The sequence below is a fragment of the Elusimicrobiota bacterium genome (assembly GCA_016706425.1).
Lineage (GTDB): Bacteria > Elusimicrobiota > Elusimicrobia > FEN-1173 > FEN-1173 > JADJJR01.
Genome location: JADJJR010000001.1, coordinates 2,361,139 through 2,528,687, shown reverse-complemented (window position 1 = coordinate 2,528,687; position 167,549 = coordinate 2,361,139). Strand labels below are relative to the sequence as shown.

The following is a 167,549-nucleotide window of genomic DNA, read 5'->3' as shown; positions in this document are numbered from 1 at the left end:
GCCTTTCGTTTTTCACGCCGGAGGGAAGGCGCGGCCGCGCCACGGCGGACGGCCAAACAGAACCCGTTTCATTTTGGACTGAATGTTCATCGGCAGAGGCCCCGCCCCGGAAGCGAACCGTGATCATCGAACGTCGCGTCCCCTCACGTCATTGGGTTGTCAGTCCCAAAAAAGCAAGGCCCATCCTGGGGGGACGGGCCTTGTTCTTTTTTTGTCGGGGGAGGTCTAAAAGAGGAAGTTTACCGCGACGGTGATCATGGAGCCTTGATCGTTGTATGTTTTGTCCAAGGCGCTCGCGCTTTTGGTTTCTATGTCCTCCAGCCACACATAACGGTAGCTCCCGTCCACGGAGAGGAATTCGTTTAGCCTCGCTTCCAGCCCGGCTCCGGCGTGCAGGCCAAACCGATTGTCGGTTTGAGTTTCAGCCGTCCCCCCTGACACGCGAGTAAAATACCATCCGGTGCCTCCCAACAGGTAGGGGCTGATCGGGGAGTGGGGAACGAGGTAGGCCAGTAAGGAGGCCTGAACCGGATACGTTTTGATGCTGACGTCGTTGGCATACTTATCTTTCCGGTAATCGATGGACCCCTCCACTCCCAAAACCGGCGTCAAGTGGGCCCGGGCTTGGACGCCGGCGGAGTAACTCCCTTCCTCGGCATCTTTTGCCTTAAAATAACTTGCTCGGGGCCCGATCGAAAACCCCGTGTCTCCGACCCCAAGCTCTTCGGCCGAATGGACCAATGGCAACGATAGGAAAAACGTCACCGCCAGCAATAATCCATTTGCTTTACTGGAATTCCATTTCATGGTGAGACTCCTTTTAATTTTTAGAACTTAATGCTCGTCGTAGGTTTCGGGTTGCAAATTGACCAAAACCGCGGCCATCAATTAATAGTTGATGGACTTTTCACAAAGGATAAGACACGACGTCGGGCCCGATGGTTACACGAAACCGACACGCATGAACGGGGTTAGAATCCAACATAAACGCCAGCGCCCCAATAGCGGATTTTTTCATTAAAGAATTGCCCGTAGGGGGAATACCCGTCGTAAAACTCCGCCAAGAGACGAATATGGCGGTCCCGCATGGCGGGTTTTCCTATCTCAAGGCCGGCTTTGACGCTGAAATTGTATTCCGTCGAATACTGTTGTTTCCACATGACGTCCAGGCCGGCCACGGGTCGAAAGAACGCGGGGGAATCTCCCCCGCGCAATTCAGCGCCTGAGTGAATGTTCCACGGTTTTAAATCGCTGGGGTCCCGGGACGTCATATATTCCCCGCCCACGAAAATCCGGAAAAGAGGATTTTCCAAGGCGAAGACTTCTTCGATGGCTTCGTAGCTGTAATTCAAACGCGGGATGGGGTTGTTCAGAAGAAGTTCATCCCCCAAATGGGAGCTTTGATGGTAATACTGCAAGCGCCCCGTAAATTTGTGCCATCGATGAGTGGCCGCCAATCCGAAGGTGAAATCCGTATTGATAAGGTCCTTGGAAGGAGTGCTCCAGTTGAATTGGGAAAACACGCCGGCCAAGAAACCCAGTTGGGCTTGGAATGATTCGCCGTCCCACCGAACCAAACCCAAACTTTCGCCGAAACCAACAGACCACGCCGTAAAAGATTGGGTGGGTGTTTTAAAACTCAGGAGGCTCATAAAGAATTGCCGTTCTTTTGGGTCCGCCAGCAAAGGACGGAACACGTCGTTGGAAGGAAAAAACCGGAGACCGCCTCCGGATTTAGAAACCTCCACGTCCGGGACCATGTCGGCCTGGACGGAGACGCCAACGGCGATGGTCCGCATTAACCAAAAACCGATAACAAAGACCCGTCCGACTGCGAAAGCGTGACTCTTTTTGCTGGTCAAGGAGAATCCTCTCCTTAATAACGAAACCATGGATGTCACCTCCAAATAAATAAAACCCGACTCCGAGGCATCTTTTGTCCAACGTTTGGACTTGTCAGACGCCGCGGAATCGAGCCGCAGGGAAACCGCCGAGTTAATTGCTCAAACGGCTGACAGAGCTTTTTATGCTCGAGAGGGCCTGGCGAAGTTCGTCCCAACTGCCTTGCGCGTTATGGACCCAATGGCGCACCTTTCTCTCAGCGTTGCTTTGGGTTGGAGTCAGAAGGCGAGTCGCCGCCGCACCGACGGCCGCGCCCGCAACGACGCCGAGACCGAAGGAAAGAGCCGGATACTTTTTCATCCAGGCAACGGCGCTGTCCAGGTTTTGTTTGAACTCTTGCTTCATCGGTTCCGCGTTGCGGGAAACACGGGCGCGCAGGTCTTCCCCCAACGTTTCAATCGATTCTTTTACGTCTGCATTTCGTTCCATCTTTGGACTCCTTAAGTTTCTAAAAATCCCTACTTCCATGGGACGTTCTTCAGGGGAAGAAGGTTACATGCCAGCTCCCTCTTTTGATCTGCCAACAAAACCTGAAATCCCCACCACGGAGCAAATCGCCCCGCCAATCAGAAGCCAGACCGTTTTGTCCGTTGGGGAGCGGGTAAAGAAGCGAGATGGATCGGACCCAAAGGATTCGGACGCACGGGTCCCCTACACCACAAAAACAACTCCGACCACGAGGAATGCAATGGACAAGGCCTTGTTCATGAGACCCTCCCCTGTCGAAGCTCAAAATGCCTACGTCCGATTGGGCTCTTCGCGGGGGAAGGAGGTAACGGGTCCGGCTGAAATTATGAGGGTTTGATGAGAATCAAGTAACCATCCGGCGCGCCATCTTCGCCGAAAAGGGGGGATTGGGTAAAGAGGACGGGAAGGGATATTCCGGCTTTTGTCTTTAAAAGGCCGGGACACTCCGAACCGGATTCAGTGACGGGCGGGACCAGAGGTTCACTATTCGCTCGGGAGAGAACGCTGGACAATGGCTTTACAAGCAGGGCGTCTGGCGTCCAGCCCGAAAGTTGTTCGGTCGCTTTGTTCAAAAATACGATCCGGCCAAGTCGGTCCGTGGCGATCAGGGAGCCCGGAAGGTTTTGGAGCGCGCGGGCGTGCCAGCCGTCCATTTCACCGACCACCTTTTCCATCATGTGGCGATGGAGGGCCAACTCGATCACCGCTTGCAAGGACTGCGTTTCAAAGGGTTTCAGGATGTAACCGAACGGCATCGTTACTTTTGCCCGGTCCAAAGTGGCGCTATCCGCGTAGGCGGTGAGGAAACTCACGGGCAGGTTGTACTCCGCGTAGAGGCGCTCCGCCACTTCGATTCCGTCCTGGGGACCTTGGATCCGAATGTCCATCAAAACGAGGTCGGGCCGCTGAAGCTCCACGTTTCGAATGGTTTCCTCCCCGCTGGCCGCGATACCGGTGACGACGTAACCCATTTTTGTTAAAAATCTTTTCAGGTCTTCCGCCACGATGCGCTCGTCTTCCACGATTAAAATCTTTGTCCCTTTCATAACTCTCCTCCCTCTGTTGGCGACCGTTTCGCAGGATCTTTAAAAGTGATGGTAAACCGCGCGCCCCCCATGTTCTGAACGGAGATCCGCCCCCGCAACTGCTCCGTCAAAATGTGAACCAACCGGAGACCCAAGGATTCGGTGGATTCGAAATCAATGGCATGGTCCAACCCCACCCCATCGTCAGCGATGGTGAGTTCGAACCCATTTCCCGACAATGACCGGAATTGAACGAAGATGGTTCCCTCCCGCCCTCCGGGATAGGCGTATTTCAAGGCGTTCGATACCAACTCCGTCACGATGAGACCGCAGGGGATGGCGATGTCCAGGCTCAGGGAACCTTGGCCACGTCGAGCCTCAGCTTGATTTTGTCCATTTGAACGCTGTAGGTTCGGAGCAGATTGTCGGTCAGTTTGAGCACGTAATCCGAAAAGTCCATGCGGGCCAGGTCCGGTGATTGGTAGAGGCATTCGTGAATAATGGCCATGGAGCGCACCCGGTTTTGGCTTTCCAAGAAAATGGCCAGGAGGGCCGGGTCTTGAATGTTCTCCGACTGGAGGCGAAGGAGACTGGAGATCATCTGGAGATTGTTTTTAACGCGGTGGTGGATTTCTTTTAGCAAGGCCTCTTTTTCCCGAAGAGACGCGGTCAGGGCGTCCTGTGTTTGTTTTCGGCGTGTAATATCCCGGAGGACCTGGGAGAAACCCAATACGACATTCTTTTCGTTTGTGAACGGGGTCGTCACGATTTCCGCCCAGAAAAGGGAACCGTCTTTTCGCCCCCGCCAACCCTCCTCTTCAAAAAAGCTTTGGATCGTCGCCTTTCGAAAGGTGTTTTCCATCTTCCCGCCTTCCCGCTCCCCCCCCGGGGAAAAGCGCGAAACGAGATCGCCCATCACTTCTTCCGCCGAGAACCCGAAAATGTGTTCGGCGCCCGCGTTCCAGGTGATGATGTGGCCGACCGGGTCTAAGAGCAATACCGCGTGGTCCTTCAGGCTGTTGACGAGGACGGTGTATCGATCCTCGCTTTCCTTTAGAGAGGTCTCGATGCGACGGCCGATCACCACGGAGCTTCGAAACGAAAGGTAAACGATTGAAACGAGGGACAGAAGGAGAACGAAAAATGAGGAGAAAGTCAGTTTCTCGTTGCCATTGGAGGCCACGTTCAGAACATCAAAGACCAGCACCGCCGCGGCGGCGACCGGGAGGAATTGGCGAAGGACCACCGCCCGGACCGAAGAACCCGCCAGGAAGCGAAGGGGGAAATGCCGAGGCCCCAACCGCCACAAGACAATGAACCCCAGGAGTATGAGTCCCAGGATAAAAACGAAATGAGCGGTATCCCTGCCGCCAAGGAAAACGGACAGGGGCGTTCTGTGCAGGGAGGCGAAGACAAAGACCCCGTTGACAAGGATCGACAAAAGGACGAGGCCTCCCAGGGCGTCCCCCACCCATTGGCGCTGACGCCAACGGGCGGCGTCACCGGAGGCTCTTCTGTTCAAAGGGGGGGCGCTCACCACTCCCCCATTGAAAAAAGAGCCATCAGAGGTATTTCGTTATCTTCAAAACGATAAAAACGGAAAGGATGACGGCGATTTTTCCACTGATGTTGTAGTCCCCCGAGTGACTGTAAGGCCAAAAAGGCAGGAACGCCGCCATGTAGGTCAACAAGATCCCAACAATCCATTGGTTCGTCTGCCGTCCACCCATGGCGTTCTCCTTTTCCGTCACCCAATGAGACACGCTTTTCAATCGGAAGGTTACAACGGGTTCTCAAGGAAACCTCCCGGGCTCGGAAAGCGGGGCGACCACTGAGGGGGGGCGCACGAAAGCGGCGTAAACGTGTTTGCGCCCTCGGTGGAGGTAGACCTTGATCGTCCCCAGGGGCTTTTCGAGCCGTTTGGCGATCTCTTTTAGCGGGAAGTGTTGGTAATAGTGAAGAATGAATATCGAGCGAAAGGTTTCGGGGAGTTCTTCCACGGCGGACCGGAGCTTCTCGGAATCCCTCCCTTGAGCCACGATTTCATCCAGGGCGTGCCCTCTCTCCGGAAGTTCCCGGCGGTTGGCCCCTTCCTCCGACCCGGCGTCCAGGAAAACCATTTGCCGTTTCCCTCGCCGTCGGATTTGGTTGCGGACCCGGTTCAGCGCAATGGTGTAAAGCCAGGTGGAGAGTTTGGCCTCGCCACGGAAACTCTGCAGGTGGGTGTGGACGCTCATGAAGACCTCCTGCAGAACGTCCTCGGCTTCTTCCTTCTGACCGAGAATACGACACGCCATTTCCAACAGCGGTGGACGGTGTTTGTTGACCAGCACGGCAAACGCCTCCCGGTCACCCGCACGGATGGCGGCGATCAGTTCTTCGTCGGGGAGGGACGCGTCGTCAGCAATGGCCAAAAACAACTCCTGTCGGTTTTCTAATCCATCTTATATAAATAAGGATGCCGAAACCTATTGAGTCAAGCGCGTTTCTTCTGAAAAAAACGTACCCCCACAACGATCACCGCCAAAATTAAGAGAAGGTGAATGAACCCGCCCATGGTGTGCGCGCTCACCAGGCCCAGTATCCACAAAATCAGCAAAACAACCGCCATGACCTCAAGCATAATCCCTCCCGTTTGTTGCTTAGACCGGCCCACCGGGACAAAGGTTACATTTGTCCGGGTTTTCCCGTTATTTCGAAACAAAATGGAGTGCCTTCTATCCCTTCCCCAACAAAAAGAGCCGTGCCCATTGAACTCTGGACACGGCTCTTTCATTGAACGGGAGCGTTTTATTTTGTTGTGGTCGCCGTTTGGATGGGGGCACCGTTCAGGATCATTTCGACCCGGCGGTTTTTTTGACGGCCTTGAGGGGTGTCGTTCGAGGCGATAGGCATGGTTTCTCCGAACCCCTTGGAAGTGACGGAATTCCCGGGAACGCCCTGATTCGCGAGATATTCTCTCACGGCTTCAGCCCTTTTTTCCGATAACCGTTGATTGGATTCGTCGCTCCCCACGCTATCGGTATGACCTTCCACTTGGAGGGTGAGGCCTGGATGCGAGGCGACAATTCCTGCCATTTTGGCCAACTTCTCGCGCGCAGGTGAGGCGAGCGTCGAGCTTCCTGTTTGGAAGAGCGTGTCGGACATGTTCACAATCAGTCCCCGCGCTGTATCGCGCGTTTGGAGAATGGCGTTTAACTGGTTTAGCAGTTGAGCCCGCAAGACGGCTTTTTCGCTTTCCGCTTGGGCGGCGGATGCACGGGCCACCTTGGCGTCCGCTTGAGCCTCGTTGGAAGACGCCACGGCCTGGCTCGCGAGAGCGAGGGCCGCGGAACGTTCGGTATCAGACATCCCTTTCGCCCGTTCGGCTTTGTACTGAGCCTCTTCCGCCTTCATTTGGCCTACGGTGGCTGTGGCCGCCTCCTCAATGGCGCTGGTCACCGTTTCGTCGGCTTGACGTTTGACGCTTAAAGATCGGCTGTCTTCGGCGCTTTGCACGGCTTCGCGAGCCGTCATGGAGCGGCCTTTTTTTCCGCCTGCTTTGGTTTCGGACAGAGCGAGCAATCGTTCCGCGTTTTTATACCCATCCGCCGCGTAGGTTTCCGCTCCGGCGGCTCTGGCAATCCGCACCGCATTCCGGGCCTGATACACGTTGAAGGGTGTTTTCTTGTCCATGGCCTGAATCGGCTGATCCGTGGCGGCGATGTTCTTGGTGTAGTCTCCGCGTGGTAGAAGCTCGAATTTAGCGTCAACTAATTCGATCTTGTCTTTGTTTCCCGGCTTGATCGCGTTCTCCAAAACAACCACATTGCTTGGTTGGGATACGGCGAAGTAAGGTTCCGCCGTCACAATCAGGGCCAAGGTCTGGAGCGGGGTTTTGGTTTCGATTTCCGCTTTTCCGTCTTTGATGATCAACTCCCCCAGGTTGGTGGCTTTTCCATCCGGGGAGATGCCCCAGAAGATGTAAGTTAAGTATTCGGCTCCGAACTGGCTTGGCGCGGACACATTTTCGAATTCGGCCTTGATATTGGTGACCCCGGACTTGTTCTTAACGGACGCCATTCCATTCGCGCTCGGAAGAAGCACGGTGCCCTTGAAATCAATTTCAACGGACCCGTCCAAGTTCCGGTAATTGATGGCTTTCGCCGCGCTTTGCACCACCGTCACTTGGTAGAGCGGTTTTGCAATCTGGGGAGCGGCTCTGAGCCCACCCTGATTTATCATAACAACCGATAAAACTATTGCTGACCATGTTGATTTCATACGATACACCTCTCTTTTCTTTAGAATTACGACCCTTTTAAGACAGGTCGGCCCTGATGGACCCGAACGAAAACGAGAATGATCGCCGCCGCCACAAGCGATGGATAAGCCCTCCTATCATCTAAGAAACTGCCAGCCCGAGCCCCCATAAGACCATCCAATCCACGGCGATTGTCCAGAACATGGGGTCCCTTGTTTTATCCTTTAAAGTAGAAACGAATGCCCGCCCCCCCGTTGACGCTGGTGTCCGTATCCGGCGTGAAATCCAGCAAAGGCGTGATTTCGCCGAACAACTCAATCGGGATCCGAGGGAACATATAAGAGATCCCCAATGGGACCCGAACGCCCACCCGCGCGTCATGACCGGTGAGAACGCGACCCCCCAAGCCGACATAGAGCGGCAGACGGCCTTGCATTCGTGAAATATCCAAATCGAAATGCCAGAGATGGTCCGCATGGATCTCCAACCGGTCGTCACTCCCCGACAGGTCCCAGGCAAGGGCCATGTCCACAGCGCGTTTGTGCGTCAACCAATATTTGGCGGAAAGACCTGTTGGATCACCGAGGATCACGCCCACCCCGAAATCCCTGGCTTCTCCGGGTTGGGGACTTGCGGTCCTCCCTATCCCCGCTATCCCTAAAACAAGAACCAGCCACGCCGAACGTTTAATCCATGTCGAACGCATTAGAATATCTCCTTGGGGTTTTATTTTCCGATCCTCGCCACGTAAGACATCGGAACGGCCCCCAGGGTTACACGCCTCGCGAATGTGTCCGGTAGGAAAAACCCGATCTCGACCGGGCTGAACGGACGCCCAGTTTGAGTAATGCCTGTGGGGGCGAGGAGCCGCCAATGCCGAGGGTGGGCCACTGGCCCACGGCCCCAGCAAAAAGCGGCTAATGAGTGTGAGCGAACGAGTGTAACCTCTTCCTGGGATCGGGGGTCCAATCCTCAACGGTTTAAAGGAGGATACGATGAACAAGAACAAAGTGAACGGAACGGACGCGGTCATGGATCGCGCGCATCCTCGGACGGGTTTGAACGCGCGGGAGACACAGGCGTTCGGCCGTCTTATTAAGTTGCCCATCGCCCTTGCGGAAAAGGCGTGCGCGGCCAGCGTGGACAACCTGAACCAACTCTTGGCCGACACAATGACCCTGCGGGATCTTTACAAGAAACATCATTGGCAGGTGTCCGGCCCCACGTTTAACCTGCTCCACCTTTTGTTCGATAAGCATTTCCAGGAACAAAGCGTTTTGGTGGATATGGTGGCCGAACGGATTCAGACGCTGGGCGGAGTCGGCATTGCGATGGCGGCGGATGTGGCGGAAACCACCATTGTTCCTCGCGCCCCGCGGGGCCGGGAGGGGGTTCGGGCCCAATTGGCCCGTCTCCTCCATGCCCATGAAATCGTGTTGGAAGAAACGCGAGCCATGGCGCGGAACGCTGACGAGATCGGAGATGAAGGGACGAACGATCTTTTGGTCAGCAATATTATTCGGACCAATGAACTTCAGGTCTGGTTCGCTTCCCAGCACTTGGTTCAAGACCCGGTGGAAGGAAATAATTCCAAGTAAAAAAGCGCGTAAAGGAGAACCGTATGCTTTGGACCATTGCCGTTGTATTAATGGTGTTGTGGGTGCTTGGGTTTGTTAGTTCTTACACGATGGGAGGGTTTATCCACGTCCTCTTGGTGGTGGCCGTGGTGCTGGTGCTCGTTCGCCTCATTCAGGGGCGGCCCATCATCAAAGGATAAAAGGGAAGCCCGGAATACAAAAGATGGCCCACGCGACCACACCCCCCGCCGGCCCGCAGGGCCGGCGAGCGACCAAGGGGGCGGACGATGGGCGGCGCGGTAAGCGCCGAGGTTTTTCCCAGCGGATGAGTTGGGGGTTTTCGGGGGGCGACAGTCGCGGCCCGGAGGTTTAGCTCCACTATTTTTTTCGATTCAAACTCATTAAAAGAGTCCAACTTCATTCCGAAGTTGGACTCTTCTTTGTTTCAGGACGTTGAAACCGTCGACAATGTCGCGTTTCAACGCTCCGGCATCAACCAGCGCGGCTGTTTCCATCCCTGTTTAACCAATAATTTCATTTGTTTTCTGGAACCGGCGCAGGACCCCGCACTTTTTCCTGATAAAGTGGGTCCGATCTCCCCACCCCGTGTTGAATGTTTTCATCAAATAAATTGGGTTATATCCAACGGGGTCCTATGGCCCTTCCGAAAAGTCCAGGATTGGCCGTGTTGTTGGGTCAACAACCCTTTCCCCGGAAACCCTTGAATCCCGGGGTGGCCGGGATTATCCTATTGACGGAAACCACCTGATGACACCCCTTTACGCGCCCGCCGGACCCCTGCCGGACAAGATCGGTCCCTATCGCCTGCTGGATAAATTGGGCGAGGGGGGCAGTTCCGTTGTCCACCGGGCATTCCACGAAGACGATCCCACCCAGCAAGTCGCGATCAAGTTTGCCAAAGGGCTCTGGAGCGAGGCGGACATAGAGACGCGTGTTCGATTCGAACACGAAGCGGACCTGCTGTCGCGGTTGTCCCACGAGAACATCGTTCAATTGCGTCGGTTTGGGGTGCACGAGGGGGTCCTCTATTTGGTGATGGAGTTGGCGACGGGGCGGGCGCTGTCCAAGTTGATCGTGGGCCGGGAGATTCTGAAGATCACGGACATTGTGAACGTGTTGCGGCAGGTGGCGCAGGCGTTGGCGCACGCGCACGGGAAGGGGATCCTCCACCGGGACATCAAGCCGTCAAACGTGGTGGTGGCGATGGCGGAGGGGAGCCCGCGGGTGAAAGTGTTGGACTTTGGTTTGAGCCGACTGCAGGGACGGACGGGGGGCGCGCAGACGGTGGGGACGTTTCTATACATGTCGCCGGAGCAATTGGGGATACTGCCGCAGGCGGTGGACGAGCGGAGCGACTTGTATTCGCTGGGCCTGTTGGCGGTGGAGGTGTTGAACGGGCGGCATCCTTTTGCGGGGCAAGGGGTGCGGGAGCTGATTCACAGCCACGCGGCGGTGATTCCGGAATTGCCGTTGGAGACGCCGGACGGCTTGAAGGGCATTTTGCTGGCGTTGTTGAAGAAGGACCCGGCGGAACGCTACGCGAGCGCGGCGCAGTTGGTGAAGGACTTGGAGGTGTTGGAAGATCGGTTGCGCCGTGGGGAGGGGGGGGCTTTCCCGCTGCGGTTGGGGGATGTGGGGGGACGGCTGGGGGTGCCGCGTTTTTTGGGTCGGCAGCCGGATCTGGAGGTATTGCGGGAACAGCACGACAAAGCGCGGGGCGGCGGGCGGGCGTGTGTCTTGTTGACAGGGTCATCGGGAGTGGGGAAAAGCCGATTGATGGGGGAAGCGGCGCTGGGATGGACGCAGGGGCCGGTGTTGTGGGCGCGTGGCCGGGATTACGGGCAGGCGATGGCGCACGGGGTGGTGGCGGAACTATTTCGTGGGGTGTCGTCAGGCTCGATTTCGGCGTCGGCGGCGGAGCGCGTTCGGGCGGCGGTGGGGGACCGGGGGGAGGATCTGTTGCGTCTGGTGCCGGAGTTGAGGGGAATTTTGAACGGTCCGATGGACAGGACGGATTTGGCACCGGAACGGCGGCAACAGCGTTTTCTGAATGTGGCCGTGAATGTTTTGCAGGCGCTGGGGGAACGGGAGTCGCCGTTGGTGTTGGTGGTGGACGACGTGCAATGGGTGGACGATGGGAGTCTGCAGATCTTGCGTCGGCTTATGGAGAGCGCGGAGAGCCGGTCTGTGTTGGGGGTGTTCATCGTCCGGACGGAGGGGGTGAAAGAGAGCGATTCGGTGCAAACGTTTTTGGAGGCGGTGGAGACGGTGGGGGAAACCCGTCGGCTGGTTTTGGAGCCGTTGACGGAAGGGCAGATCACGGCGATCGTGGATTCCATGTTGGGGGGCGCGGTGCCGGAGGTTTCGCGGGCGGTGGTGGCGCAGGCAAAGGGGAGTCCGTTGTACGCGGTGGAGTTTTTGCGGACGTTGGTGGAGTCGGGGGCGTTGCAGGGGGGCGGGAAGGAAGGGTGGCGGGTGGCGGACCGGTCTCTGCTGGACGAAGGGCAGGGAGGTGGGGTGACGGGGAAGATCGCGGAGCGTGTGGAATTGTTGGGGGATGAGGAGCGGGCGGTGATTCGGCTGGCGGCGGTGCTGGGGAATCCCTTTGATTTCGATGTGTTGACAGGGGCGGCGGGGCGGCGGTGGGGAATTGAGGTGGACGAGGCGGCCCGGCGTGTGGCGCGGGCGTTGGAGTTGGCGGGTCAGTCGCGGTTGGTGGAGTCGTTGGGGGGGGGTGGGAAATACGTTTTTTGCCACAACAAGATTCGTGAAGCGATCGACGTCCGGATGAGCGAGGAATTGCGGTTGGAGCTACATCGGTGCGTGGGTTTGGCGCTGGAAGAATCGGAGAGGGCCGAAAGTCGTGTGTTTGATTTGGCCCACCATTTCACGCGGGCGGGGGACACGGACCGGTCCGTGGCGTACTGTTTGCGGGCGGGGGAGATCAGTTTGGATCGGTACGCGCAGCGGGAGGCGTTGGGTTTTTTCGCGACGACGCAGCGTGGGTTGGAGATCATGAACGCGGGGAGCGAGCGGGACGCGATGGAGCGGCGTCTTTGCGAGCGGCGGGGGGAAGCGGAGCGGATGTTGGGTCGCTACGAGGAAGCGCTGCGGGCTTACGCGCGAGCGGAGGCGCTGAGCGTGGAAACGGGGGACCGGATCCGCGTGAAAACCCTGATAGGGCGGGCGCTCCTTTCCAAAGGGGAATACCGGCGGGCGGGGGTGGTGTTGGAGGAGGCGCTGGCCTTGGCGGGGGCGCCGCTGCCGCGGACGCGGTTCGGGTTTGTTGTCGGTCTTCTGCGGGAATTGGTGGTTCAAGTCTGGCACACGATGCGCCCGCGGCGGGGGCAATCGGCGGATGAGGCCGCGGACAAGGTGTTGGGACGGTTGTATTCCGAATTGACCCTGGTGTTCTATTTCACGGATAAAAAGCGGCTCATGTTGGCCCATTTACGACATATGAATTTTGCCGAACGGTCGGGGATCCCAGAAATAATCTCGTCGGCGTACTGTTACCACGGTCCCGCGATGGCCTCGATCGGGCGGGCCTCGCGCGGCATCGCGTACCTTTTGAAAGGGCTGGCCCACCGCGAGCAGGCGGGGGACCGTTGGGGCGTGGCGCAGGCCCGAAGTTATCTCGCCAATGTCTATTTTCTGAGTGGGGCATGCCGCGAAGGGATACGGCAGGCGCAGTTGGCGGAACCTGTGTTTGAAGAGTTGGGGGATCGCTGGGAATTGACCACCCTGTATCTGACGATCGCTTCGCTCTTTTCAATCACCGAAAGTTGGGATCAATCGGAGGCCTACGCGGAACGGGCGCGACGGTTGGCGGCGGCTTCCAAAAACTGGTCCGGGGTGGCCCTGGCCATTCGCGTGAGTGCGGAATTGGTGGGTCGGGTGCCCCCCGAGCGTGTGATCGAACAAGCGCAGGCGCAGCTGCCCCTCTGCCGCGCCGCGGGCGACCACACCGCGGTCTTTGGACTTTTGTACGCCTGTGGCCGCGCCACTTTCGCCGCCCGTCAATTCGAACAGTCCGAGGAATATTTTCGCGAGGCGATGGACCTGAGATCCCGACATCCCATCGCGCGGGGAAATCACATCGGATTGCTTCTCTGGGTGGCTGAAGTCTTGTTCGCCCGGTCCCGCCTTGTTCAGGATCCCAAAGAAAAACAACGCCTGAAGAAAGAATCCATCAGTTTTCAAAAGAAGGCAAGAAAGGAAACGAAGATGTTCATTGACTTGGGTCGTTTCCGCATCTTGAACATGAAGGCCCGTTTTCTCTACGACGAGGGAAAACTCAAGGCCGCCGAGAGTCTTTGGAGAAACGCCGTCGGTTTCGCCGCGGGGCTCTATAGCGAAAACGACATGGCCTTGCTCCTTTCCGATTTTGCCGAAGCTATATTGTTGCAGAAGCGGGAAAGCGCCCATAGGCTCTTTTTGCAAGCGGCTCGAATCCACGAACGGACAGGGAACCAACTGGAGCTGGAGCGGATCAGGCGGCTGGTGCCGGAATTGGTGACCGCGCCGGCGACCGAATCCACCTCCGCGCCCCGCACGGGGACGGAATCCTCTTCAGCCGCTCATGGCCGCCTGGTGGAGGCGGAACGACTGGAGACCTTGGTGGAAGTTTCGGTGCAGTTGAGCGGGATTCTGAACTTGGAGGAATTGTTCCGTCGCGTGGTGGACGACGCGGCGCGAATCTTCGGCGCGGAACGCGCCATGCTCTATTTGAATGAAGACACGCCGGAGGGGTACCGTCAAAAGGCGGTGTCGCAAACGGAGGGCGCCAAGTCCGAAGCGCGTCCGGTCCCGGGAGCGATCTTGGTGGAAGTTTTGAAAAAAGGGATGAGCCTCCTCAGCGAGGACGCCCAACTGGACGAGGCGCTGAACGTGTCGGAAAGCGTCCTTTCCTCCGGAGTGCATTCGTTCATGGCGGTCCCGTTGAGATCGAAGGACCGTGTGTTGGGGGGCCTCTACTTGGACAACCGGTTGCTGAAGGGATTGTTCTCTAAACACGATTTGAAGATTTTGGAGGCGTTCGCCTCGCAGGTGTCGGTGGCGTTGGAGAACGGGCGTCTGTTCGCGGGGCAAACGCGCTCGCAAGAAGAGTTGCGGCAGTTGTACGACGCGAGCCGGGAATTGATGGGGGTGCTGGACCGGCGGTTGATCTACGCGACGTTTCTGTCGCGGAGCCGGAGCTTGACCAACGCGACGGCGGCGGCGATGGTGTTTTGCGAAGGCGCGGTGCCGTCGGTGCGGCTGCAAAGCGGTTTTGCGCCGGCGCAGATCAAGGAGATCGAGGCCATGTCGGCGGGGTGCCAGGTGCGGGAGGCGGCGGAGAAGATCCTGAACGACGGGACGGCGGTGTACATGGTGCCTCTGTGGGTGGGGGACACGTTGGAAGGGGGTGTGGTGGTGCGCGACGTGCGGGAGAAGCGATCGCGGGAACTGCTGGTGCACCTGGCGACGCAGTGCTCGCTGGCGCTGCACAACGCGCGGCTGTATGAGATGGCGATCACGGATGAGATGACGCAGGTGTATCAGCGCCGGTATTACGAGATGGTGACGAAGAATTTGGTGGATCGACGGGCTCGTTTTTCGCTTATTTTGATGGACATGAACGAGTTCAAGGTCATCAACGACACGCGGGGGCACGGGGTGGGAGACCAGGTTTTGAAGGCGGTGGGTCAGGCGATGCGGCAAACGCTGCGTGTGAGCGACATCGCGGCGCGGATCGGCGGGGACGAGTTTGCGGTGGTGTTGACGGGGGAGAGCGAGGAGGGGACGCGGCAGGTGATGGAGAAACTGCGGGAGGCGGTGGGGGCGATTCGGGTGGAGACGCCGGGGGCGGCGCCGCCGCGGGTGTGGGCGAGTTTTGGGTACGCGATGTCCGATGAAGGGGACTGGGCGGCGGTGTCGGCGGCGGCGGACCGGCGGTTGTACGAAGACAAACGCCGGAGCAAAAAGTCCCCCGGATAGAAAGAGCCTCTTGGGTTCGCTGAAGGTGTTGGTTGGCCCAATGGATGGGAGGGCGTGTCGAGGGGAGGGTGAGGGATTCGATTACGACGGTCTGTCGCCCGAGGAGCGGGAAAAGATCGAGGCGGTGGCCATGGACATGTGGGCACCCTTTATCCAGGCCACGCTGGCCAAGGAGCCCGGCGCTGAAGCGAAGACCGTGTTCAACCGACTCCCCGTTGGGGGCAACAGGGGCAAGGCGGTGGACACGGTGCCCAAGCGGGAGCACCGGAATCTTTTGGAGCCGGGCGACGAGACGCTTAAGGGGAGCAAGTATCTCCGGCTCTACCGTCGGGAGAACGTCCCTCGGTCCCCGCGCTTGGAGTTCGCGGAGTTGAAGCGAGGGGGCTTGAAGGTGAGCCGAGCCGGGGCGATTAAGGAACTGTTGCGGGACCTGTGGAGCGATGTCTATCCGGAGGCCACGCGGAAGTTTTGGAAGCGGTGGTATTTCTGGGCTACGCACAGCCGGCTAAAGCCGGTCCTGGGGGCGGCGGGGACGATCCGGCGGCACATCGCCAACAACCCGACCTACTTCGAGCCCCGGGTCACCAACCCCCTGCGCGAGAGCCTCAATAGCAGAATTCGGACGACCAAGCCGAGGGCCTGGGTTTTCGGAACATCCAGCACTTCAATACAGCAATTTGCTTGCACAGCGGGGGGGTCGATCTATACCCACGCTAAACCCGGAAGCCCCAAAGTTTGAGACCGCCTCAATTGAGAACGTCCCGAACTACCACGTGGGGCGTAGCACGCCGGGAAACATCAGGTCGAGGAGCGGACGAAGCGAGCGGTCGGCCGGGTGGAAGCCCGTGGCGCGCTCGTAGCGACCGATCACCGCCAGCGCCTCGGTCACGCTGGCCTGCTGGATGGCCTCGAACTCGACGCAGCACACGGAGCGCTCGGATGTCGTTGCCACGTAGTGCACGACCTCACAGTCGGGGAAATGCCAGACGTTCAGGTCCTTGTACAGCTCGCCCTGCCAGTCAATCCCCATCCGCGCCACGAAGGCATCGACCGGGGCCTGTTGTGCGCCGGCGTGGTGCCCCAGGTCGAGGTTGATCTCATCGCGCACCTCCGGATCGCTCGCCAGCGACTTGATGGTAAGCTGGTGCAACTCAGGATCGAACCGGTGCCGGAGCACGTAGTGACGGGCCCGTCCGTCAACGGTGATGAAGTAGCGGTCGCGGACCCTCAGCGCGGTGTGTCGCGCTGGTCCGATGGCGTCCAACGAGGCACGGAAACCCGTTAGATCGAATGCCGGGCCGACCACGAACTTGTGCTCGATCTCCGTGAAGCGCATCACATCCACCACTTAAAACGGCCGTACCGGGCGACCCGCGTCCGCACCCGCGCGGGCCATTGGCGGGCGAGATCGCGAGTCACCTCGCTCGTGCCGGGGTCGCGCCGCAGCCCCTCGACAATCGCCAGAATCGGATCGACCGCGCGGGCGTCGCGGCTGGCCAGCATCGCTTCGGCCAGCCGGTCGTGGGCCGCGTCCTCGAAGTTGTAGCTGCCGAACGCGGCCCAGGCGTCGTCCACAAGGACGATCTTCGAGTGCTCACCACGTCGATTCTCGTAGATCCGAACGCCCGCGGCGAGCAGCGGCCCGTAGCTGGCGGCGGCGGCAATCCAGGCCAGGTCGGTGGTCGGCAGCGCATCGCGATGCGAATGGAACACCTCGACCCGAACCCCGCGGTGCGCCGCTCGGAGCACGGCGTCCAAGAGCGCCTTCACCGGCTTGAAGTAGAAGCTGGTGATGACCAGGGTGTGGCGGGCGGAGTCGACCGCCTCGATCATCCGCTCGGTCACCTCGTTGCGGCCCTTCCAGCCGATCGGCCCCCCGAGTCCCTGCAGGCGGTTGGGGTTGCACAGCCAGTAGTCGAGGGGCAGATCACCGCCCTCGGCCCGCGCCTGCGCGTCGAGCGCCGCACGGTCCGCGGCATCGATTTCCCCGCCGATCGCGCCGAGGCTGTCGATCAGCGCCGTAACGATGGGGCCGCGCACGGCCACCGCGTACTCGTTCCAGCCTTCGAACGACGACTTGGTCAGGTTGCCGCTGCCGAAGATGGCTTCGCCGGCTTCCGACACCTGAATTTTGACATGCTGACCGCCCCCCAACGCGCGTTGCGCCCAGCGTTCGGGTACGTAGCGCCGCACCTGCCCGCCGGCCGACTGGAGCGCCATGAGGTCGGCCGCCAACGCCGCTCGCTGTGCGGTGGTCATCAGGACACCGCCAAGCCGCTGGCCAAAAGCGTCGACCAGCAGTTGCACGCGCACCCCACGACGCTGGGCCGCGAGCAGGGCGGCCAGGAGGGGCCTGCCGTAGCTGTCGTGCTCGATGTAGAAAGTGGTGAGGGTGAGAAACGACCGGGCGGTCTCGACCATGTTGAGGCGGCGCGACCATTCCGCCGCCCGGTCCCAGAGCGGTACCAAAGCGGACGCCGGCGGCATCAGAGCCTGTAGCCGCCCGCCACGTCGAGGTTGACGCCGGTCACGTAGCCGGCGTCGAGCAGGTAGCTCACCGCTTGCGAGATGTCGGCCAGCGTGCCGGAACGGCGGAGCGGCACCCAGCGCGGCATCTCCTCCGGCGTGGGCAGGTCGACAGAGTTTTCGAGTTGACCGGGCGACACCATGTTGACGCGAATCTGGCGCGCGGCGTAACCGACCGCCAGCGCGCGGGTGAGCACGAGCAGGCCGGTCTTGCTGACGTAGTAGTCGGCCCCGCGGGGGTTGGCGCGGATCCCTTCGAGGCCGGCCATCCCGATGTTGATGATGTTGCCGCCGTCCGGCATCACCGCCAGAGCGTGGTGGCAACAATAGTAGGCGCCGGAGAGGTTGGCGCCAATCGTCTCGTCCCAGACATCGGGATCGAGGCGGGTGACATCCTGGGGGTTGTAGTTGCCGATGTTGTTGACGAGCAGATCGACCCGGCCCTCGACGGTGGCGATGTTCGCGAAGGCCGCCGCCACCTCGGCCTTGGCCGCGACGTTTACCGACAGCGCGCGCGCCCGGCCGCCGCCGGCGCAAATCTCCGATGTCAGCGCCTGCGCCTCGTCAACCGATGACCGGTAGAGGATGACCAGGGCGTAGCCGCGGGCGGCGAGCGACATCGACAGATGGCGGCCGAGCCGCCGGGCTCCGCCGGTGACCACGGCCACCCGGGTCGTCGCGCTCATCGTCGCCGCTCCACGCGCACGAACGAACAGGCCGCCGCCGGTACCGCGGCCGGCTTGCGGACCTCAATCCGAACGGTCCGGGCCAACGGGACCCGCGCCAGCAACATGGCCGCCGCGTGCTCGGCCATCGTTTCAATCAGCTGAAAGCCGCGCTCCCGCAACAGCGCGGTGACACTGGCCGCCACATCGTCGTAATCCACCGCATCGGCGATGGCGTCGGAGGCCGCGGGCGCCGCGAAGTCGTAGTCGATTTCGATGTCGAGCAACACCGTCTGGGGGACGGCCCGTTCGTGCGGGTAGATGCCGACGATGCAGTCGACGCGGAGGTCTTTGAGGCCGGTCGTGCCCATCATGCGCGGGTGTCCTTCCGTGCCGACCAGATCTGCTCCTGGGCGGTGAGCCTATCGAACGGCGTGCGCTCGAAGTCGCCGTAGCAAGCATCGACCGTGAAGCCGGTGTCGGCCAGTAACGCGTCCGCTTGCTCGACCGTGAGCCAGCTGAGGGAGAGCGTCCGGTAAGTGCGACGCGTCAGCACTCCCTGAGCGTCGAGGAGGTCTTCCCAGGTCACCACGCGCATGGTTTGCGCGGCTTCGTCAACCAGGGAGGTGACCCACAGAAGGGAGGGCCGGCCATCGGGAGCCGGGTACTCGGCACGTAGCTGGACCCGGCGCATGTGGTCGAGTCGCGCGGGGGTCATGAAGAAGTCGTCAAAGATGAAACGCCCGCCCGGGGCGAGCTGGCTGTGGATGTGCCGCAGGGCGTCGCGCTTGGCCTCGAGCGTGGTGAGGTGGCCGAGGCTGTGGTAGGGCAACGTGATCAACGCCGCCGGTTTGCCCAGCTGAAACGAGCGGAAGTCGGCTTCGATGAGGGTCAGTCGCTTCTCCACGCCGGCCGCGGCGGCACGCTCGCGACAGAGGCGCAACATCGCCGGTGAAAGGTCGACGCCGGTGAGGTCACAACCGCGGGCGGCAGCGGCCACCGCGATGCGGCCATCGCCGATGCCCAGTTCCACCACCGGGCCCGTGGAGGCGAGGTAGGCGTCGACGTAGAACACCCGGTTGGCCAGCGCGGACGCGGCGGTGGCGGTCCAGACGGCGTAGATGTCGGCAAAGCGCTCGTAGTCCAATGGGCTCATGATGGGGGATCGGCCTCGTTCGAAGGCCCGCGACCGGCCTCGCGGAATTCTCGCCAGGCGCACCCGCCCCTTCATGCTCGAGGGTCTGCGCGCCAAATGCCTCAGCGACATCCACCTCCGCGTCTCGATGGAGGGTGCCGGGGCTCAAAAGCGTGATGGTATCAAGCCGCACCCCGCGGCCGACCTTCGCCGACGAAGGGATCCGGGTGCCACCGCAGGTCCCGCTTAACGCGATGAATTTTAGCTTTTTTTGGTCTGGGGTAAGGATATAAGGATAGGGACCGAGACAACTATTCAACTCGGCTGAACGGGGCTGGTCTTTTGATGCCGTGTGACCATAGCCCGACAGGCCCGGGCAAGAGGGGTGCGGAGTGTGTTTATTGACTTTCGCTCCCGCCGGTTGCAAGCTCGCCTGGCAGTCAAACAAACAATCATGTCCCCCACATTTTCCTGCCCGCACATCTCCACGGACGGAGGCCGCTGTATTGACATGGATTTTTTCCCGAAACCGCGGTGGGCAGGAAAGTTTTTGAGGCCCATTGGGCAATCCACTTAACCCCAATTCCCCAGTTGAATCGCGGGATTCGACAAAAAATTCGACCATTTTTTCTTCACAAAAAAGTTGGTCCGTAGTCCCTGCTACGACCTGCACTTTTTTTTTGTTCGTAAAAACGCCCGCCTTTTTTGTCTCGTCCTCGCGCCCAACAGGGGGATGAGGGTTAAGGGCCTGGCTTGCTTGGTCCGCGGCTTTTTTTAGCCAAATCTTGGCTTGGGCCGGATCCTTCGGCGTGCCGACGCCTAAAGTGCAACTGACGCTCAGCATCAACATCGCTTGGACGTGGCCCCGCTGGGCGGCGTCCCTCCCCCTATTGGACGGCTTGGACCGGGCCCTTTTTGACGGACGACAGTGGTTTTTGTATAGTCTTTATGTATTTTATAGACGCTGTTAAGTGAGGAATATATGACACAAACTAGAATGATTCTGGGTGTGTTGGTTTTCCTGCTGGGCGTCGCGGGGGCGCGGGCGGAAGGAGACCGCCCCACGGGGAACGTGAACCTTCTTCTGACGCAAAAAATGCTGGACGAGGACGATTGGACGCCCCTGGACACCCAAACGGGGTTCGGCGTCATGGCCGACTTCAAGATGTCCTCCTGGCCCATCGCCATCGCGGCCGGCTACCAAACGACCTCGGACAACGACATTCTGTTCGGAGCCGATATGGAAGGATCCACCGACGAGTTGGATCTTGGGATCAAATACATCGCGGACAAAGTCGGCAATCTCCGCCCTTTTGTGGGCGGCGGACTTTCCCAAATCCGGGGCAAAATCGAAGGTTCCGGTCCCGGCGGCAGCTTGTCTGTTTCGGACACGGGGATCGGGTTCTGGTTGTCCGCGGGGATATACTGGACCCTCGCCGAACACATTAATCTCGGCGGGCACGTTAAGTACAGCAGCGCCGAGGTGACGCTCGCGGATCCGGCGATCGGGTCTTTTGATGTGGACGCGGGGGGGTCGAGTCTGGCGGTGTTCGTGGGGTACCACTTCTAAACCCTTAAATAATAGAAACGGGGGAGCGGCGTCGCCGCCCCCCCGTTTTTATTGAGCCGTCCTATTTTTTGCGCTCGGACCTTTTTTGTTCCCGACGCGCCTTAAAAGCCTCTTCCCGTTCCTTTTGCTTGGCTTCGAACTTGGCCCGAATCTCGTTCTTCTGTTCTTCGGTCAGGTTGGGGTTGGCCGCCAGCCGTTCCTCCAGTTTTGCCCTGTTCTCCGCTTTCATCATTTCGTGGAATTCCTTGTTTTCGGACATTTGCTGGTCCCGATGGGCCTTCATGGCCGCTTCCCGCTGCTCGGGCGTCATGTCTTTGAGGGATTCCCGGAAAGCCTTGTTTTCCTCTTGTTGCTTCTCCACATGGGCCTGTCGCTTGGCCCGTTGGCCCTCGCGGAATTCTTTCATGCCTTCCCCCCGACCGGGCCCGGCCATCAACGACAAAGGTAAAAGACACAGGGTCAATGTGTACGTTACGAAACGGGAATATTGCATGGGTTCTCCTTGGAAAGGAATTGGGCGCCAACGGCGGGGCCCTTCCAAGTCTAACGGGGAATCGGGGGGATTTCCAGGACGAGGCGATTACAAAACGACCAGATTGTTGCGGTGGATGAGTTCGGCGGGGGCGGCGCGGTTCAATAGGTTTTCGATTTCCTGGGAGCGATGTCCTTTGATTTTGCGGACGTCGGCCGCGCCGAAGGCCGTCAGGCCCCGGGCGATCTCGCGCCCATCGGGCGCCACCAGGCGGACCGTGTCGCCGGGGTCGAAGGCCCCCTCAACGCGCACCACGCCCGAGGGAAGGAGGCTGCGCTTGCCCTCGGTGACGGCCCGGGCCGCGCCTTCGTCCAGGTGGAAGGCGCCCCGCAGTTTGCGGCCGAAGGCGATCCAGCGCTTGCGCGCCGACAGGGCTTCGGGGCTGGCCACAAAGCGCGTTCCCACACCCTTCCCCTCCAAAATGTCCCGGACCATGCCGGGCCGTCGCCCGGAGGCGATCCAGACTTCGACGCCCGAGGCCATGGCGAGGCGCGCCGCCGACAGTTTCGACGCCATGCCGCCCACGCTTTTCGCGGAGCCCGTGCCCGCCTGCACGAGCGCTTCAATGTCGGGGGTGATTTGAAAGATCTCGGGCAGGAGTTGCCCGTCGGCGCCCGTGCTGGTCAGCAGGCCGTCCACGTCGGTCAAAATGAAAAGCCGCGCCGCGTCCATGCGCGCGGCCACCAGGGCCGAAAGGGTGTCGTTGTCCCCGAATTTGATTTCTTGGGTGGCCACGGTGTCGTTTTCGTTGATGATCGGGACCACGCCGCGCTCCAAGAGGGCCCCGAGGGTGTTGCGGATGTTGAGGTAGCGCTCGCGGTCGTCCAGGTCGGCGCGGGTGAGGAGGACCTGGGCCACGGCCACGCCGAGGGGAGCGAAGGCCGCCTTGTAGGCTTCCATCAAAACGGGCTGGCCGACGGCGGCGGCGGCCTGTTTGTCCTTTAAAACGGTGGGGCGGGTTTTCCAGCCGAAGGCGTCCATGCCCGCGCCGATGGCGCCGGAGGTCACGAGGATGGGCCGCAGGCCTTTTTTGGCCAGACCGCCCAGTTCGTCGGCCAGGGCCCGGATGCGCGATGCGTTCAGCCCGCCCTCGGGGCGGCTGATGACCGCGGTGCCGACTTTGACCACGATGGGTTTCATTTGCGTTTTTTGTCGTCGGGCCGGAAAGTGAACTCCCGTTCCCCCAGTTCCACCTTGTCCCCGGTCATCGCGCCTTGTTTTAGCAAATTTTCCTCGACCCCCATTTTCTTGAGAATGTTTTGCAGGCGGGAGACGCTTTCGTCCTGCTCGAAGTGAGTGATGGCCACCAGGCGGTCCACCTTCCGACCGCCCAGGCGGAACCGGCCGGGCCTCACCGCTTCGACGTGGAAATCCGGGGCGATGATCAGGTCCAGGGGCCTTTCCGGCTGGGCCGGCGCGACCACGGGCGCCTTGGTCAGGGCTTTGGCGACGGCGACCATCAGTTCTTTGACGCCCTTTCCCGTGGCGGAAGAGAGGGGATAAATTTTTTCCTTTTTTAGACCTTTGCGAAGCGCCGCCAGGGCCTTGTCGGACCCCGTGAGGTCCATTTTGGTCGCCGCCACGATCTGGGGTTTCTTCGCCAGTTCCTTCGATCGGGCGGCCAGTTCCCGGTTGAGGGCGCGGAAATTTTTCAACGCCGTGTTGTTGTCGAACCCGAAGACGTCCACCAGATGGATCAGGACCCGCGTGCGCTCCACGTGGCGAAGGAACTCGTCACCCAGGCCTTTGCCTTCGTGGGCCCCTTCGATGATCCCCGGGATGTCAGCGATGACGAAGGTTTTGCCGCCCACGTTCGCCACGCCCAGGTTGGGCGTCAGGGTGGTGAAGGGGTAATCGGCGATCTTGGGCCGGGCCTGCGTGACGACGGAAAGAAAGGTGCTTTTTCCCGCGTTGGGAAAGCCCAACAGGCCGACGTCGGCCAGGAGCTTCAGCTCAAGGTGGATCTCAAAGGTCTCTCCCGGCTCGCCCTTTTCGGAGATGCGGGGAGCGGTGTTGATGGCGGTTTTAAAACTCGCGTTGCCGCGGCCGCCGCGCCCCCCCCGGGCGGCCAGCACTTTGTCGCCGGGGGCCGCCAGGTCCGCCAACAGCCGGTCGTCGCGCCGAACCAACGTGCCGGGCGGCACGCCGATCAACAAATCCTCGCCCATGGCGCCCGTCTGGTCGCGGCCCCGGCCGCTCACGCCCGGCTCCGCGCGGAACTCCGGCCGGTAGGTGAAGTCGTAAAGGGTGTTTTTCTGGGGGTCGGCCACGATCCAGACGTCGCCGCCCTTCCCCCCGTTGCCGCCGTCGGGGCCGCCCATTTCGACGTACTTCTCCCGACGGAAAGACAGGCAGCCGTCGCCCCCTTTCCCCGCTGTCGCCCGGATTTTGGCTCGATCGATGAACATGGTGGTGTCCTATTATGTAAAAAAAACAGCCCAGGACGGTCGGTCCTGGGCCGGGGAAAAAAAGACGGGCTTACGCCGCGACGGGATAGACGGAGACGCGACGCCGTCCGCCGGCGCGCCCGAGGGTGCCGCGGCGGAATTCAAATTTCACCACGCCGGTGATTTTCGCGAAAATCGTGTCGTCCTTGCCGATGTCGGTGTTGTGGCCCGGCGCGATGTGCGTGCCGCGCTGGCGCACCAACACGGAGCCCGCGGTGACGCGCTCGCCGCCGAAGGCTTTGACGCCCAGGCGCTGGCCGTTGGAATCGCGGCCGTTGGATGTGGATCCTTGGGATTTGACCGATGCCATGTTACGCTCCGGCGCTCACGTTTTGAATCAGGACTTCGGTCATGTCTTGCCGATGGCCCTGGAGCTTTTTGTAGCCCTTCTTGCGGCGCTTGTGAAAAACCAAAATCTTTTTCGTCCGGCCCTGCTTGAGCACCTTGCCGGTGACCGAGGCGCCCGTCACGAGGGGTTTTCCCATCTGGACGGCTTCGCCGTTCTTGAGGAACAAAACGTCCGAGAACGTGATGTCGGCGCCGGCTTCGGCCTCGATTTTTTCCACTTTAATTTTTTGGCCGGGCACGACCCGGTATTGTTTGCCACCGGTCCGGATGATGGCGTAGGTTTTTAGTTCGTCCATAATCGCAAATCCTAGTTTGTTTCGAGATTTATGTCAAGAAAACAGGTAAAAAAGACCCCCGCCGGTCCACCTCGGCATAAAAACGGGGCGGCGACCGGGTGCGGGGGCGAACCCTTTCTGGGGGCTCGGAAATGTTATACTAAACGAGTGACACGAAGGCAAGGGATTTTCCACCCATGACGACCTCCACCGCGGTGTCCCTCACGTATGAATACGACGGCGGCTTCTACGTCAACCTCACGAGCCGTTGCCCCACGGCCTGCGCCTTTTGCATTAAATTTTCCTGGGACTACAAATACCACGGCCACGATTTGAAATTGCCCGCCGATCCCTCCGTGGCCGATATCCTGGCGTCCGCGCCTTCGGACCTCTCGGGGTACCGCGAAGTCGTTTTTTGCGGTTACGGGGAGTCGACTTACCGCTTGAAAGAAATGAAGGAGCTCGCCACCGCTTTTCGGGCGCGGGGCGCCCGCCGGATCCGGCTCAACACCGTGGGGCTGGGCAACCTCATCAACGGGCGCGACATCGCCCCCGAATTGACGTTTTTGGACGCCGTTTCCATTAGCCTTAACACCGTTGACCCCGCCAAATATGTTGAAATCATGCGCCCCCGGCCCGAATTCCGGGACCGGGCCCTGGAGAGCGTGAAAGAATTCATTCGGGAATGCGCGAAGAACGTGCCCGACACCACGGTGAGCGCCGTGGAAATGCCGGGGCTGGACGCCGCGGGGGTCAAGGCCGAGGCGGAAAAGGCCGGGGCCAAGTTCCGGCTGCGGCCTTTTTTGGACGATTATCAAGCCGCCTAAAAAAATCGGGGTCCTGGCGGACGACTGGACCGGCGCCGGGGACGTGGGTTTGGCGTTTTGGCGCGCCGGTTTCGCGACCGCCCTCTGGGCGCCCCTGGGGAGCCGGCCCCGGCCGCCCCGGAACGCCCGGGTGTGGGTGATCGACACCGAATCGCGGCACCTTCCGCCCGCGGCCGCGGCCCGCCGGGTCCGGTCGGCGGTGGGGGTATTGAAAGCCTGGGGCGCGACGTTTTTTTACAAGAAAATAGATTCCACCCTGCGGGGGCCGGTCGGTCCCGAGTTGAAGGCTTTTTTGGATGCCACCGGATCGGGAGCGCCGGTGCCGGTTGTGCCGGCCCACCCGCGCCTCGGTCGGTTGACCCGGGGCGGGGTCCATTATGTGAACGGTGTTCCCCTCCGGGCCAGCGCCGCGGGGCGGGATCCGCGCGCGCCGGTGGCTTCTTCCCGGGTGGCGCGGTTGTTGGGGCCGGCGCCGGACCCGAAACTTTTTTGCGTTCCGGACGTAAGTTCCCTGTCGGAATTGAACGCCCTGGCCCGCGCCTGGGTCCGCGCGGGCGGTTCCCGGGCGGTGGGCGCTTCGGCCCTGGCCGGCGCCCTGGCCCGGTTGTGGGGACGGCCCCGCCGGCGTTTAAAAGGGCCCTCCTTGCCCCGGTGGGTGGTGGTTTCGGGTTCGGCCCACCCGGCGAGCCGGGCGCAATACGATTATGTTTCGAAGCGTTTGACCCGCTTGGCGGGCCCTGGGGCCCCGGCACTTTTCGCGGCGCCCCGGTCGCGCGCGCGCCCCGATCGGGTGGCCGCTCGATTGCGTGAACGCGTGCGGCGGCACATGGGGGCCGGGTCGCCGGTCCGCCTCCGTCGGACAGGGTGGTGGGTCGCCGGGGGGGAAACCGCTTTCGGCCTGGTCCGCATGTGGAAAGCCCCCGTCTGGCGGGTGGCCGGGGCCGTGGACGAAGGGGTCGCGCTCTGCCGAACCGATGGGCCCGACCCGCGGTGGCTGGTCACCAAACCGGGGGGCTTTGGCCGCCCCGACTTGATTTGGAGGACTCTTGGACGATAAAATTTCATCCGAAAGCCCCGCCGCCGCGCCGCCGCCTTGGGTGTTGCCGTCCTTCGCGCGGCCGGTGGGCTTCGTTGTCCTTTGTCTGGGGTTCCTGTGGGTCGTTGGCCCGCGCCTGTACCGCAACGCGGCGGACCTCAACGCCCTCCGCGATCTCGGACCGGCGCGCCTTCGCGCCCCCGACGCTCTCGACGGGCCGGCCCTCGCGGCGCCCGCCCCGGCGTCCCTGCGGGCGAACCCCCTGGGCCCGCGTCCCATTTCCTTCCGGTTGTTGGCGCCGGCGGCCCAGACTGTATTTGTGGGGGGAAGTTTTAATGATTTCAACGCCGCCCAATACCCGCTGACGCGCCGCGACGACGGGGTTTGGGAGGCGGCCGTCACGCTCGACCCCGGACGGTACGCTTATAAATTTAAAGTGGACGGGGAATGGATGCTCGACCCGACGAATCCCGAGCGCACCCCCGCGCCCAAAGAAAGTTCCCTTTTGGAGGTTCACTGAGATGATCCCGTTTCGTTCGATGGTCCGATGGATGGGTCTGGCCCCCCTTATGGTGTTGACCGCCTGCTTGGGCCCCCTGCCGCCCCGGGGGGGCCGACCGACGGTGCCGGTGGTTCCGCCCGTGGCCGTCCCCGAGGTCCCGCCGGTCGCCGTCGAACCGCCGCGCGCCGAAGGCCCCCGCGTGGGGATCCTTTGGGCGCCCGGCCCCCGGGTCGACGCCTTGATGTCGGCGGAATTCCTCGCCCAACGGCCGACGTGGCGCCTGACGGCGGTGTTCCCGGACAAGTTTTTTGGCGAGGACGAACGCGGTCGCCGGGCCAAAACGCTTTTTCAAGCGCTCGTCTCTTCCAAACAGGTGGAGGTGGTCTTGACCCTGCCCCACCGCCCCATGATGCCGTTGTTGATGGACACCGACCACGCCCAACTGTCGGCGGTTCCCGTCGAGGCGCGACCGCCGCGGTTCGCCCGGCCGGAGGACGTCCTCGAGCAAATCGACTTGGCCCGGGCCGCCCACCGCCGCCGATGGCGCGTGTCGCCGACGGGGCTCGCCCTGCCCTGGGACGCCGTCGTCGGTCCGGAAACCCCGCTGTGGTCCCGTTTCAAGCTGCGCTGGGCGGTGTTGCCCTCCTCCGCCGTGCCCACGGTTCAGGAAGACGCGCGCCCGCCCATTGTCCGCGCGGCGCGCTGGCCCGTCGGGGCGACCGCCCGGAAGTCTTGGTTTAAATCGACTTTGGAGCCGCTCGTCAAATCCTCCGGCACCTACGGGCCTCTGCAAATCGAAGCCCTCGAAGAACTGTCCGCCCTCGAGGTCTTGTCCGGTCCCGGGCGTGTGCGATGGGCCCCGCTCGGCGAGCTCTTGACCGAAGACCCGCTCCCCGCCGGGATTGCCCGCGTTCCGGCGACTCCGCCCGACCTCTCGCCGTGGATCGGCGAACCCGAAGAAAACCGGGCCTGGGAACTGCTCGGCTTGGCGCGGCAGGCCATCGAGGATTATCAAAATTCCGGCGACGCCGGGATGAACGCGCTGGACCTCGCCAAAAAGGAAATCCACGCCGCCGAAGACGGACGCGTTTTTTACGAGTTGGGGTCCGAAGGCAACGCCGACCGCGGCGGCGACGTCCGCCGGGAATTTTTGGCCACTTTGAACCAGGTGTACCAGCTGATGGGTCGCCCCGTTCCGCCGGAGGTCCGCCGGGGGTTCGCGCGCGGCCCCGCGGCGGGCCAAGGCGAAGCCGAGCCCGACGGCGCGTTCGAACGCGACGGCGCGGTGTTGCGCTGGCGCGACGCCCGCTCCGACGACCGGGGCCCGGGGGAATACTTTTATCCGACGGGTTCCCACCCCGCCGGGTCCTGGGACCTGCGCACCTTTGAAGTGCGGCCCGGCGAGACCGTGATCACGTTTTATTATGAATTCACCGCCCTCGCGAACCCGGCGCGCGCGCCGGGCGGGTTCTCCCTGCCCTTGGTGGACACCTACATCGACATCAATCGTTCGTCGGGCGCCGGCGCGCAGGATCTGCTCCCGGGCCGCCCCGGCCTGGTCGAGGCCACGGACGCCTGGGAGTACGTGTTGACGGTGGACGGCTGGGGGGCGCGGCTGGTTCGCTCCGGCCTGGGGGAAGCCCCGAAACTTTTGTCCACTTTTCCGGTCAAACGCGCGGGTCCGGGCGCCTTCGCGGTGGACGTGCCGGCCAGCGCCCTGCGCGGGTCGCCGGAGGGCTGGGCCTTCGGCGTGGCGGTCATGGGGCGCGGCCCCGACGGCCGCCCCTTGCCCGTCGCGGTCGACCCCGCGCCCGCCGCCTTCGGGGGCGCCGCCCCCGGCCGGGCCGCCCCGCCCTACATCGATTTGCTGACACCCCCCGGCGTTTCGCAGCGCCGCACCCTCGGCGTGTACAAATACGGTCAAGACGTGACCTTGCCCTTCGTCCGGGCGGAATAGGAGAGTCGCATGAACGAATCCCATCAAAAACGCGTTTTCTTTTGGGCCGCGGTGGCCGCCTTTGCGGCGCTGGTGGTCTGGATGGCCGACCGCCGGGGCGAGTCCGGCCTGCTGCCGTCCGATTGGCTCCCGTCGAAGAACAAGGGCCGGCAAACCGAGCCGGTCGCCGTGGAGGGCCCGGTGTTGAATCTCCAGGAGTCCTTCGCCAAGGTCGCCGAACGGGTAAAACCCACCGTCGTCAGCATCACGGCCACCCACATCGAAACCTTCCAGGCCGCGCCCCAGGAATTCTTTTTCGGCGATCCGTTTGAGGAATTCTTCCGGGAATTCCACGGCGCGCCCCGCCGGCAAGGCCCCGCCCCCCGCCCCTTCCAGCGCAAGCAGCAGGGCATGGGTTCGGGCGTGGTGGTGGATCCCCGGGGGTACATCCTCACCAACGAGCACGTGGTCCGCGGGGCCGATGAGTTGACGGTGACGTTTCAATTCCCCGAGGAGCGGAAATACGCCGGCAAGGTCGTCGGCGCCGATCCGCGCAGCGACCTGGCGGTCATAAAAATCGAGCCCAAGGGCGCCTTGACTTACGCCGCCCTGGGCGATTCCGACAAGACCCGCGTGGGCGACTGGGCCATCGCCGTCGGCAGTCCGTTCGGGCTCGAACAGACGGTGACCGTGGGGGTCATCAGCGCCGTCCGGCAATCGCTCAGCATCGAGGGCGTCAATTATTCGGGCCTCATCCAAACCGACGCGGCCATCAACCGGGGCAATTCCGGCGGGCCCCTCGTCAACATCCGCGGCGAGGTCATCGGCGTCAACACCGCCATTTACGCGCCGACCGGCGTTTTCGCGGGCATCGGGTTCGCCATCCCGGCCAACCGCGTGAAGGACATCATGGACCAATTGATCGAGAAGGGCCGCGTCGTGCGCGGCTGGATGGGGGTGGAAATCCTCTCCGTCAACGAAGTCATCGCCCGGCAGTTCGGTCTGTCCAAGGCCGAGGGGGTCATGATCAACCACGTTCTGCCCGGCGGTCCGGCGGACAAGGCGGGCCTCAAACGCGGGGACGTGATCGTCTCTTTCGCCGGGAAAAAGACCCCCACCCGGGACATCCTCGTGGACATCGTCGGACGCACCCCGCCCAAGACCACCGTTCGCGTGGGGCTGATCCGCGAAGGGAAAACCCTGGAATTGCCGCTTGCCACGGCCGAAATGCCGAAGGCCTCCACCCCGGCCGAGGGGGAGACCGGCGACACCGGCGAACCCGCGGGCGAGTCGATTTGGGAGGGCGCGCGGGTGGGGCCCTTGGACGAAAGCATGGCCGCGCGCCTGGGCGTGCCCGCCGGGACGGCGGGTGTGGTGGTGTTGGAAGTGGCGGGCGGCGGCCTGGCCGAGCGCCTCGGCCTTGAGGCCGGGGATTTGATCTCTTCGCTCAACCGCCAGCGCACCCCGGACGTGGCGGCCTTTTTGAAGGCGGCCAAAAAAGCCAACGCCAAGGACGGCGTCCTGCTGGACGTCCTGCGCCGTGGCCGGGGGCTCTTCTTGAGTTACCGGGACGGCGACGAGTGATCGAATCCCCGGCGCGCATTCTCGTCGCCGAAGACGACGCCGGGCAAGTCGATGTGTTGCGCGCCCTGTTGGGGCAGGACGCCCACCAAGTCATCACCGCCGCCGACGGCCGGGAGGCTCTCGAAACGGCCCGGCGGGAGTTCCCGGATTTGATCCTTTTGGATGTCCTGTTGCCGGGGATGAACGGTTTCGAAGTGTGTCAGCGCCTGCGCCAGGACCCGGCCACTTGTCTCATCCCGATCATTCTGCTCACCTGTCTGGGCGACACCCGGGACAAAGTCACCGGTTTCAAGCTCGGCGCCGACGAATATGTCGCCAAACCCTACGACGCCATGGAACTGCTGGCGCGGGTGGAGCGCACGCTCCAGCGCAGCCGGGAGGACCTGGCCGCCAACCCCTTGACGGGCTTGCCCGGCGGGGTTGCTCTGGAACGGGAAATTCGCCGTCGAACCGCCGCCGGGGAATCCTTCGCCGTGGGGCGCGTGGACATTCGAAGCCTCAACGTGTACAGCCGCGCCTACGGTTACGAGAAAGGGGACCACGTCGTGCGGTTGGTCGGCATGATCCTCAAAAGCGCCGTGCAGGAGTTGGCCGACAAAAAAGACCTGGCCGTGCATTGGGGTTCGGACGATTTCGGATTTTTAACCAGCGTGGCCCGGGCGGCCGTGGTGGCCGCCCGCGTGTTGGAGAACGCCGACGCTTTGTTGGCCATGCAGTTGACCGCCGCGGACCGCGCCCGCGGCGCGATCCACCGGGACGGTCCGCCGCCCGTGGACGGACCCCCTCTGGGCCTGTCCATCGGCATCACGGACGTCGGGTCGGGCGGTCCGGCCCACCCCGCAGCGGTTCTCGACGAGTCGGAAAAAACCCTTCGCGAAGCCAAGGCCCACCCCGGGGGGCCCCTGGTCCGGAGGTTCGCCGTCTAATAAGTACGCAATTTCCGAAATCCCCAGCCGAAAGCGCCGAACACCAAAAAGAACACCGCCCCGAGTGCGCCCGCCAAGGCCGGCGTCCGGTACACCCACAGCGCGCGCCATTCGCCCGCGGGGACCCGCAGGGCCATGAAAGCGTGGTTGGCCCGGGCGATCGCGGTCGGTTGGCCGTTGACAGAGGCCCGCCAACCGGGGGCGTGAACGCCGCTGTACACCAACCAACCCGCGCCCCGTCCCCGGGCCGTGACCCGGCCGGGTTCCTCGGCCCATTCCGTCGTTTGCCCCTCGGAGCCCTCCGCCGGTCCCGGGCTTTCCAACAAAACTTCGTTGCGGGGATCCCATCCCGTTTCAATGATTTTCAAGCGCTCCGCGTCGTCCGGGACGACCCGCGCCCGCGGCACCCAGGTGACCCGTTCCAGCGGCCGGGGCCGGGTGTAAAGGAGCGCGTTGGCGCTTTGCGCCAAAAAGCGAGACGGCCCCGGCAGCGGTTCGATGGAGACGATGTGCGACGTCCCCAGGAAATCGAGGGCGGCGCTGGGCCCGGGAAGGTCCGGGACGCGCCGACGGTACTCCACGAAACGCCTTCCCCCGAACACCTCGTGGCTCCAGGTCTGGGGAACGCGGTGAGGCAGGGGCACGTTGGGATACAGGGATTGCCGAAGGCTGTGGTAACCGTCCAGCAAATTGTCGCCCGCGAGCGGTTCCGCGGATTTCATGGCGTTTGGGGCGAGGGCCAAACGGTGGGGGGCGGCGGCCAATTCTTTGGTCAAGGCCAAAGGGCGGTGGTAGAATCCGTCGGGCGCCAGCGGGTTGAGCGCACGGGCCAGCAGCCACAATTCCAAGGTCGTGAACGTCCCGGCCACCGCCCACCGCCGTTGGTGGAACATCAACCACAACGCGCCGAAAAACAGGAGCGACGCCGCCGCGCCGCCGGCGGCCGCCGACACCCATCGGTCCTGGACGGCCGTCAACGCCGTTGTTCCCAACAACCGCTGACACAGGTGGGCCCTCGCCCCGCCGTCCAACGAAAGCCCCAGGGTCACGGCCAGCGCTCCGAGCGTGAGGAAGATCAACAGGCCGTTTCGCCAAGCGGTTCGCCGGGCCGCTTCGCCGGCGGCCAGGGTCAGAGCGAACACGGCCAGGATGGCCGCGTTGGCAAAATGGGTCATGTAGCGCAGGCCGGGGACCGTTCGTCGCAGCGCGTCAAAAACAGGGTCCACTCCCAACGCCAAGGCGAGTCCGCCGCTGACCAAAAGGAACAGCGCGAGCGTCTTGCGCGGACCCGCGCGGAAAAATCCCGTCACGCCCAGGAGGGCCACCCCGGTTCCCACAAAGAAAGTGGAGAGCCATGGACGCGCCACCGGCCAAAACCCCGCGTCGAAAGGCGGGGACTGGAACGCCAAAGCCACGGGGTTCGTGATCCAGGGGACCAAAATTTTGATGGCGAACACGGGGGAAAGCAGGAACTGACGCGCGTCGGTCGCGTCCAGGGCCGCCCGCAGGGATTCCCGCGCCGCGTCCCAGGAGGCGACAATTTGGGGAAGGACCAGCACCGCGGCCGCCGCCAGGGCCAGGACGAAACGCCCCTTGTCCAAAACCCACGCTTTGGCGCCCGGGGTGGACCGGGCGCGGACCATCCACCCCACGAAAGCGGCGAAAACCCCGTAATGGACAAACTGAACGTACCCCGTTGCGAGAGCGGCGGCGGTGGCGAGCGTCACCCCGGCTCCGCTGCCGGCCCAACCGAATAAAAACAGGAAGGGCAGAAACCCCAGCGTTCCCACCGCGCTGGGAAATTCCCAATGAGCGACACCGAAGGCGCCCCAGGTCATGGCCACGGCGGTGAGCAAGGCCGGACCGTGGCTGGGGCCCGGGGTTTTGGAGGAGAGCCAGGCTCGGGACGCCAGATAAGAGCCGAAAAACAGCAGCCCGTGGGCCGCCGCCAGGAAAAAGGCGTAGGCCCGGCCGAAGGGGAACATCCAAAACAGGAGGCCCAGGGGGGACATCGTCATCACCTGGGGGTTGGCCATAAACGGTTCGCCGCAGGCCGTGTAGGGGTTCCATTGGGGCAGGCGTCCCGCCTGAATCTCCTGCGCGGCGTAGGTCAACCAGGGTTGGAACGAGCGGGTCATGTCCCCGATGTAGGGCACCGACCCGGCGAAAAGGGGAAACAAAAAAACACCGGCGGTGAGGAAGTACAAAATCAGCGCGCGGCGCATTTCACGGGCGGTCATGGCTCAGTGTCGTGTCCCACAAATACCTTTGCTTTTGGAGGCCCGAATCCGCCCGGGTTCAAGGCGCGAGGAGGGAGCAATGCGGGCCATTGTGACGGACGAGCAACGAAGAAACCGGGCGGATTCGGGCCTCCCTTCAGCCGATTTATACGTCACGCTTTCGCGAGACGACTTATTAAAGCAGGGCCGGGCGCTTTTGCGGGGCGAGCGGCGTCGCTTCTCGGTTACGATGTCCCGCATCGCGCCCTCGTCGCTCCTTGTCGCTCCACAAAATCGCCCGGCCAAAAGTAAAGGTATTTGTGGGACACGACACTAGTTTAGCAAGCGTCGTGTTGCTTTGGGGTGTCCAAGTTTGGAACAATGGTCCGCGTGAACATTTGTCTGGGCGTGGATTGGGGGCGTCGGCGCGTGGGGGTGGCTGTTTCCGACGAGTTGGGCCTGCTCGCCCACCCGTTGGCCACCATCGAGGCCCGGTCCCTGGGGGACGTGGTGACGCGGCTGACCGATTTAGCGAGGGAGCGGGGCGCGGACACCGTGGTGCTGGGCATCCCCCGCCACATGAACGGCGCCGAGGGCGACAGCGCGACGGCGGCGGCGCTCCTCGGCCGGCGCCTCGCCGAGGGGGGGCTGCGCGTGGAATACGTCGATGAGCGATTGACGACCGTGGAAGCCGAGGCGCGCCTGCGGGACGGCGGCCGGTCCGCCCGGGCGAGGCGCGATCGGCTCGATCAGGCCGCGGCGGCGGTGATTCTCCAAACCTATTTGGACGCACGGCGGGGGAAATCCTGATGGACCCGGCCCCGCGGCCCCCGCGCCGAGGGCGCGCCCTCGCGACGGGCGCGACGTTCGTCCTCGGGGCGGTCTTCGCCCTGACGTGGGTCAACAGCCCGCCTCCCGGGGCCCGGGGCGGCTTTTTCGATATCGAACCCGGTTGGAGCGCCCGCGCGACGGCGCGGCGATTGAAAGAGGAAGGCCACGTCCGCTCCCGCCTGTGGGTGGAAATCCTGGCGCGCCTGTACCGTTCCGACCAGAAATTGAAAGCCGGCTTCTATCGGCTTCCGGTCGGCGCCCGCTCCGATCAAATCCTGCGCGATATGATCCGCGGGCGCGGCGCCACGGTTCGGTTCACCGTCCCCGAAGGCCACGCGGTCTGGCAGATGGCGGACCGATTGGCGGCCCTCGGCGTCTGCGATCGGGACGCGTTCCTTCGGGAGGCCCTTCCCCTCGAAGGGTTTCTCTTCCCCGAAACCTACTTTCTCGAGCCGAACACCCCGGCCCCCCGTGTCGCGACGCTTTTGAGGGAACGGTTCGACGTCGTTTGGGCCGAAGTGTTTGCCGCGGCCGCCGCGACGGGCGACGTGGTTCCGAATAACCCCGGCGCCGTGCCCGTGGGTCCCGACGATGTTTTCCGTCTGAAAGACAGCCGGCTTTGGACGGTTCGCCAAGCGGTTACGATGGCTTCCTTGATCGAGCGGGAAACCCGCCGCGACGACGAACGTGCGCTCGTGTCCGCCGTTTACCACGGACGACTGAAAAAGCGGATGCGCCTCGAATGCGACCCCACGGTGCAATACGCCCTCGGGGGTTGGAAGAACCCCCTCACCCGGGCGGATCTCCGCCTCGAACATCCCCACAACACCTACCGCCGGTTTGGCCTGCCGCCGGGGCCCATCGCCGCGCCGGGGCGCGCCGCGTTGGCGGCGGCCCTTTCCCCGGCGGCCGTTCCCTCTTTGTATTTTGTCGCCGACGCGGCGGGGGGCCACACGTTTTCCGCAACTTACGAAGACCACTTGAAGGCGGTCCGCCGATTTCGACGGGCCCTAAAAGAAACACTACAATAGAGGCATGGGACTCATGGACGCCCGGGACGTGCGCTTCACCATCGCCGACGGCAGCCGGACCCTGCGCGCCGTGCACCGGCTCCGTTACGACGTGTACGTGCGCGAGTTCGGCTTTTTCAGTCCCGTCAAGCACACCGACGATCTGCTGGTGGACGCTTTCGACGGGGCCGGACTCCATCCCATCGCCCTCGAGGGCGATGAGGTGGTCGGCGCCCTGCGGCTGGTGCTCCACTCGGAACGGGGCTTCCCCCTGGCCCACGTGCTGCCCTCTTTCCGTTGTCCCGGCCCGCCCGAAAAAACCGCCGAACTCTCCCATCTCGTCATCGATAAACGCTGGCGCCGCCGAAGGGAGGACGGGCTCTTCGGCGCCGAGGGGTACTTGACGGTGGCGGAGGGGGGCGTTTTGCCGAACCACGATCCCTTGCCCCCGGTCCTCAAGCGCCGCAGCCGCCCGATCATCATCCTCGGCCTGTTGCGGACGGCCTATCAAATGTCGCGGCGCCTGGGCATCGAATGGTGGCTCATGTTGGCGGAAAAGCGCCTGCACGCCCTGCTCAACCGCCACGGCATCCCCTTCTATCAGATGGCCGATCCCCTGGGCGGACCCGACGGCCCCCGGCCGTCGCTCCTCACCGTCTCCGAACTCGAGGCCCATTTGAAGCGTCTCCACGATTCCGTGTTCGACGAATTCCTCGAAGGACTCGAGCCTCAATACCGCCCCAAGAGTTGAGTCACCCGCCGTTGCCGCCGGCGCGGCGACGTGTCCTGCTCGCCCGTCCCATGAATAGAATCCATTTTGGGAGCCTCCTTTTGTCCGGATTCGAGGCGCGACGAGGGCGCGATGCGGGGCCATCGTAACCGAGGAGCAACGAAGAAGGCGGGGAAAAGGGGGCTCCCCCTTCGGGGCCGGGCGCTTTTGCGCGGCGAGCGGCGTCGCTCGTCGATTGCGTATTCCCGATACGCGCATTCCTCGCTCCTTGTCGCCCCACAAAATCGACCGGCCAAAATGTATCCTATTCATGGGACGGGTGAGTAATTCCCCCATCTCATTCGGAGGTTCCTCATGGGCATCGTGGTGGTGGGGTCCGTGGCGCTGGATTCGGTCAAAACCCCCTTCGGGGAGCGGGCGAACGCCCTGGGGGGTTCGGCCGTTTACTTTTCCTATTCCGCGCGTTTCTTCACCGACGTCAAGTTGGTTGGGGTCGTCGGGCGGGATTTCCCGCGCGCCCACCTGGACCTGCTCCGTCGAAAGAAAATCGACCTGACGGGCCTGCAAACCGTCGATGGGGACACTTTTCGCTGGTCCGGTTATTACGAAAACGACTTGAACGAGGCCAAAACCCTCGACACGCGCCTGAACGTTTTTGAGCGCTTTTCCCCCGATCTGCCGGAGAGCCACCGCGCGGCGGACGCCGTGTTCCTCGCCAACATCGACCCGGACCTTCAGTTGCGTGTGCTCCGCCAGGTGCGCCGGCCCAAGATCGTCGCCGCCGACACCATGAACCTGTGGATTGCCACCAAGCCGGACCGGCTCAAAGCCCTCTGCAAGGAAATCGACATTTTGATTTTGAACGACGGCGAAGCCCGCCAGTTTTCCGGCAAGGCCAGCTTGATCCAGGCCGGCCGGACGATTCGGTCCTGGGGGCCGCGTTTCGTCGTCGTGAAAAAAGGCGAGCACGGCTCTTTATTGTTTTCCAAGCGGGGGGTCTTCGCGGCGCCGGCTTTTCCCCTGGAGGAGGTGTTCGATCCAACAGGCGCCGGCGACACCTTCGCCGGCGGAATGATGGGTTATCTGAACCGGGTCGGGAACAAGTTCGACGAGGCGTCCCTCCACCAGGCCCTTTTTTACGGCACGGTCATGGCCAGTTTCACCGTCGAGAAGTTCTCCCTGGACCGGTTGAAGACCGTGACGCCGGCTCAAATCCGCGCGCGACTCGCGCAACTGCACCGCGTCGCGCGTCCCCGCTTATCGCTTCGCGGATGACCCGCTCCGACGTGGGATGGGCGTTCGCCACCGGGGTCGCGGTGTTGGTTATTCAGTTCTTATTCATGCCGTCAAAAATTTTGCCGGGGGATCCTTGGGCGCCTCGCGTGGAAGCCGACATTTGGCTGCGCCACAGCCGCTGGGGACTGACCCCGGAAGATCTCTCCGCGCACCCCGGTTTGGGGCCACAATATTTTGTCATCCACAAAGCCAAAAACTTTTTTTTCTCAAAATACGGCGTCTTGAACACGCTGTTGTCGGCGCCCCCTCTGTGGGTGGCCCACGCCGTGAGGGAGGATTTGCCCCCGGCCTTGGACGACCCGGTGGTTTTGTGGTGCTTGAACATCTACCACAGCCTGTGGTCCGCGTTGTTGGCGGGAATTCTCTTTTTATTTGCGCGGCGTTGGGCAACGCCGGCCGTGGCGGTGGCTTACGTCGGGGCGTCTTTGTACACCGGATTTTTGTGGTTTTACACCCGGGCGCAATCGTCGGAATTGTGGCAAGTGACCATTTTTTCCGCCTTGGCGTTGGTTTTGTCCCGGGGCCCGGAAAGGTCGCAACAGACCCCGGCCGGCCCCGCTTGTTGGGCGGCGTTGGCCATGGGGCTGTCGGGGGCTCTTCTGTTCCTTCGGTTCACCTACGGGTTGCTTTTGCCGTTGGTGGCATCGTACGTGTTCCTGCGCGCGCGGGGGCCGGCTCGGCGCTACGTGGGGGCGGTGGCGGTCACCGCCCTTTTGGTCCTTCTCGGGCTCTGGATGGGCCTGAACCAATTTCGGTTTGGTCATGTCCTGGAAACGGGCTACAGCCACTGGCGGGAGACGGGTGGGACGCCGGACCGTTTTGAGGCGGCGGTGTTCCCCCGGGCCCTGTGGGGGTTTTTATTTTCTTCACAGCGCAGCGTGTTTTTCCACTTTCCCCTGGCCGCGCTGGCTCTGTTCGGGGCCCGGGAATTTTTCCTTCGCGAAAAACCCCTGGCGCTGCTACTCGGGAGCGTGGGAGTCTTGTTCCTTCTGGGGTTTTCGTTCACGGCGATTTGGGAGGGGCACGCGGCCTACGGGCCCCGTTATTTGCTTTTCTTTTTGCCCGCCGCCTCCGTCCCTGTGGTTTTGGTATGGCAAAGGCGACGATCGGGGATCGGCCGTGTGGCCGGGGGGGCCGCGGCGGCGCTTCTGGCCGGGTCCCTGTGGCTGCAAACCCAGGTCAATGCCCTCCCCTTCTTTTTGCCTTACCGGCTTTCCGGGCCCTTCGCCCAATACGGGGACGCGCGGATCAACTCCTATTTCGCGCGGCGTCCCTACGCGTTTATCGATTGGGACGTGCGTCGGTTTGTGGAAAAAGGTGCGGCGTTCCCACCGCTGGAGCGGTTAAAGGAAAAACGCGGAAGCGCTCCCGACGGCGAGGCCGCCTTTGTGGCGGGGCGCGTGCGGGCGCTGGCGGAACGCAACTATTTCTTCGGATCCCAGCGCGGGGCCGACGCGTCCTTGGGCGAGAGCCGGTAGGGCACGTCCAGCGTCGGCCAACGCACGGCGAGGGTCGGGTCGTCCCAGGCCAGGCCGCCTTCGGCTTCGGGCCGATAAAAATCCGTGCACTTGTAAAAAAAATCGGCTTCGTCGCTCGTCACCAAAAAACCGTGGGCGAACCCGGCCGGTATGTAAAGGGCCCGCGCGTTTTCCGCCGAAAGCTCGACGCCGAAGCACCGCCCCCGCGTGGGGCTGCCGGACCGAAGGTCCACGGCCACGTCGAACACCGCTCCCCTTAAGACGCGCACCAGTTTCCCCTGAGCGTGGGGCGGCCTTTGAAAGTGAAGCCCGCGCAGGGTCCCCCGGGCGGAAACGCTTAAATTGTCCTGGACGAAGGGCCCCGGTATCCCCGCCGCGGCCATATCCCGCGCGTTGAAAAGCTCAAGAAAACACCCCCGCTCGTCGCGGTGGACGGGGGACTCGAGCAAAACCAATCCTTCTATCCCCGTGGGCAAAATCTTCATGTTTTGAGGATACACTTCATTTTCGGCCCCCGTCAAGGAGCAGGGTTTCCAGTTGGCGCCGTCCTTCCGACCCGCGGGGAGACACGTCGTCCAGGGCGCGCCGCGCCTCGGCCGTCCGGCCCGCCCGCGCCAGGGCCGCCACACGGTCCACCCGGGCGGCCCGACCGTCGACGGTTAAAATGGCCCGCGCGTAGCTCGACGCGCCCGCGGGGGGCGGCGGCGCCTCCGTCAGAGGGTTCAGTAGGCGCAGAGCCTCCTCGGCGGCGCCGCGGGCGATGAGCAGGCGCGCTTTCAAAAGCGCCGCGGCCCCGAAACGCGGTTCAAGGGCGCGCGCGCGGTCGACGGCCCGCTCGGCCTCGGCAAAACGGCCGCTTTGGGCCTCGGCCACGCTTTTTTCAAACCACCACAGGGTGTTGGTGCGCGCTGTGCCGAGCGCCTTGTCCCAAAGACGCAACGCTTCGGCCCACCGTGGAGGGGTCATATGATCCGTTATCAAATGGGCCTCGTCCCGCGCCGCCTCCGGCAGGGACAATGTTTTTTGAATCCGTTGAAGGTCGGCGCGAGCGGCCTCAAAATCGGACGGACCGGCCCCCGCGCCGTGCATCCGCTGATCCGCCCGACCCAGTAAAACCTCCACCCGGGCCCGGGACAGCAAGGGCGCCCCGGTGTTTTGTCGATGGAGGGTCGCGGCCGCCGCCGTGTTGAGGGCCGCCAGCGCGAAGAGGAGGGCCACGGGAATCGATCCCCAGGCCCGGGACCCCGCGGAGCCCGCCGGCCGGGGATCGGCGGTCACCGCCAGAAGGGCGCCGCCCAGGAGCGCGTTGCCCGGCGCGTAGAATGGAAAATTGACGCAACAAAAAGCGATCGCCGCGGCGAGCCATCCGGCGTCCGGGCCGGGGTGTTTCCATGCGCGACGAAAGTGTCCGACTAGAAACACCACCAAGAACAGAAGCGTCCCCAAGCCGCATTCCGCGCCGACCTGCAGGAAATCGTTGTGCGCGAAACTGTGGGCGTGGTCGAAATAAACGCCGTCGACCGGGAGGGGAACCCGGTGGGCGGCGTAGGCCCAGGCGAAGAGACCCGGCCCCCACCCCAAGAGGGGGCGTTCGATGGCGCCGGCCAGGGCCGCCCGCCAAAGGGCGGGACGGGTCCAGGCAAACACGTCGGAAGTTTTAAAGAGATCCAACCGATCGACCGTCCACAGGCCGAAGGCCGCGGTCGCCAAAAGCCCCGCCCCGAGGATGGCGCGCCGCGCGCCGCCCCGTTGATAAAGCAAGACCGTCGCTCCGACGGCGGCCGCCAGCAGGCCGCTCCGGGATTTCAGAAGGAGCAGCGTTCCCGCCAGGGCGGCGACCGCAGCGATGCGCGCGGCGCGCCGACAGCCGCCGGCGCCTTGGAACGCGCGGTGACCGACGGCGACCAGGGCGAGGGCGATCCAGAAAGCTTGGTATTGGGGGTTCCCGGGCCGCCAAGTCGCCGCCGCGGGCCAAAGGAGAGCGGCCCAGGCGACGGTCGCGTAAAGGCCGGCCACCGCGCACAGGAGGGTTTCGAAGAAGCGACGGTGGCGTGGCGCGCCGTGGGTCCAGGCGACGAAGGCCAGCGCCGCCGCGAGCGCCAGTTTGGTCACGGACTCGGTGCCGAGAGGCTTCCCGAGGGAAAAAGCCCAGGCCAAAAGCGTCGCGGCGAGGAAAGCCGCGCCGAAACCCGCCATGGGCGTGTCGCCCCGTCGGGCGGGCCGTCGGAGAATAAGCAGGCCCGCCCCAGCCAGGCCCGCCGCGGCCACCCAGGGCCAGAACCCCGCGAGTCGGGCGGGCAAAATAAGGGCGACGGCGGCCGGCGCCGCCAGCGCGGCGGCGGCGACGCGGTTATCGGCGGAGCGAGCCAGGCCTGTTTCGTCGTCGGAAAAAAACGCGGGGCGGGGAACGGGTGTCTTCACACCGCCATTCTGAAAAAAAAATTTAAAAAAGTGTTGACAATTTTTTGGATTATGCTAATATCCTCCCTGTTCGCGGCGGACAGAAATCGCCGCGCCGAGATTTTGAAAAAGAATTCCGGGCCTCGCGGTCCGACGCCAGAGGGTGAAAGCCGTCCCCTTTGAAAGGGAAGGGCTTGCGCCCCTGGGAATTTTTTTCTATAATCGGGACACAATTTTGCAGTCTTGTTCTTTGACAGAGCCAAACACGCAAGCGGATGAGCGCCCCGAATCGAGGCCCATCGCACCATCGATGGGACGAGATGGGTCGCTGTCCGATGCTTATTGGTAAACGACGTTCAGGTGTAATTAAGCTTGTGTTTTATAACTCAAGCAATTCCACAAGAGCCGATTAACCAAACCTCAATAAGTTTGTTCACGCCCGCAAGGGTGTGACGCAGATCTTACGGAGAGTTTGATCCTGGCTCAGAGTGAACGCTGGCGGCATGCCTAACACATGCAAGTCAAACGGGGCTTGGCAGCTTATCGTCAAGTCAAGTGGCAAACGGGTGAGTAATACGTCACCAATCTTCCTTCGAGTGGGGGATAACTCCGGGAAACCGGAGCTAATACCGCGTGAGACCACGTCTCGGCATCGAGATGAGGTTAAAGTTCCGCAAGGGACGCTTGAAGAGGAGGGGACGGCCTATCAGCTTGTTGGCGGGGTAACGGCCCACCAAGGCTACGACGGGTAACCGGTCTGAAAGGACGACCGGTCACAATGGCACTGAGACACGGGCCATACTCCTACGGGAGGCAGCAGTGGGGAATTTTGCGCAATGGGGGAAACCCTGACGCAGCAATGCCGCGTGGAGGACGAAGGTCTTCGGATTGTAAACTCCTTTTGCCGGTGAAAAACGACGGTGTGAATAACACCGACTGATGGTAACCGGTGAATCAGCCACGGCTAACTTCGTGCCAGCAGCCGCGGTAAGACGAAGGTGGCGAGCGTTACTCGGAATTACTAGGCGTAAAGCGTGGGCAGGCGGCTCGATAAGTCTTTTGTGAAAGCCCCGGGCTTAACCCGGGGAGGTCAAAGGATACTGTCGGGCTTGGATGTGGGAGAGGTCACTGGAATTCCTGGTGTAGCGGTGAAATGCGTAGATATCAGGAGGAACACCAATGGCGAAGGCAGGTGACTGGACCACTATCGACGCTCATCCACGAAAGCTGGGGGATCAAACAGGATTAGATACCCTGGTAGTCCCAGCTGTAAACGATGCACATTAGATATGGGGGGTATCGACCCCTCCCGTGTCGACGCTAACGCATTAAATGTGCCGCCTGGGGAGTACGGCCGCAAGGTTGAAACTCAAAGGAATTGACGGGGGCCCGCACAAGCGGTGGATCATGTGGTTTAATTCGACGCAACGCGAAGAACCTTACCTGGGCTCGAACGGCCAGTAGTAGCTCCTGTGAAAACGGGGGCGAACCGTCAAGTCGGTTGCTGGTCGAGGTGCTGCATGGCTGTCGTCAGCTCGTGTCGTGAGATGTTGGGTTAAGTCCCGCAACGAGCGCAACCCCTATCCTATGTTGCCACCCGCGCAAGCGGCGCACTCTTAGGAGACTGCCTCGGATAACGGGGAGGAAGGTGGGGACGACGTCAAGTCCTCATGGCCCTTATGTCCAGGGCAACACACGTGATACAATGGCGACTACAGAGGGAAGCGAGGCCGCAAGGCGGAGCCAACCCCACAAAAGTCGCCCCAGTTCAGATTGTGGGCTGAAATTCGCCCACATGAAGGCGGAATCGCTAGTAATCGCAGATCAGCAGGCTGCGGTGAATACGTTCCCGGGCCTTGTACACACCGCCCGTCACACCACGAAAGCCCGTTGCAACAGAAGTCCATGGTTTCCATGGCCCAAGTTGTGATTGGTGATTGGGGTGAAGTCGTAACAAGGTAGCCGTACGGGAACGTGCGGCTGGATCACCTCCTTTCTAAGGAGAATTCCAAACCCGGTTCGCCGGGGGTTGGAAGAGGTCGATTGTCGGCGCTTCCCTGGGGCGCTCATCGGCTTGCGTTTGGCTCTGATAATTGGATTCGATGGGCGGATAGCTCAGCTGGTTAGAGCACACCCCTGATAAGGGTGAGGCCGGTGGTTCGAGTCCACTTCCGCCCAGATTTGGGTGAGGTGCGACGCGGGGCTGTAGCTCAGCTGGGAGAGCGCCTGCTTTGCAAGCAGGAGGCCGCCGGTTCAATCCCGGCCAGCTCCACAAATCTGCCGGTGAATAGTCCAATCAAAAATTTTAAGTCAGTCGTCTCCTGGCTCTGTTGTTGGAGTTCACGGGAAGGACGGCTCTTTGACATACGAATAGAAAAGTCAAGCGTCTAATTGATGTTGTATCGAGCTTAACAAGACTTAGACAAATCATCGTCTAAATTGAGTAGCGCGATGCGACTGAGGATTCAAAGATGCGGCTAAGCTACAAAGTGCGCATAGTGGATGCCTTGGCGCCAGAAGTCGACGAAAGACGCGGCCAGCGGCGATACGCCCCGGGGAGGTGCAAGCAACCTTTGATCCGGGGATTTCTGAATGGGGAAACCCTCATGGGTGACAAATCCATGAACATTTAAGGGAATGCGGTCGGGAAACCGGCCGAGGTACCTTATCTGAGACAACCCAGGGAAGTGAAACATCTCAGTACCTGGAGGAAAATAAATCAAACGAGATTCCCTAAGTAGTGGCGAGCGAACGGGGAACAGCCTAAACCTGTCCTATGACAGGGGTTGCAGGGCTTGTCCGGTTTAGAGCCGGTAAGTTACAAAACGTTGTGTTAGTGGAATGTGCCTGGAAAGGCCGACCAAAGACGGTGAGAGTCCGGTACACGAAAACACAGCGACTTACGACAAGTTCCTAAGTACTGCCGAGCACGTGAAATTCGGCACGAATCCGGGGAGACCACTCTCCAAGGCTAAATACTCTCTGGCGACCGATAGTGAACCAGTACCGCGAGGGAAAGGTGAAAAGGACCCCTGACGGGGAGTGAAAAGAACCTGAAACTGTGCGTATACAAGCAGTCGAAGCACTATGGCCCGCAAGGGCAATGTGCGACGTCGTGCCTGTTGAAGAATGATCCGGCGAGTTACTGTTGCATGCAAGGTTAAGGACTTTAGGGTCCGGAGCCGAAGCGAAAGCGAGTCTTAACGGGCGATCAGTATGCAATAGTAGACCCGAAGCCAGTCGATCTAACCCAGGACAGGGTGAAGTCACCTTAACCGGTGATGGAGGCCCGAAGCGTTGAGTGTTGAAAAACTCCTGCATGAGCTTGGGTTAGGGGTGAAAGGCCAATCGAGGCTGGTGATAGCTGGTTCTCCCCGAAATAGCTTTAGGGCTAGCGTGGAGCGATGACCGTGTGAGGTAGAGCACTGGATAGTGTAGGGCCGAATACCTCGGTTCCGAATCTAACCAAACTCCGAATACATACGGGAAAACTCCGCAGTCAGTTCACGAGGGCTAAGCTTCGTGCGCAAGAGGGGAACAACCCAGACCGTCGACCTAGGTCCCAAAATACAGGTTAAGTGGTAAAGGATGTGATTTGACTCAGACAGCGAGGAGGTTGGCTTAGAAGCAGCCATCCTTTAAAGAGTGCGTAACAGCTCACTCGTCAAGTTAAGTCGCGCCGAAAAAGTCCGGGGCTCAAACCTGTTACCGCAGTCACGGCTGTGAGGTGGATTCGTCCATCTCACGGGGTAGGGGAGCGTTCCGCTGTAGGATGAAGGCATACCGAGAGGAGTGCTGGACGAGGCGGAAGTGAGGATGTCGGAATAAGTAGCGATAAGGTCTGTGAGAATCAGACCCGCCGTAAGCCTAAGGTTTCCTTGTTTAAAGTTCGTCTGAACAGGGTCAGTCGGTCCTAAGTCGAGGCCGAAGGGCGTAGATGATGGGCATCAGGTTAATATTCCTGAACCACGTCTTGTGGGTTACGTTGAGGGGGGACGCAGAAAAGTAAGCCGGCCGGGGTGTTCCCGGTCCAAGGTGGTAGGGAGATTCTCCAGGCAAATCCGGAGGGTCGTTAATCCCGAGAGCCGAGTGCGAGTTTGTCGAAAGACAAGCGAAGTGGCCCAATTCCGCTGCCAAGAAAAGCCCCGCAAATACTGCAAGACGTGTCCGTACCGCAAACCGACACAGGTAGGCGAGGAGAATATCCTCAGGCGCGCGAGCGAACTCTCGCTTAGGAACTAGGCAAACTGGCCCCGTAACTTCGGAAGAAGGGGTGCCCGATGCTTTGACCCCGTACAGGGGAAGGGGTATTGGGCCGCAGTGAATGGGGAGCCGCGACTGTTTAACAAAAACACAGGACTCTGCTGAAATCGCAAGATGACGTATAGGGTCTGATGCCTGCCCGGTACCGGAAGGTCATGGAGAGATGTCAGCCGCAAGGCGAAGCATTGAACTTAAGCCCCGGTAAACGGCGGCCGTAACTATAACGGTCCTAAGGTAGCGAAATTCCTTGTCGGGTAAGTTCCGACCTGCACGAATGGCATAACGAAGGCTCCGCTGTCTTGGCGAGAGGCTCGGCGAAATTGTGGTATCCGTGAAGACGCGGATTACCTGCGGTTAGACGAAAAGACCCCGTGGAGCTTTACTGTAACTTGTTATTGCGTTTTGGGACTGGATACGTAGGATAGGTGGGAGGCTTTGAAGTCTCGCTTTTGGGCGGGATGGAGCCAACCTTGAAATACCACCTTTTCGGTTCTGAGACGCTAACCCTGTGCCGTTTATCCGGCCGGGGAACAGTAGCAGGCTGGCAGTTTAACTGGGGCGGTTGCCTCCTAAAGAGTAACGGAGGCGTTCCAAGGTACCCTCAGGGCGAATAGAAATCGCCTGTCGAGTGCATGCGCAGAAGGGTGCTTAACTGCAAGGCCTACAAGCCGAGCAGATACGAAAGTAGGAGCAAGTGATCCGGTGGTTGATTGTGGGATTGCCATCGCTCAACGGATAAAAGCTACCCCGGGGATAACAGGCTTAACTAAAAAATAGGCCCCTCATCGAGCAATCGGTGAGGCTAACAAACTGGACTTTGAACGGTGAAACCCTACACTTCTTTGTTGAAACACACACGCGCTGTGGGCGCGCGGCGACACACGTCGTCGAAGAAGGAGGGCAATACCGTGGGTTGCGCGGCAACGCGCGATCTGTAACGACTGTGCCACGTCGAAAGACGTTGCGGCGATTTCCTGCGTACAAGGGCTTCGCACGGCACGACTTTGGCCCTGAACTTGCCGAGCCGGCGGGTTCAATCCATGGCCAAGGTAACACGTCCGGCCCCTGTCTTTGACAGGGTGATGATATAGTCTGCACCCCATGGAAATGGGGAACAATGTGTATCGGATCCAAGAGCCCATATCGACGATCCGGTTTGGCACCTCGATGTCGGCTCATCGCATCCTCCCGCTGGAGTCGGTGGGAAGGGTTTGGCTGTTCGCCAATTAAAGCGGTACGTGAGCTGGGTTCAGTACGTCGTGAGACAGTACGGTCTCTATCTACCGTAGGCGGAGGACATTTGAGGGTGAGTCGACTCTAGTACGAGAGGACCGAGTTGAACGCGCCTCTGGCGTACCGGTTGGCCCCAACGGGCCATGGCCGGATAACTACTGCGCGGACGGGATAAACGCTGAAAGCATCTAAGCGTGAAGCCCACCCCAAGATGAGATGTCCCTGGAGCGCAAGCTCCCTAAAGACCAGGAGAAGACTACTCCGTTGATCGGCGGGATGTGGAAGGAGGGTAACCTCTGAAGCTAACCCGTACGAATCGGTCGTGAGGCTTAGCCGCATCTGTGAATCCAAATTAGAAACGCATTCAAACCACCGAACGCGCGCTTGACTTTTCTATCCGTCTGTTGAAGGCGAGGAAATCCCTCGCGACGCTCTTTGATCCAGCGGGACGGCAACGCCGTCCTTGGGGACAAAACTCCCGGTGCTTCTCCCGGTGAGGTCACACCCGTTCCCATTCCGAACACGGCCGTTAAGCTCACCAGGGCTGATGGTACTTGAACCGCAAGGTTCTGGGAGAGTAGGTCAGTGCCGGGAGTTGTGTTCCTGAGGCCTGAAATTCCGAAAGAAATTTCTTGCCCGCTGGATAAAATTTGTGGTAAAATGGCGCGCCTCAATCAGGGGGCGAACCAAACATTAAGCGGCAATGACCGTAGGGGCCGTTGGGTTGTGCGGCACAATTGTCCGACGCGCGCGGCAGATCGAATACGCCGCGATGAAGATCGGGCGCCCTACCGAGGCGCGATGAAGAAAACACACCTCTTCACCGTCTGGGGGGTGTTTTTTTGTTTTTAGAGGATAAGCGATGCCCAGTCTGAGAAAAGATCGAGAATCGGCGGTTCACACCCTCACGAAGGATTTCGAAGGGATCGAGGGGTTGGTGGTCGCGGGTTATGTCGGCGTGAAGACGCCCGAGCTCAACGAGCTCCGCGGCAAGCTGCGCCCCTTGAAAGCCAAGTGCCAGATCGTGAAAAACCGTCTGGCCAAGATCGCCTTGAAGAACAAAGGCATCACTGAAGATTTCGGCAAGCTCTTCACGGGCCAATCGGCCCTGATCATCCAAAGAGGCGACGCGGTCGCCAGTCTCAAAGTGATCATGGAGTTTGAAAAGGCCCACGAAAACGTGAAGGTTCGTGGGGGCCTTTTAAACGGCAAGGTGATGAAACCGGCGGAAATGAAAGCCGTCGCGTCCCTGCCGCCCCGCCCCGTTTTGTTGGCCACGTTGTTGGCGCGCCTGCAGGGGCCGCTGACGGGCTTGGCCGGTGTGTTGACGGCGGATTTGCGCAACTTGGCCCAGTTGCTCGACCAGGTCGCGAAGAGAAAAGAAGCGAAATAACGCTTTTACCGGGACCACGGTCCCGCTCGGAGAGGAGACAATCATGGCAAAATGCACAGCGGACGACGTTCTCGAGTCCATCGACTCTTGGACGATTTTGGACGTTCACAAGCTCGTTAAAGGCATCGAAGACAAATACGGCATCACGGCGGCCCCGGCGGTTGTGGCGGCTGGCGTGGCGGCGGGTGGCGCGGCGGCGGGTGGCGCGGCGGCAGCCGAAGAGCAAACCAGCTTCTCGGTCATGCTTATGAGCGCGGGCGCGGCGAAGATCAACGTGATCAAAGTCGTGCGCGAGCTGACGGGCTTGGGCCTCAAAGAAGCCAAGGATCTCGTCGAAGCGGCTCCGAAAGCCGTCAAGGACGGTTTGTCCAAGGACGCGGCCGAAGACATGAAGAAAAAGCTGGCGGAAGCCGGCGCAACGGTGGACGTGAAGTAACGAGTCCGCATTGACGCTGACGGGTCCCATCGGGTTTTCGTATCGCGCCGGTTCGCGCCGGACGCGGGGCTTCTGATCGTCGAGGGCAAAATGAAAAAAACTTCCTTCGCTCGTATCCATCCCGCCATTGATCTGCCGCCGCTCCTGGAGATGCAGACGCGGTCCTATGAAGAGTTCCTTCAAAAGGACGTGTCGCCCTCCGAGCGCAAGATCCAGGGGTTGCAGGCGGCGTTCATGGACGTGTTCCCGATCATGAGCACGGACGAAGTGTTGTCCCTCGAGTTCATGCATTACACGCTCGGGGAGCCCCGCTACACCGTCGACGAAGCCCTCTCCAAGGACGCCAACTTCTCCGCGCAGCTGCGCGCGTGGTTGCGCCTGGTCCAAAAGCAGCCCGGCGGAAAGCCCAAAGTCTTGACCGAACAGGAAGTGTATTTCTGCGACCTGCCGCTCATGACCACTCCGGCGACGTTCATCATGAACGGCGTCGAGCGCGTGGTGGTGAGCCAGTTGCATCGGTCCCCCGGGGTCATCTTCGAAGAGGACGAAGAGAAAAAGATCTCCTCGTACGGAAAAAAGCTCTATTTCGCGCGCCTGATTCCCTACCGGGGCGCCTGGGTGGAGTTCGAATTCGACCTCAACAACGCGATCTACGTCCGCATCGACAAAAAGCGCAAACTGCCGGCCACGGCGGTCCTGCGCGCCATGGGCATCGAAACGGACGCGGAAATCCTGTCCCTCTTTTATGACACCGAAACCCTGAACCTCGCGAGCGCGGCGGCCGAAACCGTCGTCGGGCGCGTGGTCGCCAAGGACGTGGTGGACACCACCACCGGTGAAGTGGTGCTCGAGGCGAACAAGGAAATCACGCGGGAAATTTTCCTGCGGTTGCAGGACAAAAAAGTCCGCTCGGTGGACGTGATCGCGTCGGACCCGCAGGTCAACGACGTGGCCATCCGCAACACGCTCCTTAAAGACAACCTCAAAACCCGCAAAGAGGCCATTCAAGCCATCTACCGCGTGGTGCGCGCCCAGGAATTCATCGTTCCCGAGCAGGCCGAAACCTACATCGACAACATGCTCTTCAAGTCGATCCGCAAGTATGACTTGACGAAAGTCGGCCGGTTCAAAATCAACCGGAAGCTCTTGCCCTTCCTGGAAGCCCTCGCGGAACGGAAGGATTTCAAATTTGAAGTGCCCAACGACCGCCGCCGCACCCTGGCGCGCGAGGACATCATCGCCACGCTCCAATATCTCATTCTCCTCAACAACGAGGCGACGACCCACTCTTTCGGCAAGACCACCGTCAAGGTGGAGATCGACGACATCGACCATTTGGGCAACCGCCGTATCCGCTCGGTGGGCGAACTGCTCGAAAACCAGATCCGCGCCAGCTTGGCCCAAATGGCCCGCCTCGTGCGCGAGCGCATGAACGTGCAGGAGAACGCGCAGCTCACGCCCCGCACGCTCGTCAACGCCTCGGCCGTCGTGGCCGCGGTGCGCCGCTTCTTTGGTTCCAGCCAACTGTCCCAATTCATGGACCAAACCAACCCGCTGGCGGAAATGACGCACAAGCGCCGCCTGTCGGCCCTGGGCCCGGGCGGATTGAACCGCAAGCGCGCGGGTTTCGAAGTCCGCGACGTGCACCACACCCATTACGGGCGGCTGTGCCCCATCGAAACGCCGGAAGGCCCGAACATCGGTCTGATCACCTCCTTGGCCTGCTACGCGCGCATCAATCAATATGGGCTCATTGAGTCCCCCTACCGCAAGGTGGAAAAGGGCCGCGTGACCGATGAAATCGAATATTTGACGGCGGACAAAGAAGACAATTACGTCATCGCCCAGGCCAACGCCCCGGTCGACAAGAGCGGCCGTTTTTCCGCGGAAGTGATCGCCTGCCGGCACAAGGGCGACTTCCCGCAAAAAGCGCCCAACGAAATCGATTACATGGACATCTCGCCGGTGCAGGTGGTTTCCACCTCCGCCGCCCTGGTGCCCTTCCTCGAGCACGACGACGCCAACCGCGCCCTCATGGGATCGAACATGCAGCGGCAGGCCGTGCCGCTTCTTTTCCCGGAGCGCCCCTTTGTCGGCACCGGCATCGAGAGCCGCGTGGCCCGCGACTCCGGCGCGGTGAACATCGCCCGCCGCGGCGGCCTCGTGGTGTCCTCCGCCAGCGACCACGTCGCCGTCTATTCGGACGAAGGCAAGGGCGGCATCGACCTTTACCCGCTTCGCAAATACGCTCGATCCAACCAGGACACCTGCTTGAACCAGTTGCCCTGCGTGACGCAATTTGAAACCGTCAAGAAGGGCGACGTCTTGGCCGACGGCCCCGCCACCCAAGGCGGCGAGCTGGCCCTGGGACGCAACCTCTTCGTCGCGTTCATGCCCTGGGAAGGCTACAACTTCGAAGACGCGATCCTTTTGTCCGAGCGCCTGGTGCGCGACGACGTCTTCACCTCGATCCACATTTCGGAGTTTCAGGTGGAAGCCCGCGACACCAAAATGGGCGCCGAGGAGATCACGAAAGACATTCCCAACGTGGGCGCGGAATCCCTGGCCCATCTGGACGACAACGGCATCATCCGCGTGGGCGCCGACGTGGCCCCCGGCGACATCCTGGTTGGCAAAGTCGCCCCCAAGGGCGACCAACAGACGACCCCGGAAGAGCGCCTCCTTAAAGTCATCTTCGGCAAAAAAGCCGAGGACGTCATGGACGCCTCCCTGCGCGTGCCGCCGGGCGTGACCGGCAAGATTTTGGCGACCAAGATTTTCGTCCGCAAAGAAAAAATGGCGAAAAAGGACGAAAACAAGAAAATCAAGGAAATCGATGGGAAGCTGGAGGAATCGCTGGAAATCCTCCGCGCCGACCGCAAAGCCCAAATCGCCCACCTCCAGGACCTCCAGGACGCGGGCAAACTGTCCAAAGGCGAAGCCGCCGAACGGAAAAAGATGTTCGAAGCCATGGCCGATCGCCGGATTGAGGAAGCCAAAAAGCAGGCCGCCCGGGACAAAGAAAACTTTAAAATGGGCGATGAATTGCCCGTGACCGTGAACCGCGTGGTCAAGGTGTACATCGCCTCCAAGCGCAAAATCCAAGTCGGCGACAAGCTCGCCGGCCGGCACGGCAACAAGGGCGTCGTGGCGAAAATCCTCCCCCCCGAAGACATGCCCTACATGCCCGACGGGACACCGATCGACGTGGTTCTGTCGCCTCTGGGCGTGCCCTCCCGTATGAACGTGGGCCAGTTGCTCGAAACGACGCTGGGTTGGGCCGCGAGCATCCTCGGCGTGGAAACCGTGACGCCGGTGTTCGACGGCGCCACCGAAGAGCACATTCAGGACATGATGCGCCAGGCGAAAAAGAAACTTTTGGAAAAAGGCTGGAAAGAAGAGTGGCTGCCCAGCGACGATGGCCGCATCGTTCTGCGCGACGGCCGCACCGGGGAACCCTTCGCCAACAAAGTCACCGTGGGTTACATGTACATTCTCAAACTCGCCCACTTGGTGGAAGACAAGATCCACGCGCGCTCGACGGGCCCGTACTCGCTCATCACGCGCCAGCCGCTGGGCGGCAAGGCGCAATTCGGCGGACAGCGCTTCGGCGAAATGGAAGTCTGGGCCATCGAAGGCTACGGCGCGGCGCACACCTTGCAAGAATTTTTGACGGTGAAGTCGGACGACGTGCAGGGCCGCACCAAGATGTACGAAGCGATCATCCGCGGCGACGTGACGACCGAACCCGGCGTGCCCGAAAGCTTCCGCGTGCTGGTGCGGGAATTGCAGTCCCTGGGTTTGAATGTTGAATTGACGAAGTCGGGCGACGCCGCGGACAGCGGCGCCGCCAAGAAGTCCGCGGCCAAAGAAGCCGTGGCGAAGGAGTGACCGTGACGACGCTTTTCGCGGAACGAAAGAAAGAAAGCGCCAAAAAGAAGCCCGCGGCGGGATTGAACTTCACCGGTTTTGACGCGGTGCGGATCACGATTGCCTCGCCCGAGCAGATCTCCTCCTGGAGCCACGGGGAAGTCCGCAAGCCCGAAACCATCAATTACCGCACGTTCAAACCCGAGAGAGACGGTTTGTTCTGCGAACGCATTTTCGGGCCCGTCCGCGATTGGGAATGCAATTGCGGCAAGTTCAAATTTATAAAGTACAAGGGCGTGGTGTGCGATCGGTGCGGCGTTGAAGTCACGGAATCCAAGGTTCGTCGCGAACGCATGGGGCACATCGAGCTCGCCGTTCCGGTGGCGCACGTGTGGTTCCTGCGCAAATCGCCGTCCCGCATGGGCACGCTGTTGGGCATGAAATTGTCCGATATCGAAAAAGTGGTTTACTACGCCCGCCACGCCGTTTTGGAAGATTTCAAAGACGCCGACGGCAAGGTGAAGTACAAAGCCCGCCAGCTTTTGACCGACGAGGAAGTTCACAAGGCCAAAGAAGAAACCAAAGGCAAAGTGGCCGTGGGCATCGGCGCCGGGGCGATCCGCCAGCTCCTCGAGGAAATCGACGTCAAAAAAGACGCCATCGAGGTGCGCGCGCAACTCAAAGTCGCCAGCTCGGAAACCGAAAAGACCCGCTTGGTCAAACGCCTGCGCGTCTTGGACGGTTTTGTCCGTTCCGGCACCCGCCCGGAAAACATGGTTCTGACGGTGTTGCCCGTGATCCCGCCGGACCTCCGTCCCTTGGTGCCCCTGGAAGGCGGCCGTTTCGCCACCTCGGACCTCAACGATTTGTACCGTCGCATCATCAACCGGAACAACCGGTTGAAGCACATCGAGGGCCTGCGCGCCCCCGAGGTGATGGTGCACAACGAAAAACGCCTCCTCCAAGAGGCCGTGGACGCGCTGTTGGAAAACGGCGTGCACGGCAAAGTGGTGGTGGGCGCCGGCAACCGACCTTTGAAGTCCCTGTCCGACATCCTGAAAGGGAAACAGGGCCGTTTCCGCCAAAACCTCCTCGGCAAACGCGTCGATTACTCGGGCCGCTCCGTCATTGTCGTCGGCCCCAACCTCAAACTGCATCAATGCGGGTTGCCGAAGGAAATGGCGCTTGAACTGTTCAAGCCCTTCATCATCCACGAATTGATGAAACGGGAGAATTGCACCCTGCGGGCCGCCAAACGCATGTTGGAACGCGTGAAGCCCGAAGTGTGGGATATTTTGGAGCAGGTCACGAAGAACCACCCCGTGTTGCTCAACCGCGCCCCCACCCTTCACCGCCTGGGGATCCAGGCTTTTGAGCCGGTCTTGATCGAAGGCAAAGCCATTCAGCTGCACCCCCTGACCTGCGCGGCCTTCAACGCCGACTTCGACGGGGACCAGATGGCCGTGCACGTGCCCCTCTCGTTGGAAGCGCAGCTCGAAGCGCGCCTCCTCATGATGGCCACGAACAACATTTTGTCGCCCGCCTCGGGCAAACCGATCGCCGTGCCCGCCCAGGACATGGTGTTGGGTTGCGCCTACCTCACGAAAGAAAAAGTGGGCGTTCCCGGCGAAGGCCAGCTTTTTGGCTCCCGATCGGAAGTCGTCGCGGTGTACCAAACCGGCGCGGTCGACCTGCACGCCCGCATCAAGGTGCGCGGCGTCACGAAGTTTGAGGAAGAGGGCCTGGCGAACAAGGATTTCCACAACGGCGCGAAATGGAAAATTTACACCACCGTCGGCCGCGTCATTTTTAACGAGGTCGTGCCCGAGGAGCTCGGGTTCGTCAACCAAGCGGTCACCAAGAAAGAGTTGGTGGGTCTGGTGGACCGCTGCTACCGCGAGTTGGGCCTGGTGCGCACCGTGCGCTTCCTGGACGAGATCAAGCGTCTCGGCTACCGTTACGCGACCGAAGCCGGCCTGTCCATTTCCATTTCGGACATGCACATCCCCAAACTCAAGGAAGAATTGGTCAAGAAGGCCCGGCACGAAATCAAAGACATTGAAAAACAGTCCAAGGCCGGCGTGATCACGGATTCCGAACGCTACAACAAGATCATCGACCTCTGGACCCACGTCACCGACCAAATCGCCGACGTGATGTTCGATGAGATGAAAAAGACCGAACAGGCCGTTTACAAGGTCGGCGAAGCCAAATTCAATTCGGTTTACATGATGGCCGACTCCGGCGCCCGCGGCAGCCGTCAGCAGATCCGCCAATTGGCCGGGATGCGCGGTCTCATGCAGAAGCCCCAAAAGAAAATCACCGGCGCCGTGGGCGAAATCATCGAGTCGCCGATCATCTCGAACTTCCGCGAAGGCTTGACCGTCTTGGAGTACTTCATCTCGACGCACGGCGGACGCAAAGGCCTGGCCGACACCGCCTTGAAAACCGCCGACGCCGGGTACTTGACGCGCCGCTTGGTCGACGTGGCCCACGACATCACCATCGCGCTCGATGACTGCGGCACCATCAACGGCATCCGCATCGGCACCATCCGTTCGGGCGAAGACATCATCGAACCCCTCGAAGAGCGCCTCGTGGGTCGGGTGCCCCTGGACAGCGTGGTGAACCCCCTCACCGACGAACAAATTGTGAAGGCCGGGGAAATGATCACCGCCGCCAAGGCCAAACAGGTCGCCGCCGCGGGCATCGACCGCATCCGCATCCGCTCGGTGCTGACCTGTGAAGCGGTCTACGGGGTGTGCGGCAAATGTTACGGCCTGAACCTGGCCACCGGCCGACCCGTCGAAGTGGGCGAAGCCGTGGGTGTCATCGCCGCCCAGTCCATCGGCGAACCCGGCACCCAGCTGACGCTCCGCACCTTCCACATCGGCGGCACGGCCAGCCGCGTCATTCAACGCTCCCAGATCGCCGCCGAAAAGGGCGGAACGGTCAAATTCCAAAACCTGCGCACCATCAAAAACCGCGAAGGTCTTTTGGTTTCCGTCGCGCGAAACGGCGTGCTGGCCCTTCGCGAACCCGGCGGGGCCGAAAAAGAACACTACGACATTCCCTTCGGCGCGCGTCTGCGCGTGGCGGAAGGCAAGAAAGTCGAGTCCGGGGAGATCATGGCGGAGTGGGATCCCTACTCCTTGCCGATCGTCACCGAACACGAAGGCACCGTGAAATTGCAGGACGTCATCGACGGCATCACGATGCACGAAGAGAAAAACCGCATCACCGGCCTTATTGAACGCGTCATCATCGAGCACCGCGCGGAGCAACTTCATCCGCAGGTCGTCATCATGGACGGCGGGAAAAAGAAAGCCAGCTACCCCTTGCCGGTGGACACCAACATCGTCGTTCACGACGGAGACAAGGTGGAGCCCGGGGACGTGCTCGCGAAGATCCCGCAGGAAGTCTCCAAGACGAAAGACATCACCGGCGGCCTTCCCCGCGTGGCGGAACTCTTCGAGGCGCGCAAGCCGCGCAACTCCGCGGTGATCTCGGAGATCGACGGCGTGGTGAAGCTCGGTCAAACGGCCCGCGGCACCATGAAAGTGACGGTCACCAACGAAGAAACGAGCCTGGCGCGGGACTACAACATCCCCCAGGGCAAGCACTTGGTGGTCTACGAAGGCGACCGCGTGGGCGTGGGCGAGCCCCTCACCGACGGGGCCGTCAACCCGCACGACATCCTGCGCGTGCGCGGCGCCAAGGAAGTTCAGGAATTTTTGGTCAACGAGATCCAGGAAGTCTACCGGCTGCAGGGGGTGGGCATGAACGACAAGCACATCGAGGTGATTGTCCGCCAGATGCTGTCGAACGTTCAAATCACCAAATCCGGCGACACGGACTTCCTCCTGGGCGAAGTGGTGTCCAAGACGCGATTCAACGCCGAGAACAAACGCGTGCAGGAAGCCGGCGGCGAACTGGCCGAAGTCCAGCCGGTGCTCCTCGGGATCACAAAGGCTTCCCTCTCATCGGACTCCTTCATCTCGGCGGCCTCCTTCCAGGAGACGACCCGCGTGTTGACCGACGCCGCCTCCAGCGGCCAATCGGACCCCCTGCGGGGCCTCAAAGAGAACGTCATCATCGGACACCTGATTCCGACCGGGTCCGGCCACTACGATCGCCAACGCCAGGCGAAGTTGAAGAGCCTGGCCAAGGCCAGCTAAAGGGAACGCCATGCCGACCACCAACCAATTGGTTCGCGCCGGAAGATCGCCGATGGTCTACAAGACCAAGGCGCCGGCCCTCAAATCTTCGCCCCAGCGACGGGGCGTGTGCACCCGCGTGTACACCACGACGCCGAAAAAGCCGAACTCCGCCCTCCGCAAGGTCGCGCGCGTGAAGCTGTCGACGGGCATGGAAGTCACCGCCTACATTCCGGGCGTGGGACACAATTTGCAGGAGCACTCGATTGTTTTGGTGCGGGGCGGCCGTGTGAAGGATTTGCCCGGCGTGCGTTACCACATTGTGCGCGGACCCCTCGACGCCACCGGCGTCAACGACCGCCGACAGGGCCGTTCCAAATACGGCGCCAAGCGGCCCAAAGCCGGCGACAAGAAATAAGACGGAGACCCTATGCCCCGCAAACAACTCAAACCCCGCGAACGCCGTGGAATCCCGGACCCGGATTTCAAATTCGGTTCCGTTTTGGCCGCCCGCTTCCTGGGTCGGATTAATTTCGAAGGAAAGAAAATGACGGCGGAGAAGATTTTCTACGGCGCCATGGACCAGGTCCAGAAAAAAACCGGCGAAGACCCCATGGCCGTCTTCACCCGCGCGATCGAGAACGCCCGTCCTTTGATGGAAGTGCGCCCCCGCCGCGTCGGCGGCGCCACCTACCAAGTGCCCATCGAAGTTCGCCCCGAGCGCGGTCAGACGATCGCCTTCAAATGGATTTTGCAGATCTCCCGCGGCAAATCGGGGAAACCCATGGCCGACCGGGTGGCCGAAGAGATTTTGCTCTGCGCCAAAAAAGAAGGGCCCGTCATGAAAAAACGGGAAGACACGCACAAGATGGCCGAGGCAAACCAAGCCTTCGCCCACTATCGTTGGTAAATTTTAGGAAACGACAATGCCCCGACAGTACCCTTTAAGCAAAGTCCGGAACATCGGCATCACCGCGCACATCGACGCGGGGAAGACGACCACGACGGAGCGCGTGCTTTTCTACACCGGCCGGATCCACAAGGTGGGGGAAGTGCACGAAGGCACCACCACGATGGACTGGATGGAGCAAGAGCGCGAACGCGGCATCACCATCACCTCGGCCGCCACCTACTGCCGGTGGAAAGACTGCCAAATCAACATCATCGACACCCCGGGCCACATCGATTTCACCGCGGAAGTGAACCGCTCGCTGCGCGTCTTGGACGGCGCCGTGGTCCTGTTGGACGGCTCCCAGGGCGTCGAGCCCCAGTCGGAAACCAACTGGCGCCTGGCCGACCAGTATCACGTGCCCCGATTGATTTTCGCGAACAAGATGGACAAGGTGGGCGCGGATTTTTACGACTGCGTGAAATCCGTGCACGACAAGCTCGGCGTTCAAGGCGTGCCCATCCAACTGCCCATCGGCGCCGAAGGGTCCTTCACCGGCGTCGTGGACTTGGTGGAAATGAAAGCCTACGTCTGGCCCGACGACCAGGGCTCCGACCACGCCGTGGAGGAGATCCCCGCCGATTTGAAAGAAAGGGCCCAGCAGTACCGGGACCAGTTGATCGAGGCGCTGGCCGACCACGACGACGATTTCGCCGCGAAGTTTTTGGACGGCAAGGAATTTTCAAAGGACGAAATCAAACGCGTCCTGCGCAAGGCGACGATCTCCGGAAAATTTTTCCCGATGCTCTGCGGCACCTCCTTCAAGCACAAGGGCGTGCAACCGATGTTGGACGCCGTTTGCGATTACCTGCCCTCGCCGGTGGATCTGGCGGCCAAAAAAGGCCACGCGCCCAACAACGAGACCGAAATCACGCGCGAGGCCAAAGACGACGCGCCCTTCGCCGCCCTGGCCTTCAAGATCCAGAGCGACCCGCACGTCGGCAAGGTGACCTATTTCCGCGTCTACTCCGGCAGCATCAAGGCCGGGTCCTACGTGTTCAACGCCAACACGGGGAACCGCGAGCGCCTCGGGCGCATCCTGCGCATGCACGCCAACAAGCGCGAAGAGATTGAAGAAGTGTTCGCGGGCGAAATCGCCGCGGGCGTGGGCCTCAAAGCCGTGAAGACCGGCCACAGCCTCACGGACGAAGAGCACCCGATCGTTTTGGAATCCATGAAATTCCCGGAGCCCGTCATTTCCGTGGCCATCGAGCCCAAATCGAAGGCCGACGAAGAAAAGATGGGCGTCGCCCTGGGTCGCCTGGAAGACGAAGACCCGACGTTTCGGGTCCGCACCGACACCGAGACGAACCAAACCATCATCGCCGGCATGGGCGAGCTGCACCTGGACATCATCGTCGACCGCATGAAACGCGAATTCAACGTGCAGGCCAACGTGGGCGCGCCCCAGGTGGCCTTCCGCGAAACGTTCCGCAAAAAAGTGGAGTCCGAAGGCAAGTACATCAAGCAGACGGGCGGCCGCGGCCAATACGGGCACGTGTGGCTCGAGCTGGAACCCCTGCCGCCGGCGTCCGGTTTCGAATTTGTGGACAAGATCAAGGGCGGACGCGTGCCGCGCGAGTACATCCCCGCGGTGGAAAAAGGGCTGCGCGAATCCCTCGAGTCCGGCCCCTTGGCCGGCTACCCCATGGTGGACTTCCGCGCGACGCTGTTCGACGGGAGCTTCCACGAGGTGGACTCGAACGAAATGGCTTTTAAGATCGCGGCGTCCCTGGCGCTCAAGGATGGGGTGCGGCGCGCCGGTCCGGTTCTCTTGGAGCCGGTCATGCGCATCGACGTGACGACGCCCAAGGATTATCTCGGCGACGTGATGGGCGACCTCATGCGTCGCCGCGGCAAAATCGAAAGCCAGGAAAACAAAGGCAATGTGACCATCATCCACGGCCACGTGCCCTTGAAAGAAATGTTCGGTTACGCGACGACGTTGCGGTCCCTCTCGCAGGGCCGGGCGAGCTACAGCATGGAGCCCAGCCACTACGACGACGCGCCGCGCAACGTTCAAGAAGAGATCGTGCAGAAGTACCAGGGAGCGGTGGCCGCCGGCCGCTAGCGGATTTCGTAAAGACGATCAAACGATAACGAAGGAGAAACACCATGTCGAAGCCCAAATTTGAGCGCAAGAAACCGCACGTGAACGTGGGGACGATCGGCCACGTGGACCACGGGAAAACGACCTTGACGGCGTCGCTGCTGCAGGTGTTGTCGAAGCAGGGGAAAGCGCAGGTGAAGTCGTACCAGGACATCGCGAAGGGGGGAACGGTGCGTGACGATTCGAAGATCGTCACCATTGCGGTGTCGCACGTGGAGTACGAATCGGACAAACGGCACTACGCGCACATCGACTGCCCGGGGCACGCGGACTATATTAAGAACATGATCACGGGCGCGGCGCAGATGGACGGTGCGATTTTGGTGGTGTCGGCGGCGGACGGTCCGATGCCGCAGACGCGGGAGCACGTGCTGTTGGCGCGGCAGGTGAACGTGCCGAACCTGGTGGTGTTCTTGAACAAAGTGGATTTGGTGGACGACCCGGAGCTGTTGGACCTGGTGGAGATCGAAGTGCGGGACCTGCTGAAGAAGTACGACTTTCCCGGGGACAAGGTGCCTGTGATCCGAGGGAGCTCGTTGAAGGCGATGCAGGGGACCCGAGCGAGATCGGGGAGAAGTCGATTTTGAAGTTGCTGGAGGCGCTGGACACGGCGATTCCGGAGCCGAAGCGTGAGCTGGACAAGCCGTTCTTGATGTCGGTGGAGGACGTGTTCACGATCACGGGGCGCGGGACGGTGGCGACGGGGCGGATTGAGCGCGGCCGGGTGAAGGTGGGGGACGCGGTGGAGATCGTTGGGATCCAGGAGACGCGGAAGTCCGTGGTGACGGGGATCGAGATGTTCCGGAAGATCATGGACGAGGCGCAGGCGGGGGACAACGTGGGGATCCTGCTGCGGGGGATTGAGAAGGACCAAATCGAGCGGGGGCAGGTGATCTGCGCGACGGGGTCGATCCAGCCGCACAAGAAGTTCAAGGGGCAGGTGTACATTTTGAACAAGGAAGAGGGCGGGCGGCACACGCCGTTCTTCAACGGGTACCGGCCGCAGTTTTACGTGCGGACGACGGACGTGACGGGGAGTTTGAAGTTGAAAGCCGGTGTGGAGATGGTGATGCCGGGGGACAACGTGGAAGTGGAAGTGGAGCTGATGGTGCCGGTGGCGCTGGAGAAGAACGTGCGGTTCGCCATCCGCGAAGGCGGCCACACCGTGGGCGCCGGCGTCGTCACCGAAATCTTGGCGTAAACGAGGGGACCATGGACAACGTTTTGATCGAAGGGGCGATGTACCTGCGCGCGGGGCTTGTGACCGTGTCCTTGACGGACGGGCGCACGCGGGGCGGTTTTCAATGCGCGTATTCGGTGAACTGAAATGACAACCCCGTCCACCCCCGCCCAGCAAAAAATCCGCATTCGCCTGCGCGCCTACGATCACCGCATGCTCGACGACTCCCTTGCGAAGATCGTCGAGACGGCGCAGCGCACCGGCGCGACGCTGGTGGGGCCGGTCCTTCTGCCGACGCAGATCAAACGGTACACGGTCAACCGGTCGGTCCACACGGACAAGAAATCCCGGGAGCAATTTGAGATGCGGGTGCACAAGCGCCTGATCGATATTATGGAACCCACGGCGAAGACGGTTGAAGAAATGATGAAATTGGACCTCCCCGCCGGGGTGGACGTGGAAATCAAGCTGTAAGGAAAAGCCATGAGCGAAACGACGACAGAGAAACCCGCCGAAGCGACGGCCGAAAAAAAAGCCGTGCCGGCGATGAAAGCCATCCTGGCCAAGAAAATCGGGATGACCCGCGTGTTCAGCCCCAAAGGCGAAATCGTGCCGGTCACCGTTTTTCAAGCCGGGCCGTGCCGTGTGGTTCAGGTGAAAACCCCCGCCACCGACGGTTACGCCGCGTTGCAATTGGGTTTCGGCGACATCCGCCCCAAAAATTTCTCGAAGCCGGAAGCGGGGCACTTCGCCAAAACGAACGCCGTCCCGACGCGATGGCTGCAGGAGTTCCGCTTGCCGTCCGTGGATGGTTTTGAGGCCGGCATGGAAATCCGCGTCGAACAGTTCGCCGCGGGCGACATCATCGACGCGTCGGGAATGATCAAGGGAAAGGGCTTCGCCGGCGCGGTCAAGCGCCACCGGTTCAAAGGCGGTCCCAAAACCCACGGCCAGTCCGATCGCTGGCGCGCGCCGGGGTCTTCGGGGCGTGAACGCGTGTGGCCCGGCAAGCGCGGGCCCGGGCACATGGGCGCGGAAATCAAAACCATCCAGCGCTTGCTCGTGGTGGACGTGAACCCGACGGAAAATTTGATGCTGGTGCGGGGGTCGGTCCCCGGCGCGCCGGGCACCTGCGTGAGCCTGTACAAGACCACGCGGCCCCGCCGCGTGAAGCAAGCGCCCGCCGCGGTGGCGAAGAAAGCCGCGAAGGCCGCGCCCGCCAAGAGCGGCAAGCCGGAAAAGAAATAAAGAGGATACTATGTCGACGGTAGACGTTTTGAATTCAAAAGGTCAGAAGGCCGGCAGCGTGGAGCTGGCGGACGCGGTGTTCAAGGTGAAAGCCCCTTCGACACTGATTCATGAGGTCGTGACCGCGTACCTCGCGAACCAGCGGCGCGGCACGCACTCCACAAAAACGCGCGGCGAAGTGTCCGGCGGCGGTTTGAAGCCGTGGAAACAAAAACACACCGGCAACGCCCGGGCGGGTTCGATCCGCTCGCCCCTGTGGCGCCACGGGGGGATCACGTTCGGTCCCAAACCGCGCAGCTACGTCCAAGCGGTCCCTCCGGCGAAGCGCCGGTTGGCCTTGCGGGCCGTTCTGTCGAGTTTTGTCGCCGACGGGAAATTGGCGGTGGTGGACCAATTTTTATTGGCGGAACCCAAAACCAAGCTGGTGGCCGCCTGGGCCGCCGCCTTGAAGCTGGGACCCAAGACGGTGGTGGTGGTCGACGACATCACGCCGGCGCTGGACCGGGCCACGCGCAACTTCGCGGGCCTGCGCCTGTGCCGCGCCCGCGACTTGACCAGCTACGCCGCCCTGCTGGCGGACCAGCTTGTCTTCACCAAGGTCGCCTTGGACCAAATCACCGCCCGTCTCGACGGGTCGACCCCGGGGGTCAACTGATATGGGTCTTGCCACGACGCAAGTTCTTTTCCGGCCGGTTTTGACGGAACGGTCGACGCTGTTGCGGGAGCAGAACAAATACATTTTTGAGGTCGCGCCGCGGGCCACCAAAGGCCAAATCAAGGACGCCGTGCAGACGGTGTTCAAGGTCAAGGTGACGGCCGTCAACACCATGAACATGCCCGGCAAGCTTCGCCGGCGCGGCGCCCACGCCGGCTACCAGTCGGATTGGAAAAAGGCCATCGTGACGTTGAAGCAAGGCCAGGAAATCAAGCACGCGGAGCCGCAGGCTTAACGGAGAACGACGATGCCGATGAAAACTTTCAAACCTTACACACCCTCCCGCCGTGCCATCACGGTGGAAGATTTCAGCGATTTGACAAAAAAAGCGCCCGAAAAGGCGCTGTTGCAGCCCCTGCGTAAATCCGGCGGCCGCAACAACACCGGAACCGTGATGGTCCGCTTCCGCGGCGGCGGGCACAAGCGGATGTACCGCGTCGTCGATTTCAAGCGCGACAAACCCGGCGTGCCGGCCAAAGTCGCCGCCATCGAGTACGACCCGAACCGCTCCGCCCGTCTGGCGCTCCTGCACTACAAAGACGGCGCCAAACGCTACATCTTGCATCCCGTGGGCCTCGCCGTGGGCGACATGGTCCTGTCGGGACCGAAAGCGGAAATCAAAACCGGCAACGCGCTCTCTTTGGCCAACATCCCCGTGGGAACCGTGATCCACGCGGTGGAACTGATTCCCGGCAACGGCGCCCAAATGGCCCGCTCGGCCGGCGCGTCCATTCAACTCATGGCCCGCGAAAACGGCTACGCCACGCTCAAGATGCCCTCCGGCGAAATCCGGATGGTGCCGGACGCCTGCTTCGCCACCGTCGGCCAGGTGGGCAACACGGAGCATGAAAATTTGACGATCGGGAACGCCGGCCGAAACCGTCACCGTGGTTTCAAATCCCACGTGCGCGGCACGGCGATGAACGCCGTCGACCACCCGCACGGCGGCGGCCGCGGCCGGTCCAAAGGCAACAACCAACCCCGGTCGCCTTGGAACCAGCCGGCGAAGGGCTACAAAACGCGGTCGCCCAAAAGCCATCACTGGATGATCGTTCGTCGGCGGACCAACGCCGCGGAATCGGCGTAAGGAGAATTTCATGTCGCGATCCAAAAAGAAGGGACCGTTCATCGATTCGAACCTGGTCGAGAAGGTCGAAACCCAGCGCAAGAACGGGGACAAAAAGCCCATCAAAACCTGGGCCCGCGCGAGCACCATCGCCCCGGACTTCGTGGGCATTAAATTTTTGGTGCACAACGGGCGCAAGCACCTCGAGGTGTTTGTGACCGAGCAGATGGTGGGACACAAGCTGGGCGAGTTTGCCCCGACGCGCTACTTCAAAGGCCACGGCGAAGCGCACACGAAGGAAGCCGCCGCCAAAACGTAAGGGTCGTCGGGCCCCGGGCGGGGCCGGGTGGGGTTCGGTGTCATTGGTTTTTCGCAAGACGGCAGATTGCCACAGAGGAGTTTGAGCTTTTATGGAATCGATTGCGCACGCGCGCTTTGCGCGCTTCTCGTATCTGAAAGTCGGGCAAGTTTTGAAGCTCATCAAGGGGAAACCCGTTGTGGACGCCCTGGGCATGCTGCCCTGGGTGCCCCGCGCGTGCCGCGTTCTCGTGGGCAAAACCTTAAAGAGCGCGGTCTCCAACGCCGGCAAAGGCACCGATCCGGCGCGGCTCAAAGTGTCCCAGGCCTGGGTGAACCACGGCCCGACCCTCAAACGGGTCATGCCCAAAGCGCAAGGCTCCCGCGCGATCTTTAAACGAAAGATGTGTCACCTCACGATCGTCGTGAGCGACAACTAAGGAAGGATTTTATGGGTCACAAAACACACCCCAAAGGCATTCGACTCGGCTACATCCGCGAATGGGATTCCAAGTGGTTGAACATCAAGGAAATGCCCTCGCTGATTGAAGAAGATTTCAAAATTCGCCGGTTCTTGAAGGAGCGGCTCAAACTGGCCGCCGTCTCCCGCATCGGCATCCGCCGGACGGGGAAATATTTGCATGTCGACATCTACACGGCCCGCCCGGGCCTCGTCATTGGACGCAAGGGCGCCGACATCGAAGGGCTGCGCAACGTCGTTGAGGAAATGACCAGCCTCAAAACCGCGATTCAGATCATCGAGATCAAAAAACCCGAGATCGACGCTCAGCTCGTGGCGGAGGGCGTGGCCATGCAGTTGGAAAAGCAAATCGGTTTTCGCCGCGCCATGAAACGCGCCATCGAACGCGCCATGCAAGGCGGCGCTTTGGGGATCAAGATCCAGGTGGCCGGCCGGCTGGGCGGCGCCGAAATCGCCCGCACCGAATGGTTGAAAGACGGGCGCGTGCCGCTTCAAACTTTTCGCGCGGACATCGACTACGGCTTCACGGAAGCCCGCATCAACATGGGCACCATCGGGGTCAAGACGTGGGTCTTCCGCAAAGAGATGTTCAAGAAAACCGACGCCGATTTGATGGAAGAAGTCCGCGTGATCGAAGAAAAAGAAAAAGAAGAGTTGGCCCGCCGCGCGGAGCAGGGACTGGTGACGCCGGAACCGGTGGTGCCCGTCGAGCCCGCGGCCGAGGCGGAAGTCATTGAAGAAGAAGTCATGAGCAAGATCCAAGCCGAAGAAGACGAAGCCAAAAAGCGCGAAGGGAACGTGGAGTAAGCCATGTTGATGCCCACCCGAGTCAAATACCGGAAATCCCACCGGGGCCGTTTGAAAGGCCGCACCAAAGGCGGTGGTTTTGTGGCTTTCGGCCAGTTCGGCCTTCAGGCGTTGGAGGCCCACTGGATCACCGCGCGGCAGATCGAAGCCACCCGCGTGACGCTCATGCGATTCTTGAAAAAAGGCGGCAAGGTTTGGATCCGAATTTTCCCCGACAAACCCGTTTCTAAGAAACCCGCGGAAACCCGCATGGGCAAAGGCAAGGGGAACCCCGAGTTTTGGGTGGCCGTGGTCAAGCCCGGCCGCATCCTGTTTGAAATCGAAGGCGTGAACGAAGAGACGGCGAAGCGGGCGATGACGTTGGCCGGGCACAAATTGCCCATCAAGTGTCGTCTCGCCCGCCGGGACCACTTCTAGGACGAAACCATGGCAAAGAAAAAACAAGACGAAATCCGCTGGCACGAATTGACGCCCGACGAACTGCGGGCGAAACTGAACAGCGGCCGCGAAAAACTTTTTGACCTCAAGTTCAAAAACACGACCGCGCCCTTGAAGAACCCGCGGGAGATCCGCGCCGTTCGCAAGGACATCGCCCGGGCGTTGACGATTCTTCGACAAAAGGGGGTGTCCGCGTGACCACCGCCAAAACGGAACGCGCCGACCGTAAGACGCTCGAGGGCGTCGTTCTGTCGGAAAAGATGAACAAGACGCGCGTGATCGAAATCCCGCGTCGGTTGAGCCACGGGTTGTACGGAAAAATTTTAACCCGCGCGAGCAAAGTGTACGCCCACGACGAAAAGAACGAAAGCCGGGCGGGCGACCGCGTGCGCGTGATGGAAACACGGCCGATGTCGAAATTGAAACGCTGGCGCCTCGTTGAGGTGTTGGAGCGGGCGTCGGTGGCCCAGGGCGCGGAGGTGGCGTCGTGATTCAAGAGCGAAGCATTTTGCGCGTGGCCGACAATTCGGGCGCGCGGTTGGTCCGCGTCTTCCGCATGCACGGTGGTTTCCGCCGCCGGTACGCCTATTTGGGCGACGTCGTCACGGCGTCGGTGCAAAACGCCTTGCCCGATTCCTCGATCAAGAAGGGCGAGGTGGTCAAGTGCGTCGTGGTGCGAACGCGCAAAGAACGCCGCCGACCGGACGGAAGCTACATCCGTTTCGACGACAACGCCGCCGTTGTGATCGACGCCGAGGGCGAGCCCAAGGGGACGCGCATCTTCGGCCCCGTGGCGCGCGAACTGCGCGAGCGCAACTACTTGAAAATCATTTCCCTGGCCCCGGAGGTCGTCTGATGGCCCTCGCGACCGTACGTAAGAAAGACAAAGTCCGCTTGCTGGCGGGCAAGGACCGCGGCAAAGAAGGGGAAGTGGTCGAGGTCGACCGCATCGGACGGCGGGTCCTCGTGTCCAAACTCAACCTGTCCAAAAAACACGCCAAGGGCACGCCCCAAAAGCCCGGCGGCGTCCAGGAACGCGAAGCGTATTTGCCGATGTCGAAAGTGATGGTGGTTTGCCCCAAGTGTCGCCGGCCGGCGCGCCCCAAGGTGGGCACGTTGTCCGACGGGACCAAGGCCCGCGTGTGCCGCGGTTGCGGCGAGATGATCGGGTAAGGCGCGCGTCGCCCTCCCCGAGAAAAATTTTTACAAGGAAACGATATGTCGACAGTCGCTGAAAAATACGTGCCCCGACTTCTCACGGCCTACCGCACCGCGGTCGCGCCCGAAATGATGAAGCGTTTCGGTTGGAAGAATTTCTTCCAAGTGCCGCGCCTTCAAAAGATCGTCCTCAACCTGGGCGTGAGCGAAGCCAAGGAAAACGCGAAGGTCATGGATCTCGCCGCCGAGGAATTGGCGGCCATCGCCGGCCAAAAAGCGGAAATCCGCCGGGCCAAAAAATCGATCTCGAACTTCAAGCTGCGCGAAGGCATGCCCATCGGGTTGCGCGTGACCTTGCGCGGGGTCCGCATGTGGGAGTTCCTCGACCGTCTCGTGAACGTGGCCATGCCGCGCATCCGCGACTTCCAGGGAATCGACCTCCGCCGCGGGTTTGACGGGCGCGGCAACTTCAACCTGGGGCTGACCGAACAATACATCTTCCCCGAAATCCAATTGGACAAATCGGACAAGGCGCGCGGCATGAACGTGACGATGGTCACGACGGCCGGGCGCGACGACACCGCGCGGGAACTTCTGACTCTCTTGGGCATGCCTTTCAAAAAGGCGAAGCCCGCGGCGAACTAAGGAGAATTTGAAATGGCCACCACCGCCTGGAAGGCAAAAATGAAAAAGCCGCAGAAGTTCGCGGTCCGGTTCCGAAACCGTTGCCGCTTGTGCGGCCGCCCCCGGGCTTTCTACCGGGATTTCGGTTTGTGCCGAATTTGTTTCCGCAATCTCGCCCTGCGGGGCGAAATCCCCGGCGTGGTTAAGGCCAGCTGGTAACGAAAAGGAGCTGACCCATGACCTCGGATCCCATCAGCGACATGCTCGCGGCGATCACCAACGCCAACCACAAGCTCAAAGAGCGCGTGGACCTGCCGGCTTCGGCCTTGAAAAAGGAAGTCGCCCAGGTGTTGAAGGACGAAGGCTACATCGTCGACTACAAAGTTTTGCCGGACCGCAAACAGGGCGTCCTGCGTCTGTTCTTGAAGTATTTGCCCAACAAGACCCGCGTGCTGCAGGGCGTCAAGCGCGTGTCGCGACCGGGCCTGCGGGTGTACCGCGGTTACGAAGAGCTCCCGAAATTGCGGGGCGGTTTGGGCATGTCGATCGTCTCGACCTCCAAAGGGTTGATGACGGATCGGCGCTCGCGGAAAGAAAAGCTGGGCGGCGAAGTGCTCGCCCAGGTTTGGTGAGGATGGATTTATGAGCCGTCTCGGAAAAAAACCGATTTCCCTTCCCGATAAGGTGAAGGTCAATGTTCAGGGCGCGACCGTCAGCGTGACGGGGCCCCTGGGGCAACTGTCCCGCGTCTTGCCGGCCGGTCTTTCGGCCAAACTGGAAGGACCGAGCTTGACCGTCGACCGCAAAAACGACAGCCCGACTCAAAAAGCGTTGCACGGAACCTTCCGCAAGCTCCTGCTCAACATGGTGGAAGGCGCGGCCACCGGGTTTTCGAAAGAACTCCGGATCGGCGGCGTGGGGTTCCGCGCCCAGATCAACGGAAACAAGTTGAACATGACGCTGGGCTACTCCCACCCCATCGATTACACGGTGCCGGTGGGCGTGAAAGTCACCGTCGATCAAAAACAAACCACGCTGGTCGTCTCCGGCGCGGACAAGCAACTCGTCGGCCAGGTCGCCGCCGAAATTCGCGAATTTCGTAAGCCGGGCGTCTACTGGGCCAACAACGAGCCCGTGGGCATCCGCTACGCCAACGAACACGTGCGCCGCAAGGCCGGCAAAGCCGCCGCGGGCGCCGCGGGCGCGGCGGGGGGGGCTAAAAAATGAGCGTGAAATCTCCTCAAGAAAGGCTGGCGTTCCGCCGGCAGCGGGCCCGCCAATCGGTTTTGGGCACGGCGGATCGGCCGCGTTTGAGCGTCCGCCGATCGCAAAAGCACATGGTGGTGCAGCTGGTTGACGACAACACCGGCCGCACGCTGGCGTACGCGTCGTCCCACGGCGCGGACACGAAAGCCGGGGCGACGGTGGCCGCGGCGAAAAAAGTGGGACAACAGATCGGCGAAAAGGCCAAAGCGCTCTCCATCGCGAAAGCGGTGTTCGACCGCGGCGGCCGGCCATACCACGGGCGCGTCAAAGCCGTGGCCGAAGGCGCCCGCGAAGCCGGGCTGCAGCTTTAATCGACGGAGGGGTCTGTGCCTAGAATCGACGCGTCACAATTGAATCTAAAGGAAACGGTCGTCGCCATCAACCGCGTGGCCAAGGTGGTGAAGGGCGGCAAGCGGTTTTCGTTCAACGCCCTGGTGGTGGTGGGCGACGGCGCCGGCCACGTTGGCGCGGCGATGGGCAAGGCCAAGGAAGTCCAGGCCGCCATCCAGAAGGCGGTCATGCAGGCGAAGAAGACCATTGTCAAAATCCCGTTGAAAGGGACGACCATCCCCCACGACGTCACCGGCGTTTTCGGGGCGGGCACGGTGCTTTTGAAACCCGCGGCCCCCGGCACGGGCGTCATCGCGGGCGGCAGCGTCCGGGCGGTCGTCGAAGCCGCCGGCGTGCGCGACATTTTGTCCAAGTCCCTGCGCAGCCCGAACCCGTTCAACGTGGTGTACGCCACGTTGGTGGCTCTCGGAAGTTTGCAAACCAAGGAAGACGCGTACCGCATGCGCGGAAAGACTTTGCCGGCCGCTCCCGCGGTGCCGGCTTAACGAGGACCCTATGATCCGTCTCAACAACCTGAAACCCGCGCCGGGCTCCCGCCATCGGCGCAAAATCGTCGGCCGCGGCGAAGGCTCCGGCCACGGCGGCAAGGGCTCGACCCGCGGTTTCAAAGGGCAAACGGCCCGCTCCGGCGACGCCCACATGAAGGCCGGGTTCGAGGGCGGCCAGATCCCGCTCATCCGCCGCATTCCCAAACGCGGGTTCAACAACAAGGCCTTCCGGACCGTCTATCAAATCGTCAACATCGGCGACATGAACGCCGTCATTGAGAAGCCGGGGGAAGTGACCCCGGAAAGCCTCCGGGCCCTTGGTCTCGTCAAGGGGCGCGGGTTGGTCAAGGTCCTCGGCGACGGGGATTTGGACAAGGCCTTTCAAGTGAAGGCCGACGCGTTTTCCGCCTCCGCGAAGAAAAAAATCGAAGCGGCGGGCGGCAAAGTGGAATTGATCGCCCACAAAACCTGGGTTCGAACGAATTAAACAGGAGACCCGCGCGCCGCAGCGACCATGAACTCTTTCGCCAACATCTTCAAGATCCCGGACCTCCGCCGACGCATCCTCTTCACGTTGGGGATTTTGGTCATTTACCGGGTGGGCGTGGCGATCCCCATCCCGGGAATCGACGCGGCCGCCCTGCAGCAGTTGTTCAAATCCCAGTCCAACAATTTCCTGGGGTTTCTGGATATGTTCTCCGGGGGGGCTTTGGGGCGGATGTCGATTTTCGCTCTGGGGGTCATGCCCTACATCAACTCCTCGATCATCATGAGCTTGCTGCAGGGCGCGCACGTTATCCCTTACCTCGACCGACTGGCGAAAGAAGGCGAAACGGGCCGCAAGCAGATGAACAAGATCACCCGCTATTTCACCTTGCTCCTGGCCCTCATCCAATCCTATGGTTTGACGACGTTGATCACGAAGATCACGCTTCCGGGCGAAATCGCCGTGGTCCGGGATCCGGGCGCCCTTTTCATTTTCACGACGGTGATCACCTTGACGACGGGGACGCTGTTCATCATGTGGCTCGGCGAGCAAATCACGGAACTCGGCATCGGCAACGGCATCTCGCTCATGATTTTCACGGGCATCGTGGACCGGTTTTTCCCCGCGGCCAAAAACCTGATCGTGGATATATTCCAACTTCAGCAGCGCAGCATCGTCGGGGCCTTGGGCCTCCTGGCGTTCATCCTTTTGGTCACCGGCCTTGTGGTCTGGGTCGAGACCGCGCAACGGAAGATCCCCGTGCAATACGCCAAGCGGATGGTGGGTCGGAAAATGTACGGCGGGGCCAGCACGTTCCTGCCCCTCAAAGTGGATCAATCCGGGGTGATCGCCGTCATTTTCGCGGTGTCCCTCCTTTCGGTGCCGGTGACGTTCGCGTCTTTTAACCCCGACGCGGAACTGTCGAAAAAAGTGATGGGGTTTTGGAGCGGCCGCCACTGGTGGTACGAGGCGCTTTACGCGGGCCTCATCATATTTTTCTGCTACTTTTACAACTCGGTGCAGTTCAATCCCATGGACCTCGCCGAAAACCTGAAAAAATGGGGTGGGTTTATCCCGGGGATCCGGCCGGGGGAACCGACCGCCACCTACATCAACACCGTCCTTTCCCGCATCACCCTGGGCGGCGCCCTGTTCGTGGCGGCGCTGGCCATCCTTCCCGATTTGTTGCATCGGTTCGTCAACACCCCCTTTTACTTCGGCGGAACATCGGTTCTGATCACGGTGGGTGTCGCGTTGGACACCATCGGGCAGTTGGAATCGCGCCTCATCATGGGGCATTACGAAGGTTTTTCTAAAACCGGTCGCGTGAAGGGCCGGTGGTTCAACGTCGGCGCCGGCGGCGGCGCCGGCAACTGAGGTCATCGCGATGAACGTCGTTTTGTTGGGAGCCCCCGGCTCCGGGAAGGGAACGCAGGCGAAACCGTTGTCCGAGCGCTACAAAGTGCCGCACATTTCAACGGGCGATATTTTCCGTCAAGAAATCGCGAAAAAATCGGAATTGGGTCTTCAGGTTCAGGATTACGTGAGTTCCGGTCGGCTGGTGCCCGACGAACTCGTGTTGACGATCGTCACCCAACGCCTCACCCAGCCGGATTGCACCAAGGGTTTTCTCTTGGATGGGTTCCCCCGCACGGTGGCCCAGGCCGAAGGGTTGGGCGACTACCTCCGCGCGGCGAACCGCCCGTTGGAAAAAGTTCTTTATCTGAAACTGGACCAGCAAGAAGTCGTCCGACGGCTGTCCAGCCGCCGCCAATGCCCCAAATGCGCAAAGGTGTATAATTTACTGACGCAACCCCCCCAGCAAACGGGCGTGTGCGACGTGGACGCCGCCGCGCTGATCCACCGGGAAGACGACCGCGCCGAAACCATCGAAAAGCGCCTCCGGGTGTACGACGATTTGACCGAACCGCTGATTTCTTACTACCGCGGTTTGGAACTGTTGGAGACCGTTTCGGCCGACCGCCCCGTGGCGGAGGTGTTTGTGGCCATGGTCGTCGCTTTGGACAAGATGCCCCGCCCCTGATGGGGGACCGCCGCATTGAATTGAAATCGGCGGCGGATTTGGCCCGCATGCGCCGAGCGGGACGCGTGGCCGCGCGGGCCCTGGCCGCGGTCGGACGGGCCGTCCAACCGGGCGTGTCGACCGCGGAGCTGGACCGCGTCGCGCGCGAAACGATCAAAGCGGCGGGCGCCACGCCGACGTTCCTGGGTTATTTGGGCTATCCGGCGACCATTTGCGCTTCGATCAACGAGGAAGTGGTGCACGGGATCCCCCATCCCAAACGGATTTTGAAGGAAGGCGATGTGATCGGGATCGACGTGGGAGCCACGCTCGATGGGTTTGTCGGCGACACGGCGGCCACGTTCCCGGTCGGCAAAATCGCGGAAGACCGCGAAGCCCTCTTGAACACGACGCGGGAGGCCCTGGGGCGCGGCATCGACGCCGCGCGCGTGGGGCAACGGCTCGGGGACATCGGCGCGGCGATTCAAAAAACGGCCGAAGCCAAGGGGTACGGCGTGGTGCGCGATTTCGTCGGTCACGGGATCGGCCGGCAAATGCACGAAGGGCCGTCCGTTCCCAATTGCGGCGAACCGGGCGCGGGATTGCGGTTGGACGCCGGGTTGGTGCTGGCCCTGGAGCCCATGTTCAACGCGGGCACTTGGAAAGTGCGCACCCTGTCGGACGGTTGGACGGTGGTGACGGAAGACGGTCGCCCCTCGGCCCATTTTGAGCACACGGTGGCGATCACCGACGCGGGCCCCGAAATTTTGACGTTGGTGGACTAAGGGTTCCTTCAGAAATAAGTGGCCTGTTTGGCCGAGGGGATTTTGGTCCAGGACAAGGCGCGAAGAGCGAGCTTACTGGACGGTAAGTGAGCGATGAGCAACGCGGGCCAGGGCCAAAAGTCACCGGCCAAATTGAGTCAGTTATTTTTGAATGAACCCTAAGGACGGTATGACCAAAGAAGAAAAAATAGAAATGGAAGGGCGCGTGTTGGAAGCCTTGCCCAACGCGATGTTTCGTTTGGAAGTCGAAGGCGGGCACAAGGTGCTCGCCCACATTTCCGGAAAAATGCGGATGCACTACATCAAGATTTTGCCCGGGGACAAGGTCAAAGTGGAACTGTCGCCTTACGACCTCACCCGCGGCCGCATCACCTACAGGGAGAAATGAAATGAAAGTTCGCGCGTCGGTGAAACCCATTTGTGACAAGTGCCGCGTTTTGCGCCGGCACCGAAAACTTTACGTGCTCTGCTCGAATCCCCGGCACAAGCAACGCCAGGGCTAAGCCGGGACTTTCAAGGAGAACTCAATGGCTCGCGTCGCAGGATTGGATCTTCCGAAACACAAACGCGTGGATGTGGCCCTGTCCTACATCTACGGCATCGGCCCCATGCGGTCGATGGACATTCTCAAGGCGACGGGCGTGTCCGCGTCGACCCGCGTGAAAGATTTGACCGAGGCGGAAGTCTCGAAAATCAACACCGAGATCAGCCGCAGTTACAAAATTGAAGGCGATTTGCGCCGCGAGATCAACGCGAACATCCGCCGCTTGATCGAAATCGGTTCGTACCGCGGCTCGCGCCACCGGCGCAATCTGCCGGCCCGCGGGCAGCGCACGCGCTCGAACGGCCGCACGCGCCGTGGACGACGGAAGACCGTCGGCTCGGCGAAACCCGGCACGGGCGCCGCGCCGGCCACCGCCGCCAAGGCGTAATTTTTTTTAGAGACGAGGAGAATTCATGGCTGATCAACCCGAAGTGCGCAAAGACGCCCCCAAGACCCCCCCGGCGAAAGCCCCGGCGCGACCCGCCGGCCCGGCGCCGAAACTGAAGAAAAAGGCCTGGCGCGACATCGCCAACGCCCGCGTGTACATTCAATCGTCTTTCAACAACACGATCGTGAACATCACCGACGACCGGGGCAACTCGATCGTTTGGGCCACCGCGGGCAGCGCGGGGTTCAAGGGCACCAAAAAAGGCACGCCGTTCGCCGCGCAGGTCACGGCGGACAACGCCGCCAAAAAAGCCATCGCCCTGGGTGTCAAGACCGTGTCGGTGTTCGTCAAAGGACCCGGCTCGGGACGCGAAACCGCCATCCGCGCCCTTCAGGGCGCGGGCCTGGTCGTCACCGCCATCAAAGACGTGACGCCGATACCGCACGATGGATGCCGACCGCCCAAAGCGCGGCGAGTGTAAAGGAGAAACTTCGTGGCTCGATACATTGGTCCCGTTTGCAAGTTGTGCCGTCGCGAAAGCGTCAAACTTTTCCTGAAGGGCGATCGTTGCTTCGGCAAGTGCCCCATGGACAGAGAGGGCGTGTTGCCCCCAGGCCAGCACGGCGCCCGCCGCGCCGGCAAGCCCACCGAATACGCCAAGCGTCTGCGTGAGAAGCAGAAAGCGCGCCGCATCTCCGGCGTTTTGGAGAGACAGTTCCGGCGCCTGTTCGCCACGGCCGCCCACGCCGCCGGCAACACCGGCGAGAACCTGTTGCGCCTGCTGGAAACCCGGCTCGACAACGTGGTCCGCCGTTTGGGGTTTTCCACATCCCCGCGCGCGGCCCGGCAGTTGGTCTCGCACAACCACGTGACGGTGAACGGCAAGCCCGTGAACATTTCCTCCTATCAGGTGAAACCCGGCGACCGGATCGCCTTGGTGGATGGCCTTCGCGCGAATCTCTTCGTCAAACGATCGCTGCACACCGCTTTTCAACGCGGGTTGCCGGCCTGGTTGGAGTGGGACGGGAGCGTCGCCAACGCCGTCAAGGGGTCCATGGATTCCATCAGCCTCGAGGGCGTGACCCTCGCGGGGCAAGTGAAATCCTGGCCGAGCCGGCAGGAAATGTCCTATCCCGTGAACGAGCAGTTCATCGTCGAACTTTACAGCAAATAGCCGAACCCCTTTTTAGGAGGAAGCCGCTTTATGACGAATCTTGGATTGGTGTTGCCGCAAAAGTTGGAGGCCGAAACGGCCGGGGAGACCCACGGCAAGTTTGTCGCCGAACCCTTTGAACGGGGGTACGGCCAAACGGTGGGGCATTCGCTCAAGCGAATCCTTCTGTCGTCCTTGGAGGGCGCGGCGGTCACCGCCGTCCGCATCAAGGGCGCCCCGCATGAATTCTCAAGCCTGAAAGGCGTTCAGGAAGACGTGATCACCCTGTTGCTGAATCTCCGCCAGCTGCGCTTCCGCCTGCGGACGGCCGGGCCGGAATTGCTCACCCTGAAGAAAAAAGGCGGCGAAGTGAAGGCCAAGCACATCGAAGCGACTTCGTCGGTGGAAGTGTTGAACCCCGACCACATCATCGCCCATTTGGACGCGGGCGCGGAATTGGACGTGGAAATCGAAGTCGGGCGGGGTCGCGGTTTCGTCACCGCCGACCGCTTGAAACGGGACGGCCAACCGGTCAACACCATCCCGGTGGACGCTTTGTTCTCGCCCGTGACCAAGGCCCACTACGAAGTTCAAAACGCCCGCGTGGGGCAGATGACCGACTACGACAAATTGGTCCTGGAAGTTTGGACCGACGGTTCGATCACCCCCCAAGACGCCGTGACCCGCGCCGCGCGCATTCTCAAAAGCACGGTCGGTGTGTTCTTGCCGGCCGAGGAGTCCGTCCCCGCCGAGGCCGGAAACACGGCGGCGGACGCTCCGGAACCGACGGGCAAAATGAAGGATTTGTTGGACCAATCGGTGGACATGATCGAACTGACGGTCCGCGCCTCCAACTGCCTCAAAGCCGCCAAGATCCGCACCATCAACGATCTGGTGTCCAAAACGGAAGAGGAACTCCTGGGCTTCAAGAATTTCGGCAAGAAGTCCCTGGAGGAAATCCAGGAGCGCTTGAAGGAGCACAACCTGTCGCTGGGCATGTTGGCGCCCGCGGCGGCGAGCGAGGCCAAGTCATGAACACCCACGCCGGACGCAAACTGTCCCGCCCCACCGGGGCGCGGATGGCGCTCCTGCGGAGCCTCACGGTGAGCTTGTTCCGCCACGAGGAGATCCGCACGACCGTCGCCAAAGCGAAGGAGTTGTCGCGGTTCGCCGAAGGCGTGTTGGCGCGGGCCAAAAAGAACACCTTGGAAAGCCGCCGCCGCGTGACCGCGGACGTGAACGACGAAGACGTGCGAAAAAAAATCTATGATGTGTTGGTCCCGCGCTACCAGGCCCGGCCCGGCGGTTGCACCCGCATCCACCGGTTGGGCGCGCGGTCCGGCGACAACGCCCCGGTGGCGTTGATCCGCCTCGTTTCTTAACGTCGGAGGACGCGCTTGTTCGACTACATCTTCAGCCTCTTTTCGAACGACATGGGGATTGACCTCGGTACGGCCAACACCCTCGTCTACGTCAAGGGGCAGGGGATCGTGTTGAAAGAACCCTCCGTCGTCGCGATCAACCGGGACACCCGGGAGCCGGTCGCCTTCGGACTCGAAGCCAAGCGCATGCTCGGCAAGACCCCCGCGAACATCATCGCCGTGCGCCCCCTGCGGAACGGGGTCATCGCGGATTTCGATGTCACGCAGGAAATGATCAAATATTTCATACGGAAAGTGCACAACCGCCGCAGCTTGCTCCACCCGCGGGTGGTCATCGGAATTCCGTCCGGGATCACCGAAGTGGAGAGACGGGCCGTGAAGGAAGCCGCGGACCAGGCGGGCGCGCGATTCGTGGAGTTGATTGAGGAACCCAAGGCGGCGGCCATCGGCGCCGAAATGCCCATCTCGGAGCCTTCGGGCAACATGATTGTGGACATCGGCGGCGGCACCACGGAGGTGGCCGTGATTTCCTTGGGGGGGATGGTGGTCTCGAAGTCCTTGGATGTGGCCGGGGACGAAATGGACGAGGCCATCGTGCAATATTTTCGACGGAAGTACAATTTGCTCATCGGCGAGACGACGGCGGAGGATGTCAAGATCAAGATTGGCAGCGCCGTGCCGCAGGTCGAGGAGCGAACCATGGAGGTGAAGGGACGGGACCAAGTCACCGGTTTGCCGAAGACGATCGCGATATCGTCCGAGGAAGTCCGGCAGGCCCTTTCCGAACCTCTGAAACTCATCGTGGACGTGGTCAAGGCGACGCTGGAGGAAACCCCGGCGGAGCTGTCGGCCGACCTGGTGGATCGCGGCATCGTGCTGGCGGGGGGCGGATGCCTCCTGCGCGGCGTGCCGGAGCTCATCTCCAAAGAGACGGAGCTCCCCGTGACCCGGGCCGCCGACCCCTTGACCTGCGTCGTGATGGGTTGCGGCCGCTATCTGGAAGAGCTTGACAACATCAAGCGCTCCCGCGTCCGCCCGTCGTTTTAATCCCGCCTCGTCCGCTCCCTTCCGTCACCGCGAAATCCGGGACCGGCCCGTCCGCTCGACAGGCCCCACCCCGGACGCGAGGGAGAACCCATTTTGTTTGAGCGGCACCGCACCCCGATTCTCTTCGGCACGTACACGTTGGTCTCCGTTTGCCTCCTGGCTTGGTCCGCGGACCGGGTCGTCCAATCCTTAAAGCATTCTTTTTATTATCTTTGGCTTCCGGCCGGGTCCCCCTTGGTGGCCCAAATGGACCAATGGGGTCGGTTCGGGCAACGCTTGGCCCGCCTCCTGCGGGCCGATCAACGCGCGGCGGAATTTGAATCGCGTTGGCTGGACGGCCGCCTCGACACCGTTCGACAAAAAATGGTCGAGGAAGAAAACGACCGCCTGACCCGGTTGCTCGGGTTGCCGCGGTGGCCCCATTACCGCCGGACCACGGCCCGGGTGTGGGCGCGGGAGGCGACGGATTGGTTCCACAGCGTGCTGGTGAAGCCGGCTTCCCCGGTGGGCATGGGGGACGCGGTCGTCACGGTGGTGGGGGGGCGGCCGGTGGTCCTGGGGCAGGTCCGGGAAGTCATGCCGGACGGAAAAGCCCGGGTCGTGTTGTTGACCGACCCGTTCTCGGCGTTGTCCGCCCACGTTGACCGAACGGGGGACCAGGGGTTGGTGGAGGGGCGGGGCGCCAACCGGTTGCTTTTGAACTATTTGTTTTCCGACGCGGACGTTCGCCCCGGGGACGAAATTGTCAGTTCGGGGCTGGGCGGGGTGTTTCCGTCCGGGCTCTTGATCGGGCGTGTCCTGGACGTGTTGGAACCCTCGGGGGGCAGCGCCAAACGCGCGATCCTTTCGCCGGCCGCAAGAATGGGGGCTTTGCGCGAAGTGTTGGTGGTTTCCCCGGAGAACCCGGCGTGAATCGGAACATCCTGTTTGTCGTGACCACGTTGTTGCTGGTTTGGATTTTTCAAACCCTCTTCGTCTTTCTTGTTCCGTCGGCTTTTCCCACGCCCCATTGGTTGTTGCTGGCCACGCTGGCTTTTGGTCTTCGAAACAGCACCCGGCTCGCCATGACGCTGGGCTTCTTCTGGGGTTTGGCCGCGGACGCCTACGGCGCGACGGCGTTCGGAACCCAAGGTTGGCTTTTGATGCTCGCGGGGGCCGCGGCGGGACTCTCGGCCCGGGAACTCAACGCCGACAAATTGATCACCCAAATCACCGTGGCCGCTTTGGGCACCGTTGTCCTCTTCGGCGGCGCGATGGTTCTTCGCGGGTTCTTTTTGCAGACGGTTCCCATGGTGGCCCCGGGCCTCGGTCATCTCGTCATCGGCGTTATTCTCAACGCGTGCGCGGCCCCCGCGGTGTTTTGGGCCCAATCGGTTTGGATTTCGGCGTGGCGCGCGCCCGTGCAGGGCGATCGTGAATAATCGCGAAAACGCGCCCCTGTCCGCGCGCGACGATCGGCGGTTGTTCGTCCTGTCCACCTTGGCGACCGGCGTTTTTGTTTTGCTGGCTCTCCGCCTTTTTTTCCTCCAGGTCGTCCGCGGGCCCGAATTTTCCCGTCGCGCGGAGCGAAACAGCACCCAACTCCTTCCGTTTTTGGCCCCGCGCGGACTCATTTACGCCCAAACCGACGGCAAAGACGACGCGCTGTTGGACAACGCCCCGCGGTTTTCCTTGTTCTACGCCCGGGGCGGGGACACGGTTTTCACCCCGGAGGCCGTTTTGGCGGAGCTGGTTCGGCGGCTTCCCGATCAACGGACCGCCCTCCAACGCAAAATGGCCGAGGCCCAGCGGACGGGAAAAATGACCCGGCTTCTGGCCAACATCCCCCGGGAATCGGCCCTGGCGATCATGGAGCGGCGCGCTTTTCTTCCCGGCGTGAACGTGTTGGCGGAGCCCCAGCGGCGAACGCGCTATGGATCGCTGGCGGCCCATCTCCTGGGTTATGTCAGCGAAGTGGATGACAACGATTTAAAAAGGGATCGCGATCGTTGGCGGTCGGGCCAGTTTATCGGGCGGGGCGGGGTGGAAAAAGTTTACGACGATTTGTTGCGCGGCACCGACGGCGGCCTGCAGTTCGTCACGGACGCCGCGGGGCGGCACATCCAGGTGTTGGGGCGTCTGTCTTCGGTGCCGGGGGCCGATTTGCACTTGACCCTCGACCGTCGACTGCAACAGGTCGCGGAAGCCGGACTGGACGCCTCGCCCTCCGGTCGGGGCGCGGCGGTGGTCCTCGATCCGCGAACCGGGGCGGTGTTGACGCTGGCCAGCCGTCCGGGTTTTGATCCCTCGGAAAGCCTGGCCCGCCATGTCATCGACCCGCGCCAACCGTTTTTCAATCGGGCCTTGCAGGGGGTCTACCCCCCGGGCTCGGTTTTCAAAATTATCACCGCTTTGACGGGCCTCAACGACGCCCGGTGGGACACCCACCGCACTTTTTATTGCAACGGGGTCTATCTTTTGCCCATCACCGGGGGCGTTCGCGAATTTAAATGCTGGAACAAACATCACCGACAGGACTTTTGGGGCGCCGTGGCGTGGTCCTGCAACATCTATTTTTACAACATCGGGTTGACGGCGGGCCCCGAGGCCCTGGCGTCCCGCGCCAAGGCGTTCGGGTTCGGCGAGAAAACCGGCATCGACCTGCCTTCCGAATCGTCGGGGCTCATGCCCGATCGCGAATGGAAGAAACGCGCGCGCCGCGAAGGATGGTTTGACGGCGACACGCTCAACACGGCCATCGGGCAAGGTTTTGTGTTGTCCACGCCGCTGCAGGCGGCGGTGTTCGTGGCCGCCGTGGCCAACGGCGGCACGGTGTGGAAACCCTACTTGGTCCGGGAGGCGCGCGCCACCACGGGCCAAACGCTTTGGCGCGGGAAATCCGAGATAAGACGGACGGTTGAACTGAACAACGCCACCTGGGGCACCCTCCACCGGGCGATGGGCAACGTCGTGTCCCAGGGGTCGGGGCGGGTGATTTATCGCCCGGACCTGGACCTGGGGGCCAAGACCGGGACCGCCCAAAACCCCCACGGCGAAGACCACGCTTGGTTCGCCGCCTACGCGGGGCCCAAAGGGCAACCCGCGGAAATCGCCGTGTTGGTCTTTGTCGAAAACGGCGGTCACGGTTCCGCGGCGGCGGGCCCCATCGCCAAGCGGATCATCGACACCGCTTTTCCCCCGGGGAGGGTTTGATCCGTGGTCGAGATCGTTCCCCGGTTCTTCCGCGTCAACGAGCGCTCCGGCGCGCCGCGCGTCCTCGCCCGGCTCGATTGGAGCTTGCTCGCGGCGGTTTTGACCCTGGCGACCTTCGGGTTTCTTTTTATTTTTTCGGCCACGGCGCACACCGGCGGAGCGTCCGGGTACTTGACGCGACAAGGCCTGGGGATTTTCGTGGGGTTCCTCGCCATGGTGCTCCTGGCGCTCCTGCCCTACCAGGTTTTCCAAACCTACTCCCGGGGCGTGTACGCGACGGGGGCGGTCGTGCTTTTGGTCACCTTGATTTTCGGAACGCGGTTGAGGGGGTCACGGTCCTGGCTCGATTTGGGCCCCGTTTATTTCCAGCCCGTGGAGGTCGTGCGCCTGGCTTTGGCGGCCGCGCTGGCGGCCTACGCGGACAGGCGTTACCGGGAGGTCCGCCAATGGGCGGGGGCCGTGCCCCTGTTGGTGTTGGCGGGGTTTTACTTCGGGTTGATCCTTCTCCAGCCCGATTTGTCGAGCGCCTTGGTGATGGGTCCCATGACCTTGGCGGTCCTGTTTTCCGCGGGGGCGCCCTTGGGTTTTCTGGTGGCCATCGTCGCCTGCGCGGCGATCGCGCTGGGGATCCCGCTCACGGGCACGTATTTTTCCATCGTGGGAGACCGTTGGGCCGACAGCGCGGTCCTGCCGTGGTTGTCCAAGGCGTTTCAACAAACGCGGCCCCTGATGTTCCTGTGGTCGGGCGTGGCGGTGGGGGCGGTCCTCTTTTGGTGGCTGCTCCGAAAGTTGCGGTTCCACGTGACGGGTTTCCACCTCTTCACCGTCCTCGTGGTCCTCGCGGCGGGGGTGGGGGGGTCCTTCGTGGTGGACCGGGCGCTCAAACCCTACCAGCGGAAGCGGCTCATCGCTTTTGTCGATCCCGCGGTGGATCCCTTGGGCGCGGGGTACAACATTTTACAGTCGGAAATCGCCCTGGGGTCCGGGCGTTTCGTCGGCAAGGGGTACATGTCGGGAAGCCAGACCCAGTTGGGCTTCCTGCCCGAAAAACACACGGACTTCATCTTCTCCCACGTGGGGGAAGAGACGGGTTTCCTGGGCGCGTTGTTCGTGCTCACGGTGTTCTTTTGGGTGGCGTGGCGGGCGTTCGACATCGCCTTCACCGCGCGCGACCGTTTCGGCCGGCATTTGGCCGTGGCGCTGGGCACGTTCTTCACCTTTTCGGGGCTCATCAACATCGGCATGGCCATGGGGCTCATGCCGGTGACCGGGGTGCCCCTGCCCTTCCTGTCCTACGGCGGGTCGGGTTTGGTGGGATCTTTTATGGCGGTGGGCCTGTTGTTGTCCATCCATCTTCGACGTTATCTTTTGTAATTCACTGAAAAGGAAATAAAAAAATGAAAAGAGAAATCATCGCGAACGTTTTGCCCGAGGAGACGCGCATCGCCGTGTTGGACAACGGCCGGCTCGCCGAATTCATGATCGAGCGGCCCGCCCTGGGCATGGCCAAGCTGGTCGGCAACATCTACAAAGGCCGGGTGGAAAACGTGCTCCCCGGCATTTCGAGCGCCTTCGTCAACACGGGGTTCGAGAAGAACGCGTACCTGTACGTGACCGACGTGGTCTCCAACGCCAAGGAGCGCCACATCGAAAAAATGATCAAACGCAACGAGGACATCATGGTCCAGGTGGCGAAGGAAGCCATCAGCACCAAGGGCATGAAAGTCACCATGGACATCTCGCTGCCGGGGCGGTACTTGATTTACATGCCGAAGAGCGACCACCTCGGCGTCTCCAAAAACATCGAGGAGCCCGAGGAGCGCGAACGGCTGCGGCGGATCATCGACGAGGAGAACATGGCGGGCGGCATCATCGTGCGCACCGAGGCCGAGGGCGCCGACGAGGGGGAGCTGCGCGCCGAGCTCAAGTACCTCGCGAAACTGTGGGAGGGCATCCAGCGGAAATACGAGAGCGCCCAGTCGGGCACCCTCATCCACCGCGAATTGGGCTTGACGTTCCAGGTCGCGCGCGACCTGCTCACCTCCGACGCGCAGATCTTTCTCGTCGACGACCGCCAAGAATACAAAGAGGTCAAGGATTTCGTCACCGGCCTGGCCCCCGAGCTGGCCGACCGGGTGCAGCATTACACGGGCAAGACGCCGATCTTCCAGGCCTTCGGCGTCGATCGCGAGCTGGCGCACATCCGCCAACAGCGCATCGACCTGCCCTCCGGCGGCTACATCATCATCCAGGAGGCGGAGTCCCTCTGCGCCATCGACGTCAACACGGGGAAATTCATCGGCCACAAATCCCAGGAAGAAACCGTCACGGCCACGAACCTGGAGGCGGCCGAGGAGGTCGCCAAGCAGTTGCGGTTGCGGAACATCGGCGGCATCATCGTCATCGACTTCATCGACATGCGGCGCAAGCGCAACCAGATCAAGGTCGTCGAAGTGCTGGAAGAGGCCACGAAGTACGACCGTGCCAAAATCAAGATCCTGCCCATCACGCGGTTGGGGCTGGTGGAAATGACGCGCGAACGCCGTCGGGAATCCCTTTTGTCGCTTTTGTCGGAGCCCTGCGCCGATTGCGCGGGTTCGGGCAACGTCCTCTCGCGGGAATCCATGTACCTGCGGGTGCAAAAGGAGATCCACGAGCTCACCCAGGGGCGGACCGAGGGGCGCCTGAAGGTGACGTTGGCCCCCGGCGTCGGGGATTTCGTCCGCGAGCGGCAGGACCGGTTGGAAAAAATCATCCACCGGAAGGTGGAAGTCGACATCGACCGCACCCTGGCCTGGGAAGACTACCGCATCGTTTTGGAATAGCGGTTCGTCCCCGTCCCGGCGAGTTTTTCAATGAAAGGATCCCACCCATGAAAGTGCCCTTGTTGGATTTGGCCGCGCAGAACAAACCGTTGCGCGCGGAAATTCTCGCCGCGATGGAGCGGGTGATGGACAGTCAAATGTTCATCCTCGGTCCCGCGGTGGATGCGTTCGAAGCCGCGGCCGCCCGCGCCTGCGGGGTGAAGCACGCGATCGGGGTTTCCTCGGGCACCGACGCGCTCTTGGTGGCGCTCATGGTGTTGGGGGTCGGCCCGGGCGATGAGGTCGTGACCACCCCGTACACGTTTTTCGCCACGGCGGGCGCCATCGCCCGCGTCGGGGCGAAACCGGTGTTTGTGGACATCGATCCCCGCTCCTTTAACATCGACGCGGCCAAAGCGGCCGCCGCGATCACGCCCCGGACCAAGGCCGTCCTGCCGGTGCACCTCTACGGCCAAGCCGCGGACATGGACGCCCTGCGGTCCCTGGCCGAAGCGCGGAAGATTCCCCTGATCGAGGACGCGGCGCAGTCGATCGGCGTGGACCTCGGCGGGGGCCTGGCCGGGAAACAAGCGGGCGCCGCGGGCGCCTTCGGGTGTTTCTCCTTTTTCCCCAGCAAAAACCTGGGCGCTTTCGGCGACGCGGGGCTGGTCACCACCCAGGACGACGCCCTGGCGGAAAAATTGAAGATCTTTCGGGTGCACGGCTCGAAACCCAAGTATTATCACAAGTGGGTGGGGGGGAATTTCCGGATCGACGCCCTGCAGGCGGCGATCCTTTCGGTGAAACTGCCCCATCTGCCCGCCTGGACGAGCGCCCGGCGGGAGAACGCGGCGCGTTATCGGAAGCTGTTCGCCGCGGCGGGATTGGAAAGGAAAGGCGTGGTGTTGCCGCCGGAAGTGCGGCCGCACATCTACAACCAGTTCGTGATCCGGGCCCCGCGCCGCGACGCGCTGATCGAACACCTCAAGTCGAAAGACATCTGGACGGAGGTGTACTATCCCGTGCCGCTGCACCTGCAGGAATGTTTCGCGTACTTGGGCCACCGTCCCGGGGATTTCCCCGAGTCGGAACGGGCCGCCCGGGAAACCCTGGCGTTGCCGATCTATCCCGGCTTGACGGAAGCCCAACAGGCCTACGTGGTTGAAACGATCGCGGGGTTCCTTATTTGAGGCCGCCCTCCCCGGGCGCTTGAAAGGCCAAATCCACCCAGGGAATGGCGCCGGCGGCGGGGGTTTCGCGTCGGGGGACCAAACGGTAAACCAAGGACCAACGGGGCGGCGCCGAAGCCGCGGAGCCGTCCTCGAATAATTTTTCCGTGTAAAACGCCCAAAAGCGCGCGGCCCGCTGGAACTCCTCGGCCGTGAACCCGGCGGGCTGGCCGACCCGGGCCATCTCCGCCGGGTTGACCAACAAATGCGTGAACCCCTCCCCGGCGAGCGTTCGGGCGATTTCCCCCCCGTCGGCGGCCTTTCGCACCACCCACAAAAACCAATCGACATCGAGAGCGCTGGTGACGCGGAACGGGCGTTCCAGCCCGTAACCGCGGGCGTCGCCGATGACCAGCACGCGGGCGTCGGCCGGGGCGTTCCGGTTGATCCAAACCATGGACGGGTGGGCGGGCGCGGCGTACGTCCCGGCGGGGGTGGCCAAAACCCGATCGCGACTTTGCGGTTGGGCCAGATGTTCCCAACCGATGTCCCGGGCCAACCCGTACAACCCGCGGGTGAGCGGCCCCGTCGCCGCGAGCAACAGCCCCAGCGATAACACCCAGCGGGCTCGACGGCCCTCGAGCCGCGACACCCCTTGGCCGAACAGGAACGCCAACAGGGCCAACCCGCCCAGAAAGAACCGCGGCATGCCGGAGAAAGGCCACCACGCCATCCAGGCCGCGCCCAGGCCCAGGAGCCCCAGCCGCCGCGCTTTCGTGTCCCGGACCACAAAAAACAGGAGCGGCAGGCCCATCAAGAAAAGAGGCCCGACGAAATCGAATTCGGACCGACCGGTGAGGGAAATCGTCCAGGGGTGGAGCAACCAGCGGAACGGCAAAAGCCATTGGCCCGAAAACACGTTGTCCCAGGGACGTCCCCAGGCGTCGACGTTCATGGCGCGGGCGTCCAGGGGGAAACCGGCGGGGTTCCACCAGCCCTGAAGGAAAGGGAAGACGGGATTGCCGTAGCCGACGAGGTTTTTAACAACCCAGGGCAAAAAGGCGATCGTCAGGCCCGCCAGGAACCGCGCCATCGATGGGCGCGGCAGCCCGAGTCGCCAAAGCAGAAAAGGGAAAACCAACCCCAAGGGGACGTTGGTGTATTTGATCCCCATGGTCCAGCCGACGAGAAGCCCCGCCGTCAGCCAGACGTGTCGCGCCCGGGGCGCCTCGTCGAGCGCGCGCCCCGCCAGGACCACCGCGGCCAGGGTGTAAAAGGCGGTCGACACATCCACCCCCGCGCGCGGCAGGGCGAAAGCGACCACCGGCGTCGAAAAAAAGACGGCCGACGACAGGGCGCCGCCGAAGCGGTTGCGGGCGCGTTCCCCCGCGCCCCAGAACAGCAAAGCCGCGCCGACGCCGAAACCCCAATGGACAAGGGCGGCCCAACGCGCGTCCCCCAGGGCGAGGGCCCAGGCGAAGAGCGCGTGGGTGTGCATGGGGAAACCCCCGAAAAGAAAAGTGGGGGTGGGGACCCAGCGGTTTTCCAGCAAATACAGCTTCGGCAACGCGAGGTGATAGACCAGCGCGTCGTAGAAGCGCGCCGGCGCGAGGGCGAACAGTCCGGTGATCCCCAGAACCGCGACCGGAAGGGCCCAGAGCAGCAATGTCGGCCCGTCGACGCGGCCGAGGCGAAAGCGGGGGAGTTGCGGCGGGTGTTGTGTCCAATCGAAGGCGACGACCCCCAGGCCGAGGACCGTGATCGCGGCAACGCCCGTCGTGTTCAGGCCACCCGTCGCGCCGAGGCACCACACCCCCGCGCTGAGCAGCCCCGCGCCGATCGCCAGGGACAGGCCGATTGTTTCCGGGAAATTAAAACACAGCGGCCGCCAACGACGAAGGACCGCGCGGCCCAGGCCGACGGTCAACAACCCAAACAACATGAGGCCAACGAGGGCCGGGACGTGGTGAAAGAGGCCCGCGAGCGCCGCGAGGGGCGGCGGGAGAAGGGCCCGGAGGAGGGACACGCGCAACGGCGGTTGGCCTTGGGCGAGGCCGAACGCCACCACGGCCAGAAGGGCCCAAAGCGCGGCCGCGATGGCGCCCGCCCGGAACCGTCGGGCGGCCGACGGCGCGGCCGTCACGCGAAGCAAACCGGGATTATTTTTTTACCAGGGCCGCGCCGCATTTCGGGCATTTCTGCGAGGAGGGGCGGAAGCCGGGTTTTAAGGGCGCGTCGGCCCCGCAGGAGGGGCAGCGGACGAAACCGGCGCCGCCGTGGGACGGAAGGCCTCCGGACCCCGCCGCGGGTTTAAAGTTGTCACGGCTTTTTTGGCCGATGGATTTGATCGGGTTTTGAGCGTTTCGTGCGGGCATGGGGGTTCTCCTATTCTGGAATGACGCCGCAGGCCATGCGCGCGCCACCGCCGCCCAGGGGCATCGGGTGGTCGGCGTGGTTGTCGCCGCCCACGTGGATCATGAGCGAGCGGCCGCGGACGTTTTTCATCCGCAGGCGCGGCGCGAGCACGGGGTTGACGGCGGTGCCGTCGGGATCGACATAAAGCGCGGGCAGGTCGCCCAGGTGGCCGTCGCCCCAGGGTTCGCCGTGGGCCTTGGTGTTCTTGGGATCGTAGTGTCCGCCCGCCGCCAGCGCGGCCACGGTCTTGCCGTCTTTCTGGCCGGGCTCGCAGGAAGGGTTCTCATGGACGTGAAAACCGTGAAGGCCCGTGGGCAAGCCCGCCAGGTTGGGATAAAAGGCCAGGCCGTATTTTGTTTCCACAAGGCGGACGGTCCCCAGCGATTCGCCGGCGCCGGTCGGCGTGGCGGCGCGCATTTCCACCTCGAGACCTTGGGCGGAAACCACGCAGGCCGCGAAAATCGGAATAAAGCAATACAACAGCTTTTTCATGGGGGGACTCCTTATATATGGGCCAACGGGGGCATTATACCTTTCGGGAACTTTCATCGGGGGGTGGTGTCATGGAAGCGTAGGACAGACCCGGAGGATTTATGAAAAAGATTTTGCTGTTGGCGTTTTGGGTGGGGGCGAGCGGGGCGGGCGCGTCGGCGCGGGTGCCGGCGCCGGTGCTGGACGGACGGTGGATCGTGGACGCGCGCGTGGTGGAACTGAACGAGCGCGGCGAGGCGCGGTTGGATGTGATTGAAAACATCAAGGGCGCGGGCGCGCCGACGTGGCTGCGCGGCGTGTGGAGCGCGCCAGCGGGGGCGTTCGTTTCGCCGCGGCGGGCGGGCCTGCGGGAAGGCGGGCGCTACATTTTCTTTTTGAACGGGGACCGGATGACCACCGTGCAGCCCTTGTACTTCACGGTGGGGCGGTCGTACATCGACCAGGAGTTCGTGGTGTTCCCGCGCAACAGCTACAACCGCATCGCCAAAGGCGAATTCAAAAAGCTGATCGGCCGCACCGTGGACGACGCCGAACGCGCGGCCGCCGGGCTCTGACCCGCCCGCCACCCCAAAAACCACCATTCAACGGCTTGACTTCCGACGGAAACGGGTTTAAAATAGCCTTGTTTTCCAATACTTTTGAAGGATTCCCCATGCGCCGGGTTTCTTCGCGCGACTTCCCGCTCGGCTCCGCGTTCCATAAGGTTTTAGCAGGCGTCCTTAGCCTGGCCATCGTCCTTGGCCCGGCCTCCGCCGTCGCCTACGACGACGAGCGGTACACCTACACCCCGCCCCGCGTCCAGGACTATCAAAACCAGTACCGCCCGCAAAACAACTTTTCGCCGTCCTTCCAGCTGGACCGGCAGATCAACAACATGAACTCTGTTTTGACGTTCAAGCAGAACGTCGGGTTCACCGCCCCGAAAATCGACCTCAAAACCGATCAGATCCCCCGTGACACGTTTAAACCCAAGATCCTCTTCCAATTGGCCATGGCCAACCCGATTAAGGCCCCTGTCCAGGATGCAAAGCCGCTCCAACCTATAACGATAGGCAAGCCGGGGTTCTTCGGGGCCGTTCAATCCATTTTCAAAGGCATCGGAGCGGGGTTTCAAAAGGTCGGCCAAGCGATCGGCAACGTCATTCAGCGGGTGTTCACCCGCTCGGAGAAGCCGGGGGCTGTTTCTCCCCAACAAAAAGAGATCCTGGCCCAGCACCCCAACCTCCAACCCACGGGGCCGAATGCGTTTGTTTCCGTGGGCAAGGCCACCGTGGCCTTTGGGAAAGTTTGGGAGCCGGGCTCCACCTTCACCGCCAAGGACGGGAACCTGCGGCTGAACCAAGGCGTCACCATGGAATCCAGCTTTGGGGGGATCAAAGACAAGAACGGGGGGCTGCTCCCCGTCAGCATGGCGAACGTAGACGGGGCGATCACCCCCGTGGGTTTGGACTTCGACCGGATGCGGGCGGGCACCGCTTTGATTGTCTCCCAGCCGACGCGGGTGGACGGGCTCGGCACGATCCGTCCGGGGGAAATGACCTACCAAGGCCCGGTCAAAGGCGCGGCCAACACGACCATCGGCGGCCGGTTCAACTTTCAAGGGGTGAAAGTGGATCTGGATCAGGACGCCGCCCGGCAGTTCGGCGTGGATCCGACCGTCACCCTCAAACAAGCCACCTTCGCCCTGCAGGCGGGGTTGATGCGGCTCAACAGCGCCCTCCTGGAACAGGGGGACAAACGGATCTTCATCCAAGAGTCCAAACCGCCGTTGGACATAAAACAGTTAACCGCCCAGACGAGCGCCATCGGCAAACAGGCCGAGGCCAACACCAACCAACTGGGGCGGCTGTCGCAGAGCGTGGAGAACCGAAGTCTAACGTCCAGCGTTCTCTTTAACAACTTGGCCCAACAAACGGGGTTGGAGGAGCGGATCGCTTTCAGCTTTTCGAACGAATACGCGGCTTTGAAAAAAGAGGCGAAGGCCGCCGCGCAACAGCTGGCCCAGACGCAGGCGGCGCTCACGGGCGAAGACTATAACCGGATAAACCCGGAGGAGATCGCGCGGTTGGGGGAGAAAGTTAATTCCCTGTCCACGCAGATCACGGCGCTCGAAGAACAAGCCCAACCGATAACGGATTTCCAAAGGGCCTTGTCCGGCATGGCGGCGGGTTTGAAAGATTTATCCCTCCGGGGGGCGGATGTGCGCACCATGCAGGGGGCGGAGAAAATCACCGATAACGAGCTCAACCGCCGCACGGCCCTTTATTTCCCGGAGGAGAAAGCGAAGATCAAGGAACAGGCCGACGCCGCCGTCAACTCCCTGCGGTCGATGGTTATGGCCGGGCAGATGTCCGCCGATCAAGCGGCGATAATGACCCTCGAGCTGTTGACCATGCGGGACAACGCCTACGCCGCCAAGCCCAACAACGTGCTGGTCCAAGCCATCAACGCAAGTTTCAACGCGGGGGCGGGGTTGGTCAACCGCGCCGTTGACGTCATGTATTTCGACCAATTGAACGCCCTGGCGGAGATGTTCCCCAAAACGGGCGAGGCCGTCGGCACCTACATGCTGGTCAGTTTCAAGGGGGCGAAGACGGTTTCCCAGGTGGTCGGCGTGGGCGGGCTGGTTTATTTCGGCGTAACCGCCGCCGTGAGCACCGGGGCGATGCTCGCCACGGCCTACGGCGTGGCCAAAGTGGCGGAGAAGTTCGGCGTGGACGAGGCCCCGGCACAGCTTCTAGGTTTCTTGGCAAGCATAGGTGTTGGTTCCTTTAAACCCATCCAAAAACATTTTCAGAAGGCGGATCTTAAGTTTCAAGAATACCTGATTAATAAATCCAGTCCCCTCGCCGAGAAAGTAAGGGGGTTCCTTGTAGCCACACCCAAGCCGGCCGGGACAAAGCAAATCCCTCTGCAAGATTTTAAACAGGTGTTGTTAGAATCGAATGCAGTTAAGTCTCCGAGTTACAAATGGCAGTTCGATGCTATGAACGCTGGCCCATTGCCTGAGGGGGTCGCTAAAACATTTTGGGGCGGAAAATATTCCGAAGGGGTGGTTCCACCGGGAATGCAATTGAAATTGTGGAAGGGGGGAACCGCCGCTAATCCAGGTGGGAGTTTCTATTCGTTTGAAGTCCCCAAAAGTCGTAGTCTTGTGAGGATTGATTCGGCTGTTAAAGCTCAGTGGGTTGATAATAGAGGTGTTTTGCTGGCGGAATCCCCCGTCGATAGTGCGATTTCTCTGACACTAAAACCCGGGGAAAAATTCTATTTCGGTCCAACGAGCAACCAAAGCGGTGTTTATATGGGAGGGATTGATAGGATCCAAGTTTTTGTGCCCTCGGCCAGGAGCAAGATGATTTCTGAATTTAAAGTGGAGCACCCTCTGCCATGAAACGAGAATTGAATAAAATTCTAGACGATTTAATTATCGAGCTCGAAAAGATGGTCACGATGTTGCGGAGAGATACTTCCGCTTCATGGACGAGAGGCTTTGAAGGATTCCTGGCGGAGGCGCTTGACCTAAAAAAAGCCGGATATCCTGGGGATGGTGTCCGGGGGTTGTGTGGCTCTGTGCGTTCTGTTTACGGTGGGATGGGTTCTTTTAATGACTACTTCCCACAAGGGGGTGTTTCTGGAGAGGAATTTGAAAGGGTAAGTACGCGGATTTATGAATTGGCAAATGAAATTCGGGTTATCAGCTCGTATTAAAGAACACACCGACCCGGTTAAATTAACCAAGTCGCCCCTTGCCATGACATTTAAAAACGTTGATGAATTAAAAGAGTTTCTACTTCAACTATCCAAGCAACCGGGGATCGATAGAAGTTTGTCGTCCGCGCTTATCGCCTCAGCTAAAGCTTTTGTGACTTCTTCTTCGGAGTATTTGATGGGCGCTGGAGATGTTCTTTCCAAGCTTCTTTCAAAAGAAAATAAAAACCTTCCGGCCGACCTCGTAACAGAAATTAAATCGGCAATCGGCGAGATTGATAAAGCCTTTCGAATAGCCAATGGTTAGGAATTAAATTAGATTTATAAAAACTTTTCACTACACCAACAACATCTGCTCACAGATCTAGAGGAAAGTGAAATGAAAAGGACTTGGCGGAACGATATTGAATTAGTGGAAGGAAAAGAGTATCGCCTGCGTAAGGACTTCAAGACGCAGACCGACAGTTTCGTAAAGGGTGAGGTCTTGGTGTTCACAGGAAGTGATTACAGTCGTTACCATTCAAGCACAGCTTTTCGATTTGACAACAAAACCACAGGTGAGGGGAAATCCTGGTTTTTGACTGACGACGAGACGGACAACAGCACAGAATTCTTCGAATTGGTTTCTTGAGGACCTGTTGCTCTCTTCAGCGCCCCCAAGGTTTAATGGGGAGCAGCATATATCGCTGATCCCGAGGCAGTAATGGAACATGAAACCGTTTATTCGAACTCGGAAATGATGTATTCCGTTTTAAAGGACAAAAAGAGTGACAAGCACTTTCTCGAAGTTGTTTACGGTACCATTGGCATGTATGAAGTAATGATTCCATTGACGAAGGAAGAGGTGGCGGACTTCAAAATAGACCCTTCGCGCATTCATCGACCGGTGAAAGCTGTCATCGATAACCCTTCCGCAATTCAAAACGAGAGGGGGGCCTGATTGTCTATTGGTGGCATCGAACCGGAAGAAACCATGGATTTTATCGAAGAAGGATTAAAATATTGAAAAGCAATTGTGGAGGCGAGCAATAATCCGCTGAATAACTATGGCCATTCAAGATATCGTGAGTTTGTTAACTGTTTTTTTGAATCTTTTCTTTCTTGGGTTGCTTGTGCATTCGGTTTTTCTCTTTTACCGGTATTGCATGTTCAATAGGAACTTCTCGGTTTATTCCCGTGGTGTTCCCATTCCAGTTTTGGAAAATTGGGAAAAAGCGAAATTGAACCAAATGCGATGGCTTATCTGGACACCCTGGGCATGGATCGTTGTCTTGTTAAACGCAAAAGAAATTCCCCAAATGGCCATTGGTGTATTATTCCTAATCCCGATAATTATCGGTTTCAAATACGGGAGTCAAGCAAAGCTTCTTAAAAAAACACCTGAAGATCAATTGGTTCCCGCGGTTGTAAATCCTGAAATCGAAAAAAAACTATCACGGATATTCGAGTTGGACAAGCCATTGTCGAACATGTTTCGCTTTAACTTAACAGGACAAGAGATTCTAACGTCCACAAGAAAAACTCTTGTTTCTACCGGTTTATTAATGTTTTTTATAACACTTTTTGAAAAAGACCCCTTGGCTTTTAAAGTTTTTTGGGTTCATGGGACAATATTGATCGTGACGGGGTTTGTTCCTTGGCTGCGCTTGCGTGGGCTTATTATGTTTTTATCGGGGTCGTATTATTTGGCTGGGATGTTGCTCGCTCGGCAAATGCACATTGTTATTTTTGCGTATATCATCGTTTACTTTTATTGGGTCATGCAAATATTTCTTTTTCAAAAAAAAGCGCTAAACAAACACCTGGAAACCATCAATAATTAGTGGCCCACCCCTCGGTTAATACTTCCGCCTGTTCAAGCACGGTCTGGGTGGCTTTTTCTTGTTTGTCGGGGGGGTAGCCGTATTTTCGGAGGATGCGCTTTACGAGGACTCGCAATTGAGCCCTTACATCTTCGCGGATGGTCCAGTCCGTTTTTACGTTGCCTCGAACGGCGGTCACAAGTTCTTGGGCGATGGTCCTTAGGGCTTCATCGCCCAGGACTTTTACGGCGCTGTCGTTGGTTTCTAAGGCGTCGTAGAAGGCCACCTCGTCGTCGGTTAAGCCCAGGGACTTGCCGCGCGATTGGGCTTCGTTGATTTCCTTGGCCAAGCCGATCAGCTCTTCGATCACCTGCACCGTTTCTATGGCTCGGTTTTGGTATTTGCGGATGGATTGCTCAAGCAGTTCCGCAAAGGACCGGGCTTGAACAACGTTCTTTTTTCGGCGGGATAGAATCTCGCCCATCAAAAGTTTTCTTAATAATTCCACGGCCAGATTTTTCTGGGGCATGTCCCGCACTTCCGCTAAAAATTGATCGGACAAAATCGAAATATCGGGCCTGGCCAAACCGGCGGCTTTAAAAATATCCACCACCCCATCCGAAATCACCGCCCGGGACACAATCTGCCGCACAGCGAAATTAAGTTCTTCCTCCGTCTTGGCCGCATCCGACACCTTTTTCGCCAATACCGCGCGGACGGCTTGGAAAAACGCCACATCGTCCCTAATCTTTAAAGCCTCCTCGTGGGGAACCGCTAAGGCAAAAGCAAGGGTCAAATCTCTCACGGCCGATAGGCAACGCTCTTTCCCCTCCCGCTGGGCAAGAATATGTTCTTGGGCCGCGGGCAATTGGCCCAAACGCTGGGCGGGCGTTCCGGTTTTCCAGAGTGTCCAATTAAACCCGTGAAACATCCCGCAACAGACTTCAAATTTCTCCTGCATGATGGCCACGGCTTCATTTTGGTCTATGGCGGTTTGTCCTGTGCCTCCACTTTCCGTATAGGTGGCCAGGGCTTGTTTCAACTCGTGTCCCAAACCCAGGTAATCCACCACAAGCCCGCCGGGCTTGTCTTGAAACACCCGATTCACCCGCGCGATGGCTTGCATCAGGCCGTGCCCTCGCATGGGTTTGTCGATGTACATGGTGTGAAGGGAAGGGGCGTCAAACCCCGTCAACCACATGTCACGGACGATCGCAATTTGGAGCGGGTCCTTGGGGTTTCGGAATCGTTTCGCCAGCTCTTCCCGTCGTGGCTTGTTTCGGACGTGGGGTTGCCAATCCAGAGGGTCCGTGGCGGAACCGGTCATGACGATTTTTAGGATGCCCTTTTCGTCGGCATCGTTGACCCAGCCCGGGCGCCATTTGGCGATTTCTTTGTAAAGATCCAGGCATATTCGCCGACTCATGCAGACGACCATGGCTTTCCCTTCCATGGCCTCTAATCGCCCTTCGAAATGGTCAACGATGTCCTTGGCGATCAATTTCAATCGCTTTTCGGCCCCAACAACAGCCTCCAACTGGGCCCATTTCGATCGCAGTTTATCCCGGCGTTCGGTCTCTTCCCCTTCCGTGACTTCCGCAAAGTCCGGGTCAATCTGGGGCCGTTCTTTTTCGTTCAATTCAAGTTTTGCCAGGCGGCTTTCGTAATAGATGGGGACGGTCGCCTTGTCTTCAACGGCCCTTTGGATGTCATAAACGCTGATGTAGTCTCCGAACACGGAGCGGGTGTTGGCGTCCGCCTTTTCGATAGGCGTGCCGGTAAACCCAATAAAAGAGGCATTTGGAAGCGCGTCCCGCATGTGCCGAGCAAAACCGTCTATAAAATCGTATTGGCTCCGGTGAGCTTCATCGGCAATGACCAAGATATTGCGCCGTTCCGAAAGCACCGGATACCGTCCGCCTTTCTCTTCCGGAAGAAACTTTTGAATGGTGGTGAACACCACCCCGCCGGCGTCCACCGATAGTTTTTTCTTCAGGTCATCACGGTCGAGAGCCTGCACGGGGGGTTGGCGGAGCAAGTCCCGACAGCGGGAAAATGTCCCGAACAGTTGGTCGTCCAGGTCGTTGCGGTCAGTCAAAACAACAATGGTGGGGTTCGCCATACCAGGTTCACGGATCACCCTCCCCGCATAAAAAGCCATGGTCAAGCTTTTGCCGGACCCCTGTGTGTGCCAAACCACCCCGACGCGCCGGTCCCCTTTGGCCCCGCCTGGCTGCCGGATAGCCGAATACCCTCCATCTCGCGCCTCAGCCGTGCCGCCCTGGGCGGAGGCCCGCAAGGTTTCCTCCACAGCCACGTTGACGGCATGAAATTGATGATACCCCGCCATTTTTTTTGCCGGCGCCCCGGCTCCTGAGTCCTCAAAAACAATGAAGTCTCGAACAAGGGACAGGAAACGTTTCTTGTCAAAAATCCCTTCGGTCAAAACTTGAAGTTCCGGCGTTGCCTTGTCCGCCAGTTTCTCACCCGTGATGGTCCGCCAGGGCTTGAACCACTCTCGCCCGGCGCCCACCACCCCCAACCGCGCCTCCACCCCATCGGACACGACCAATGCGGCGTTGTAGGTGAAAAGCGATGGGATTTCATTTTGGTAGGTTTGCAACTGCTGATAAGCGGTCCAAATGGTTGCGTTCTCATCTGCTGGGTTCTTAAGCTCAATGACCGCCAAGGGCAGGCCATTGACGAACAAGACGACATCCGGCCGGCGGTTGCACTTGTTCTCTATAATGGTGAACTGGTTAACGGCCAACCAATCGTTGTTGTTCGGGTTATCAAATTCAATCACTTTGACCTGCGCCCCACCCACCGACCCGTCCTTCCGCTTGAATTCGACGTTCACCCCATCACCCAACATTCGGTGCATGGCCCGATTTCGAAAAACCAAGTCAGGCCCCTCCGGGCGGGTCAGCTTGCGAAAAGCATCGTCCAGGGCCTCCTTTGGTAGCTTAGGGTTGAGCCGCGCCAGCGCATCGCGCAACCGTTGCACTATGACGACCTGGCTATAATCGCCGCGCTCAGCGGCGGCCTCTCCTGGTGCAATTTTTGCACCATTCAGGACCTCTAAACCAGTGCTTTCCAACCAGCCTAGAGCGGCTTGCTCAACGACGGATTCGGTGAAGTTACCTGTCATCGTTTTTGATACCGCCAACGACTCGCAACGACACCCAATTGAGAAGCGGTCATGCCGACGTTCTGCCAACCCTTTTCAAAGTCGATATCGTTTGATTTAGGCATCTGATTTTCAGCCAAATCTCTGATCATGATTCGGGATGGCAGTATAGCCGCCTGTCCGACAAAAACTGCTTCCTGTCGCCGAAGCCCGGAAAGCATTTTTGTCAAACCAGACATCGAATCCGGCAGGATCCCTTTGACATGTTCTCTATCAGCCTCATTCGTGATCCGAAGAACAATCCAAGAGTTGCATTGCGACAACACAGTCGACTCAACCTCACTCGGACGTTGCGACACCAACATCAACCCAATGCCGTACTTACGCCCCTCTTTCGCAATTCGTCTGATTGCACCCTGAGCTGCCCCATATTGCGCCTCACCACTGTTTGGCACGTAGCGATGAGCTTCCTCGCAAACCAATAGGACCGGGCTCATGGCACGCTCTTCAGGGGTCTGCCAAACTTTTAGAGAGAATAGGGTTCGGGCTATTGCAGCGCTCGCAGTCCCCGCAACCTCGTTCGGTACGCCGGACAAATCAACGATCCGCACTGGAACGCCGTCCCCAAGAAACTGGGCTAACACATCGGTCATCGGGTCGCCGGTTCCATTCCAAGGCTTCATCAAGAAAGCAAGTCGCTCGTCCTTCATGAGAGAGTCAAGCTTTCTCAAGACTTTGTTGTAGTCCTCATGGTCTTTCTTGTTATTGTTGGTTGGCCTCTGAGCATTAATTGCTCCTACAAAACCAATTTCGTACTTCACGCCATTCTTGGCACCGAATTCATCCATACCCGTTGGGTCACCAAGAACATATGGAATTGGAGCGTCCACAGTGAGTTTCGTTGGATCGAGGGTTAGAATTTCTGTCGCAGACTTCATCCGCGCCGTGAGCAGAGCATTCTTGACTATGTTGGATTGAGAAGTGGCGGCGAATTCGGTTTTCCCGATCAAAAGGCCGATTGTCTCGTCTAAATCTAATAGCCAATAGGGAAGTGAAAGAGTGCCCTCGTCTGTTGAGAGTCTCTTGTGGTCCTTAAACGCTTTTCCGTATTCATTATGAGGATCAAGTATGACAATCTGCGGCTTCCAGGTCTGGAGCCCTGCGTTCGTTCCTCGTTCAAGAACGCTGTGAATGATGGCTGAAACCGCACATGATTTGCCAGCCCCGGTCGATCCGAGCACAGCTGTGTGCTTGCCCAGTAATTCATTCATGTCCGCAAAACAAGGAGCGCCCCCAGACCCAACATGTTCTCCAAGGGAAATGACGGAACCTTTTCCATTTCCATAAATAAAGCGCAGTTCTGACTTTGGTGTGAGGTAAACCGTTTGCTGAGGCAAGGGATACGTTGCGACACCGCGTTCAAAAGCCAAGTTGGCAGTACCTGCCGCATCGCGGCTCCACTCGCCTTCACCGAACAAGTCCGCTTCGATAATTCTTTCGTCACTAGGGGCATGAGACGAGATGCCGCGTTCAGACTCATACTCAGCCTTCATTCTAAGTCTACCAACAAGCGCATAGATCAGTCGGCGCCCGAAATGAATACGAACAATCGAACCGAACTGCCCGATTGGATAAGTTTCCCCCGCATAGACGCGCGAAAGCTCAGTCAGCCCCGGATCCAACTCAGCAATAATGTGTGCCCCATCTACCTCAATGATTTTGCCAATGGCTAAGTTATCTATCGGATCTGCAGAATTACGATTCTCGACGCTCATCGCTCTCCCTCAAGCAGTCGAGTGACATTTTCAAACTTCCACCAAAGGAGGTCCCTGGTCGCGGGTGTTGATTGGGTGCCGTGAAAGAACCCTCGATTAGCGAACACAAGAACCTGCTCAGTAACATTAGCGTCTCTGTGCCAGAAAGCCAATTGACCCGACGGCTCATTATCAGATGTGAATACGATCAAAGTAAGGTCACCTTCCGATTCCCGAAGTGCGCGATCAAGCTCAATATTTATATGAGTGTCACTAAATCGATATCCGCATACCATCAGAACACATTGCGAGCCTTGGCTTGGCCGGAGTACGCGTCGCGTTCGCGCCATCATTTGTGCGAAGGGGTCGATTTGAGTTTCACGATATTTGGTTGAAGCTGGCCAAATGAGAATTCGCCGCCCCTCTTCCTTTGCATTCTGAAGGCTACCACCAATTCGCCGAGGCAACGGATCATTCGGCAACTCAGACCAGTTAATTGACCCGTGGAGTTTAAACACCCGAGCAGCGACTTCACTACGATCGAACGTTTCAGGTCTCCACCAGCCAGTCACACCACCTTCTAATCCATCCGCGAATGGCACGCGTTCCATAGCAAGGCCATCCTCAATCAGGGTATCGTAATTCAAAACAAAATAATTGACTATCTGGCCAGAAGTCGGTTTCCCTGGCCTCAAGGGTCGATGCAAGGCACGGATAAACCTCTGGTGGATATCAATGTTCAATTTTTTATCGAAAATCTCGGCAATTCCTCTTTTAATTTGATCAACAGCCGCTCGAAGTTGCGCTTCACTGCATGATATTTTCCCAAGGGGTGTCTCCCTCTGTTTGGCACCTCGAGATGATCTGCGCTCAGTGATCGCTAAAAGGTCTACCAGTTCACTGAGATAGTCTTCTATATTGGAGTTTGTTGAACCCTCAAAGAGCCCACAAATCGTTTCAAGAATTCCCTTGGTTGTTTTATCTAGCGCTGAACTTTTGAGCGCTGCGCTAGTGAGTTCTGACGTTACCGGTAGGCCTGCACAAGTACTACATCCAGCCCCGATCAAGAAGGCTCTGCCGCTCTGAGCTAACAGTTCTTCAAGTTTAGCGACCGCATCAGCGAATGGTTTCTCGCGGAGGGCGGAAAGGTCATCAGAGGTTGTCATTAAGCCATCTCCTTTATTTTCACCCGTAGGTCTCCTGAAATGAGATTAGGCAACAATGTGTCTCTCATTTTTGCGAGAGTGTTAGATTCACGAGCGCACGCAACGAGACGCATGTAGAGTGGCCGCAAAATCTGGTCAAACGCTTGCATCACCTCGGTAGTAGGCTTGATAACCGGGATTGGCCGAAAGTTTGCCTTACTAATCTCAAGAAAAGTTGAGCCGTTCGCGCGACTCATGATCTCTTCATGTGCAATGCTGGCCCAGAAAAGTAAAAAGAGATTTGATGTCCCACCCTTAGTCTTCATCGCAATGAAACCCTGATTAATGGCAACTGGTATTTCTGCGATAGCTAGGTATCCAATAGGTGCTCTCGATGAAAGCAAGACAGTCCCTTGGGGTAGCAGTCCGGAGCCGATTTGCCTCAACCCCGCATCGGTAATCCGCCGTTCGGTGTCGAGCAGAATAGGAACAGATAGTGCGGATAGGTCCTTAGGGGTTACCCATGCATGGATCCCCCCTTCCCAATAGGTCTGCTCGTTGGTACTCGGCGTTGTTCCACCGGCCACATCCGCCAAATCTTCAATGGGCTTGAGCTCCCAGCCATTTGGAATTTCGCCGAGTTCAGAGTCTTGGAAAGAATCGGGAAAGAGGGCGGCGAGTTCTTTGGGGAGGCCGGGGTCGCGGCCGGCGGCTTTGGCGCGGACGGGGTCGAAGTCCATGAACCACGACTTAAACAACGCCCGCGCCATCCCCTCCAACGTCTCACTCATCCGCCGGTTCAACTCAATTTTGTCGTCCAGCGTCCCGAGGATGTGGGCAATGGCGCGTTGTTCAGGAAGGGATGGATGACCAACATTCAAGCGGCCGAGGTCTCCTTGAGTGATGAGGGGGTTTGCCGCACCTCGGTTCATGTCGGCGGCTTGGGCAATCACCCGCTGCAACGCGTAGCGAAGGAAGCGTGGATGGGTCTCGGCACTGTTTGGACGGATAACCAGCGCATTGTCAGAGGGCCAGCTTGGGACCGATGGCGCGAAGAGTTTTCCGAGCGTACCTACACGGCCTGTTATTAGGATTCCGCCGTCAAAAAGGGCTGAGTTGGTGAATCCAGAGGGTCCACCACCTCCTATCACTGGGATCTGACAGTCAGCTGTGGCTTCCTTGACCACGAGCGGCGGTCGCTTTCCGCTACTGATCACCGCAATATCCGCCAGTGGAGTTTCCCGCCACTCACCCCCGTGCCCAATTCTTCGCATTCTCATTTCTCCCACGCCTGCCTTTCGGCGCGGCCGAGGAGGTAGGCGAAGATGTGAGCAGGGATTTTTAGATATTTGGTTTTGTCTCCGGGGAACTCTTTGAGGCCGAAATCTTCTTCCCGTTTGGTAACCCAATAAGCCCTTTCCACGTCCTCGCGGCGACAGAAATCCACGATCCCTTCTTTTTCTCCTAAAGGGGCGGACTCTTCGTATTTCACTTCCACGGGAATGGTGTAGCGGGGGCTGGAGACGACGATATCCACTTCGCGCTTTTTGCCCGGGGCGGGGTCGTTCCAATAACTGAGGGTGGGGGTGTCTCGGTAGTAATAAGCGAAAAGGTGTCGAAGGATGGTCGTCTCGACGATTTTCCCCATTTCCGTAGGATCGGACAGAATTTCCTCGCCCCGAAGAAGGACGGCATTTCTCAGGGCGGCATCGACGAGATGGAACTTGTATCTCGCCTTAAGAATTTTCTTCCCGGTCAAGGCATAGGGCGGCAAGCGGTAGATCAAGTGGGCCCGCTCCAGCATCGCCAGGTGGTTGGAGACCGTTACGGCCGTGGTCCCCAGAGCGTCGGCGCAGGTTTTGACGGAAAACATGCCGCCGGTGTGTAGGCAGAGATAAATAAACAGCTTTTCCAAGTCCGCGACGTTCCGCAGGCCGAACAACATCGTCATGTCGCGCTTTAACACGCGCTCCACCACGTCCTCACGCAGGAGGCGTTGGCAAAGGTTCATGTCCGGCTGGGTGGCGGTTTCGGGAAAGCCGCCCACAAGGAGGTATCGGGCAAAAAGCGGCATGAGAGGACGGAGTTTTGCGGCCAAACCGGAAAGCTCGCCGGGGGACATTTTAAAGAGATCCAGCGGTTGTGTGTTGGAAGGGATATCGGGAACGGTCTCGTTTCGGATACGGATAAACTCGTAAAAGGACAAGGTCGGCACGGGGAGCGTGATCCAGCGGCCCACGCCGCTTTCATTGATACCGTCTTTAATCACTGCCGTGGCGGAACCCGTGGAAACTATGCGGTATTCGGGGTGGTGGTCCACCAACTGCTTGATTTCCAACTCCCAGTCCTGGGAGTATTGCACTTCATCCAACAGGAGCACGGCGGGTTTCCCGTTGGGGTGGATGTTTTCGTGGTAAAGGCGAAGAATTTTGGGCAGAGTCACCAACTTCAACAACGGGTGGTCGAGGCTGATATAGATAACGCTTTTGGGCGGTTGGCCCTGCGCAATGAGGTGGTCCACGATCTGCTGAAGGACCGTCGTTTTTCCCACGCGGCGTGGGCCGGAAAGCAATATGGCGCGGCGAAGGGTTGGATTTTTGAAAAGGTGGAGACAAGCGTGAAAGGCCAGGCGGTTGAACTTGGGGGCCCCAGTTGTACCGCCTTCCCACCACGGGTTATAGCCTTGGATGACTTTGAGGACTTCGGATTTATCTAAAAAGTCTGTTGTCATGTCGTTAATATAACACAAATATCGATAAAAGTCTATATCATGCTTTGCATTTTGTTAATAATAAGTGTTCAATATATCGAATTGTATCGTTTTTGGCGATTTCTATACACATTGGTAAAACGTGTATAAATTTCACTTCCAGAAGCCCAAACCCTTCAAATTAGTGGCGATAGCGGCATCCAAATCCTTGGCTTGTTTGACCTGATATTGGAAGTCGGCCACCAGGCGGCGCATCTTTTCGTCAAAAGGTTCGGTGTCTTCTTCCTGGGCTTCGGCGCCGACGTAACGTCCGGGGGTGAGGACGTGGCCGTGTTTTTGGATTTCCTCCAGTTTGGCGGATTTGCAGAGCCCGGGAATATCCTTGTATTTCCCGGCTTCTTTTTCGCCGCGCCAGGCGTGATAGGTGGTGGTGATGCGGGCGATGTCGTCGTCGGTTAATTCCTTGTGGGTGCGGTCCGCCATGCGGCCGAGTTTGCGGGCGTCGATGAAGAGCACTTGGCCGCGGCGGTCGCGGAACTTGCCGTCCTTTCGGTCGCGGGCCAGGAACCACAGACAAGCGGGAATCTGCGTCGAATAGAAAAGTTGACCCGGCAGGGCGACCATGCAGTCCACCAGGTCGGACTCGATTAACTGCTTGCGGATTTCGCCCTCGCCGGACTGGTTTGAAGACATCGAGCCATTGGCCAGAACGAACCCAGCGACACCCGCGGGGGCCAGGTGATGGACGATGTGCTGGACCCAGGCGAAGTTGGCGTTGCCCGCCGGTGGCGCGCCGTACTTCCAGCGTTTGTCTTCCCGCAGGCGTTCGCCGCCCCAGTCAGAAATGTTGAACGGGGGGTTGGCGAGGATGAAATCGGCCTTGAGGTCGGGGTGGCGGTCGTTGTGGAAGGTGTCGCCCTGCGCAATCTGGCCGGAGTCAATGCCGCGGATGGCGAGATTCATTCGGGCCAGGCGCCAAGTGGTGTAGTTTGACTCTTGGCCGTAAATCGATATGTCCGCCTTGGCTTTGCCCCCGTTGCCATTTCCCTTAGAGTGCGCCCGAATGAACTCTACGGACTGAACGAACATCCCGGAGGAGCCACAGCAGGGGTCGTAAACCCGGCCTTTATAAGGCTCGAGCATTTCAACCAAAAGTTTGACCACGCAACGCGGAGTGTAGAACTCGCCGCCTTTTTTGCCCTCGGCGCTGGCGAATTGAGACAGAAAATATTCGTAAACGCGGCCCAAAACGTCCTTGGCACGGCTGGCTTCGTCGCCCACTTTGATGTTGCTGATCATGTCGATGAGCTGGCCCAAACGCTGTTTGTCCAGCGCGGGGCGGGCATAGTCCTTGGGAAGCACACCTTTAAGCGCCGGGTTGTCACGCTCGATGCCGGCCATGGCGTCGTCCACCAGTTGGCCGATGGTGCTCTGGCGGGCCTGGGCTTTTAGGTGGGCCCAGCGGGCTTCGGGCGGCACCCAGAAGATGCCTTGGGCGCGGTACTCGTCGGGGTCTTCGGGGTCGGCGCCCTGGGCCTTCTCCGCCAAAAGCGCCGCGTGTTTCCCCTCGAAAGCATCGGAAATGTATTTAAGGAAGATTAACCCCAACGTGACGTGCTTATATTCCCCGGGGTCCATACTGCCCCGCAGGGCATCCGCCGCCGCCCAAAGCTTTGACTCAAAACCCACGTTGGCGGAAGAGCTTGCTTCGGGTTTTCCTTTCTTCGAAATACGGGCCATTCAATGGGTTCCTTTTTTTGATGATTTCATTAAGAACAAAAGTTGCAGTGACCGAAAGATTATAAAACTTCCACCAGCCGAATCGCCTAAAAGTCCTTCGCCAGGTTGGCTTTGGTGTTGTCCACGTGGGCAAGCCACACCCGCATTGTCCAATCACTTTAGACTAATTGTTAGGGGTGGACATCGGTCCTGATGGTGCGGGAGGTCACGACCTTGGTAATATTGGAATGCCATGCCAGGGCCCAGTCCGTTCCTCCCCCGCCTCCTTCGCATCGTAGCCGTCGCGCTCGTCGCGGCGGCGGGGGCAGTCCACGCTGATACGCTGATTCCTCCCGGCAAATACGAAGAAACCGCTCTTGCCGCTGTTCGGTCCGCCAAAAGATCCGTCCACCTGTTTCTTTATCTTTTCAACTTGCCCGCTGGGCGGGCGTCGGGGCCGGGGCGGCTGGCGGAGGCGTTGATCGACGCTCGGCGGCGGGGCGTGGAGGTGGACGTGCTGTTGGACGCGGGGGATTCGCCCTTCGACCCCCTGGACCGGAACCGCGCGGCGGTGGAGGCCCTGGCCCGGGGTGGTGTCGCCGTGGCCTATGTGGACGGGAAAATACTGCACGCGAAAGCGGTGGTGGTGGACCGGAAGACGGTGATCCTGGGGTCGAGCAACTGGACCTCGGCGGCTTTTGAGTCGAACGTGGAGGCGGACGTGGTGATGACATCCACGGCCGCGGCCGAAGGGCTTTTGGCCCGCATGGCGGCGGTGCCGCGGCGCGCGCCACCGGGGACCACCGCCGAGCGGCGGGTGGCGGTGCCGGCGGACTTTCTGTCGCCGTCGGCGGTGGGGGCGATGGTGCGGCGGAAGGACGAGGGCGGGTTGGATTTGTATTTGCATTTCTTGCGGGTGGGACTCTCGACCCAGGCTTTCACCGAGGTGGACGTGCCCCGGGCGGTGACGGCCTTGGGATACAAGGACCAGGGCCCCGTGGCCAACCGGAGGCGACTGCACAAAATTTTCCGGCGGTTGGACCAATATGGACTGGTGGAAGCGAAAGAAACCTACGGCCGGGACCCGGCGGTGCGGGCGAGGCCCGCGAGGTCGACGGCCACGGTGGCGTTGTCGGACCATTATTTCGTTTGGGGGTGGGACCGGCGGCTGCCCTTGGCGGGGAAAGTGTTTGCCTTGCTGAGCCAGCACTATGCCGAGCGGTCGCCGGCGGGGCCGCGGTGGTCCCAATCCCAGGCGACGTTGGCGGAGCGGCACGGCCTGACGGAATGGTTTTTGAGCCGGGGGGTGGTGACCCTGCGGCGGGAGAACCTGGTGGACGTCGACTATGACGACCAGCCCACGGCGACGGACCGGCAACGGCGGCCCAGCGTTTACACCCCCGGGGCGTTCTATGACCCGGCGGCGATGGACCGGGTGATGGGGGAATTGGAAACACGGCACGGGGCGGACGCCCTGCGCCGGGCGCGGGCCTTGGCGCGGATGCTCTATGAGGACAACGACCCGCGCGTGGTGGAAAAGCTGATCGCGCTGGAAAACCGCCACGGCCGGGCGGTGATGGCCGAAGCGGCGCGGCTGTTGGGCCAAAAAAAACCCGACAACCCGAAGCGGCAATACGCCTATTTTGCGGGGGTGGCGCGGGGGCTGGCGGGCGGGGCCGGGGCCGACGGAAACGCCCCTTGACGCGGGGGCGTATATCATGTACGTTTAGAATGAACTAAACGTTGAAAACAACCATGGCCAACGCCCCGCTCGACACCGAATTTGCCCGACTCGCCGGCGACCTCGCCGAGGAGTTCAATTTCAACCGCTCGGTGGGGCAGATCTACGGGCTCCTCTACATGCAGGACGAACCCCTCTCGTTGGAAGACATCGGACGGCGCCTCTCCATGAGCAAGGGCAACGCGAGCATCAACATCCGCCAACTGGAAGCCTGGGGGGCGGTGCGGTCGTCGTCGGTGGTGGGCAGCCGCAAAGACTATTACGAAGCCAACCGCGACATCAAGGCCATCGCGATCCGCCGCCTGCGCGAGGGGCTCACCAAGCGGCTGGACCACGCCGAGCGGCGCGTGAACGACCTGGGCGGCGCGATCGCCGGGGCCGCCCAAAAGAAAAAAATCCAAGAACTTCAAACGTTGTTGACCCGGGGGCGGCGCGCCCTGAAGCTGGTGGGCGCGGTGCTGGGATGAACCGCCACGCCGCCGCCGTGGTTTTGGGCGCTTTGGCCCTGGCCGGGTGTGCGTCCCTGGAGCCGGCGGCGTTTCGAGGTTTTCAATCGACGGTGGCCGCGGGGCACCAGGCCATGGAGCGGGAACTGGCCCGCGACGTGGAATGGACCCGGGAAGCGGACGCCCAGGTGTTGGCGACCGACAAAGACGCGGCCTTGAGCGCGCTCACCTTGAAAGGGCCGGGCGACAACGGCTGGGCGCCGGACAACCCGCCCGCCCATTGGACCGCCCGGCGCACCCTGGACACCTTGCGGGCGATGAACGGGGCCTTCGGCGCCTACGCGGCGCTCTTGACCGATTTGGCCGACGGGCGGGACGTGGAAGAAGACGCCGTCGACGCCGTGGGGGAGGACCTGAACGACGCGGCGCGTGACGCGCGGCGGGCCCTGGGCGAACTGCGCCCGGCGGACCGGGCGACGGCGGCGGGCGGCGCGGCCTTCGCGGCGGAAAGCCTGCGCCGGTGCCTGCGGGCCCGGCGGGCGGGCAAACTAGCCGACGCCCTGCGGGAGAACCAGCCTTTGGCCGCGGCCCACGGGGCCCTGGGCCGCGCCCTGGTGGACATCGTGCGGGCGGACCTCAAAGCGGCCTACGCCGACCAGGCGGCGGCCATCCACGAAAAATGGAACGACAAGCGTTCCCCCGGGCGGATCACGCTGGGGCGGTCGCTCTTTAATTTGAACGACGAGTTCTCCGCGGCCATGGCGTCCTTGGACGATTTGGCGATCTTTTACGACCACTTGCCCGCGGCCCACGCGGACTTGCGGGCGCGGCTCCTGAAAGAGCGGACCGCGGGCCCGGCGGCGCGGGCCTGGGGGCGGTCCGCCGGGGCGGCGGCCCGTCGGGCGCGCACCCTGGAGGCGTCGCGATGAGCCCGCGCTCGGAAGCGGCGGCGCTCTTGGACGCCCTGGCCGAAAGCCAAATGGCGCTCACGGCCCTGGCCCAAGCCGCCCGCGAAAAGAAAGAGACGAAAGCCGCCCAAGCCCTCGCCGTCCAGGCGCGGGAACGGCGCGCGGAGATCGCCGCGGTGCGGCGGCGCGTCCACGGCGAATGGGCCGCCGGCGCCAAGACGGCCACGGCCCGCGTGAAGAAAGCCAACGACCAACTGAACAAGATTTTGAAAGAGGCGGACCGCGCGACCACCGTCGCCCGCCGTTTTGCCCGCGCGCTGGCGGTGGCCGCCGGGGTGGGAACTCTGATCCGAAAGGTGCTGCCATGACGTCATCCAAAAAAACCGAAACCCCTTCCACCATCGCCGTGATCGGGCTGGGCTACGTGGGCCTGCCGCTCGCGGCGGCCTTCGCCGAGGCCGGCCACGCGGTCGTCGGCATCGACGTGGACCCGCGCCGCGCCGCCGACGTGGCGCGCGGGGTGTCGCACACGAACGATTTGCCCACGGAACGGCTGAAACCGCTCGTGAAAGCCGGGCGGCTGACGGCGACCACGGATTTCGGCCGGGTGCGCGGGCGGGACGCCGTCATCATTTGCGTGCCGACGCCGCTGCGGAAAACCAAGGACCCGGACCTGAGCTACATCGTGGGCGCGGCCGAGAAAATCGCCCCGCACGTGCGGCGCGGGCAGTTGATCGTGTTGGAGAGCACGACCTATCCGGGAACGACGCGGGAACTCTTGATGCCGATTTTGGAACGGGGCGGGCTCAAGGCCGGGCGGGATTTCCATTTGGCGTTCTCGCCGGAGCGGGTGGACCCGGGCAACCCGAAGTACGGCATCCGCAACACGCCGAAAGTAGTGGGCGGGCTGACCCCGGCCTGCGTGCGGGCCGCCGCCGACCTCTACAGCCGGGTGTGCGAGAAGGTGGTGTCGGTGTCGACGCCGGAAGCGGCGGAGATGGTGAAACTCCTCGAGAACACCTTCCGCGCGGTGAACATCGGCCTCGTGAACGAAGTGGCGCTCATGTGCGACCGGCTCAAGATCAACACCTGGGAAGTGATCGACGCCGCGGCCAGCAAGCCCTTCGGTTTCATGCCTTTCTACCCGGGGCCCGGCATCGGGGGGCACTGCATCCCCCTGGACCCGCATTATCTTTCGTGGAAGCTCAAGACGCTCAACTTCAACGCGCGGTTCATCGAGCTGGCGGGCGACATCAACGGGCGGATGCCCGAACACACGGTGGAGAAGATCGCCGCCGCCTTGAACGACCGGGAACGGTCGCTGAAAGGCGCGCGGGTGTTGGTGTTGGGCGCGGCCTACAAAAAAGACATCGGCGACGTGCGCGAGTCGCCGGCCTTGGACGTGATCCATTTGCTCCGCGCCAAGGGCGCGCGGGTGACCTATCACGACCCCTACGTGCCGTCGCTGCGGGTGGAGGGCGCGACGCTGCGCTCGACGCCGCTCACGGCGGCGACGCTCAAGGCCCAGGACCTCGTGGCGATCATCACGAACCACAGCGTGTTCGACATCGACTTCGTGGTAAAGAACGCGCGGCTGGTCTTTGACGCGCGGAACGCGACCCGCGGGGTGAAAAGCGCGGGCAAGGTGGTCACGCTGTGAACGGCGCCACCGAAAACCGGACGCCGTCGGTGGCGGTGATCGGGTGCGGCTATTGGGGGCAGAACCTGGTGCGCAACTTCCACGCGCTGGGCGCCCTGCGCGCCGTGGCCGAGGCCGACGCGGACCGGCGGGCGCAATTCGCACCGCAGTACTCCGGGGTGGCCTTCGTGGCCGACGTCGGGGACGCTCTGGCCGACCCGGCGGTGACCGCCGTGGCCGTGGCCACGCCCGCCGAGACCCACGCGGCGGTGGTGCGCCGGGCGCTGGAGGCGGGCAAGGACGTCTTTGTGGAAAAGCCCCTCGCCCTGACGGAAGAGGACGGGCGGGCCCTCGTGGCCCTGGCGCGGGAAAAAAAGCGGGTGCTGATGGTGGGCCACTTGTTGTGGTACCACCCCGCCGTGGCGCGCCTCAAAGAGTTGGTGGCCCAGGGCGAGTTGGGGAAAATCCAATACATCTATTCGCACCGGTTGAACCTGGGGAAGATCCGTCGGGAAGAGAACATCCTCTGGTCCTTCGCGCCGCACGACGTGTCCGTGATCCTGGGCTTGTTGGGCGAGATGCCCACGGAGGTTCGCTCCCAGGGCGGGTCTTATTTGCAGGAAAAGATCGCGGACGTGACGGTGAGCCTGTTGTCGTTCCCCAGCGGGGTGAAGGCCCATATCTTCGTGTCGTGGCTGCACCCGTTCAAGGAGCAGAAGCTGGTGGTGGTGGGGAGCCGCAAGATGGCCGTGTTCGACGATTTGGAGAAAACCGACAAGCTGCGGCTGTACCCGCACCGGATCGACTGGAAAGACGGCGCGCCGGTGGTGAACAAGGCCGAGGCCGAGCCGGTGGCGCTGCCCGCCGAGGAGCCCCTGCGGGCGGAGTGCGCGCACTTTTTGGAACGGCTGGCCGACCGGCGCGCCCCGCGCACGGACGGCGAGGAAGGCCTGCGGGTGCTGTCGGTGTTGCGGCGTTGCCAGGACTCCTTGAGCGCGGACCGCCAGCGGCGGGGCGGCCCGGTTCGGGAAGGGGTCCACGAGTCGGCGTTTATCGACGAGGACGTGGTCATCGGCCCGGGCACCCAGATCTGGCACGTGAGCCACGTGCTCAAGGGCTCGCGGATCGGGGCGAAATGCAAGATCGGCCAGAACGTCGTGATCGGGCCGCGGGTGACCGTGGGCGACGGCGTCAAAATTCAAAACAACGTGTCGGTCTACGAGGGCGTGACGCTGGAGGACAACGTCTTTTGCGGGCCGTCGATGGTGTTCACGAACGTGTTCAACCCCCGAAGCGAAATCAACCGGATGGGGGAAATCCGTCCGACGGTGGTGAAGCGGGGCGCCACGCTGGGCGCCAACTGCACCATCGTCTGCGGGGTGACGATCGGGGAGTACGCCTTTGTGGGCGCGGGCGCGGTGGTGACCAAGGACGTGCCGCCCTTCGCCCTGGTGGTGGGCAACCCGGCGCGCCCGACCGGATGGATGTGCCGTTGCGGGACGAAGCGGGGCCCCAAACAAAACGCTCCCTGCCCCGCCTGCGGCGCGGCCTGGGACGCCCCCGTCTCGACGGGCACGCGCAAGGCCGGGACGACGCGGCGTGGCCGAAACCGCTGACTTTGTGGTGGTGGGCGCGGGCGCGGTGGGGCTCGCGGTGGCCCGGGCCCTGCGGGGGGCGCACCCGGCGGCGAAGATCGTCGTTTTGGAAAAAGAGGACGCGCCCGGCCGACACGCCAGCGGGCGCAACAGCGGGGTGCTGCATTCGGGCGTCTATTACCCGCCGCAGACGCTGAAAGCCCGTTTTTGCGCCGAGGGCGCGCGGCGATGGCGCGTCTTCGCCGAGGAGAAAAAAATCCCCTGCCGGCAGGGGGGAAAAGTGATTTTGGCGGGGACCGCCGACGGGCGGGGCCTGGCGGCGCTGGAAGCCAACGCCCGCGCCGGGGGCGTGCGGGTGGAGGCGCTATCGGCCGAAGACGTCCGGCGGGTGGAGCCCCACGCGGCGCCGCGGCCCGGGCTGTGGTGCCGCGACACGGCCGTGATCGACGCGGCGGCGGCCACGCGGGCCCTGGCGGAGGACCTGGCGCGCTCGGGCGTGGCGATCCGCACGGGACAGCGGGCGCTCGACCGGCAGCCCGCCGACAACCTGTTGCGGACCGAGGCGGGAGAGACGTTTTCTTACGGGCGGCTGTACAACTGCGCGGGGGCCCACGCGGACCGACTGGCGCGGGCCTACGGCGTGGGGGAGGAGTACGCGTTGATCCCCTTCAAGGGGCTGTACATGAAACTGCGGCCGGAGCGGGCGTCGCTGGTGCGCGAAAGCCTGTACCCCGTGCCGGACCCGGCCTTTCCGTTTTTGGGCGTGCACCTGACGCGGAGCGTGGCCGGCGACGTGTACGTGGGGCCCACGGCGATCCCGGCCTTCGGCGCGGAGAACTACCGCGGGGCCCGGGGCGTGACGCCGGGAGAATTCTTCGTCACGGCGGGTCGGTTGTTGCGCCTGATGGCGGCGCGGGACGGGCAATTTCGCCGGTTGGCGGCGCGGGAGATGGCGCTGTACCTCAAGCCGATGTTCGTGGCCGCCGCGCGCCGGCTCGTGCCGGACCTGCGCGCCGGGGATTTGGAGCCGACGCCCAAGGCGGGCATCCGCCCGCAGCTCGTGCGCCGGACGGACCACCGCTTGGAAATGGATTTCGTGGTGCGGCACACGCCGGCCACCACCCACGTGCTCAACGCCATTTCGCCGGCGTTCACGAGCGCGTTTCCCTTCGGGGAGTTCGTGGTGTCGGGAGCGGCGGCGTAGGGTCGGACGATTTCGGAAACCGGACAAAGGAGCGCGCGCATGGATTTGAAAGGCAAAACGGTGTTGGTGATCGGCGGGGCGGGGCTCATCGGCTCGCACACGGTGGACGAGCTGGTGAAGGAAGACCTGGCGGAGATCCGCGTGTTCGACAACTTCGCGCGCGGGCGCGAGGAGAACCTGGCGGGCGCGCTGCGCGACCCGCGGGTGAAAATATTCCCCCTGGGCGGCGACCTGCTGCACCGCGACATCTTGAGCGCGGCCATGAAGGGGGTCGACGGCGTTTTCCACTTCGCGGCGCTGTGGCTGCTCCACTGTTACGACTTTCCGCGCTCGGCCTTCGAGGTCAACATCGGCGGCACCTTCAACGTGCTGGAGGCGATCGTCCAAAACGGCGTCAAGCGGCTGGTCTACTCGTCGTCGGCCTCGGTCTACGGCGACGCGCTGGAAGAGCCCATGACCGAGGACCACCCCTACAACAACAACAACTTTTACGGCGCGACCAAGATCGCCGGCGAGCACATGTGCCGCGCCCTCCACCACCGCTACAAGGACACGCCCCAGCGGTTCGACTACGTGGGGCTGCGCTACATGAACGTCTACGGCGCGCGGCAGGATTACCGGGGCGCCTACATCGCCGTCATCATGAAGATGCTCGACAACATCGACAAGGGCCTGCCCTTGAGCGTCTACGGGGACGGGTCCCAGGCCTACGACTTCATCTACGTCCAGGACTGCGCCCGCGCGAATGTGTGCGCGATGAAAGCGGAGGCCACCGACGCGTTCTTCAACGTGGGGCGCGGCGTCAAAACCACGATCAAGGAAATCGCCGAACTGCTCTTGGAGATCACCGGGTCGAAAGTGGGAATCCGCTACGAACCGGCGGGGCCGACCTTCGTGAAGAACCGGGTGGGCAGCCCCACCCGCGCGGCCGAGCGGATCGGGTTTCGGGCGGGGGTGGATTTGCGGGAGGGGATGCGCCGGCTGATCGAATGGCGCGACGCCCACAAAGAGGAAGTGGACGCCCGGCGGAAGGCCGCGGCGCGATGACGGAGGGCCTCTAACCCGTGTGCGGCGTGGCGGGGCTCTTGCGGTTCGACGGGCCGCCGGTGACCGAGGCGGAAACGCGCCCCTTGGCCCGGGCGCTGGCCCACCGCGGCCCCGACGGCGAGGGCGTCTTTGCCCGGGGGCCGGTGGGGTTGGCCCACCGGCGCTTGGCGATCCTGGATTTGACCCCCAAAGCCGACCAGCCCATGGCGTCGAAGGACGGCCGGCACGCGCTGGTGTACAACGGCGAGATCTACAACTTCCGCGAACTGCGCGACGAGCTGGCCGCGCGGGGGGACACCTTCGCTTCCACGGGGGACACGGAGGTGGTCCTGGCGGCGCTGCGCGCCTGGGGCCCCGCGGCGGTGGAGAAGTTCAACGGCATTTTCGCCCTGGCGCTCTGGGACGACCGCGAGCGCACGCTCTTCTTGGCGCGGGACCGGCACGGCGTGAAGCCGATGTATTACACGGCGACGCCGGGGCATTTTCTCTTCGCGTCCGAGCTCAAAGCGTTTTATCAACACCCGTCCTTCGCGCCGCGGCTGGACCCGGCGGCGTTGATCGAATATTTCACCTTCCAGAACCTGTTCACCGACAAGACCCTGCTGGCCGGCGTGCGCGTGTTGCCCGCGGGGTGCACGCTGACCGTGTCGATGGACCGGCGGGACCCGGCCCCCGCGCGCTATTGGGATTACCGGTTCGGGGCGGCGACTGTCCCCGAGCGGGAGCAGACCCCGGCGCGGCTCAAGGAACTCTTTGAACAGGCCGTCCGGCGGCAGATGGTCAGCGACGTGGAGGTGGGCTGTTACCTGAGCGGGGGGCTGGATTCCGGATCGATCACCGCGGCGGCCGCGCGGGAGCGGCCGGGGCTCAAATCCTTCACCATCGGGTTCGACCTGCGGTCGGCCTCGGGCATCGAGCTGGGCTTCGACGAGCGGGAGACGGCCGAGCGGATGTCGTACCTGTTCAAGACGGAACAGTACGAGGTCGTGCTCAAGTCGGGCGACATGGAGCGCGCCATGCGCCCCGTGGTGTGGCACCTGGAGACCCCGCGCGTGGGGCAGAGCTACCCCAACTATTACGCGGCGAAGCTGGCGGGACGCTTTGTGAAAGTGGTTTTGTCGGGGACCGGCGGCGACGAACTGTTCGGGGGCTACCCCTGGCGCTATTACCGGCCCGCCGGGCCCGTGGACTTCGAGCCGTACATCGACGGGTATTACAAATATTGGCAGCGCACCGTGCCCAACAGCGTGCTCAAAAACCTCTTTCGGCCCCTGGCGGGGGAGTTCGAGCGGGTGTGGACGCGCGACATCTTTCGGGGCGTGTTCCCCCGCGAGGCGCCGCGCCTGCGGACGGACGAGGATTTCGTCAACGCGGCGCTGTACCTGGAGGCGAAAACTTTCTTGCACGGGCTGTTGGCGGTGGAGGACACCCTGTCGATGGCGCACGGGCTCGAAACCCGGGTGCCGTTCCTGGACAACGACCTGGTGGACTTCGCCATGGGGGTGTCCGCGCGGCTCAAGGTGGGCGCGCCGCCGGCGGTCCGGCTCGACGAAAACGAGCCGGGGATCAAGACCGAAAAATATTTCTCCATCGCGCGGGACGGCAAGCGCCTGCTGCGCGAGATGATGGAGTCCATCGTGCCGGCGGAAATCTCCGGGGCGCGCAAACAGGGGTTCTCCGGGCCGGACGCCTCGTGGTTCCGCGGCGAAAGCCTGGAATTCGTCCGGCGGGAATTGATGCGCCCCGACGCGCGGCTCTACGAATACCTGGACCGGGAAACGACGACCGCGCTCCTGAACGAGCACTTGGAAGGGAAGGCCAATCACCGGCTGTTCATTTGGTCGCTGTTGTCTTTCCAAACGTGGCTGGACCTGTACCTGCCCCGATGAAGACGATCCTCGTCACCGGCGCGAACGGGTTTTTGGGGCAGGCGCTCCTGCGGCGGCTGTCGGCGGACCGGGGCGCGCGCGTGGTCACCGTCGGGCGGCGGCCGGCCGGGCCGGCGACGGCGCGGCGGACGCACCGGACGGCGGACCTGGCGAAACCGGGTTGGACCCGCGCCCTGCCCGACCGGGTGGACGCCGTGGCCCACTTGGCTCAGTCGCGCCACCACCGGGACTTTCCCGCGAAAGCGCGGGACCTGTTCGACGTGAACGTGCGGGCGGGGTTCGACCTTTTGGAGTGGTGCCGAACGCGGCCGGGGGTGCGCCTGGTGATCGCCTCGACGGGAAGTTTTTACGCGCCCCGGTCGGGCGCGATCCGGGAATCGGACCGGACGGAGCCGCCGACTTTTTACGCCGCGACCAAACTGGCCTTGGACGCCTTGGCGCGGGCCCACGCGGGGTGCGTGGACGTGGCGCTGGTGCGGCTGTTTTCCCTCTACGGGCCGGGGCAAGAGGACCGGCTGATCCCCAACCTGATCGAGCGCATTCGCCGCGGGCAAGCGGTGACGCTCAACGGGCCGCGGGGCATCCCCCTGGCGCCGCTCCACGTGGACGACGCGGCCGCGGCCGTGGCGACGCTTTTGCGGCCGCGTCCGGGCCCGGGCTGCGACGTGGTCAACCTGGGCGGCGCCGAAACCGTTTCGTTGAAGGACCTCGCCGCGGGCCTGGCCCGCCGCGCGGGGACGCGGGCCGTCTTTCAAAAGGCCCCGCGGGCCCACGGCCTGGTGGCGTCCAACCGGGCGATCGAACGCTTGTTCGGCGTGCGGCCGCGGATCCCCCTCGAACGGGGGTTGGACCAACTCTTTCCACCCAAGGAGGCGCGCGCGCGCTCATGAACCCCGACATCCCCCTCGATTGGTTCGCCTGTCCCGTTTCTCGAAAACCCCTGACTTTTTCCGGCGACACGGCCGTCGGCGCCGAAACCTACCGGCGGAACGCCGCCCACGGCTATTGGGATTTCGTCCCCGCGGCGGCGCGGAACGTGCACGGCGACACCTACGCCATGTGGGAACAGCTTCAAGAAAACGGCGAAGTGTCCTACCGCGAGGACCCGGAACACAACCTGGGCGTGGGCGCCCGGGCGGACCATTTGGCCTTCGCCGATTTTTGCGGGTTTCACGGCAACGTCTTGGACGTGGGCGTCGGGCCGCAAAAAGAGCCCACGCACCTGCAACGCGCCCGGGACAAAAGCGCGTTCTTCGTCGGGATCGACCCGCTGGCGGGGGAGCAGCCCCGGAACTTCGCCTTCGTCCGCGGGCTGGCGGAGCATTTGCCGTTCCGCGACGGCGTGTTCGACCAGGTGTTGTTCGTCACGTCGTTGGACCACATGCTCGACCCCGTGGGGGCGCTGCGCGAAGCGCGCCGGGTGACGAAACCCGAAGGGCGCGTGTTCTTGTGGATGGGCGAGAAAAACCCCGGCGCGCCCAAGCCCGCCCGCAGCGCCGCCTGGTACGAGGCGCTCAAAACGCCGGCGGGGGCGGACGACGTTTTCCACCACAAGCGGATGACCCTCGACAGCGCCCGCGCGATGGTGGCCGAGGCCGGCCTGCGGCCGGAGGAGGAGTCGGTGCGCGTCATCGACCCGTGGCGGCGGAGCGCGTTCCTGCGGTTGGCGCCGGCGGCGGCGGGGGCGCGGCGGCCGTGAACGCGTCCCCCCGGGAACGCTACCATTACGATGATTTCACGCTGGACAGTTTCCGCGCGCTGTTGCGGCGGGCGAAGGAAACCCACCCGCCCGCGACCTACGCGGATTATTTGACGCGGCCGCGCTGCGCCGTGTGGCGGCACGACATCGACGTGTCGGTCCACCGGGCGCTGGCGATGGCGCGCGTCGAGTCCGAGGAGGGCGTGCGCGCCCACTATTTCGTGGCGCTGCGGCTGCCCTTCTACAACGTGCTGGAGCGGGACATCGCCCGGCGGATCGCCGCCATCGCCGAGGCCGGACACGCGGTGGGACTGCACTTCGACGCGTCGGACCCCGACGTGCCGGACGCGGCCGCGCTCGAGCGCCGTTTGGCCGAAGACGCGGCCCTGTTTCGGACCGCGTTCGGTTTCGCGCCCCGTTCGTTTTCCTTCCACATCCCGGCGCGGGCGGGGGACGTGTTCACCGCCGACGCCTACGCGGGGATGCTGAACGTCTATTCGCGGCGACTGAGGGAAGGGTTGACGTATTGTTCGGATTCCAACGGCTATTGGCGGCACCGGCGCCTGCACGACCTGTTCGCCCCCGGGGGGCCCGACCGGATCCACGCGCTGCTCCACCCGGAGTACTACCCGGCGACGGTCATGTCGCCCAAAGAGCGGATCTGGAGTTGTTTCGACGGGCGGGCGGCGCGCTCGAAGGAATTTTTTGAAGGCCTGTTGCGCGCCCACGGGCGCGAACTGATCGATGGGTGAAGGAGGCGGCGGCGTGGGCCGGGTGAAGAACGTGGTCGTGTTTTCCCAATCCTTGGACCTGGACCCGCTGTTGGCGGCGTTCCCGGCGGGGACCGTGCGCGGGCTGGTGTGGCCGTCGGTCCGCCCGGGGGAACGGGAGGCCGTCGAACGCCTCGGCGTTTTGCGGGGGCTGCCCGTGACGGCGCAGCCGCGCGCCGCCGACCCGGGGGTCGCCGATTTCGTCCGCGTCGTGAAAGGCTGGGCGCCGGACCTCTTGGTGACGAACCATTACCCCATGAAAATCCGCCCGGAGGTACTGTCGATCTCGACCTTCGGTGGAATAAACATCCACGCGGGGCTTTTACCGGAGTTCCGCGGGGCGCACATCCCCCAATGGGTCATCCTGACCGGGGCGTCGCGCTCGGGAGTGACGGTGCACGTCCTCACGGAGGGTTTTGACGAGGGGGACGTGGTGGGCCGCTGCGAGGTGCCGGTGCGGGGAACCGACACCTGGGTGACGCTCCTGGACCGAACGCGGGCCGCGTTCCGGGAATGGTTTCCGACGTTGGTGCCCCGCCTGATGGAGGGGCCGCCGCGCGGCGTCCCCCAGGACCCGGGGCGCGCCGTCTATTACAGGCCGCGAACGCCCGAGGACGGACGGTTCCGCTGGACGGACCCGGTGCGGACCATTTACGATTTGATTCGGGCGCTGGTGGCGCCGAAGCCCGGCGCCTATTGCGACGACGGCGGGACGCGGGAAGTTTTTGAATGTTATTGCACGTTGCAGGCGGTCGCCCGGCGCAAGGCGCGCGCGACGGGCTGGGCGCTTGAAAAAGACGGGCTGCGGCTGGACCCCGCGGGGACGGCGCCCTCCGCCGACGCGGACCACGGCGCGGTGCGCTTCGCCGTGACGCGCGGGGGCGCGACGATCGGCCGGGCCGGGGTGGAGGACATCGCCTTGGAAACGGGCGCCGCCCGCGCGGCCTGGGCCTTTGACGCGGCGGCGGACGACGCGCGCTGGGGCCCGACGGCGGCGGCCCTGTTGGACGCTTTCGCCCGCGAGGAACTGCGACTGCCCCGCGGCGCGGCGGGGGCGCGGTGACACGCGGCGCCGCGACGGTGGCGGCCATCCACCAACCCAACTTTTTTCCGTGGCTGGGCTTTTTCAACAAGTGGGCCCGGGCGGACGTGTTCGTGCTGTTGGACCACGCGCAGTTTCCCAAAACCGCGGGGAACTGGATCAACCACGTGCAAATCCTCACCGCGGGGAAACCGCTGTGGATGACGGCGCCCGTCGTGCGGGCCTACCACGGGGTGCGGCGGATCGACGAAATGGAGATCAACGACAGCACCGATTGGCGCGAGAAAACGCGCCGCACCTGGCGCGCCCAGTACGGCCGGGCCCGGTGTTTCAACGAGGCGTTCCCCCTGTTGGACCCGTTGCTCGCGGTGCGCGCGGCGCGGCTGGTGGACTACAACCTGGCGGTGTTGGAGGGGTTGGGCCGGGCGATCGGCTTGTCGACCGACCGCTGGCGGCGGAGTTCGGCGATCGGCGCGGCGGGGAACGGCACGGAATTGTTGGCGGCGTTGGTGAAGGCCGTGGGCGGGACCGATTATCTCGCCGGGGGCGGCGCGGGCGGCTATCAAGACGACGCGGTGTTCGCGCGGGAAGGGTTGGGGTTGATTCCGCAGGGGTTCGCGCCCACGCCCTACCCCCAGCGCGGGGCGGAGGCCTTCGTGCCGGGGTTGTCGATCGTCGACGCCTTGATGAACGTGGGTGTCGAGGCCACCGCGCGGTTGGTTCGCGGGGAAGCGCCGTGAAGCCCGTGAAAAAATTCGGGATCGCGCGGTTGAGCGGCGACTCGGCCGCCTACGGCGTGGGGGCCGCGCTCGTCCAGGCGGCGGGGTTTTTCCTACTGCCGTTTTTGACGCGCCACTTGACCCTGGCGGAGTACGGCACCGTGGCGTTGGTCGGCATCGCCGTCTTGGTTTTGGACGGGGCGTTCGGCCTGGGGACCGCCAACTCCATGGGGATTTTGTACGGTCGCGAGACCGACCCGGCCCGGCGCGCGGAAATTTTGTGGAGCAACGTCCTGCTCCTGGCGGTGCACACGACGCTGTTGGCCCTCGTCGGCGCGGCGCTGGCGCGGCCCCTGGCGCGCGGGGTGTTGGGCGCGGACGGTTTGGCCCCGGTGGTGTCGTTGGCTTTCGGGACGTTGGCGCTCAAGACCGTGGCCGTGCCCGTGTTGAACGGCCTGCGCTTGGAACGGCGACGGCGGGTCTACGTGGCGATGAACGTGGGCGGGGCGTTTTTGACGGCGGGGTTGAGCGTGTACGCGGTGGTCGCGCGGGAAGCGGGGCTCACGGGGTTGTTCGCGGCGCGGCTCATTGGTCAGGCGATCGCCACGGCCGTGGCGCTGGCGGGGGCGACGCGGTGGTGGCCGTTCCGGTTGACCTTCGCCTCGGCGGGGCGGCTGGCGCGGTGGGGCGCGCCGTCGGCTTTCGGTGTGTTGGCGTTTTACGTGCTGGACAACGCGAGCCGGCTGGTGTTGGAACGCGCCGTCGGGCGCGCCGACCTGGGGGTGTACGCCGTGGCCGTGTCGCTGGCGGCGGTGACGTCCTTGGCGGTGGACGCCTTCGGCGCGGCCTGGGCGCCGTTCTTTCTTTCGTTTTCCAACAACCCGCGCGCGGGGCGCGCGGTGTTCGGCCGGGCGCTGCGGGTGTACCTCGGGGCCTTCTTCATCCTGTCGTTGGGGGTGACGGTGGCGGGGCGGTGGGCGATCGAACTGTTGACCACGGCGCCCTACCACGGCGCGGCGGCGCTCCTGCCGTGGCTGACGGCGGCCTATCTCTGCCGGGGGGCGTACTTGATCTTGTTGCCGGGGCTTTACTTCCGCCACTGGCTGCACCGCCAGGCGATGATCGAGTGGGGCGCGGCGGCCGTGGCCGTGGCCGCGGCCTGGGCCCTCGTGCCCGCCGGCGGACAAACGGCGGCCGCGGCGGCGACTTTCGTCGGCTACGTCGGACTGCCGCTGTTGGCCTACATCGCGGCGCGGAACACCCTCGCCGTGGCCTGGGGGTGGCGGCGGGTGTGGCCGCTGGTGGCGGGGTACGCGGCCGTCCAAGGGTTGCTGCGGGCGGTCTATCCGTCGGGGACGGGCGTCTATCTTTTCGGAGGAGGGCTGATGATCGTCGGGTATTCGTGGTTCGTCGTGACGCGGCGGGACTGGCGCGGGTTCGCGGCGGCGGTCCGGGAGAGGCTGCGATGGGCGTGACCGGTACGCCCGCGAAAAACGAACGGCCCCTGCGGGTGCTGTTCGTCCACAACGCGCTCTATTCGGCCTGTCTTTTGAAAGAAGGGTTTCGCGCCCTGGGCCATCGCGCCGACAACTTGTATTTCGATTTTCACCGGCACTCGAAAGATTTGACCTGGGGGTGCGACTTCGACTTGCCGGGCCGGTGGTGGGCGACCCCGCTTCACCTGGGGTTTTTGGCCTACGCGCTGGCGCGCTATGACGTGTTCCACTTTTTGGGGAAACCCTACCTGGTGCCGGCGTGTTACGCCTTTTTGCGCGTGCCCGCGCCTTGGGACCTGGCCCTGCTCAAACGCGCGGGGAAGACCGTCGTCTACCAGTCCGACGGGTGCTACAACATGATCCGCCCCAGCGCGTGGAAAACCCGCATCGATCCGGCCATCTGCCACGTCTGCCAGACGACCCAGGGGGACACCTACGGGTTTTGCTCCAACAAAAACACCGTGGACCTCAACACGGCCATGCGAAAGCACGCCGACATCCGATGGGGGATCGGTCTGGACGTGGATTTCGAAGAAGGCCTGGATTTTGAGTATTATCCGGTCGACACGGAACGCTGGCGGCCGGGGATCGAGATCCCCGCGGCGCACCGCGTGCCCCGCCGCACGGAAAAGACCGTTTTGGTTTACCACGGGGTCGGCAGCCACGCCGTGGGGCAACGCGGGGACATCAAAGGCACGTCGCACGTCGTCCACGCGATCGACGCGTTGCGGGCCGAGGGGGTCGACATTCAACTGATGCTGATGGAAAAAGTGCCGCACGACGCGATCCGCTTCTACCAGGCGCAGGCCGACATCGTGGTGGACCAGCTGCTCGTCCCGGGCGGCGGGCAAACGGGGCGCGAGGGGTTGGCCCTCGGCAAACCCGTGCTCACGCGCCTGCACCCCGCCCAGAGAAAGGCTTTCGCCGCCGCGGCCCGGCCGGAAGACCCGCCCCCCTACGTGCATGTCGACGCGCGCAACCTCAAAAAACGCCTGCGCCTGTTGGCGGCGCGGGCGGATCTGCGCCGGCGGTTGGGCGAGCGCGGGGCGGAATTCGCCCAACGGGTGCTGAGCCCCTTCGCGTGCGCGGCGCGCTACGCGGCCGCCTACCGGCGGGTCCGGGAGGCGGGACGATGAAGAAGACCTTGGCCCTGGTGGTGGGCGCGCGGCCGCAGTTCGTGAAGGCGGCGCCGCTCCTGCGCGCGCTCGACGGCGCGTTTCGGGCGTGGACGATCCACACCGGACAGCACCACGACCGCGACATGTCCGAGATCCACCACGCGCAGCTCGGGTTGCCCCGGCCGCGCTTTCACCTCGGGGTCCACGGGGGCACGCACGGCGACCAGACCGCCCGCGCCCTCGCGGGCGTGGAGCGCGTGCTCCTGCGCCAGCGGCCCGACGCGGTGATCGTTTTCGGCGACACGAACGCCACCCTGGCCGGCGCCCTGGCGGCGGCCAAGCTCAACATCCCCGTCGCCCACGTGGAGGCCGGCCTGCGCAGTCACGTGCGGGCCATGCCCGAGGAAGTGAACCGGGTCTTGACCGACCACCTGGCCCATTGGCTCTTCGTTCCGAGCGCGCGCGCGCGCGCGCAATTGGCGCGCGAAGGGATCCGCCGGGGCGTGTGGGGGGTGGGCGACATCATGCGCGACGCGGTGCGGCTGTTCGGCGGCGCCGCCGACGCCGCGCCCGACCCCCGTTGGGGCGTGGCCGCGGGGGATTACTATTTCGCCACCGTGCACAGAGCCGCCAACACCGACGACCCCGCGCGGTTGCGGGCGATCCTCCGACTGTTCGGATCGCTCGACCGGCGGGTGGTGTTCCCCGTGCACCCGCGGACGCGCGCGCGGCTCAAGGCCGGGGCCCTGTCGACCCCCGCCAACGTGGCGGCCGTGCGGCCCTTGGGGTACGTGGAGTCCTTGGCGGCCCAGCGGCGCGCCCGGGCGGTGTTGACCGATTCGGGGGGCGTGCAAAAAGAGGCGTACTATTTGGGCGTGCCCTGCGTGACCCTGCGCGAAGAGACCGAATGGCCGGAAACCGTGGCCGCCGGATGGAACCGCCTGACCGGGCTGGACCCCCGCCGCGTGCGGGCGGCGCTGGCGCGCCCCCGGCCCCGCGCCAACACCGCGCTTTACGGCGACGGGCACACGGCCGAAAAAATCCGCGACGTCCTTTTGAACCCCGCCACGTGGCCGCGCGGGACGGGGCGCTGACATGTGCGGCGTGGGAGCGATCCTCTCGTTGACCGGGGCCCCGGTGCCGGACTTGGCGGCGCGGTTGGACCTGATGAACACCTTGCAACGCCACCGCGGCCCCGACGGCGTGGGCGCCTGGGCGCACCCGAGCGGGCGCGTCGGCTTGGCCCACCGGCGGCTCAGTATCATCGACATCGAGGGCGGGGCCCAGCCCATGGGCGACGCCGCCGGGCGGTGGATCTCCTTCAACGGCGAAATCTACAACCACCCGGAACTGCGGTCGGAACTCGGGAGCGCCGGGTTCCGCGGGCGGTCGGACACGGAGGCCCTCCTCAAGAGCCTCGAGCGCTGGGGGCCGGACGCCCTGGCGAAACTGCGGGGCATGTTCGGCTTCGCCCTGTGGGACGAACCGCGCGACGCGCTCTTTTGCGCGCGGGACCGGTTCGGCATCAAGCCGCTCTACTACACGGTCGTCGACGGGGTGGCCTACGTCGCGTCCGAATGCAAGGCGTTGCTCCCCTTCCTCAAGGACATCCGGACGGACGTGGACGCCTTGAAGGATTATTTGGCGTTCCAATTTTGCCTCGCCGGGAAAACCCTCTTCGCGGGGATCCGCGAATTGCCGCCGGGGCACACCTTGACCATCCACCGCGGGCGGTTGGAGGTGCGGCGGTATTGGGAGGTGTATTACAACCCGCAATTCGAGGAGACGGAGGCGTGTTTCGCCGAGGGCGTGCGCGAACGGCTGCGGGAGTCCGTGGGCCTGCACCTGCGCAGCGACGTGCCGGTGGGGGCGTTCTTGAGCGGGGGGCTCGACTCGAGCCTGATGGCGACCTTGGCCGTGGAGGCGGGGGCGACGTCTTTGCGCGCGTTCACCGGCAAATTCGACATGGGGCCGGCCTACGACGAGTCGCACCACGCGCGGGCGGTGGCCGAGGCCAAGGGCCTCCTGTTGGACGAGACGGTGATCCGCGAGGACGATTTCGTCGACCACCTGCCGGCGGTGATCTACCACCTGGACGCGCCGGTGGCCGGGCCGGGCAGCGTGCCGCAATTCCTGACGGCCAAGAGCGCGGCGCGCCACCGCAAGGTGGTGCTGGGCGGCCAAGGCGGGGACGAGATCTTCGGCGGGTACGCGCGCTACCTCATCGCCTATTTCGAGCAGTGCATCAAAGCGGCCATCGACGGGACGATGAACTCGGGGAATTTCATCGTGACCTACGAATCGATCATCCCCAACCTGTCGGCGTTGCGGTCCTACAAACCGCTTTTGCAGGATTTTTGGCGCGACGGGTTGTTCGACGACCTCGGTCCGCGGTACTTCCGGCTGATCAACCGCAGCCGCGACGTGGGCCGGGAGGTGCGCTGGGAGGCCCTGGGGGATTACAACCCCTACGAAACGTTCCGGACCATCTTCGAAGGGGACAACGTGCGCAAGGAGTCGTACTTCGACCGCATGACGCATTTCGATTTCAAGACCCTGTTGCCGGCGCTGCTCCAGGTGGAGGACCGCGTGACCATGGCGCACGGGTTGGAATCGCGCGTGCCGTTCTTGGACCACCGGCTGGTGGAGTACGCCGCGACCATGCCGTCGAACGTCAAATTCAAGAACGGCACGATGAAACACCTGCTGCGGACGGCTTTCGCCGACACGCTGCCGCGGTCGGTGTTGGACCGCAAGGACAAGATGGGGTTCCCGGTGCCGTTCACGGAGTGGGCGGCGCGGCCGGGGCGGACGCGGGATTTCGTGCGGGACACGCTGGGCTCGGCGGCCGCGCGGGGACGCCCGTGGATGAACGCCGAGGAGGTGCTCAAGGGGTTGGACGCGGAACCGCGCTATGGACGAAAACTGTGGGGGCTGTTGTCGTTGGAGCTGTGGCAGAAGCAATTTCATGACCGCGCGGCGGACATCGCCCGCGCGGCGGACTTCAAACGTTGACGAGGTGAACCGATGAGAACATTAATCACCGGCGGGGCCGGGTTTGTGGGGTCCCACGTGGCGGACCGGTTGCTGGCGCAAGGCGACCGGGTGTGCGTGATCGACAACTACGCCACCGGGCGGCGGGACAATTTGGCCGCGCACCCGAACTTGACCGTGGTGGAAGGCACGATCGCCGACCGGAAGACGGTGGACAAACTTTTCGACGATTTCAAGCCCGAGGCCGTCGTCCACGCCGCGGCGTCGTACAAAGACCCCAACAACTGGGTCGAAGATTCCCTCACCAACGTGCTGGGCACGGCCCACGTCGTCCAGGCCGCCCAGCGCGCGGGCGTGAAGCGGCTGATCTATTTCCAGACGGCGTTGTGTTACGGGCTCCACCCGGCGGAGCAGCCGATCCGCGTGGACCACGCGTTGGCCCCGGGGGACAGCAGCTACGCCATCAGCAAGACGGCGGGGGAACACTACGTGCGCCTGAGCGGGCTGAATTGGATTTCGTTCCGCTTGGCGAACGCCTACGGCCCGCGCAACGTGAGCGGCCCGCTGCCGACCTTTTACCAACGGCTGACGGCGGGCAAACCCTGCTTCGTGATGGACACGCGGCGGGACTTCATCCACATCGGCGACCTGGTGGACGTGGCGATGAAAGCCTTGGCGGGGCAAGGGGCTTCGGGGGTGTACCACGTGTCCTCGGGAAAAGATTTCGCCATCCGCGAGCTTTTCGACGCGGCGGTGAAAGCGCTGGGTGTCCGGCTGGAGAAGGACGTGGAGGTGCGCCCCCGCGGGGCGGACGACGCCTTCACGATCCTGCTCGACCCGGCGCTCACCGAAAAAACTTTCGGCTGGGCCGTGCGCACGCCCCTGGACCGGGGCGTGGCCGACGCGGTGGCCTGGTACCGGGCGCACCCCGTGGAGGAGACCTTCACCCACTTGAAGCTGCCGACGGCGCCGCGGTGAGCGCGGCGACGGGCTGGGACGGCGCCCGCGCTCTCGTCGTCGGCGGGGCGGGGTTCATCGGGTCGAACTTGACGCGCGCGCTGTTGGACGCCGGCGTCGCGCGGGTGACGGTGGTGGACAACCTGCTCTCGGCCGAGCGGTCGAACGTGCCGAACGACCCGCGGGTGGATTATCGGGAAGGGTCGATCGCCGACGACGCCCTGTTGGGCGGGTTGGACAAGGCGGTCGATTACGTCTTCCATCTGGCGACGTTCCACGGCAACCAGAACTCCATCGCCGACCCGCTGGCCGACCACGCCAACAACCTCCTCACCACCTTGAAGCTCTTGGAATGGGCCCGCGGAGCGGCGGCCGTTAAAAAAATCGTCTACGCCGCGTCGGGGTGCGTGTTGGCCCCGCACACGAGCGGCGACCCGACGCCCGTGAAGGAAGACGGGCCCGCGCCCTTCCACCTGGACAGCCCCTACCAGATCTCGAAAATCGTCGGGGAGTTTTACGCCGTGTATTACCACGCGGCGCACCGCCTGCCGACGGTGCGGGCGCGGTTTCAAAACGTGTACGGGCCGGGGGAAGTCCTGGGCGCGGGGCGCTGGCGCGGCACGCCGGCCACCGTGTGGCGGAACGTGGTGCCCACGTTCGTTTACCGCGCGCTTTTGGGACAGGCCTTGATCCTCGAGGGCGACGGCTCGTCGTCGCGGGATTTCATTTACGTCGACGACATCGTCCGCGGGCTGATGGCCTGCGCGTCGGCGGGCGCGCCGGGGGACGTCTACAACCTGGCGTCGGGGCGGGAAACGTCGATCGCGGATTTGGCGGAGCGGATCAACCGGTTGGCGGAGAACCCGACGCCGGTGGCGCGCGTCCCCCGGCGGGCCTGGGACCACGCCGGACGGCGCGTCGGCGACACGACCAAAGCCGAGCGCGTCTTGGGTTTTCGCGCGGGCGTCGACATCGACGAAGGGTTGCGCCGGACCGTGGCGTGGACGCGGACGAACCGGCCCCTGATCCAGGCCTGCGTGGACCGCCACGCCGACCGCTTGGCCGCCGCGGGGGCCCGTTGACCCGGGTGATGCCTGCGCAAATAATCTCCTATTTGGCCGGCGCGATTTTGGAGCGCCGGCAAGGAGCGAGAAGGGAGCATCGCGGTGACGATGTGACCGCCGAACGACGCAGCCGCCGCCCAAAAGCGCGCCGGCCCTTCGGGGAGGCCTGTCTTTGGGCGATTTCGTCGTTGCTCGTCGGTTACAATGGCCCGGCATTGCGCCCTCCTCGCGCCTCGAAATCGCCACAAATCCCGGCCTCCCAAACGGGAGATTATTTGTGCAGGCATCACTAGCGCGCGCGCTGGTCTTTTACGCGCGGAGCGTGCCCGGGTGGCGGCAATTGGCCGTCGAGACCGTCCGGCACGTCACGGGGTTGCGCCTGGACCACGTGCCCGCCGGCTGGCGGGACGCCCGGTGGGTGCGGCGTTTTTTTAAAGACACCTACCAGAGTTTGTCTTACGTGGAGGATTGGCGGGAAGCCTTCGCGCGTCACCCGCGCCTGCGCGTGAGCCCCTGCAACATCAACAACCCGGTGGAGATCGTCCGGGCGCTGCGCGCCCTCAAAGAGGCCGACCTCGTGGTCGCGCTGCATTCGGCCGTGGGCGACCACCTGGGCGTGATGCGGCGGATCGGGCGGTTCCTCCAGGGCCGGCGCGGCCCGGCGATCGCGCTCTTCGGCAACGAATACAACCTCATGGACGAAAAAATCGATTTCGCCCGCCGCGCGGGCGTGGACTTCATCGGCAGCCAGTTGCCCCCCGCGGCCGCCGCCCAACTCTACGCCGGACTGCCCCGCGTCCGGGTGCTGCACGCGCCCGCCGCCCTCAACCCCGACGTGTACCGGCCCGGCCCGTCGGGGCCCCGCCCCGTGGACCTGGGCTTTCGCGGGCAGGCCTACCCGTTGTTCGTCGGCGACGTGGAGCGGACCGACGCCGTCAACGCGTTGAGCGACGCCGCCCGGCGCGCGGGCCTCGCGGTGGACGTGCGGTTCGCCCCGTTGGAGCGGGGCGGGTGGTCGGATTTTCTGGCGGGGTGCGCGGGGATTCCGGGCGCGGAGTCGGGCACCTATTTCCTGGAACCGGATTCAAAATTGCTGGCCCGGGCCCAGGCCTATTGCCGCCGCCGGCCCGCGGCGACGTGGCCGGAGGTGCGGGAACGGTTTTTCACCGGGGCGCGGAAGATCAACGGCAAGGCCATCTCTTCGCGGCACTTCGAACCCCTGGGCACGAAAACGTGCCAGGTGCTGTTGGAGGGGGAGTACAACGGGATCTTAAAACCGATGGAGCACTACATCCCCGTGCGGAAGGACCTCTCGAACGTCGACGAGGCCGTGGCCTTGTTGGCGGACCCGGCGGTGCGCGCGCGGATCACCGAGACGGCGCACGCCTTCGCCCGCGCGGGGCACACCTATTTAAAGCGGGTCGACGACCTGGTGCGGGCGGCGCTGCCCGGCGCGGAGGCGGGCGGCGGCTTCGCCGGCCAATAGAAACACGAACGGCATGGCCGGAATGCGCAAACGCGCGTGGGCCACGCTGCCGATGGACAGCAAATAAAAGTACGCGATCGGAACGACGAGAAGCCAAACGCGCGCGTCCCGGAAAAACGCCGCGCCGCCCCGCGCCGCCCCCCAGCCGACCAAGCCGTAATTGACCCCCAAGAACGCCAAGAACAAGAGCGCCCCCGCGCCCAGCGCGGGATGGGCGCGCAAGAGCCGCGACCCCTGGGCGAGAAAGCCGTCTTTGGCGTAGGCCGGGACGCGCGCGGGGTCGTAGGCCGGATCCGCCGCGAGGACCCAGGCCGCGGCCTTGAACGAGTTCCCGAGCCAAAACCGCGCGGACTCTTTGGCCAGCAGGGCGGCGTGGGCCCCCGATTGGGCGGCCAGCCGCCGCAGCGCCCAGCGGTTGCTGTGGGCGCCGGTTTCGGCCCGGTCCGCCTCGGATTGGATCGCCGCGAGGGATTGGTCGAAGGAGGCGCCCGACGACTCCACCTTCAAGAGCGCGAGACGCACGTGGATCAGCGCGCGGTCGATGGTGGTGAAGGCGAAAACGCCGGCGCGGATTTTGTTGCGGACCATCCAGCCGCCCGTCAGGGCGAACGACGCGGCGAGGAACAGCAGAAGGGGCCGGCGCCACGGGACGCCCCGGCGCCGCCACGACACCGCCAGCACCGGGGCCACCGCCAAGAAGAGGAAGAACCCCACCGGCCGCACCAGCGCGGCCAGCCCCAGGCCGAGGCCCGCGGCCGTCAGAAGAAGGGGGCGCGGCCGTTCCAGGGAACCCGCGAGGGCCCAGAAAGCCAGCAGCAGGAACAGAAGGAAAAGCGTTTCCGTCAAAACGAAGGCCCCGTAGAGCACCGTCACGAAATCCACCGCGAGGCAGAGCCCCGCCCACAGGGCGGGCGCCGTTCGGCCCCAGAGGCGGACGCCCGCGGCGAAGAGAACGGCGGCCGACAGGGCCCCCAGAAAAACCTGGACCCACAGGACCGCGCCGCGGGGAACGCCGTCGCGGAAGAAAAGCGACAGGAAAAACGGATAGCCGGGCGTGCGGAAGGTTTCCGCCGTGAAGGGCGCCGCGGGGCTGGAGGAAAAGTCCACGCAGCGGGAGTTCTCTTCCAACGTGGCGCGCTTGTTGATGTTTTGGAGAATGCGCGGGGAGCCGGATTCGAAGCCGGTCAGGATCCAGCGGAACCCCGCGCGCACCATGGCCTCGGCTTGGGCGTCGTTGAAAAGCTGGGATTTGATGAAGCCCCGGAGCTTGAACTCGACGCCGAGGCGCTTTTGCAGGTCGGTGATCCTGTTGAGCAGGTCGACCATGCGCGGGTTGACGTTGAGCTCGTCGTCGTAGAGCATGAAGGCGCGGGTGCCGTAAGCGCGATGAAGGTGCTCGATTTCCGCGACGACGTTTTCGGGGTCGCGCATGCGCGCCCGCCGCAGCATGGGAGAAAATCGACCGCCGCAGAACCCGCACTCGAAAGGGCATCCCAGTTGGGCGATGAGGCTCAGCGCTTTCACCCCATCGATGGTGTAACGGTAACTGTCGACATCCACCAGATGGCGGGCGGGGAAAGGCATGTCCTTCAATTGGGCGCTTTTTAAGAACAAATCGGATTTGGGGTCGTCGCCGTCGATGAAGGCGGGGGGAGCGTCGACCAGGGCGCGCTCGACGGCGAATTCGCCGTCGCCCGCGACGAGCACGTCGAACGCGGCGGCGAGTTTGTCGAAGGCCGCCACGCCGCGCCCGGGACGTTTTTCGCGGGTTTCCATCTTCCGCGAGGCGCTGACCAGGGTGATGTGCGGGCCGCCCAAAATGAGCGTGGCGTCGGGGCGGACCGCGCGGAGAGCTTGGGCGATGGCGAAGGTGGCCGGCATTTGGGGCGTGGTGGCGGTCAGCCCGAAATGGGTGGCGCGGCTGGCGCGGGCGTGCAGGCGGACCACGTCGGTGTGATTGGCGATGCCCGACAAATCCAGCATTTCCACCCGGTGCCCGGCGCGCTCCAGCATCGCCGCCACGCGCAGAATCCCCAGGGACATGAACACGCGTTCGTCCAACAAAAACACTGACGGGGGGACGATCAAACAAACGGTTTTCACAGGGGCATTTTATTATATTTCTCCGCGCGTCCCCCGTCGCCGGGGCGACGGTCCCATTGCCCCATCGGCGCGGATTCGCTAATTTGTCACCGACATGACTTTTTCATTCGATCGGACCCCCGCGCCGTGACGTCGCCCGCCGCCCCGCCGCGGTTCCCGTTCGGGGACAACTGGTGGAGCTACCTGCAATCCGTTGACGAGGACAAAATCGCCGCGGCGCGACAGGCGTTGACCGACGCCCTGGGGCCCGACGGCTGGGCGGGGCGGCGTTTCCTCGACGCGGGGTGCGGCAGCGGCATCCACGCCCTCGCGGCGCGGCGGTTGGGCGCGCGGGTGACGGCTTTTGACTACGACCCCCAATCGGTGGCCTGCGCCGAGTGGCTCAAAAACCGATTCGCCCCCGGCGACCCGCTCTGGACCAACGGGCCGGGGTCGGTGTTGGACGAAAAATTCATGGACGAATTGGGGACCTTCGACGTTGTCTACTCCTGGGGCGTGCTGCACCACACGGGGCGGATGTGGGACGCGTTGGGACACGCGGCGAACCGGGTGGCGCCGGAGGGACGGCTCTTCGTCGCGCTCTACAACGATCAAGGAATTTTGTCCCGCGCGTGGCGCGCCGTGAAGCGGACCTACGTGAGCGGCCGCGCGGGGCGGTGGGCGGTCAAGGCCGTGTTCGTGCCGGCGTTGGCGTTGCGCGCGGTGGCCGCGGGCGTCTTGAAACACGGCGGGCCGTTGGGCCAGTTCCGTTCTTACCGCCACAACCGCGGGATGTCCCTTTACCACGATTGGATCGACTGGCTGGGTGGCTATCCCTTTGAGGTCGCGACGCCCGAGGCGGTGACGGCGTTTTTGTCGGCGCGGGGGTTTCGGTTGACGAAACTCATCCCGACGCGGAGTTTTGGGTGCAATCAATTCGTTTTTGAACGGGGGGCGGCGTGAGCGCGGCGATCCCCGTGACGCACGTGATCCCCGGGTTGGTGTTGGGCGGGGCGGAGACGTTTTTGTTGAGGCTCCTGGGCGCCCTGGACCGCGCGCGGTTTCCGGCGCGGGTGATCGCGCTCCAATCGGGCGGGGTGTTGGCCGACCGGGTGCGGGCCTTGGGCGTGCCCGTCGAGGAACTGGGCGTGCGGGGCGCGTTCGGCGCGGCGCGGGCCTTCGCGCGGCTGCGGCGGCTCCTCGCCGGCGAAACGGCGGTGGTGCAGACGTGGATGTACCACGCGGATTTGTTGGGCGGTTTGGCGGCGCGTTTCGGCGGGCGGGCGCCCGTGGTGTGGAACGTGCGGCAGACGACGCTGACGCCGGAACTGAAAAAAGCGTCGACGCTGCGGATCGCCCGTTGGTGCGCGCGCCTCTCGCGGACGGTGCCGCGGGCGGTGGTGTGCAACTCGGCGGCGGCGCTGGAAGCGCACGCGGCCTTCGGCTACGCCCGGGAACGGCTCACGGTGATCCCCAACGGGTTCGACACGGCGGTCTTTCGCCCGGACCCGGCGGCGCGCGCGGCCGTGCGCGCGGAGTTGGGTGTGCCGCCGGGGGCGAAACTCGTCGGCCTGGTGGCCCGGTTCGACCCGCACAAGGACCACGAAACCTTTTTCGCGGCGGCGGCGCTGTTGGCCGCGCGGGACCCGTCGGTCCATTTCCTCCTCTGCGGGGACGGCATCGACGAGACGAACCCCGCCTTGGCCGAGGCGATCCGCCAAGGGGGCCTGGAATCCCGCTGCCGGCTCTTGGGCCGGCGGGACGACACGCCGCGGCTGAACGCGGCCTTGGACGTGGCGACGTTGACCTCCGTGAGCGAAGGCTTCCCGAACGTGGTGGGCGAAGCCATGGCCTGCGGCGTGCCCTGCGTGGTAACGCGCGCGGGCGACGCGGCGGTTTTGGTGGGTGACACGGGGCGCGTGGTCGAGCCGCGCGACCCCGCGGCCCTGGCCGCCGCCTGGGCCGCCGAGCTGGCCGCGCCCCCCGACGAACGCGCGCGGCGCGGCGCGGCGGCCCGCGCGCGGATCGAGGCGCACTATTCCCTTACCGCCGTGGCGAAACGGTACGCGGACCTTTACGCGCGGGTGGCGGGGGGCGAGGCGTGAACCGCTACGCGGGCAAGACGGATACCCTGGCCGCGCTTTTTGGAAAGCCGGTGACGGTGACCGAGGACGCCGTGCGCGTGGGGGAGGCGGTCTACCCCGTGATCGACGAGGTGATCGTGCTTCTGCCGCCGGAGCGTCGGCCCGGCGCGGGCGCGGCGGGGGGGGCGGCGTTCGCCCCCGACATCCAGGCCACGTTCGGGGCGGAGTGGAGGACGTACAACGAAATAAAACCGGAGCACGCCGGTGAATTTCAAAGATACTTTGACCTCGTGGACCTCGGCGCCCTTCGCGGCGCGCGCGTGGCGGACTTGGGGTGCGGCATCGGCCGGTGGGCCCATTATTTGGCGGACCGATGCCGGGAGATCGTGTTGGTGGATTTCTCGGAAGCCATATTCGTCGCGCGGCGCCACCTGGGCGATCGACCGAACGCGTTGTTTTTTATGGGCGACATTCTGGCCCTGCCTTTTGCGCCGGGAAGCTTTGATTTTGTCTACTCCCTCGGCGTTTTGCACCACTTGCCCGCGCCCTGTTTGGACGTTGTTCGGTCCCTCAAACCCCTGGCCGCCCGGCACCTCTATTTCTTGTACTACGCGCTCGACAACCGTCCCGCGTATTTCCGTTGGCTGTTGGCGGGAGTCACTGTTTTGCGAAAGGGGCTTTGCCGGGTCCGGGGGGAGCGGGCCCGGTGGGCGATTACGAAATTCCTGCTCTGGGGTCTTTACCTCCCACTGATCGGCCTCGGCCGGGCGTTGGACCTCGTGGGTTTGGGGCGGCGGGTTCCTCTCTACGAATTCTACCGCGACCGAAGCCGCGCGCGGATCGAGCAGGATGTCTACGACCGGTTTTTCACCCGCATCGAACAACGGGTGACGCGGGCCGACATTGAAACGCTGCGGGACACTTTCCGCGCCGTGACGATTTCCCCCGACCTTCCCTACTGGCATTTCCTGTGCGAGCGATGACCCCATGTGCGGCATAACCGGTTTCTATTCCCCGGCGGGGGAATCGCCCGCGGTGCCCTTTTTGGACGCCATGAACAGCGCGCTCCGACACCGCGGTCCCGACGACGGCGGCGCCTGGGTGTCGCCCGACCGGCGGGTGGGCCTGGCCATGCGACGGCTGTCGATCATCGATGTCGGCGGCGGACGCCAGCCGGTGTTCAACGAGGACGGGTCGGTGGCCATCGTGTTCAACGGGGAAATTTACAATTTTCAGGATCTTCGACGGGAGTTGGAGGCCAAAGGGCACCGTTTCGCGACGCGGTCCGACACCGAAACCATCGTCCATCTGTACGAGGAGGAAGGCGTCGATTGCGTCCGCCGATTGAGGGGCATGTTCGCCTTCGCCTTGTGGGACGCGCGGAAAAGCCGTCTCTTTCTCGCGCGGGACCGGTTCGGTAAAAAACCTCTTTTCTACACGGCGAAAGACGGCGGTCTGGTCTGGGCCTCGGAGCTGCAGGCCCTGAAAGCGGACCCCTCGTTCGACCGGACCTTGGACCCCGTCGCGTTGGATCTGTATTTGAGCCTTCAATACATTCCAAGCCCCCGCACCATTTATCAAAACGTCCACAAATTGCCGCCGGGGCACATCCTGGTGGCGGAGGGGAGCGGGCCGCCGCGGGTGGAGCGCTATTGGGATTTGCCGATTGATAAAGTCCCGCTGTCCCTATCGCTCTCCGACGCAAAGACCGAGTTGCGGCGTCGCCTGACGGAGGCGGTTCGGCTCCGAATGGTCAGTGAAGTGCCCCTGGGCGCCTTCCTTTCCGGTGGGGTCGATTCCTCCGTTATCGTCGGCCTCATGAGCCAAATGTCCGAAAAACCCGTGAAGACGTTTTCCATCGGGTTCGACCGGGAGGAATTCACGGAATTGCCCCACGCGCGGGAGGTGGCCCGCCGGTTCGGAACGGACCACACGGAATTTGTCGTGACGCCCGCGGCGGCGTCCGTATTGCCGATGTTGGCGAAGCATTACGGGGAGCCTTACGCGGACGCCTCGGCCCTGCCCACGTATTACGTGGCCCGGGAAACGCGACGCCACGTGACGGTGGCGCTCAACGGCGACGGCGGGGACGAGAATTTTGCCGGGTACCTGCGCCACCGCGCCGCCCTGGCGGCCTGGCGCGCCCGCTTCGTGCCCGGCGCGGTGTGGCGGGCGGGCGCGGGGCTGATCGCCGGTTCCGCGGATCGACGCGGGGTGAAAGGCCTTTTGTGGCGGGCCCGGCGATTTATGGAGGCCGCCGTTGAACCGGACCCCGTCGCTCGCCACCTCGGGTTCGTGTGTTTCTTCCCCGAGTCGCTCAAGAAGGACCTGTACACCCCGGCGTTCGCCGCGCGACTGAGGGACAACGCGGCCTTGGATTATCTGCGGGGCCCCTTCGACCGGGCGGCGTCCCTGGATTTCGTGAACCGCACGCTCTACACGGATTTTTCGACCTATTTGCCGGAATGCCTCATGACCAAGGTCGACATCGCCAGCATGGCGGTGTCCCTTGAGGCGCGGTCCCCTTTGTTGGATCACGAGTTCGTGGAGTTCGTGTTCCGCTTGCCCGGGGCCTGGAAGCTCAAAGGATGGACGGGCGGCAAATGGATTTTCAAAGAGGCGTTCAAGGATTTGTTGCCCCCCTCCATCGCCCGCCGGGGAAAAATGGGGTTCGGCGTTCCGTTGGGCCCTTGGTTCCGGAGCGAACTCCGGACCCTGTTCGCGGAGACCGTCCTGTCCTCCGAAGCGATGGGCCGGGGGTATTTTCGACCCGAAGCGGTCCGGGCGCTGTGGGAAGAGCACCAATCCGGCCGCCGCGACCACGGCTACAAACTGTGGGCGTTGCTGATGCTGGAGATGTGGCACCGGCACGCATAACCCTTTCCGTGAATGTCTTGATCGCTCCCAACGCTTTTAAAGGCACCCTTTCCTCCGCGCGGGCGGCGCGTCTCTTGACGGAGGAAGTGCGCCGGATTTGCCCGACGTGTCATTGCCGAATTCTCCCTCTCGCGGACGGCGGCGACGGCACCTTGGACGCGTTGGCCGGGCGCCCGGGCTTTGTTCGACGGTGGAATCCCGTGAAAGGGCCGCGAGGGGAACGGATCCGCGCCCCCTGGTTGTGGGACGCCGCCGGCCGCCGGGCGGTGGTGGAAATGGCCGCGGCCTCGGGTCTGGCTCTTGTCCCGCCGATGGGCCGCGATCCCGAACATACCACCGGTTTTGGCACGGGGGAGCTGATCGACGCGGCCCGCCGCGCGGGTGCCCGTGAAATCTGGGTCGGCCTGGGCGGCACCGCGACGGTCGATGGCGGCGCGGGAATGCTGCAGGCCATGGGTTTGGGGCTTTTCCGCGGCGGCGACAAACTGATTTCCCCCGCGACGGGCGGCGATCTGGAACGACTGACCCGCTTGGACGCGACGGGTTTTCAAAAACTTTGGCGCGGTGTGCGCTTTGTCCTTTTAACAGATGTCCGCCACCGGCTGACGGGGCGGCACGGGGCGGCCCCGGTGTTCGGCCCTCAAAAAGGCGCCACGAAAACCCAGGTGGCGCGATTGGCGCGGGGGCTTTCACGGTGGGCGATCCTCCTGCGCCGCGCGGGCGGCCGCGACCCGCGTTCCCTCGATGGGGGCGGCGCGGCGGGCGGCGCGGCGGCGGGTTTGTGGTCGCTGGCGCGGGCGCGCGTTGTTCCCGGTGCGCGCTGGTTGGCGCGCCGCGCGGGTCTGGGAAACTCCGTGAAATGGGCGGACCGGGTGATCTCGGGGGAAGGGCGCGTCGATCGGACGACCTTTGAGGGGAAAGCCGTGGGCGAATTGCTGAGGATGGTGCGTCGTGAAAACGGGCGCGCCTTGGTCGTCACCGGCGGGGTGGATCCGGCCGCGCGGCAACGCGTAAAGCGAAGCGGAGCTCGGGTTCTAACGTTGGGTCGCGTTCCCCGGACCCCGGGCGAAGCCGAACGCGTGTTGGCCCGCACCGTTCGAGCGGCGTTTCGCGAGGAGGAGGACCTGTTCCTATGAAAACCGTTTTGGTCACCCGGCGGGTTCCGGAGCCGGGGCTGGCGCTGTTGCGGTCGCGGGGGTTTCGGGTGGTCGTCCCGGAGAAGGACCGGCCCCTGCCGCGGGCGGATTTGCTGCGGTGGGTGAAGAACGCCGACGGTCTCTTGACCCAACTTGTGGACCGGGTCGATGCCGGAGTCTTTGCGGCGGCGCCGCGCCTGCGCGTCGTGGCCAACTACGCGGTGGGGCACGACAACATTGACAAAGAGGCCGCCCGAGAGCGGGGGGTGGTGGTGACCAACACGCCGGACGTTTTGACCGAGGCCACCGCCGAGATGGCTTGGGCGCTGCTCTTGGGGGCGGCGCGCCGCATCGTCGAGGGCGACCGCGGGGTCCGGGCGGGCGATTTCAAAGGCTGGGCGCCGGGATTGCACCTCGGTCAGGGAGTGAGTGGAAAGATTTTGGGTGTGGTGGGCGCGGGCCGCATCGGCGCGGCCGTGGCGCGCATGTCAACGGGGTTCCGCATGCGGGTGTTGTATTGGGGACGGTCCCGAAACCGGGTATTGGAAAAAGCGGTGGGGGCGCGGCGGGTGCCCCTGGACCGCCTGTTGCGGGAGAGCGATTTCGTGACACTCCACGTGCCCGGGTCGGCCGCCACACGACACATGATCGGACGGCGGGAACTCGCCCTCATGAAACCCACGGCGGTGTTGGTGAACACGGCCCGGGGAACGATCGTCGATGAAAAGGCGTTGGTCACGGTGTTGCGGAAAAAGAGAGTCTTCGCGGCGGGTTTGGATGTTTACGAAAAAGAACCGCTCCTGGCGCCGGGGTTGGCCCGGTTGCCGAACGCGGTGCTGGCGCCCCACGCCGGATCGGCCACTTTGGAAACACGGACCCGCATGGCCACCCTGGCGGCGGGAAACATCGCCGCCGTCCTGGCGGGGCACAAACCGCTCACGCCTGTTTAACTTTATTCCGTGATGATTTGTTCGGGTTCGGGGTCTTCGGCCTCGTGGTCCACGGGGCAGAATTCCGAGGGCGCTTGGCCGCTCCGAAACGCTTCGAGGACGACGTGGGGGCAGGTCGGCAAGGCGAGGTAGCCCGTGTCGCGATCCACCTTGGAGAAATCGATGCCCGCGGGCACGGTGAAATCGCGCGTCGGCACGTATTTCATCGATTCCCGCATGAAGTCCACCCAGAAGGGAACGGTGGTCCCGGCGCTCGTGATTTTTTTCCCGAGGGGAATGAAGTCGTCGTAGCCGATCCAAACCCCCGCCGCCAGGTCGGGCAAAAAGCCGATGAACCAGATGTCCCGCATGTCCTGGGTGGTCCCTGTTTTTCCCGCCACCGGACGGCCCAGAACCCGGGCGGCCCCGCCGGTCCCCTCCTGCACCACGGCCTGCATGAGGCGGGTGATGAGGTAGGCGCTCTGGGGCGAGACCGCGGGGGTCCCTTCCGGCAGGTTCTGTTCCAAAACCTTTCCGTAACGGTCTACCACGCGGACCAAGCTGTGGGGCTTCATGTGAACCCCGTTGTTGGCGAAGGTCCCCATGGCGCTCACCATTTCCTGGGGCGTCACGACCGAGGATCCCAGCGCCAGGGCGAGCACCGCGTCCAGACGGCTCTCGATGCCCGCCTTGTGGGCCACGTCCACCACCGCCTTGGGCCCCACGCGGTCGATGATTCGCACGGAAACGAGGTTTCGCGACAGCGCCAGGCCCCGGCGCAGGGTGATGGGGCCGAGAAACTTGCCGTCCCAGTTTTGGGGGGCCCAGATGGGGTCCGGCTCGTCGGGATCGAGCGGCACGGTGTAGTAGGACGTGACCATGTCTTTGAGAGTGGCGTAGTCGGTGGCCTCGGCGACCAGTCGGGGGTGGGTGGCCACGTCGGTGTAAGCGATGGGGTAATCGTCCAGCACGGTGGCCGCGGTCATGTCGCCCTCGAGACCCGCCAACCACACGAACGGTTTGAAGGTTGATCCAGGCTGGCGCTTGGCCTGGGTGGCGCGGTTGAACTGGCTGGCCTGGAAGTCCCGCCCACCCACGAGCGCGCGCAGGGCGCCCGAATGGGGGTCGATCGCCACGAGCGCTCCCTGCGCCGGAGCGGGTTCGGGGAAGTCCTCGGGTTCTTCGTTGTTTTCCGGGTCTTCTTTCCACTTTTTCCATCGCGCCAGGAAATCCGCGGGGATTTTCTCTTCCTTGACAAGGTATTCCAACCGTTCCTCGGCGTAGGTTTCATCGAACGCCGCCAGGTGTTTTTGAACCGCCGCGTCGGCGGCCCGCTGCATGCGCACGTCCAGGGTGGTGTACACCGACAGCCCGCCTTTGTACAGGGCCTCCGCGCCGTATTTCGCCTCCAGCTGGATGCGGAGGTTTTCGACGAAATACGACGCGTTCACTTTTTCAACGGGGTTCTTGTTAAATTTGTGAAAGGCCGCCGCCGCGTGCATCTGTTCGGCTTCGGTGATGTAGCCCTCTTCGCGCATGCGGCGCAGCACCAGGTTGCGACGGCGGATGGCGCGGTCCGGCCGGCGGAAGGGAGAGTAACGTTCGGGGCCCTTGGGCAGACCCGCGAGCAGGGCACATTCGGGCAAGGTCAACTCTTGGGCGGTTTTCCCGAAAAAGGTTTTGGCCGCCGACTCGAGGCCGTAGGCCCCGCTGCCGAAGTAAATCTGGTTTAAATACAGCTGAAAAATCTCTTCTTTGCTCAAGGTCGCTTCCATTTGGAGCGTTAAAAGGAATTCCCGGAACTTGCGGGAGGCGGTCCGCTCGTGGGTCAAGAACACGTTGCGCGCCAGCTGTTGGGTAATGGTGGAGGCGCCCTGCACCACCCGCCCGGCTTTGAGCGCGGCCCAAAGGGCGCGAACGATGCCGCGGGGATCGATTCCGATGTGGTGGTAAAAACGATTGTCCTCAATGGCCAGCACCGCGTGCTGCATGTCGACCGGGATTTGTGGAAAAGGCAGGACGCTGCGCTTTTCCACGAACAATTCGGTGACCAGCTCGCCGCGGTTGTCGTAAATCTTCGTGACGAGGGAGGGGGTGTAGTTGCTGAGGTTTTGCACCGACGGCAGGTCTTTGAAGAAAAAACGGAGAACGCCCCCCGCCGCGAGGACCAGGGCGATGTAGAGACAGACCATAAAGCCGGAGAGACCGCGGACGGGGAATTTCATGGAAGACCCATGGTACGTTTTTGGGGCGGCGGGGGCAAGGGTTTGTCGACGGAAAAAGGCCATCTGATGGGTTGCGCCCCAGGCCGTTGTCTGGTAAAATGCCCCCGTTGCGCGCCGGAACAGGGCGCGCGGGTCCCTCTTTTTCCCCGGTAGCTCAATGGTGGAGCATTCGACTGTTAATCGAAGGGTTGCTGGTTCGAGTCCAGCCCGGGGAGGATTTTCTGAACAGCCGTCGGCTTCGGCCGCTGGCTGTTTTTATTTTCCGGTGAGCGCGTCAGCACGGGCGTAGTGACGCCCGGCGTCCTCGGAGCGGCCGGCCCAGGTTAAGAGGTCGCCCATCTCCCGCCAGTGGGGAGCGTGGGTGGGCGCCAGACCAAGGATCGGTGCGTAGATTCTTGCGGCCGCTTCGGCGCCCTCGAGGCCCAGGGTCAATTTCGCCAGGGCCCGTCGGTTGATAATGTCCCGGGGGGAATGGCGCAGGGACTTCGCCAGCCGTTCCGCCGCCTCGGCCCGACGGTCCAACCGCACGAGGCAGTCCGCCTGGTCGTAGAACAGGTGCGGTTCCCAGGGCCAGGCCCGGCTTGCCCGCTCGAACCAAACAAGGGCGCGCGCGGGTTCGCCGGCGGCGAGGACGGTCTTTCCCCGGCCATGAAAACCCCAATTGGCCAGGGACAAAAGGAAACCACCCGTCCCGGCGACGGCCAAAACCCACCAAACATTCTTGACTCTTCGATCAATGGGCCGGGGGGGTGTTTCCCGTCCGAGGGCAAGCACGAAAGCCGTCGTCAACAGGGGGAACAGCGCGCGCATCGGAAAGTCCACGGCCGCCGCCGATATTAGGGTGGCGAGCAAACCGAACGTAACCGCCTTCTCGGATTTCTTCTCCGCGTTCAATCCGCGGGGGGGGAACGCATCGCGGCCCCGCCGAAAAACCGCGATCCCCAGAAGTCCCAGGGCGAGGAGCCCGCCGGGAAGCCCCAGTTCAAAAACCATCTCCAAAAATTCGTTGTGGACGTGGGGCGCCACCCGCGTGCCCGGCAGGCCCTGGAATTCCCGCGTGAAAGTTTCAAAGGTTCCCAGCCCGCCGCCCCAGGGGTGGGCGGCGATCATACGCAGGGTGTCTTTCCAGATGGTCAACCGCTCCCACCGCGCGGAGTCCGCGGGGTTGTTCGAGACCCAGGAGGGCCCGAACGCAAAGAGGGCCAACAGCGCGGCCGCGAAGAGGGGGACTCCCCACAGGGCCCCTTTTTTTTGACGGTCGACGATGAACCAAACCAAAACGCCCATGAGCAGGGCGAACAGGGGGCCCATCGTGTTCCCTTGGAAAAGGACGGCGCCGGTCAGAACGGGCAGAACCCAGGCCGCCCGGCGTTCCGGCACGGAGCCCCGGGCCCCCGCCAAGCCGGCCACCGCGCCGAGCGCGGCCGTCAATCCCGCAAAAGTGACGTTGGGGGATCCCCACATCGGCAGGGGCACTCCTTTCGCCGTCAACGCGCCGTGGACCAGCAGTTCCGTCGTGCGCACCGCGCCCAAGAGCGATAGGTACAAGAAAAGGAGTTTCGGCTCCAACGCCCCGGTTTGTCGCGCGGCCAGAAAAACAAATACAGCCACGCCGATGTGAAGAAGGGACTGGAGAGTTCCCCCGACGTTTTGGCTCCATGAGAGCCCCGCCAGGGCCCAGGCCGCCAGGACGATTCCACACAAGGGGACGGCGGGAAGGTCCCAGCGGGTTCGCGGCGTTAAGACCAAAAGAGACCAAATCAACACGACCAAGGCCAGCGCGTGGCCCAGGGGCTGCGGCCAAAGACCGGGCAGGTAGGCGGCGCCCAGGAGGACGACGGGCGGGGCCCCGTGGAGGACGGCGGTGGTGATTTTCTGACGAGACACGGGGAGAGGCTATCGGATCGGCGCGCTCAAGTCAACCACGGGCGGGGGCGCTCCGCTATAATGGCGGGATGAAGAACGGTTCGTCCCCTCAAGTCCTGGTGATCGGCGGTGGAGCCGCCGGGTTCATGGCCGCCATCACCGCGGCGGCGGGCGCCGCGGTGACGCTCTGGGAGCGAGGCCCCGGGGTCCTCGCCAAGGTGCGGATTTCCGGCGGAGGCCGGTGCAACGTCACGAACGCGTTGGAGGACCCCCGCCGTTTCGTCGAGAATTACCCGCGAGGTGCCAAGGAACTTTTGGGCGCCTTTCACCGTTTCGGCGCAAAAGACACGCGCGTGTGGTTTGAGTCGAGGGGCGTGGCCCTGAAAACCGAGACCGACGGCCGGGTGTTCCCTCTCTCCGACGATTCGACCACCGTCGTGGGCGCGCTGGTCGCGGCGGCTCGACGGGCGGGTGTGCGGGTGGAGACGGGCGTCTCCCCCATTGGCTTAAAGCGTGAAGGTGGGGCTTTCGTCGCCGACGGCCGCGGTGTTTTTCGGGCGGACCGCCTGCTGTTGGCCACGGGCTCGGGGGCCGAAGGGCACGCCTGGGCGCGGGCCTTCGGGCACACGATCGTCCCGCCGGTGCCGTCCCTCTTCACGTTAACGGTAAAAGACCCCCGTTTGGCGGGTCTGTCCGGTGTGGCGGTGCCGGGCGCGCGATTGGCGCTGGAGGGGTCGGCGTTGACGAGCGCGGGGCCGGTGCTCGTCACCCACTGGGGGCTGAGCGGCCCGGCGGTGTTGCGCCTCTCGGCCTGGGGCGCGCGGTGGCTGCACGAAAAAAAATACAACGCCGTCCTTCGGGTGAACTGGACGGGGGAAAACGTGATAGACGTTCTAGGGCGCTTGACCGAAACGCGCAAGGCGTTCCCCCGCCGCCGGGTCGCCGGGGACCCGATGGATCTCCTGCCCCAGCGATTGTGGGAACGGTTGGTGGCGGCGGCGGGCGTGCCGCCCACGGCCCGCTGGGCTGACGTCGGCAACGACCTCCTGCGGCGGTTGGCGGCGGAGATCCTCGATGGCCGTTACGCCGTTTCCGGCAAGGGCGTGTTCAAAGAGGAATTCGTCACCGCCGGGGGCGTGGCCCTGCCTGAGGTGGACTTTAAAACCATGGAGAGTCGGAAGACACCGGGGCTGTTCTTCGCCGGCGAAATATTGGATATTGACGGCGTCACCGGCGGTTTCAATTTTCAAAACGCTTGGACCACGGGATGGATCGCGGGCCGGGCCATGGCGGGGAGGCGGGATTGAACCAGACACCGACGTCGTTTCGATTGACGTTCCACGGGGGCACCGACGAGGTCACCGGTTCGCGGCATCTGGTGGAGTTCGGGGACACGCGGCTCTTTTTGGATTGCGGCCTCTACCAGGGCCACCGGCACGAAGCGTTGGTCAAGAACCGCACGTTTCCCGTCGACCCGAAAACCATCAAAGCGGTGCTGTTGTCGCACGCCCACATCGACCATTCCGGCGGATTGCCCCTGTTGGTGAAGGAAGGGTTCGCCGGCCCCATTCACTGCACGGACGCTACCGCCGAATTGTTGAAGATCATGCTCATGGATTCCGCCATGATCCAGGAAGAGGACGCGAAGTTTTTCAACAAATTGCACGCCGCCGAGGGTCTGACCATCGACCCGCTCTACACCCAGGAGGACGTGGAGCACACGCTGGCGCTGCTGGAACCCCGGCCCTACGGCGCCCCGATTTCCATCGCCGACGGGGTCGACGCCTCCTTCAGCAACGCCGGGCACGTGTTGGGTTCGGCCATGGTGCACGTGGGCATCAAAACGCTCAAGCGCAAGCGCCACCTCCTGTTCACCGGCGACCTGGGCCGACGGGAATCCATTCTGATGGAGCCCCCGAAAATTCCCGCGCACGTCGATTACCTGATCACGGAATCCACCTACGGCGGACGGCGGCACGCGCCCATCGCCGAGGCCGAATCCTTTCTGGCCGACGTCATCAACCGATCGGAAAAAGACGAGGGCCCGATCCTGATCCCCAGCTTCGCCTTGGAACGCACGCAGGAACTCGTCTTCATTCTCGGGAAGTTGTTGCTAGAGAAACGCATCAAGCCCATCCACATTTATGTGGACAGTCCCATGGCCATCGACATCACGGAGATCTTCGAGAAGAACCGCGAGCACATCAGTTTGTCGGAGGAGTTCCGTCGTAACGCCGGGCGGGAGGGGGATCCGTTCGGGCTTAAGACGGTCCGCTACGTCCGCTCGGTGGAGGGATCAAAGAAACTGACGGGCACGCCCGGCCGTAAAATCATCATGGCCGGGTCGGGCATGTGCGAGGGCGGGCGCATCTTGCACCACCTGCGCCACCTGGTGGGGCAGGACAACACCACGATTCTCATCGTCGGTCACCAGGCCCACGGCACCCTGGGGCGGCGTTTGGTGGAGGGGGCCAAGCAGGTGCGGATATTTGGATTGAACCACGACGTGGCCGCCCAGGTGCGCGTCATGTCGCACCTGTCGTCCCACGCCGATCAGGACGACCTGGCGTGGTTCGTGCGGGGGCTATCGCCGCGGCCCGTGCAGACGTTCCTGGTGCACGGGGACGCGCCGCAGCGCGAGGCGTTCATGGAACGCCTGCGCGGCGAGGGGATCAACCGCCTCGTCGCCCCCCGCGGCGGGGACTCTTTCGAACTCGACTGACGGCCGGGACCGCCGGGGTGCGGTCTTCGATTTTCGTCGGCAGGCCTATCTTGTCCAAAAGGGCGATCAACGGGTCCGGGTCCAATTCCTCGACGTTCACCATGGTTTTGGGGTTCCACTTCCCCTGGGCGACGAGGATCGCGGCCGCCACGGGAGGGACCCCGGCGGTGTAGGAAATGGCCTGGGACTCCACTTCGCGGTAGCAAGCCGCGTGGTCGCAGGTGTTGTAGACGAAAATTTCCTTTTGTTTTCCGTTCTTCTCCCCTTTGATCAAGTTGCCGATGCAGGTGTACCCGATGTAGTTGGGCGCCAGGCTGGCCGGGTCGGGCAAAACCGCCTTCAACACCTTGAGCGGAACCACCTCGACGCCCTCCGCCGTCCGGACGGGCTTTTCCGACAGCATGCCGATGTTATTTAACACGTTAAAAACGTTGAGGTAATGGTCGCCGAAGCCCATCCAAAACCGGATGGAATTGGCGTCGATGTTTTTTGAGAGGGAATGGAGTTCGTCGTGGCCGTTGAGATAGACGGGGCGGGGCCCGACGACGGGAAAATCATAGATCCATTTCTCCGTGTGCACGGGTTTTTCCACCCATTTGCGGTTGATCCACGTCCACACTTTCTTGAATTCCCGGAAGTTGATTTCCGGGTCGAAGTTGGTCGCGAAATACTTGCCGTGGCTGCCGGCGTTGACGTCCAGGATGTCGATGGTGTCGATCTTGTCGAAATGATGCTTGACGGCCAGGGCGCACCAGGCGTTGACGACGCCAGGGTCGAAACCGATGCCCAGGATGGCCGTGAGCCCCTTCTTTTTGCAGCGGTCTTTGCGTTTCCACTCGTAGTTGGCGTACCAGGGCGGGTCCTCGCAGACCTTGGCGGGGTCTTCGTGGATGGCCGTGTCCATGTACACGGCGCCCGTTTTGAGGCAGGCCTCGAGAATCGACATGTTGAGATACGCCGTGCCCAGGTTGATGACGATCTCGGATTTCGTGTCTTCAATCAGGTTGGCGGTGGCCGACACGTCCATGGCGTCAATGGCCCGGGAATAGATCCGTTTCGAGGCGTCCTTGATGTTGCCTTTCCGCCGGACGCTCTCGATGATTTTGTCCGCCTTGGACGGCGTGCGGCTGGCGATCACGATGTCGCCCAAAATGTCGTTGTTTTGCGCCGCCTTGTGCGCGGCCACGTGGGCCACGGCGCCCGCCCCGATGATCATCACGTTTTTCTTCACACGTTCCTCCTTAAGACAAATGCCCTCGGAAATCTTCGTAGTCGAACCGCCGGACGACGTCCCAGCGGCCGTCCAGCCGGCGGATCACGATGGACGGCGTGCGCACGCCGTTGAACCAGTTCGTTTTGACCATGGTGTAACCGGACACGTCGGCGAAAGCGACGCGGTCCCCCACGGCCGGGGGTTTGTGAAAACGGTACGTGCCGAAAACGTCCCCGGCGAGGCAGGTTTTCCCCGCGATTTGCACCGTGTGGGCGCCCCCCGGCGGGAGGTCCATCTTAGCATCGGTTTTGTAAATCAGTAAGTCGAGCATGTGGGTCTCGACCGCGGCGTCCACGATGGCGACGCGGGCCTCGTTCTCGACGATGTCGAGGATCCGGGTCACCAAATAACCCGTGCGGGAGATCGCGGCTTCGCCCGGTTCCAAGTAAACCTGCACACCGAAGGTGTCGGCAAAGGATTTTAACCTGTCGATGAAGCCCTTCAAATCGTAGCCCGGTTGGGTGAAGGCCACGCCCCCCCCCAGGCTCACCCACTTCACTTTCTTCAAGAGGGGGCCGTAGGTCGCCGCGATGTGGTCCACAACCCGTCCAAAATCCGGGAGGGAGTCGTTCTCGCATTGGCAATGGAACATGAACCCGGACAGCCGGTCCGCCGCGGCTTCCACCGCCCGGATGTCGCGGACGCCGAGGCGCGAATACCGGCGGGCCGGGTCGGCGAGGTCGAAATGGGAGACGCTGAGCCCCGGGTTGACCCGCAGGCCGAGGGGGAGGTGTTTCACCTTGTCGTAATACCGGTCCAACTGCGACACGGAGTTGAAGATCACTTTGGTGGCGAAGCCGCGGAGGGCGTCGATGTCCTCGTCGGCATAGGCCACGCTGTAGGCGTGGGTTTCCTTGCCGAATTTTTCGTGGCCGAGGCGCGCCTCGAAGAGGGAACTGGAGGTGGTGCCGTCCATGTGTTGTTTCATGAGGTCGAAGACGGACCAAGTGGAAAAGCATTTCAGGGCCAGCACCGATCTCGCGCCCGACTCTTCGCGGACCCGTCGGATGATTTCGAGGTTTCGCCGCAAACGCCGCTCGTCAATAAGGTAATACGGGGTCGAAAGGCCCGCCGGTTCTTCCGACAAAATTTGATCGATGGGGGTTTCGGGGTTCATGACGGGGGGAATTATACAACGGATCCCCCGCCAATGGAAAAATCATGACGGCGCTCATGTTCGGCGTTTCGGCGAAAATGCCATAATCCCCGCCATCCCCATCCGGGAACCTCTTTTCTCGAAGGAGCCGTCATGAATTGTTATCTCTATTGCATGGCCTACCCCATCGAGGCGCTGGTGGCCTCCATGTTGCCCCCCGAGGAGTTCGGTTCTTATATGGCGATCGGGAGTAAAAAATCCTCCCGCGGCAAGGTCGTGTTTATGGAGATCGACAAGGATCACAAGGCGGAGGGGTTGGATATGGAGCGAGCGCGTCGCGAGTGCCGCCCCCACGCCGACGGGAGGCCCAAGTCCTCCGTTTACCTCTCCATTTACCGCGTGCTGGAACACCTCCCCCTTGAAAGCGTCAAACAACTTTATTTAACCACCAAAGACGGCCGCACGCTGGCCATTGCGCCCCAACAGGTGCCCACCGAAGCCTCGCATCTCCGGCGAGGCGGTGTGTTCCTTTATCAAGAACTGGCGCCGGCGCGGCCCCAGGTGGTGTCGGGCCTCGACCCGCTGGATTTCGGCCGCCTCATGACGGATCCCAAGAATCCCATTCGTTTGCCCAAACTCCTGTTCGCCCGCATGCGCGTGGGCGCCGAGGCCGGGTCCATCGCCGCGCAATCCGACCTGCCCTACGGGAACCTGCCGCATCTGCAGAACTGCGCCCAGGAAGTCCTTTCCAAGAACAAGACCACCAAGACCGTGGAACGCTCCCAAGATGACTTCTTTTATTCCGCCATCATGGATGGGCTGTATCTGGCTTCACCAAGCGCGTCGCTCTATTTCCCGTTCCCCACCGAAGCGGAACTGAAGGACAAGTATTACCAGTGGTGGCGTTCCGCCGTTTGATCCGCCCCCGATAACACAAACCGTTTCAATCGAAGGAGACCTTATGCATCACAACATCCCGTCGTATTTTTGGATCGCCCCGTTGTCCAGTTTGATCTGCCTGGGTTTTGCCGTTTACTTTTATTGGAAGATGATCCAGGCCGAGGAAGGCACCGACCGCATGAAAGAAATCGCGGGGTTCGTCCGAGAGGGCGCCCAGGCCTACCTGTTCAAGCAATACCGGGTCGTGGGTTACGTGTTTCTCGCGCTCTTTGTCCTTTTCGCCGTTCTGGCCTATTTCGGCATTCAAAACCCCTTCGTGCCTGTGGCCTTCGTCACGGGCGGTTTCTTCTCCGGGCTCTGCGGGTTCTTGGGGATGAAGACGGCCACGATGGCGTCTTCCCGCACCGCCTGGGGCGCCAAGCTTTCGTTGAATCGCGGTTTGCAGGTCGCTTTCCGATCGGGCGCGGTGATGGGGTTGGTGGTCGTCGGTTTCGGGTTGTTCGACATATCCCTCTGGTACGTGCTCCTCGACTTGGTTTACGAAAACAACTGGTTCGGGTTCGGGCAAAAATTGTTGGAACACGCCGGCGTCGCCGGCGTCTGGGCCCCGGAATTGATGCGTCAGCCCGAGGTTATGCAGGCCAAATTGGTTGAGATGACGACCACCATGATCACCTTCGGCATGGGGGCCAGCACCCAGGCGCTCTTCGCCCGGGTGGGCGGGGGCATCTTCACCAAAGCCGCGGACGTGGGCGCCGACCTCGTCGGTAAAGTGGAGGCCGGTATTCCCGAAGACGACCCGCGCAACCCGGCCGTCATCGCGGACAACGTGGGCGACAACGTGGGCGACGTGGCCGGCATGGGCGCGGACCTTTACGAATCCTATTGCGGAGCGATCCTCGCGACCGCCGCCCTGGGCGCGGCCTTGGCCGCGGGCACCGGAAAGGAATTGTTCGCCTACGTGATGGCGCCGCTCGTGATCGCGGGCATCGGCAATATTTTGTCCACCCTGGGCATCTTTTTGGTGCGAACCGAAGAAGGGGCGTCGCAAAAACAATTGTTGCGGTCCCTGGGGGTGGGCGTGTGGGTTTCCTCCATCCTTATCGTCGTGCTTTCGGCCGGGGTTGTGAAATGGATGGGGTTGCCCTGGGGCTTTTTCGTCTCCATGCTGTCCGGGCTCGCGGCGGGCATCCTGATCGGCCAATCGACCGAATACTACACCTCCGATTCCTACAGCCCAACGGCCGGGGTGGCCAACCAGGCGCGCATGGGTCCCGCCACCACCATCATCGATGGCATCGCCGTGGGCATGAACTCCACGGCGGCTCCGGTGCTCATCACCGTGGTGGCCATCCTGGCGGCCTACGGGTTCGCGGGCGGGTTTCACAACGCCGCCACCGGCCTCTACGGCGTCGCCTTGGCCGCGGTGGGCATGTTGGCCACCCTGGGCGTGACCCTGGCGACCGACGCCTACGGCCCCATCGCCGACAACGCCGGCGGCAACGCCGAAATGTCGGAACTGGGCAAGGAAGTGCGGGAACGCACCGACGCCTTGGACTCGTTGGGCAACACCACCGCCGCCACGGGCAAAGGCTTCGCCATCGCCTCCGCCGCTTTGACCGCGCTGGCCCTCTTGGCGGCCTACATTGAGGAAATCCGGATCTGGATCAGTCGGTTCGCCCAAAAATCAAACGGCGTTTTTGAATTCGCCGGCGCCAAAATGGCTTTCGTGACGAAGACCGACACGGTGGTCGCCGAGGGCACGCGCGCCGTGTTGATCGGCAAGGCGACCCTGGCGGATTTCGTGCAAGCTTACGACCTGAGCATCATGAACCCGTTGCTTTTGTGCGGGGTTTTTCTGGGTGTGATGACAACGTTCCTTTTCAGTTCCATGACGCTCAAGGCCGTCGGCCGCGCGGCCGGTCGCATGGTGGAGGAAGTGCGCCGCCAATTCGCCGAAATGCCGGGCATCATGGCGGGCAAGGAAAAGCCCGACTACGCGCGGTGCGTGGCCATCTCCACCGCGGGCGCGCAGCGGGAAATGGTCGTGCCGTCGATCCTGGCGTTGACCGTGCCCGTCGCCACCGGATTGATTCTGGGGGTGGCCGGCATCATGGGGCTTTTGACCGGAAGCATGGCGGGGGGTTTTATTGTCGCCATCATGCTCAACAACGCCGGCGGCGCCTGGGACAACGCCAAAAAGCACATCGAGCGCGGCCACTACGGGGGCAAGGGCTCTTTCGCCCACAAGGCGGCGGTGGTCGGCGACACCGTGGGGGATCCCTTTAAGGACACCTCGGGGCCGTCGCTCAACATCCTGATCAAGCTCATGGCCATGGTGGCGATCGTGACGTCGGGCATCATCGTGGCCTACGGCAACCTCATCGGTCGCCTTTTCCACTGAGAACGCATTAAAACCAAAGCCGGTCGCCCCGAAGGGGGCGACCGGCTTTTTCGTTGGGGGGAGGCGAAACGCTAGAAGAAAAAGCGCACCAAGGTGTAGGCTTGGTCGTTCGCGGTAAAGAACCCGGCCTGGCTGCTCGCCGGCCCGCCGTAGAGGTCGATGCCCACTTCCACGGTGACGTTGGGAATGTAATGAATGGAGACCCGCGGGTTCTGGTAATAACTTTTGTCGGTGGTGTTGAAATAACCCCGGTAGGCCGGGCGCATATTGCCGTTTAAAATTTCCAGGGTCATTTCCGCGCTGATTTCCGAACTCGTGGGGGGCGGCGAAATGCGGTTTTCGTAATCCCGAATTTCCGTCCGCTTGTAAGAGACATTGAAATAGGTGTTGGCGGGCCCGTTGTAGTCGGCCCCGATGACGTAGGAAACGACCGGTTTGCGCACCGTCTGCAGGTTGTCCGTCGTGAAGCTTTGACTGGAAATGTAGGCCGCGTCGCCCCGGATGCCGAAGGGCCCGGCCACGGTTTCAAACTCGAACCCGTAGACCTCCTCCCGCAGGTATTCGAATCGAATGGGTTGGGCGGGGAAGAAAAAAGGGAACACCGGGATGGGAAACCCACGGGAAAAACGCACCAGATCTTCAATGGACCCGGGCTCGTTGGTCACGAGCTGCGCCGGCATCGGGAGGGGGAACGCTTTTAAAGAGGGAATGTCCCGCCGGTGGTTCAGGTAGCTGAAGGCGTAGTCCACGCGCAGGAGCGTGCCCGAAAGCCTCGCGCCGTAGGTGCCGTCCCGCAATGTTTTGGGCTGGTCTTGTTCGATCACGTTGATGTTGCCGTATTTCCGTTCCAGATGGTCGAAGAACGCCCAATCGTCCCCGCTGATCAGGAATTTGGATTTTTCCCAATAGGGCGCGTAGATCCCCTGGAGCGAGACGTAGGTCGACAGCAGTTCAGCGTTGATCATCGGCACCGGAATTTTTCGGCTCGCGCGGTCCCGGGTCAATCCCTGGGTGAGGTCCTCCGGGTTGATGGAGTCCAGGGTGCTGATCTCGTCGGCCTTGCCCCAGCGGACGATCTGGTTGCCGACGCGCACGTTGGCGTGGTCCGTCGAAAAGTTCGCGAAGATGTTGTAGGGCCGAAGGTCCCCGTTCACCATCCACTCCCCCGCCACCATCTGGACGCGGGGGTTGGGCAACCACTTCGCCTCGGCGTTCAACTCGGTGTAGGTGACGCTGATGTCTTCGTACGCGTTGTCCCGCTTCAAGTCCCAGTTGAAACGGTTCGATAACTTGGCGGTGAGCTTCACGGGCATGGGCCGCGGGGGGGCCTTGGCCGCCCACAGGGGCGCCGCGCCCGCCCCCAAAAGGAGGGCGAGCAACCCCAGGGACCCGATACGGCGCCGTCGCTTCATTTGGGGGTTTTCAAATAGGGCCGGGTGAACATGCGGTCCGGCACCCCCCGGTTGTATTTGACTTCCAGCGTGCGGAGGATGGTCGCGTGTTTCCGCTCCAGGTTTTTCATCTCCACGGACATGACGGTCCAAATGCCGTTGATCTTTTGAAGTTTGGAAACGGTCAACACTTTGGTCGGCTGGCGCACCACCTTCGTGTAAAACTCCACCCGCAAGGGCACGTAAATGTCCTTGGGCACCCACGCCACCCATCGACGGTATTGGGACGAGGCGGGGTCCTTGGGCGTGCTTTCGATTACCCAACAGTCGTAGGTGCCGATTTTCTCCTCCCGGACCAGGGTGTGGTTGTCTTTGTCCACCGACCGCTCTTGCATGTCCTCGTAAGTGAAGTCGGTGTTGACGAAATCGCCGTCTTTCTGGCTGGAAACGATCCGCCGGTCCCGGCCCAGCTCGGGCAGGTAAAGGAACTGGTCGTCGTCGAGGTCGCTGCCCCGTTGCCAGGAAAGGAAACTCGTGCCATCGATGGACGCCGGTTCGGTGAACCGGGTGTAGGTTTTGCGTAGAGTGCCAAAATATTTGTAGGCCTGGATGAGGCTCCGTTTTTCGGAATAACCGCCGGCCGCTGTCAAAAACATCTCCACTTTCGCGTAGGCGTCCTTCCCGTCATCGCGGTCGTTGACGCGTTTCATTATTTCGCGGGCGTCGAGCGCGGGGGCGCTCCACGAGGTCGCGGCAACAAGCAGCGCCGCCAGGGCCATTCCCAGGGTCTTGTGTTTCATGTGTCCTCCTTATTTCACCATAAAAGTCGAAAGTTCGCGACGGAACGTGCCTTCCGCGATGGGGGGGGCGTGGCCCACCCGGAACAAAAGAATCAGGCCGTTATTGTCCTCCACCTCCGGGAAAGCCGCCCGAAAAAACTCTTCGGCGCGACGCAAATGCGCCACCGCCCGCGAAGGGAAAGCCCCGGGCCCTTCGGACCGGAGGCGGGCCAAAAGCAAATTCACGCTCGCCACGGGTTGGAAATCCAACCCCAGATAGGCGGCGGTCAACCACACGCGGGCGACCGCGCGACCGCCCTCTCGGAAATCCGCGTCTCCGTCGCCGGGCATGGTCACGAGGCCCACGAACGGGGCGCTGCGAATCAAGGCCCGCGCGTGGAGCGCCACCATGTCGTTGAGGCGCGACCGGTTCGCCAGAACGTTGACCGTCCAGGGCCGGGTGGCCCGGAGGAAAAGCGCCTGCGCCGCGTTCGCGCCCAGATTGCGGAAGGAAAAGCCGTCCCCCGTCGCCCGGGCGCTCGCCGCGTCGACGCGGGTCATGCGGTGGAAATGTTCGTGGGCGGAACGGAGCTCCACCCGGGCGCGGTCCGCCCAGTACGCCGCCTCCGCCATCGCCCGCACCCCCGCCGGATCGGTCCGGGCGTGGAGGCGGGCCCCGGAAAAATCGGCGACGGCGCGCGTCAAAGCGTTCCGGGCGTTGTCGCTCAAAGGTTCCTGATTGAAAGGACACCGGTTCGTGTCCCGTTCCCAGACCGCCTCCGCCAAGGGGTCGAGGGGGGCGGGGCCGGGCGCGATGCGCAAGGTCATTGAGAGCGGGTCGGCGTTCGGGACGGCGTTGACCTCAAGGCGGTAGCGGGACGCCACGGCGCGGATGTTTTCCACGACGCTCCCCAGGGAAATGAGGCTGGCCCGTTGACGAAAATTGAAGAACGAAAGATCACGGTTTGGCTCGACCGCCACGCGCAGGTCCGCCCCGCGCCATTCGAAACGCCAGGGTTGGGTGTTGTCCCCCGACGGCGCCTGGACCCCGGCGGCGACGAGGAAATTTTTAACACCGTCGGGCAGGAGGCCCGCCCCATCCCAATCCGGAGGGGCCGGTCGCGGTCGGAAACGCTCACCCCGACGCCGCAATTCCCGACCCAGCAGCCAGATTTTCGCTCTTTGCAACAGACCCCGGTTGCCCCACCGCAAGCGTCCGCCCGCAAAACGTTGCCGGTAGACGTCGAACTGCCAATAGGCGGGGGCGGGGCGAAGTCCCGGGCGTTTTAAAAGAACGCGCAGGGCCTCGGTGCAACCCACGCCGGCCAGGAGCATGAGGCCGCCGCTGATGGAGGGGCCCGCCCGGTCCTCCAGGCGAATGTGCCGGGGCATGGCGTAGGTGCGGTGCAGCATGGCGGGGACGATGCCCACGTAAAATTTGAGAATGGCCTCGAGATCCGGGGTGTCATCGTGAATGTCGAAGTAATCGTCGAAGGACATGCCGTCCGGCGTGAACACGAGTCCGATGACGCCGAACCCGATGGGCCCCGCCGTCACCACGGGGATGCCGAGCGCCCTCGCCCGGTTGAAGAGCGCGCGGCGGGTTTTCCAAACAAAAAAATCCAGCCCGTCCACGACCACATCGACCCCGGCCAGAAATTCATCCAAATTATCGGGACCGATGCCCCGCGGGAAAGTCTTGATTTCCAAATGCGGGTTGATCGCCAAGGCGTCGCGCCGCATGACGTCCACTTTGGGTTGTCCCAGGGTGTCGACCCGCGCGCCGTGCTGTCGGTTGATGTTGACCGGCTCGTAGCGGTCCATGTCGGCGATATGGAACTTGCCGACCCCGGCCCGTACCAGGGCGATCAAATGAACCCCACCGCCCCCCCCCATGCCGGGAATGGCGACCCGGCTGTTCCCCAGGCGGGCGAGTTCGTCGCGGGTGAGGACGCCCACCGTGCGGGCAAAGGCCTGGTCCCGAAAGGCCTCCGGGGTCGTGAGCCCCCAGTCGTTCAAGGAACGGGGATCACCCACGATGGATCCTTTCCCGCCAGCGGGCCCCGACCGCGAAGAGCGCCTTGAGAAAAAACATGTCCCCCATCATGCCCGATCCCAGAACGAACAAGTTCAGAAGGCCGAAATGAACGACCGGAATGAACTCGCCCAGGAGCAAAACGGCGAAACCGGAGCAGAGAATGATCGCCGAAGACAGGGAGGCTTCGTTCTTTTCGAAGGTGACGATTTCGAGGGCTTGCCGAAAGGGCGCGCCGGCCGCGCGCCATTCCCGCAACCGAACGAAAAAATGGACGGTGTCGTCGACGATAATGCCGAAAGCGGCCGCGGCGATGAGGGAGGTCCCCGTGTTCAGGGGAATGTTGAGCGCCCCCATCAGGCCGAAATTGAGCACGATGGGGAAAAGGTTCGGGACGAGAAAAAGCAGAGCCATCAACGGGGACCGCAGCACGAGGGCCATCACAACCCAGATCGTTCCCACGGCGGAGGCGATGTTCTTGACCTGATCCGTCACCAGGACGTGCGCGGTCTTGGCCAAGTCGAGGGCCCCGCCCACGACGCGCGTGTCCACCGCCGGATCGAGGACGTCCGCGATCTTTTTTTTCACCTCTTCGATCACGAGCTTGGATTCGTGCGAACCGTTTTTCACCAAACGCAGACGGATGCGGGTCCAATTCCAACCCGGGGTGACGTATTCGTCCAAATCGTCGGCGCCGTAAAGAAGAAGGAATTGGTCGACCTTCGCGCGGGTCTCCGGAAGGCGGTAACGACCGGGATCTTCGTTGTGGAACGATTTGTTCATTTCTTTGAGATAGTCCACGACCGAAAACCCGGTGTCGACGCCGGGAACGGAGAGGGCGCGCTTTTGTATTTCTTCGATCCGCCGCAGTTGGGCCGGGTCCCTAAAGGTGTTGTTGTCCGGGGAGCGGAAGGAAATCTCCAGGGTGTTGATGCCCGTTAAATTTTCACGGACGAAAACCATCGCCTGGCGGTTGGGATGGCTCGGCCAAAAATATTTCGTCAAATCCGTGTCCACGAGCAGGCGCCCGGACGCCCACGACCCGAGGGCCAACAGGCTCAAGCAAAGGGCGAGGATCCGGCCGGGGGATCGAAACACCGCGTGGTGGACAAAACGGACAAAGCGTGGAATGGCGCGTTCCACGTGCCGTTCGTCCCGGTAAACGGTCTCGGGTTTAAAAACCAACAACAACGGGGCGGCCAGGCCGAAGGTAAACAAAAATTCAAAAAACATGCCGGCGGCGGCCAAGCCGCCGAAATCCCGGATCGCGGGCACCCGGTTCCACATCAAGGACGCGAACCCGATGGCGGTGTTGACGCTGGTCAGCAGGCAGGGGAACAGGATTTGCTCCAAAACCGCACGCAGGGCGGCGCGGCGGTCCCCGCCGCGGACCAGGCGAATGTCGAGATGGGAAAACAGGTGCGTTAAATCGGCGGTCGCCAGAGCCAGAACAATCGGAATCACGGCGGCGGAGGCGTTGTTGAGCGGGAGTTTCAAGAAGGCGGCCAACCCCAGGGTGGAAGCGACGGTGAGGGTGACACTCAGACCGGCCAGGAGCAAAAGGCGGCCGTTGCGGAAAATCCACCAGGTGGTGGCCAAGACCAGAACAAAGGAGATCGGGAAGAATTTTTTCATGTCGGCGTCCATGGCTTCCACCAGGGCGACGTTCGTCACGGGCCAGCCCGCGAGATGGAATTCCCAGCCTTGGGCTTTCCAAGGGGCCAGGATGTCCCGAATTTCGCGCATCAACGCGGCGCGCCGTTCCCCCATTTGGTTGGGCACGTAAACGGCAATGGCCGTTGTGTCTCCGTCCGTGGAGATGATGTTTTTGAGGAACAGGGGGTTGGCGAGGGCCCTCTCTTTGAGAGAACGGAGGGCGGCCGGGTCCGAGGGGACGGACCCGATGAACCGGTCGACCACGAAATCGTCCCCGGTGCCGACCATGTCGTTGACGTGGGTCAAACTCACGACGTCGCGCACGTCCTCCAAATTCTCGACCGCGTCGGAAATGGATTTGATCATGGACAGGACCGGTGCGGCGAACACGTCCGGGGCCTGGAAAACGATCAGGAAAAAATCGTCCCGACTGAAGACGTCTTCCATTTGCTTCGCCAGCAAATGATCGGGGTCTTTTTCGACGATGAAATCGTCCACGTCCGGGCGATTTTCCAGCCGCGGCAGGTGGAAACAAAAAAAGAACCCCATCGCCAGGATGGCCAGACCCGTGGCGAACGCGCGGGCGCTGATCAGTCGGGCCAAAAAGCGAACCCAAAGGGGCGGTTCGGGATGGGGAAGGTCGGTCATTGTGTTTTGTGTTTTAGAAGGCTCCGGGTGAAGGGGACCGCGACCACGGTTCGTCGGGGCCCCACGAGGCTATTGTGTCCCCGGAATGGCGGGTCGTCAAGGGATTTCTCCCCGGCGTCAGGGGGTGCGGGTGAGGGTGAGGGGGTTGAAGCGGTTTTTGGCGAAGATGTACCACGCGGCGGCGGACGTGAAACCGCGGTCCGTTTTGACCCAGTCGAATCCGCCTTCGGTGTTGGCGGCGTACGGCAGGGCTTTGACCGCGCGCCCGTCGATCAGGCGGGGGATGAGCAACGCGTCCAACTGGTTTGCGTAGAAGTGGCCCCGCGCCGTGTTGCCCACGGCGTAATACGCGCAGGCCATGTGGCCGATGCCGTCCGCCCATATATTGTCGACGTCGACCGCCGCCGAATGGAAGAACCCCCACACGGCCCGGCCGTTGACCCGCAGGCGCTTGCGGTAGCGGAGGTCGTTTTCGGGAATGGAGAGCAGGTCGCCGCCTCCCTCGGGGCGGGCGAGGACGCGCCAGGTGTAAAGGTCAAGGGGCAGTCGGTTCCCGCCGATCGTCCTTGTGAGCCATCGGTCGATATTTTCAGCCAGATCCTTTCGTCCGGACAGGCGGAGGGCCGCGGCGGCGTCGATGTTGCCTTCCGGGTGCCCGTTGGTCTCGTGAAGCGCGGTGTCGCCTTTCCGCCAACCGTGTTGCACGTAGCCGCCGCCGTTCACCGGCTTAAAGTTGAAAATCAGCCATTGGGTCAAAAGGGCTGTGACGTCGGCGTAGCGCGCGGGGTCGTAACGCCGTTCGTAGTGCCGGTAGGCGATCAGCAGCCACGCCATGTCCCCCATCCAGCGGTCGGTGTTCGCGGGGGCGTCCCCCGCGAGCCCCTCGGAGGAGTCCCGCAGGAACATGTCCTGGAAAAACCCCCGGGGCTCGCCCCGGTAGAAAAAGTTCTGTCGGTTCTTGGTGCGGTTCTCCCGGACGGCCGCGGCGCTGTAATAGTCCAGGATCCGTTCCGCCCGTTCCCGATCGTCTTTTAAAATGAACACCAGGGCGGCGAGGGCGTTGTTGAAGGTTTGCGCGCGGTTGTCCTCCATGGAGGGCAACAATTGTTTTTCGAGGGACGCCGTGTCCTGGACGGCTTTGAGCCATTCGTAGACCCGCGGGTCCTCGGGCCGGGCGGCCCGGTGGCGGCGTTGAGCGAACCCGAAGCCTTTTTTGTGCCGGTGGGGATCGAGGCGCGGCCCGTCAGGGGTTGGCGTCGCGGGCAGACCCGGCCGGCCCAGGCCGATTTCATCGATGGACAAGGTTCCCGATTCGGCGGTTCCCGCGATGGCCAACGCGATTTGCACCGGACGGTCGAGGGTGGAGTTCCCTCCCCAACCGTACTCAAAGCTGTCCTTATACAAGACCACCGATTCCCAGCGCGAGCCGTGGCGTTCCAGGGGGTAACGGCAGAGGAAATTGGACCCGTCGGCGTCGATGATTTTGACCTCCAGCGTGGCCGCCCCGTTGGAGCGGAAAACAAAACACAGCGGTTTCCCGTTCAGCGGACCGTCGGTCCAGGCGCGCGCCATTTGCACCCACCGCGCGCCGGGACCGGCGAGGGTGTAGCGGAGGTCGAGCCGCAAACCGTCAATGCCCTTGCCCGGTTGGACGTTGAGGGCGCTCAGCCCGTCGGTATCAATAGTCCAAAGGCCGGGGCTGTCCCAATCCGACCCCTTCGCGTGAAGGGGTCGGACCGTCAAAAGGAGGGGGAGCAAAACCAGCAGGCGCGTCGCTTTCATGCCGGCAAGGGTACATCACCCAAAGGGAAATTCCCCCAAAGGAGTTGTAACATAGTTGTAACGGTTTGCGGGCTCCGCGGCGATCGGCTATAATGGGTCCCCGCCCATGACTCCCCCCTTCGTTCACCTGCACAATCACACGGAATACAGTCTGTTGGACGGCGCCACTCGTCTGACGGACGAAAAGGGGAATCCCTCCGAATTCATACGCGCCATGGCGGCGGCCAAGTTCCCGGCCCTGGCCGTGACCGATCACGGCAACCTGTTCGGCGCGATTGAGTTCTATTCGGTCTGCACCGAGGTGGGCATCAAGCCCATCATCGGGATCGAGGCCTACATCGCCCCGGAGTCCCGGCTCGACCGCAAGGGCAGTCCCTCCGAGGCGTCCAACCATCTCACCATTTTGGCGACCAGCGACGTGGGGTACAAAAACCTCATGAAGTTGACGTCCCGGGCTTACCTCGAGGGGTACTACTACAAGCCCCGCATCGACCGGGAAATCCTGGCCCAGCACGCCGAAGGGTTGGTGGGGCTGTCGGGCTGCTTAAAGGGCGAGGTGTCCAGCGCCCTCCTCCGCGACGACACGGCCCGCGCCGAAAGGGCCCTGGACGGATACCGGCAGATCTTCGGCAAGGACAATTTCTATGTCGAGTTGATGGACCACGGACTGCCCGACCAGCGGAAGGTCTTCCCCCGGTTGGTGGAGTTGGCCCAGCGCTTCGACGCGCCGCTCGTGGCGACCAACGACTGCCACTATTTCCGCAAGGAGGACGCCTTCGCGCACGACGTCCTTCTGTGCATCGGCACGGGGAAAACCCTCGACGACCCGAAACGCCTCAAATACGCCGCCCCGGAGTTTTATTACAAGTCGACCGAGGAGATGCTGAAGGTCTTCGGCGAGGTGCCCCAGGCCCTCGCCAACACCCTCGCCATCGCCGAGCGGTCTCAATTGAACCTCAAGTTCAACCAAATCCTCCTGCCGCGCTACGACGTGCCGGTCGGCGAGTCCCCCGAGAGTTACCTCGAGAAGCTGTGCCTGGAGGGCCTCAAAAAACGGTTCGGCCACATCCGCCCCGACTACAAAACCCGCCTGGATTACGAATTGGGCATCATCCGAAAGATGGGGTTCGCCACCTACTTCCTCATCGTCTGGGATTTCATCCATTACGCCCGGAGCCAAGGGGTGCCCGTGGGCCCGGGGCGCGGGTCGGGCGCCGGCGCCCTGACCGCCTTCGCCCTCAGCATCACGAACATCGACCCCCTTCAGAACGGCCTCCTGTTCGAGCGCTTTTTGAATCCGGAACGGCGGTCCATGCCCGATTTGGACATCGACTTTTCCGATGACGGTCGCGAAAAGGTCATCGACTACGTGCGCCACAAATACGGCGAAACCTGCGTGGCCCAGATCATCACGTTCGGCTCGATGCTGGCCCGCCTGGTTGTGCGGGACGTGGGGCGCGTGCTCGACCTGCCGCTCCCCGAGGTCGACAAGGTGTGCCGGCTGATCCCCCGGGAGCTCGGCACCACCATCCACACCGCGCTCCAGGCTGTGCCCGAACTCCAACAGCTCTACAAAACCGATCCCCGGATCAAAAAACTCCTGGACCTCGCCCAAAAGCTCGAGGGCCTTAAACGGCACACGGGCGTCCACGCCGCCGGCACGATCATCGCCGCGGGGGAATTGACCGAGCACGTGCCCCTGGCCAAGGGGTCCCGCGACGTCATCACCACGCAGTACAACGACGAAGGACTGCTGAAGCTGGGCCTTTTGAAAGTGGACTTCCTGGGCCTGCGGACCCTCTCGGTGATCCGCGACGCCGTGAACCTGGTACGCGAGCGCCACGCGGCGGAGTTCGACATCGACAAGATTCCCTTGGACGACCCGGCCACCTTCAAACTGCTGGCCCAGGCGCGGACGGCCGGGGTGTTTCAGCTCGAATCCGGCGGCATGCGGGACCTTCTGCGCAAGCTGAAGCCGACCACCCTTTCCGACGTGGTGGCGCTCATTTCGCTCTACCGGCCCGGCCCCATGGGCTCGGGCATGTTGGACGAGTTCGTCGCGCGCAAGCACGCGCGCTCCAAGGTCAAGTTCGACCACCCCCTGCTCGAACCGTTGCTCAAGGACACCTACGGCATCATCGTCTATCAGGAACAGGTGATGCAGATCGCCCAGGTCTTGGCCGGCTACACGCCGGGGCAGGCGGACCTCCTCCGCAAAGCCATGGGTAAAAAGATCCCCGAGATCCTCCAGCAACAGAAGGACACGTTTTTGAAGGGCTGCAAAGAGAAGGACGTCGACCGGAAAATCGCCGAAAAAGTGTTCGACCTCGTGGTCCAGTTCGGCGGGTACGGGTTCAACAAGAGCCACGCCTCGGCCTACGGCCTCGTCAGTTACCAAACCGCTTTCCTCAAGGCCAACTACCCCGTGGAATTCATGACCGCGGTCTTGACTTCGGAAATCGGGCACTCGGCCCTCGGATCCAAAGAGGTCGAGTCGAAGCTCGTGACCTATATGGGCGAGGCCCAGGACATGGGGCTCGAGATCCTGCCCCCCGACGTCCAGGCCTCCATGACCGTGTTCGCCATCGAGAGCGGCGCCAAGGCCCCGAAAGGCCAGATCCGTTTCGGGCTGTTGGCGGTGAAAAACGTGGGCGACGGGGCCGTGGCGTCCGTGCTCGCGGCGCGGGCGCGGGGGCCCTTTGAATCCCTGGAGGATTTCTGTGCCCGGGTGGACACCCGCCAGACGAACCGCAAAGTGCTGGAATCCCTCGTCAAGGCCGGTGCCTTCGACCGTTTCCGCCCCGTCCTGGGGGAGGAGACGGAGGAAGTCCGCATGTCCGAGTTGGCCCGCTGGCGCGCCCAGTTGTTCGACCGCGTCGTGGGCGCCCTGGACCGCGCCTCGAGCGTTCGCGCGGAGGCCCAGTCCGGTCAGGCGGCCTTGTTCGATTTGGGCGGGGTGATGGCGCCGCCCCCGCGCCCCACCTCCGGGGCCGGGGCCCCGGCCGTTTGGTCGGAGCACGAACTGCTCGCCCACGAGAAGGAGGTCCTGGGGTTCTATCTGTCGGGCCATCCCTTGGCCCGCTACCGACGCGAACTCAGTTCCTACACCACCCACACCCTGGGACGGTTGCCCGAGTCGGGCATCGTGCGCGTCGCCGGCATGATCGCGAACACCAAAAAAACGATCACCAAAAACGGACACGCCATGAGCCGATTCAAATTGGAGGATCTGGACGGCGAGGTGGAGTGCGTCGTCTTTCCGAAGACGTACACCCCCGCGCTGGCCAAAATCCTCGTGGCCCACGAAATGGTCGTTGTCAAAGGCCGGGTGGAACCGCGCGCCGACGATAAAAACCTGCTTGTGGAAGAGGCCGTCGGGCTGAAAGACGCCCGGGAACGGTTTGTCAAACGCGTCGTCGTTCGCCTGTCGACGGCCGGCTTGGCGGACGACGCCGTGGCCCGCCTGCACCGCGTCGCCGCCGCGCACCCCGGCGGGTGCCGCCTCTGCTTCGAACTGTCGACTCCCACCCACGGCGTTTACCACCTGGTCAGCGAGGAAAAAGTGACGCCCACCGACGGGTTGATTCACGAATTGGAAAACCTGGTGGGCCGCGGCGCCGTCGAACTTCAGGCGTAATTGGTATAATACCTCCAACCGCCCCCAGCGGTTTTTCTATTTCCGGAGGAACGATCGTGAAACAATACCGTGTGGCGGTGGTGGGCGCGGGCGCCGTCGGCGTCCAGATGGTGCGCATTTTGAACCAACGAAAATTTCCGATGTCCGAGTTGCGCGTGCTCGCGCGGAGCGCCCGGACGCTCGACATCGACGGCCGCTCTTACGCGGTGAAAGAAACCACCCCCGACGCCTTCGACGGCGTCGACATCGCGCTTTTCGCCGGCACCGAAGGCGAAAAAGGCGCGGCCCTGACCTTCGGCCCCGAGGCGGTCAAGCGCGGCGCGGTCGTCATCGACAACGGCTCCGATTACCGCATGAAAGACGACGTGCCGCTCGTGATCCCCGAGATCAACGGGGACGCCCTCAGAAATCACCGCGGCATCATCGCCAACCCCAATTGCACCACGGCCATCATCTTGATGGGTCTCGGCCCCCTGCACAAGGTCTTCCGCGTGAAGCGGGCGGTGATCTCCACCTACCAGGCCGTCTCCGGCGCGGGGGCCAAAGGCATCGACGGCCTGCGCAAACAGACGGAAGCCGCCCTCAAGGGCGAAAAAATCACCGACTTGAACGGTTTCCCGAACCCCATCGCCTTCAACGTCCTGGCCAACAACTGGGCCATCGAGGAAGAGGGCTATTCCAACGAGGAATGGAAAGTCATCAAGGAGACCCACAAAATCCTCGGCGACGACTCCATCCACGTGGCGGTCACGACGGTGCGCGTTCCGGCCTATGTGGGCCACGGCGAATCCGTTTGGATCCAGACCGAAAAACCCATCCCGCCGGACGCCGCCCGCGCGGTGTTCGCCCAGGCCCCCGGCGTCCGGGTGGTCGATGAAAAGTCGCCCCTGGACGGGGTCACCTGCCCCATGCCGATCCTGGCCGAGGGGCGCGACGAGTCCCTGGTCGGGCGCATCCGCCGCGATCTCTTCGACGACCACGCCCTGGCGTTCTGGGTCGTGGGCGACAACCTGCGCAAAGGCGCGGCCCTCAACGCCGTTCAAATCGCCGAAGTCCTGGCCCAACGCGATTGGGTCAAGCCGGCCGTCGCCGCGCGCTGACGCGATGCGGGTCCTCGTCCTCGGGGCGACGGGCCAGCTCGGGTCCGACCTCGCGCGGACGAACCCCGACCACGCGCTGACCGCGCTGGGCCGGACCGACCTCAACATCACCGACGCCGCCGCGCTGGCGCGCCGCCTGTCGGACGCCCGCCCCGATTGGGTGTTGAACGCCGCCGCCGACAATCGCACCGACGCCGCCGAGGACGAACCCGCCGCCGTTTTCGCCGTGAACACCTGGGCCGTCCGCTCCCTCGCGTCGGCCTGCGCGGCGGCCGGCGCGCGCCTGCTCCATTTCTCAACGGATTTCGTTTTCGACGGACGCAAGGGCGCCCCGTACGTGGAATCCGACGCGCCCAACCCCATCAACGTCTACGGCCTCTCCAAATACGACGGGGAACGCTTCGTTCTGTCCGCCGATCCCGGGCACCTGGTGGTGCGGAGCGCGGGTCTCTTCGGCCGGGCCGGGTCCCGCGCCAAGGGGGGAAATTTCGTCGAGGCCCTCGCCGCCCGTGCCCGCCGGGGCGAACCCGTGCGGGCCGTCACCGACATCGCCATGTCGCCCACGTTTACGGCGGATTTGGCGGAGAAGACCTGGGCGTTGATCGGTCGCGCCCCGCCGGGGGGCGTCTATCACCTCGTCAACGCGGGCGGCGCGTCCATTTATGATTTGGCCCGCGACGTCGTCGCCGCCGTCGGAGGGCGCGGGGCGGTGACGCCCATCTCCGCCAAGGATTGGCCCGGGAAAATTCGCCGCGCCCCCGACACCCGCCTCGCCAGCGAACGCCTGGCCGCCCTGGGGCTCGCCCCGCTCCGCCCTTGGCGCGAGGCTCTCGCCGATTATCTGAAACAATCGTTTTGACTTTCCCCGAAGGTCTTGATATAAAGTTTACGGTGGTTTTTGGGAGGTCGACGGCAAAAGATGGCACAAGATGGACAGTCATCCGTTAAAGAGGTCATGGACATCCGGGAGTTGGCCGGATACCTGGGCATCGGCAAGTCCAAAATTTACGCGCTGATCCGCGCGCGCAAAATCCCGGCGTCGCGCATCGGCCGCCAATACCGCTTTTCGAAAACCGTCATCGACGCCTGGTTGCGCGAAAGCCTCATCACCCAATCCCCCGAACCCCAGGGGCGGCTGTTCGGCGCCTGACATCGACGGAAAAACGGGGTTTCGTCGGCCGACGGAAATCGCCGGCGGGATCGACGGTGAAGGGGCTTGCAATCCGTTGAAAAAATGTTACAGTTTTTTCCATAAGCACCGCATTTCCACACGAGGAGGTGACACACATGGCACAGAAAGTGGCGAAAGCCGGCGTTAAACGCGAGGACGGGTACCTCTACTTCATCGACAAGCAGGGGGACGTGTCCCGGGCGAAAATGGCCCGTGGTGGCAAAAAAGGCGGCAAGCCGACGAAAGTCGCAAAGGTTGGCGTCAAGAAGGAAAAGGGTTTCCTGTACTTCTTGGACAAGCAGGGAGACGTTTCCCGCGCCAAGATGGTCCGCCGTTAATCAGTGCCGGCGCGCTTCGGCGCGACCGCTCGTGGACGCGGTGGGTGGGCTCATCCCCTCTTTTCCGACGTCTTTTTGATCCCGCCTCCTCCCGGTGCGAACCGGGGGGAGGCGGGGTTGCTTTTGGAGGGGGGACGCGACGGGGACGCTCGGTCGCAGAGCTCTTTCGCTCGGACGAAGGCGAACCGCTCGCTGACGCGGTTCGCCTTCGACGCCCCTTCGGTCCCCACCCCGCCCCCGGCGGAGGGGAAGGGGGAATGTTGGTTTTAGTTTCCGCGCTTGGCGGGGTAGCCGAGGGTGGGCAAAAGGGCGCAGAGCCGTTCGCGTTGATCGCCCTGTATAACCAAAGCGCCTTTTTCCAACACGCCCCCGGCCCCCAGGCGGGTTTTTAAAGTTTTTAAAAGCGCGGCGAGTCCCTCGGGGGGAGCGCGCACGCCCTCCACACAGGTCACGGTTTTGCCTCCGCGACCGGTGCGTTCCAGTCGGACCACAACGGGGGGGTGGGCGGGTTTTTCCATAATCAATATTTTCCAAAATCGCCGCCCGGGCGACAATGGAATTTCCTAAAATTCTCGTTCGGCGCGGGTTCACGGACGCGCGGCGGCGCGCCGTTGGATTTCAGGGGGGAAGCATGAGTGCGTTTTCGTTGGCGGTGATTTCGGCCCTGGTGTGGGGGGTTTCGGCGTTTTTTGAAAAGTGGGGTCTGCGTCAGGCGGACCCCGCTGCCGGGGTTTTGGCGCGAACCCTCGGGGTGGCCGTGGGCTGCGTGATTTTCGCGCTGGCGGCCCCGGCGGTGGTTCAGCGATTTTGGGTCATGGACGGGCGCTCCCGCTGGGCCTTGATCGTCGGCGGGGTGTTGGCCAGCGTGGTCGCGCAGCTCTTTTTCTACCGCGCGCTCAAAATCGGCGAGGTCGGCAAGGTCGCCGTCGTGGGCGGGGCTTGGCCCGTGGTGGCCTTTCTCCTCAGCGCGGCGTTTTTGGGGGAGCCGGTCACCCGGCAAAAAATCGTGGGCATCGCCCTGGTGGTGTCCGGGGCCGTGTTGCTTCGTTAATTCCAAGGAGGCCGCCGTGGCGCAAGAGTTTTCCTTCGATGTGGTCAGCGAGGTCGATCTGCAAGCCGTCGACAACGCGGTCAATTCGGCGAACCGGGAGTTGGGCACCCGCTTCGATTTTAAAGGCAGCGTCAGTCGCGTCGACTTCGATAAAAAAGAGGGGAAGCTCACCCTCGCTTCCGATAACGAGGGCAAGCTCAAAAGCGTCATTGATATTCTTCAGAGCCGGCTGGTCAAACAGGGGATCCTGCTCAAGGCGCTGGATTTCGGAAAAATCGAGCCCGCCGAGGGCGGCACCGTCCGACAAACCGCGAAAATCGTTCAGGGCGTCGCCTCGGAAAAAGCCAAGGAAATGGTCCGCGCGATCAAGGACGCCAAGTTGAAAGTCACCCCGGCCATTCAGGGGGATCGCCTGCGGATCACCGGCCGCGCCAAGGACGATCTCCAGACGGCCATCGCGTTGTTGCGCGCGCGCGATTTCGGTTTGCCCATCCAATTCACCAATTACCGCTGATGGAGCGCCCCCCCGCCCCATGACCTCCCCGCGCCGCCGGGGTTTTTGGGCCCTCCTGGGACTCGCCTTGCTGGCGGTCGTCGGCGGTTTTTTCACCTTCGTCAACACCGTGCTGGTCGACGACCGGCGCCGGTCCTTTCCCGACAACGCCGAACCCCCCGCGGCGCCCCGCGAAGCCTTTCTGCCCTTGACGCCCGGCTGGGTGGACCGCGCCCCGGGGCTTCGGACCCTGGACGACGTCCTGCTCGCCCATCACCCGGAAGCCGATCTGCGCGAAACGCCGGGCCGGCGGGGGTGGGTGCGGGCGACCCTCGGTGAGGACCCCGGCCGCGCCCGGCGAACGGCCCTGGTGGCACCGGCCGGGGCCCTGTGGGAATGGTCCGGATTTTTGCCGGTTGGCGCCCGGTTCGAAACCCACGTGGGCCTCCTTTCCGACGGAGCGGCGGTGGCTTTCGCGGTGGAGATCGTCGACGAGCGCGGGGGGCGCGTCGTGTGGAGCGAAACGGTGGTCCCCCGGCGGCACCGGGCCGTGCGCCGGTGGCGGGCGTGGTTGCCCGGTTTCGCCCGGGCGTTGGCGCGGCGCTCCGAACACGCGGAAGAGCGGTGGCGCCCCGTCAAAATCGATTTGGCCTCCGCCGGGGGCCGGTTCGTCCGGTTGCGGTTGAAAACCACCGGTGAGTCGGACGGCGACGCCGGCCGGGCGTTGGGTTTGTGGGCCGAGCCCGCCGTTTGGTCGCCCCGCGCGTTGGTCACGCCCCGCCGGGTCATCGCGGACCGGTTGTTGGTCGCGGTTTTGGAACGGGCGCGGGGGGATTTGGTCAGCCTGGAAGGCGTCGCCGAGGCGGTGCCCGAAAATTTGCGCGCGTTCTTGAGGGAAAGCGTCGTGTTTCAACGCTGCTACACCACGGTCACCGACCCGGACCGCGCCCTGGCGGACCTCTGGGGGGCCCGTCACGGCGAGGACCCTCCGGCGGTTCCCTGGCCGGCTTTCCTGCGTTCGCGCGGGTGGCGGAGCACCGCGATCGGATCCTTTGATGCGCGCGCGCTCGCCGTCCTCGACGCCGCGGGCGTGGACGTGATCCGCCAGCTCCCGCGGGACGGTTACGACCCGTTGGCCACCGCGGCCGCGGCGCTCGAACTGGAGCGACGGGACCGCGGTCGCGCCGGGCACGTGACGCTCGCCTGTTTCGGCGACCTGGGGCCGGGACGGCTCGCTCCGGCGCGCTTTTGGACCTTTTCCCTTCGACGGGACCCCGGAGCGCCGGGCCGGTGGCGCTCCTGGAAATCCGAGGCCGCGCGGGATTACACGGACCATTATCTGGGCGGGTTGTTGGAGGCCGTGCGGTTCGCGGGCGGACCGCTGACCGCGGTGCTCTCCCTCGGCGGAGACCCCGGCGGGGAATTCCCCGCGCGGTGGACCCGCTCCGGGCGTCGGGGCCGGATCCTCTCGGAACGCCCCGGGCGGGCCCTTCGGGAAAGCGAGATCCGGGCGCTCTTCGCCGTGCGGGGGGACCTTCTGTCGCCCACCGTCCTGGCGGATCCCCCCTCCTCCCTGGCCGAAGCCGTGCCCACCTTGATGGGGCTTTTGGGGGTGTCCCGGGACGCCCGCCGCGACGCCCGTTCGGCCTTCGTCGCCCCCCGGCGCGATGAGGCCGGCGCGCGGGTGGTGGTGCGCGGCGACGGCGCCAAGGCGTTGATTGTCGATGGGCGTTACAAATACGTGCGGCGCGCGGGCGCGGGTTCCGCCGGTCCCGCCCTCGGCCGCGGCGTCGAGGAAGATTTCGGCCCGGAAGATTTGTTCGATTTGTGGGCGGACCCGGGGGAGGCGCGCAATCTGGCGGGCGCGCGCCGGACCCTCTTGGCCCGCGCCCGGCAAGTGTTGGAGGAAACGGACCCGGACCCCATCGATGTGCATCTCGCCTTTTGGAATCCCGCCGGTCAAACGGTGTCGGGGGTGGTCACTTGTTCGGCCGGGAGCGTTCGCGGCGTCGACGGCACCGTGCCTTGGACGCGGCGGGGGGCCTACGAGTTTTCCTTTTCGACCAACGCCCCGTCCGGCCGGGTGGTCTTTGACACCTGGCCCCCCTCCGTGGCGTACATGATGCGGGTGACGGTGGGGGGGCGTTTCCTTCCGGTGGCCCAATGGCGGGTGTCCAAGTTGGGACGGTC

The 167,549-nt window shown here is 62.7% G+C and carries 150 protein-coding genes, 3 tRNA genes, 3 rRNA genes and 4 pseudogenes (1 of these 160 running past the window's edge); 113 read left to right on the top strand and 47 right to left on the bottom strand.

What is annotated here, in order from left to right:
- Positions 1-225 precede the first annotated feature (225 nt).
- From IPI56_10570 to IPI56_10515, 12 genes and pseudogenes are all read right to left on the bottom strand, one after another.
- On the bottom strand, positions 226-807 hold the full coding sequence (locus IPI56_10570) for a porin family protein (GenBank protein MBK7546164.1): 582 nt from the start codon (positions 805-807) through the stop codon (positions 226-228).
- Between the two features lie 164 nt (positions 808-971).
- On the bottom strand, positions 972-1,799 hold the full coding sequence (locus IPI56_10565; protein MBK7546163.1) for a DUF1207 domain-containing protein: 828 nt from the start codon (positions 1,797-1,799) through the stop codon (positions 972-974).
- A gap of 196 nt (positions 1,800-1,995) precedes the next feature.
- Positions 1,996-2,331, bottom strand: a complete 336-nt coding sequence (locus IPI56_10560) for a hypothetical protein (GenBank protein ID MBK7546162.1) — start codon at positions 2,329-2,331, stop codon at positions 1,996-1,998.
- Between the two features lie 63 nt (positions 2,332-2,394).
- A pseudogene (locus IPI56_10555) lies at positions 2,395-2,610 on the bottom strand (DUF3185 family protein).
- Between the two features lie 83 nt (positions 2,611-2,693).
- Entirely contained in the window at positions 2,694-3,416 is a 723-nt protein-coding gene (locus IPI56_10550; GenBank protein ID MBK7546161.1) for a response regulator, read from the bottom strand.
- Positions 3,413-3,715, bottom strand: coding sequence for a hypothetical protein (locus IPI56_10545; protein MBK7546160.1), 303 nt, complete (start codon positions 3,713-3,715; stop codon positions 3,413-3,415). Before IPI56_10545 ends, IPI56_10550 begins: the two co-directional genes overlap by 4 nt.
- A gap of 32 nt (positions 3,716-3,747) precedes the next feature.
- Entirely contained in the window at positions 3,748-4,932 is a 1,185-nt protein-coding gene (locus IPI56_10540) for a PAS domain S-box protein (protein MBK7546159.1), read from the bottom strand.
- A gap of 25 nt (positions 4,933-4,957) precedes the next feature.
- Positions 4,958-5,167: a DUF3309 family protein gene (locus IPI56_10535; protein MBK7546158.1), complete on the bottom strand. Its 210-nt coding sequence runs from the start codon at positions 5,165-5,167 to the stop codon at positions 4,958-4,960.
- A gap of 21 nt (positions 5,168-5,188) precedes the next feature.
- A complete protein-coding gene (locus tag IPI56_10530; GenBank protein MBK7546157.1) occupies positions 5,189-5,809 on the bottom strand; it encodes an RNA polymerase sigma factor in 621 nt (206 codons plus the stop codon).
- A 62-nt stretch (positions 5,810-5,871) separates the two neighbouring features.
- A complete protein-coding gene (locus IPI56_10525; GenBank protein ID MBK7546156.1) occupies positions 5,872-6,018 on the bottom strand; it encodes a lmo0937 family membrane protein in 147 nt (48 codons plus the stop codon).
- 167 nt (positions 6,019-6,185) lie between these two features.
- The gene (locus tag IPI56_10520) at positions 6,186-7,658 is read right to left on the bottom strand and encodes an OmpA family protein (protein ID MBK7546155.1); all 1,473 of its coding nucleotides are present in this window, start codon (positions 7,656-7,658) and stop codon (positions 6,186-6,188) included.
- Positions 7,659-7,855: 197 nt separating this feature from the next.
- Positions 7,856-8,230 carry a hypothetical protein gene (locus tag IPI56_10515; GenBank protein ID MBK7546154.1) on the bottom strand — a complete coding sequence of 125 codons (375 nt, stop codon included), beginning with the start codon at positions 8,228-8,230 and terminating at the stop codon, positions 7,856-7,858.
- A 403-nt stretch (positions 8,231-8,633) separates the two neighbouring features.
- On the opposite strand from IPI56_10515, the gene IPI56_10510 reads away from it, so the two are divergent.
- From IPI56_10510 to IPI56_10495, 4 genes are all read left to right on the top strand, one after another.
- Entirely contained in the window at positions 8,634-9,236 is a 603-nt protein-coding gene (locus IPI56_10510) for a DNA starvation/stationary phase protection protein (GenBank protein ID MBK7546153.1), read from the top strand.
- A gap of 23 nt (positions 9,237-9,259) precedes the next feature.
- Positions 9,260-9,415, top strand: coding sequence for a lmo0937 family membrane protein (locus IPI56_10505; protein MBK7546152.1), 156 nt, complete (start codon positions 9,260-9,262; stop codon positions 9,413-9,415).
- Between the two features lie 568 nt (positions 9,416-9,983).
- The gene (locus IPI56_10500; protein ID MBK7546151.1) at positions 9,984-15,215 is read left to right on the top strand and encodes a diguanylate cyclase; all 5,232 of its coding nucleotides are present in this window, start codon (positions 9,984-9,986) and stop codon (positions 15,213-15,215) included.
- Positions 15,216-15,345: 130 nt separating this feature from the next.
- Positions 15,346-15,954 (top strand): transposase, encoded by a 609-nt coding sequence (locus IPI56_10495; GenBank protein MBK7546150.1) that lies wholly within the window; start codon positions 15,346-15,348, stop codon positions 15,952-15,954.
- Between the two features lie 27 nt (positions 15,955-15,981).
- On the opposite strand, the gene IPI56_10490 is transcribed toward IPI56_10495, so the two are convergent.
- The 5 genes from IPI56_10490 to IPI56_10470 all read right to left on the bottom strand — a co-directional run bounded on the left by IPI56_10490 (position 15,982) and on the right by IPI56_10470 (position 19,562).
- Entirely contained in the window at positions 15,982-16,551 is a 570-nt protein-coding gene (locus IPI56_10490) for a CYTH domain-containing protein (GenBank protein MBK7546149.1), read from the bottom strand.
- Positions 16,551-17,636, bottom strand: coding sequence for a phosphatidylserine/phosphatidylglycerophosphate/cardiolipin synthase family protein (locus tag IPI56_10485; GenBank protein ID MBK7546148.1), 1,086 nt, complete (start codon positions 17,634-17,636; stop codon positions 16,551-16,553). Before IPI56_10485 ends, IPI56_10490 begins: the two co-directional genes overlap by 1 nt.
- A gap of 65 nt (positions 17,637-17,701) precedes the next feature.
- Positions 17,702-18,427 (bottom strand): SDR family oxidoreductase, encoded by a 726-nt coding sequence (locus IPI56_10480; protein ID MBK7546147.1) that lies wholly within the window; start codon positions 18,425-18,427, stop codon positions 17,702-17,704.
- Complete coding sequence (folB, locus tag IPI56_10475; protein MBK7546146.1) at positions 18,424-18,780, bottom strand: dihydroneopterin aldolase; 357 nt, start codon at positions 18,778-18,780, stop codon at positions 18,424-18,426. Before folB ends, IPI56_10480 begins: the two co-directional genes overlap by 4 nt.
- Positions 18,777-19,562 (bottom strand): class I SAM-dependent methyltransferase, encoded by a 786-nt coding sequence (locus IPI56_10470; protein ID MBK7546145.1) that lies wholly within the window; start codon positions 19,560-19,562, stop codon positions 18,777-18,779. Before IPI56_10470 ends, folB begins: the two co-directional genes overlap by 4 nt.
- A gap of 961 nt (positions 19,563-20,523) precedes the next feature.
- On the opposite strand from IPI56_10470, the gene IPI56_10465 reads away from it, so the two are divergent.
- Entirely contained in the window at positions 20,524-21,111 is a 588-nt protein-coding gene (locus tag IPI56_10465) for an outer membrane beta-barrel protein (GenBank protein MBK7546144.1), read from the top strand.
- A 61-nt stretch (positions 21,112-21,172) separates the two neighbouring features.
- Here the strand turns inward: IPI56_10465 and IPI56_10460 are convergent, their stop codons facing one another.
- From IPI56_10460 to rplU, 5 genes are all read right to left on the bottom strand, one after another.
- On the bottom strand, positions 21,173-21,517 hold the full coding sequence (locus tag IPI56_10460) for a hypothetical protein (GenBank protein ID MBK7546143.1): 345 nt from the start codon (positions 21,515-21,517) through the stop codon (positions 21,173-21,175).
- Positions 21,518-21,691: 174 nt separating this feature from the next.
- On the bottom strand, positions 21,692-22,783 hold the full coding sequence (gene proB / locus IPI56_10455; GenBank protein MBK7546142.1) for a glutamate 5-kinase: 1,092 nt from the start codon (positions 22,781-22,783) through the stop codon (positions 21,692-21,694).
- Entirely contained in the window at positions 22,780-24,051 is a 1,272-nt protein-coding gene (obgE, locus tag IPI56_10450; GenBank protein ID MBK7546141.1) for a GTPase ObgE, read from the bottom strand. Before obgE ends, proB begins: the two co-directional genes overlap by 4 nt.
- A 70-nt stretch (positions 24,052-24,121) precedes the next feature.
- Complete coding sequence (gene rpmA / locus IPI56_10445; GenBank protein ID MBK7546140.1) at positions 24,122-24,400, bottom strand: 50S ribosomal protein L27; 279 nt, start codon at positions 24,398-24,400, stop codon at positions 24,122-24,124.
- 1 nt (position 24,401) lies between these two features.
- The gene (gene rplU, locus IPI56_10440; GenBank protein MBK7546139.1) at positions 24,402-24,734 is read right to left on the bottom strand and encodes a 50S ribosomal protein L21; all 333 of its coding nucleotides are present in this window, start codon (positions 24,732-24,734) and stop codon (positions 24,402-24,404) included.
- Between the two features lie 176 nt (positions 24,735-24,910).
- Between rplU and IPI56_10435 the strand changes: the two genes are divergently transcribed.
- From IPI56_10435 to IPI56_10410, 6 genes are read left to right on the top strand one after another with little or no spacing between them, the layout of a single operon-like run.
- Positions 24,911-25,540, top strand: coding sequence for a radical SAM protein (locus IPI56_10435; protein MBK7546138.1), 630 nt, complete (start codon positions 24,911-24,913; stop codon positions 25,538-25,540).
- Positions 25,541-25,583: 43 nt separating this feature from the next.
- On the top strand, positions 25,584-26,597 hold the full coding sequence (locus IPI56_10430; GenBank protein ID MBK7546137.1) for a hypothetical protein: 1,014 nt from the start codon (positions 25,584-25,586) through the stop codon (positions 26,595-26,597).
- Positions 26,587-27,096, top strand: coding sequence for a glycogen-binding domain-containing protein (locus IPI56_10425; protein ID MBK7546136.1), 510 nt, complete (start codon positions 26,587-26,589; stop codon positions 27,094-27,096). The genes IPI56_10430 and IPI56_10425 overlap by 11 nt, the downstream gene beginning before the upstream one ends.
- Before the next feature lies 1 nt (position 27,097).
- Positions 27,098-29,035 carry a hypothetical protein gene (locus tag IPI56_10420; protein MBK7546135.1) on the top strand — a complete coding sequence of 646 codons (1,938 nt, stop codon included), beginning with the start codon at positions 27,098-27,100 and terminating at the stop codon, positions 29,033-29,035.
- 9 nt (positions 29,036-29,044) lie between these two features.
- On the top strand, positions 29,045-30,598 hold the full coding sequence (locus IPI56_10415) for a Do family serine endopeptidase (protein MBK7546134.1): 1,554 nt from the start codon (positions 29,045-29,047) through the stop codon (positions 30,596-30,598).
- A complete protein-coding gene (locus IPI56_10410) occupies positions 30,595-31,524 on the top strand; it encodes a response regulator (protein MBK7546133.1) in 930 nt (309 codons plus the stop codon). Before IPI56_10415 ends, IPI56_10410 begins: the two co-directional genes overlap by 4 nt.
- Here the strand turns inward: IPI56_10410 and IPI56_10405 are convergent.
- A complete protein-coding gene (locus IPI56_10405) occupies positions 31,521-33,764 on the bottom strand; it encodes a hypothetical protein (GenBank protein MBK7546132.1) in 2,244 nt (747 codons plus the stop codon). The genes IPI56_10410 and IPI56_10405 overlap by 4 nt on opposite strands.
- A 360-nt stretch (positions 33,765-34,124) precedes the next feature.
- On the opposite strand from IPI56_10405, the gene ruvX reads away from it, so the two are divergent.
- From ruvX to IPI56_10380, 5 genes are all read left to right on the top strand, one after another.
- Positions 34,125-34,553: a Holliday junction resolvase RuvX gene (gene ruvX, locus IPI56_10400; GenBank protein ID MBK7546131.1), complete on the top strand. Its 429-nt coding sequence runs from the start codon at positions 34,125-34,127 to the stop codon at positions 34,551-34,553.
- On the top strand, positions 34,553-35,605 hold the full coding sequence (gene mltG, locus IPI56_10395; protein ID MBK7546130.1) for an endolytic transglycosylase MltG: 1,053 nt from the start codon (positions 34,553-34,555) through the stop codon (positions 35,603-35,605). The genes ruvX and mltG overlap by 1 nt, the downstream gene beginning before the upstream one ends.
- 4 nt (positions 35,606-35,609) lie before the next feature.
- On the top strand, positions 35,610-36,335 hold the full coding sequence (locus IPI56_10390) for a GNAT family N-acetyltransferase (GenBank protein ID MBK7546129.1): 726 nt from the start codon (positions 35,610-35,612) through the stop codon (positions 36,333-36,335).
- Between the two features lie 333 nt (positions 36,336-36,668).
- Positions 36,669-37,589 (top strand): sugar kinase, encoded by a 921-nt coding sequence (locus IPI56_10385; protein ID MBK7546128.1) that lies wholly within the window; start codon positions 36,669-36,671, stop codon positions 37,587-37,589.
- Positions 37,586-39,088, top strand: coding sequence for a hypothetical protein (locus IPI56_10380; GenBank protein MBK7546127.1), 1,503 nt, complete (start codon positions 37,586-37,588; stop codon positions 39,086-39,088). The genes IPI56_10385 and IPI56_10380 overlap by 4 nt, the downstream gene beginning before the upstream one ends.
- Here IPI56_10380 and rfbC read toward each other — a convergent pair.
- Both rfbC and IPI56_10370 read right to left on the bottom strand, forming a co-directional pair.
- Complete coding sequence (gene rfbC / locus IPI56_10375) at positions 39,034-39,573, bottom strand: dTDP-4-dehydrorhamnose 3,5-epimerase (GenBank protein MBK7546126.1); 540 nt, start codon at positions 39,571-39,573, stop codon at positions 39,034-39,036. The genes IPI56_10380 and rfbC overlap by 55 nt on opposite strands.
- 16 nt (positions 39,574-39,589) lie before the next feature.
- Complete coding sequence (locus IPI56_10370; GenBank protein MBK7546125.1) at positions 39,590-41,509, bottom strand: O-antigen ligase family protein; 1,920 nt, start codon at positions 41,507-41,509, stop codon at positions 39,590-39,592.
- Between the two features lie 439 nt (positions 41,510-41,948).
- On the opposite strand from IPI56_10370, the gene IPI56_10365 reads away from it, so the two are divergent.
- The 50 genes and pseudogenes from IPI56_10365 to IPI56_10120 all read left to right on the top strand — a co-directional run bounded on the left by IPI56_10365 (position 41,949) and on the right by IPI56_10120 (position 85,013).
- A 16S ribosomal RNA gene (locus IPI56_10365) occupies positions 41,949-43,484 on the top strand.
- Positions 43,485-43,592: 108 nt separating this feature from the next.
- A tRNA-Ile gene (locus IPI56_10360) sits at positions 43,593-43,666 on the top strand.
- Positions 43,667-43,687: 21 nt separating this feature from the next.
- Positions 43,688-43,760: transfer RNA gene (locus IPI56_10355), tRNA-Ala, on the top strand.
- Between the two features lie 203 nt (positions 43,761-43,963).
- Positions 43,964-47,321, top strand: a 23S ribosomal RNA gene (locus IPI56_10350).
- 140 nt (positions 47,322-47,461) lie between these two features.
- Positions 47,462-47,578: ribosomal RNA gene (gene rrf / locus IPI56_10345) — 5S ribosomal RNA — on the top strand.
- The 16S, 23S and 5S rRNA genes sit together here with 2 tRNA genes alongside, the layout of an rRNA operon.
- A 268-nt stretch (positions 47,579-47,846) precedes the next feature.
- Positions 47,847-48,377, top strand: coding sequence for a 50S ribosomal protein L10 (locus IPI56_10340; protein MBK7546124.1), 531 nt, complete (start codon positions 47,847-47,849; stop codon positions 48,375-48,377).
- A 43-nt stretch (positions 48,378-48,420) separates the two neighbouring features.
- Positions 48,421-48,813, top strand: a complete 393-nt coding sequence (gene rplL / locus IPI56_10335; GenBank protein MBK7546123.1) for a 50S ribosomal protein L7/L12 — start codon at positions 48,421-48,423, stop codon at positions 48,811-48,813.
- 90 nt (positions 48,814-48,903) lie between these two features.
- Positions 48,904-52,704 (top strand): DNA-directed RNA polymerase subunit beta, encoded by a 3,801-nt coding sequence (gene rpoB / locus IPI56_10330; GenBank protein MBK7546122.1) that lies wholly within the window; start codon positions 48,904-48,906, stop codon positions 52,702-52,704.
- 2 nt (positions 52,705-52,706) lie between these two features.
- A complete protein-coding gene (rpoC, locus tag IPI56_10325) occupies positions 52,707-56,861 on the top strand; it encodes a DNA-directed RNA polymerase subunit beta' (protein MBK7546121.1) in 4,155 nt (1,384 codons plus the stop codon).
- 10 nt (positions 56,862-56,871) lie between these two features.
- Entirely contained in the window at positions 56,872-57,258 is a 387-nt protein-coding gene (locus IPI56_10320; protein MBK7546120.1) for a 30S ribosomal protein S12, read from the top strand.
- A 12-nt stretch (positions 57,259-57,270) separates the two neighbouring features.
- On the top strand, positions 57,271-57,750 hold the full coding sequence (rpsG, locus tag IPI56_10315) for a 30S ribosomal protein S7 (protein MBK7546119.1): 480 nt from the start codon (positions 57,271-57,273) through the stop codon (positions 57,748-57,750).
- A 16-nt stretch (positions 57,751-57,766) separates the two neighbouring features.
- Positions 57,767-59,860 (top strand): elongation factor G, encoded by a 2,094-nt coding sequence (gene fusA / locus IPI56_10310; protein ID MBK7546118.1) that lies wholly within the window; start codon positions 57,767-57,769, stop codon positions 59,858-59,860.
- Between the two features lie 44 nt (positions 59,861-59,904).
- Positions 59,905-61,100, top strand: a pseudogene (gene tuf / locus IPI56_10305) (elongation factor Tu).
- A gap of 126 nt (positions 61,101-61,226) precedes the next feature.
- Positions 61,227-61,553, top strand: coding sequence for a 30S ribosomal protein S10 (gene rpsJ / locus IPI56_10300; protein MBK7546117.1), 327 nt, complete (start codon positions 61,227-61,229; stop codon positions 61,551-61,553).
- A 72-nt stretch (positions 61,554-61,625) separates the two neighbouring features.
- The gene (gene rplC / locus IPI56_10295; protein MBK7546116.1) at positions 61,626-62,327 is read left to right on the top strand and encodes a 50S ribosomal protein L3; all 702 of its coding nucleotides are present in this window, start codon (positions 61,626-61,628) and stop codon (positions 62,325-62,327) included.
- A gap of 10 nt (positions 62,328-62,337) precedes the next feature.
- Positions 62,338-62,982, top strand: coding sequence for a 50S ribosomal protein L4 (gene rplD / locus IPI56_10290; GenBank protein ID MBK7546115.1), 645 nt, complete (start codon positions 62,338-62,340; stop codon positions 62,980-62,982).
- 1 nt (position 62,983) lies between these two features.
- Entirely contained in the window at positions 62,984-63,277 is a 294-nt protein-coding gene (locus tag IPI56_10285; protein ID MBK7546114.1) for a 50S ribosomal protein L23, read from the top strand.
- Positions 63,278-63,289: 12 nt separating this feature from the next.
- Complete coding sequence (gene rplB, locus IPI56_10280; GenBank protein ID MBK7546113.1) at positions 63,290-64,129, top strand: 50S ribosomal protein L2; 840 nt, start codon at positions 63,290-63,292, stop codon at positions 64,127-64,129.
- A gap of 10 nt (positions 64,130-64,139) precedes the next feature.
- Complete coding sequence (gene rpsS / locus IPI56_10275; GenBank protein ID MBK7546112.1) at positions 64,140-64,427, top strand: 30S ribosomal protein S19; 288 nt, start codon at positions 64,140-64,142, stop codon at positions 64,425-64,427.
- Positions 64,428-64,518: 91 nt separating this feature from the next.
- Positions 64,519-64,845 carry a 50S ribosomal protein L22 gene (gene rplV, locus IPI56_10270; protein ID MBK7546111.1) on the top strand — a complete coding sequence of 109 codons (327 nt, stop codon included), beginning with the start codon at positions 64,519-64,521 and terminating at the stop codon, positions 64,843-64,845.
- 11 nt (positions 64,846-64,856) lie between these two features.
- The gene (gene rpsC, locus IPI56_10265) at positions 64,857-65,693 is read left to right on the top strand and encodes a 30S ribosomal protein S3 (GenBank protein MBK7546110.1); all 837 of its coding nucleotides are present in this window, start codon (positions 64,857-64,859) and stop codon (positions 65,691-65,693) included.
- A gap of 3 nt (positions 65,694-65,696) precedes the next feature.
- Positions 65,697-66,110 (top strand): 50S ribosomal protein L16, encoded by a 414-nt coding sequence (gene rplP, locus IPI56_10260; protein ID MBK7546109.1) that lies wholly within the window; start codon positions 65,697-65,699, stop codon positions 66,108-66,110.
- Positions 66,111-66,119: 9 nt separating this feature from the next.
- Positions 66,120-66,329 carry a 50S ribosomal protein L29 gene (gene rpmC, locus IPI56_10255; protein ID MBK7546108.1) on the top strand — a complete coding sequence of 70 codons (210 nt, stop codon included), beginning with the start codon at positions 66,120-66,122 and terminating at the stop codon, positions 66,327-66,329.
- The gene (rpsQ, locus tag IPI56_10250; protein MBK7546107.1) at positions 66,326-66,622 is read left to right on the top strand and encodes a 30S ribosomal protein S17; all 297 of its coding nucleotides are present in this window, start codon (positions 66,326-66,328) and stop codon (positions 66,620-66,622) included. Before rpmC ends, rpsQ begins: the two co-directional genes overlap by 4 nt.
- The gene (gene rplN / locus IPI56_10245; protein MBK7546106.1) at positions 66,619-66,987 is read left to right on the top strand and encodes a 50S ribosomal protein L14; all 369 of its coding nucleotides are present in this window, start codon (positions 66,619-66,621) and stop codon (positions 66,985-66,987) included. Before rpsQ ends, rplN begins: the two co-directional genes overlap by 4 nt.
- A complete protein-coding gene (locus tag IPI56_10240; GenBank protein ID MBK7546105.1) occupies positions 66,987-67,304 on the top strand; it encodes a 50S ribosomal protein L24 in 318 nt (105 codons plus the stop codon). The genes rplN and IPI56_10240 overlap by 1 nt, the downstream gene beginning before the upstream one ends.
- A 45-nt stretch (positions 67,305-67,349) precedes the next feature.
- On the top strand, positions 67,350-67,934 hold the full coding sequence (rplE, locus tag IPI56_10235; protein ID MBK7546104.1) for a 50S ribosomal protein L5: 585 nt from the start codon (positions 67,350-67,352) through the stop codon (positions 67,932-67,934).
- 12 nt (positions 67,935-67,946) lie between these two features.
- A complete protein-coding gene (locus tag IPI56_10230) occupies positions 67,947-68,132 on the top strand; it encodes a type Z 30S ribosomal protein S14 (protein ID MBK7546103.1) in 186 nt (61 codons plus the stop codon).
- Between the two features lie 17 nt (positions 68,133-68,149).
- Positions 68,150-68,545, top strand: coding sequence for a 30S ribosomal protein S8 (gene rpsH, locus IPI56_10225; GenBank protein ID MBK7546102.1), 396 nt, complete (start codon positions 68,150-68,152; stop codon positions 68,543-68,545).
- A gap of 10 nt (positions 68,546-68,555) precedes the next feature.
- Positions 68,556-69,140: a 50S ribosomal protein L6 gene (gene rplF, locus IPI56_10220; GenBank protein MBK7546101.1), complete on the top strand. Its 585-nt coding sequence runs from the start codon at positions 68,556-68,558 to the stop codon at positions 69,138-69,140.
- On the top strand, positions 69,137-69,490 hold the full coding sequence (locus IPI56_10215) for a 50S ribosomal protein L18 (GenBank protein MBK7546100.1): 354 nt from the start codon (positions 69,137-69,139) through the stop codon (positions 69,488-69,490). The genes rplF and IPI56_10215 overlap by 4 nt, the downstream gene beginning before the upstream one ends.
- Before the next feature lie 15 nt (positions 69,491-69,505).
- On the top strand, positions 69,506-70,015 hold the full coding sequence (gene rpsE / locus IPI56_10210) for a 30S ribosomal protein S5 (GenBank protein MBK7546099.1): 510 nt from the start codon (positions 69,506-69,508) through the stop codon (positions 70,013-70,015).
- A gap of 13 nt (positions 70,016-70,028) precedes the next feature.
- Entirely contained in the window at positions 70,029-70,505 is a 477-nt protein-coding gene (gene rplO / locus IPI56_10205) for a 50S ribosomal protein L15 (GenBank protein MBK7546098.1), read from the top strand.
- A 27-nt stretch (positions 70,506-70,532) separates the two neighbouring features.
- Positions 70,533-71,882, top strand: coding sequence for a preprotein translocase subunit SecY (secY, locus tag IPI56_10200; GenBank protein ID MBK7546097.1), 1,350 nt, complete (start codon positions 70,533-70,535; stop codon positions 71,880-71,882).
- A gap of 10 nt (positions 71,883-71,892) precedes the next feature.
- Positions 71,893-72,549, top strand: coding sequence for an adenylate kinase (locus IPI56_10195; GenBank protein ID MBK7546096.1), 657 nt, complete (start codon positions 71,893-71,895; stop codon positions 72,547-72,549).
- A complete protein-coding gene (gene map / locus IPI56_10190; protein ID MBK7546095.1) occupies positions 72,549-73,313 on the top strand; it encodes a type I methionyl aminopeptidase in 765 nt (254 codons plus the stop codon). The genes IPI56_10195 and map overlap by 1 nt, the downstream gene beginning before the upstream one ends.
- A 169-nt stretch (positions 73,314-73,482) precedes the next feature.
- On the top strand, positions 73,483-73,701 hold the full coding sequence (gene infA, locus IPI56_10185) for a translation initiation factor IF-1 (GenBank protein ID MBK7546094.1): 219 nt from the start codon (positions 73,483-73,485) through the stop codon (positions 73,699-73,701).
- A 1-nt stretch (position 73,702) separates the two neighbouring features.
- Entirely contained in the window at positions 73,703-73,816 is a 114-nt protein-coding gene (rpmJ, locus tag IPI56_10180) for a 50S ribosomal protein L36 (GenBank protein MBK7546093.1), read from the top strand.
- 24 nt (positions 73,817-73,840) lie between these two features.
- Positions 73,841-74,245, top strand: a complete 405-nt coding sequence (rpsM, locus tag IPI56_10175; GenBank protein MBK7546092.1) for a 30S ribosomal protein S13 — start codon at positions 73,841-73,843, stop codon at positions 74,243-74,245.
- A gap of 25 nt (positions 74,246-74,270) precedes the next feature.
- The gene (gene rpsK / locus IPI56_10170) at positions 74,271-74,726 is read left to right on the top strand and encodes a 30S ribosomal protein S11 (GenBank protein ID MBK7546091.1); all 456 of its coding nucleotides are present in this window, start codon (positions 74,271-74,273) and stop codon (positions 74,724-74,726) included.
- Positions 74,727-74,738: 12 nt separating this feature from the next.
- Complete coding sequence (rpsD, locus tag IPI56_10165) at positions 74,739-75,419, top strand: 30S ribosomal protein S4 (protein MBK7546090.1); 681 nt, start codon at positions 74,739-74,741, stop codon at positions 75,417-75,419.
- Positions 75,420-75,449: 30 nt separating this feature from the next.
- A complete protein-coding gene (locus IPI56_10160) occupies positions 75,450-76,433 on the top strand; it encodes a DNA-directed RNA polymerase subunit alpha (protein ID MBK7546089.1) in 984 nt (327 codons plus the stop codon).
- Complete coding sequence (gene rplQ / locus IPI56_10155; protein MBK7546088.1) at positions 76,430-76,780, top strand: 50S ribosomal protein L17; 351 nt, start codon at positions 76,430-76,432, stop codon at positions 76,778-76,780. Before IPI56_10160 ends, rplQ begins: the two co-directional genes overlap by 4 nt.
- Positions 76,781-76,807: 27 nt before the next feature.
- A complete protein-coding gene (locus IPI56_10150) occupies positions 76,808-77,827 on the top strand; it encodes a rod shape-determining protein (protein MBK7546087.1) in 1,020 nt (339 codons plus the stop codon).
- 93 nt (positions 77,828-77,920) lie between these two features.
- Positions 77,921-78,739: a rod shape-determining protein MreC gene (locus tag IPI56_10145; GenBank protein ID MBK7546086.1), complete on the top strand. Its 819-nt coding sequence runs from the start codon at positions 77,921-77,923 to the stop codon at positions 78,737-78,739.
- Positions 78,736-79,248, top strand: a complete 513-nt coding sequence (gene mreD, locus IPI56_10140; protein ID MBK7546085.1) for a rod shape-determining protein MreD — start codon at positions 78,736-78,738, stop codon at positions 79,246-79,248. Before IPI56_10145 ends, mreD begins: the two co-directional genes overlap by 4 nt.
- Positions 79,241-81,019 (top strand): penicillin-binding protein 2, encoded by a 1,779-nt coding sequence (mrdA, locus tag IPI56_10135; GenBank protein ID MBK7546084.1) that lies wholly within the window; start codon positions 79,241-79,243, stop codon positions 81,017-81,019. Before mreD ends, mrdA begins: the two co-directional genes overlap by 8 nt.
- A gap of 3 nt (positions 81,020-81,022) precedes the next feature.
- The gene (gene rodA / locus IPI56_10130; GenBank protein ID MBK7546083.1) at positions 81,023-82,393 is read left to right on the top strand and encodes a rod shape-determining protein RodA; all 1,371 of its coding nucleotides are present in this window, start codon (positions 81,023-81,025) and stop codon (positions 82,391-82,393) included.
- A 23-nt stretch (positions 82,394-82,416) separates the two neighbouring features.
- Positions 82,417-83,844, top strand: coding sequence for an Rne/Rng family ribonuclease (locus tag IPI56_10125; GenBank protein MBK7546082.1), 1,428 nt, complete (start codon positions 82,417-82,419; stop codon positions 83,842-83,844).
- Positions 83,845-83,891: 47 nt separating this feature from the next.
- Positions 83,892-85,013, top strand: a complete 1,122-nt coding sequence (locus IPI56_10120; protein MBK7546081.1) for a DegT/DnrJ/EryC1/StrS family aminotransferase — start codon at positions 83,892-83,894, stop codon at positions 85,011-85,013.
- On the opposite strand, the gene IPI56_10115 is transcribed toward IPI56_10120, so the two are convergent.
- Genes IPI56_10115 through IPI56_10105 form a run of 3 tightly spaced genes read right to left on the bottom strand, consistent with a single transcriptional unit; the run spans position 85,006 to position 87,899 of the window.
- Complete coding sequence (locus tag IPI56_10115) at positions 85,006-87,144, bottom strand: hypothetical protein (protein MBK7546080.1); 2,139 nt, start codon at positions 87,142-87,144, stop codon at positions 85,006-85,008. The two genes, IPI56_10120 and IPI56_10115, sit on opposite strands and share 8 nt — an antisense overlap.
- Before the next feature lie 7 nt (positions 87,145-87,151).
- On the bottom strand, positions 87,152-87,367 hold the full coding sequence (locus IPI56_10110) for a hypothetical protein (GenBank protein MBK7546079.1): 216 nt from the start codon (positions 87,365-87,367) through the stop codon (positions 87,152-87,154).
- Between the two features lie 10 nt (positions 87,368-87,377).
- Positions 87,378-87,899 (bottom strand): superoxide dismutase family protein, encoded by a 522-nt coding sequence (locus tag IPI56_10105; GenBank protein MBK7546078.1) that lies wholly within the window; start codon positions 87,897-87,899, stop codon positions 87,378-87,380.
- A 101-nt stretch (positions 87,900-88,000) separates the two neighbouring features.
- On the opposite strand from IPI56_10105, the gene IPI56_10100 reads away from it, so the two are divergent.
- From IPI56_10100 to IPI56_10070, 7 genes are all read left to right on the top strand, one after another.
- The gene (locus tag IPI56_10100) at positions 88,001-88,453 is read left to right on the top strand and encodes a hypothetical protein (protein ID MBK7546077.1); all 453 of its coding nucleotides are present in this window, start codon (positions 88,001-88,003) and stop codon (positions 88,451-88,453) included.
- A 98-nt stretch (positions 88,454-88,551) separates the two neighbouring features.
- Positions 88,552-91,293 carry a hypothetical protein gene (locus tag IPI56_10095; protein MBK7546076.1) on the top strand — a complete coding sequence of 914 codons (2,742 nt, stop codon included), beginning with the start codon at positions 88,552-88,554 and terminating at the stop codon, positions 91,291-91,293.
- Entirely contained in the window at positions 91,290-91,610 is a 321-nt protein-coding gene (locus IPI56_10090; protein ID MBK7546075.1) for a hypothetical protein, read from the top strand. The genes IPI56_10095 and IPI56_10090 overlap by 4 nt, the downstream gene beginning before the upstream one ends.
- On the top strand, positions 91,582-91,917 hold the full coding sequence (locus tag IPI56_10085) for a hypothetical protein (protein MBK7546074.1): 336 nt from the start codon (positions 91,582-91,584) through the stop codon (positions 91,915-91,917). The genes IPI56_10090 and IPI56_10085 overlap by 29 nt, the downstream gene beginning before the upstream one ends.
- 72 nt (positions 91,918-91,989) lie before the next feature.
- On the top strand, positions 91,990-92,241 hold the full coding sequence (locus IPI56_10080) for a hypothetical protein (GenBank protein MBK7546073.1): 252 nt from the start codon (positions 91,990-91,992) through the stop codon (positions 92,239-92,241).
- A 72-nt stretch (positions 92,242-92,313) separates the two neighbouring features.
- Positions 92,314-92,550, top strand: coding sequence for a hypothetical protein (locus IPI56_10075; protein ID MBK7546072.1), 237 nt, complete (start codon positions 92,314-92,316; stop codon positions 92,548-92,550).
- A 106-nt stretch (positions 92,551-92,656) separates the two neighbouring features.
- Positions 92,657-93,433, top strand: a complete 777-nt coding sequence (locus IPI56_10070) for a hypothetical protein (GenBank protein ID MBK7546071.1) — start codon at positions 92,657-92,659, stop codon at positions 93,431-93,433.
- On the opposite strand, the gene IPI56_10065 is transcribed toward IPI56_10070, so the two are convergent.
- The 6 genes from IPI56_10065 to IPI56_10040 all read right to left on the bottom strand — a co-directional run bounded on the left by IPI56_10065 (position 93,423) and on the right by IPI56_10040 (position 103,891).
- Positions 93,423-96,563 (bottom strand): type I restriction endonuclease subunit R, encoded by a 3,141-nt coding sequence (locus IPI56_10065; protein MBK7546070.1) that lies wholly within the window; start codon positions 96,561-96,563, stop codon positions 93,423-93,425. The genes IPI56_10070 and IPI56_10065 overlap by 11 nt on opposite strands.
- Positions 96,560-98,317: a DUF87 domain-containing protein gene (locus tag IPI56_10060; GenBank protein MBK7546069.1), complete on the bottom strand. Its 1,758-nt coding sequence runs from the start codon at positions 98,315-98,317 to the stop codon at positions 96,560-96,562. The genes IPI56_10065 and IPI56_10060 overlap by 4 nt, the downstream gene beginning before the upstream one ends.
- A complete protein-coding gene (locus IPI56_10055) occupies positions 98,314-99,462 on the bottom strand; it encodes an SIR2 family protein (protein ID MBK7546068.1) in 1,149 nt (382 codons plus the stop codon). Before IPI56_10055 ends, IPI56_10060 begins: the two co-directional genes overlap by 4 nt.
- On the bottom strand, positions 99,462-100,721 hold the full coding sequence (locus tag IPI56_10050) for a restriction endonuclease subunit S (GenBank protein ID MBK7546067.1): 1,260 nt from the start codon (positions 100,719-100,721) through the stop codon (positions 99,462-99,464). The genes IPI56_10055 and IPI56_10050 overlap by 1 nt, the downstream gene beginning before the upstream one ends.
- On the bottom strand, positions 100,718-102,172 hold the full coding sequence (locus IPI56_10045) for an ATP-binding protein (GenBank protein MBK7546066.1): 1,455 nt from the start codon (positions 102,170-102,172) through the stop codon (positions 100,718-100,720). Before IPI56_10045 ends, IPI56_10050 begins: the two co-directional genes overlap by 4 nt.
- Positions 102,173-102,304: 132 nt before the next feature.
- Positions 102,305-103,891: an SAM-dependent DNA methyltransferase gene (locus tag IPI56_10040; GenBank protein ID MBK7546065.1), complete on the bottom strand. Its 1,587-nt coding sequence runs from the start codon at positions 103,889-103,891 to the stop codon at positions 102,305-102,307.
- Positions 103,892-104,123: 232 nt separating this feature from the next.
- Here IPI56_10040 and IPI56_10035 point away from each other — a divergent pair, with 232 nt between their 5' ends.
- From IPI56_10035 to IPI56_09935, 21 genes are all read left to right on the top strand, one after another.
- Positions 104,124-105,572, top strand: coding sequence for a hypothetical protein (locus IPI56_10035; protein MBK7546064.1), 1,449 nt, complete (start codon positions 104,124-104,126; stop codon positions 105,570-105,572).
- 41 nt (positions 105,573-105,613) lie between these two features.
- The gene (locus tag IPI56_10030) at positions 105,614-106,078 is read left to right on the top strand and encodes a hypothetical protein (GenBank protein ID MBK7546063.1); all 465 of its coding nucleotides are present in this window, start codon (positions 105,614-105,616) and stop codon (positions 106,076-106,078) included.
- Positions 106,075-106,986 carry a hypothetical protein gene (locus tag IPI56_10025; protein MBK7546062.1) on the top strand — a complete coding sequence of 304 codons (912 nt, stop codon included), beginning with the start codon at positions 106,075-106,077 and terminating at the stop codon, positions 106,984-106,986. Before IPI56_10030 ends, IPI56_10025 begins: the two co-directional genes overlap by 4 nt.
- On the top strand, positions 106,983-107,333 hold the full coding sequence (locus tag IPI56_10020) for a hypothetical protein (protein ID MBK7546061.1): 351 nt from the start codon (positions 106,983-106,985) through the stop codon (positions 107,331-107,333). The genes IPI56_10025 and IPI56_10020 overlap by 4 nt, the downstream gene beginning before the upstream one ends.
- On the top strand, positions 107,330-108,625 hold the full coding sequence (locus IPI56_10015; GenBank protein MBK7546060.1) for a nucleotide sugar dehydrogenase: 1,296 nt from the start codon (positions 107,330-107,332) through the stop codon (positions 108,623-108,625). The genes IPI56_10020 and IPI56_10015 overlap by 4 nt, the downstream gene beginning before the upstream one ends.
- Positions 108,622-110,220 (top strand): Gfo/Idh/MocA family oxidoreductase, encoded by a 1,599-nt coding sequence (locus tag IPI56_10010; protein MBK7546059.1) that lies wholly within the window; start codon positions 108,622-108,624, stop codon positions 110,218-110,220. The genes IPI56_10015 and IPI56_10010 overlap by 4 nt, the downstream gene beginning before the upstream one ends.
- Entirely contained in the window at positions 110,204-111,403 is a 1,200-nt protein-coding gene (gene lhgO, locus IPI56_10005; GenBank protein MBK7546058.1) for an L-2-hydroxyglutarate oxidase, read from the top strand. The genes IPI56_10010 and lhgO overlap by 17 nt, the downstream gene beginning before the upstream one ends.
- Positions 111,404-111,442: 39 nt before the next feature.
- Positions 111,443-112,450 (top strand): NAD-dependent epimerase/dehydratase family protein, encoded by a 1,008-nt coding sequence (locus IPI56_10000; GenBank protein MBK7546057.1) that lies wholly within the window; start codon positions 111,443-111,445, stop codon positions 112,448-112,450.
- A 17-nt stretch (positions 112,451-112,467) separates the two neighbouring features.
- A complete protein-coding gene (asnB, locus tag IPI56_09995; GenBank protein MBK7546056.1) occupies positions 112,468-114,339 on the top strand; it encodes an asparagine synthase (glutamine-hydrolyzing) in 1,872 nt (623 codons plus the stop codon).
- Positions 114,336-115,229 (top strand): NAD-dependent epimerase/dehydratase family protein, encoded by an 894-nt coding sequence (locus IPI56_09990; GenBank protein ID MBK7546055.1) that lies wholly within the window; start codon positions 114,336-114,338, stop codon positions 115,227-115,229. Before asnB (IPI56_09995) ends, IPI56_09990 begins: the two co-directional genes overlap by 4 nt.
- Entirely contained in the window at positions 115,226-116,038 is an 813-nt protein-coding gene (locus tag IPI56_09985) for a methyltransferase domain-containing protein (protein MBK7546054.1), read from the top strand. Before IPI56_09990 ends, IPI56_09985 begins: the two co-directional genes overlap by 4 nt.
- Positions 116,035-116,790, top strand: a complete 756-nt coding sequence (locus IPI56_09980) for a hypothetical protein (GenBank protein MBK7546053.1) — start codon at positions 116,035-116,037, stop codon at positions 116,788-116,790. Before IPI56_09985 ends, IPI56_09980 begins: the two co-directional genes overlap by 4 nt.
- Before the next feature lie 13 nt (positions 116,791-116,803).
- The gene (locus IPI56_09975; protein ID MBK7546052.1) at positions 116,804-117,871 is read left to right on the top strand and encodes a hypothetical protein; all 1,068 of its coding nucleotides are present in this window, start codon (positions 116,804-116,806) and stop codon (positions 117,869-117,871) included.
- Entirely contained in the window at positions 117,868-118,590 is a 723-nt protein-coding gene (locus tag IPI56_09970; GenBank protein MBK7546051.1) for a WbqC family protein, read from the top strand. The genes IPI56_09975 and IPI56_09970 overlap by 4 nt, the downstream gene beginning before the upstream one ends.
- On the top strand, positions 118,587-120,044 hold the full coding sequence (locus IPI56_09965; GenBank protein ID MBK7546050.1) for an oligosaccharide flippase family protein: 1,458 nt from the start codon (positions 118,587-118,589) through the stop codon (positions 120,042-120,044). The genes IPI56_09970 and IPI56_09965 overlap by 4 nt, the downstream gene beginning before the upstream one ends.
- Positions 120,041-121,201: a glycosyltransferase gene (locus IPI56_09960; protein ID MBK7546049.1), complete on the top strand. Its 1,161-nt coding sequence runs from the start codon at positions 120,041-120,043 to the stop codon at positions 121,199-121,201. The genes IPI56_09965 and IPI56_09960 overlap by 4 nt, the downstream gene beginning before the upstream one ends.
- Positions 121,198-122,277, top strand: coding sequence for a UDP-N-acetylglucosamine 2-epimerase (non-hydrolyzing) (gene wecB, locus IPI56_09955; GenBank protein MBK7546048.1), 1,080 nt, complete (start codon positions 121,198-121,200; stop codon positions 122,275-122,277). The genes IPI56_09960 and wecB overlap by 4 nt, the downstream gene beginning before the upstream one ends.
- 1 nt (position 122,278) lies before the next feature.
- Positions 122,279-124,198, top strand: a complete 1,920-nt coding sequence (gene asnB, locus IPI56_09950) for an asparagine synthase (glutamine-hydrolyzing) (protein MBK7546047.1) — start codon at positions 122,279-122,281, stop codon at positions 124,196-124,198.
- 12 nt (positions 124,199-124,210) lie between these two features.
- Positions 124,211-125,155: an NAD-dependent epimerase/dehydratase family protein gene (locus tag IPI56_09945; GenBank protein MBK7546046.1), complete on the top strand. Its 945-nt coding sequence runs from the start codon at positions 124,211-124,213 to the stop codon at positions 125,153-125,155.
- Entirely contained in the window at positions 125,152-126,216 is a 1,065-nt protein-coding gene (locus IPI56_09940) for an NAD-dependent epimerase/dehydratase family protein (GenBank protein MBK7546045.1), read from the top strand. Before IPI56_09945 ends, IPI56_09940 begins: the two co-directional genes overlap by 4 nt.
- Before the next feature lie 259 nt (positions 126,217-126,475).
- The gene (locus tag IPI56_09935) at positions 126,476-127,684 is read left to right on the top strand and encodes a glycosyltransferase family 1 protein (protein MBK7546044.1); all 1,209 of its coding nucleotides are present in this window, start codon (positions 126,476-126,478) and stop codon (positions 127,682-127,684) included.
- On the opposite strand, the gene IPI56_09930 is transcribed toward IPI56_09935, so the two are convergent.
- Positions 127,610-129,787, bottom strand: coding sequence for a radical SAM protein (locus tag IPI56_09930; GenBank protein ID MBK7546043.1), 2,178 nt, complete (start codon positions 129,785-129,787; stop codon positions 127,610-127,612). The two genes, IPI56_09935 and IPI56_09930, sit on opposite strands and share 75 nt — an antisense overlap.
- Positions 129,788-129,913: 126 nt before the next feature.
- On the opposite strand from IPI56_09930, the gene IPI56_09925 reads away from it, so the two are divergent.
- From IPI56_09925 to IPI56_09900, 6 genes are read left to right on the top strand one after another with little or no spacing between them, the layout of a single operon-like run.
- Positions 129,914-130,729: a class I SAM-dependent methyltransferase gene (locus tag IPI56_09925; protein ID MBK7546042.1), complete on the top strand. Its 816-nt coding sequence runs from the start codon at positions 129,914-129,916 to the stop codon at positions 130,727-130,729.
- Positions 130,726-131,871 (top strand): glycosyltransferase, encoded by a 1,146-nt coding sequence (locus tag IPI56_09920; GenBank protein ID MBK7546041.1) that lies wholly within the window; start codon positions 130,726-130,728, stop codon positions 131,869-131,871. Before IPI56_09925 ends, IPI56_09920 begins: the two co-directional genes overlap by 4 nt.
- The gene (locus tag IPI56_09915; GenBank protein MBK7546040.1) at positions 131,868-132,833 is read left to right on the top strand and encodes a class I SAM-dependent methyltransferase; all 966 of its coding nucleotides are present in this window, start codon (positions 131,868-131,870) and stop codon (positions 132,831-132,833) included. Before IPI56_09920 ends, IPI56_09915 begins: the two co-directional genes overlap by 4 nt.
- A gap of 4 nt (positions 132,834-132,837) precedes the next feature.
- On the top strand, positions 132,838-134,727 hold the full coding sequence (asnB, locus tag IPI56_09910; protein ID MBK7546039.1) for an asparagine synthase (glutamine-hydrolyzing): 1,890 nt from the start codon (positions 132,838-132,840) through the stop codon (positions 134,725-134,727).
- Between the two features lie 8 nt (positions 134,728-134,735).
- Positions 134,736-135,863 carry a glycerate kinase gene (locus tag IPI56_09905; GenBank protein MBK7546038.1) on the top strand — a complete coding sequence of 376 codons (1,128 nt, stop codon included), beginning with the start codon at positions 134,736-134,738 and terminating at the stop codon, positions 135,861-135,863.
- The gene (locus tag IPI56_09900; GenBank protein ID MBK7546037.1) at positions 135,860-136,813 is read left to right on the top strand and encodes a D-glycerate dehydrogenase; all 954 of its coding nucleotides are present in this window, start codon (positions 135,860-135,862) and stop codon (positions 136,811-136,813) included. The genes IPI56_09905 and IPI56_09900 overlap by 4 nt, the downstream gene beginning before the upstream one ends.
- 2 nt (positions 136,814-136,815) lie before the next feature.
- On the opposite strand, the gene IPI56_09895 is transcribed toward IPI56_09900, so the two are convergent.
- The 3 genes and pseudogenes from IPI56_09895 to IPI56_09885 all read right to left on the bottom strand — a co-directional run bounded on the left by IPI56_09895 (position 136,816) and on the right by IPI56_09885 (position 139,080).
- Entirely contained in the window at positions 136,816-137,778 is a 963-nt protein-coding gene (locus IPI56_09895; GenBank protein ID MBK7546036.1) for a hypothetical protein, read from the bottom strand.
- Between the two features lie 6 nt (positions 137,779-137,784).
- Positions 137,785-138,010 (bottom strand): annotated as a pseudogene (locus IPI56_09890) (transpeptidase-transglycosylase).
- Between the two features lie 317 nt (positions 138,011-138,327).
- Positions 138,328-139,080, bottom strand: a pseudogene (locus IPI56_09885) (transglycosylase domain-containing protein).
- Positions 139,081-139,160: 80 nt separating this feature from the next.
- Between IPI56_09885 and IPI56_09880 the strand changes: the two are divergent.
- Positions 139,161-139,232: transfer RNA gene (locus tag IPI56_09880), tRNA-Asn, on the top strand.
- Positions 139,233-139,272: 40 nt separating this feature from the next.
- On the opposite strand, the gene IPI56_09875 is transcribed toward IPI56_09880, so the two are convergent.
- Positions 139,273-140,904, bottom strand: a complete 1,632-nt coding sequence (locus IPI56_09875; GenBank protein ID MBK7546035.1) for an O-antigen ligase family protein — start codon at positions 140,902-140,904, stop codon at positions 139,273-139,275.
- A 68-nt stretch (positions 140,905-140,972) separates the two neighbouring features.
- Between IPI56_09875 and IPI56_09870 the strand changes: the two genes are divergently transcribed.
- Positions 140,973-142,190 carry an NAD(P)/FAD-dependent oxidoreductase gene (locus IPI56_09870; protein ID MBK7546034.1) on the top strand — a complete coding sequence of 406 codons (1,218 nt, stop codon included), beginning with the start codon at positions 140,973-140,975 and terminating at the stop codon, positions 142,188-142,190.
- Positions 142,187-143,605 (top strand): MBL fold metallo-hydrolase, encoded by a 1,419-nt coding sequence (locus IPI56_09865; protein ID MBK7546033.1) that lies wholly within the window; start codon positions 142,187-142,189, stop codon positions 143,603-143,605. The genes IPI56_09870 and IPI56_09865 overlap by 4 nt, the downstream gene beginning before the upstream one ends.
- Here IPI56_09865 and IPI56_09860 read toward each other — a convergent pair.
- Both IPI56_09860 and nspC read right to left on the bottom strand, forming a co-directional pair.
- On the bottom strand, positions 143,556-144,836 hold the full coding sequence (locus tag IPI56_09860) for a saccharopine dehydrogenase family protein (protein ID MBK7546032.1): 1,281 nt from the start codon (positions 144,834-144,836) through the stop codon (positions 143,556-143,558). The genes IPI56_09865 and IPI56_09860 overlap by 50 nt on opposite strands.
- Positions 144,837-144,846: 10 nt before the next feature.
- Positions 144,847-145,995 (bottom strand): carboxynorspermidine decarboxylase, encoded by a 1,149-nt coding sequence (gene nspC / locus IPI56_09855; protein ID MBK7546031.1) that lies wholly within the window; start codon positions 145,993-145,995, stop codon positions 144,847-144,849.
- Between the two features lie 132 nt (positions 145,996-146,127).
- Here nspC and IPI56_09850 point away from each other — a divergent pair, with 132 nt between their 5' ends.
- Together IPI56_09850 and IPI56_09845 are read left to right on the top strand one after the other, a co-directional pair.
- Positions 146,128-146,892 carry a hypothetical protein gene (locus tag IPI56_09850; GenBank protein ID MBK7546030.1) on the top strand — a complete coding sequence of 255 codons (765 nt, stop codon included), beginning with the start codon at positions 146,128-146,130 and terminating at the stop codon, positions 146,890-146,892.
- Between the two features lie 43 nt (positions 146,893-146,935).
- Positions 146,936-149,278: a sodium-translocating pyrophosphatase gene (locus IPI56_09845; GenBank protein ID MBK7546029.1), complete on the top strand. Its 2,343-nt coding sequence runs from the start codon at positions 146,936-146,938 to the stop codon at positions 149,276-149,278.
- Positions 149,279-149,349: 71 nt separating this feature from the next.
- On the opposite strand, the gene IPI56_09840 is transcribed toward IPI56_09845, so the two are convergent.
- From IPI56_09840 to IPI56_09820, 5 genes are all read right to left on the bottom strand, one after another.
- A complete protein-coding gene (locus IPI56_09840; GenBank protein MBK7546028.1) occupies positions 149,350-150,690 on the bottom strand; it encodes a DUF1302 family protein in 1,341 nt (446 codons plus the stop codon).
- Positions 150,687-151,469 carry an outer membrane lipoprotein-sorting protein gene (locus tag IPI56_09835; GenBank protein ID MBK7546027.1) on the bottom strand — a complete coding sequence of 261 codons (783 nt, stop codon included), beginning with the start codon at positions 151,467-151,469 and terminating at the stop codon, positions 150,687-150,689. The genes IPI56_09840 and IPI56_09835 overlap by 4 nt, the downstream gene beginning before the upstream one ends.
- 9 nt (positions 151,470-151,478) lie before the next feature.
- A complete protein-coding gene (locus tag IPI56_09830) occupies positions 151,479-153,485 on the bottom strand; it encodes a ThiF family adenylyltransferase (protein ID MBK7546026.1) in 2,007 nt (668 codons plus the stop codon).
- The gene (locus tag IPI56_09825) at positions 153,478-155,787 is read right to left on the bottom strand and encodes an MMPL family transporter (GenBank protein ID MBK7546025.1); all 2,310 of its coding nucleotides are present in this window, start codon (positions 155,785-155,787) and stop codon (positions 153,478-153,480) included. Before IPI56_09825 ends, IPI56_09830 begins: the two co-directional genes overlap by 8 nt.
- 117 nt (positions 155,788-155,904) lie before the next feature.
- Positions 155,905-157,569: a hypothetical protein gene (locus IPI56_09820; protein ID MBK7546024.1), complete on the bottom strand. Its 1,665-nt coding sequence runs from the start codon at positions 157,567-157,569 to the stop codon at positions 155,905-155,907.
- A 106-nt stretch (positions 157,570-157,675) separates the two neighbouring features.
- Between IPI56_09820 and dnaE the strand changes: the two genes are divergently transcribed.
- The 5 genes from dnaE to IPI56_09795 all read left to right on the top strand — a co-directional run bounded on the left by dnaE (position 157,676) and on the right by IPI56_09795 (position 163,815).
- A complete protein-coding gene (gene dnaE / locus IPI56_09815; GenBank protein MBK7546023.1) occupies positions 157,676-161,206 on the top strand; it encodes a DNA polymerase III subunit alpha in 3,531 nt (1,176 codons plus the stop codon).
- A gap of 56 nt (positions 161,207-161,262) precedes the next feature.
- A complete protein-coding gene (locus tag IPI56_09810) occupies positions 161,263-162,306 on the top strand; it encodes an aspartate-semialdehyde dehydrogenase (GenBank protein ID MBK7546022.1) in 1,044 nt (347 codons plus the stop codon).
- Between the two features lie 4 nt (positions 162,307-162,310).
- Positions 162,311-163,165, top strand: coding sequence for a dTDP-4-dehydrorhamnose reductase (gene rfbD / locus IPI56_09805; GenBank protein ID MBK7546021.1), 855 nt, complete (start codon positions 162,311-162,313; stop codon positions 163,163-163,165).
- Positions 163,166-163,225: 60 nt separating this feature from the next.
- On the top strand, positions 163,226-163,456 hold the full coding sequence (locus IPI56_09800; GenBank protein ID MBK7546020.1) for a helix-turn-helix domain-containing protein: 231 nt from the start codon (positions 163,226-163,228) through the stop codon (positions 163,454-163,456).
- 137 nt (positions 163,457-163,593) lie between these two features.
- Complete coding sequence (locus IPI56_09795; protein ID MBK7546019.1) at positions 163,594-163,815, top strand: hypothetical protein; 222 nt, start codon at positions 163,594-163,596, stop codon at positions 163,813-163,815.
- Positions 163,816-164,081: 266 nt separating this feature from the next.
- Here IPI56_09795 and IPI56_09790 read toward each other — a convergent pair whose 3' ends face one another.
- Positions 164,082-164,333 carry a translation initiation factor gene (locus tag IPI56_09790; protein ID MBK7546018.1) on the bottom strand — a complete coding sequence of 84 codons (252 nt, stop codon included), beginning with the start codon at positions 164,331-164,333 and terminating at the stop codon, positions 164,082-164,084.
- Between the two features lie 113 nt (positions 164,334-164,446).
- On the opposite strand from IPI56_09790, the gene IPI56_09785 reads away from it, so the two are divergent.
- The 3 genes in view from IPI56_09785 to IPI56_09775 are tightly spaced (at most 19 nt apart) and all read left to right on the top strand, a layout consistent with a single transcriptional unit that may run on beyond the window.
- Positions 164,447-164,866, top strand: coding sequence for an EamA family transporter (locus tag IPI56_09785; GenBank protein ID MBK7546017.1), 420 nt, complete (start codon positions 164,447-164,449; stop codon positions 164,864-164,866).
- A 16-nt stretch (positions 164,867-164,882) separates the two neighbouring features.
- A complete protein-coding gene (locus tag IPI56_09780; GenBank protein ID MBK7546016.1) occupies positions 164,883-165,380 on the top strand; it encodes a YajQ family cyclic di-GMP-binding protein in 498 nt (165 codons plus the stop codon).
- A 19-nt stretch (positions 165,381-165,399) separates the two neighbouring features.
- Positions 165,400-167,549 carry the 5' portion of a hypothetical protein gene (locus IPI56_09775; protein MBK7546015.1) on the top strand. The gene runs 349 nt beyond the window's last position, so 2,150 of the gene's 2,499 nt are visible here — the first part of the coding sequence; the start codon lies at positions 165,400-165,402; the stop codon falls past the right edge of the window.

Excerpts from the sequence above, each read along its gene's own strand:
- rplC (MBK7546116.1), top strand. The coding sequence starts at position 61,626 with ATGAAAGCCATCCTGGCCAAGAAAATCGGGATGACCCGCGTGTTCAGC.
- IPI56_10195 (MBK7546096.1), top strand. The coding sequence starts at position 71,893 with ATGAACGTCGTTTTGTTGGGAGCCCCCGGCTCCGGGAAGGGAACGCAG.
- IPI56_10065 (MBK7546070.1), bottom strand. The coding sequence starts at position 96,563 with ATGACAGGTAACTTCACCGAATCCGTCGTTGAGCAAGCCGCTCTAGGC.
- IPI56_10070 (MBK7546071.1), top strand. The coding sequence starts at position 92,657 with ATGGCCATTCAAGATATCGTGAGTTTGTTAACTGTTTTTTTGAATCTT.
- IPI56_10465 (MBK7546144.1), top strand. The coding sequence starts at position 20,524 with ATGACACAAACTAGAATGATTCTGGGTGTGTTGGTTTTCCTGCTGGGC.
- IPI56_10160 (MBK7546089.1), top strand. The coding sequence starts at position 75,450 with ATGACGAATCTTGGATTGGTGTTGCCGCAAAAGTTGGAGGCCGAAACG.
- IPI56_10075 (MBK7546072.1), top strand. The coding sequence starts at position 92,314 with ATGGAACATGAAACCGTTTATTCGAACTCGGAAATGATGTATTCCGTT.
- IPI56_10025 (MBK7546062.1), top strand. The coding sequence starts at position 106,075 with ATGAACCGCCACGCCGCCGCCGTGGTTTTGGGCGCTTTGGCCCTGGCC.
- rplF (MBK7546101.1), top strand. The coding sequence starts at position 68,556 with ATGAGCCGTCTCGGAAAAAAACCGATTTCCCTTCCCGATAAGGTGAAG.
- IPI56_10505 (MBK7546152.1), top strand. The coding sequence starts at position 9,260 with ATGCTTTGGACCATTGCCGTTGTATTAATGGTGTTGTGGGTGCTTGGG.
- IPI56_10470 (MBK7546145.1), bottom strand. The coding sequence starts at position 19,562 with ATGAGCCCATTGGACTACGAGCGCTTTGCCGACATCTACGCCGTCTGG.
- rpsH (MBK7546102.1), top strand. The coding sequence starts at position 68,150 with ATGACCTCGGATCCCATCAGCGACATGCTCGCGGCGATCACCAACGCC.
- IPI56_09850 (MBK7546030.1), top strand. The coding sequence starts at position 146,128 with ATGAATTGTTATCTCTATTGCATGGCCTACCCCATCGAGGCGCTGGTG.
- rpsC (MBK7546110.1), top strand. The coding sequence starts at position 64,857 with ATGGGTCACAAAACACACCCCAAAGGCATTCGACTCGGCTACATCCGC.
- IPI56_10080 (MBK7546073.1), top strand. The coding sequence starts at position 91,990 with ATGAAAAGGACTTGGCGGAACGATATTGAATTAGTGGAAGGAAAAGAG.
- IPI56_09840 (MBK7546028.1), bottom strand. The coding sequence starts at position 150,690 with ATGAAGCGACGGCGCCGTATCGGGTCCCTGGGGTTGCTCGCCCTCCTT.
- rplB (MBK7546113.1), top strand. The coding sequence starts at position 63,290 with ATGCCGATGAAAACTTTCAAACCTTACACACCCTCCCGCCGTGCCATC.
- fusA (MBK7546118.1), top strand. The coding sequence starts at position 57,767 with ATGCCCCGACAGTACCCTTTAAGCAAAGTCCGGAACATCGGCATCACC.
- IPI56_10000 (MBK7546057.1), top strand. The coding sequence starts at position 111,443 with ATGGATTTGAAAGGCAAAACGGTGTTGGTGATCGGCGGGGCGGGGCTC.
- nspC (MBK7546031.1), bottom strand. The coding sequence starts at position 145,995 with ATGAACCCCGAAACCCCCATCGATCAAATTTTGTCGGAAGAACCGGCG.
- IPI56_09990 (MBK7546055.1), top strand. The coding sequence starts at position 114,336 with ATGAAGACGATCCTCGTCACCGGCGCGAACGGGTTTTTGGGGCAGGCG.
- IPI56_10390 (MBK7546129.1), top strand. The coding sequence starts at position 35,610 with ATGGGACTCATGGACGCCCGGGACGTGCGCTTCACCATCGCCGACGGC.
- IPI56_10480 (MBK7546147.1), bottom strand. The coding sequence starts at position 18,427 with ATGAGCGCGACGACCCGGGTGGCCGTGGTCACCGGCGGAGCCCGGCGG.
- infA (MBK7546094.1), top strand. The coding sequence starts at position 73,483 with ATGACCAAAGAAGAAAAAATAGAAATGGAAGGGCGCGTGTTGGAAGCC.
- IPI56_10490 (MBK7546149.1), bottom strand. The coding sequence starts at position 16,551 with ATGCGCTTCACGGAGATCGAGCACAAGTTCGTGGTCGGCCCGGCATTC.
- IPI56_10085 (MBK7546074.1), top strand. The coding sequence starts at position 91,582 with ATGAAATTCGGGTTATCAGCTCGTATTAAAGAACACACCGACCCGGTT.
- IPI56_10110 (MBK7546079.1), bottom strand. The coding sequence starts at position 87,367 with ATGCCCGCACGAAACGCTCAAAACCCGATCAAATCCATCGGCCAAAAA.
- IPI56_09945 (MBK7546046.1), top strand. The coding sequence starts at position 124,211 with ATGAGAACATTAATCACCGGCGGGGCCGGGTTTGTGGGGTCCCACGTG.
- IPI56_09845 (MBK7546029.1), top strand. The coding sequence starts at position 146,936 with ATGCATCACAACATCCCGTCGTATTTTTGGATCGCCCCGTTGTCCAGT.
- rfbD (MBK7546021.1), top strand. The coding sequence starts at position 162,311 with ATGCGGGTCCTCGTCCTCGGGGCGACGGGCCAGCTCGGGTCCGACCTC.
- IPI56_10015 (MBK7546060.1), top strand. The coding sequence starts at position 107,330 with ATGACGTCATCCAAAAAAACCGAAACCCCTTCCACCATCGCCGTGATC.
- IPI56_10420 (MBK7546135.1), top strand. The coding sequence starts at position 27,098 with ATGATCCCGTTTCGTTCGATGGTCCGATGGATGGGTCTGGCCCCCCTT.
- rpoB (MBK7546122.1), top strand. The coding sequence starts at position 48,904 with ATGAAAAAAACTTCCTTCGCTCGTATCCATCCCGCCATTGATCTGCCG.
- IPI56_09900 (MBK7546037.1), top strand. The coding sequence starts at position 135,860 with ATGAAAACCGTTTTGGTCACCCGGCGGGTTCCGGAGCCGGGGCTGGCG.
- IPI56_10060 (MBK7546069.1), bottom strand. The coding sequence starts at position 98,317 with ATGAGCGTCGAGAATCGTAATTCTGCAGATCCGATAGATAACTTAGCC.
- map (MBK7546095.1), top strand. The coding sequence starts at position 72,549 with ATGGGGGACCGCCGCATTGAATTGAAATCGGCGGCGGATTTGGCCCGC.
- IPI56_10520 (MBK7546155.1), bottom strand. The coding sequence starts at position 7,658 with ATGAAATCAACATGGTCAGCAATAGTTTTATCGGTTGTTATGATAAAT.
- IPI56_10055 (MBK7546068.1), bottom strand. The coding sequence starts at position 99,462 with ATGACAACCTCTGATGACCTTTCCGCCCTCCGCGAGAAACCATTCGCT.
- IPI56_10045 (MBK7546066.1), bottom strand. The coding sequence starts at position 102,172 with ATGACAACAGACTTTTTAGATAAATCCGAAGTCCTCAAAGTCATCCAA.
- IPI56_09795 (MBK7546019.1), top strand. The coding sequence starts at position 163,594 with ATGGCACAGAAAGTGGCGAAAGCCGGCGTTAAACGCGAGGACGGGTAC.
- IPI56_10320 (MBK7546120.1), top strand. The coding sequence starts at position 56,872 with ATGCCGACCACCAACCAATTGGTTCGCGCCGGAAGATCGCCGATGGTC.
- obgE (MBK7546141.1), bottom strand. The coding sequence starts at position 24,051 with ATGTTCATCGATCGAGCCAAAATCCGGGCGACAGCGGGGAAAGGGGGC.
- rplE (MBK7546104.1), top strand. The coding sequence starts at position 67,350 with ATGTCGACAGTCGCTGAAAAATACGTGCCCCGACTTCTCACGGCCTAC.
- IPI56_10495 (MBK7546150.1), top strand. The coding sequence starts at position 15,346 with ATGGACATGTGGGCACCCTTTATCCAGGCCACGCTGGCCAAGGAGCCC.
- IPI56_10380 (MBK7546127.1), top strand. The coding sequence starts at position 37,586 with ATGACCCGCTCCGACGTGGGATGGGCGTTCGCCACCGGGGTCGCGGTG.
- IPI56_10105 (MBK7546078.1), bottom strand. The coding sequence starts at position 87,899 with ATGAAAAAGCTGTTGTATTGCTTTATTCCGATTTTCGCGGCCTGCGTG.
- rpsG (MBK7546119.1), top strand. The coding sequence starts at position 57,271 with ATGCCCCGCAAACAACTCAAACCCCGCGAACGCCGTGGAATCCCGGAC.
- proB (MBK7546142.1), bottom strand. The coding sequence starts at position 22,783 with ATGAAACCCATCGTGGTCAAAGTCGGCACCGCGGTCATCAGCCGCCCC.
- rplV (MBK7546111.1), top strand. The coding sequence starts at position 64,519 with ATGGAATCGATTGCGCACGCGCGCTTTGCGCGCTTCTCGTATCTGAAA.
- secY (MBK7546097.1), top strand. The coding sequence starts at position 70,533 with ATGAACTCTTTCGCCAACATCTTCAAGATCCCGGACCTCCGCCGACGC.
- IPI56_09790 (MBK7546018.1), bottom strand. The coding sequence starts at position 164,333 with ATGGAAAAACCCGCCCACCCCCCCGTTGTGGTCCGACTGGAACGCACC.
- IPI56_10285 (MBK7546114.1), top strand. The coding sequence starts at position 62,984 with ATGGGTCTTGCCACGACGCAAGTTCTTTTCCGGCCGGTTTTGACGGAA.
- folB (MBK7546146.1), bottom strand. The coding sequence starts at position 18,780 with ATGATGGGCACGACCGGCCTCAAAGACCTCCGCGTCGACTGCATCGTC.
- rplU (MBK7546139.1), bottom strand. The coding sequence starts at position 24,734 with ATGGACGAACTAAAAACCTACGCCATCATCCGGACCGGTGGCAAACAA.
- IPI56_09985 (MBK7546054.1), top strand. The coding sequence starts at position 115,226 with ATGAACCCCGACATCCCCCTCGATTGGTTCGCCTGTCCCGTTTCTCGA.
- IPI56_10565 (MBK7546163.1), bottom strand. The coding sequence starts at position 1,799 with ATGCGGACCATCGCCGTTGGCGTCTCCGTCCAGGCCGACATGGTCCCG.
- IPI56_09835 (MBK7546027.1), bottom strand. The coding sequence starts at position 151,469 with ATGAAACACAAGACCCTGGGAATGGCCCTGGCGGCGCTGCTTGTTGCC.
- IPI56_10435 (MBK7546138.1), top strand. The coding sequence starts at position 24,911 with ATGACGACCTCCACCGCGGTGTCCCTCACGTATGAATACGACGGCGGC.
- IPI56_10570 (MBK7546164.1), bottom strand. The coding sequence starts at position 807 with ATGAAATGGAATTCCAGTAAAGCAAATGGATTATTGCTGGCGGTGACG.
- IPI56_10050 (MBK7546067.1), bottom strand. The coding sequence starts at position 100,721 with ATGAGAATGCGAAGAATTGGGCACGGGGGTGAGTGGCGGGAAACTCCA.
- asnB (MBK7546047.1), top strand. The coding sequence starts at position 122,279 with ATGTGCGGCGTGGGAGCGATCCTCTCGTTGACCGGGGCCCCGGTGCCG.
- dnaE (MBK7546023.1), top strand. The coding sequence starts at position 157,676 with ATGACTCCCCCCTTCGTTCACCTGCACAATCACACGGAATACAGTCTG.
- IPI56_09785 (MBK7546017.1), top strand. The coding sequence starts at position 164,447 with ATGAGTGCGTTTTCGTTGGCGGTGATTTCGGCCCTGGTGTGGGGGGTT.
- rplQ (MBK7546088.1), top strand. The coding sequence starts at position 76,430 with ATGAACACCCACGCCGGACGCAAACTGTCCCGCCCCACCGGGGCGCGG.
- IPI56_10560 (MBK7546162.1), bottom strand. The coding sequence starts at position 2,331 with ATGGAACGAAATGCAGACGTAAAAGAATCGATTGAAACGTTGGGGGAA.
- IPI56_09800 (MBK7546020.1), top strand. The coding sequence starts at position 163,226 with ATGGCACAAGATGGACAGTCATCCGTTAAAGAGGTCATGGACATCCGG.
- IPI56_10125 (MBK7546082.1), top strand. The coding sequence starts at position 82,417 with ATGAAAAGAGAAATCATCGCGAACGTTTTGCCCGAGGAGACGCGCATC.
- rplL (MBK7546123.1), top strand. The coding sequence starts at position 48,421 with ATGGCAAAATGCACAGCGGACGACGTTCTCGAGTCCATCGACTCTTGG.
- IPI56_10385 (MBK7546128.1), top strand. The coding sequence starts at position 36,669 with ATGGGCATCGTGGTGGTGGGGTCCGTGGCGCTGGATTCGGTCAAAACC.
- IPI56_10340 (MBK7546124.1), top strand. The coding sequence starts at position 47,847 with ATGCCCAGTCTGAGAAAAGATCGAGAATCGGCGGTTCACACCCTCACG.
- rpsJ (MBK7546117.1), top strand. The coding sequence starts at position 61,227 with ATGACAACCCCGTCCACCCCCGCCCAGCAAAAAATCCGCATTCGCCTG.
- IPI56_10090 (MBK7546075.1), top strand. The coding sequence starts at position 91,290 with ATGAAACGAGAATTGAATAAAATTCTAGACGATTTAATTATCGAGCTC.
- IPI56_10020 (MBK7546061.1), top strand. The coding sequence starts at position 106,983 with ATGAGCCCGCGCTCGGAAGCGGCGGCGCTCTTGGACGCCCTGGCCGAA.
- rplP (MBK7546109.1), top strand. The coding sequence starts at position 65,697 with ATGTTGATGCCCACCCGAGTCAAATACCGGAAATCCCACCGGGGCCGT.
- rpsK (MBK7546091.1), top strand. The coding sequence starts at position 74,271 with ATGGCTGATCAACCCGAAGTGCGCAAAGACGCCCCCAAGACCCCCCCG.
- IPI56_10230 (MBK7546103.1), top strand. The coding sequence starts at position 67,947 with ATGGCCACCACCGCCTGGAAGGCAAAAATGAAAAAGCCGCAGAAGTTC.
- mltG (MBK7546130.1), top strand. The coding sequence starts at position 34,553 with ATGGACCCGGCCCCGCGGCCCCCGCGCCGAGGGCGCGCCCTCGCGACG.
- IPI56_10415 (MBK7546134.1), top strand. The coding sequence starts at position 29,045 with ATGAACGAATCCCATCAAAAACGCGTTTTCTTTTGGGCCGCGGTGGCC.
- IPI56_10485 (MBK7546148.1), bottom strand. The coding sequence starts at position 17,636 with ATGGTCGAGACCGCCCGGTCGTTTCTCACCCTCACCACTTTCTACATC.
- rpmA (MBK7546140.1), bottom strand. The coding sequence starts at position 24,400 with ATGGCATCGGTCAAATCCCAAGGATCCACATCCAACGGCCGCGATTCC.
- IPI56_10240 (MBK7546105.1), top strand. The coding sequence starts at position 66,987 with ATGGCCCTCGCGACCGTACGTAAGAAAGACAAAGTCCGCTTGCTGGCG.
- IPI56_10120 (MBK7546081.1), top strand. The coding sequence starts at position 83,892 with ATGAAAGTGCCCTTGTTGGATTTGGCCGCGCAGAACAAACCGTTGCGC.
- IPI56_10510 (MBK7546153.1), top strand. The coding sequence starts at position 8,634 with ATGAACAAGAACAAAGTGAACGGAACGGACGCGGTCATGGATCGCGCG.
- ruvX (MBK7546131.1), top strand. The coding sequence starts at position 34,125 with ATGGTCCGCGTGAACATTTGTCTGGGCGTGGATTGGGGGCGTCGGCGC.
- IPI56_10095 (MBK7546076.1), top strand. The coding sequence starts at position 88,552 with ATGCGCCGGGTTTCTTCGCGCGACTTCCCGCTCGGCTCCGCGTTCCAT.
- IPI56_09820 (MBK7546024.1), bottom strand. The coding sequence starts at position 157,569 with ATGAAAGCGACGCGCCTGCTGGTTTTGCTCCCCCTCCTTTTGACGGTC.
- IPI56_10100 (MBK7546077.1), top strand. The coding sequence starts at position 88,001 with ATGAAAAAGATTTTGCTGTTGGCGTTTTGGGTGGGGGCGAGCGGGGCG.
- rpsS (MBK7546112.1), top strand. The coding sequence starts at position 64,140 with ATGTCGCGATCCAAAAAGAAGGGACCGTTCATCGATTCGAACCTGGTC.
- IPI56_10550 (MBK7546161.1), bottom strand. The coding sequence starts at position 3,416 with ATGAAAGGGACAAAGATTTTAATCGTGGAAGACGAGCGCATCGTGGCG.
- rpsM (MBK7546092.1), top strand. The coding sequence starts at position 73,841 with ATGGCTCGCGTCGCAGGATTGGATCTTCCGAAACACAAACGCGTGGAT.
- IPI56_10525 (MBK7546156.1), bottom strand. The coding sequence starts at position 6,018 with ATGCTTGAGGTCATGGCGGTTGTTTTGCTGATTTTGTGGATACTGGGC.
- IPI56_10040 (MBK7546065.1), bottom strand. The coding sequence starts at position 103,891 with ATGGCCCGTATTTCGAAGAAAGGAAAACCCGAAGCAAGCTCTTCCGCC.
- IPI56_10035 (MBK7546064.1), top strand. The coding sequence starts at position 104,124 with ATGCCAGGGCCCAGTCCGTTCCTCCCCCGCCTCCTTCGCATCGTAGCC.
- IPI56_10405 (MBK7546132.1), bottom strand. The coding sequence starts at position 33,764 with ATGACCGCCCGTGAAATGCGCCGCGCGCTGATTTTGTACTTCCTCACC.
- IPI56_10215 (MBK7546100.1), top strand. The coding sequence starts at position 69,137 with ATGAGCGTGAAATCTCCTCAAGAAAGGCTGGCGTTCCGCCGGCAGCGG.
- rpmC (MBK7546108.1), top strand. The coding sequence starts at position 66,120 with ATGGCAAAGAAAAAACAAGACGAAATCCGCTGGCACGAATTGACGCCC.
- IPI56_10500 (MBK7546151.1), top strand. The coding sequence starts at position 9,984 with ATGACACCCCTTTACGCGCCCGCCGGACCCCTGCCGGACAAGATCGGT.
- IPI56_10460 (MBK7546143.1), bottom strand. The coding sequence starts at position 21,517 with ATGAAAGAATTCCGCGAGGGCCAACGGGCCAAGCGACAGGCCCATGTG.
- rfbC (MBK7546126.1), bottom strand. The coding sequence starts at position 39,573 with ATGAAGATTTTGCCCACGGGGATAGAAGGATTGGTTTTGCTCGAGTCC.
- wecB (MBK7546048.1), top strand. The coding sequence starts at position 121,198 with ATGAAGAAGACCTTGGCCCTGGTGGTGGGCGCGCGGCCGCAGTTCGTG.
- rpmJ (MBK7546093.1), top strand. The coding sequence starts at position 73,703 with ATGAAAGTTCGCGCGTCGGTGAAACCCATTTGTGACAAGTGCCGCGTT.
- IPI56_09895 (MBK7546036.1), bottom strand. The coding sequence starts at position 137,778 with ATGACCGCGGCCACCGTGCTGGACGATTACCCCATCGCTTACACCGAC.
- IPI56_09870 (MBK7546034.1), top strand. The coding sequence starts at position 140,973 with ATGAAGAACGGTTCGTCCCCTCAAGTCCTGGTGATCGGCGGTGGAGCC.
- asnB (MBK7546039.1), top strand. The coding sequence starts at position 132,838 with ATGTGCGGCATAACCGGTTTCTATTCCCCGGCGGGGGAATCGCCCGCG.
- IPI56_09825 (MBK7546025.1), bottom strand. The coding sequence starts at position 155,787 with ATGACCGACCTTCCCCATCCCGAACCGCCCCTTTGGGTTCGCTTTTTG.
- rplD (MBK7546115.1), top strand. The coding sequence starts at position 62,338 with ATGTCGACGGTAGACGTTTTGAATTCAAAAGGTCAGAAGGCCGGCAGC.